This is a genomic window from Pseudomonas sp. FP1740, from assembly GCF_030687165.1.
In the GTDB taxonomy this organism is placed as follows: domain Bacteria; phylum Pseudomonadota; class Gammaproteobacteria; order Pseudomonadales; family Pseudomonadaceae; genus Aquipseudomonas.
The window spans coordinates 5,973,760-6,204,445 of the sequence record NZ_CP117461.1 but is presented as its reverse complement, the minus strand read 5'-3'; the positions used below and the strand labels follow the sequence as shown (position 1 = coordinate 6,204,445).

200 protein-coding genes, 1 tRNA gene, 2 pseudogenes and 1 riboswitch (2 of these 204 running past the window's edge) are annotated in these 230,686 nt (G+C 60.0%); of the genes and pseudogenes, 104 read left to right on the top strand and 99 right to left on the bottom strand.

The features are described 5' to 3' along the window. Positions 1-380, bottom strand: partial view of a glutathione synthase gene (gshB, locus tag PSH69_RS27945; RefSeq protein WP_305410392.1) — the beginning only. 574 nt of this gene lie to the left of the window's left edge; only the first 380 of its 954 coding nucleotides appear in the window; its start codon is at positions 378-380; the stop codon falls past the left edge of the window. 222 nt (positions 381-602) lie between these two features. Here gshB and pilG point away from each other — a divergent pair, with 222 nt between their 5' ends. Genes pilG through PSH69_RS27915 form a run of 6 tightly spaced genes read left to right on the top strand, consistent with a single transcriptional unit; the run spans position 603 to position 10,481 of the window. Beyond that, complete coding sequence (gene pilG, locus PSH69_RS27940) at positions 603-1,007, top strand: twitching motility response regulator PilG (protein ID WP_007897954.1); 405 nt, start codon at positions 603-605, stop codon at positions 1,005-1,007. Between the two features lie 57 nt (positions 1,008-1,064). Further along, positions 1,065-1,430, top strand: coding sequence for a twitching motility response regulator PilH (gene pilH / locus PSH69_RS27935; protein WP_019580623.1), 366 nt, complete (start codon positions 1,065-1,067; stop codon positions 1,428-1,430). Between the two features lie 10 nt (positions 1,431-1,440). Further along, positions 1,441-1,995 (top strand): chemotaxis protein CheW, encoded by a 555-nt coding sequence (locus PSH69_RS27930; RefSeq protein WP_018928716.1) that lies wholly within the window; start codon positions 1,441-1,443, stop codon positions 1,993-1,995. A gap of 40 nt (positions 1,996-2,035) precedes the next feature. Further along, positions 2,036-4,093, top strand: coding sequence for a methyl-accepting chemotaxis protein (locus tag PSH69_RS27925; RefSeq protein ID WP_018928717.1), 2,058 nt, complete (start codon positions 2,036-2,038; stop codon positions 4,091-4,093). A 36-nt stretch (positions 4,094-4,129) separates the two neighbouring features. After that, the gene (locus PSH69_RS27920; protein WP_305410391.1) at positions 4,130-10,033 is read left to right on the top strand and encodes an Hpt domain-containing protein; all 5,904 of its coding nucleotides are present in this window, start codon (positions 4,130-4,132) and stop codon (positions 10,031-10,033) included. After that, a complete protein-coding gene (locus tag PSH69_RS27915) occupies positions 10,026-10,481 on the top strand; it encodes a chemotaxis protein CheW (RefSeq protein ID WP_019650236.1) in 456 nt (151 codons plus the stop codon). The genes PSH69_RS27920 and PSH69_RS27915 overlap by 8 nt, the downstream gene beginning before the upstream one ends. A gap of 138 nt (positions 10,482-10,619) precedes the next feature. Here PSH69_RS27915 and PSH69_RS27910 read toward each other — a convergent pair whose 3' ends face one another. Next, on the bottom strand, positions 10,620-10,997 hold the full coding sequence (locus PSH69_RS27910; protein ID WP_305410390.1) for a DUF6124 family protein: 378 nt from the start codon (positions 10,995-10,997) through the stop codon (positions 10,620-10,622). Between the two features lie 589 nt (positions 10,998-11,586). On the opposite strand from PSH69_RS27910, the gene PSH69_RS27905 reads away from it, so the two are divergent. From PSH69_RS27905 to madM, 11 genes are all read left to right on the top strand, one after another. After that, positions 11,587-12,216: a nucleotidyltransferase domain-containing protein gene (locus PSH69_RS27905; RefSeq protein ID WP_305410389.1), complete on the top strand. Its 630-nt coding sequence runs from the start codon at positions 11,587-11,589 to the stop codon at positions 12,214-12,216. Then, entirely contained in the window at positions 12,179-12,562 is a 384-nt protein-coding gene (locus PSH69_RS27900) for a hypothetical protein (RefSeq protein ID WP_305412885.1), read from the top strand. Before PSH69_RS27905 ends, PSH69_RS27900 begins: the two co-directional genes overlap by 38 nt. A 30-nt stretch (positions 12,563-12,592) precedes the next feature. Continuing rightward, entirely contained in the window at positions 12,593-14,263 is a 1,671-nt protein-coding gene (mdcA, locus tag PSH69_RS27895; RefSeq protein WP_305410388.1) for a malonate decarboxylase subunit alpha, read from the top strand. After that, positions 14,263-15,138, top strand: coding sequence for a triphosphoribosyl-dephospho-CoA synthase (locus tag PSH69_RS27890; RefSeq protein WP_305410387.1), 876 nt, complete (start codon positions 14,263-14,265; stop codon positions 15,136-15,138). The genes mdcA and PSH69_RS27890 overlap by 1 nt, the downstream gene beginning before the upstream one ends. After that, a complete protein-coding gene (locus PSH69_RS27885) occupies positions 15,138-15,437 on the top strand; it encodes a malonate decarboxylase subunit delta (protein ID WP_007941972.1) in 300 nt (99 codons plus the stop codon). The genes PSH69_RS27890 and PSH69_RS27885 overlap by 1 nt, the downstream gene beginning before the upstream one ends. Further along, positions 15,430-16,281, top strand: a complete 852-nt coding sequence (locus tag PSH69_RS27880) for a biotin-independent malonate decarboxylase subunit beta (RefSeq protein WP_305410386.1) — start codon at positions 15,430-15,432, stop codon at positions 16,279-16,281. The genes PSH69_RS27885 and PSH69_RS27880 overlap by 8 nt, the downstream gene beginning before the upstream one ends. Next, on the top strand, positions 16,278-17,081 hold the full coding sequence (gene mdcE / locus PSH69_RS27875; RefSeq protein ID WP_305410385.1) for a biotin-independent malonate decarboxylase subunit gamma: 804 nt from the start codon (positions 16,278-16,280) through the stop codon (positions 17,079-17,081). Before PSH69_RS27880 ends, mdcE begins: the two co-directional genes overlap by 4 nt. Continuing rightward, a complete protein-coding gene (locus PSH69_RS27870) occupies positions 17,075-17,695 on the top strand; it encodes a malonate decarboxylase holo-ACP synthase (RefSeq protein ID WP_305410384.1) in 621 nt (206 codons plus the stop codon). The genes mdcE and PSH69_RS27870 overlap by 7 nt, the downstream gene beginning before the upstream one ends. Next, positions 17,692-18,603: a malonate decarboxylase subunit epsilon gene (gene mdcH, locus PSH69_RS27865; RefSeq protein WP_305410383.1), complete on the top strand. Its 912-nt coding sequence runs from the start codon at positions 17,692-17,694 to the stop codon at positions 18,601-18,603. The genes PSH69_RS27870 and mdcH overlap by 4 nt, the downstream gene beginning before the upstream one ends. A 66-nt stretch (positions 18,604-18,669) precedes the next feature. Next, positions 18,670-19,086 carry a malonate transporter subunit MadL gene (gene madL / locus PSH69_RS27860; protein ID WP_305410382.1) on the top strand — a complete coding sequence of 139 codons (417 nt, stop codon included), beginning with the start codon at positions 18,670-18,672 and terminating at the stop codon, positions 19,084-19,086. A gap of 1 nt (position 19,087) precedes the next feature. Next, positions 19,088-19,852, top strand: coding sequence for a malonate transporter subunit MadM (madM, locus tag PSH69_RS27855; protein WP_305410381.1), 765 nt, complete (start codon positions 19,088-19,090; stop codon positions 19,850-19,852). Between the two features lie 106 nt (positions 19,853-19,958). Here madM and PSH69_RS27850 read toward each other — a convergent pair whose 3' ends face one another. After that, positions 19,959-20,879 carry a LysR substrate-binding domain-containing protein gene (locus PSH69_RS27850; RefSeq protein ID WP_305410380.1) on the bottom strand — a complete coding sequence of 307 codons (921 nt, stop codon included), beginning with the start codon at positions 20,877-20,879 and terminating at the stop codon, positions 19,959-19,961. Positions 20,880-21,036: 157 nt separating this feature from the next. Here PSH69_RS27850 and PSH69_RS27845 point away from each other — a divergent pair, with 157 nt between their 5' ends. After that, positions 21,037-21,654, top strand: a complete 618-nt coding sequence (locus PSH69_RS27845) for a hemolysin III family protein (protein WP_305410379.1) — start codon at positions 21,037-21,039, stop codon at positions 21,652-21,654. Positions 21,655-21,695: 41 nt separating this feature from the next. On the opposite strand, the gene PSH69_RS27840 is transcribed toward PSH69_RS27845, so the two are convergent. Continuing rightward, positions 21,696-22,415, bottom strand: a complete 720-nt coding sequence (locus PSH69_RS27840; RefSeq protein WP_018928731.1) for a 16S rRNA (uracil(1498)-N(3))-methyltransferase — start codon at positions 22,413-22,415, stop codon at positions 21,696-21,698. Between the two features lie 139 nt (positions 22,416-22,554). Next, entirely contained in the window at positions 22,555-23,961 is a 1,407-nt protein-coding gene (locus PSH69_RS27835; RefSeq protein WP_018928732.1) for an adenosylmethionine--8-amino-7-oxononanoate transaminase, read from the bottom strand. A 222-nt stretch (positions 23,962-24,183) separates the two neighbouring features. Here PSH69_RS27835 and PSH69_RS27830 point away from each other — a divergent pair, with 222 nt between their 5' ends. Beyond that, positions 24,184-26,052 (top strand): flavin monoamine oxidase family protein, encoded by a 1,869-nt coding sequence (locus PSH69_RS27830; RefSeq protein WP_305410378.1) that lies wholly within the window; start codon positions 24,184-24,186, stop codon positions 26,050-26,052. An 87-nt stretch (positions 26,053-26,139) separates the two neighbouring features. Here the strand turns inward: PSH69_RS27830 and PSH69_RS27825 are convergent, their stop codons facing one another. Further along, a complete protein-coding gene (locus PSH69_RS27825; protein ID WP_305410377.1) occupies positions 26,140-26,988 on the bottom strand; it encodes a YncE family protein in 849 nt (282 codons plus the stop codon). A gap of 363 nt (positions 26,989-27,351) precedes the next feature. On the opposite strand from PSH69_RS27825, the gene PSH69_RS27820 reads away from it, so the two are divergent. After that, positions 27,352-27,903 carry a cytochrome b gene (locus PSH69_RS27820; protein WP_305410376.1) on the top strand — a complete coding sequence of 184 codons (552 nt, stop codon included), beginning with the start codon at positions 27,352-27,354 and terminating at the stop codon, positions 27,901-27,903. Positions 27,904-27,935: 32 nt separating this feature from the next. After that, complete coding sequence (locus PSH69_RS27815) at positions 27,936-28,529, top strand: YceI family protein (RefSeq protein ID WP_305410375.1); 594 nt, start codon at positions 27,936-27,938, stop codon at positions 28,527-28,529. Positions 28,530-28,671: 142 nt separating this feature from the next. On the opposite strand, the gene PSH69_RS27810 is transcribed toward PSH69_RS27815, so the two are convergent. The 4 genes from PSH69_RS27810 to ahcY form a co-directional block, all read right to left on the bottom strand. Beyond that, positions 28,672-30,525: a DEAD/DEAH box helicase gene (locus PSH69_RS27810; protein WP_305410374.1), complete on the bottom strand. Its 1,854-nt coding sequence runs from the start codon at positions 30,523-30,525 to the stop codon at positions 28,672-28,674. Between the two features lie 222 nt (positions 30,526-30,747). Then, a complete protein-coding gene (locus PSH69_RS27805) occupies positions 30,748-31,563 on the bottom strand; it encodes an ABC transporter substrate-binding protein (protein ID WP_305410373.1) in 816 nt (271 codons plus the stop codon). Between the two features lie 169 nt (positions 31,564-31,732). After that, on the bottom strand, positions 31,733-32,578 hold the full coding sequence (gene metF / locus PSH69_RS27800; protein ID WP_305410372.1) for a methylenetetrahydrofolate reductase [NAD(P)H]: 846 nt from the start codon (positions 32,576-32,578) through the stop codon (positions 31,733-31,735). A 126-nt stretch (positions 32,579-32,704) separates the two neighbouring features. Then, positions 32,705-34,114, bottom strand: coding sequence for an adenosylhomocysteinase (ahcY, locus tag PSH69_RS27795; RefSeq protein WP_305410371.1), 1,410 nt, complete (start codon positions 34,112-34,114; stop codon positions 32,705-32,707). Positions 34,115-34,137: 23 nt separating this feature from the next. Further along, positions 34,138-34,236, bottom strand: a riboswitch (S-adenosyl-L-homocysteine riboswitch). A 198-nt stretch (positions 34,237-34,434) separates the two neighbouring features. Here ahcY and PSH69_RS27790 point away from each other — a divergent pair. Next, complete coding sequence (locus PSH69_RS27790; protein WP_105340847.1) at positions 34,435-34,839, top strand: acyl-CoA thioesterase; 405 nt, start codon at positions 34,435-34,437, stop codon at positions 34,837-34,839. Positions 34,840-34,958: 119 nt separating this feature from the next. Continuing rightward, complete coding sequence (locus PSH69_RS27785) at positions 34,959-35,846, top strand: formate/nitrite transporter family protein (RefSeq protein ID WP_305410370.1); 888 nt, start codon at positions 34,959-34,961, stop codon at positions 35,844-35,846. A 6-nt stretch (positions 35,847-35,852) separates the two neighbouring features. Here PSH69_RS27785 and PSH69_RS27780 read toward each other — a convergent pair whose 3' ends face one another. Beyond that, on the bottom strand, positions 35,853-37,022 hold the full coding sequence (locus tag PSH69_RS27780; protein ID WP_305410369.1) for an MFS transporter: 1,170 nt from the start codon (positions 37,020-37,022) through the stop codon (positions 35,853-35,855). A 210-nt stretch (positions 37,023-37,232) separates the two neighbouring features. On the opposite strand from PSH69_RS27780, the gene PSH69_RS27775 reads away from it, so the two are divergent. Both PSH69_RS27775 and PSH69_RS27770 read left to right on the top strand, forming a co-directional pair. Then, positions 37,233-38,066 (top strand): EamA family transporter, encoded by an 834-nt coding sequence (locus PSH69_RS27775; protein WP_018928744.1) that lies wholly within the window; start codon positions 37,233-37,235, stop codon positions 38,064-38,066. A gap of 50 nt (positions 38,067-38,116) precedes the next feature. Beyond that, positions 38,117-38,503, top strand: a complete 387-nt coding sequence (locus PSH69_RS27770; protein WP_018928745.1) for an MAPEG family protein — start codon at positions 38,117-38,119, stop codon at positions 38,501-38,503. Positions 38,504-38,618: 115 nt separating this feature from the next. On the opposite strand, the gene PSH69_RS27765 is transcribed toward PSH69_RS27770, so the two are convergent. Beyond that, the gene (locus tag PSH69_RS27765) at positions 38,619-39,791 is read right to left on the bottom strand and encodes a murein transglycosylase A (RefSeq protein WP_305410368.1); all 1,173 of its coding nucleotides are present in this window, start codon (positions 39,789-39,791) and stop codon (positions 38,619-38,621) included. A gap of 128 nt (positions 39,792-39,919) precedes the next feature. On the opposite strand from PSH69_RS27765, the gene PSH69_RS27760 reads away from it, so the two are divergent. Continuing rightward, complete coding sequence (locus tag PSH69_RS27760; protein WP_086944420.1) at positions 39,920-40,369, top strand: cytochrome c; 450 nt, start codon at positions 39,920-39,922, stop codon at positions 40,367-40,369. 20 nt (positions 40,370-40,389) lie between these two features. Here the strand turns inward: PSH69_RS27760 and PSH69_RS27755 are convergent, their stop codons facing one another. The 4 genes from PSH69_RS27755 to PSH69_RS27740 form a co-directional block, all read right to left on the bottom strand. Beyond that, a complete protein-coding gene (locus tag PSH69_RS27755) occupies positions 40,390-40,785 on the bottom strand; it encodes a DUF1090 domain-containing protein (RefSeq protein ID WP_258671434.1) in 396 nt (131 codons plus the stop codon). A gap of 91 nt (positions 40,786-40,876) precedes the next feature. Continuing rightward, complete coding sequence (gene ligB / locus PSH69_RS27750) at positions 40,877-42,556, bottom strand: NAD-dependent DNA ligase LigB (protein WP_305410367.1); 1,680 nt, start codon at positions 42,554-42,556, stop codon at positions 40,877-40,879. A 157-nt stretch (positions 42,557-42,713) separates the two neighbouring features. After that, the gene (gene metK / locus PSH69_RS27745) at positions 42,714-43,904 is read right to left on the bottom strand and encodes a methionine adenosyltransferase (protein ID WP_007937912.1); all 1,191 of its coding nucleotides are present in this window, start codon (positions 43,902-43,904) and stop codon (positions 42,714-42,716) included. An 18-nt stretch (positions 43,905-43,922) separates the two neighbouring features. Next, positions 43,923-44,918, bottom strand: coding sequence for a metalloregulator ArsR/SmtB family transcription factor (locus PSH69_RS27740; RefSeq protein ID WP_019650255.1), 996 nt, complete (start codon positions 44,916-44,918; stop codon positions 43,923-43,925). Between the two features lie 273 nt (positions 44,919-45,191). Between PSH69_RS27740 and tkt the strand changes: the two genes are divergently transcribed. The 6 genes from tkt to fba all read left to right on the top strand — a co-directional run bounded on the left by tkt (position 45,192) and on the right by fba (position 51,627). Further along, positions 45,192-47,189, top strand: a complete 1,998-nt coding sequence (gene tkt, locus PSH69_RS27735; protein WP_018928751.1) for a transketolase — start codon at positions 45,192-45,194, stop codon at positions 47,187-47,189. A 173-nt stretch (positions 47,190-47,362) separates the two neighbouring features. Beyond that, entirely contained in the window at positions 47,363-48,430 is a 1,068-nt protein-coding gene (gene epd / locus PSH69_RS27730; RefSeq protein ID WP_064620897.1) for an erythrose-4-phosphate dehydrogenase, read from the top strand. 17 nt (positions 48,431-48,447) lie between these two features. After that, entirely contained in the window at positions 48,448-49,611 is a 1,164-nt protein-coding gene (locus PSH69_RS27725; RefSeq protein WP_007937921.1) for a phosphoglycerate kinase, read from the top strand. Positions 49,612-49,645: 34 nt separating this feature from the next. Beyond that, entirely contained in the window at positions 49,646-49,867 is a 222-nt protein-coding gene (locus tag PSH69_RS27720; RefSeq protein WP_064620894.1) for a hypothetical protein, read from the top strand. Positions 49,868-49,923: 56 nt separating this feature from the next. After that, positions 49,924-50,256 carry an MliC family protein gene (locus tag PSH69_RS27715; RefSeq protein ID WP_105340861.1) on the top strand — a complete coding sequence of 111 codons (333 nt, stop codon included), beginning with the start codon at positions 49,924-49,926 and terminating at the stop codon, positions 50,254-50,256. 306 nt (positions 50,257-50,562) lie between these two features. Next, positions 50,563-51,627, top strand: a complete 1,065-nt coding sequence (fba, locus tag PSH69_RS27710) for a class II fructose-bisphosphate aldolase (RefSeq protein WP_018928755.1) — start codon at positions 50,563-50,565, stop codon at positions 51,625-51,627. An 80-nt stretch (positions 51,628-51,707) separates the two neighbouring features. On the opposite strand, the gene PSH69_RS27705 is transcribed toward fba, so the two are convergent. The 4 genes from PSH69_RS27705 to PSH69_RS27690 form a co-directional block, all read right to left on the bottom strand. Beyond that, positions 51,708-52,907: a type II toxin-antitoxin system HipA family toxin gene (locus tag PSH69_RS27705; protein ID WP_305410366.1), complete on the bottom strand. Its 1,200-nt coding sequence runs from the start codon at positions 52,905-52,907 to the stop codon at positions 51,708-51,710. Continuing rightward, a complete protein-coding gene (locus PSH69_RS27700; RefSeq protein ID WP_064620880.1) occupies positions 52,904-53,155 on the bottom strand; it encodes a helix-turn-helix domain-containing protein in 252 nt (83 codons plus the stop codon). Before PSH69_RS27700 ends, PSH69_RS27705 begins: the two co-directional genes overlap by 4 nt. 203 nt (positions 53,156-53,358) lie before the next feature. After that, positions 53,359-53,721, bottom strand: coding sequence for a hypothetical protein (locus PSH69_RS27695; protein WP_305410365.1), 363 nt, complete (start codon positions 53,719-53,721; stop codon positions 53,359-53,361). Positions 53,722-54,242: 521 nt separating this feature from the next. Beyond that, a complete protein-coding gene (locus tag PSH69_RS27690; RefSeq protein WP_305410364.1) occupies positions 54,243-54,911 on the bottom strand; it encodes a polysaccharide lyase family 7 protein in 669 nt (222 codons plus the stop codon). A 320-nt stretch (positions 54,912-55,231) separates the two neighbouring features. Here PSH69_RS27690 and PSH69_RS27685 point away from each other — a divergent pair, with 320 nt between their 5' ends. Genes PSH69_RS27685 through PSH69_RS27675 form a run of 3 tightly spaced genes read left to right on the top strand, consistent with a single transcriptional unit; the run spans position 55,232 to position 58,220 of the window. Continuing rightward, positions 55,232-57,355, top strand: coding sequence for a bifunctional diguanylate cyclase/phosphodiesterase (locus PSH69_RS27685; RefSeq protein WP_305410363.1), 2,124 nt, complete (start codon positions 55,232-55,234; stop codon positions 57,353-57,355). A gap of 45 nt (positions 57,356-57,400) precedes the next feature. Then, a complete protein-coding gene (locus PSH69_RS27680; RefSeq protein ID WP_007937938.1) occupies positions 57,401-57,892 on the top strand; it encodes a M48 family metallopeptidase in 492 nt (163 codons plus the stop codon). Positions 57,893-57,923: 31 nt separating this feature from the next. Next, a complete protein-coding gene (locus tag PSH69_RS27675) occupies positions 57,924-58,220 on the top strand; it encodes a helix-turn-helix domain-containing protein (protein WP_007937940.1) in 297 nt (98 codons plus the stop codon). Positions 58,221-58,272: 52 nt separating this feature from the next. Here PSH69_RS27675 and PSH69_RS27670 read toward each other — a convergent pair whose 3' ends face one another. Next, complete coding sequence (locus PSH69_RS27670; protein ID WP_305410362.1) at positions 58,273-58,725, bottom strand: GNAT family N-acetyltransferase; 453 nt, start codon at positions 58,723-58,725, stop codon at positions 58,273-58,275. A gap of 257 nt (positions 58,726-58,982) precedes the next feature. Between PSH69_RS27670 and PSH69_RS27665 the strand changes: the two genes are divergently transcribed. Further along, positions 58,983-59,720, top strand: coding sequence for an ABC transporter substrate-binding protein (locus PSH69_RS27665; RefSeq protein ID WP_018928760.1), 738 nt, complete (start codon positions 58,983-58,985; stop codon positions 59,718-59,720). 61 nt (positions 59,721-59,781) lie between these two features. Here the strand turns inward: PSH69_RS27665 and yccS are convergent, their stop codons facing one another. The 9 genes from yccS to betI all read right to left on the bottom strand — a co-directional run bounded on the left by yccS (position 59,782) and on the right by betI (position 73,694). Continuing rightward, entirely contained in the window at positions 59,782-61,965 is a 2,184-nt protein-coding gene (gene yccS / locus PSH69_RS27660) for a YccS family putative transporter (protein ID WP_305410361.1), read from the bottom strand. A 138-nt stretch (positions 61,966-62,103) separates the two neighbouring features. Then, complete coding sequence (locus PSH69_RS27655) at positions 62,104-63,282, bottom strand: NAD(P)/FAD-dependent oxidoreductase (protein WP_305412883.1); 1,179 nt, start codon at positions 63,280-63,282, stop codon at positions 62,104-62,106. Between the two features lie 147 nt (positions 63,283-63,429). Further along, positions 63,430-64,767, bottom strand: coding sequence for an ATP-dependent RNA helicase DbpA (gene dbpA / locus PSH69_RS27650; protein ID WP_230175555.1), 1,338 nt, complete (start codon positions 64,765-64,767; stop codon positions 63,430-63,432). A gap of 230 nt (positions 64,768-64,997) precedes the next feature. Next, entirely contained in the window at positions 64,998-66,425 is a 1,428-nt protein-coding gene (gene mdtD, locus PSH69_RS27645; RefSeq protein ID WP_019580660.1) for a multidrug transporter subunit MdtD, read from the bottom strand. A 151-nt stretch (positions 66,426-66,576) separates the two neighbouring features. Further along, entirely contained in the window at positions 66,577-67,914 is a 1,338-nt protein-coding gene (locus PSH69_RS27640) for a TldD/PmbA family protein (RefSeq protein ID WP_305410360.1), read from the bottom strand. Continuing rightward, a complete protein-coding gene (locus PSH69_RS27635) occupies positions 67,914-69,356 on the bottom strand; it encodes a TldD/PmbA family protein (RefSeq protein WP_018928766.1) in 1,443 nt (480 codons plus the stop codon). The genes PSH69_RS27640 and PSH69_RS27635 overlap by 1 nt, the downstream gene beginning before the upstream one ends. A gap of 258 nt (positions 69,357-69,614) precedes the next feature. Beyond that, positions 69,615-71,312: a choline dehydrogenase gene (gene betA / locus PSH69_RS27630; protein WP_018928767.1), complete on the bottom strand. Its 1,698-nt coding sequence runs from the start codon at positions 71,310-71,312 to the stop codon at positions 69,615-69,617. A gap of 206 nt (positions 71,313-71,518) precedes the next feature. Next, positions 71,519-72,991 (bottom strand): betaine-aldehyde dehydrogenase, encoded by a 1,473-nt coding sequence (gene betB / locus PSH69_RS27625; protein WP_105340877.1) that lies wholly within the window; start codon positions 72,989-72,991, stop codon positions 71,519-71,521. Positions 72,992-73,100: 109 nt separating this feature from the next. Then, a complete protein-coding gene (gene betI, locus PSH69_RS27620; protein WP_018928769.1) occupies positions 73,101-73,694 on the bottom strand; it encodes a transcriptional regulator BetI in 594 nt (197 codons plus the stop codon). A 380-nt stretch (positions 73,695-74,074) separates the two neighbouring features. Between betI and PSH69_RS27615 the strand changes: the two are divergent. Further along, a pseudogene (locus tag PSH69_RS27615) lies at positions 74,075-76,025 on the top strand (BCCT family transporter). 290 nt (positions 76,026-76,315) lie between these two features. Here the strand turns inward: PSH69_RS27615 and choV are convergent. From choV to PSH69_RS27600, 3 genes are all read right to left on the bottom strand, one after another. Beyond that, complete coding sequence (gene choV / locus PSH69_RS27610) at positions 76,316-77,494, bottom strand: choline ABC transporter ATP-binding protein (protein WP_018928771.1); 1,179 nt, start codon at positions 77,492-77,494, stop codon at positions 76,316-76,318. After that, on the bottom strand, positions 77,491-78,336 hold the full coding sequence (gene choW / locus PSH69_RS27605; protein ID WP_018928772.1) for a choline ABC transporter permease subunit: 846 nt from the start codon (positions 78,334-78,336) through the stop codon (positions 77,491-77,493). Before choW ends, choV begins: the two co-directional genes overlap by 4 nt. Before the next feature lie 66 nt (positions 78,337-78,402). After that, a complete protein-coding gene (locus PSH69_RS27600; RefSeq protein WP_305410359.1) occupies positions 78,403-79,350 on the bottom strand; it encodes a choline ABC transporter substrate-binding protein in 948 nt (315 codons plus the stop codon). A gap of 436 nt (positions 79,351-79,786) precedes the next feature. On the opposite strand from PSH69_RS27600, the gene PSH69_RS27595 reads away from it, so the two are divergent. Both PSH69_RS27595 and PSH69_RS27590 read left to right on the top strand, forming a co-directional pair. Next, positions 79,787-81,163, top strand: a complete 1,377-nt coding sequence (locus tag PSH69_RS27595) for an L-serine ammonia-lyase (protein WP_305410358.1) — start codon at positions 79,787-79,789, stop codon at positions 81,161-81,163. A 490-nt stretch (positions 81,164-81,653) separates the two neighbouring features. Then, entirely contained in the window at positions 81,654-82,757 is a 1,104-nt protein-coding gene (locus tag PSH69_RS27590; protein ID WP_007975492.1) for a GlxA family transcriptional regulator, read from the top strand. A gap of 64 nt (positions 82,758-82,821) precedes the next feature. Here PSH69_RS27590 and PSH69_RS27585 read toward each other — a convergent pair whose 3' ends face one another. The 6 genes from PSH69_RS27585 to PSH69_RS27560 all read right to left on the bottom strand — a co-directional run bounded on the left by PSH69_RS27585 (position 82,822) and on the right by PSH69_RS27560 (position 88,294). Beyond that, the gene (locus tag PSH69_RS27585) at positions 82,822-83,085 is read right to left on the bottom strand and encodes a hypothetical protein (protein WP_018928775.1); all 264 of its coding nucleotides are present in this window, start codon (positions 83,083-83,085) and stop codon (positions 82,822-82,824) included. 385 nt (positions 83,086-83,470) lie between these two features. Further along, on the bottom strand, positions 83,471-84,634 hold the full coding sequence (locus PSH69_RS27580) for a gamma-butyrobetaine dioxygenase (protein WP_305410357.1): 1,164 nt from the start codon (positions 84,632-84,634) through the stop codon (positions 83,471-83,473). Positions 84,635-84,647: 13 nt separating this feature from the next. Then, positions 84,648-85,118 (bottom strand): thioesterase family protein, encoded by a 471-nt coding sequence (locus PSH69_RS27575; RefSeq protein WP_064620857.1) that lies wholly within the window; start codon positions 85,116-85,118, stop codon positions 84,648-84,650. A gap of 135 nt (positions 85,119-85,253) precedes the next feature. Then, the gene (locus tag PSH69_RS27570) at positions 85,254-86,219 is read right to left on the bottom strand and encodes an L-carnitine dehydrogenase (protein ID WP_305410356.1); all 966 of its coding nucleotides are present in this window, start codon (positions 86,217-86,219) and stop codon (positions 85,254-85,256) included. A 142-nt stretch (positions 86,220-86,361) separates the two neighbouring features. Beyond that, positions 86,362-87,249, bottom strand: coding sequence for a 3-keto-5-aminohexanoate cleavage protein (locus PSH69_RS27565; protein ID WP_019580671.1), 888 nt, complete (start codon positions 87,247-87,249; stop codon positions 86,362-86,364). A 100-nt stretch (positions 87,250-87,349) separates the two neighbouring features. After that, positions 87,350-88,294 carry a choline ABC transporter substrate-binding protein gene (locus PSH69_RS27560; RefSeq protein WP_007937989.1) on the bottom strand — a complete coding sequence of 315 codons (945 nt, stop codon included), beginning with the start codon at positions 88,292-88,294 and terminating at the stop codon, positions 87,350-87,352. Between the two features lie 210 nt (positions 88,295-88,504). Here PSH69_RS27560 and PSH69_RS27555 point away from each other — a divergent pair, with 210 nt between their 5' ends. After that, positions 88,505-89,452 carry a GlxA family transcriptional regulator gene (locus PSH69_RS27555; protein WP_019650277.1) on the top strand — a complete coding sequence of 316 codons (948 nt, stop codon included), beginning with the start codon at positions 88,505-88,507 and terminating at the stop codon, positions 89,450-89,452. Positions 89,453-89,478: 26 nt separating this feature from the next. On the opposite strand, the gene PSH69_RS27550 is transcribed toward PSH69_RS27555, so the two are convergent. From PSH69_RS27550 to PSH69_RS27540, 3 genes and pseudogenes are all read right to left on the bottom strand, one after another. Then, positions 89,479-89,895 (bottom strand): DUF3010 family protein, encoded by a 417-nt coding sequence (locus PSH69_RS27550; RefSeq protein ID WP_019580672.1) that lies wholly within the window; start codon positions 89,893-89,895, stop codon positions 89,479-89,481. A 32-nt stretch (positions 89,896-89,927) separates the two neighbouring features. Continuing rightward, positions 89,928-90,251, bottom strand: a complete 324-nt coding sequence (locus PSH69_RS27545) for a helix-turn-helix domain-containing protein (protein WP_305410355.1) — start codon at positions 90,249-90,251, stop codon at positions 89,928-89,930. Then, positions 90,235-90,489 (bottom strand): annotated as a pseudogene (locus tag PSH69_RS27540) (type II toxin-antitoxin system RelE/ParE family toxin). Before PSH69_RS27540 ends, PSH69_RS27545 begins: the two are co-directional and overlap by 17 nt. On the opposite strand from PSH69_RS27540, the gene PSH69_RS27535 reads away from it, so the two are divergent. After that, positions 90,488-90,655, top strand: a complete 168-nt coding sequence (locus PSH69_RS27535) for a hypothetical protein (protein WP_157755454.1) — start codon at positions 90,488-90,490, stop codon at positions 90,653-90,655. The pseudogene PSH69_RS27540 and the gene PSH69_RS27535 sit on opposite strands and share 2 nt — an antisense overlap. A 46-nt stretch (positions 90,656-90,701) precedes the next feature. On the opposite strand, the gene PSH69_RS27530 is transcribed toward PSH69_RS27535, so the two are convergent. Continuing rightward, entirely contained in the window at positions 90,702-91,103 is a 402-nt protein-coding gene (locus PSH69_RS27530; RefSeq protein ID WP_018928783.1) for a lysozyme inhibitor LprI family protein, read from the bottom strand. A 235-nt stretch (positions 91,104-91,338) separates the two neighbouring features. Between PSH69_RS27530 and PSH69_RS27525 the strand changes: the two genes are divergently transcribed. The 10 genes from PSH69_RS27525 (at position 91,339) to PSH69_RS27480 (ending at position 107,508) form a co-directional block, all read left to right on the top strand. Then, positions 91,339-92,316, top strand: a complete 978-nt coding sequence (locus PSH69_RS27525; RefSeq protein ID WP_007907542.1) for a dipeptidase — start codon at positions 91,339-91,341, stop codon at positions 92,314-92,316. Between the two features lie 79 nt (positions 92,317-92,395). Continuing rightward, complete coding sequence (locus PSH69_RS27520; RefSeq protein WP_007926354.1) at positions 92,396-92,926, top strand: DUF5943 domain-containing protein; 531 nt, start codon at positions 92,396-92,398, stop codon at positions 92,924-92,926. Positions 92,927-92,941: 15 nt separating this feature from the next. Continuing rightward, positions 92,942-95,002 (top strand): dimethylglycine demethylation protein DgcA, encoded by a 2,061-nt coding sequence (dgcA, locus tag PSH69_RS27515; protein ID WP_019580673.1) that lies wholly within the window; start codon positions 92,942-92,944, stop codon positions 95,000-95,002. Positions 95,003-95,152: 150 nt separating this feature from the next. After that, complete coding sequence (gene dgcB, locus PSH69_RS27510) at positions 95,153-97,102, top strand: dimethylglycine demethylation protein DgcB (RefSeq protein ID WP_305410354.1); 1,950 nt, start codon at positions 95,153-95,155, stop codon at positions 97,100-97,102. Next, positions 97,102-98,322: an electron transfer flavoprotein subunit alpha/FixB family protein gene (locus PSH69_RS27505; RefSeq protein WP_305410353.1), complete on the top strand. Its 1,221-nt coding sequence runs from the start codon at positions 97,102-97,104 to the stop codon at positions 98,320-98,322. The genes dgcB and PSH69_RS27505 overlap by 1 nt, the downstream gene beginning before the upstream one ends. A 15-nt stretch (positions 98,323-98,337) precedes the next feature. Further along, on the top strand, positions 98,338-99,114 hold the full coding sequence (locus PSH69_RS27500; RefSeq protein ID WP_018928786.1) for an electron transfer flavoprotein subunit beta: 777 nt from the start codon (positions 98,338-98,340) through the stop codon (positions 99,112-99,114). A gap of 99 nt (positions 99,115-99,213) precedes the next feature. Further along, positions 99,214-99,780: a GNAT family N-acetyltransferase gene (locus PSH69_RS27495; RefSeq protein WP_305410352.1), complete on the top strand. Its 567-nt coding sequence runs from the start codon at positions 99,214-99,216 to the stop codon at positions 99,778-99,780. A gap of 1,012 nt (positions 99,781-100,792) precedes the next feature. Beyond that, entirely contained in the window at positions 100,793-104,245 is a 3,453-nt protein-coding gene (locus PSH69_RS27490) for a GMC oxidoreductase (protein WP_305410351.1), read from the top strand. A 123-nt stretch (positions 104,246-104,368) separates the two neighbouring features. Then, positions 104,369-106,237 carry a hypothetical protein gene (locus PSH69_RS27485; protein WP_305410350.1) on the top strand — a complete coding sequence of 623 codons (1,869 nt, stop codon included), beginning with the start codon at positions 104,369-104,371 and terminating at the stop codon, positions 106,235-106,237. Positions 106,238-106,263: 26 nt separating this feature from the next. Continuing rightward, positions 106,264-107,508 carry a metallophosphoesterase gene (locus PSH69_RS27480; RefSeq protein WP_305410349.1) on the top strand — a complete coding sequence of 415 codons (1,245 nt, stop codon included), beginning with the start codon at positions 106,264-106,266 and terminating at the stop codon, positions 107,506-107,508. A 48-nt stretch (positions 107,509-107,556) separates the two neighbouring features. On the opposite strand, the gene gbcA is transcribed toward PSH69_RS27480, so the two are convergent. After that, positions 107,557-108,852: a glycine-betaine demethylase subunit GbcA gene (gene gbcA, locus PSH69_RS27475; RefSeq protein ID WP_019580681.1), complete on the bottom strand. Its 1,296-nt coding sequence runs from the start codon at positions 108,850-108,852 to the stop codon at positions 107,557-107,559. 283 nt (positions 108,853-109,135) lie between these two features. Between gbcA and gbcB the strand changes: the two genes are divergently transcribed. Beyond that, on the top strand, positions 109,136-110,236 hold the full coding sequence (gbcB, locus tag PSH69_RS27470; protein ID WP_019580682.1) for a glycine-betaine demethylase subunit GbcB: 1,101 nt from the start codon (positions 109,136-109,138) through the stop codon (positions 110,234-110,236). Between the two features lie 72 nt (positions 110,237-110,308). Here gbcB and PSH69_RS27465 read toward each other — a convergent pair whose 3' ends face one another. From PSH69_RS27465 to PSH69_RS27455, 3 genes are all read right to left on the bottom strand, one after another. Next, positions 110,309-111,133, bottom strand: coding sequence for an NAD(P)-dependent oxidoreductase (locus PSH69_RS27465; protein ID WP_305410348.1), 825 nt, complete (start codon positions 111,131-111,133; stop codon positions 110,309-110,311). Positions 111,134-111,356: 223 nt separating this feature from the next. After that, positions 111,357-111,890 carry a transposase gene (locus PSH69_RS27460; protein ID WP_305410347.1) on the bottom strand — a complete coding sequence of 178 codons (534 nt, stop codon included), beginning with the start codon at positions 111,888-111,890 and terminating at the stop codon, positions 111,357-111,359. Positions 111,891-112,039: 149 nt separating this feature from the next. After that, on the bottom strand, positions 112,040-113,080 hold the full coding sequence (locus PSH69_RS27455) for a low specificity L-threonine aldolase (protein WP_018928794.1): 1,041 nt from the start codon (positions 113,078-113,080) through the stop codon (positions 112,040-112,042). A gap of 128 nt (positions 113,081-113,208) precedes the next feature. Here PSH69_RS27455 and PSH69_RS27450 point away from each other — a divergent pair, with 128 nt between their 5' ends. The 9 genes from PSH69_RS27450 to PSH69_RS27410 all read left to right on the top strand — a co-directional run bounded on the left by PSH69_RS27450 (position 113,209) and on the right by PSH69_RS27410 (position 124,114). Next, positions 113,209-113,925, top strand: coding sequence for a TraX family protein (locus tag PSH69_RS27450; RefSeq protein ID WP_305412881.1), 717 nt, complete (start codon positions 113,209-113,211; stop codon positions 113,923-113,925). Between the two features lie 316 nt (positions 113,926-114,241). Then, positions 114,242-115,495 carry a serine hydroxymethyltransferase gene (glyA, locus tag PSH69_RS27445; RefSeq protein WP_018928796.1) on the top strand — a complete coding sequence of 418 codons (1,254 nt, stop codon included), beginning with the start codon at positions 114,242-114,244 and terminating at the stop codon, positions 115,493-115,495. A 23-nt stretch (positions 115,496-115,518) separates the two neighbouring features. Continuing rightward, entirely contained in the window at positions 115,519-116,769 is a 1,251-nt protein-coding gene (locus tag PSH69_RS27440; protein WP_007936415.1) for a sarcosine oxidase subunit beta, read from the top strand. A 14-nt stretch (positions 116,770-116,783) separates the two neighbouring features. Continuing rightward, the gene (locus PSH69_RS27435) at positions 116,784-117,113 is read left to right on the top strand and encodes a sarcosine oxidase subunit delta (protein WP_007907563.1); all 330 of its coding nucleotides are present in this window, start codon (positions 116,784-116,786) and stop codon (positions 117,111-117,113) included. Beyond that, positions 117,110-120,127, top strand: a complete 3,018-nt coding sequence (locus tag PSH69_RS27430; protein WP_305410346.1) for a sarcosine oxidase subunit alpha — start codon at positions 117,110-117,112, stop codon at positions 120,125-120,127. The genes PSH69_RS27435 and PSH69_RS27430 overlap by 4 nt, the downstream gene beginning before the upstream one ends. A gap of 57 nt (positions 120,128-120,184) precedes the next feature. Further along, a complete protein-coding gene (locus PSH69_RS27425) occupies positions 120,185-120,817 on the top strand; it encodes a sarcosine oxidase subunit gamma (RefSeq protein ID WP_305410345.1) in 633 nt (210 codons plus the stop codon). A gap of 135 nt (positions 120,818-120,952) precedes the next feature. Further along, a complete protein-coding gene (gene purU / locus PSH69_RS27420; protein WP_018928799.1) occupies positions 120,953-121,810 on the top strand; it encodes a formyltetrahydrofolate deformylase in 858 nt (285 codons plus the stop codon). A gap of 138 nt (positions 121,811-121,948) precedes the next feature. Beyond that, on the top strand, positions 121,949-123,148 hold the full coding sequence (gene fdhA / locus PSH69_RS27415; protein WP_019580688.1) for a formaldehyde dehydrogenase, glutathione-independent: 1,200 nt from the start codon (positions 121,949-121,951) through the stop codon (positions 123,146-123,148). Positions 123,149-123,499: 351 nt separating this feature from the next. Further along, the gene (locus PSH69_RS27410) at positions 123,500-124,114 is read left to right on the top strand and encodes a DUF2780 domain-containing protein (RefSeq protein ID WP_305410344.1); all 615 of its coding nucleotides are present in this window, start codon (positions 123,500-123,502) and stop codon (positions 124,112-124,114) included. A 1-nt stretch (position 124,115) separates the two neighbouring features. Here PSH69_RS27410 and PSH69_RS27405 read toward each other — a convergent pair whose 3' ends face one another. Then, complete coding sequence (locus tag PSH69_RS27405) at positions 124,116-125,000, bottom strand: acyltransferase (RefSeq protein WP_305410343.1); 885 nt, start codon at positions 124,998-125,000, stop codon at positions 124,116-124,118. A 242-nt stretch (positions 125,001-125,242) separates the two neighbouring features. Here PSH69_RS27405 and PSH69_RS27400 point away from each other — a divergent pair, with 242 nt between their 5' ends. The 4 genes from PSH69_RS27400 (at position 125,243) to creD (ending at position 129,415) form a co-directional block, all read left to right on the top strand. Beyond that, positions 125,243-125,749: an ATP-dependent zinc protease gene (locus PSH69_RS27400; protein WP_305410342.1), complete on the top strand. Its 507-nt coding sequence runs from the start codon at positions 125,243-125,245 to the stop codon at positions 125,747-125,749. Positions 125,750-125,808: 59 nt separating this feature from the next. Then, complete coding sequence (gene creB, locus PSH69_RS27395; protein WP_305410341.1) at positions 125,809-126,498, top strand: two-component system response regulator CreB; 690 nt, start codon at positions 125,809-125,811, stop codon at positions 126,496-126,498. Further along, positions 126,498-127,925, top strand: a complete 1,428-nt coding sequence (gene creC / locus PSH69_RS27390; protein ID WP_305410340.1) for a two-component system sensor histidine kinase CreC — start codon at positions 126,498-126,500, stop codon at positions 127,923-127,925. The genes creB and creC overlap by 1 nt, the downstream gene beginning before the upstream one ends. Positions 127,926-128,044: 119 nt before the next feature. Then, the gene (gene creD / locus PSH69_RS27385; RefSeq protein WP_305410339.1) at positions 128,045-129,415 is read left to right on the top strand and encodes a cell envelope integrity protein CreD; all 1,371 of its coding nucleotides are present in this window, start codon (positions 128,045-128,047) and stop codon (positions 129,413-129,415) included. A gap of 210 nt (positions 129,416-129,625) precedes the next feature. Here the strand turns inward: creD and PSH69_RS27380 are convergent, their stop codons facing one another. From PSH69_RS27380 to PSH69_RS27370, 3 genes are all read right to left on the bottom strand, one after another. After that, the gene (locus PSH69_RS27380; protein ID WP_305410338.1) at positions 129,626-130,255 is read right to left on the bottom strand and encodes a glutathione S-transferase; all 630 of its coding nucleotides are present in this window, start codon (positions 130,253-130,255) and stop codon (positions 129,626-129,628) included. Positions 130,256-130,417: 162 nt separating this feature from the next. Then, the gene (locus PSH69_RS27375) at positions 130,418-131,125 is read right to left on the bottom strand and encodes a PolC-type DNA polymerase III (RefSeq protein ID WP_305410337.1); all 708 of its coding nucleotides are present in this window, start codon (positions 131,123-131,125) and stop codon (positions 130,418-130,420) included. Then, a complete protein-coding gene (locus tag PSH69_RS27370; RefSeq protein WP_305410336.1) occupies positions 131,122-133,062 on the bottom strand; it encodes a putative nucleotidyltransferase substrate binding domain-containing protein in 1,941 nt (646 codons plus the stop codon). Before PSH69_RS27370 ends, PSH69_RS27375 begins: the two co-directional genes overlap by 4 nt. A 265-nt stretch (positions 133,063-133,327) precedes the next feature. Between PSH69_RS27370 and PSH69_RS27365 the strand changes: the two genes are divergently transcribed. Further along, positions 133,328-133,774, top strand: coding sequence for a response regulator (locus tag PSH69_RS27365; RefSeq protein ID WP_305410335.1), 447 nt, complete (start codon positions 133,328-133,330; stop codon positions 133,772-133,774). 260 nt (positions 133,775-134,034) lie between these two features. Here PSH69_RS27365 and PSH69_RS27360 read toward each other — a convergent pair whose 3' ends face one another. Then, a complete protein-coding gene (locus tag PSH69_RS27360) occupies positions 134,035-136,212 on the bottom strand; it encodes a malate synthase G (RefSeq protein WP_305410334.1) in 2,178 nt (725 codons plus the stop codon). A gap of 504 nt (positions 136,213-136,716) precedes the next feature. On the opposite strand from PSH69_RS27360, the gene PSH69_RS27355 reads away from it, so the two are divergent. Then, on the top strand, positions 136,717-137,235 hold the full coding sequence (locus PSH69_RS27355; protein WP_007936467.1) for a glycine cleavage system protein R: 519 nt from the start codon (positions 136,717-136,719) through the stop codon (positions 137,233-137,235). A gap of 215 nt (positions 137,236-137,450) precedes the next feature. On the opposite strand, the gene rarD is transcribed toward PSH69_RS27355, so the two are convergent. The 5 genes from rarD to PSH69_RS27330 all read right to left on the bottom strand — a co-directional run bounded on the left by rarD (position 137,451) and on the right by PSH69_RS27330 (position 143,179). Further along, the gene (gene rarD, locus PSH69_RS27350; protein WP_018928812.1) at positions 137,451-138,338 is read right to left on the bottom strand and encodes an EamA family transporter RarD; all 888 of its coding nucleotides are present in this window, start codon (positions 138,336-138,338) and stop codon (positions 137,451-137,453) included. A 160-nt stretch (positions 138,339-138,498) separates the two neighbouring features. After that, positions 138,499-139,473, bottom strand: a complete 975-nt coding sequence (locus tag PSH69_RS27345) for a serine/threonine protein kinase (protein ID WP_305410333.1) — start codon at positions 139,471-139,473, stop codon at positions 138,499-138,501. 163 nt (positions 139,474-139,636) lie between these two features. Further along, positions 139,637-141,538, bottom strand: coding sequence for a PhoX family phosphatase (locus tag PSH69_RS27340; RefSeq protein WP_305410332.1), 1,902 nt, complete (start codon positions 141,536-141,538; stop codon positions 139,637-139,639). A 72-nt stretch (positions 141,539-141,610) separates the two neighbouring features. Continuing rightward, the gene (locus PSH69_RS27335) at positions 141,611-142,375 is read right to left on the bottom strand and encodes a TOBE domain-containing protein (protein ID WP_305410331.1); all 765 of its coding nucleotides are present in this window, start codon (positions 142,373-142,375) and stop codon (positions 141,611-141,613) included. A 63-nt stretch (positions 142,376-142,438) separates the two neighbouring features. Beyond that, positions 142,439-143,179: a ComF family protein gene (locus tag PSH69_RS27330; protein WP_028940260.1), complete on the bottom strand. Its 741-nt coding sequence runs from the start codon at positions 143,177-143,179 to the stop codon at positions 142,439-142,441. A gap of 90 nt (positions 143,180-143,269) precedes the next feature. Here PSH69_RS27330 and bioB point away from each other — a divergent pair, with 90 nt between their 5' ends. From bioB to PSH69_RS27280, 10 genes are all read left to right on the top strand, one after another. Then, positions 143,270-144,325 carry a biotin synthase BioB gene (gene bioB, locus PSH69_RS27325; protein WP_008008198.1) on the top strand — a complete coding sequence of 352 codons (1,056 nt, stop codon included), beginning with the start codon at positions 143,270-143,272 and terminating at the stop codon, positions 144,323-144,325. 121 nt (positions 144,326-144,446) lie between these two features. After that, positions 144,447-145,625 carry an 8-amino-7-oxononanoate synthase gene (gene bioF, locus PSH69_RS27320; RefSeq protein ID WP_305410330.1) on the top strand — a complete coding sequence of 393 codons (1,179 nt, stop codon included), beginning with the start codon at positions 144,447-144,449 and terminating at the stop codon, positions 145,623-145,625. Further along, positions 145,618-146,349, top strand: coding sequence for an alpha/beta fold hydrolase (locus tag PSH69_RS27315; protein WP_111452927.1), 732 nt, complete (start codon positions 145,618-145,620; stop codon positions 146,347-146,349). Before bioF ends, PSH69_RS27315 begins: the two co-directional genes overlap by 8 nt. Then, positions 146,342-147,154 carry a malonyl-ACP O-methyltransferase BioC gene (gene bioC / locus PSH69_RS27310; RefSeq protein WP_305410329.1) on the top strand — a complete coding sequence of 271 codons (813 nt, stop codon included), beginning with the start codon at positions 146,342-146,344 and terminating at the stop codon, positions 147,152-147,154. Before PSH69_RS27315 ends, bioC begins: the two co-directional genes overlap by 8 nt. Continuing rightward, positions 147,151-147,831 carry a dethiobiotin synthase gene (gene bioD / locus PSH69_RS27305; RefSeq protein ID WP_018928820.1) on the top strand — a complete coding sequence of 227 codons (681 nt, stop codon included), beginning with the start codon at positions 147,151-147,153 and terminating at the stop codon, positions 147,829-147,831. Before bioC ends, bioD begins: the two co-directional genes overlap by 4 nt. Positions 147,832-147,951: 120 nt before the next feature. Further along, on the top strand, positions 147,952-148,248 hold the full coding sequence (locus PSH69_RS27300; RefSeq protein WP_007936482.1) for a hypothetical protein: 297 nt from the start codon (positions 147,952-147,954) through the stop codon (positions 148,246-148,248). Between the two features lie 277 nt (positions 148,249-148,525). Further along, entirely contained in the window at positions 148,526-150,331 is a 1,806-nt protein-coding gene (locus tag PSH69_RS27295; RefSeq protein WP_007936490.1) for a phenylacyl-CoA dehydrogenase, read from the top strand. A gap of 226 nt (positions 150,332-150,557) precedes the next feature. After that, a complete protein-coding gene (locus PSH69_RS27290; RefSeq protein WP_064620796.1) occupies positions 150,558-151,847 on the top strand; it encodes a GGDEF domain-containing protein in 1,290 nt (429 codons plus the stop codon). A 90-nt stretch (positions 151,848-151,937) separates the two neighbouring features. Further along, positions 151,938-153,734, top strand: a complete 1,797-nt coding sequence (locus PSH69_RS27285; RefSeq protein ID WP_305410328.1) for an acyl-CoA dehydrogenase C-terminal domain-containing protein — start codon at positions 151,938-151,940, stop codon at positions 153,732-153,734. 187 nt (positions 153,735-153,921) lie between these two features. Then, the gene (locus PSH69_RS27280; protein ID WP_018928824.1) at positions 153,922-155,700 is read left to right on the top strand and encodes an acyl-CoA dehydrogenase C-terminal domain-containing protein; all 1,779 of its coding nucleotides are present in this window, start codon (positions 153,922-153,924) and stop codon (positions 155,698-155,700) included. A gap of 225 nt (positions 155,701-155,925) precedes the next feature. Here PSH69_RS27280 and PSH69_RS27275 read toward each other — a convergent pair whose 3' ends face one another. Then, on the bottom strand, positions 155,926-156,846 hold the full coding sequence (locus PSH69_RS27275) for a LysR family transcriptional regulator (protein WP_018928825.1): 921 nt from the start codon (positions 156,844-156,846) through the stop codon (positions 155,926-155,928). Positions 156,847-157,016: 170 nt separating this feature from the next. Between PSH69_RS27275 and PSH69_RS27270 the strand changes: the two genes are divergently transcribed. Next, positions 157,017-158,300, top strand: a complete 1,284-nt coding sequence (locus tag PSH69_RS27270) for an aspartate aminotransferase family protein (protein WP_305410327.1) — start codon at positions 157,017-157,019, stop codon at positions 158,298-158,300. Between the two features lie 169 nt (positions 158,301-158,469). Here the strand turns inward: PSH69_RS27270 and PSH69_RS27265 are convergent, their stop codons facing one another. From PSH69_RS27265 to PSH69_RS27220, 10 genes are all read right to left on the bottom strand, one after another. After that, entirely contained in the window at positions 158,470-160,302 is a 1,833-nt protein-coding gene (locus PSH69_RS27265; RefSeq protein ID WP_305410326.1) for a S9 family peptidase, read from the bottom strand. Beyond that, entirely contained in the window at positions 160,268-161,410 is a 1,143-nt protein-coding gene (gene pqqE / locus PSH69_RS27260) for a pyrroloquinoline quinone biosynthesis protein PqqE (protein ID WP_305412879.1), read from the bottom strand. Before pqqE ends, PSH69_RS27265 begins: the two co-directional genes overlap by 35 nt. Before the next feature lie 4 nt (positions 161,411-161,414). Next, positions 161,415-161,690 carry a pyrroloquinoline quinone biosynthesis peptide chaperone PqqD gene (gene pqqD / locus PSH69_RS27255; protein WP_019580716.1) on the bottom strand — a complete coding sequence of 92 codons (276 nt, stop codon included), beginning with the start codon at positions 161,688-161,690 and terminating at the stop codon, positions 161,415-161,417. Further along, complete coding sequence (pqqC, locus tag PSH69_RS27250; protein ID WP_305410325.1) at positions 161,687-162,439, bottom strand: pyrroloquinoline-quinone synthase PqqC; 753 nt, start codon at positions 162,437-162,439, stop codon at positions 161,687-161,689. The genes pqqD and pqqC overlap by 4 nt, the downstream gene beginning before the upstream one ends. Before the next feature lie 127 nt (positions 162,440-162,566). After that, complete coding sequence (pqqB, locus tag PSH69_RS27245; protein WP_305410324.1) at positions 162,567-163,478, bottom strand: pyrroloquinoline quinone biosynthesis protein PqqB; 912 nt, start codon at positions 163,476-163,478, stop codon at positions 162,567-162,569. Between the two features lie 84 nt (positions 163,479-163,562). Then, a complete protein-coding gene (gene pqqA / locus PSH69_RS27240) occupies positions 163,563-163,637 on the bottom strand; it encodes a pyrroloquinoline quinone precursor peptide PqqA (RefSeq protein ID WP_009045898.1) in 75 nt (24 codons plus the stop codon). A 156-nt stretch (positions 163,638-163,793) separates the two neighbouring features. Further along, on the bottom strand, positions 163,794-166,232 hold the full coding sequence (gene pqqF / locus PSH69_RS27235) for a pyrroloquinoline quinone biosynthesis protein PqqF (RefSeq protein WP_305410323.1): 2,439 nt from the start codon (positions 166,230-166,232) through the stop codon (positions 163,794-163,796). Positions 166,233-166,339: 107 nt separating this feature from the next. Further along, positions 166,340-167,134: a carbon-nitrogen hydrolase family protein gene (locus PSH69_RS27230; protein ID WP_305410322.1), complete on the bottom strand. Its 795-nt coding sequence runs from the start codon at positions 167,132-167,134 to the stop codon at positions 166,340-166,342. A 12-nt stretch (positions 167,135-167,146) separates the two neighbouring features. After that, complete coding sequence (locus PSH69_RS27225) at positions 167,147-168,829, bottom strand: NAD(P)/FAD-dependent oxidoreductase (protein ID WP_305410321.1); 1,683 nt, start codon at positions 168,827-168,829, stop codon at positions 167,147-167,149. Positions 168,830-169,059: 230 nt separating this feature from the next. Then, the gene (locus tag PSH69_RS27220) at positions 169,060-169,521 is read right to left on the bottom strand and encodes an Lrp/AsnC family transcriptional regulator (protein ID WP_007980298.1); all 462 of its coding nucleotides are present in this window, start codon (positions 169,519-169,521) and stop codon (positions 169,060-169,062) included. Positions 169,522-169,659: 138 nt separating this feature from the next. Here PSH69_RS27220 and PSH69_RS27215 point away from each other — a divergent pair, with 138 nt between their 5' ends. Then, entirely contained in the window at positions 169,660-170,304 is a 645-nt protein-coding gene (locus PSH69_RS27215) for a peptidase M41 (protein WP_305410320.1), read from the top strand. A gap of 98 nt (positions 170,305-170,402) precedes the next feature. On the opposite strand, the gene PSH69_RS27210 is transcribed toward PSH69_RS27215, so the two are convergent. The 3 genes from PSH69_RS27210 to PSH69_RS27200 all read right to left on the bottom strand — a co-directional run bounded on the left by PSH69_RS27210 (position 170,403) and on the right by PSH69_RS27200 (position 172,542). Beyond that, the gene (locus PSH69_RS27210; RefSeq protein WP_305410319.1) at positions 170,403-171,212 is read right to left on the bottom strand and encodes a DUF3037 domain-containing protein; all 810 of its coding nucleotides are present in this window, start codon (positions 171,210-171,212) and stop codon (positions 170,403-170,405) included. Then, positions 171,209-171,952: a HipA family kinase gene (locus PSH69_RS27205; protein WP_258698777.1), complete on the bottom strand. Its 744-nt coding sequence runs from the start codon at positions 171,950-171,952 to the stop codon at positions 171,209-171,211. Before PSH69_RS27205 ends, PSH69_RS27210 begins: the two co-directional genes overlap by 4 nt. A gap of 281 nt (positions 171,953-172,233) precedes the next feature. Further along, complete coding sequence (locus PSH69_RS27200; RefSeq protein ID WP_305410318.1) at positions 172,234-172,542, bottom strand: DUF3077 domain-containing protein; 309 nt, start codon at positions 172,540-172,542, stop codon at positions 172,234-172,236. Between the two features lie 452 nt (positions 172,543-172,994). Here PSH69_RS27200 and PSH69_RS27195 point away from each other — a divergent pair, with 452 nt between their 5' ends. Continuing rightward, complete coding sequence (locus tag PSH69_RS27195; RefSeq protein WP_007936539.1) at positions 172,995-173,180, top strand: hypothetical protein; 186 nt, start codon at positions 172,995-172,997, stop codon at positions 173,178-173,180. 62 nt (positions 173,181-173,242) lie between these two features. Here PSH69_RS27195 and PSH69_RS27190 read toward each other — a convergent pair. From PSH69_RS27190 to rpsU, 5 genes are all read right to left on the bottom strand, one after another. Next, positions 173,243-173,319, bottom strand: a tRNA-Ile gene (locus PSH69_RS27190). A gap of 15 nt (positions 173,320-173,334) precedes the next feature. Further along, positions 173,335-177,081, bottom strand: coding sequence for a bifunctional diguanylate cyclase/phosphodiesterase (locus PSH69_RS27185; RefSeq protein ID WP_305410317.1), 3,747 nt, complete (start codon positions 177,079-177,081; stop codon positions 173,335-173,337). Between the two features lie 123 nt (positions 177,082-177,204). Next, complete coding sequence (gene rpoD, locus PSH69_RS27180) at positions 177,205-179,052, bottom strand: RNA polymerase sigma factor RpoD (protein ID WP_007936542.1); 1,848 nt, start codon at positions 179,050-179,052, stop codon at positions 177,205-177,207. A 67-nt stretch (positions 179,053-179,119) separates the two neighbouring features. Next, on the bottom strand, positions 179,120-181,087 hold the full coding sequence (gene dnaG, locus PSH69_RS27175; RefSeq protein WP_305410316.1) for a DNA primase: 1,968 nt from the start codon (positions 181,085-181,087) through the stop codon (positions 179,120-179,122). 482 nt (positions 181,088-181,569) lie between these two features. After that, on the bottom strand, positions 181,570-181,785 hold the full coding sequence (gene rpsU, locus PSH69_RS27170) for a 30S ribosomal protein S21 (RefSeq protein WP_002551877.1): 216 nt from the start codon (positions 181,783-181,785) through the stop codon (positions 181,570-181,572). A gap of 199 nt (positions 181,786-181,984) precedes the next feature. On the opposite strand from rpsU, the gene tsaD reads away from it, so the two are divergent. Further along, positions 181,985-183,010 (top strand): tRNA (adenosine(37)-N6)-threonylcarbamoyltransferase complex transferase subunit TsaD, encoded by a 1,026-nt coding sequence (gene tsaD / locus PSH69_RS27165; RefSeq protein WP_018928841.1) that lies wholly within the window; start codon positions 181,985-181,987, stop codon positions 183,008-183,010. Between the two features lie 22 nt (positions 183,011-183,032). Here tsaD and plsY read toward each other — a convergent pair whose 3' ends face one another. Next, positions 183,033-183,602, bottom strand: a complete 570-nt coding sequence (gene plsY, locus PSH69_RS27160; protein ID WP_018928842.1) for a glycerol-3-phosphate 1-O-acyltransferase PlsY — start codon at positions 183,600-183,602, stop codon at positions 183,033-183,035. Between the two features lie 74 nt (positions 183,603-183,676). Between plsY and folB the strand changes: the two genes are divergently transcribed. Together folB and folK are read left to right on the top strand one after the other, a co-directional pair. Next, entirely contained in the window at positions 183,677-184,030 is a 354-nt protein-coding gene (gene folB, locus PSH69_RS27155; RefSeq protein ID WP_305410315.1) for a dihydroneopterin aldolase, read from the top strand. Beyond that, a complete protein-coding gene (folK, locus tag PSH69_RS27150) occupies positions 184,021-184,539 on the top strand; it encodes a 2-amino-4-hydroxy-6-hydroxymethyldihydropteridine diphosphokinase (protein WP_305410314.1) in 519 nt (172 codons plus the stop codon). Before folB ends, folK begins: the two co-directional genes overlap by 10 nt. 80 nt (positions 184,540-184,619) lie before the next feature. Here folK and PSH69_RS27145 read toward each other — a convergent pair whose 3' ends face one another. The 11 genes from PSH69_RS27145 to PSH69_RS27095 all read right to left on the bottom strand — a co-directional run bounded on the left by PSH69_RS27145 (position 184,620) and on the right by PSH69_RS27095 (position 198,816). Further along, positions 184,620-185,849: a multifunctional CCA addition/repair protein gene (locus PSH69_RS27145; protein WP_305410313.1), complete on the bottom strand. Its 1,230-nt coding sequence runs from the start codon at positions 185,847-185,849 to the stop codon at positions 184,620-184,622. A gap of 63 nt (positions 185,850-185,912) precedes the next feature. Further along, positions 185,913-187,475 (bottom strand): SpoVR family protein, encoded by a 1,563-nt coding sequence (locus PSH69_RS27140; RefSeq protein ID WP_018928846.1) that lies wholly within the window; start codon positions 187,473-187,475, stop codon positions 185,913-185,915. Continuing rightward, the gene (locus tag PSH69_RS27135) at positions 187,472-188,743 is read right to left on the bottom strand and encodes a YeaH/YhbH family protein (RefSeq protein WP_018928847.1); all 1,272 of its coding nucleotides are present in this window, start codon (positions 188,741-188,743) and stop codon (positions 187,472-187,474) included. Before PSH69_RS27135 ends, PSH69_RS27140 begins: the two co-directional genes overlap by 4 nt. Positions 188,744-188,946: 203 nt before the next feature. Beyond that, positions 188,947-190,869, bottom strand: coding sequence for a PrkA family serine protein kinase (locus PSH69_RS27130; RefSeq protein ID WP_007904259.1), 1,923 nt, complete (start codon positions 190,867-190,869; stop codon positions 188,947-188,949). A 296-nt stretch (positions 190,870-191,165) separates the two neighbouring features. Next, positions 191,166-191,495, bottom strand: a complete 330-nt coding sequence (gene glpE, locus PSH69_RS27125) for a thiosulfate sulfurtransferase GlpE (protein ID WP_018928848.1) — start codon at positions 191,493-191,495, stop codon at positions 191,166-191,168. A 33-nt stretch (positions 191,496-191,528) separates the two neighbouring features. Beyond that, entirely contained in the window at positions 191,529-192,410 is an 882-nt protein-coding gene (locus tag PSH69_RS27120; RefSeq protein ID WP_305410312.1) for a symmetrical bis(5'-nucleosyl)-tetraphosphatase, read from the bottom strand. Continuing rightward, entirely contained in the window at positions 192,410-192,790 is a 381-nt protein-coding gene (gene apaG, locus PSH69_RS27115) for a Co2+/Mg2+ efflux protein ApaG (protein WP_305410311.1), read from the bottom strand. The genes PSH69_RS27120 and apaG overlap by 1 nt, the downstream gene beginning before the upstream one ends. A 114-nt stretch (positions 192,791-192,904) precedes the next feature. Beyond that, positions 192,905-193,723, bottom strand: coding sequence for a 16S rRNA (adenine(1518)-N(6)/adenine(1519)-N(6))-dimethyltransferase RsmA (rsmA, locus tag PSH69_RS27110; protein WP_018928851.1), 819 nt, complete (start codon positions 193,721-193,723; stop codon positions 192,905-192,907). Next, positions 193,720-194,709 (bottom strand): 4-hydroxythreonine-4-phosphate dehydrogenase PdxA, encoded by a 990-nt coding sequence (pdxA, locus tag PSH69_RS27105; protein ID WP_305410310.1) that lies wholly within the window; start codon positions 194,707-194,709, stop codon positions 193,720-193,722. Before pdxA ends, rsmA begins: the two co-directional genes overlap by 4 nt. Next, positions 194,706-196,022, bottom strand: a complete 1,317-nt coding sequence (gene surA, locus PSH69_RS27100; protein WP_018928853.1) for a peptidylprolyl isomerase SurA — start codon at positions 196,020-196,022, stop codon at positions 194,706-194,708. Before surA ends, pdxA begins: the two co-directional genes overlap by 4 nt. Further along, positions 196,003-198,816 carry an LPS-assembly protein LptD gene (locus PSH69_RS27095; protein WP_305410309.1) on the bottom strand — a complete coding sequence of 938 codons (2,814 nt, stop codon included), beginning with the start codon at positions 198,814-198,816 and terminating at the stop codon, positions 196,003-196,005. The genes surA and PSH69_RS27095 overlap by 20 nt, the downstream gene beginning before the upstream one ends. Before the next feature lie 130 nt (positions 198,817-198,946). Between PSH69_RS27095 and PSH69_RS27090 the strand changes: the two genes are divergently transcribed. From PSH69_RS27090 to PSH69_RS27080, 3 genes are read left to right on the top strand one after another with little or no spacing between them, the layout of a single operon-like run. Next, positions 198,947-199,966, top strand: coding sequence for an aminoglycoside phosphotransferase family protein (locus PSH69_RS27090; RefSeq protein ID WP_305410308.1), 1,020 nt, complete (start codon positions 198,947-198,949; stop codon positions 199,964-199,966). Further along, positions 199,963-200,634 (top strand): N-acetylmuramate alpha-1-phosphate uridylyltransferase MurU, encoded by a 672-nt coding sequence (gene murU / locus PSH69_RS27085; protein WP_305410307.1) that lies wholly within the window; start codon positions 199,963-199,965, stop codon positions 200,632-200,634. Before PSH69_RS27090 ends, murU begins: the two co-directional genes overlap by 4 nt. 1 nt (position 200,635) lies before the next feature. Next, a complete protein-coding gene (locus tag PSH69_RS27080; RefSeq protein ID WP_026286624.1) occupies positions 200,636-201,400 on the top strand; it encodes a TerB family tellurite resistance protein in 765 nt (254 codons plus the stop codon). 43 nt (positions 201,401-201,443) lie between these two features. Here PSH69_RS27080 and PSH69_RS27075 read toward each other — a convergent pair whose 3' ends face one another. After that, positions 201,444-202,436, bottom strand: coding sequence for an alpha/beta hydrolase family protein (locus PSH69_RS27075; RefSeq protein ID WP_305410306.1), 993 nt, complete (start codon positions 202,434-202,436; stop codon positions 201,444-201,446). Between the two features lie 73 nt (positions 202,437-202,509). On the opposite strand from PSH69_RS27075, the gene PSH69_RS27070 reads away from it, so the two are divergent. The 10 genes from PSH69_RS27070 (at position 202,510) to trpE (ending at position 214,834) form a co-directional block, all read left to right on the top strand. After that, complete coding sequence (locus PSH69_RS27070; RefSeq protein ID WP_305410305.1) at positions 202,510-204,906, top strand: transporter substrate-binding domain-containing protein; 2,397 nt, start codon at positions 202,510-202,512, stop codon at positions 204,904-204,906. Positions 204,907-204,978: 72 nt separating this feature from the next. After that, a complete protein-coding gene (locus tag PSH69_RS27065) occupies positions 204,979-205,620 on the top strand; it encodes a response regulator transcription factor (RefSeq protein ID WP_177343106.1) in 642 nt (213 codons plus the stop codon). Between the two features lie 277 nt (positions 205,621-205,897). Further along, the gene (locus PSH69_RS27060) at positions 205,898-207,022 is read left to right on the top strand and encodes an ABC transporter ATP-binding protein (protein WP_018928861.1); all 1,125 of its coding nucleotides are present in this window, start codon (positions 205,898-205,900) and stop codon (positions 207,020-207,022) included. Between the two features lie 49 nt (positions 207,023-207,071). Beyond that, positions 207,072-208,115, top strand: coding sequence for an ABC transporter substrate-binding protein (locus PSH69_RS27055; protein ID WP_305410304.1), 1,044 nt, complete (start codon positions 207,072-207,074; stop codon positions 208,113-208,115). Positions 208,116-208,328: 213 nt separating this feature from the next. After that, positions 208,329-209,576, top strand: a complete 1,248-nt coding sequence (locus PSH69_RS27050; RefSeq protein WP_018928863.1) for an ABC transporter permease — start codon at positions 208,329-208,331, stop codon at positions 209,574-209,576. A 12-nt stretch (positions 209,577-209,588) separates the two neighbouring features. Next, on the top strand, positions 209,589-210,413 hold the full coding sequence (locus PSH69_RS27045; protein ID WP_018928864.1) for an ABC transporter permease: 825 nt from the start codon (positions 209,589-209,591) through the stop codon (positions 210,411-210,413). Between the two features lie 139 nt (positions 210,414-210,552). Next, positions 210,553-211,701 carry an iron-containing alcohol dehydrogenase gene (locus PSH69_RS27040; RefSeq protein ID WP_019580746.1) on the top strand — a complete coding sequence of 383 codons (1,149 nt, stop codon included), beginning with the start codon at positions 210,553-210,555 and terminating at the stop codon, positions 211,699-211,701. Positions 211,702-211,792: 91 nt separating this feature from the next. Further along, entirely contained in the window at positions 211,793-212,467 is a 675-nt protein-coding gene (gene rpe / locus PSH69_RS27035; protein ID WP_007941649.1) for a ribulose-phosphate 3-epimerase, read from the top strand. Continuing rightward, positions 212,464-213,282 carry a phosphoglycolate phosphatase gene (locus PSH69_RS27030; protein ID WP_305410303.1) on the top strand — a complete coding sequence of 273 codons (819 nt, stop codon included), beginning with the start codon at positions 212,464-212,466 and terminating at the stop codon, positions 213,280-213,282. Before rpe ends, PSH69_RS27030 begins: the two co-directional genes overlap by 4 nt. Positions 213,283-213,352: 70 nt before the next feature. Next, positions 213,353-214,834, top strand: a complete 1,482-nt coding sequence (gene trpE, locus PSH69_RS27025) for an anthranilate synthase component I (protein ID WP_305410302.1) — start codon at positions 213,353-213,355, stop codon at positions 214,832-214,834. Between the two features lie 79 nt (positions 214,835-214,913). On the opposite strand, the gene estP is transcribed toward trpE, so the two are convergent. Continuing rightward, entirely contained in the window at positions 214,914-216,824 is a 1,911-nt protein-coding gene (gene estP, locus PSH69_RS27020) for an esterase EstP (protein WP_305410301.1), read from the bottom strand. 411 nt (positions 216,825-217,235) lie between these two features. Here estP and PSH69_RS27015 point away from each other — a divergent pair, with 411 nt between their 5' ends. The 4 genes from PSH69_RS27015 (at position 217,236) to PSH69_RS27000 (ending at position 220,521) form a co-directional block, all read left to right on the top strand. Further along, complete coding sequence (locus PSH69_RS27015) at positions 217,236-217,829, top strand: aminodeoxychorismate/anthranilate synthase component II (protein ID WP_305410300.1); 594 nt, start codon at positions 217,236-217,238, stop codon at positions 217,827-217,829. 9 nt (positions 217,830-217,838) lie between these two features. Continuing rightward, entirely contained in the window at positions 217,839-218,888 is a 1,050-nt protein-coding gene (trpD, locus tag PSH69_RS27010) for an anthranilate phosphoribosyltransferase (protein ID WP_305410299.1), read from the top strand. Next, on the top strand, positions 218,885-219,721 hold the full coding sequence (trpC, locus tag PSH69_RS27005; protein ID WP_019650350.1) for an indole-3-glycerol phosphate synthase TrpC: 837 nt from the start codon (positions 218,885-218,887) through the stop codon (positions 219,719-219,721). The genes trpD and trpC overlap by 4 nt, the downstream gene beginning before the upstream one ends. 98 nt (positions 219,722-219,819) lie before the next feature. After that, positions 219,820-220,521, top strand: coding sequence for a lipoate--protein ligase family protein (locus PSH69_RS27000; RefSeq protein WP_305410298.1), 702 nt, complete (start codon positions 219,820-219,822; stop codon positions 220,519-220,521). A gap of 26 nt (positions 220,522-220,547) precedes the next feature. On the opposite strand, the gene crp is transcribed toward PSH69_RS27000, so the two are convergent. Continuing rightward, entirely contained in the window at positions 220,548-221,192 is a 645-nt protein-coding gene (gene crp / locus PSH69_RS26995; RefSeq protein ID WP_018928873.1) for a cAMP-activated global transcriptional regulator CRP, read from the bottom strand. A gap of 247 nt (positions 221,193-221,439) precedes the next feature. On the opposite strand from crp, the gene PSH69_RS26990 reads away from it, so the two are divergent. After that, positions 221,440-221,862 (top strand): OsmC family protein, encoded by a 423-nt coding sequence (locus tag PSH69_RS26990; RefSeq protein ID WP_007941657.1) that lies wholly within the window; start codon positions 221,440-221,442, stop codon positions 221,860-221,862. A 238-nt stretch (positions 221,863-222,100) separates the two neighbouring features. After that, a complete protein-coding gene (speD, locus tag PSH69_RS26985) occupies positions 222,101-222,895 on the top strand; it encodes an adenosylmethionine decarboxylase (RefSeq protein WP_018928874.1) in 795 nt (264 codons plus the stop codon). Positions 222,896-222,988: 93 nt separating this feature from the next. On the opposite strand, the gene coq7 is transcribed toward speD, so the two are convergent. The 6 genes from coq7 to hemJ form a co-directional block, all read right to left on the bottom strand. After that, on the bottom strand, positions 222,989-223,636 hold the full coding sequence (gene coq7 / locus PSH69_RS26980) for a 2-polyprenyl-3-methyl-6-methoxy-1,4-benzoquinone monooxygenase (protein WP_019580750.1): 648 nt from the start codon (positions 223,634-223,636) through the stop codon (positions 222,989-222,991). A gap of 224 nt (positions 223,637-223,860) precedes the next feature. Further along, the gene (locus PSH69_RS26975) at positions 223,861-224,199 is read right to left on the bottom strand and encodes a histidine triad nucleotide-binding protein (protein ID WP_007906873.1); all 339 of its coding nucleotides are present in this window, start codon (positions 224,197-224,199) and stop codon (positions 223,861-223,863) included. A gap of 80 nt (positions 224,200-224,279) precedes the next feature. Next, entirely contained in the window at positions 224,280-225,068 is a 789-nt protein-coding gene (locus PSH69_RS26970; RefSeq protein ID WP_018928876.1) for an SDR family oxidoreductase, read from the bottom strand. Positions 225,069-225,130: 62 nt separating this feature from the next. After that, positions 225,131-226,090, bottom strand: a complete 960-nt coding sequence (locus PSH69_RS26965; RefSeq protein ID WP_018928877.1) for a DUF805 domain-containing protein — start codon at positions 226,088-226,090, stop codon at positions 225,131-225,133. A 91-nt stretch (positions 226,091-226,181) separates the two neighbouring features. Then, the gene (locus tag PSH69_RS26960) at positions 226,182-227,150 is read right to left on the bottom strand and encodes a nitronate monooxygenase family protein (protein WP_305410297.1); all 969 of its coding nucleotides are present in this window, start codon (positions 227,148-227,150) and stop codon (positions 226,182-226,184) included. Between the two features lie 33 nt (positions 227,151-227,183). Next, positions 227,184-227,615: a protoporphyrinogen oxidase HemJ gene (gene hemJ / locus PSH69_RS26955; protein ID WP_019650354.1), complete on the bottom strand. Its 432-nt coding sequence runs from the start codon at positions 227,613-227,615 to the stop codon at positions 227,184-227,186. A 295-nt stretch (positions 227,616-227,910) separates the two neighbouring features. On the opposite strand from hemJ, the gene argC reads away from it, so the two are divergent. Continuing rightward, positions 227,911-228,945 carry an N-acetyl-gamma-glutamyl-phosphate reductase gene (argC, locus tag PSH69_RS26950; protein WP_018928880.1) on the top strand — a complete coding sequence of 345 codons (1,035 nt, stop codon included), beginning with the start codon at positions 227,911-227,913 and terminating at the stop codon, positions 228,943-228,945. 168 nt (positions 228,946-229,113) lie between these two features. Further along, the gene (gene erpA, locus PSH69_RS26945) at positions 229,114-229,464 is read left to right on the top strand and encodes an iron-sulfur cluster insertion protein ErpA (protein ID WP_007906865.1); all 351 of its coding nucleotides are present in this window, start codon (positions 229,114-229,116) and stop codon (positions 229,462-229,464) included. Positions 229,465-229,537: 73 nt separating this feature from the next. Here the strand turns inward: erpA and PSH69_RS26940 are convergent, their stop codons facing one another. Continuing rightward, positions 229,538-230,629, bottom strand: coding sequence for an anhydro-N-acetylmuramic acid kinase (locus PSH69_RS26940; RefSeq protein WP_305410296.1), 1,092 nt, complete (start codon positions 230,627-230,629; stop codon positions 229,538-229,540). A gap of 3 nt (positions 230,630-230,632) precedes the next feature. Beyond that, positions 230,633-230,686, bottom strand: the final stretch of a protein-coding gene (locus PSH69_RS26935) for a peptidoglycan DD-metalloendopeptidase family protein (RefSeq protein ID WP_305410295.1). 1,365 nt of this gene lie beyond the right edge of the window; only the last 54 of its 1,419 coding nucleotides appear in the window; the start codon falls outside the window, past its right edge — the gene reads right to left on this strand; the stop codon is at positions 230,633-230,635.

The window sequence follows — 230,686 nt, the reverse complement described above, 5'->3', positions numbered from 1 at the left end:
AGCTTCTCGTTGCAGTCACGCAGGCTTTGCGGCTTGTTGACCACCAGCACGCCGGCGTTCTCGGCTTGCTCCAGCAGGTAAGTGGAGTAGACGAACTCCATGTCGAACGGCGGATCCTTGCGCATCAGAATCACGTCCAGGTCGCTCAGCAGTGCGTCGGATTCGGCGCCCAGCTCGAACCACTTGTGCGGGTCGGCGAAGACTTTCAGCGGACGCATCCGCGCGCGCGCCTCGCCCTCGGCCTGATACAAATCGCGCTGTTCCATATAGAACAGTTCCCAGCCACGCTTTTGCGCGGCCAGCAGCATGGCCAGCGAGCTATCCTTTTTATAGGAGATGCTGGCGATAGGATCCATGACAATCCCGACGCGAATGCTCATGGGGTTTTCCTCGAAATTGGGGTGGAAAGTGCGATGAAAAAGTGGCGTCAGAGTGGCGCTGAGTGGGTTCCCGGTCAAGGAAAAACCACCGCACAGGTCACCCGATAGATTGGACGGGGAGACTGTGCTAAAAAGGCTGCCATGCCGTCTTGGCCCTTGAGTATCAAGGGTTTCGGGCCGCAAACGGACAAATTGATTCACAAAGGCGACGGTAGAGCCCCTATGGAACAGCATTCCAGCGCCTTGAAGGTCATGGTGATCGATGATTCGAAAACGATTCGTCGCACCGCCGAAACGCTGTTGAAAAACGTGGGCTGTGAAGTCATCACCGCAATCGATGGTTTCGATGCCCTGGCCAAGATTGCCGACAATCACCCAGGCATCATCTTTGTCGACATCATGATGCCGCGTCTGGATGGCTATCAGACCTGCGCGTTGATCAAGAACAACAGTGCGTTCAAGTCCACGCCAGTGATTATGCTGTCGTCCAGGGACGGGTTGTTCGACAAGGCCAAGGGGCGGATCGTCGGCTCCGACCAGTTTTTGACCAAGCCTTTCAGCAAGGAAGAACTGCTGAACGCGATTCAGGCCCACGTACCGGGCTTTGCTGTCGTTTCGCCGCAGTAGGACACGCACAGTGACGCTCGGCCAGTGGGCCTTGCGTCGACAAGAATGGGGAAGACCATGGCACGTATTCTGATCGTCGATGATTCGCCGACCGAAATGTACAAACTGACCGGCATGCTCGAAAAGCACGGTCATGAAGTGTTGAAAGCCGAAAACGGCGCCGACGGCGTGGCCCTGGCCCGTCAGGAAAAACCCGACGCGGTGCTGATGGACATCGTCATGCCCGGCCTCAATGGTTTCCAGGCGACCCGTCAGCTGACCAAAGACTCGGAAACTGCACACATCCCGGTGATCATCATCACCACCAAGGATCAGGAAACCGACAAGGTCTGGGGCACGCGCCAGGGCGCCAAGGACTACCTGACCAAACCGGTCGATGAAGACACCCTGATCAAGACGCTGAACAACGTGCTGGCCGGTTGATCGTCCGGCCATGACCGAGTCGCTGACGGCCTTCGAACTGCTGCTGCAGATTGATCAACGTTGTCGTCTGCTGGCGGCGGACCTGCCGTCCCAGCCGACTCGACAGGACAGCTGGAGCGGCATCGGTTTTCGCTTGGGCGAGCACGGGTACGTCGCGCCCATGGGCGAAGTCAGCGAAGTCCTGCACGAACCGCGCGTTACCCAAATGCCGGGGGTCAAGCCCTGGGTCAAGGGCGTAGCGAACCTGCGTGGGCGGCTGCTGCCGATCATGGATGTGTACGGCTTCTTTTATGGTTATGAGGCCGGCCATGAACTGTCGGCCCTGCGCAAGCAGCGGCGGATACTGGTGGTGGAGCACAACGACGTGTTCGCCGGCTTGCTGGTCGATGAGGTCTTCGGCTTGCAGCACTTTGCCCAGGACAGCCTGGAGCCGGTGCCCATGGACGAGCTGCAGGGGCCGATCGCGCCGTTCGTCAAAGGCCGCTTTCAGCGTGAGCAGAATTGGCAGGTGTTCAGCCCGTTTGCGTTGGCGCAGTCGCAAGGTTTCATGAATGTAGCGCTGTAGCCGGGGCGTAGGTTGAATTGGGCAGGACAGGCGAGGACCGATGATTAAAGCAAACGCAGGTACGCCGGAAGGGTCGCGCAGCCGGTCGCAGATTATCGTGCTGTTCATCGCGCTGATCATCTTCATCATGCTGCTGTTCGCCAACTTCGCGTACCTCAACACCCAGGCGAATTACGACAAACAGTACATCGGCCACGCCGGTGAGCTGCGCGTGCTGTCGCAACGCATTGCCAAAAATGCCACCGAAGCCGCCGCCGGCAAGGCTGCGGCGTTCAAGTTGCTCAGCGATGCGCGCAACGACTTCGCCCTGCGTTGGGGCTATCTGAAAAAAGGCGATCCCTCCACCGGCCTGCCGCCGGCACCGTCCACCGTGCGCCCGGAAATGCGCGCGGTGCAGCTGGATTGGGAGCGGCTGCTGAAAAATACCGACGCCATTCTCTCCAGCGAACAGACTGTGTTGTCGTTGCATCAAGTCGCCGCGACCCTGGCCGAAACCGTGCCGCAGTTGCAGGTCGAGTATGAAAAGGTCGTCGAAACCCTCCTGCAACGTGGCGCCCCGGCCGCTCAGGTGGCGATGGCCCAGCGTCAGTCGCTGCTGGCCGAGCGCATTCTCGGTGCAGTGAACACCGTGCTGTCCGGCGACGAAAACTCGCAGCAGGCCGCCGACGCCTTCGGTCGCGACGCGGCGCGTTTCGGCCAGGTACTCAACGGCATGCTTCAGGGCAATGCGGCCCTGAAAATCAGCCAGGTCGAAGACCGCGATGCCCGTGCCCGGTTGACCGAGATTTCCGAGCTGTTTGAATTCGTGTCGGGCTCGGTGGACGAAATCCTCGAAACCTCGCCGGAGCTGTTCAAGGTCCGCGAATCGGCCAGCAACATTTTTACCCTGTCGCAAACCCTGCTCGATGAAGCTTCGCACTTGGCCAGCCGTTTCGAAAACCTCGCCGGCGGGCGCAACACCGATACCATCGGTGGCTACGTGCTGGGTTTGCTCGCGTTGATGTCGATCATCCTCATTGGCCTGGTGATGGTGCGCGAAACCAACCGTCAGTTGCGTGAAACCGCTGAGAAGAACGAGCGCAATCAGAGCGCGATCATGCGCCTGCTGGACGAAATTGAAGACCTGGCCGACGGTGACCTGACCGTGACCGCCTCGGTGACCGAAGACTTCACCGGGACCATTGCCGACTCGATCAACTATTCCGTAGACCAATTGCGCGATCTGGTGGCGACCATCAACCTCACCGCCGGCCAGGTCGCCGCCGCCGTGCAGGAAACCCAGGCCACCGCGATGCACCTGGCTCAGGCCTCGGAGCATCAGGCGCAGCAGATTTCCGAGGCCTCCATGGCGATCAACGACATGGCCGAGTCCATCGATCAGGTCTCGGCCAATGCCGCCGAATCCTCAGCGGTGGCCGAGCGCTCGGTGGAAATTGCCAACAAGGGCAACGAGGTGGTGCACAACACCATCCACGGCATGGACAATATTCGCGAACAGATCCAGGACACCGCCAAGCGCATCAAGCGCCTCGGTGAGTCTTCTCAGGAAATCGGCGACATTGTCAGCCTGATCGATGACATTGCCGATCAGACCAACATCCTCGCCCTCAACGCGGCCATTCAGGCGTCCATGGCCGGTGACGCCGGGCGCGGTTTTGCGGTGGTGGCCGACGAAGTACAGCGGCTGGCCGAGCGCTCGTCCGCGGCGACCCGGCAGATCGAAACGCTGGTGCGGGCAATTCAGACCGACACCAACGAAGCGGTGATTTCCATGGAGCAGACCACCACCGAAGTGGTGCGCGGCGCGCGTCTGGCGCAGGATGCCGGAGTGGCCCTGGAAGAAATCGAAGGCGTATCGAAGACCCTCGCGGCATTGATCCAGAGTATTTCCAACGCCGCGCAGCAACAGACGTCTTCGGCCGGCCAGATTTCCCTGACGATGAACGTGATCCAGCAGATCACCACGCAGACCTCGTCCGGCTCCACCGCCACTGCCGAGAGCATTGGCAACCTGGCGAAAATGGCCAGCCAGCTGCGGCGTTCGGTGTCCGGTTTCACCTTGCCGGCCAAGCCTGCGCAAGCTGCGGACAACGCTTGAACCGCCTCAGGGCGTATGCATTTGATTGGAGTAGTTATGGGTGATCGGCACGACTATGTGGCCCTCGAATGGGTCAAAGGCGAGATTGCCGAAACGCTGAAGCAGGCTCATCAGGCGATCGAAACCCTGATCGACGACCCGCAGGCGACGCACGCGCTGAGTGAGTGCCTGGCCTGTGTCCATCAGGTGCACGGCAGTTTGCAGATGGTCGAGTTCTACGGCGCTGCGCTGCTTGCCGAAGAGATCGAGCAGCTGACCAGCGCCTTGCAGCAGAACCGCATCAGCCATCGCGACGAGGCCATTCGTTTGCTGCTGCATGCCCTGGGGCAATTGCCGACTTACCTCGACCGGGTGCAAGGCGCCCGGCGTGACTTGCCGCTGGTGGTGTTGCCGCTGATCAACGACCTGCGCAGTGCCCGTGGCGAAAGCCTGTTGTCGGAAACCAGCCTGTTCAGCCCGCAACTCCCGGAACTGCCGCCCCTGAGCGAAGAAGCCCTGGCGCTGCTGGAGCCGTCCGACTTGCCGAATGTGCTGCGCAAGTTGCGGCAAATGCTGCAGATGGCGCTGGTGGGCTTGCTGCGCGAGCAGGATGACGAAACCCACTTGGCTTGCCTGGCCAGGGTTTTTGCACGCCTTGAAGGGCTGTGCGGCAATGCGCCGCTGAGCCCGTTATGGCACGTCGCTTCGGCGCTGGTCGAAGGCATGCGCAATGGCTCGATCGCCAACAGCCCCGCGTTGCGCAGCCTGTTCAAGGAGGCCGACAAAGAGCTCAAGCGTCTGCTCGAACAAGGCATGTCCGCGATCAATCAACCGGCACCGCCAGAGCTGCTCAAGAGTTTGTTGTTCTATATTGCCAAGGCCGAACACCCCACCGGGCAGATGCTGACCATGAAAGATCGCTACTCACTGGACGACGCGCTACCCGACAGTGCGATGGTCGATGAAGAACGGGCGAGGCTGGCCGGCCCTGATCGCGATGCCATGCGTTCGGTATTGGCGGCTTTGTGCGAAGAGCTGGTGCGGGTCAAGGAGCGCCTGGACCTGTTCGTGCGCAGCGACCGCCAGCACACCTCGGACCTCGAAAGCCTGCTGGCGCCCCTGCGGCAAATCGCCGACACCCTGGCGGTGCTCGGTTTCGGCCAGCCGCGCAAGGTCATCATCGATCAACTGGCGGTGGTGCTGAGCCTCGCCCAGGGCCAGCGCGAACCTAACGACGCGACCCTCATGGACGTCGCCGGGGCCTTGCTCTACGTCGAAGCAACCCTGGCCGGCATGGTCGGCACCGTGGAGCCGGAAAGCCAGGAAGACAGCCGTCTGCCGACCACCGACCTGACGCAGATCCACCAGATCGTGATCAAGGAAGCGCGTATCTGCCTGCAGCAGGCCAAGGACATGATCGTCGACTACATCGACGCCGACTGGGACCGTCAGCATTTGCAGCCGTTGCCGGCATTGCTGACCCAAGTGCGCGGTGCGCTGGCGATGATTCCGTTGGCCCGCGCGGCGAGCCTGGTCGAGGCCTGTAACGGTTTCATCCGCGAGCATCTATTGGTGGACCCGGGGCAGCCCGGCTGGCAGCAACTGGACAGCCTGGCCGACGTCATCACCAGCATCGAGTATTACCTGGAGCGCCTCAGCGACGACCCTGAAGCGCCGGGGGAACAACTGCTCGATGTCGCGGAAAAAGGTCTGGCCGCACTCGGCTGCTTCCCCAGCGAACAGCATGTGCCGATGCTTGAGGATGTGCTCAGCCCCAATGAAGCCCTGGTGATGCAGGACATGCAGGAACTGGACGACCCCGAAACCGTCCAGTCGTTGGCCGATGTACTGGCCAGCCCGGTGTCGTCCGTCAACCCGCCGGCACTGACGATGCCCGGTAGTCTGTTGCCGCCGCCCGCCGATGAACAACCGGTGGACGATGAACTGCGGGAAGTCTTCCTCGAAGAAACCGACGAGGTTCTGGAAATCCTCCAGGAATACCTGCCGCGCTGGTCGGCCAATCCCGACAGCACATCGGCTTTGAGTGAATTACGTCGCGCCTTCCACACCCTCAAGGGCAGTGGCCGGATGGTCCGCGCGTTGGTGCTGGGCGAGCTGGCCTGGGCGGTGGAAAACCTGCTCAACCGCGTGCTTGAACACAGCGTTGCACCTTTGCCTGCAGTGCAGCAACTGGTAGGCGATGCGCTGAAGTTGCTGCCGGAACTGGTGGCCGAGTTCGCTGCCAACGCCCAGCGCCAGCGCAACGATGTCGATCAATTGGCTGCCCGCGCCCATGCCCTCGCCAAGAGTGATGAGCCGCTGTCCGATGAGGACGCGCAGGATGTCGCGGCGCTCGATCCGCTGTTGCTGGAGATCTTCCGCAACGAAGCCGAAACCCATTTGAACAGCCTCAATCGCTTCCTCGATCAGGCCGCCGAGCACGTACCGCTGCAGGCCAGCGACGAGTTGCAGCGAGCCTTGCACACCCTCAAGGGCAGCGCCTCGATGGCCGGCGTGCTGCCGATTGCCGAGCTGGCGGCGTCGCTGGATCAACTGGCCCGGGAGTACAAGGCGCACCGGATTGCCCTCGACCTGGACGAAGTCGAGTTGCTGCTGGAAGCCGAAGGCTTATTCCGCCTGGGGCTGCGACAGCTCAAGAGCGACCCGCTGGCCGAAATCCCCGGCGCCCGTTCGTTGATTGAACGCACCCGGACATTGCTGGCCGAACATCTGCAAAGCCTGTCGAGCGCGCCCAACACGGGGCTGCGGATCAAGCGCGACCCGCAACTGATCAACAACTTCCTCGCCCAGGGCATGGACATCCTGCTGGACGCCGAAAGCCTGTTGCAGCGCTGGCAGCAGCATCCCGGCGAGCGGCAGGAACTCAGCGCGCTGCTGGATGAACTGACTACCCTCGGCGAAGGCGCGCACCTGGCCGATCTGCATCCAGTGGATGAGCTCTGCGAAGCGTTGCTCGATCTTTATGGCGCGGTGGAAGAAAGCAGTTTGGCGGTCAGCGACAGATTTTTCCACGAAGCACAAAGTGCCCACGAAGCGCTGATCAACATGCTCGATGAACTGGCCGCCGGCCAGGAAGTCACCGCGCAACCGCAGCGGGTGCGGGCCTTGCGCGACTTGCTGGATGAGAGTCTCGACCCATCCTCCATGGGCTTGATTCGCAGTGATGGCAGCCGCACCCTGAGCATTCGAGAACTGGGCAGCGCCACGGCCGAGCTGGAGCAGGCCGCGACTGAGGTAGATCTGGACGACGAAATCGTTTCGATCTTTCTTGAGGAAGCGGTGGATATCCTTGAAAGCGCCGGCCAGGCCTTGCAACGCTGGTTGAACGACCCGGAAAACGCCGCGCCGCTACTGTCTTTGCAGCGCGATTTGCACACCCTCAAGGGTGGTGCGCGGATGGCCGAGGTCGAGCCGGTCGGCGATCTGGCCCATGAGCTGGAAAGTCTTTACGAAGGCCTGGTGGACCGCCGTTACAGCCACAGCGAAGCGCTGGCGCAGTTGCTGCAACAGAGCCATGACCGACTGGCCGTGTTCCTCGAACAGTTGCAGCACAACCGTCCGTTGGGCGATCCGGGCGAATTGATCGAGGCCATTCGTGAGTTTCGTCTGGGTAATGCCGGCAGTGCCGAGGTGATCGAACCGGCGGCCAGCAACGACTCGCCGGGGCATGATCCCGAGCTTCTGGAAATCTTCCTCGAAGAAGGTTTCGACATCATCGAAAACTCCGGCGCGGCGCTGTTGCGCTGGCAGGCCGAACCATCGAATCGTCAAGAAGTGGAAACCCTGCTGCGCGACCTGCATACCCTCAAGGGTGGCGCACGAATGGTGGAAATCGCGCCGATCGGCGACCTGGCCCATGAGCTGGAATTCCTCTACGAAGGCTTGTCCGCCGGTGTGCTGCAACCGACCGCGGCGCTGTTCACGTTGCTGCAGAGCAGCCATGACCGACTGGCGCAGATGCTCGACGCCACCCGCGCCGGTGAGCCACTGCCACCGGCCGATCGGCTGATCGAGGCGATCAAGAATTTCAGCCATCCGGCGGTGCCCGAAACACCGACACCGGTGGCGATGCCCGCGGCGCCCAAAGCCGAGCCAGCCACGCTGCAACCCGAAGCCGTCGATACGGTCAAGGTCTCGGCGGAGTTGCTCGACGACCTGGTCAACCTGGCCGGGGAGACTTCGATCTTCCGTGGCCGTATCGAACAACAGGTTAACGATGCACGGGTGGCCCTGAGCGAGATGGAAACGACCATCGAGCGCATGCGCGACCAGTTGCGCCGCCTCGATACCGAAACCCAGGGGCGGATTCTCAGCCGTCAGCAAGTCGAGGCCGAGCGCCTGGGTTATGAAGAGTTCGACCCGTTGGAGATGGACCGTCACTCGCAGCTGCAACAGCTGTCGCGGGCATTGTTCGAGTCCGCCTCCGACCTGCTTGACCTCAAGGAAACCCTCGACCGGCGCAATCAGGATGCGGAAAACCTGCTGCAACAGCAGGGCCGCATCAACACCGAATTGCAGGAAGGCCTGATGCGCACGCGCATGGTGCCGTTCGAGCGGATGCTGCCACGGTTGAAGCGTATCGTGCGTCAGGTTGCCAGCGAGCTGGGCAAGGACGTGGACTTCGTCGTTGGCAACGCCGAAGGCGAGATGGACCGCAACGTCCTCGAACGTATGGCCGCGCCGCTGGAACACATGCTGCGCAACGCCGTCGACCATGGGCTGGAATCGGCCGAGGTGCGGATCGCGGCCGGTAAACCGGCCCAGGGCAAGATCACCCTCGACCTGTCGCGAGAGGGTGGCGACATCATTTTCGACATCTGCGACGACGGCGCCGGCGTGCCGCTGGACGCCGTGCGGCGCAAGGCGATCAAGCGCGGGCTGCTCGCCCCGGACAGCGACATCAGCGATCGCGACGTGCTGCAATTCATCCTGCAACCGGGGTTTTCCACCGCCGAGAAAATCACCCAGATCTCCGGGCGTGGTGTCGGCATGGACGTGGTTCACGAAGAAGTCCGGCAGCTCGGCGGGACCATGAGCATCGACTCGACTTCGGGGCAGGGCGTGCATTTCCGGATTCGCCTGCCGTTCACCGTGTCGGTCAACCGCGCGCTGATGGTGCAATGCGGGGAGGATCAATACGCGATCCCGCTGAACACCATCGACGGCATCGTTCGCGTGCTGCCCAACGAACTCGAAGGGCACTACCGGCTCGATCCACCGAGCTACGAATACGCCGGACAACGCTATGAGCTGTGCTACCTCGGCGATCTGCTGAAAACCAGCACGCGCCCGAAACTGCTGGGCCAGAGCCTGCCGTTGCCGGTGTTGCTGGTGCAGTGCAACGAACGTCACGTCGCGGTGCAGGTGGACGCCATGGCCGGCACCCGGGAAATCGTGGTCAAAAGCCTCGGCCCGCAGTTCGCCGCGGTGCAGGGTTTGTCCGGCGCGACGATCCTGGGTGATGGCCGGGTGGTGCTGATTCTCGACTTGCTGGCGCCGATCCGCGCGATGCAAGCGCAGGTGCCGCAACGGCCGGTGACACAGGACGTCGAGCCCGAGGCGCAACGGCCGTTGCTGGTGCTGGTGGTCGATGATTCGGTCACCGTGCGCAAGGTCACCAGCCGTCTGCTGGAGCGCCACGGCATGAACGTACTGACCGCCAAGGACGGTGTCGACGCCATGCTACTGCTGGAAGAACACATGCCCGATCTGATGCTGCTGGACATCGAAATGCCGCGCATGGATGGCTTTGAAGTGGCCACCCAGATTCGCGCCGACGAGCGCTTGCGGCATCTGCCGATCATCATGATCACCTCCCGCACCGGCCAGAAACACCGCGACCGCGCCATGGCCATCGGCGTCAACGACTACCTTGGCAAGCCATACCAGGAATCGGTGCTGCTCGACAGCATCGCCTGGTGGAGCAAAACCCATGCATGAACACCGATCCAGCAACCTCACGGGGTTGCTGCTGCCCCTGGCCGACCGCAACCTGATCCTGCCCAACGTTGCCGTCGCTGAACTCATCGATTACCAACCCGGCGCCTTCGACCTCGACACCCCACCGTGGTATCTGGGGCGGGTGACCTGGCGCGAACGGCAGATTCCACTGCTCAGTTTCGAGTCGGCGTGTGGCAACAAAGTGGTGATCGGGGAACGGGCGCGGATCGTCATCCTCAATGCCCTTGGCGGGCGGCCTGAGCTGAAGTTCATTGCGCTGCTGGTACAGGGAATTCCGCGCTCTTACAAACTCGACAGCCAGTTGAGCTATGTGGATGTGCCGTTGTGTTCCCTGGAAAAGGCGGCGGTGCAGGTGGGGGAGCAAGTGGCCAAGGTGCCTGACTTGCTCGCGCTGGAGGAACTGCTTGTAAGTGCGGGTCTGGTCTGACGGGATGATCGTTCCCACGCTCCGCGTGGGAATGCCTCTACGGACGCTCCGCGTTCGGCTTTTTGGGACGCAGAGCGTCCCGGGCTGCATTCCCACGCAGAGCGTGGGAACGATCATGACTTACTAAAGACCTGCCTGCTAAACCCCGGCCCGAGCCTTCATCTGCAACGACTCATGATGATCCAGCACCCGCTCCACCAACAACTGCACGCCATCGGCCAAACGGCTGAGCGCCAAGGCTACAGAGCGGCGTGAGCCTTCCACATCGTCCGCGAGGTCAGCAGCAATGGCGCTGATGGACAGCAGGTCTTCGGATGCATTGGCCAGAAGGGCTTCGGTGTCGATATCGGGGGAGACGTTGAAGAGCCGGGGCTTACGGCGTTTGGCCGGTATGTCGTGGGGTGACGGGAAGTAATGGGAGAAGGCGCGGTCGGCGGCTTCCTTCATTTTTTCTGCATCGAGTGATGCTTGGGAATCGACGCCGGTTTCCGGGGGATTGGGAGTAGCTTTGAACATAGTGAATCACCGTATAGGGTTGGAGCTGGCCCATTCGGTTTCCAAGACGAAGGGGTGACAGCTGTACGCAGGCTGGAAACCCGGGGTACGGCAACCCGGTCGACCCGAAGGTCTCCCGCGCACAGCCGCCATAACGGAGTGCACACTTTGAAAGGTGCGCAAGCATACGTTATGAAGGGCGCTTTGGCGCCAGTAACTCATCGGGGTTTCCAGTCCCGGTCGCTGAATTGGCAGCGACACACAAACGATAAAGATCAACGCAAAACCTCACCAGTCAGCGGCTTCCGGCATTGCTGTAGGCAGCGACGCACGACTGTGTAGCCTCACACCGTTCCTGCCGACAAACTTTTAAATACAAAACCTCAGGCTGTCGGACCTTCCTGTGGCGAGGGAGCTTGCTCCCGCTGGGTTGCGAAGCAGCCCCAAAACCTGCAACCGAGGTGTATCAGGTACACCGAGAACAATGGTTTTACGACTGCTTCGCAGCCGAACGGGGGCAAGCCCCCTCGCCACAAAGGTTTCTGCATTAGGTTGAAGATTCCCAAAAAGGGACCTATCGTTCCTTTTTTGGGACTTATCGGTCATTGCCGTGAAAAACCTGTCATTGAGCGAAGCCTTGTTCACCACCACCCAGCAAAAAGTGCTCGGCCTGCTGTTTGGTAAACCCGACCGAAGTTTTTACGCCAACGAGATCGCCCGCTGGGCTCAAGTGGGTAAAGGCAGCCTCATGCGCGAGCTGGATCGGTTGCAGCGGGCAGGCGTGCTGATCATGACCCGTCAGGGCAACCAGACCCACTATCAAGCCAATCCCGACTGCCCGATCTATGCCGAACTGCTGGGCATTGCCCGCAAAACCTTTGGTATTGCCGAGCCTCTGCGTCAGGCGCTGCAACCCTTTGCCGAACAGATCACCTGGGCATTTGTGTACGGCTCTATCGCCAAGGATCAGGCAAACGCATCCAGTGACATTGATCTCATGCTGATCGGCGAGGGCCTGCACTACAGTGAAGTGATGGAGCGGCTTATACCAATGGAGGAGCAGTTGGGCCGCGTCCTCAACCCGACGCTCTCCACCCCCGACGACTGGGCCGCAAAACTGGCGGCTGAAAATAGTTTTGTCGTGCGGGTAGCGCAGCAGGACAAGATCAATCTGATGGGGGGAAACCCTTTGGAGTCCAAGGATAGGCAGCAACGAGAACCTGGAAAACCTGTTACGTAGTGGTGGACTGAAGGCTGAGCCGCCGGATCGCAAGGAATGCGAAGGGCTGATGCGTTCGGCTGTGGATCGATTGAAGGACGCCCAAACGTCTTCACTTTCCTTCGCGAGTCGTTTCGACCTGGCATACAACGCTGCCCATGCCCTTGCACTGACGGCTCTTCGTTTGTGCAAACGCTATCTGGTGTTTCAGTGCCTGGTTCATACCGCTGATATTGGCAAAGTACAGGTTCGGCTATTCGCCCTGTGTCATGAGCGACGAAACCTGGCGGTGTTCGATCATTACGGTCAGCGTAACGATCCGTCTCTCTGCTTGATTGATGCCCCGCCCCCAACACTCCTAAGGTGACTCCCACGACAGCGAACCCGTGGAGTGGTCATGACAACAACAATATCCCCCGACTCGCGCTGGACGCGGCGGCGCAGCGAAAAGCAGCGGCGTCTCGAATTGGTGAAGGGGCTTGCCGATGGTGTGGTGTTGCCCACCGACAAGATCGTGGCGGCGCTGGAGGCGTTGATCTTGCCCGGCGACCGTGTGGTGCTGGAGGGCAATAACCAGAAGCAGGCGGATTTCCTTTCCCGCTCCCTGGCCAAGGCCGATCCGGGCAAGCTGCATGACTTGCACATGATCATGCCCAGTGTCGGGCGTTCCGAGCACCTGGACCTGTTCGAGCGCGGCATTGCCCGCAAGCTCGACTTCTCGTTCGCCGGTACCCAGAGCCTGCGCATCAGCCAGTTGCTGGAAGATGGCCTGTTGGAAATCGGTGCGATCCACACCTACATCGAGCTCTATGCGCGGCTGGTGGTGGACCTGATTCCCAACGTCGTGCTCTCGGCCGGTTTCATGGCCGACCGCGCCGGTAACATCTACACCGGCCCGAGCACCGAAGACACGCCCGCATTGATCGAACCGGCGGCCTTCAGCGACGGCATCGTCATCGTCCAGGTCAATCAACTGGTGGACGATGTCAGCGACTTGCCTCGCGTGGATATCCCCGCGTCCTGGGTCGACTTCGTGGTGGTGGCGGACAAGCCGTTCTACATCGAGCCGCTGTTCACCCGAGACCCACGGCACATCAAGCCTGTGCACGTGTTGATGGCGATGATGGCGATCCGCGGGATCTACGAAAAACACAACGTTCAGTCGCTCAACCACGGCATCGGCTTCAACACCGCCGCCATCGAATTGATCCTGCCGACCTACGGCGAATCCTTAGGTTTGAAGGGCAAGATCTGCCGCAACTGGACGCTCAATCCGCACCCAACCCTGATCCCGGCCATCGAAAGTGGCTGGGTCGAAAGCGTGCATTGCTTCGGCACCGAACTGGGCATGGAAAACTACATCGCCGCCCGGCCTGACGTGTTCTTCACCGGCCGCGATGGCTCCCTGCGCTCCAACCGGATGTTCAGTCAGCTCGCCGGGCAATACGCGGTGGACCTGTTCATCGGCGCGACCCTGCAAGTCGACGGCGACGGCCATTCCTCCACCGTGACTCGCGGCCGCCTGGCCGGTTTCGGTGGTGCGCCGAACATGGGCCACGACCCGCGTGGTCGCCGTCACGGCACGCCCGCCTGGCTCGACATGCGCCACACCGACGTGGCCGAACCGATGCTCGAACGCGGCAAGAAACTCGTGGTGCAGATGGTCGAGACCTTCCAGGAGGGCGGTAAACCGACCTTCGTCGAAACCCTCGATGCGATAGACGTGGCAAAGAAAAGCGGCATGCCGCTGGCGCCGATCATGATCTATGGCGACGACGTCACCCACCTGCTCACCGAAGAAGGCATCGCCTACTTGTACAAGGCCCGTTCCCTCGAAGAACGCCAGGCGATGATCGCTGCTGTCGCCGGGGTGACCGCCATCGGCTTGCGCCACAACCCCAAAGACACCGCGCGCATGCGCCGCGAAGGCCTGATCGCCTTGCCCGAAGACCTCGGCATCCGCCGCACCGACGCCACCCGCGAGTTGCTCGCAGCGAAAAGCGTGGCCGATCTGGTGGAGTGGTCCGGTGGCCTCTACAACCCGCCCGCCAAGTTCAGGAGCTGGTAATGCACGCATTCAACCTGCAACCGAAAACCCTCACCCTGGCTGAACGGCTGGCGGACCTGGCGGTGGACGCGCTGATCGACGAAGCGGACCTGTCGCCGAAACCGGCGCTGGTGGACCGTCGCGGCAATGGCGCGCACACCGATTTGCACCTCGGGCTGATGCACGCTTCGGCGTTGTCCCTGTGGCCGGCGTTCAAGGCAATGGCGGACGCGGCCATCGAGTTCGGTGAAGTCGGCCTGCCCCTGCGTGAAGCTGTCGGGTGCATTGGTCGTGAAGGCGAGCAAGTGATGCTCGCTACTACGGGCGGTGTGAACACCCATCGTGGGGCGATCTGGGCCTTGGGGCTTCTGGTCACGGCCGTCGCGCTGGAGCCTGAGTCCAGTGCCGCAAACTCTATCGCTTTGCGCGCTGCACGCCTGGCCTTGCTCGACGACCGTTACTCGCCACGTCCTTTAAGTCATGGTGCCCAGGTCGCCCAACGCTACGGCGTTCGCGGTGCCCGTGAAGAGGCGCAGCTTGGTTTTCCGGCGGTGCTGCACCGTGGTTTGCCGCAACTAAAACGCAGCCGTGCTGCAGGCTATGGCGAACAGAACGCCCGGCTCGATGCTCTGCTGGCGATCATGACGACACTGGCCGACACCTGCGTCCTTTACCGCGCAGGCGAACAAGGCCTGCACACCATGCAACTTGGCGCTCAAGCCGTGCTCGACGCCGGCGGCAGCGCCAGCCTCGCCGGTCGCCGTCGTTTGCATGAGCTGGACCAACAATTAATCGCGTTGAATGCCTCGCCCGGCGGCGCTGCGGACTTGCTCGCAGCCTGTCTGTTCATCGACCGCATCTCCACGCACGACGGCATCTTCCAGGGAGCGTTTTGATGGAAACCTTATCCTTTGAATTCCCTGCCGGGCAGCCGCCACGGGGCAGGGCGCTGGTGGGCTGTGTGGGCTCGGGCGATCTGGAAGTGCTGATCGAGCCGGGGCTGGCGGGCAAATTGACGATCCAGGTGCAGACCTCGGTCAATGGCAGTGAACAACGCTGGCAGCATCTGTTTGCACGGATGTTCGATGGCCAGACGCCGCCGGCGATGGCGATCGATATCCACGATTTCGGCGCCACCCCCGGCGTAGTGCGCTTGCGTCTGGAACAGGGCTTTGAGGAGATCGGTCATGACTGACAGCGCAGCGCTTCTCAACAAACATAGCTTCGTCGAACTCGGTGCGCGGCAACGCGCCAAGGCCTTGCTCGACGTTGGCACCTTCCGCGAATTGCTCGACCCGTTTCAGCGAATCATGTCGCCATGGCTGTCACGCCAGGGCGTAGTGCCGCAAGCCGATGACGGCGTGGTGATCGCCAAGGGCAGTCTCGGTGGTTTACCGGTGGTGATTGCGGCCATCGAAGGCGCGTTCCAGGGCGGCAGCCTGGGTGAAGTCGGCGGGGCGAAGATTGCCGGTGCGCTGGAGCTGGCCGCCGAGGACAACCGCAAAGGCATTCCCACCCGTGCCGTGTTGCTGCTGGAAACCGGTGGCGTGCGTTTGCAAGAGGCCAATCTCGGGCTGGCGGCGATTGCCGATATTCACGCGGCGATTGTCGATCTGCGCCAGTACCAACCGGTAATCGGCGTGGTCGCCGGCAGCGTTGGCTGTTTTGGTGGGATGTCGATTGCCGCCGGGTTGTGCAGCTATTTACTGGTAACCCAGGAAGCACGCCTTGGCCTCAACGGCCCGCAGGTGATCGAGCAGGAAGCCGGGCTTGAGGAATACGACTCCCGTGATCGCCCGTTTATCTGGAGCCTGACCGGCGGCGAGCAACGGTTCGCCAGTGGCTTGGTGGATCGCTATGTCGAGGACGACGTGGTGCAGATTCAGCAGCAGGTCGGCGAATTGCTCAAGCAAGGTTTGCCGGACCAACAACGTAGCTGTCAGGCCGAATGGTTCCTGCAACGACTGGCCCGTCTGGACGCCGAACCGCAAATCGAGCCGACGACGGTTCGCGATCTGTATCAAGGAGAGTGCTCATGAGTTCGTATTCCCTGAGGGGCCTGAACTGGTTCAACGCCTTGAGCGCCGGCGCGAAATCGGTCGAGGGTTTGCCGGCTTCGTTGAAAGTCGCCGACGCTGTATTGGGCGATCAGCCTGTGCGTTTTATCGCGGTGGTGGCCGACCCCGACAACCGCTTCGCCCGCGCCCGCAATGGCGAGGTTGGTCTGCTGGAAGGTTGGGGCCTGGCCAAAGCGGTGGATGAGGTGATCGAAGCCGATCGGGATAAACCGCACAAACGGGCGTTGATCGCCATCGTCGATGTGCCGAGCCAGGCTTACGGTCGGCGCGAAGAAGCCCTTGGCATTCATCAAGCCCTGGCCGGTGCGGCGGACAGTTATGCCCGCGCTCGACTGGCCGGCCATGCGGTGATCGGATTGCTGGTGGGCAAGGCGATGTCCGGGGCGTTTCTGGCTCACGGGTATCAGGCCAACCGGCTGATCGCGTTGCGCGATCCGGGGGTGATGGTGCATGCGATGGGCAAGGCGTCGGCGGCGCGGGTGACGTTGCGCAGCGTCGAAGAGCTGGAGGCGTTGGCCGCCAGCGTGCCGCCGATGGCCTATGACATCGACAGCTATGCCAGCCTGGGCTTGCTCTGGGAAACCTTGTCGGTGGAGCAGATCGAGCAGCCGACGACGGCGGATCTGGCGCGCGTGACGGAGTGCCTGAGCCAGGCGATTGGCGATGTCGCTGCCAACGGTCGCGATCTGAGCCGCCGCCTGGGGGCGAGTAACCGCGCCGCGTCGAGCAAGGTTCGCCAGTTGTTGAGAGCGCAGTGGTGAACAGGTTTCTGCCCCACGACCTGCTTTGGGGGATGACCCCGGAGCAGTTGCCTGCGGATGCGCCCGGGTGGGTGGTCGAATCGGTCGGCGCGGGTCAGCCGGTGGTGGTTCGGCGCGCGACGACTGCGCCGGGTCAAATCGCGGTCGGGGTGCGTGGGCGCTTGCGTGAGCAGCGTTATGCAACGTCGATGGTCGCTGCTGCGATTTCTCATCGGGTACAGCCGGAAGAGCTCTGCCATGTCGAGTCGACTCGTGACCTGCCGGCCCTGCGAACGCTGGCGCACCTGCGGCCGCTGCTCGACACCTGCGGTTGGGTGTGGGGTGTCAGCGGCAGCGCCGGGTTTGAATTGGCCAGTGGTTTTGCGGCACTCCATGAACGTAGCGATCTCGACTTGATCCTGCGTACTGCGCAGCCGCTGAGCCGATCTCAAGCGCAGGTGTTGATGATGCTGATCGGCACCGCCGAGTGCCTGGTGGACATGCAATTGCAGACGCCCAATGGCGCTGTCGCCCTGCGCGAATGGGCGGGTCCGTCGCAACGGGTTCTACTCAAGAGCGCCCATCAAGCGTGTCTGGTCTGCGATCCCTGGAACCCGCAGGAGCAAGCAGCGTGAGCAGCTTGCTGGTGTTCCCCGGCCAGGGCGCGCAACAACCGGGCATGCTCCATCGCTTGCCTCGGGAAACGCTGATCGAGGCGAGCGAGGTGCTGGGCGAAGACGTCTTGCTGCTCGATTCTGCCGAGGCGTTGCAGTCGACGAGGGCGGTTCAGTTATGCCTGCTGATCGCTGGAGTGGCTGCTTCGCGTCAATTATCAATGGCGCCGGATTATGTGGCCGGATTGTCCATCGGCGCCTACCCGGCGGCGGTGGTGGCCGGCGCCCTGAGTTTCAGCGATGCACTGCATCTGGTCAGCCTGCGCGGTGAACTGATGCAGCAGGCTTATCCTCAGGGCTACGGCATGACCGCGATCATCGGTCTGGAATTGGCGACGGTGGAAGGGTTGCTGGCGCAGGTTCACAGTGTTGATACACCGGTTTACCTGGCCAACATCAACGCCGATAACCAGGTGGTGATTGCTGGCAGTGATTCGGCGATGAAAGCAGTTGCCGACCTGGCGCGCAGCCGTGGCGCCGGTCTGGCCAAGCGTCTGGCGGTCAGCGTGCCGTCCCATTGCCCGCTGCTGGAAACACCGGCGAACACCCTGGCCGAAGCCTTCGCCAAGGTGCAATTGAAAACGCCGGCCCTGGGTTACCTGAGCGGCAGTCGAGCCCGGCCCGTCATCAACACGGATGCCTTGCGCGACGACCTGGCGTTCAACATGTGCCGCGTCGTCGATTGGCGCGGTACGGTGCAAAGCGCTTACGAGCGCGGCGTGCGTTTACAGATCGAACTGCCGCCCGGTGCGGTGTTGACCGGGCTGGCGCGCCGGGTGTTCGAGCAGGGCACCGTCATTGCCTTCGACGGTGCACGGCTCGATACCTTGCAGGCGCTGTTGCGTGAGGAGGGAGGCCGCCAACCCTAGACCACCGACTCAGGTTGCGAACTACAAAAACAACAATTTCGACGATGCACTTTGAGGACTACAACAATGATTATTTACGGTGTGGCGCTGTTGGCGATCTGTACGCTGGCAGGGGTGATCATGGGTGACATGCTCGGCGCGTTGCTGGGGGTGAAATCCAACGTCGGCGGGGTCGGGATCGCGATGATCCTGCTGATTTGCGCACGGTTGTGGATGCAAAAACGCGGCGGCATGACCAAGGATTGCGAGATGGGCGTCGGCTTCTGGGGCGCCATGTACATTCCGGTGGTGGTGGCGATGGCTGCGCAACAGAACGTTGTGACGGCGCTGCACGGCGGCCCGGTGGCGGTGCTGGCGGCGATCGGTTCGGTGGTGATCTGCGGTTGCACCATTGCCCTGATCAGCCGGAGCCACAAAGGCGAACCCTTGCCCGATGAGCCGGTGGAAGTCACCCCGGTCGGCACACCAGTAGGAGGTCGCTGATATGTGGGAACTCATTGAGAAAGGTCTGGTAAATAACAGTCTGGTCACCGCGTTCGCGTTCGTTGGCGTGATCATGTGGGTGTCGGTGGTGTTGTCCAAACGCCTGACCTTCGGCCGGATTCACGGCTCGGCGATTGCCATCGTCATCGGCCTGGTGCTGGCCTGGGTCGGCGGCACCATGACCGGCGGGCAAAAAGGCCTGGCGGATTTGTCACTGTTTTCCGGCATCGGTTTGATGGGCGGCGCCATGCTGCGTGACTTCGCCATCGTTGCCACGGCGTTCGAGGTGCAGGCCACCGAAGCGAAAAAGGCCGGGATGATTGGCGCTGTCGCGCTGCTGCTGGGGACGATTCTGCCGTTCATTGTCGGGGCGAGCATTGCCTGGATGTTCGGCTATCGCGATGCGATCAGCATGACCACCATTGGCGCGGGCGCAGTGACGTACATCGTCGGGCCAGTGACAGGGGCGGCAATTGGGGCCTCATCCGATGTGATGGCGCTGTCGATTGCCACCGGGTTGATCAAGGCGATTCTGGTGATGGTCGGCACGCCGATGGCGGCGCGCTGGATGGGCCTGGATAACCCGCGCTCGGCGATGGTGTTTGGCGGCTTGGCCGGGACTGTCAGCGGTGTGACCGCCGGGTTGGCCGCGACGGATCGGCGGCTGGTGCCCTATGGCGCGCTGACGGCGACGTTCCATACCGGGCTTGGGTGCTTGCTTGGGCCTTCGTTGCTGTACTTCATTGTTCGCGGGATTGTTGGCTGACTGATCGTTCCCACGCGCAGCAAAGGAATGCCTCAATGGACGCTCTGCGTCCGCTTTGGGACGCGGAGCGTCCCGGGCTGCATTCCTTTGCTGCGCGTGGGAACGATCATTGGATGGCCTGGCGATTGGCATACATCCGGCACTCCGCCAACAGCGCCAGCAGATTCGGGTCGCGCTCCTTGGCCTTGAGAAACACCACGCCGATGTGCTGCTGCAACCGGTACTTTTCCTGCAATGGGATCAGCTTCACCCGGTTCTCATACACCGCCGCAATCCGCCCCGGCAGCAACGCATACCCCACCCCTGAGCTGACCATGCTCAGCAGGGTGAAGATGTCGTTGACCTGCATCGCCACCTTCGGCTCGAACCCCGCCTGCTTGAACACCCGAATACCGTCCTGGTGCGTGGCGAAGCCTTGGGTCAGGGTGATGAACGTTTCGTCGCGAACCTCGGCCAGATCGACTTCGGTCCGCTGGGCAAAGGGCGAGTCCGCCGGGGTGGCGAGGAAGATGTCATCGGAAAACAGCGGGATCTGCTCGCAGTCCGGGTCGTTGACGCTGTCGTCCAGCGACACCAGGATCGCGTCGACTTCCATGTTCTTGAGCTTGTACAACAGGTCGATGTTCGAACCCAGGATCAGGTCGATATTGAGTTCGCTGCGGCGGATTTTCAGGCCCATGATCAGCTGCGGCACAGTCTTCACCGTCAGCGAATACAGCGAGCCGAGTTTGAAGCGTTCGGCGGAGAACCCGGCGGCTTCGCGGGTCAGACGCACGGTTTCGAGCACGTCCTGAATCAGCTTCTGCGCCCGCTCTTCCAGCACATAGGCACTTTCCAGCGGGGTCAGGTTGCGGCCTTCGTGCTTGAATAGCGGGCAACGCAGGGCGCTTTCCAGGGAGTGGATGGCGCGGTGCACGCTGACGTTGCTGGTCTGCAACTCGACGGCGGCGCGGGCCAGGTTGCCGGTGCGCATGAAGGCCAGGAACACTTCGAGTTTTTTCAGGGTCAACTCTTCATCGATCAACATGGGCCAGACTCTTATTCGTATGTCTCGATTGTGCCCAATTGGCTGACGTTTGGCTCGATGGCTTTCGTAGGGGGCATTGTGTTCTGAAACATTGCGCTTTTAACCTTGAGGCCTGAGCCTTGCGCGCGGCGGTAATGAACGTAGAGGTGAGCAACACATGTATCACGGGGAAAGATTGAACGCCTGGACGCATTTGGTTGGGGCGGTGGCGGCATTGGTCGGGGGCGTGTGGCTGCTGGTGATCGCCAGTATGGATGGCAGTCCGTGGAAGATCGTCAGTGTGGCGATTTACGCGTTTACCTTGCTGGTGCTCTACAGTGCCTCGACCGTGTACCACAGCGTGCGTGGGCGCAAGAAAGCGATCATGCAGAAGGTCGATCATTTTTCGATCTACTTGCTGATCGCCGGCAGTTACACGCCGTTCTGCCTGGTGACCCTGCGTGGGCCGTGGGGCTGGACGCTGTTCGGGATTGTCTGGGGGCTGGCGCTGATTGGCATCCTGCAAGAGATCAAACCGCGCTCGGAAGCACGGATTCTGTCGGTCGTGATTTACGCGGTGATGGGCTGGATCGTGCTGGTGGCGGTCAAGCCGTTACTGGCGGCACTGGGCCCTGTCGGCTTTACCTGGCTGGCGTCGGGCGGGGTGTTGTACACCGTGGGGATTATCTTTTTTGCCCTCGACCATCGTCTGCGTCACGCCCATGGGATCTGGCATCTGTTCGTGATCGCCGGGAGTTTGCTGCACTTTGTGGCGATTTGGTTCTACGTCTTGTGACTGCTTTTGTGGCGAGGGGCAAGCCCCCTCGCCACAAGTCCCTAGAAGTCACCCCAGAGTTGTTGGGCCACCGCCAACGCCACCACCGGCGCGGTTTCGGTGCGCAGCACGCGCGGGCCGAGGCGGGCGGCGTGGAAGCCGCCGGCCTTGGCCTGTTCGACTTCAACGTCGGACAAGCCGCCCTCCGGGCCGATCAGGAACGCCAGGCTTGCAGGTTTGGCGTGGCTCACCAGCGGCTCGGCCACCGGATGCAGCACCAGTTTCAATTCGGCCGCGGTCTGCTTCAACCAGTCAGCCAACAGCAATGGCGGATGAATCACCGGCACCCGTGAGCGCCCACACTGCTCGCAGGCGCTGATCGCCACCTGACGCCAGTGCATCAGGCGTTTGTCGGCGCGTTCGTCCTTGAGGCGGACCTCGCAGCGGTCGGTGAAAATCGGGGTGATTTCGGTGACGCCCAGTTCGGTGGCTTTTTGAATCGCCCAGTCCATCCGCTCGCCACGGGACAAACCCTGGCCGAGATGGACCGCCAGCGACGACTCGACCTGACCGGTAAAGCTTTCATCGATTTGCACCACCACGCGCTTCTTGCCGACTTCCACCAGCGTGCCGCGAAACTCGTGGCCCGAGCCGTCGAACAATTGCACCGCATCACCCTCGGCCATGCGCAGCACACGGCTGATGTAATGCGCCTGGGCTTCGGGCAACTCGTGTTCGCCGGTGCTCAAAGGGGCGTCGATAAAGAAGCGGGACAGTCTCATCTTGGGTCTCTGTAATTCGTCTGAACTGATCGTTCCCACGCTCTGCGTGGGAATGCCTCACCGGACGCTCCGCGTCCGCTTTTGGGACGCAGAGCGTCCCCGGCTGCGTTCCTTTGCTGCGCGTGGGAACGAGAAAAACTTAGCCCGGATCGCGATAGCCCGGATGAAAGTCCTTCGGTACCGCCACGCTGACGCTGTCACGGGTGGCGATGTCGATGCCTTCGCTGGCCACTTCGGCCAGAAAGTCGATCTGCTCCGGGGTAATCACGTAAGGCGGCAGGAAATACACCACGCTGCCCAACGGCCTCAGTAAAGCACCTCGTTGCAGTGCATGCTGGAACACGGTCAAACCGCGACGTTCCTGCCACGGGTAAGCGGTCTTGCTGGCCTTGTCCTTGACCATCTCGATCGCCAGCACCATGCCGGTCTGGCGCACTTCAGAGACGTTCGGGTGATCGGCCAGGTGCGCGGTGGAGGAGGCCATGCGCTGGGCCAGGGCCTTGTTGTTCTCGATGACGTTGTCTTCTTCGAAGATATCCAGCGTCGCCAAGGCCGCCGCGCAAGCCAGCGGATTGCCGGTATAGCTGTGGGAATGCAGGAAGGCGCGCAGGGTCGGGTAGTCGTCGTAGAACGCGCTGTACACCTCATCGGTGGTCAGGCAGGCCGCCAACGGCAGGTAACCACCGGTCAGGGCCTTGGACAGGCAGAGGAAGTCCGGGCGGATGCCGGCCTGTTCGCAGGCGAACATCGTGCCGGTACGACCGAAGCCGACGGCGATCTCATCGTGGATCAGATGTACGCCATAACGATCACAGGCGTCGCGTAGCAGCTTGAGGTACACCGGGTGATACATGCGCATGCCGCCGGCGCCCTGAATCAGCGGCTCCAGAATCACGGCGGCCACGGTATCGTGGTTATCGGCCAGGGTCTGCTCCATGGCGGCGAACATGTTGCGCGAGTGTTCTTCCCAGCTCATGCCCTCGGGGCGCAGGTAGCAATCGGGGCTCGGCACCTTGATGGTGTCCATCAGCAGGGCTTTGTAGGTTTCGGTAAACAGCGGCACGTCGCCCACCGCCATCGCCGCCATGGTCTCGCCGTGGTAGCCGTTGGTGAGGGTGACGAAGCGTTTCTTGTTCGGTTGGCCGCGGTTGAGCCAGTAGTGAAAGCTCATTTTCAGCGCGACTTCGATGCACGACGAACCGTTATCGGCATAGAAGCATCGGGTCAGGCCCTCGGGCGTCATCTTCACCAGTCGCTCGGACAGCTCGATCACCGGCTGATGGCTGAAACCGGCGAGGATCACATGTTCCAGCTGATCGACCTGGTCCTTGATGCGCTGGTTGATCCGCGGGTTGGCGTGACCGAACACGTTGACCCACCAGGAGCTGACGGCGTCGAGGTAGCGTTTGCCTTCGAAGTCCTCAAGCCACACGCCTTCACCGCGCTTGATCGGGATCAGCGGCAGCTGTTCGTGGTCTTTCATCTGGGTGCAGGGATGCCACAACACGGCGAGATCGCGTTCCATCCACTGTTTATTCAGGCCCATTTTCTGTCTCCTCGAGGCTACCCGTGACGTAGGCGGGTAAACAATCGCGCAAGCCTATGCAATGCGCGTCACCGGGACAACCCATTGTGTCGATTGAGCTACTTTGTATAGGACGATAGACGTCGCTGGCGGCGTTTTGATGGCTGACGTATTCTTCGCGGCTCTTTGAGTCGTCTGACTCGTAAAACCGCTATTTCCTCGTGTATTTCCGGAGTTCTCTGAATGTCTGCTGGTTGGCTGCGCGCCTGTGCGCTGGTGATGTTAGGGCTGTTCAGCGTTTCGGCGCTGGCCAAGGATAAAACGGCGATCGTGGTCGGCGGCGGGCTTTCGGGCCTCACCGCGGCGTACGAACTGCAGAGCAAAGGCTGGCAGGTGACCCTGCTGGAGGCCAAACCGACCCTGGGCGGTCGTTCCGGCATGGCCACCAGCGAGTGGATCGGCAACGACAAGACCCAACCGGTTTTGAACAAGTACATCTCGACGTTCAAGCTGAGCACCACGCCAGCCCCCGAGTTCGTGCGGGCCCCGGGTTACCTGATCGACGGTGAATACTTCAGCGCCGCCGATCTGGCGACTAAACAGCCGGCCACCAGCGACGCACTGAAACGCTACGAAAAAACCCTGGATGACCTGGCGCGCTCGATCGAAGACCCGCAAAACCCGGCCGCCAACAGCACGCTGTTCGCCCTGGACCAGATCAACGTGGCCAACTGGCTCGATCGCCTGAATCTGCCAGCCACTGCGCGTCAGCTGGTGAATCAGGAGATTCGTACCCGTTACGACGAGCCTTCGCGCCTGTCGCTGCTGTATTTTGCACAACAAAGCCGCGTCTACCGTGGCGTTGCTGACCGTGACCTGCGCGCCTCGCGCCTGCCCGGCGGCAGCCCGGTGTTGGCCCAGGCCTTCGTCAAGCAACTGAAAACCATCAAGACCAATTCCCCGGTTTCGTCCATTACCCAGGACAAGGACGGCGTGAGCGTCAAGGTCGGCAGCGTTGGCTATCAGGCGGACTACGTCGTGCTGGCCGTGCCGTTGCGCGCACTGAGCAAGATCCAGATGACTCCCGCGCTGGACGCCCAGCACATGGGCGCTATCAAGGGCACCAACTACGGCTGGCGTGACCAGATCATGCTGAAGTTCAAGACGCCAGTGTGGGAAAGCAAGGCGCGCATGTCTGGCGAGATCTACAGCAATGCCGGCCTGGGCATGTTGTGGATCGAGCCGGCCTTGAAGGGCGGCGCCAACGTGGTGATCAACATTTCCGGCGACAACGCGCGGGTGATGCAGGCCTTTGGCGACAAGCAAATGGCCGATCAGGTGCTGATTCGTCTGCACGCCTTTTATCCACAGGCACGCGGTTCGTTCACCGGTTATGAAATCCGCCGCTACAGCACCGACCCATCAATGGGCGGCGCTTACCTGGCCTTCGGTCCGGGGCAGATCAGCAAATACTGGCGCCTGTGGGAGCGTCCGCTGCAACGTGTAGCCTTTGCCGGCGAACACACTGACACCTTGTACCCAGGCACCCTGGAAGGCGCCTTGCGCACCGGTCAGCGTGCAGCCAGTCAGCTGGAAGACCTGGCAGCGGGCAAATCGTTTGAACCGGCGAAAGTTGTGCCGGCAGCGACCGCTGCGGCGGCAGGCGCGGTAGTGGCGAAGAAAGGCAACTTCTTCAGCAACATGTTCGGTGGTTCGTCCGATAAAGCGGCCGACAAGGCAGAACCGGCCAAGGTTGAAGCGAAAGCTGAAGAGACCAAGCCTGGCTTCTTCTCGCGTATGTTCGGTGGCGGTTCCGACAAAGCTCCGGCCAAGGCGCCAGAACCTGCGGCGCCTGTTGCTCCGGCACCCGTTCCAGTGGCTGCGCCGGCCCCGGCACCTGCACCGGTTGAGGCACCGAAGCCAGTGGTACCGGCGCAAGCCGAGCCGGTGAAGAAAGCACCGGCCAAAGCCCCAGTGAAAAAGCCTGCTGCCAAAACCGAGGCCAAAAAGGCTCCGGCCAAGGCAACGGCGAAAAAGGCTGAACCAGTGAAGAAACCAGTGGTGAGTACCGCTGCGAAGGCCCCGGTGGCGACTGAAACCAAGACACAGTAAGTCTTGGGATCAAAAAAAAGCGCGGCAGTAATGCCGCGCTTTTTTTATGTCTTTGTCCTCCCGTGGAGGCCGCTGATTTTTTTGGTACTAAGGTAGGTCGACGATATGGACTTCGTCGCTTTGGTAGTCGCTGATATAGGCGCGGTTGTGTTGATCAAGAACCATGTAACGCGGATCGAAAGCGCCAGGGATGGGAACCCTGCGAACGATCTCATGGGTGGCGGCATCAACTTCCACGATCTCTTTTTCAGTTTGATCAACGGCATAAGCGTTTTTTACGCCGAACACTATTTTCCCTTCGCAAGCCACAAAATCGAAATGCCGGGTGGCCAATGACCGGGTGTCCAACACGGTCAGTTTTCGAGCGTCCAGACCCACGACATACACTTCCCTACCGTCGGGACTGACAGTAACGGCAGACGGATATTTTTCAGTTTTGATGATACTGATGACTTCGAACGTCTTGCTGCTGATGACCGTGAGCGCGTCTTCATAAGGGCCGGCTGGGGCGTTGGTACTGGAAATGTAAAGGCGCGAATCGTCGGGGCTGATAGCCACACTTATGGATGGTGAGGGTAAGCCTTGTACTCTACTCACCGCATACAGGCGGGTATCAATAATTGCTAACCACTCTTTATTCTGTCGAACGGTGACGTAAACATATTTCCCGTCTCGACTCACGACGACTCCGCTAGGGTGTCTACCCACCGTGATGTTACCCACCGCGTATGTTTCGGTATCAATAACCGAAACCGAACTTGAGCCGTAGTTGGTGACGTAAGCTCTTTTTCCCTGATGGCCAAGGGCAATGCTTCGGGGATACTGCTCCACGGCGATGGTACGGATTACCTTTTTGTTCCGGGTGTCGATGACGGACACATTGTCCGACATGTAATTGCAAACAAATACGCGTGATCCATCGTTGCTGATGGCCATCCCTCGCGGTCCTTCCCCTACGGGTATCGAATTGGATTGATTGCGTGTTATCACGGGGGATGAACTCGAATTGTGACTCATGGTAGAACTCCTGTTCAGACGCTTGGACTCACGTCCAAGTTCAAGTTCATCAATGACCTGCAATGAAAGCCACTGTTAAATGTGACAGTTCTGACGAGTGGTATCGGCTCTTAAGTGAATATAAGGAGGGTGCGTGAAGGTTTTTTCCTTCGGTTAACACTCTCTTAACCTCTCGGTCCCAAGGTCTTGATCGTATTTCTCGATATTTCAGAGCGAAATTTTCCGCTTTAAATCGATAGATAACTCGATAGTCTTGGGCGCAGTTCTTACAGGATTTGGGCAATGCAGCTACGTAACTCTTCTTCCCGCTATGGTTGGGTCAGCATCTTCATGCACTGGGGTGTGGCGTTGGCCGTCTTCGGCCTGTTTGCGTTGGGATTGTGGATGGTCGGGCTCGATTACTACAGCACCTGGCGTAAAGACGCGCCGGATCTGCACAAGAGCATTGGTCTGTTGTTATTTGCCGTGATGTTGCTGCGGGTAGTGTGGCGCTTCATCAGCCCACCGCCGCCGCTCCTGCCAAGCTACAGCCGCATGACCCGCCTTGGCGCCAAGTTCGGCCATTCCTTCCTTTATCTCAGTCTGTTCGCTGTGATGATTGCCGGTTACCTGATTTCCACCGCAGACGGTGTCGGGATTCCGGTGTTTGGCCTGTTTGAAATTCCTGCACTGGTTTCCGGGCTACCGGACCAGGCAGACACCGCGGGTGTGATTCATTTGTACCTGGCCTGGTTGCTGGTGATTTTTTCCGGTTTCCATGCGTTGGCAGCATTGAAACACCACTTTATCGATCGTGATGCGACCCTGACGCGAATGCTGGGGCGCAAAGCCTGATGTTCTACCTCGACTCCAAAGGAATAGAAAGCATGTTGAAAAAGACGTTCGCCGCACTGGCAATCGGTTCTGCTCTGTTGTCCGCTAACGTGATGGCGGCCGACTATGTGGTCGACAAAGAAGGCCAGCACGCCTTTGTTGACTTCAAGATCAGCCACTTGGGCTACAGCTACATCATCGGTACCTTCAAGGATATCGACGGCAAGTTCAGCTTCGACGCTGCCAAGCCTGAAGACAGCAAGATCGAGTTCAATGTGCGCACCGCCAGCGTGTTCACCAACCACGCCGAACGCGACAAGCACATCGCCAGCGGTGACTTCCTGAACGTGGGCAAATTCGCCGACGCCAAGTTCGTCTCCACCAGCGTCAAACCTACCGGTAAAAACGCCGCAGGCAAAGACACTGCCGACGTGACCGGCAACCTGACCCTGCTGGGCGTGACCAAGCCAATCGTAGTCAAAGCCACGTTCCTGGGTGAAGGCAAGGATCCATGGGGTGGCTACCGTGCCGGCTTCGAAGGCACCACCAGCATCAAGCGTTCCGATTTCGGCAAGCAGAAAGACCTGGGCCCAGCGTCCGACGCGGTCGATCTGTACGTGACGTTTGAAGGTGTCAAAGCGAAATAATCTTCGCACCTGACACAAAAACGCCCCCGATCTCACGATCGCGGGCGTTTTTTATGGTCGGAGAAAATCTGCAGGGATGTTCTCAGCTGAAATGAAAATGCCCCGATCGCAAGATCAGGGCATTTTTTATAACGGTGCTAACTCAGCGGTTGCGGGTCAGCAATGCTGGTTTTTCGCCGCGCGGACGGCCTGGCAGTTGATCCAGTTGCTCAGGGGTCGGGAAGCGATCGCTTTTCGACTCCTTGTGAATGATCTTCGGTGCCGGGCTGCGCGGGTTCTGCACGGCCGGTTCCGAACGAGACTGGTCGTCACGGGCCGGACGGCGGTTGCGGGACTCTTCGCGACGGGCCTGGCCGTCACGTGGAGCGCCGTTGCGTGGGCCACTGCGCTTGGCCGGTGGGGTGCCGGTGGTTGCGCCGCTGCTGTTGCGCGGACCGTTCTGGCGACCTTGTGGCTGACCGGCGCGCGGAGCACCAGCGCCTTGTGCCGGTGCGCCCGGACGGCGGCCACGGCCCGGAGCCGGTTTGGCTTGAGGCACGTAGTCGACGCGGTTACCGAAGTTATCGATATCGTCGTCCAGGAACTCGTCCGGAGCACGGTCGGCGGCGCGAGGAGCCGGGCGCTGTTGTTCGCGGGCCGGAGTGCCTTCGCGTGGCTTGTGTTCACGGGCCGGGCGCTCGCCACGGCCTGCGGCAGGTTTTTCCTTGCCGCCCTTGTCCTTGCCTTTGTCTTTACGACCGCCGCCACCACCGCTGCCGTTCGGGCCGTCGCCGCGCGGGCCACGTGGGGCGCGCGGGTTACGCACATCCGGACGCTCGCGGACTTCCGGTTTCTCGGCTTCCACGGCGCTGGAATCGAAGCCCATCAGGTCGCCGTCGGCGATTTTCTGCTTGGTCATGCGCTCGATGCTTTTCAGCAGTTTTTCTTCGTCCGGAGCGACCAGCGAGATCGCCTCGCCCGAACGACCGGCACGGCCGGTACGACCGATACGGTGCACGTAATCTTCGTCGACGTTTGGCAGTTCGAAGTTGACCACATGAGGTAACTGGTCGATGTCGAGGCCACGAGCAGCAATGTCGGTGGCGACCAGGATGCGCACTTCACCGGCCTTGAAGTCGGCCAGGGCCTTGGTGCGGGCGTTCTGGCTCTTGTTGCCGTGGATCGCGACGGCGGTGAGGCCGTGTTTGTCCAGGTACTCGGCCAGGCGGTTGGCGCCGTGCTTGGTGCGGGTGAATACCAGCACCTGTTCCCAGGCGCCGGCAGTAATCAGGTGCGCCAGCAACGAACGCTTGTGGCTGGCGGCCAGGCGGAATACGCGTTGTTCGATCCGCTCGACCGTGGTGTTCGGTGGCGTGACTTCGATGCGTTCCGGGTTGTGCAGCAGCTTGCCGGCGAGGTCGGTGATGTCTTTGGAGAACGTCGCCGAGAACAACAGGTTCTGCCGTTTGGCCGGGAGGCGGGCGAGGACCTTTTTCACGTCATGGACAAAGCCCATGTCGAGCATGCGGTCGGCTTCGTCCAGCACGAGGATTTCCACGTGGGACAAATCGACACTGCCTTGGCCGGCGAGGTCGAGCAGGCGACCTGGGCAGGCCACCAGCACGTCGACACCACGGGACATGGCTTGAACCTGCGGGTTCATGCCGACGCCACCGAAGATGCAGGCGCTGACGAACTTCAGGTCACGGGCATAGACCTTGAAGCTCTCGTGCACCTGAGCTGCGAGTTCGCGGGTTGGGGTCAGGACCAGTACGCGGGGTTGGCGCGGGCCGTGACGCTGGGATTTGTCCGGGTGACCGTTGGGAAACAACCGCTCCAGAATCGGAAGGGCGAAGCCACCGGTTTTACCAGTACCTGTCTGAGCCGCAACCATCAGGTCGCGACCTTGCAACACGGCGGGAATGGCCCGCTGTTGCACCGGAGTAGGCTCGGTATAGCCCGCTGCCTCGATGGCGCGGACTAAAGCCTCGGAGAGACCGAGGGAAGCAAAGGACATGAGTAATCCTGTTTTAGTTAGGGCTTGGCCCAATGGGAGTCTTGCCTGGCGCGAATGGCGTTTAAGAGGACGCAATCCCGTCCGGTCCTGCTGGGCCTCGAAGGCTCGTCTGGAGCGCTCGCGCGGGCTGAAAAGCTGCGCTGTAGCGGGATCGAGATGCCTTGAACAAGTCCGAGCGTCCGGGCGTGAACCTGGCGGGAAGGCCGGAGTATAACAGAGCAATCACTGTGCGCCGCTTTCCTGCTGCTCAACGGTTTTTCCGCCGGTTGCGGTGGCGTTGGTGGCCCGGGCTTCGGTAGCCGGACCGGCACCATAGCGGGCGCTCAGTTCAGCATAGGCCGGTTCGCGCTTGAAGCGCTTGAGCTCGGCGCCGAAACGCTGCACCAACAAATCCATCCCGGCATTGCGGCGCACCGCCAGATACTGGCTCTGCTGGCTGATGACAGTCGGGTTCTCGGTGATCTTGTCGCGGATGTCCAGTTGATCGAGCAAGTGCTGGCCGACCCGGCGATCGGTGATCAGCAGGTCGATCCGCCCGCGCACCAGTTTGCCGAAGTTGGCTTCATGGGTGGGCGCCGGTTCCCGGGTAAACAGTGTCGATTCGCTGAAGTCCTTGCTGTACAGGTAGCCCGGCGAGGTGCCGATGGTCAGGCCTTTCAGGTCGTCCAGGGTGCGAAACGGGAACGGCCGTTCATTGGCGTAGAACATCACGAATTCGACTTGCGAGAGCGGTTCGCTGGGGTAGAGCAGGGTCGCTTCGCGTTCATCGCTGTGGAAAATATCCAGCACACCGTCCGCCTGGCCTTGCTCAAGCATCGACAGGCAGCGCTTCCACGGCAGGAATTGCCATTCCACGTCAATCCCGAGACGTTTGAAGACGATGGCCGTGGTTTCGTAGTCGAGCCCGAGGTTCTTGCCGCCTTCTTCATAGACGTAAGGCGCCCAGGGTTCGGTGACAATACGCAGCTTCTCGCCCCGAGCGGTGAAGCTCAGGCAAGTGAATAGAAGCACGGTCAGTAACTGGGCGATCAGGGGCATGGCTTGAGATTACGACGAGAAATCATAAAGAGCCAGAAACCGGATCCAGAAGCTCTGGATCGGGCATTAAAAGCAAAAGATCGCAGCCTTCGGCGGCGCCTGCAGAGGTGCATATTCCCCTGGAGGCGCTGCCGAAGACTGCGATCTCTTGATCTTGCGTTAACGGCTATTAGCGCGGCAACTTCAGGTTATTCCACACCGCCAGGCTCGGTTCAGCCTGGTTCAGTGTGTAGAAGTGCAGCCCCGGTGCGCCACCTTGCAACAGGCGTTCGCACATCTCGGTGATGACTTGCTCACCAAAGCTTTGAATGCTCTGGGTGTCGTCGCCGTAGGCTTCCAGTTGCTTGCGGATCCAGCGCGGGATTTCCGCACCGCAAGCGTCGGAGAAGCGCGCCAGCTTGCTGTAGTTGGTGATCGGCATGATCCCCGGCACGATCGGGATGTTCACACCCTTGGCCCGTACACGCTCGACGAAGTAGAAATAACTGTCGGCGTTGAAGAAGTACTGGGTGATCGCACTGTTGGCGCCGGCGTTGGCCTTGCGCACGAAGTTGTTGAGATCGTCTTCGAAATTGCGCGCTTGCGGATGCATTTCCGGGTAAGCGGCGACTTCGATGTGGAAATGATCGCCAGTCTCTTCACGAATGAATTCAACCAGGTCATTGGCGTGACGCAACTCGCCGCTGGCCATGCCCATGCCCGAGGGCAGGTCACCGCGAAGCGCAACGATTCGCTGGATGCCGGCTGCCTTGTACTGGGTCAGCAGGCCGCGCAGGTCGTTCTTGCTGTCACCCACGCAAGACAGATGCGGTGCGGCAGGAACTTTGACTTCACTTTCCAGCTGCAACACGGTGTTGAGGGTGCGATCACGAGTCGAACCGCCAGCGCCGTAGGTGCAGGAGAAGAAGTCGGGATTGTAGGTCGCCAGCTGACGGGCAGTGGCGATCAGTTTTTCATGCCCAGCATCGGTCTTCGTCGGGAAGAATTCGAAGCTGTAGCGACGTTCTTGGGACATGGTCATATCCTTGGAAACACGTAAGCCGGACGCTGGCCCCCGTAGGAGCTGCCTTAGGCTGCGATCTTTTAAGATCAAAAGATCGCAGGCTTCGCCAGCTCCTGCGCAGAGCAGTCAATCAGCGTATCAGTAGCGGTAAGCGTGCGGCTTGAACGGGCCTTCGACGGTGACGCCGATGTAGTCAGCCTGTTGCTTGGTCAGTTGAGTGACCACGCCGCCGAAACCGCGGACCATTTCCAGGGCCACTTCTTCGTCGAGTTTCTTCGGCAGTACTTCAACGGTCAGGCGCTCGGCTTTCTGGGCTGGCGGCAGGTCGGCGTACTTCTGGCCGAACAGGAAGATCTGCGCCAGAACCTGGTTGGCGAACGAACCGTCCATGATGCGGCTCGGGTGACCAGTGGCGTTACCCAGGTTAACCAGACGACCTTCAGCCAGCAGGATCAGGTAGTCGTCGTTCTGGGCGTCGAAAGCGCCTGGACCGGTACGGTGAACCTTGTGAACCTGTGGCTTCACTTCTTCCCATGCCCAGTTCTTGCGCATGAAAGCGGTGTCGATTTCGTTGTCGAAGTGACCGATGTTGCAGACCACAGCGCGTTTCTTCAGGGCTTTGAGCATGTTTGCGTCGCAAACATTGACGTTGCCGGTGGTGGTCACGATCAGGTCGATCTTGCCCAGCAGCGCTTTGTCGATGCTCGCTTCGGTACCGTTGTTGATACCGTCGATGAACGGCGAAACCAGTTCGAAACCGTCCATGCAGGCTTGCATGGCGCAGATCGGGTCGACTTCGGAAACTTTAACGATCATGCCTTCCTGACGCAGGGACTGGGCCGAGCCCTTGCCCACGTCACCATAACCGATGACCAGCGCTTGCTTGCCGGACAGCAGGTGGTCGGTGCCGCGCTTGATCGCGTCGTTCAGGCTGTGACGGCAGCCGTACTTGTTGTCGTTCTTGCTCTTGGTCACCGAGTCGTTGACGTTGATGGCCGGGATTTTCAGCTCGCCCTTGGCCAGCATGTCCAGCAGACGGTGTACGCCGGTGGTGGTTTCTTCGGTGACGCCGTGAACGCGATCCAGTACTTGTGGGTACTTCTTGTGCAGCAGCTCAGTCAGGTCGCCGCCATCGTCGAGGATCATGTTGGCATCCCAAGGCTTGCCATCCTTGAGGATGGTTTGCTCCAGGCACCACTCGTACTCTTCTTCAGTCTCGCCTTTCCAGGCGAAAACCGGGATGCCGGCAGCGGCGATGGAAGCGGCGGCCTGATCCTGAGTCGAGAAAATGTTGCAGGACGACCAGCGTACTTCGGCACCCAGGGCAACCAGGGTTTCGATCAGCACGGCAGTCTGAATAGTCATGTGGATGCAGCCGAGAATCTTCGCGCCCTTGAGCGGTTGCTCGACGGAGTACTTGCGACGCAGACCCATCAGGGCTGGCATTTCGGATTCGGCGATGATGGTTTCGCGACGGCCCCAGGCAGCCAGGGACATGTCGGCGACTTTGTAATCGTTAAAATCTGCAGGCGTGATAACAGCGCTCATGAAGAGCCTCCATTCGTAATGTATGCGAATGGGCGCCGTTGTGCGTTTAGTGTCTGGCCGTGGCCAGTCAACGCCCCATCCGAGCCTGACAGGTTGAACCTGCTGCAGCGCCCCTCGGACAGGTGGCGGGAAAACGGTATCAATGGAACGTTACCGTTTTGAAACGGGGGCGATTATAGCGGGCTATGCTGATCTTCCAAAGCGTTTCTGTTGGTCAATGTCCGAACGGTAATCGAGACCATAGTCGATGCTTGATAGAGCTCTAGTCCGGGCTCTGCCATGATGGCCGGCATCAATCGGCAAGACGGTCAGGAGTGAGTATGAATTTCCACACCCGCAAATGGGTAAAACCCGAAGACCTCAACCCCAACGGCACGCTGTTCGGCGGCAGCCTGCTGCGCTGGATCGACGAAGAAGCGGCGATCTACGCCATCGTCCAGCTGGGTAATCAGCGCGTGGTCACCAAGTACATTTCCGAAATCAACTTCGTCAGCGCCTCGCGTCAGGGCGACATCATCGAGCTGGGCATCACCGCCACCGAGTTCGGTCGCACCTCGATCACTCTGACCTGCGAAGTGCGCAACAAAATCACTCGCAAGAGCATTTTGACGGTAGAGAAGATGGTGTTCGTGAACCTTGGCGAAGACGGCTTGCCCATGCCGCACGGCCGGACCGAGATCAGGTACGTCAAAGACCAGTTCAAGGATGATGACATCGGCGGGTGAAATCGGCGGTGCGGTGATCTCGCGAAAGCGGTCTATCAGTCAGCGATGATTTAACGGACCACTGAACAGCTCTGAACCCTGCGTGTCGTACCTAGACACGCAGCCGGTTCAGGAAATCTATGGACACGCCCAAAGACGGCAAGACCCCGGACCTCTCGGCACAGGAACAGCGCGAGGTCGATAAAAACCAGCCCCCGCGCGCGGCGGTGCTGCACGAAATCATTCGCACCCAAGGCGATCAGGAGCTCGAGCGTAGCGTTGCGGCGCTGTGGTGGTCGGCCTTGGCTGCCGGCCTGACCATGGGCCTGTCACTGATGGGCATGGGATTACTCAACTCGCGCCTGCCGGACGGCGAAGGCTACAAGGTGATCGCCAGCTTCGGTTATTGCGCCGGTTTTCTCGCCGTGATTCTCGCCCGTCAGCAACTCTTCACCGAAAACACCCTGACCGCCGTGCTGCCGATCATGAGCAAGCCAACGTTGGGTAATGTCGGTCGGTTGCTGCGGCTGTGGACGGTGGTGCTGGTGGGCAACCTTTGCGGCACCTTGTTGGTGGCGTATGTGATGCTGCACCTGCCGATTTTCGACAGCAAGACCGATCTGGCCTTCCTTGAGATCGGGCGCAAGGTCATGGAGAACGATGCCAGCAAGATGCTCGCCAAAGGCATCATCTCCGGCTGGATGATCGCCACCATGGTCTGGATGATCCCGTCCATGGAAAGCGCCAAGATGTGGATCATCATCCTCATCACCTATTTCATGGCGCTGGGCGATTTCACCCACATCGTGGTCGGATCGGTCGAGGTTTCCTACCTGGTGTTTGCCGGCGAGTTGCCGTGGAAGGATTTCTGGTGGGTGTTCGCAGGTCCCACGCTGGTGGGGAACATTATTGGCGGCAGTTTTATCTTCGCGCTGATCAGTCACGCGCAGATTCGCAGTGAAAGCGGGCCGCCGAAGGCCTCTGCGGAGCGGGCTCAGGAATCCGAACCGCAGAAGATCAAAAAATGATCAATATCAGCCAGAGACGTTCACCGCGGCAGCACTGCGACGTTGCAGGTAGATGAAGAACAGCGCCGTTAGCAGCGTGAACACGCTGACCAGTGCGCCGGTCCACGACAAGTCCGCCAGGTCCGCGCCACTGGCCACCACCAGCCCGCCAATCCACGCCCCGGCGGCGTTGCCGAGATTGAATGCGCTTTGATTCAACGTCGACCCGAGGTTTGGCGCCTCATGGGCCTGATCGATAATCAGCAATTGCAGGATCGGGCACAGCGCGAAGGCGAAGATGCCCCACAACACCAGCGTGATCGCCGCCGGTATCACTGAATGGCTGGTTTGGCTGAAGGCGGTCAGCACGATGGCCACGGCCAATGTCATCCCCGCCAGCGAAGGCAGCAAACGACTGTCTGCCAATCGGCCGCCGAGCATGCTGCCCCCGGTCAAGCCGACCCCGAACAACAGCAACATGATGGTTACGCCATGAGGACTGACGCCGGTGATGTCCTGCAGGATCGGCGCAATGTAGGTGAACACGCTGAACAGGCTGGTGGACGCCAGCACGCTCATGCCCAGCGCCAGCAGCACATTGACCTTGCCCAGCACTTTGAATTCGCTGGCCAGGTTGGCTTTGTCCATGGGGATTTCCTTGGGCAGCCAGACCCACTGCGCAACCGCCGCAATCACGCCAATCACCGACACCGCCCAGAAGGTCGAGCGCCAGCCGGCATATTGCCCAAGTGCTGTGCCTAAGGGCACGCCCAGCACATTGGCCAAGGTCAGGCCGGTGAACATCATGGCAATTGCCTGGGCTCGTTTGTTCGGTGCCACCAGACTGGCAGCGACCACTGAGCCGATGCCGAAAAACGCGCCATGGCACAGCGCGGTGATCACCCGTGCGGCCATCAAGGTGGCGTAGTTCGGCGCCAGGGCGCAGAGGATGTTGCCGAGAATGAACATCAGCGTCATGCCCAGCAGCGTGGCTTTACGCGGCATGTTGGCGGTGCCGACCGCGAGGATCGGCGCACCGAACACCACGCCCAGGGCATAACCGGTGATGAGCAGGCCAGCATGAGGAATGCTCACGGCGAGGTCGAGGGCGACATCGGGCAGCAAGCCCATGATGACGAACTCAGTGGTGCCGATGCCGAAAGCGGCAACGGCCAGTGCAAGCAAGGCGAGTGGCATGCGCAAGGTCTCTGTCGGTAGTCTTGACGCTTTGATCAGGCATACGCAGGCCGACGACCATTCTCGATGAGAGCGGGCAGAGGCAGGAATTATTGGAATTAGTCTGTGCGCAACTGAGTGCGGCGTGGTCGCTTGCAGTATAAACAGCTGCGGACATATGGCGAATCAAATCTCTGTCCCGAGATGTAGGGGCAATACAAGGAGTGTGCCGTGCTTGCGACGATTCTGGTGTTGGTGGCGGCGCTGTTGCACGCGGCGTGGAATACCCTGATCAAGTTCAGCGCGGAGCGGCTGTTGGTGGTGGCCTGCATGGACAGCGTGGCGTTGCTGTTTGTCGCGCTGATGTTGCCCTTCGTGGCGCTGCCGCCACTGGATATGTGGCCGTGGATTCTTGCGTCGGCGGCATTCGAGTTGCTCTATCGCTACCTGTTGATCCAGGCCTATCGGGTCGGCGATCTCGGTCTGGTCTATCCCTTGATGCGTGGCCTGTCGCCACTGGTGGTACTGGCATTGACGTTGATCTTCGCCGGTGAAGTGCTGACGGCTCAGCAGATCTTCGGGATTTTGCTCATCCCGTTCGGCATGGTGTGCCTGCTCTGGCAGGGCGGTGGCGGGGTGCGCCTGCCGTGGTCGATGCTGCCGGTGGTGGCGTTGATCGGGTTGTGCATCGGTTGCTACACCTTCATCGATGGCCAGGCCTTGCGACGCTGGTCCCATCCGCTGGATTACCTGGTATGGGTCACCGTGCTCAGTGCCTGGCCGTTCCCATTGCTGGCGCTGGTGCGCAAACGCCCGGCGTTCATGCTGTTCTGGCGTGAGCAGTGGCGGTTGGGGTTGGCGGTCGGGTTCTGCGTATTGTTCAGCTACGCTCTGGTGCTTTGGGCCATGCAGCTCGGTTCAATTGCCGAGGCCGCGGCGCTGCGCGAGATCAGCGTGATTCTGGTGGTGCTGTTCGGCATGCGTTACCTCAAAGAACCTTTTGGCAGGCCACGGCTCTTAGCCTGTGGGCTGGTATTGATCGGCATGTTGGTGATGAAGTTTTAGTCGCCGCTGATGGAATTCGATTCTCTACAACTTGAAGAAGGGACTGCGTTATGACGGTTGCTCTGTGGTGCATTTTGATTGCGATCTGCTTGCCTTATCTGTGCACGGGCGTCGCCAAGTTCAGCAATGGCAAGTTCGGGCTGAAACAGAATCACGACCCAAGGGCGTTTCTGGATTCGCTCGAAGGCGTGGCCAGGCGTGCGCATTCGGCGCAGTTGAACAGCTTCGAAGTGACCCCGGCGTTTGCCGCGGCGGTGATCGTGGCGCATCTGGCCGGCAATGCCGAACTGGTGACGATCAATGTGCTGTCGGTGCTGTTCATCACCAGTCGGCTGCTGTACATCATTTGCTATCTGGCGGACTGGGCGATTCTGCGGTCGCTGGTGTGGGCCATTGGCATGGGGCTGATTGTCAGTTTCTTTGTGGTGTCTGTTTAACGGCAAGATCAAAGGATCGCAGGCTGCGCCATTTCCTGCTGGGATCGATGTTCATTCGCGATATTGCGACGAACGCTTTCGATGTTGAAGCTGCGCAGCCTGCGATCTTTTGCTTCTAAGGTTTGTCAGCCACCTGCGGCACCTGAGGCAACGCCGCCCCTTTAGGCCAGAGCATCCAGATCTGCCCCTGCTGTTTCATGTCGCCGGCCAATTGCCCGGCGGCCTCGCCCGTGCCCCAGAACAGGTCTGCGCGGACCTCGCCGGCAATCGCGCCGCCGGTATCTTGAGCGGCCACCGGACGCACCAGTGCGCTGCCGTCCGGTCGCGTCGTCGATAGCCACAACAAGCTGCCGAGCGGAATCACCTTGCGATCCACTGCCGCGCTATAACCGGCGGTCAATGGTACATTCAGCGAACCGCGGGGCCCTTCGTTGCTGTCCGGGTTGCGATTGAAGAACACGTAGCTGGGGTTGCTGCCGAGCAGTTCGGGAATGCGCGTCGGATTGGCCTTGGCCCAGTTATCGATGGCGCTCATGGTCACCTCTTCTTTCTTCAGCTCGCCCTGATCCACCAGCCAGCGGCCGATAGGTCGATAGGGGTGGCCGTTCTGGTCGGCATAACCAATGCGCAATTGACGGCCGTCATCGAGCTGGATGCGCCCCGAACCCTGGATTTGCAGAAACTGCAGGTTCATCGGGTCGGTCAGCCAGGCGATCACCGGCGCCTTCACGCCTTTGGTTTCAATGGTTGCCGCATCGTCGTAAGGCTTGAGCACGCGACCTTCGAGCCGTCCGCGCAGGCGTTTACCCTTGAGTTCCGGGTAAATGCTGTCCAGCGAGACGATGATCATGTCCTCGGGCACGCCGTACACCGGGACGTTCGCTTGCTTGGTCTGGGTCAGGCTGCCGGGATACACCGGTTCGTAGTAACCGGTGATCAGGCCGTTGGGGTTGTCATTGGCGGCACGCAGGCCGTAGACGTCGAGGTTCTGTTTGAGAAAACCACGGATGTCGCTGGCGGTTGGCTGCACGTTAGCGGAAGCGGCACAGGTGCCACCCCAGACCGGGTCGGCCTTGAGTCGGGTGCAGGCGCTGCGCCACGAGCCAAAACCGGCGACGAGGTCGTTGTCGGACACCGCTGGAAGGGCTTCCCAGGTAGCGCTGGAGTAGGTCGCCAGTGCGTGGGTTTTCGGTGTGCTGCTGTCGCCACCGGTGCAGCCCGCAAGCACGGCCACCATCGGAAGGGTCCAGGCCAGGTTGTGACGCCACGCCTTGAAACGGCTGTTCATGGAGTAATTCCTTTGCCGGTTGCCTGAGTGCTCCATGCGCTCAAACAACCCGTATTGATAATAGGGCTATTGGTCTTTGCCGGTGACGCGAGGATACTGGCCGCCGTTTCCAGTGATCTGAAGCCACCATGACTCTTAAAAGACTCTCTGTTGTATTGCTGGCCTGCCTGACATTGTCTGCCTGCGGCGGTGTCGACCCGAACTCGCCTCTGGGCCAGCGCAAGGCGATCTTCAAGCAAATGCTCAAGACCGGCGAAGACCTGGGTGGCATGTTGCGTGGGCGTATTCCGTTCGATGGCCCGAAATTCGCCGACGGTGCCGTGAAGCTCGACGCGTTGTCCCATGAGCCGTGGAAACATTTCCCGCAGGTGCGCGAAGCAGATCACACCAGCGCGAAGGATGATGTCTGGCAGAAGCAGGCACGCTTCCAGGAAATGGCCCGCACCCTCGAAGGCGCCACCGGTGAACTGGTGATCGCCAGCCAGGTTCAACCTTACAAGGCCAGCAACCTGGGGCCGGCGGTGCAGAAAGTCGAAGACGCCTGTAGTGCCTGCCATAAAGAGTTTCGGGATCATTGAGGCGGCGTATTCAAACCGGATTACTTATCCAGCTCGTCGAGCGCGTCCTGTAAATCCTTGCGCGATTGAGCCAGTTTGTCTTTACGCTTGTTGATCTTCTCGGCGTCGCCTTTTTTCATCGCCTTATCGAGGTCGGCCTGACGCCGACTGACTTCATGCTTGGCGTCGAGCACCTTGTTTTCCCGTTCCTTCTTCAAGGAAGCGTCGGTGCAATGGGCGGTAACTTCGCTCAGGGCGGTTTCCAGGCCAGCCTGTTGATCGGCGTTGCCGTGAGACTTGGCCAGTTCGATCTGGTTGATGATGCCTTGTTTTTTGGCTGCGCAGCCGGTCAGCCCCGGGGCGTCTTCGTCGGCCATTAATGGAGCGGCCATCACGCTGCACAGGGTTAACACGGCGAGCGGTGAAAGAAGTTTCATAAAGGCTCCAGGTGAAAAAATCGATGTAGCGATGGGCTGTTTGAGCGCATCGGTACCTATGGGTTCCCAGGCTGACGGGCGTCGCCGGCCGCTAAAAACCGTCAATCCCGGCAACACGTAATGTCTCGCTCAAGGCCAGCACCTGCGGGTCGCGGAAAAATGCGCTCAATTGCGCCGCGCGTCCCGGGCCGATGCCGGTTTCGGCCTGCCATTGTTCGGTGTTTCGTTGCGCCAGCACCTGCCATGAATCGGCGAGCTGTGCCTGGCCGGTCGGCGGCAAGCCCAGGGCTTTGAGCCAGCGAGCGAACGGTCGTTGCCGGGCGCTGTTGAAACTGTTCAAAAGACGGGCACTGCTGCGTTCGCCGAAGCCGTCAATGTTAGCAAGCTCTTGCTCATCAAGGGTCAACCAATCGAGCAGGTTGTCGAGACGTTCGGCCTTGAGCAGTTTCTCCCAGGTGCCCGGTCCGACATGCGGCAAGGCCAGCCCCTGTTTGCCGCTGAGCCAGGCCAGGCGTGCGAGAAACTGGCTTTCGCATCCGGGTGTCGGCTGCCAGCAACTCAACGGATGAAAATCTGCTGCCAGCGGTGCGTTCAATTCAGGACGTTCGGTGCTGCGCAATACCACACCGTCGAGCCTGGGGATGGTCAGCCCGGCCAGGCTGATGGCGACCTGATCGCCGGGACGAATGTCCAGCGCTTCCCAGCGCTGCAGGGAGCTGACGTTGACACGCTTGATCTGCCGGTCATCAAGCATCACCGGTGCCAGATCCAGCACCGGTGTGATCCGGCCGGTTCGTCCAATCTTGAAGTGGACCTTGCGCACTTCAGCCAACGCCTGGGCGAAGGGGTACTTCCAGGCGACACTCCAGAAAGGCGTTTTCGCCTGCCAGCGCTCGGCGGGTGGGCGCTGGTTCTGCCGCAAAACGACGCCGTCGCTGGCAAAGGGCAGGGGCGAGCGATACCAGTGATCGCGCCAGCGTTCGGCATCGGCAAATGCCTCGATCGGCTGGCTGTAGGGCGCGGTGCTCGGGAATCCCAGCTCATTCAGAGCTGCCACGCGGGCGGGCAGGCTTTTCGGGCCTTGTGGCCAGTCCCAGACGAACAGGCCGATACCGGCGGCTTGCTCAGGGTTCAGCGTCTTGCGTGCCATTAACCCGGCCACCGTGGCGCGGGCATTAAGGCTGCCGGCCTCGGTTTGCACGTGTTCGGTCAGGCGCCAATAGAGTTCGCCTTGCAACAGCAGGTCGAGTGGTTGTGGAAGTTTTTGAGGGATGGCGGCGATCTGGCGCGCTGAGGCAGTCCAGTCGTGGCCGGTTATCCCGTCACCACGGCTGATCGCCTGGTGCAGCCAGCCGTTGCGATAGATCAACGTCACAGCCACACCGTCGACCTTGGGCTGAATCCAGACCTCATCCCGATTTTTCAGCCAGGCTTCGACCGCGCGCCCATCGCGCAGTTTTTCCAGGCCGGTATGGGCAATGGGGTGAGCAATCGTGCCACCGGCAGTGCGCAACGGTTCGGCTGAAGGGCCTGAGTCAAAACACTCGCGCCATTCGCTTAGTCGTATGCGGGATTGATCATAGAGTTCATCGGCGACCAAAGAGCGTCCTTCGCGATGATAGCTGTCGTCCCAGAGGTCGATTCGCTTTTGCAGTGCGTTGATTTCGTCCAGAGCGCGGGCCGGCGGCCAATCAGGGCAGTCGGCGGCATTGGCGGTCAGGCAGGTGAGGGTCAGCAGGAAACCGAAAAACAGGCGCAGGTTGGGCAGCATCGAGAGCGTCCTTGCTCGTTGGGATGCTTTCAAGGCTAGTCAGGTTTCGGGTGTGGAGTGCAGAGGTGTAATTCTGCGTGTTTCGAGGTGAGATCTTCTTCATGAAAAAGCCCCGCACGGCGAACCGTGCGGGGCTTTTTGTGCAACCGGAGAAGTCTTACAGGCCGGCAGCAGAACGCAGAGCGTCGGCGCGGTCGGTTTTTTCCCAGGTGAACGTGGTGAACGTATCGTCGCCCACGGTTTTGGTTTCCGGGGTGCGACCGAAGTGGCCGTACGCAGCGGTGTCCTGGTACATCGGGTGCAGCAGGTCGAGCATGGTGGTGATCGCGTATGGACGCAGGTCGAACACTTCGCGGACCAGTTTGACGATCTTGTCGTCGCTGATCTTGCCGGTGCCGAAGGTGTTCAACGAAATCGAAGTCGGTTGAGCGACGCCGATTGCGTAGGAAACCTGAATCTCGCAACGCTCGGCCAGGCCGGCAGCCACGATGTTCTTGGCCACATAACGACCGGCGTAGGCCGCCGAACGGTCAACCTTCGATGGATCTTTACCGGAGAACGCGCCGCCGCCGTGACGGGCCATGCCGCCGTAGCTGTCAACGATGATCTTGCGACCGGTCAGGCCGCAGTCGCCCACCGGGCCACCGATGATGAACTGGCCAGTCGGGTTGATGTGGAACTGGGTGTCCTTGGACAGCAGTTCGGCAGGCAGCACGTGCTTGACGATCAGCTCCATCACGCCTTCGCGCAGGTCCTTGTAGGACACTTCCGGGTTGTGCTGGGTCGACAGTACAACGGCGTCGATACCGACAACCTTGCCGTTTTCGTAGCGGCAGGTCACTTGCGACTTGGCGTCTGGACGCAGCCAAGGCAGCAGGCCGGACTTGCGGGCTTCGGCCTGGCGCTGAACCAGTTGGTGCGAGAAGGTGATCGGTGCTGGCATCAGCACGTCGGTTTCGTTGCTGGCGTAGCCGAACATCAGGCCCTGGTCGCCGGCGCCCTGGTCTTCAGGCTTGGCACGATCAACACCCTGGTTGATGTCGGGGGACTGCTTGCCGATGATGTTCATCACACCGCAGGTCGCGCCGTCGAAGCCGACATTGGAGCTGTTGTAGCCGATGTCGAGAATCACGTTACGGACGATGTCTTCCAGATCGACCCAGGCCGACGTGGTGACTTCACCTGCGATGATTGCCACGCCGGTTTTCACCAGAGTCTCGCACGCCACGCGGGCGAACTTGTCTTCTGCAATGATGGCGTCCAGCACCGCATCGGAAATCTGGTCGGCGATTTTGTCCGGATGCCCTTCAGACACGGACTCGGAGGTGAAGAGGGAGTATTCGCTCATCTCGATTTTTTCCTGAATTTACCGATGGTGAGTGTCGCCAGCCGGTCGCTGAAAATGGCGGACCTGTATCTGGAAACCATTACGTAAGCCTACATAGAGGCTTTCCCCGGGAACGAGTCCCGCAGCGGTGGCCCAACGGGCCAGATCGTCCTGTTCAAACCCCAGCCAGAGATCACCGCAGGCCTCCTTGGCCCAACTCTGGTTGTGGCTACATAACTCTGTCACTAACAGGCTACCGCCTGGTTGCAGCAAACCGGCCATGTGCTTGAGCGCTTCGGCCGGTGCGGCAAAATGGTGCAGCACCATGTTCAGTACAACGCAATCGGCCTGAAGGCTTACGCCGTTCAATGCATCGGCCAATTGCAGGCTGACGTTAGCCAGCGTTTCACGTTCGCAGACCTGGCGGGCCAGTTCGAGCATCGCGGGGCTGTTGTCCAGCGCCGTGACCTGAGTGAAGCGACGCGCCAGTTCCGGCAGAAATGCGCCATCGCCGGGGCCTACTTCGATGGCCGTGGCGCCGGGGCCGAAACTCAGCTTGTCGAGCAGGGCCACCACGCTTTCGCGGTATTGCGGCAGGCCGGCGATCAAGTCTTGCTGGGCGCGAAACTTCTCCGCGACCCGTGAGAAAAAGTCCTGGCTGGCCGCCTCACGTTGCCCGTGGACCTGACCGATCCGCGCCTGGACGTCAGTCGGCAGGGTCAGGTTGTCCACTTCTTCGAGCAGCGCGGCATGCAGCTTGCCGCCCAGCAGGTCGGTGTGGGGCAGGGCACGACGGTAGAAAATCGCATTGCCTTCACGGCGGGTCGCCACCAGGTCGGCCTGGGCCAATACCTTGAGGTGATGACTCATGCCGGACTGACCGATGCCGAAGATCTGCGCCAGTTCCAGTACGCCGAACGAATCGTTGGCCAGCGCGCGCAATACATTCAGCCGCAGAGGATCGCCGCCGGCCTTGCACAGGGCCGCCAGCTCATCGCAATCGTCATGTTGAATGGAAGGCACGCGCAGATTCATAAGGCCAGCAGTCTAGTGACGGTCAGAAAACACCGCAAGAGCAATATCAAAAAGTTTTGATATTGGTCGATAGATGGCACTTCTTAACGTTAGTTTCAGTCCACAAACCAACAGCGGAAAGGTTTCATCAGTCGAATACGCCGTTATCCATTGGAAAAACGCCTTCGGATGACTATCTCTCATTGCCCCGAGGCGGGTCGGTGAGGGAAAATGCTCGCCTTTTTTCCGTTTCGTTTTATTCACTCTCGATTCAATATCCGCAGGAGATCAGCGATGCCCAGCCGTCGTGAGCGCGCCAACGCCATTCGTGCCCTCAGCATGGATGCCGTGCAAAAAGCCAACAGCGGCCATCCCGGTGCCCCTATGGGTATGGCGGATATCGCCGAAGTACTTTGGCGTGACTACCTGAAGCACAACCCGAGCAATCCATCGTTCGCCGACCGTGACCGCTTCGTGCTGTCCAACGGTCACGGCTCGATGTTGATCTACTCGCTGCTGCACCTGACCGGCTACGACCTGTCGATCGATGACCTGAAAAACTTCCGCCAGCTGCACAGCCGTACCCCGGGTCACCCGGAATATGGCTACACCCCGGGCGTTGAAACCACCACCGGTCCACTGGGCCAAGGCCTGGCCAACGCAGTCGGTTTCGCCCTGGCGGAAAAAGTCCTGGCGGCGCAGTTCAACCGTCCTGGCCATAACGTCGTCGATCACCACACCTACGTATTCCTGGGTGATGGCTGCATGATGGAAGGCATTTCCCACGAAGTCAGTTCCCTGGCCGGTACGCTGGGCCTGGGCAAACTGATCGCCTTCTACGATGACAACGGCATCTCCATCGACGGCGAAGTCGAAGGCTGGTTCACCGACGACACGCCGAAGCGTTTCGAATCCTATAACTGGCAAGTGATCCGCAATGTCGACGGTCACGACCCGGAAGAAATCAAGATCGCGATCGAAACCGCGCGCAAAAGCGCACAACCGACGCTGATCTGCTGCAAGACCACCATCGGCTTCGGTTCGCCGAACAAGCAAGGCAAGGAAGATTGCCACGGCGCCCCGTTGGGTGACGCGGAAATCGCCCTGACCCGTGAAGCGCTGAAGTGGAACTACGGCCCGTTCGAAATCCCGGCTGATATCTATGCCGAGTGGGACGCCAAGGAAGCCGGTCGCGCTGCCGAAGCCGAGTGGGATCAGCGTTTCGCTGCGTACTCCGCCGCCTTCCCTGAGCTGGCCAATGAACTGGTTCGTCGCCTGAGCGGTGATCTGCCGACCGATTTCGCCGAGAAGGCCCAGGCCTACATCGCTGAAGTCGCGGCCAAAGGCGAATCCATCGCCAGCCGTAAAGCCAGCCAGAACGCCCTGAACGCCTTCGGCCCGCTGCTGCCGGAACTGCTTGGCGGTTCGGCTGACCTGGCCGGTTCCAACCTGACCCTGTGGAAAGGTTGCAAAGGCGTCACCGCCGAAGACGCCAGCGGCAACTACATGTACTACGGCGTTCGCGAGTTCGGCATGAGCGCGATCATGAACGGCGTGGCCCTGCACGGCGGCCTGGTGCCTTATGGCGCGACCTTCCTGATGTTCATGGAATACGCCCGCAACGCAGTGCGCATGTCGGCGCTGATGAAGAAACGCATCGTCTACGTGTTCACCCACGACTCCATCGGTCTGGGCGAAGACGGTCCGACGCACCAGCCGATCGAGCAACTGGCCAGCCTGCGCTGCACACCGAACCTCGACACCTGGCGTCCGGCCGATGCCGTTGAATCGGCGGTGGCCTGGAAGTTCGCCCTGGAGCGCGACGACGGTCCTTCGGCGCTGATCTTCTCCCGTCAGAACCTGCAGCACCAAACCCGCAATGCGATCCAGATCGAAGAGATCGCCCGTGGCGGTTACGTGTTGAAGGACTGCGCAGGCGAGCCTGAGCTGATCCTGATCGCCACCGGTTCGGAAGTCGGCCTGGCCGTTCAAGCCTTCGACAAACTGACCGAGCAAGGCCGCAAGGTTCGTGTGGTGTCGATGCCATGCACCAGCGTCTTCGAAGCCCAGGACGCCGGCTACAAGCAATCGGTTCTGCCATTGCAGGTCAGCGCGCGTATCGCCATCGAAGCCGCCCACGCGGACTACTGGTACAAGTACGTGGGCCTGGAAGGTCGCGTGATCGGCATGACCACCTACGGCGAGTCGGCGCCTGCGCCGGCCTTGTTCGAAGAGTTCGGCTTCACCCTGGAAAACATCCTGGGTCAGGCTGAAGAGCTGCTGGAAGACTAAGGCACGCCGCGGTGGTTTTATGGCCACCGCGTTCCCTGTGTAGGAGCTGCCGCAGGCTGCGATCTTTTGATCTTAAAAGATCGCAGCCTCGTTTCACTCGACAGCTCCTACCAGCTCCTACAGGGATTTGTGTTGTTAGCAAGAATTCGTCTGCCGCGACTATCGAGAACCCCATGCCTCAACCGCGTCCTTACAAAGTTGCACTCAACGGCTACGGCCGGATTGGTCGTTGCGTCTTGCGTGCGTTGTTTGAGCGAGGCTCGACGGCTGGGTTTGAAATTGTCGCGATCAACGATCTGGCCGATATGGCCAGCATCGAATACCTGACACGCTTCGACTCCACTCACGGGCGGTTTCCCGGCGAAGTGAGGGTTGAGGGCGATTGTCTGCATATTAAGGGCGACTGCGTGAAGGTCCTGCGCAGTGCCACCCCCGAAGGCATCGATTGGGCGTCGTTGGGCGTCGATCTGGTGCTGGAGTGCTCCGGCGCTTATCACACCCGTCAGGATGGCCAGCGTTTTCTCGACGCTGGTGCGCCACGGGTGCTGTTTTCCCAGCCGATGGCCAGCGAGGCGGATGTCGATGCCACCATCGTCTACGGCGTGAACCAGGATTGCCTGACCGGCGATGAGCTGCTGGTGTCCAACGCGTCCTGCACCACCAACTGCGGCGTGCCGCTGTTGCGCCTGCTGGATCAGGCCATTGGTCTGGAATACGTGTCGATCACCACCATCCACTCGGCGATGAACGATCAGCCGGTGATCGACGCCTATCACCACGAAGACCTGCGCCGCACCCGTTCGGCGTTCCAGTCGGTGATTCCGGTGTCCACTGGTCTGGCGCGAGGCATTGAACGCCTGCTGCCGGAACTTGCCGGGCGAATTCAGGCCAAAGCCGTGCGGGTGCCGACGGTTAACGTGTCCTGCCTCGATATTACGATGCAGACCGTAAGCGATACCGACGCCACCGAGGTCAACCGGATTCTGCGCGAGGCCGCCACCCATGGCCCGCTCAAAGGCCTTCTGGCCTACACCGAGTTGCCTCACGCCAGTTGTGATTTCAATCATGACCCCCATTCGGCCATTGTCGATGCCAGCCAGACCCGCGTTTCCGGCCCACGGCTGGTGAACATCCTGGCCTGGTTCGACAACGAATGGGGTTTTGCCAATCGAATGCTGGACGTTGCAGAGCACTATTTGCAAGCCGCTACTACTCCACAATCTGTCTTTCAAAAACAGTAACCCAGGAATTGCGACCCATGACCGTGTTGAAGATGACCGACCTCGATCTGCAAGGTAAGCGCGTACTGATCCGCGAAGACCTCAACGTCCCAGTCAAGGACGGTGTTGTCACCAGCGATGCGCGTATCCTGGCTTCGCTGCCGACCATCAAGCTGGCCCTGGAAAAAGGCGCGGCAGTGATGGTCTGCTCGCACCTTGGCCGTCCGACCGAAGGCGAATTCTCGGCCGAGAACAGCCTCAAGCCAGTGGCTGACTACCTGAGCAAGGCCCTGGGCCGTGAAGTGCCGCTGGTGTCCGATTACCTGGGCGGCGTCGACGTGAAAGCCGGCGACATCGTGTTGTTCGAAAACGTGCGCTTCAACAAGGGCGAGAAAAAGAACGCCGACGAACTGGCCAAACAATACGCCGCTCTGTGCGACGTGTTCGTGATGGACGCTTTCGGCACTGCTCACCGTGCCGAGGGCTCGACCCATGGCGTGGCCAAATTCGCCAAAGTCGCCGCTGCTGGCCCGTTGCTCGCCGCCGAACTGGACGCACTGGGCAAGGCCCTGGGCTCCCCGGCCCAGCCAATGGCCGCCATTGTTGCGGGCTCCAAAGTGTCGACCAAACTCGACGTACTCAACAGCCTGAGCCAGATCTGCAACCAGCTGATCGTTGGTGGCGGCATCGCCAACACCTTCCTGGCCGCTGCCGGTCACCCGGTTGGCAAATCGCTGTACGAGCCGGACCTGCTGGACACTGCCCGTGAAATCGCGGCGAAAGTCAGCGTGCCATTGCCGGTGGACGTGGTGGTCGCCAAGGAGTTCGCTGAAAGCGCGACCGCGACTGTCAAGCTGATCGCCGACGTGGCTGCAGACGACATGATCCTGGACATCGGCCCGCAGACCGCGGCGAATTTCGCCGAGCTGCTGAAGTCGTCCAAGACCATCCTGTGGAACGGCCCGGTGGGCGTGTTCGAATTCGACCAGTTCGGTAACGGCACCAAAGTGCTGGCCCAGGCCATCGCGGAAAGCTCGGCGTTCTCCATCGCTGGCGGCGGTGACACCCTGGCGGCCATCGATAAATATGGCGTTGCCGAGCAAATCTCCTACATTTCTACCGGCGGCGGCGCGTTCCTCGAATTCGTCGAAGGCAAAGTGCTGCCGGCCGTTGAAGTCCTGGAAAGCCGGGCCAAGGCCTGAGGTCGCCCATTTGACCAGGCAAAGGAGTGTTCAGATGGTCAGGACATTAATGCTGTTGATCGCCGCGGGTATGCTGGCGGCTTGCGGGAGTAACCCGAAGGCTACGCCGGAACCCGCGCCATCCGCGTCGGATAAAGGCTGCTACCAGGCTGACTGGCAAGCGGAAACCAACCCGGTGATCAACAAGCGGTCCGGGCCCGATGGCCTGGACAAATACGAGACGCAGACCCCGACCAAGGAACATGGCTGCCCTTGACGGGTCTGACTCTTTACTCAGGGCTGGCGGCATGCGCCGTCGGTCGAGGAACACGGATGAAACGCTTTATTGCCGTTGCGGCACTGGCATTGCTGGCAGGTTGCGCCAATTTGAACCTGTTCAACACTGCCAAGCCAGCGGACAGCTGGACCACCTGGACCTGCGACAGCCAGGCCAAAGTGCTCTGGCGCTACACTGATGTGAGCCGCAAGGAAGTCGATGTTCGCCTGGGCGGCGCCGATCAGGTCTACCGCCTGAAGCTTGAGCCGGGCGCTGAAGGTTCGCTGTATAGCAACGACATGCTGGCGTTTCACATAAAGGGTGAGGAAGGCCTGGTGTACTGGGTCGCCACCAATGATTTGATTGGCCGCGGTTGTAAAGCGCAGTAATTGACACGCCACGGACCTAATGTGGGTGCGGGCTTTTGTGGCGAGGGGGCTTGCCCCCGTTGGAGTGCGAAGCACTCCCGAAGCCAGCGGATGCAGTGCTTCAGTTAGACCACGTCGTCCGATTTGCGACTGCTGCGCAGCCGAACGGGGGCAAGCCCCCTCGCCACAAGGCTTCAGCGATACAAGAGTTTTGTTGTACCGAATCCGCAGCCCGGGCCAACCCCCGATCTGCAATAACTTGAATAGCCGCCGCCGCTACGGCAGGCTGGCACGATTAACGACCCTCAACCGGGAGAGACACACACAATGGCACTTATCAGCATGCGCCAGATGCTGGACCACGCAGCCGAGTTCGGCTACGGCGTTCCAGCCTTCAACGTCAACAACCTTGAGCAGATGCGCGCCATCATGGAAGCCGCTGACAAGACTGACTCCCCGGTGATCGTCCAGGCTTCGGCCGGTGCCCGCAAATACGCAGGCGCCCCGTTCCTGCGTCACCTGATCCTGGCGGCCATCGAAGAATTCCCGCACATCCCGGTGTGCATGCACCAGGACCACGGCACCAGCCCTGACGTCTGCCAGCGCTCCATTCAACTGGGCTTCAGCTCGGTCATGATGGACGGCTCCCTGGGCGAAGACGGCAAGACCCCGACCGACTACGAGTACAACGTTCGCGTTACCCAACAAACCGTGGCCATGGCTCACGCCTGCGGCGTCTCGGTAGAAGGCGAGCTGGGCTGCCTGGGTTCGCTGGAAACCGGCATGGCCGGTGAAGAAGACGGCATCGGCGCCGAAGGCGTTCTGGATCACAGCCAAATGCTGACCGACCCGGAAGAAGCCGCGGACTTCGTCAAGAAGACCCAGGTCGACGCCCTGGCCATCGCCATCGGCACCAGCCACGGCGCCTACAAGTTCACCAAGCCGCCTACCGGCGACGTGCTGGCCATCGACCGCATCAAGGAAATCCACAAACGCATCCCGAACACCCACCTGGTGATGCACGGTTCGTCTTCGGTTCCGCAAGAGTGGCTGGCGATCATCAACCAGTACGGCGGCGACATCAAAGAAACCTACGGCGTACCGGTTGAAGAAATCGTCGAAGGCATCAAGCACGGCGTGCGCAAGGTCAACATCGATACTGACCTGCGTTTGGCGTCCACCGGTGCGATGCGTCGCCTGATGGCCACCAACCCGAGCGAGTTCGACCCGCGTAAATTCTTCGGCGCGACTGTTACTGCGATGCGTGACGTGTGTATTGCGCGTTATGAGCAGTTTGGTACTGCCGGTAATGCTTCGAAGATCAAGCCGATTTCGTTGGAAGCGATGTTCCAGCGTTACCTGAAAGGCGAGTTGAACGCTAAGGTTAACTAAGCCTTAGAGTTTGACCCGTGTTGTGAAGAACCCGCCGAGAGGCGGGTTTTTTCTGGGCAGGGATTTTTTGCGCGCAATAACTACCCAAAAGTCAGAGAAAATGGCGCTGCCGCTTGCTCAATGGCACTGACCACATGAGGCGCCTGTTCCCGATACTCAGGATAGCGTTCAAGTACTGCTTCAACCGAGGCAAGCAATTGCTGCATGCGCTCCTGAGGTCGCTCGATCTCACAGGTGTGCGCAAACTCAAGCAGTCCTTGCCGCGAGGCAAACATTGACTTGTTGCCCGCCAGATCCAAAGCCAAAACATCTTCCGGAATATAGGCCGTGGTGTTAACGATGTCGTAGGCCGGCGCCAGGTGTGCATCGCGTTGCGTAGGATCGGAATAGAGCAATCCGAAGTTTTTCAAATGAGCGTCGCCATTCCCGACAATACAGCTCAGGGCAACGCTATCGAAGAGTTGATCAAGGGAGGTGCGTAAATGTTTAGTCGGGCAGAACACGCGAATAGCCTTGGCGATTGCCGCATAGCTTTTGCTGTACTTCTGGTTAGCCGATAGCCCCATCAACACCGCCATGTCTTCAAATCCAATTGGGTTGAGCTGGTCGTCGCGATCAAAGCGACGCATGACAAACAGCTTGGCATTGTCGGAAAGGTAAAACGGCGGAACGGGAATACCGGCCTCCTTCGCAATGGACATGCAAAGGAACTCGTTGATTGCCAGACCGGGAAATTCGTCTCGGCCACTTTTGATAATCAGGTCCGAGGTTTTCGATGTCACCCGTGGCAATCCGGTTTCCAGGCGTTCCGGTACCAACACTTTGGGTTGAACGCCGGAAATGCCGGCACGCAGGATGTAGCGATCAAGAATGTCAGCGAAGATATCTTCCGTGCCGTCCCAAGTCAGAATCTCTTCGAGTTTCTCCCCCGGAAATTGTTGCTCCTCCAGCAAGGCGTCAACCGTTTCAGACCGCACTTGCACCCTGCCAATGGGCGAAGTGCTGCCGGAAAGCGCCAGCAAAAGCATCGGATCGACATTCACGGTCTTGGCCAATCGATTGCGCAGTTGCTCCAATACATAGCCTTCCGGCAGATTCATCTGAAAAACAGGATGGAGTTCGCGCCGACGAAACTCGTTATGCCTTACTGGCATCGACAAGCTGATAGCCATTTCTGGCGATGCATCGTCGTGATAACGGAATGTGAAGTCTTCGGCATCGCTGAAAAGCCTGCCGCTACGCCCCTCGGGCGTGCTGACTTTGAGAGAGGACATTTTCATTCGAATAAATCCCCAAGCTCTTCAAGGGTCGGCATAGCAGCTGGAACGACAGCAAGCTCACAATCCAGAGCGCCAAGGACGCGCGCATAGGCGATCATGCCGACAGACAGAGTACCTTTCTCTACTGCGATGACTTTGTATCGTGTCAGCCCCGCGAGGTCGGCAAGCTGTGCTTGCGTCAGCCCGCGATTTATACGTTTTTCGCGTATTTGGTTGCCAAGACGGCTGATCAACAGAAAATAATCCATGTTCCGCTTCCGTAACATTTATAGCTAAATGTAGCGTATACGCAACATTTTATCTACGTCGTATTTAAGTCCACGGCCATCGGCGACACGGGGATCGAGGTTAACTAAGCCCGAGCGTTAAGCTGCGTTGATAAGAAACCCGCCGAGAGGCGGGTTTTTTCATTGGAAGAAAGTTTGCTCGCCTTGCACCAACCGAGCCGCGATTACTCCTTCAATTCGACATGATCCAACGCTTGATTCACCGCCAATTCACCGAGCATGACCACTTGCGCAATGCCCAATAGGGTCTTGCGATGTGAGGTCTCCAGCAATGCTGCGAAATTGTTGAGCATGAGGGTGGCCGAGCCGAGTGTTTCGCTGGCGTTGGCCAGCAGGGCTTCGGTGTTGTACTTCGGATTGGCGAGGTACATGGGCTCGGGTTCGTGGGTGGTGGCCATGATTTTGGCGGCCGGGTTGAGGTAGTGGTCGAGGGCGCGCTCGGCGGCTTCGTGGAATTTCTTTGAATCGGGGGATTCGTAGGGGGATGCCGGGTCTGTGACCGGCGGATTCGGAGTAGCTTTGAACATTTGGTGTATTCCCAATTGGGCCGCAACCAATCCGCTACTACACGAAAGGGTGGCGGCTGTACGCAAGTTAGTAGACCGGGCGAATCCACCAAAATCCCGGCGCACCCGAGGGCGCCATGCGCACAGCCACCATCAAGTACAGGTAAATGCCTGACTAAATGACGCTTGTACGTTGGTGGACACGCCGGGCTACTAAACCCGATCACTGCGAATCAGTGACACGAATCAAGTTACCGATGGCCTCCCAGACGCACAAGCCGGCGGATTCTGGCGTACCCGTAGGCAGTGACGCAAGCCGATGTAGGCCTCATGAAGTAACGCTGCGTGTCTTTAAACGTTGGCGTTTAAGTGGGGGCTGATGCCGGTCAGTGAAGAGATGGAGTTGGACATAAAGAACCTGTGGCGAGGGAGCTTGCTCCCGTTGGGCTGCGCAGCAGACCCTCTTTTTGGGGGCCGCTTCGCGGCCCAGCGGGAGCAAGCTCCCTCGCCACAAAGGGTGGATTCCTGCGGTCTTTCAGGGATTACGTATTGTGATCGATATCCAGATGGCTGAACGTCACTTCCCCGCCTTCAGTGGTGTACCCGGTGTTGTCCTGCACATAAACCCCGGCCTTGAAATACAGCGGCTTATCACGCCACATCGTGCTGATGTCGGTGTCCCATTGGTACCCCGCTGCACTGATGCCTAATGCACCGCCTGGGCTGAGGTGGATGAGGTAGGAGAATTCCTGATTGAGTTTCACGCCGGTGGCGATGGTGATGACCCGGGCGGTGTCGTCGTCGGGGTGCATGCGGACTTTGGCGACGATGTTGCCGGTCGCGCTGTAGTCCTTGTATTGATACTCGACCTTCACCATGGGCTTCTGGCTGTTGAAGGCGTGGATCTGGCCAATGACAATCTTGCCCGAGCTGGGCACCTGGCTGACCGAGAGGGTGGCACGCAGGAAGTTGTCTGCGTCGGGGTAGTACCAGTTCTTCAGCGTGCCATTGCTGTAGGTTTCGCGCAGTTCGGTGCGCGGATAGATCGCATTTTCGGTTTTGGAACCGGTGACCGGGGACCAGAAAAACAAGGTACCGGTGTCGGAGTGGAAGTATTGATCCTTGAAGCCGTCTACCAGCTTGGCTGTTTCGACGGTGTACGGCGGGCTGCCGACAGGAACGCTGAGGTTCCAGGTTGCGAGATCGATCATAATTCAAGCTTCCACTTTTTTTACTGCACGTGCGTGCCAGAAGCTCTAGCTCGCGCCTTCGGGTGGGTCTTTATAAGCGTAGAAGGCCTCTTTGTTAATGCCCTTCTGGCAGATGATTGGCGTCAACAACCTGTCGAAATGCCATCCTTCCCGGTTTATAAGGCCTGCAGGGCTGACCGTTAGTCGGCTATATGAAACTTTACCGAAGTGATGGGATACGAGCGGCTTCTGCTTTAAGGGATCCGGGTCTAGAGTGAAGTCGCAATAGGTGACCGGTTTTAACAAAAGGCCGGCCTGAGGCCCCGAACAAGAGATGCAGCATGGAATGCGCACAATCTAAGCCAGCTGAAGGCAACTCAATCCTGTTAATTGTTGATGATTACCCTGAAAACCTGATCAGCATGCGCGCGTTATTACAGCGCCAGGATTGGCAGGTCATGACCGCGGCTTCCGGTTTTGAAGCCCTTGGCCTGTTACTCGAACACGATGTCGACCTGGTGCTGCTGGATGTGCAGATGCCGGGCATGGACGGTTTTGAAGTGGCGCGCTTGATGCGCGGCAGCCAGCGAACCCGTCTTACGCCAATCATTTTTCTTACCGCCAACGAACAGTCCCAGGACGCGGTGATTAAGGGCTACGCCAGTGGCGCGGTGGATTACCTGTTCAAACCGTTCGACCCGCAAATTCTCAAACCCAAAGTCCAGGCGTTGTTGGAACACCAGCGTAATCGCCGTGCCTTGCAGCGGTTGAGCCATGATCTGGAAGTCGCCCGGGCCTTCAATGCCTCGGTGCTGGATAACGCCGCCGAAGGCATTCTGGTGGTGAGTGAGGACGGGCTGATTCGCTTCGCCAACCCGGCGATGTCTCGCTTGCTCAATGCCACGGTGAACGACCTGCAAGGCAAGGAGTTTCTGGATTTCCTGCAAAAACCGCACATTCCGATCTGGGCCGATTCCGAGTTGTTTGCCGGTTACAAACGCGGTGAAACCCTGCGCTTGCACGATGCGCTGCTGCGTACCGCGCCCGGCCAGCAAGTGCCGGTGGCGTTGTCTTGCGCGCCTTTGCCCGCCGAACAACATGCGATGGTGGTGACGGTGCTGGACATGTCGGTGGTGCGCCATCTGCATCAGCAGTTGGAGTTCCAGGCGGTGACCGACCCGCTGACCGGGCTGCTCAATCGCCGGGGTTTCTACCAGACCGTTGAAAACCTGCTGCTGCGCGGCGAACGTTCCGACAGCACTTGGGTGCTGTTGTACCTGGACCTCGACGGCTTCAAGCGGGTCAATGATTCCCTCGGCCACGATGCCGGCGACCGGGTGCTGCGTTGGGTGTCCGAGCAGTTGAAGGCGTGCCTGCGGCCCTTCGATATTCTGGCGCGGATGGGGGGCGATGAGTTCACTGCGTTGCTGGATCTTGAGCTCCCCGAGCAGGCGGCAAAGATTGCCGAGAAGCTCATCGAGCGGGTGTCGATTTGTCAGCAGATCGAAGGCATGGACATCGCCTTGGGTGCCAGCATCGGCATCGCCACTTATCCCGATTGCGGGTCTAATCTGGACGGGCTGATGCGCGCCTCCGACATTGCCATGTACGAAGCCAAGCGCGCCGGGCGTCAGCAATATCGCTTCTACGATCACGAAATGAACGGCCGGGCACGCTCGCGGCTGATGCTTGAAGATAGCGTGCGCACGGCTATCGAGAACCGCGATTTCAACCTGGTGTATCAGCCCCAGGTGGCGATTGCCGATGGGCAGATCCGCGGGTTCGAAGCGTTGTTGCGCTGGCAGCATCCGAGTGTCGGCGATGTACCGCCGGGGCTGTTTTTGCCGTTGCTGGAAGAGGCGCGGTTGATCAGTCGCCTGGGTAGCTGGATTTATCATCGCGGGGCCAAACAGCGCAAAGCCTGGGAAACCTTGTTTGCCGAAGATCTGGTGCTGGGCGTCAGCTTGAGCAGCACCCAATTCGGGTTGCCCAACCTGGTCACCGAGCTGCGTCAGGTGCTGGAGCGCCATGGCCTGAAGCCGCAGCAGCTGGAAGTCGAGGTCACGGAAGAGGCCTTGATGTCTAACCCCGACGAGACCCGCAAGCAACTGCGTTTGCTGCGCAATCTGGGGGTACGGGTGGCGCTGGATGACTTCGGCTCCGGGGCTTGTTCGCTGGCGCATTTGCGCGACCTGGAACTGGACACGCTCAAGCTCGACCGGCATTTGATCGCCCGGTTGCCAGGGTCCGAACGGGATGCGGCGCTGGCACGCAGTGTCATCGATTTGTGCAACCGGTTAGGGCTGTTGGTGATCGCCGAAGGGGTTGAAACGGTGGCGCAATATGAGTGGCTGCAAGCCAACGGTTGCCAGTATGTGCAGGGTTTCCTGGTGGCGCGGCCGTTGATGGCCGAGGATACCGGTCACTTTGTCGAGCCGTTCGACTGGGGCGCGCTGACGAGTTGAATTCGCTACACTGGCAACCTTTTCGTGATGCGTGTTGCCGCTCCAATGACTGTGTTGAAATACCTCCAGGCTTATCCTGCCGCGTTGCAGGACCAGGTGCGCCAACTGATCGCCGAAGGTCGGCTGGGCGATTACCTGAGCCAGCGCTATCCGGAAAAACACGGGGTGCAGAGCGACAAGGCGCTGTACGCCTATGCCCTGGACCTCAAGCAGGAATACCTGCGTAACGCCCCGGCCATCGACAAGGTGTTGTTCGACAACCGTCTGGACCTGACCCACCGCGCGCTCGGTCTGCACACCGCGATCTCACGGGTGCAGGGTGGCAAGCTCAAGGCCAAGAAAGAAATTCGCATCGCCTCGCTGTTCAAGGACGCGGCGCCGCAGTTTCTGAAGATGATCGTGGTGCATGAGCTGGCGCACTTCAAAGAGTCGGATCACAACAAGGCGTTCTACAAGCTGTGCGAGCACATGTTGCCGGGGTATCACCAGGTGGAGTTCGATTTGCGGGTATACCTGACGTGGCGGGATATGCACTGAACAAATCTGCTAATTAATCGGGAGTGCATGGATGGACGTGAGCAAGACCAAGAGCAGCTTCTACCGCCGATTGTACGTGGCGTACCTGATCGACAGCGGGCTGGCCAGTAACGTCCCTGCATTGACCGAGGTGACCGGCATGCCCCGACGCACGGCTCAGGACACCATCGCGGCGTTGGCGGATCTGGATATCGTTTGTGAATTCGAGCAGGAAGAGGGCGCACGTAACCACGCGGGGCGCTATCGGATTCGCGAGTGGGGGGCGATTGATCGGGGGTGGATCGAGCGTAATCTGCGGCAGATCAAAGCGGTGCTTGAATATCCCTGAATTCCCGACCCCGATCATTCCCACGCAGAGCGTGGGAACGCTCATAGGGGCCTCAGGAACGGTGCATCCCGATATGCGGAATCTGATCCTCGAGGTATTCCTCACCCACCACCACAAACCCGTACCGCCCGTAGTACCCCTGCAAATGCGCCTGGGCCGAGAGGTAGATCGGCACCTCGGGCCAGTGCTTCTCGGCCTGTTTCAACGCCTGGCTCATCAACTCATGCCCAAGCCCGGCACCGCGTGCCTGGGGTGCAATGATCACCCGGCCAATCACCACGTCGCCGCCCTGCAATTGCGGGTCGAGCAATCGCAGGTAGGCCACCAGCCGATCCCCGTCCCAGCCCATCAAATGGCAAGTGTCACCTTCCAGGTCCTGGCCATCGATGTCTTGATAAGCGCATTTCTGCTCGACGACAAACACTTCGGCGCGCAGTTGCAAAATGGCATACAGCTGCTCTTTACCCAGATCGCTGTGGTGTTTGCAGACCCAATCGATTGTCATCTTCACATTCCTTGAACAACGTTGTTCCGATACTAAGCGCCCTGAGGCGGGATGTCTTTATGGCAGGGGAATCTGTGATGAAAGCCAAAATGCCATCATTCATTTCTCGCGAAATTGTCTTCTTTGTGTAATCTGCGAGGAAGCGCTGTGCAATGGCCTCAATGAGCTAATGTTAGGACCTGGGTTCGCCGGTAGAGGAATCCTGGAGTTTTGGCTGAAAAACACGTCGGGCAGCCCGCCCGCTAAGGATTTCTGGCATGCCGCGGTTTCATCGAGCGTTTGCTTTGATCGGATTGCTGTTGCTGACACAGGCCGAGGCTGCGGAAAAGCTGCGTCTGGTCGCCGATGCCTGGCCACCCTTTACCGACGCCACGCTGGTCAATGGCGGTGTGGCCACGGACATCGTCAGCACCGCACTGGCCCGAGCCGGTTACGCCAGCGATTTCGAACAAGTGCCGTGGGCACGGGCCTTGTTTGGGGTGGGCGAGGGACGTTACGACGTACTGGTCAACACCTGGTACACCGACGAGCGCACGAAGCTGGGGCAATTTTCCGGTGAGTACCTGCTCAACCGCGTGCGCTTTCTCAAGCGCAAAGACACGCCAATCGAATACAACAACCTGCAACAACTGCACACCTACCCGATAGCGGTGGTACGCGGTTATGCCTATTCGCAGGAATTTGATGAGGATGTGTCGTTGCAGAAAGTCCCGGTGCATAACTTCGCCATGGCCGTGCGCATGGTCGCGGCCGATCGGGTCAAGCTGACTTTGGAAGACGAGTTCGTCGCCCGGTATTACCTGGCGCGGGAATCACCCAAAGTGCGCAATGCCGTGGAGTTCCTGCCCAAGCCGTTGAGCGAGAACAGTCTGCATATTCTGGTGAGCCTGAAGAACCCGGAGCATGAACAGATCGTCGCCGGTTTCGATCGCGAGATTGCGGCGATGAAGGCTGATGGGAGTTATGAGAAGTTGCTCAGGCAGCATGGGATGTGATCTGAAAGGCCTGCGGTGTCTGAGCTGAAGCCTTCGCGGGCAAGCCCAGTCACTGCACATCTCAGGCTTCGCTGGTGTCCTTGATCAAATGTGCCGCCAACGTCCGCAACGGCCCCAGTTGCCGACAGATCAGCGCCAGTTGCGTCTGTACCAGCCGCTGCCCTTCATCGATTTCATCCGGCATCTGCTCAAGCGCATTGGCCAGCGCTTCTTCCTCATCACTCTGAATTGCCACCGGCTGTTTGCTCGCCAGGCCCTGGGCGATATCGTCGAGGCTGGCGGCCAGACTCACGCCCGCACCGTCGATCAAGTGCTCGCGCACATCCGACGGCAGTTGGGTTTCACGGTGTGCCCCAAGCCCCGACAAATAGCTGAGCAGGGTGTGCGACAGCACCAGGAATCGGAACCCGACATCGGCTTCCTTACGGAAGTGCCCCGGCTCCATCAGCATGTTGGCCAGTGTCGTCGACAACGCCGCGTCGGCGTTGTGCGCGTTACGTCGGGCCAGGCGATAAGCCAGGTCGTCGCTTTTACCGGCGGCGTATTGCTGCATGATCTGGCGCAGGTAAATGCTGTTGCAGGTGAGGGTATTGGCCAGCACTTTGTTCAGGCGTCGGCCCTGCCAGTCCGGCAGGAACAGGAATACCGCCAGGCCGGCGATCAGGCTGCCGAGCAAGGTATCGAACAGTCGCGGCAGAAGCAGCCCGTAACCGTCGCCCACCTGGTTGAAGCAGAACAGCACCATGACCGTAATGGCGGCTGTCGCCAGGGTGTAGCGGGTGGTGCGGTTGGTAAAGAACACCACCCCGGCAACGATGGCGAAGCTCGACTGGATCAGCGGGTTGGGGAACAGATCGAACAGCGCCCAGGCCACGGTCAGGCCGATGGCGGTGCCGATGATCCGCTGGCCCAGTTTGCGGCGGGTGGCGCCGTAGTTCGGCTGACAGACAAACAACGTGGTGAGGATGATCCAGTAACCTTGCGAGGGGTGGATCAAATGCACCATCGCGTAGCCGATGCTCAATGCCAGGGGCAGGCGCAGGGCGTGGCGGAACAGCAAGGACGTTGGCGTCAGCTGTGTGCGCAAGCGAATCCACACATCCTTGAGGCTGCGTGGCGAACGGTCGAGCAGGCTGCTGTCGGTGGCGTCTGCAAGCGCATCGGGGTTGCTGGCGTCGCTGAGCAAACGGTCGAGGGTGCCGAGGTTGGCGGCCAATGCCCGCAACGAGCGCAACAGACCGCGCCAGGCCGGGTTGCTCTGGATGCGCAGGTGTTCGAGGGAGGCATGCAGGTCGCTCAGGGCTTCGGCGAAGCTGGCGTCATAGATGAACGGCTGGCGCATCTGGATCGATTCGGCCAGCGCGCGGCACACCTTGCCTTGTTGGCGCAGCAGGCGCTGACAGCGGAACAGCACGTCGCTGTGGAAGAACGCCTCGGCCAGCGCGTTGTAAGGGTAGTGCGAGGAGCTGGCGCGCTCGTGGATGTCCTGGGCGAGGAAGTACAGCTTCAGGTAACGGCTGAGTTTCGCACCCGGTCTGCCATCGCCGACCCGGTGCAGAATGATTTCCTTGGCGGCGTTCAGGGCCGCCACCACCCGACCGTTCTGCTGGGCCAGTTCCAGGCGGCGCGCTTCCACGTCCAGTTGCCGGATCGGTTCGAAGAGTGACGATTTCAGCTTCAGGTAATAACCCAGCTCACGGAACAACCGCGCCAGGCTTTGTTGCACCGGCTGGTTGGAAAACAGCGCCTGCCACAGCACCGAGAGCAAGCCATACCAGGCCGCACCAGCCACCAGCAGCACCGGCTCGTGCCAGAAATCAGTGACCGCGCCGCCGCGCTGGTCCACGCCGATCATGGTGTAGACCGACAGAATCAGCGTCGCCGAAGCAATCGCGCCATAACGCTCGCCCAGCGCGCCGAGCATGGTCAGACAAAAACTGGCCAGGGCAAAGGCGATGATAAAGAGGATGGGGTAGGGGAAGAGCAGTTCGACGGACAGGGCGGCGACCATAAAACACACCAGCGTCACGGCCAGTGCGTTGAGGCGGCCCTGCCAGCTGTCGTCGGTTTCGGCCAGGGCGCTGGCGATGATCCCCAGGAACAACGGGATCAGCAGGCCCATTTCATCTTGATACCAACACAGCGCCATGGTGCCGGTCAGGGCAATGAACACCCGCACGCTGTAACTGAATTTATCCAGCGCCCAGAGGCGACGCAGAGACTGCCGAAATGTGGTCGATGACATGAAGTGCGAAGGCCTTCCGAGGCAATGACGCTAAATTGAGCCACTAATGACGCCGACGCAATGGCGCCGATCACATCAGACAGCAAAATCTGTTCCTTCCCAGGCGAAACACGCTCCCCTACAGGGGGAGCGGTGTAGTCAGACGTACTGCGCCGCCGCGTAACCGGATGCCCAGGCCCATTGGAAGTTGAAACCACCCAGATGCCCGGTGACGTCGAGCACTTCACCGACGAAGTACAGGCCAGGGCTTTTCAGCGATTCCATGGTCTTGGACGACACCTCGCGCGTGTCGACGCCACCCAAGGTCACTTCGGCCGTGCGGTAGCCTTCAGTGCCGGCCGGGACGACTTTCCAGCTCGCCAGTTTTTCGGCGATGTCGGCAATTTCCGCGTGGGTGTACTGCTTCATCGGTTTGGAGACGAACCAGTTGTCTGCCAGCAGGTTGGCCATCTTCTTGGTGAAGATTTCACCGAGCAGGGTTTTCAGCTCACTGTTGGGGCGTTCGACTTGCTGCTGTTGCAGCCAGCTCGGTACGTCGTGATCCGGCATCAGGTTGATCTCTACCGTGTCGCCGGATTCCCAGAATGAAGAAATCTGCAAAATCGCCGGGCCGCTGAGACCGCGGTGGGTGAACAGGATGTTCTCGCGGAAACTCTGGTCGTTGCAGCTCACCAGGCAATCCACCGACGTACCGGACAGCTCGATGCACAGCTCCTTGAGCTGATCGGTGATGGTGAATGGCACAAGACCGGCTCGGGTCGGCAGCAGGTCGTGGCCGAACTGCTTGGCCACCTGATAGCCGAAGCCGGTGGCGCCGAGGGTCGGAATCGACAGGCCGCCGGTGGCGATCACCAGGGATTGGCAAGTGATCTGGCCCAGCGTGGTATCCAGCAGATAACCGCTTTCGAGCTTCTCGATGGCCTGGATCGAGGTGTCCAGGTGCAGGCTGACGCCAACCTGATTGCACTCGTCGAGCAGCATGTCGAGGATGTCGCTGGATTTGTTATCGCAGAACAACTGGCCGAGTTTCTTCTCGTGGTACGGCACGCCGTGTTTGGCCACCAGACCGATAAAGTCCCACTGGGTGTAACGCGCCAACGCAGATTTGCAGAAATGTGCGTTCTGCGAGAGGAAATTGCTCGGCTCGGTGTACATGTTGGTGAAATTGCAGCGGCCACCGCCAGACATCAGGATTTTCTTGCCGGCCTTGTTGGCATGGTCAAGCAACATCACCTTGCGCCCGCGCCCGGCGGCGGTCAGCGCACACATCAACCCTGCGGCGCCAGCGCCAATGATCACGACTTCGGTAGAGCGCAAAACGGTGTCCTCACACATTGATCGTTCCCACGCTCTGCGTGGGAATGCCGCCATGGACGCTCTGCGTCCGCCGTTATGTGACGCGGAGCGTCACGGGATGCATTACCACGCTGAGCGTGGGAACGATCACAGGGAAATACGGTGTTCTTACAGGATGCGCACGCGCAGCGAGCGGCCTTTGATTTTACCGTCGTTCAGGCGCTGCAAGGCTTGCTTGGCGATTCCGCGCTCCACGGCCACATAGGCCTGGAAGTCGAAAATCGCGATCTTGCCGACCTGGGCACCAGGAATGCCCGCCTCGCCGGTCAGTGCACCGAGAATGTCACCCGGACGGACTTTGTCTTTACGGCCCGCACCAATGCACAGTGTGCTCATCAGCGGCAGCAGCGGACCGCCGCCCTGGGACGTGAGGTTATCCACCTGATCCCAATTCAACGGCGACTTCTGCAGTTGCTCGATGGCTTGGGCGCGATGGGCTTCGGACGGTGCGACCAGGCTGATCGCAATGCCTTTCTCGCCGGCACGACCGGTACGGCCGACACGGTGAATGTGGATTTCCGAGTCACGGGCCAGTTCGACGTTGATCACCATGTCCAGCGCATCGATGTCCAGGCCGCGTGCGGCGACGTCGGTGGCAACCAGTACCGACGTACTGCGGTTGGCGAACATGGCCAACACCTGGTCGCGGTCACGCTGTTCCAGATCGCCGTGCAGGCCGACGGCGGAGATGCCTTTGGACGTCAGGTGATCGACGGTTTCCTGAACCTGCTGCTTGGTGAAGCAGAACGCCACGCAGGACGCCGGACGGAAGTGGCCGAGCACCTTGGTCACCGCGCTCATGCGCTCTTCCGGGGAAATCTCGTAGAAACGCTGCTCGATCTGCGTGTCGTCGTGGAACGCTTCGGCCTTCACTTGCTGCGGATTACGCATGAACTTCGACGCCAACTGCTTGATGCCCACCGGATAGGTGGCGGAGAACAGCAGGGTCTGGCGACGTTCCGGGCACTGGGCGATGATTTCTTCGATGGAATCGTAGAAGCCCATGTCGAGCATGCGGTCGGCTTCGTCGAGGATCAGCGTGTTCAGGCCGTGAAGCACCAGCGAACCCTTGCGCAGGTGTTGCTGGATGCGCCCTGGAGTGCCGACGATGATGTGCGCGCCGTGCTCCAGCGAGCCGATCTGCGGGCCGAAAGACACGCCGCCGCACAGGGTCAGCACCTTGATGTTGTCTTCGGAGCGGGCCAGGCGACGGATTTCCTTGGCGACCTGGTCGGCCAGCTCACGGGTCGGGCAGATGACCAGTGCCTGGCAACCGAAGAAGCGCGGATTGATCGGGTTCAACAGGCCGATACCGAAGGCGGCGGTCTTGCCGCTGCCGGTCTTGGCCTGGGCAATCAGGTCCATCCCCTTGAGGATCACCGGCAAGCTTTGCGCCTGGATCGGCGTCATCTGGGCATAACCGAGGGAGTCGAGGTTAGCCAGCATGGCGGCGGACAGCGGCAAAGTATTAAAAGCGGTGGCGATGGTGGTCACGGGACTGGCCTGCAAAACAAAATGTCGCGCAGTGTATCAGTCCCGAGCTCTGCACCTGCAAATTCTGGACGAATAGCCGTAGCAGCTGTCGAGGTACGAGGCTGCGTTGCGTGTCCGCAGGACCGCCCCGGGGGGGCGCTTCGCAGCCCAACGCAGCCTCGTGCCTCGGCAGCTGCTACGGGTCAGTGCTCTATATCGTGCTCGCGGCTGACCATCCGTCGGCCATCCTTCGGTGAAAGTTGCGAGAAGATCGTTGCAGCCAGCATCGCCATGATTCCTACCGTCACAAACGTCAGCTGGAACGCGCCCAGCACCGTGTCCACGTCGTCATTGCCCATCTCCGCTGTGAATCCGCCGAGCAGCGCACCGGCGCACGCCACGCCCAGGCTCAGGGACAATTGCGCTACCACCGACAGCAAGCTGTTGCCGCTGCTGGCGCTGGCGTCGTCGAGGTCGATCAGTGTCACGGTATTCATCGCGGTGAACTGCAAGGAGTTGATCGCCCCCAGAATCGCCAGCTGGCCCAGCAACAGCCAATACGGCGTCTGCTCGCTGACCAGGCCCATGCTCGCCAGCATGATCCCCAGCGCCAGTGTGTTGCCGGTCAGCACGATGCGGTAGCCGAAACGTTCGATCAGCGGCCGCGCCACGGATTTGGCGACCATCGCCGCCGCAGCCAGGGGCAGCATGCTCATCCCTGCCTGTGACGGCGAATAGCCCAGCGCCACTTGCAGCAGCAACGGCACCAGGAACGGCAATGCGCCGCTGCCCAACCGGGCGAACAGATTGCCGAGGATGCCCACGGCAAAGGTCCGGGTCTTGAACAGCGATGGCGCAAACAGTGGATTGTCGATGTGCCCGGCCCGCAGCCAATAGGCCGCCAGACAGGCCATGCCGGCAAACAACAGCAACATCACCCGCAAGTGCGGCAGACGCAGTTCGCCGAGGCCTTCCATGGCGATGGTGATCAGCACCATCGCCGCGCCGAACAGCAAGAAGCCCAGGCTATCGAAGCGGGTGCGTTCACTGCCGCGCAGGTCGGGAATGAATTTCCACACCGCATAGCAGCCGATGACACCCACCGGCAGGTTGATCAGGAAGATCCAGTGCCAGGTCAGGTATTGCACCATCCAGCCGCCCATGGTCGGGCCGATCAGCGGGCCGAGCAGGCCGGGAATGGTGATGAACCCCATGATCCGCACCAGATCCGAGCGCGGATACGCGCGCAGCACTACCAATCGTCCGACCGGCAACATCAAGGCGCCGCCCAGGCCCTGGATCACCCGGGCGCCGATCAGCATGCTCAGGGTGCTCGACAAGGCGCAGAGCAATGAGCCGATGCTGAACAACAGGATGGCGCCGAAGAAGATTTTCTTGGTGCCGAAACGGTCGGCGATCCAGCCGGAGGCGGGAATCAGCAAGGCGACGGTGAGCATGTAGGCGATGATCACACCCTGCATGCGCAGCGGGTCTTCGGCCAGGTCCCGGGCCATGGCGGGGAGGGCGGTGTTGAGGATTGTCCCGTCGAGGGACTGCATGAAGAAGGCAATGGCGACGACCCACGGCAACCAGCGGGCGGTGACAGCGTCGAGAGGTGGGCGGTTGGGCATGGGGCCTCTTGGTGTCGGAAATGATCGTTCCCACGCTCCGCGTGGGAATGCATCCTGTGACGCTCTGCGTCACGCCTGCAATGGGACGCGGAGCGTCCCGGGCGGCATTCCCACGCGGAGCGTGGGAACGATCTGTGTCAGGTTTTTGTGTTTACAGGGTCAAGGTCAATCGGCTGACGAGCGCTCCCGGCAGCAATGCCGAAGACGTGTTCCGCTGACTGTAGGTGCTGGCCGACAACATCAGCTCGCGTTCCTCGGTCAACGCTTCCAGCTGCGAACCGAGCAGGCTGTAGGCGCTGTCATCGAAACGCATGGTGCTGACCGGTGCCTGAATCTCGCCGTTCTCGACCCAGAAGGTCGCGAACCGTGTCATGCCGGTCAGGCGCGCCGCCGGTTGGTCCGAGTAGTTCAGGTACCACAGGTTGCTGATATACAAACCGGTGCCCAGTTGCTTGAGGATCTCGGCGTCAGGCAACGAGCCGGCCGCCATGTTCAATGCACTCGGCGCTTCACCGCCGCCAGCACCGTTGGCGGTCAGGCCGTACTCGGCGGCGCTGCGTGAACCGACCAGTTGCTCACCCGCCTTGCCCTCAACAATCAGCCGCAGATCACTGCGCGGATAACCTTCACCGGAGAACGCCGGGCTAAGGGAACCGCTGACTTTTTCATCCAGGGACACCATCGAACTGAACGAACTGTCGCCACCGTAGAGCTTCTGCAGCGGACTGCTCTTGCTGGCAATCGACTGCGCCGAGAACCCGCCCCAGCTGAGCATGCCCATGATTTCTTCCAGGGCCGCCGGTGCAAGGTAAGCGCGGTACTGACCCGGCGCCAGCGCGCGCGTTGGCCGACCCAGAAACGCCAACTGCTCGCGGGCCTGCTGGAAACGCCGGGCAAACCCGGCGCTGTTCCAGTCGTGCCCGGCATAGCTGGCTTTCACCGCCTGACCGTTTTCATGGAACAGGCTGAAATCGAAGTTGAAGCTATTGGCCTGATGCCAGCCGAACGCGCCCGAAGAACTGGCGAAGCCGCGACTGATCGGCCCGGCGGCATAGAATCCGACCAGATCGAGCCCCTCGGCGGCCTGAGTGATTTCAGTGACCACCTGCTCGGTATCCGGCAGCGGATGTTCCTGCACGTTATTGCTCTGCCAGTCGTCATGGTTGAGCAGCAGGTAGGGGTCCTGGGGCAGCAACGGCAGGGTTTCGCGCAACTGCTGCAACCCCTCGGCCAGACGCTGAAGATCGACTTCCGGATCGCCCGACAACGTGATATCGAGGTCGGCGTGGCGGCCGTCGTTGATCAGTTTGAAGCCGATGCTTGCCTGCTGCACCTGCCCGGCCTGACGCACCTTGGCGTGGTTGAAGCGCACAAAGGACGACGATTCGGCGGCGTAGCTGAGGGTGAATTGCTCGGGCTCGCGAATCGCTTCGCGCAACCAGTTGACCAATGTTTCAAACGATTCGGCCTGACCTTTTAATGTACTCATCAGGCATCTCCCCCAAACACATCAACATTGCTGAACACACAGGCCGGCGACGCATGGCCGACACGGATCACCTGGTTCGGTTCGCCCTTGCCGCAGTTCGGCGTCCCCAGCACCTTGAAGGTGCTGACGTCACCGACGGCGCGCAGGCTCTTCCAGAATTGCGCGGAAATCGCCCGGTAGTTCGGGTTCTTCACCACGCCTTTGAGTTCGCCGTTTTCGATCAACTGGCCCCATTCGCAACCGAACTGGAATTTGTTGCGCGCATCGTCGATGGACCACGAACGGTTGGTGCTCATCAAAATGCCGTGCTCGATGTTGCCGATCAGTTGCTCAAGCGGCTGATCGCCGGGCTCGATGTTGAGGTTGGCCATGCGGTCGATCGGCGGACGGTTCCAGCCGCAGGCGCGGCTGTTGGCCACGCCGTCGAGGCTGGCCCGGAACTGCGAGAGCGCGCCGCCCAATGGTCGCAGCAGCAAACCTTGCTTGATCAGGAATTGCTTGCTGGCGGCGGTGCCTTCGTCGTCATGGCCGTAGCTGGCGAGCTGTTCGGGGATGTCCGGGTCGAATGTCACGTTGAGCAGTTCGGAGCCGTATTGCAGGCGGCCGAAGTCTTGCGCCTTGACGAAACTGGTGCCGGCGTAATTGCGCTCGTCGCCCAGGATGCGGTCCAGTTCCAGCGGGTGACCGATGGACTCGTGGATCTGCAGCATCATCTGGTCGGGCATCAGCAACAGGTCGCGCGGGCCTTGCGGGGTGTTCGGTGCCAGCAGCAATTGCAACGCCTGGTCGGCGACTTTCGGGCCGGCGCCGATCAGGCCGCAGCGGCTGATCACATCAAAGCCGCCCTGCTGACCGAAATTCTCGCGGCCGAGGGTGCGGGTCTGGCTGTCGCTACCGTCGTAGGCGGTGACGTCCATGCTCGGGTAGACGAAGCGCTGGGCCTGGCGCAGTTCGGCGCCGGCGCTGTTGAGGTAGATCTGCTCGACGTTGGTGATACCGATGCTCGCCTGCCAGTTCACCAGGCGTTCGTCCTTGGGCACGGCGGCAGATTCGGCGCCGAGCAGTTGGTAGCAATCGCTGAGAGACGGGAAGGGCTGGTCGAGGCTCGGCGAGAAATAGTCGGCGCGCTCGCTGGAAACCGCTTGCTCACGCAAGTCGAGGAGGGCGTGGGGCTTGAGTCGACGGGCTTGTTGCTCGGCCTTCTCCAGCGCGGCTTGCAGGCCGGATTGGGACAGGTCGTTGGTCGCGGCATAGGCTTCGACGCCGTTGACCCGGACAGTCAGCATCGCACCTTCGTCGCGGCTCAGGCTCGGCGGTTCGGCGACGTTCTTGCGCACCGACAGGTACTGGCCGGACTCGCGCACATAACGCAGCGAAAAGAATTCAGCGCCCGTGCGCAAGGCAGCGAAGCGCTGCTTGAGCTGGGGGTGGAAATCGAACATTCGGGAACCTCCTTGGTATGGAGTGGCGGCGAATCGGTGTTGCGAGGGGGGTGAAACGTTTGCGTGGCGCTAGATTAGGCCTGCGTGGGGGTAGGATCAAGTGAAGAGCGGTGTAGGAAGAGTTGAGGTTGGGTGAGTCAGGAATTTATCTATTGCTTGGGCGGACGCTTTCGCGGGCAAGCCTCGCTCCTACAGGGAGTCGCATTCGCCCTGTAGGAGCGAGGCTTGCCCGCGAAGGCCGCGCCTCGGTGTTACGGCTTACTGAGCGCTCACATCCCGCAACGGCTTGCCCTTCACCGGTGCATCACCGGCCACGTAGTACTTGGCCTTGCTGCGCGGCAATGGTTTGCGACCGCGAATCTTGTCGGCGATTTTCTCGGCCATCATGATCGTTGGTGCGTTCAGGTTGCCGGTGGTGATGATCGGCATGATCGAGGCATCGACCACGCGCAGGCCTTGCATGCCATGCACACGACCTTCGCCATCGACCACGGCCATTTCGTCGGTGCCCATCTTGCACGAGCAGGACGGGTGGAACGCGGTTTCGGCGTGCTCACGGATGAACTTGTCCAGCTGCTCGTCGGTTTGCACGTCGATGCCGGGGCTGATTTCGCGACCACGGAAGGCATCCAGCGCCGGCTGTTGCATGATTTCACGGGTCAGGCGGATGCCATCGCGGAATTCCTGCCAGTCCTGCTCGGTAGCCATGTAGTTGAACAGGATGCTCGGGTATTCGCGCGGATCCTTGGACTTGGCCTGGATGCGACCGCGGCTTGGCGAACGCATGGAACCCATGTGTGCCTGGAAGCCATGCTCTTTCACGCCGTTGCTGCCGTTGTAGTTAATCGCTACCGGCAGGAAGTGATACTGGATGTTCGGCCATTCGAATTCCGGGCGGGTACGAATGAAACCGCCGGCTTCGAACTGGTTGCTGGCGCCGATGCCGGTGCCGTTGAACAGCCATTCGGCACCGATGGCCGGCTGGTTGTGCAGGAGCAGCGACGGGTACAGCGAGACCGGTTGGGTGCAGGCGTATTGCAGGTACAACTCGAGGTGATCCTGCAGGTTTTCACCGACGCCCGGCAGGTCGTGGACCACCGGAATATCAAGCTTTTTCAGCAGTTCGGCCGGGCCGACACCGGAGCGTTGCAGGATCTGCGGCGACGCGATGGCGCCGGAGCACAGCAACACTTCTTTGCGGGCACGGACTTCAACGCGTTCTTCGGCGGCACCGATCAGGTAACGCACGCCGACCGCACGCTTGCCTTCGAACAGAATCTTGTCGGTCAGGGCGTGGGTGACGATGGTCAGGGTCGAACGCTTCTTGGCGATGTCCAGGTAACCGCGAGCGGTACTGGAGCGACGGCCTTTCGGCGTCACGGTGCGGTCCATCGGGCCGAAACCTTCCTGCTGGTAACCGTTCAAGTCTTCGGTGCGCGGGTAACCGGCCTGCACGCCTGCTTCAACCATCGCGCTGAACAGCGGGTTGTTGCCGGCTTTGGGCGTGGTCACGCTGACCGGACCGTCGCCACCGTGGTAGTCGTTCGGGCCGATGTCACGGGTTTCCGCCTTGCGGAAATACGGCAGGCAGTCGAGGTAGGTCCAGTCTTCCAGGCCTGGCAGTTTCGCCCAGTTGTCGTAGTCCATGGCGTTGCCGCGGATGTAGCACATGCCGTTGATCAGCGAAGAACCACCCAGGCCCTTGCCGCGACCGCATTCCATCCGGCGACCGTCCATGTGTGGCTCTGGATCGGTTTCGTACGCCCAGTTGTAGCGACGGCCTTGCAGCGGGAACGCCAAAGCCGCTGGCATTTGTGTGCGGAAATCCAGACGGTAATCCGGGCCGCCCGCTTCGAGCAGCAGGACGGTGACGCCTTCGTCTTCAGTCAGACGGGTCGCCAGGGTGTTACCGGCGGAGCCGGCACCGATGATGATGTAATCGAATACTTGGGACATTGAATGCACCCTCTTTGAAGTTGGTCAGGTCGCGGGTCGCCGATGCGCTGCGTAACCTGTGGCGAGGGGGCTTGCCCCCGTTCGGCTGCGCAGCAGTCGTAAAATCAGCGACCACGCTCTATCTGAAGACGTGCGATGTCTGGATGGGGGCCGCTTCGCGCGACCCAGCGGGGGCAAGCCCCCTCGCCACAGAGACCTCGCAGGCCTTAGAAAACCGAGGCGTAATCGCCCAGTTCGACCTGTACCGATTTGATGCGTGTGAAGTTGTTCAGCGAGCTGATGCCGTTCTCACGGCCCACGCCCGACTGCTTGTAGCCGCCGACCGGCATCTTGGCGTCGGACTCGCCCCAGGCGTTGATCCAGCAGATACCGGCTTCCAGTTGATGAATCACGCGGTGGGCGCGGTTCAGGTCTTTGGTAACAACGCCGGCAGCCAGACCGAAGTCGGTGTCGTTGGCGCGACGGATCACTTCTTCTTCGGTTTCGTAGGTCAGGATGCTCATCACCGGGCCGAAGATTTCTTCGCGCACGATGGTCATCTCGTCGGTGCAGTCGGTGAACACGGTCGGCGCCACGAACGCGCCTTTGGCGAATTCGCCGTCGGTCAGACGAGCGCCGCCGCACAGCAGGCGAGCACCTTCTTCCTTACCTTTGGCGATGTAACCCAGCACGCTTTCCATGTGGGCGAAGCTGACCAGCGGGCCGAAGTTGGTGTTTTCGTCTTCCGGGTTGCCAACGCGGATGCGCGCAACGCGCTCAACGATCTTGGCTTCGAACGCGGCTTTCAGGTGGCTCGGGACGAACACGCGAGTGCCGTTGGTGCAAACCTGACCGGAGCTGTAGAAGTTGGCCATCATCGCGGTGTCGGCGGCGCGATCGAGGTCGGCGTCGTCGAAAATGATCAGCGGGGATTTGCCGCCCAGTTCCATGGTCACGTCTTTCAGCGTGGAGGCGGAAGCGCTGGCCATGACTTTCTTGCCGGTGTCGGTGCCGCCGGTGAAGGAGACTTTTTCGATGCGTGGGTGTTCGGTCAGCCAGGTGCCGACTTCACGGCCGCTGCCGGTCAACACGTTGAACACACCAGCCGGCAGGCCGGCTTCGGTGTAGATCTCGGCCAGTTTCAGGGTGGTCAGCGAGGTGACTTCGCTTGGCTTGAAGATCATCGCGTTGCCGGCCGCCAGGGCTGGAGCGGATTTCCACAGAGCGATCTGGATCGGGTAGTTCCACGCGCCAATACCGGCCACGATGCCCAGCGGCTCGCGACGGGTGTAGACAAAAGAGGTGGTGCGCAGCGGAATCTGCTCGCCTTCGATGGCTGGTACCAGACCTGCGTAGTATTCCAGCACGTCAGCGCCGGTGACGATGTCGACGTAACGGGTTTCGGAGTACGCCTTGCCGGTGTCCAGGGTTTCCAGGGCGGCCAGTTCGTCGTTGCGCTCGCGCAGGATGTCGACGGCACGACGCAGGATGCGCGAACGCTCCATGGCGGTCATCGCGGCCCAGATTTTCTGGCCCTTTTCGGCACTGACCACTGCACGCTCAACGTCTTCCTTGGTCGCACGCTGTACGGTTGCGAGGACTTCACCGTTAGCCGGGTTGATGGCTTCGAAGGTGGCGTCGCTGCTGGCGTCGGTGTAACCGCCGTCGATGTAGAGTTTTTGCAGTTCGAAACGGGCCATAGTGTCCTCGCAAGTGCATTAAGTGGTTGGCGTTGACCACCGGGCGTGCCGTGTAGCGGGGCGACGCTGATCAGTGGCGGTTCAGGGGTTGAGCGGTTTTATGTGTGCTCTAACTCACCTGCTTGGCCAATTGGATATCCATGTATTCGTAAGCGATTCTTTGCGCCTGCTCGGTGTCGAAAGCATCTCCCGACAGCGCGCCGCGCAACCACAAACCGTCAATGAGGGCTGCCAGGCCCCGGGCGGCGCTGCGCGCTTGATCAAGCGGCAACGCACGGCGGAACTGGCAGCACAGGTTGGAATACAGACGGTGATCGTTGATCCGCTGCAACCTGTGCAAAGACGGCTGGTGCATGCTGGTGGCCCAGAAGGCCAACCAGGTTTTCATTGCCGGGCCATTGACCTGGCTGGCGTCGAAGTTGCCTTCGATAATCACCTGCAGATGCGCCCGTGGGCTGTCATCTGCCATCGCCTGACGGCGCGCGGTGACATTCTCGCTGAGGACGCTCATCAGATACCGCATCGTGGCGGCGATCAGGCCATTCTTGTCCTGAAAATAGTGACTGATGATGCCATTCGAGACACCGGCCAAACGGGCGATCAGCGCAATGCTGGCGTCCCCCATGCCGACCTGATCGACGGCCTGCAACGTGGCTTCGATCAATTGCTGGCGGCGGATGGGTTGCATACCGACCTTGGGCATCTTGCACATCTCCTTAGGCCTTCCGGTGGACGAAATACGGCTACCGGATTGAGGGCCAGTCTATTTTGTTTTGATTGAACGTTCAATCAACAAAGAATAAGATCTGCGACAATTCGTCGCTGCTTACAGATTTTTCCTACGTGTAAATGACGATAAACCGACATCCAAAAATGCTCGAAACCCATACGCAGACGCGTTCCAGGGGGTTCGGGCTTTTTTCGGGGTGTCTTTATATCACCCGCCGGTCGGCTGCCAACTAATCGATTGGTCGGGTACCGCGTTGCCTTGTGTTCTTCTCTCGCACTGCCCGGAGCATCTGTGCCATGAGTTCTGCCTCTCTAATAAAGACCCCACCCGAGAAGGTGATGGTCAACGGTTGGGTGTTCTACACCTCTACCGCGCTGATCCTGCTGTTGACCGCCATTCTGATCGTCGCCCCGCAAGAGGCCGGCAGAATGCTCGGTATTGCCCAGGCCTGGTTGTCCCGCAGCTTCGGCTGGTACTACATGGTGGTGATCGCCGCCTATCTGGTTTTTGTCGTCGGCCTGGCGTTTTCGTCTTACGGCAAGCTCAAGTTGGGCAGCAAGGACGATACCCCGGATTTCAGCTACGGCGCCTGGGCGGGGATGCTGTTCTCGTCGGGTATCGGCATCTCGCTGTTGTACTTCGGTGCGTCCGAGCCGCTGGACCATTACTTCAACCCGCCGGAAGGCGTGGCCGGCAGCAACCTTGCCGCACGTCAGGCAGTGCAGCTGACGTTCCTGCATTGGGGCCTGCATGGCTGGGCGATCTATGCCTTGGTCGGCCTGGCCGTGGCGTACTTTGCTTACCGTCATAACCAACCGCTGGCGTTGCGTTCGGCGCTGTATCCGCTGGTCGGCGAGCGTTGGGTCAAAGGCGCGGCAGGTCATGCGGTGGACGGCTTCGGCATGTTCGTGACCCTGCTGGGGCTGGTGACGAACCTGGGGATCGGTTCGCTGCAAGTGTCGTCGGGGCTGGAAAACCTGTTCGGCATGGCACACAGCAACACCAACCTGCTGATCGTGATCATCGTGATGAGCACCGTGGCGACCATCGCCGCTGTGTCTGGTGTGGAAAACGGCATTCGTCGTCTGTCCAACCTGAAACATCGTGCTGTTCAGCGGTCTGCTGATTTTCGTGCTGTTGTTCGGCCCGACCCTGCACCTGCTCAACGGCTTTGTGCAGAACATCGGTGACTACCTGAATGGCGTGGTGCTGAAGACCTTCGACCTCTACGTGTACGAAGGCGACAGTGAGAAGTCTGACCGCTGGTTGGGCCTGTGGACCCTGTTCTACTGGGCCTGGTGGATTTCCTGGGCGCCATTTGTCGGCATGTTCATCGCGCGTATTTCCCGTGGTCGCACGGTGCGTGAGCTGGTCGCCGGCGTGCTGCTGATTCCGCTGGGTTTCACCCTGGCATGGCTGTCGATCTTCGGTAACTCGGCCCTGGACCTGGTGATGAACCATGGGGCGGTAGAGCTCGGGAAGACGGCGCTGGAACAGCCATCGATGGCGATCTACCAGTTGCTTGAGCATTACCCGGCGTCGAAAGTGGTAATCGGCGTGTCGATCTTTGTCGGTTTTGTGCTGTTCCTGACCCCGGCGGACTCCGGCGCGGTGATGATGGCCAACCTTTCGTGCAAGGGCGGCAACGTCGACGAAGACGCGCCGCACTGGCTGCGGATTTTCTGGTCGGTGGTGATCACCCTGGTGACCATCGGTCTGCTGTTCGCCGGTAACTTCGAAGCCATGCAAACCATGGTGGTGCTGGCAGGGCTGCCGTTCTCGGTGGTGCTGGTGTTCTTCATGTTCGGCTTGCACAAGGCCATGCGCCAGGACGTGCAGATCGAACAGGAGCAAGCGGAACTGGCGGCGCGTGGTCGTCGTGGTTTCAGCGAGCGTCTGACCCAGCTGGATTTGCAGCCGAATCAGTCGATTGTTCAGCGTTTCATGGACAAGCAAGTCAGCCCGGCGCTGGAAGAGGCCGTGGTTCAACTGCGTGGAAAGGGCCTGGACGTGCAAACGTTGCTGGGCAAAGCCAAGCGTTGCATGGGCCTGCGGATCGAGATGGAAGAGGGCAACCCTTTTGTCTACGAAGTGAGCCTGGACGGTTATCTGGCGGCGGCGAGCGAAACGGTGTCGGCCGAAAGTGCCGATGAACCGCGCGCACGTTACTACCGCGCCGAGGTGTACCTGCACAACGGCAGCCAGGACTATGACTTGATGGGCTTCACTCAGGATCAGATCACCCGTGACGTGCTCGATCAGTTTGAAAGCCATCGGCAGCTGCTAGGCCGGGTTTATAGCTGAGTAGCGATAGATCGTTCCCGCGCTCTGCGTGGGAACGCCAAGGGGCTCAATTGAGCCCCTTTTTTGTGCCCGTTGATCGTTCCCACGCTGTGCATGAGAGTGCCGCCCGGGACACTTGATCGTTCCCACGCTCTGCGTGGGAACGCCGCCCCGGACGCTCCGCGTCCGCTTTTGAATCGTGACGCGGAGCGTCACCGGATGCATCCCCACGCGGAGCGTGGGAACGATCAACTGTGCACAAGCAAAAACGCCGCGATCATCTCGCGGCGTTTTTGTGTCTGCTGTCTTGCTTACCCCAGGTTCTTGCCGAGCAGCGCGTGGTACAGCTCGCTGTCGCCCAGGATCCCGACCACTTTGTTGTTGTCGTGCAGCACCAGCTTGTTGCCGGTCTGGTAACGAATCTGCAGCGCATCGCGCATGCCGATGTTGGAGTCCACCAGCGTTGGTCGACGGCCCAGGGCTTCAACCGCTTGCCCGGGTATCCATTTCTGCAGATCCAGGCTCGAGCCGTTCTGGCGCGCGCCTTTGATGGTGTTGCCTTCGGCCAGGTCCAGCCACGAATCGCCGCCCGGATCCAGGCACACCGAACCGTTGATGCGTTTGCAGTTGTCCAGGGTGCGCATCAGGCTGCGACCACACAATACGTTCAGCGGATTGGTGTGGGCGACGAAGGTGCGCACGTAATCGTCCGCAGGGTTCAGGACGATTTCTTCCGGCACGCTGTACTGGATGATCCGGCCGTCTTTCATGATCGCGATACGGCTGCCCAGCTTCAGGGCTTCATCGAGGTCGTGGCTCACGAAGACGATGGTCTTGCTCAGCTTGTTTTGCAGTTCCAGCAGTTCGTCTTGCAGGCCTTGGCGAATCAGCGGGTCGAGGGCCGAGAACGGTTCGTCCATCAGCAGGATGTCGGCGTCCATCGCCAGCGCACGGGCCAGGCCGACACGCTGCTGCATGCCGCCGGAGAGCTCATTGGGTTTCTTGTTGCGCCACTGGGTCAGGCCCACCAGCTCAAGCTTCTCGTCCACCAGTTTGCGGCGTTCTTTCTCGGGGCGACCCTGCATTTCCAGACCGAAACTGATGTTCTCGCGCACCGTCAGCCAAGGCATCAGGGCGAACTTCTGGAACACCATCGCGATGCGCTTGGTGCGCATCATCTTCAGTTCCGCCGGGGTGCAGGACGCGATGTCGATCTGCCGACCTTCGTGTTCGACGAACAACTTGCCACGGCTAACGGTGTTGAGGCCGTTGATGCAGCGCAACAGGCTGGATTTGCCGGAGCCGGACAAACCCATCAGCACGCAGATTTCACCTTTCTCGATGTCCAGGCTGGCCTTTTCGACACCGACGATTTGCCCGGTCTTTTTCAGAATCTCGTTGCGGGTCATGCCCTGGTCGAGCAGTTTGAGAGCGGCGCGTGGATCTTTGGAGAAGATCACGTCCACGTCTTCGAAGCGAATAATGCTCATGCGTCACCCCCTACTTTGGCTTCGGGTTGTTTGCAGATACGGTCGAGCATGATCGCCAGCAGTACGATCGCCAGGCCTGCTTCGAAGCCCAGTGCGATATCAGCAGTGTTCAGTGCGTTGACCACAGGTTTGCCCAGGCCGTCGGCGCCCACCAGTGCCGCAATCACCACCATCGACAACGACAGCATGATGCACTGGGTGATACCGGCCGCGATGCTTGGCATGGCGTGGGGCAGTTCGATGCGCGAGAGCAACTGACGGCGCGAGCAGCCAAAGGCTTTACCGGCGTCCATCAGTTCGTCCGGAACATCGCGGATACCCAGGTAGGTCAGGCGGATGGGCGCGGCAATCGCGAACACCACCGTCGAGATCAGACCCGGGACCACACCCAGACCGAAGAGGGTCAGGGTAGGAATGAGGTACACGAAAGTCGGTACGGTCTGCATCAGATCGAGCACCGGCCGCATCAGTGTGTAGAACATCGGTTTGTGCGCGGCGACGATACCCAACGGCACGCCGATCACTACGCAGACCAGGGTCGCGAACAACACCTGGGCGAGGGTTTCCATGGTTTCCTGCCAGTACCCCAGATTGAGGATCAGCAGAAAGGAAGCGATGACGAAAACGGTCAGGCCCCATTTGCGTTGGATGAAATGTGCCAGTAGTGCGATGAGGCCGATCAATGCCAGCGGGTTGAACCAGGTCAGCGCAAAAGTCACGCCGTGGATCATCGTTTCCAGTGACACGGCGATGGCGTCGAAGGTGCTGGCGCCGTGTTGCGTCAACCATTCAACGAAGCTCGCGATGTACTGGCCTAAGGGTATTTTCTGATCAATCAGCATGGTAGTGAACGTCCGCATGCAAGGAAATAAACAGCCCGGGCAGGCGAGCCTGCCCGGCGTAAGCGATTACTGCGCGAGCTTGGCTTTCACGGCATCCAGGCCTGGTTTACCGTCAATGGTGGTCACGCCAGCGAGCCAGGTATCGAGCACCTGTGGGTTCTTTTTCAGCCAGGCCTTGGCGGCGGCTTCAGGCTTCATCTTGTCGTCCAGGATGTTGCCCATCAGCGTACTCTCCATGTCGACGGTGAACTCCAGGTTTTTCAGCAGTTGGCCGACGTTGCTGCACTCTTGGGTATACCCCTTGCGAGTGTTGGTCGCAACGGTGGCAGCACCGAAATCCGGGCCGAAGAAGTCATCGCCACCGGTCAAGTACTGAATCTTGAAACGTTTGTTCATCGGGTGCGGTGCCCAGCCGAGGAACACCACGGCGGTGTCGCGTTTTTGCGCACGGTCGACTTGCGACAGCATGCCCGCTTCGCTGGACTCGACGACTTTGAAACCGGCGGTTTTGAGACCGAAGGCGTCTTTGTCGATCATGCTCTGGATCAGACGGTTGCCGTCGTTGCCTGGCTCGATACCGTAGATCTTGCCGTCGAGTTCTTTCTTGAATTTGGCGATGTCGGCAAAGTCATGCAGCCCTTTGTCGTACAGCGCTTGTGGTACGGCGAGGGTGTATTTGGCACCTTTGAGGTTGGTGCGCACGGTTTCCACGGTGCCGGCATCCCGATAGGCCTTGATGTCGTTTTCCATGGTCGGCATCCAGTTACCCAGGAACACGTCCATGTTCTTGCCGTCGGCCAGGGACTTGTAGGTCACCGGCACGGAAATCATCGTGGTCTTGGTCTTGTAGCCGAGGGCGTTGAGCACAACGCTGGTGGTCGCGGTGGTCGCGGTAATGTCCGTCCAGCCGACATCGGAGAAGTTTACGGTGCTGCATTGGGCCGGCTCTGCGGCTTGAGCCAGGAACGGCAGACTCAGCATGGCGGCCAACAACAACGACGGGGAACCTTTCATAGGGGCGACTCCTAAGTGTTTTTTTTGGCAGTGTTCCGACTGGACCACCGCACTTATCTGTTGCGGTTGGATGGCGTTTTGGAGACAGCTCTACCACAGCGCCTTGCAATCGAGTCGATACGATCATGTACCAGTGAAAATCTGACGCCTACAGGGTGCGTCGTAACCAGTACAGGGATGGTCGCATCCAGTGTCGGTGACGTCGTTTACAGCTTTTTTCAGCCCGATTTGCCCCGCTGATCCGCAAAAAAACGGCGAAAACATTGCGTAAGAGACCCGCGGCGCTAGTGGGCATGAGTGCGTCGGTGTGAGACGTTGAACGACATGGTAAAAGCCTGATGATGCGGCCATCTCGACGGATTGCAGCTTGAGCGTAGCAGCTCCGTCACTGGGCGCTTTTGCGCCTGGAGCAGGCACATCCAGGAGTTCAGCAGTAATGGCTATCAGCGTTTTCGACTTGTTCAAAATCGGCATCGGCCCTTCCAGTTCGCACACCGTGGGGCCTATGCGCGCCGCGGCGCTGTTCGTGCAAGATTTGCGCGAGCGGGGGCTCCTGGAGCAGGTGTGTCGCATCGAAGTTCAGCTATACGGATCGCTCTCGGCCACCGGCATCGGCCACGGCAGCGACAACGCGGTGATCATGGGGTTGATGGGCGAGTGGCCCGACGCGATCGATCCGTCGCAAATCGGCATCCGTATAGAAGCCTTGCGTGAAACCCACACGCTATTGCTCGACGGCCGCTTGTCGGTCCCGTTCATCTGGGCTCGGGACATGCGCCTGATCGACGAGAACCTGCCGTTCCATCCGAACGCCATGACCCTGGTCGCCGAAGGCGATCACGGCGAGCTGCATCGCGATACCTACTATTCCATCGGCGGCGGTTTTGTCGTCGACGAGGCGCAAGCTTCCAGCGGTGTGGTGGATCTGGATAACACCGTGCTGCCTTACGACTTCTCCAGTGCCGTCGAATTGCTCAGCCTGTGCAAGAAGCACAACCTGCGCGTGGCCGAATTGATGATGGCCAACGAGAAAGTCTGGCGCAGCGAAGAAGAAATCCGCAGCGGCCTGATGAAGCTCTGGCGCGCCATGCAGGATTGTGTGGAGCAAGGCCTCAAGCACGAAGGCATCCTGCCCGGCGGTCTTAATGTGCGCCGTCGCGCGGCCAAGTTGCACCGCAGCTTGCAAGAGCTGAACAAGCCCAACGTGATCGGCTCGACCTTGAGCGCGATGGAGTGGGTCAACCTGTTCGCGTTGGCGGTCAACGAAGAAAACGCTGCCGGCGGGCGCATGGTCACGGCACCGACCAACGGTGCGGCGGGGATCATTCCGGCGGTGTTGCACTACTTTATGAAATTCAGCGAGGCAGTGACCGACGCCAATGTGGTCGATTACTTCCTCAGTGCCGCGGCGGTAGGGATTCTGTGCAAAAAGAACGCCTCGATCTCCGGTGCCGAAGTCGGTTGCCAGGGTGAAGTCGGTTCGGCTTGCGCCATGGCGGCGGCCGGGTTGGCGGAGGTTCTTGGTGCCACGCCGGAGCAGTTGTGTAACGCGGCGGAAATCGGTCTGGAGCATAACCTCGGCTTGACCTGCGACCCGGTGGGCGGGCTGGTGCAGGTACCGTGCATCGAGCGCAATGCGATTGCTGCGGTGAAAGCGATCAACGCCGCGCAGATGGCGCTGCGCGGTGACGGCCAGCACTTTATCTCGCTGGACCGGGTGATCCGCACCATGCGTGATACCGGTGCCGACATGCACGACAAATATAAAGAGACATCGCGCGGTGGCTTGGCGGTTAGCGCGGTTGAGTGCTGAGACCGAGTTGACCTGTGGAGAGAGGGCAAGCCTGCTCTCCACAAAGACCTCATGTGCTACACCAGACCAGTCAAAACTGCGCACCAAGTGAACACGCGCACTAAAACGCGCCACCTTTTGGCGCGTCGCAAACAGGCAAGCCCGGCTCCCCGGTCGGGGATCAAATTCAAACTCTGACCGTTCGTCACCTGTGCCAGCGGTGACACTCTTGACCGCCGCGTCGCAGACCTGTTCCCACAAGTGCTACCGATTTGCTCACACGCAACGGGGGCACGGGTTTGGGGCCTTTGATAGCACTTTTAACCTCTTATCTCTGCGCGCCATATCTAGACGCATCGCGACGTCGTTTTCAGGAGTTATTGAACGCGCATTCAATTTAGGCATGGCAATTGCTCTGTCATTACAAAGCCCGTCTCCCACGCGAGAACGATGGCAATAAAAAGAGCCTCCGCCTGAGGCCATCACCCGCTTTGTGTGAGGAGATACCGCGATGACGACGTTCAACTCCGGGGCCCAACCCCAGAACCGTGCGCCTCAATCCATCGGCTTTCTGCTGCTGGACAATTTCACGCTGATTTCTCTGGCCTCTGCAGTAGAACCTCTACGCATGGCCAACCAATTGTCCGGCCGCGAGCTGTATCGCTGGACCACGCTCACCGTCGATGGCGGTCAGGTCTGGGCCAGTGACGGTCTGCAGATCACCCCCGACGCCTCCATGCACAAAGCACCACCCATGGACACCGTCATTGTCTGCGGCGGCATCGGCATTCAGCGCACCGTAACACGTGAGCATGTGTCGTGGCTGCAAAGCCAGGCGCGTCAGTCCCGTCGTCTCGGCGCGGTCTGCACCGGCAGCTGGGCCCTGGCGTGCGCCGGCCTGCTGGACGGTTTCGATTGCAGCGTGCACTGGGAATGTCTGGCCGCTATGCAGGAAGCTTTCCCGCGAGTGGCCATGAGCACCCGGCTGTTCACCCTCGACCGTAACCGGTTCACCAGCTCCGGCGGCACCGCGCCGCTGGACATGATGCTGCACCTGATCAGCCGCGATCATGGCCGTGAACTGTCGGCCGCGATTTCGGAGATGTTCGTCTACGAGCGTATCCGCAACGAGCAGGATCACCAGCGCGTGCCGCTCAAGCACATGCTCGGCACCAACCAGCCGAAACTGCAGGAAATCGTGGCGCTGATGGAGGCTAACCTCGAGGAGCCGATCGACCTTGATGAACTGGCGGTTTATGTCGCCGTTTCGCGTCGTCAGCTGGAGCGGCTGTTCCAGAAATACCTGCACTGCTCGCCGTCGCGTTACTACCTGAAACTGCGCCTGATCCGTGCTCGACAACTGCTCAAGCAAACGCCGATGTCGATCATCGAAGTGGCGTCGGTGTGTGGGTTCGTGTCCACGCCGCATTTCTCCAAGTGCTACCGCGAATACTTCGGCATTCCACCGCGTGACGAGCGCGTAGGCTCCAATACCACGCAACAAGTGGCGATGATGCCGCTACCGCAAGCCTTGGTGCTGTCGCCGTTGTCCGGGCCGCTGTCGGCGTTGAGCCAGGCGCGTAATGAATCGACGTTTGCCAGCGTAAGGCTCTAAACCAGGCAAACTATTGTGGCGAGGGAGCAAGCTCCCTCGCCACAAAGTGTTCACACCCCGGAAATCAGGCGCTATGGCTCTGTTGGTACTGCGCCAATGCCGGTAACAGTTGCTTGTCAATGGCCTGACGTACGGCCGGCTGGATTGACGCGCTGCTGGTGTACATCTGCTTGACCATGGTCCGCAGTTCGATTGCCCGCTCGTTGTTCAAGCCCCGTACTGCGCATTCGCAGGCTTGCTCGGCGGTTGCGCCGGGGGGCACTGAAAACCCCAACGCTTTCAGCTGGCTCAACAGGTCTTCCTGGTCTATCAAATCGGCGTACATCATGACGCAATCCTTCTTCAGGGAACGGTGTCGTGGTTCGATTCTGGTAGGGGCTGTAGGCGTCGGCAAGGACGATTTGTCGCAATGGCCGCAATACCTATGAACAGGTCGTTTTCGGCTAACTTGCTAAGGATGGGAGTAGGCACACTGGACTCAGCTGGCATCACGAAGGTTTGGTCACCCTCGCGCAACAGCTCCTCAACAGTACCCTCCTCAGCTCCGATCTTGTCACGGCTTGATCGGGGTTTTTTTTGCCTGCGAATCCAGAATTTGTGTTGTTTGTGCGGACGCCATCGCGGCGGTGCGGCGATCCGACAAGCCACGCTCCCACAGGGGTCGTGAGTAACCTGTGGGAGCGTGGCTTGCCCGCGATGAACGATGACGCGGTCTAGCGTTGTAAAACGAGAATGCGCGACAGCAATTCATCCCGCTCGACATAGCAACCCTGGAAATGCCGGGCGCCGGTGGCGGGGTCGAAGGCGTTGCGGGCGTGGAGGGTGCGGCGGTTGTCGAAGCACCACAACTCGCCGGGGTTAAGCCGTGTCATCACCCGGAAACGCGCCTCGCGGGTCATCGCAATGAAGCGCCGGTAAGCGCGATACAGCCTGGGCATCTGCTCCACTGAAGCATCGAATGGCCCGCGCAGAAAGTTCGCCATGCGGATTTCCGACACTTGCCCGAATGCATCCAACGCGATGATCGGCGCCAGGCAGCGGTAGTCGCTGTGGCGGTCCTTGTTGCGGAACTCGACGGGGATTTCACACAAGGCTTGAAACGCCTCGGGGTCTTCCTGACGCAAAGCTTGGGCGATGGCAAAACCGTCGACGAAAATACTTTCGCCACCGTCGGCGTCATTCACCAGGCAATGCAGAAATTGCAGCCCCGGTTGCAACTCCCGGGTCGGCAAATCGCTGTGCAGTGGCAGGTTGAAGGCGGTGTAGGCATTGCTGTCGGCATCGGCCTTGGATTGCACGTTGAACAGCACGCCGAAATTGCTCTCGCGGATGAACGAAATCCGCTGGGCGATCAGCTTCAGCGAGCCTGGCTCGGTGGGTACTCCGCGCACTTGAGTCAGGCCGATATCGCGCACGGCCAGCAGCCATTGCAACAAGGCGTCGTTGTTCTCCATCAGGGCCTGGTATTCGAATACTGGCAGCTGCAAATCGCTGTGCCAAAGCCTGGCTTTCGGTTTTCCGGCCTGGCGTTCGGCGCGGGATTCATCGTCATAGGCATGGGCCCGCAGCCAGCCCGGATCGAAGCGGCTGAGGTGGCCATCCTGCCAATCGACGCACAGGCAGCCTTCATCATCGACCGTGGCGTTTTCAGGCATCAGGTGCTCTTCGACATCGACGATTTCCAGCACTTGCTCGCGCGTCACCGTGTAGACGCACTGTGGGCACGGGCAGTTGTCCCGCAGCCATTGATGATGAAAAGGGCTGACCCGACCGTCCGCCCACTTCACTTGAATTCGGTCCGCCAGGGTGTGCACGGCGGTCAACGCGCTGATCAATGGATAGGTGCGGAAATCGGCAAAAGCGGCGGCGGTGTTCATGGCGGGCTCCTTATTATTTTGGTAAAGCAATCACTCGGCCGATCCAGGCGGGTGCGGGCAAGTCGGTTTGATCGGCGACGATGGCCTGCAGCTTGCTCAAGGTTGCTTCGCTGAACGGTGCGGATCGCGGTCCGGCGAGGTCGACGTGCAGCAGCATTTGTTCATTGCCCGCCAGCTCCTTGTCACCGCCCACCAGATGCAGGCTGTGGTAGAGGTGCAGGCGCTTGCGGTCGTGGCCGATGATCTGCGTATGCACTTCGACGTCTGCATCGAGTTTCACTTCGTGCAGGTAATTGAGGTGCAGTTCGAGGGTAAACAGCGAGTGGCCGCTGGCCTCGCGGTTGTTGCTGTCCATACCCAGCCGGTCCATCAACGCGTCAGTGGCGTAGCTGAAAATCAGCAGGTAGAAGGCATCGCGCAGATGGCCGTTGTAGTCGACCCAGTCGGGGATGATTCTGGTTTGGTAGGTGGTGAGGGTGGGCATCTTTATCTCCGAACGTGATCGTTCCCACGCTCTGCGTGGGAACGCTTCCTGTGACGCTCTGCGTCACGCCTTTGGGACGCGGAGCGTCCCGGGCTGCATTCCCACGCAGAGCGTGGGAACGATCTGTGCGAAGGGTTATTCGCTGAAGGCCATCCCATGTTTCTCTTTGGTGGTTTTCACCGCCTCCAGCACCGCCAGCAAGCAATCGTCACGATAGCGTTCCAGTGCCGAGATACTGTGTTTGCCCAACTGATCGCTGGTGCCATCCACCACATCGTCAATCAACTTGTCGGTCAGCTCCGGTGCCGGCAGGTACGTCCAGGGCAACTGCAACGCTGGCCCGAACTGCGCCATGAAGTGCCGCATCCCGGCATCGCCACCGGCCAGGGTGTAAGTCAGGAAGGTGCCCATGAACGACCAGCGCAGACCTGCGCCAAAACGAATCGCATCGTCGATTTCACCGGTGGTCGCCACGCCGTCGTTGACCAGGTGCAGCGCCTCACGCCACAACGCTTCGAGCAAACGGTCGGCGATAAATCCCGGTACTTCCTTGCGCACATGCAGCGGACGCATCCCCAGGGATTCATAGACTTTCATCGCCGCTTGCACCGCTTCTGGCGCGGTGTTCCTGCCGCCGACCACTTCCACCAATGGCAGCAGATAAACCGGGTTGAACGGGTGCCCGACCACGCAGCGTTCCGGGTGCGTCGAACTCTCGTAAAACTCGCTCGGCAACAGTCCCGAGGTGCTGGAACCGATCAATGCATTGGGCTTGGCCGCCGCGCTGATTTTGCTGTGCAGTTCCAGTTTCAGTTCCAGGCGCTCAGGGGCGCTTTCCTGAATGAAATCCGCGTCGCGAACACATTCTTCGATGGTGGCGACAAAGCGCAGCCGATCCTGCGATGCGCCGGGTGCCAGGCCTTGTTTCTCCAGCGCGCCCCAGGCATTGGCGACACGTTTGCGCAGCGCCGCTTCGGCACCGGGTGCCGGATCCCAGGCCACCACATCGAGGCCGTGGGCGAGGGCGCGGGACACCCAGCCGCTGCCGATGACACCGCTGCCCAGTGCTGCGAAGGTTTTGATATCAGTGATAAAGCTCATGGCGACTTCCTGAATTGGGCTCAAAAAAAATGTGGGAGCGAACCTGCTCGCGATGACGCCGGTACAACCGATGCGTTATCTGCGGCAGGACAACCGTCATCGCGAGCAAACTCGCTCCCACAGGGGGAAAGGGTGATTTGTTTCAACCGCGCTTGGTCAGGCCCATTTTTGCCCGGCCTTCGGCCGGGGTCAGAACGCGGGCGCCGAGGCGGCTGAGGATTTCCGAGGCGCGTTCGACCAGTTGGCCGTTGGTCGCCAGTACGCCCTTGTCCAGCCACAGGTTGTCTTCCAGGCCGACCCGCACGTTGCCACCGAGCAGCACCGCTTGCGCCGCCATCGGCATCTGCATGCGCCCGATGCCGAACGCCGCCCAGACCGCGTTGGCCGGCAGGTTGTCGACCATGGCTTTCATGGTGGTGGTATCCGCTGGCGCACCCCACGGGATGCCCAGGCACAGCTGGAACAACGGGTTATCCAGCAGACCTTCCTTGATCATCTGCTTGGCGAACCACAGGTGACCGGTGTCGAAAATTTCCAGCTCAGGCTTGACGCCCAGCTCTTGAATTCGCTTCGCGCCGGCCCGGAGTTGCGCCGGGGTGGAGACGTAAATGGTGTCGCCGTCGCCGAAGTTCAGGGTGCCGCAATCCAGGGTGCAGATTTCCGGCAGCAATTCTTCGACGTGGGCCAGACGGGTCAGTGGGCCGACCAGATCGGTGTTCGGGCCGAATTCCATCGGGTTCTCGCCTGCGCCGATTTCCAGGTCGCCGCCCATGCCGGCAGTGAGGTTGACGATAATGTCGACGTCCGCCTCGCGGATGCGCTCCATCACTTCGCGGTACAGCGCCACGTCACGGCTGAACTTGCCGGTTTGTGGGTCGCGAACGTGGCAGTGGACCACGGTAGCGCCCGCCTTGGCGGCTTCCACGGCGGCTGCAGCGATTTGTTTCGGGGTGACCGGCACGTGTGGGCTCTTGGCGGTCGTGTCGCCAGCACCGGTGAGTGCGCAGGTGATGATGACGTCGTGGTTCATGAGGCGGTTTCCTTCAGGCTTGAGTTTTTTGGCGGAGCTTGGGCGTGGAGATTCCGCTCGCAGCCCGCATCGGGCTGCGAATCGGTGGTTCCTTTCGGTTCTATTTACTGGTCAGCTTCAGGTTTTCAGCGGCCGGCTTGCCATCGAATGTGGTCACGCCTTCAAGCCAGCGTTGCTTGTCTTGCGGGTGATCCTTGAGCCACTGTTTGGCCGATTCGAAAGCGTCCTTGTGATCCAGCAGCGGCTGCATCATCCGGCTCTCGTCTTCGGCGGTGAACGTCAGGTTGCTCAGCAGGCGACCGACGTTCGGGCATTGCTGCGCGTAGTTCGGCGAGGTGACGGTCCAGACCGTGGCCATGCCTTCGTTCGGGCCGAGGGCGTCGTCGCTGCCGGTGAGGTAGGTCATCTTCACGTTGACGTTCATCGGGTGCGGCGCCCAGCCGAAGAACACCACGGCTTCCTTGCGGCGTACCGCGCGATCTACTGCCGCCAGCATGCCGGCTTCGCTGGACTCGACCAGCTGGAACTTGCCGAGGCCGAACTGGTTCTTGGCGATCATCGCCTTGATCTGGGTGTTGGCGCCCGAGCCAGGTTCGATGCCGTAAATCTTGCCGCCCAGTTCTTTTTCAAACTTGGCGATGTCGGCGAAGGTTTTCAGGCCCTTGTCGGCAAGGTAAGTCGGTACTGCGAGGGTGGCGCGGGCGTCCTTGAGGCTTGGCGCTTCAAGCACTTTGACCTGCTTGGCATCGACAAACGGCGTGATGGTCTGGGTCATCAGCGGGTTCCAGTAGCCCAGGAACAAATCCAGGCGCTGGTCGCGAATGCCGGCAAAGACGATTTGCTGGGAGGCGCTGGTTTGTTTGGTGCTGTAGCCGAGGCCGTCGAGCAGGACCTGGGTCATGGCGCTGGTGGCGATTACGTCGGTCCAGTTCACTACGCCCATGCGCACGTTCTGGCACGACGCGGGTTCGGCTGCCATGACACTGGCGCTCAAGAAAGCGGTACCGCTGAGTGCAAGAACACAGCTGCTGATCAGTCGTTTCATGTCGGGGTTCCTCGGCAGGTCGTTTATTGTGGGTTCCGGTGTCTGATGCGCCGGTGATGCCAAGTTACGCAGCAAAGCCCCCGTGAAAGCGCACTGCGGCGACCAGCTCTTGCACTGCGGCGACCTGCGCACTTGAATGCTGCTGGCAAGTGGCGTATCAACGTCCACACGCTTCCCGCCCTCTCGTTGCCTGCCAGTCGAGTGCGCTCCATGTCCCAGGATTTCTACTTCTTGTTGATGCCGGGTTTTTCGGCGATCGGTTTTATCTCGGCGATCGAGCCGCTGCGGGTCGCCAATCGCTTTCGCGGCGAGTTGTACCGCTGGCATGTGTTGAGCGCCGATGGCGGGGCGGTTCTGGCCAGTAACGGCATGTCGGTCAACGCCGATGCAGCGCTGGAGCCGCTGAAGAAAGGCGCAACCCTGTTGGTGGTCGCCGGTTTCGAACCGCTGAAGTTCGCTACCCCGGCCCTGGAGCATTGGTTACGTCGGCTGGACAACGAAGGCGTAACCCTCGGCGCCATCGACACCGGCAGTTTCATCCTCGCCGAAGCCGGCCTGCTCGACGGCCATCGCCTGACCCTGCACTGGGAAGCGATCGACGCCTTCAAGGAATCTTATCCACAGCTGAGCGTCACCCAGGAACTGTTCGAGATCGACCGACGGCGTATCACCTCCGCCGGCGGCACCGCCTCGATCGACCTGATGCTTGACCTCATCGGTCAGGCTCATGGTCCGGAACTGGCGATTCAGGTCAGCGAACAATTCGTACTCGGGCGCATTCGCCCGCGCAAAGACCACCAACGCATGGAAGTCGCCACGCGATATGGCATCAGCAACAAGAAACTGGTGCATGTCATTGGGGAGATGGAACAGCACAGCGAACCGCCGCTCAGCACTTTGGAGCTGGCGGAATCGATCAAAGTGACCCGACGTCAACTAGAGCGCTTGTTTCGCCTGCACCTGAACGACACACCGAGCAATTTCTACTTGCGCCTGCGGCTGGAGAAGGCGCGGCAGCTGCTGCGCCAGACGGACATGAGTGTGCTGGAGGTGAGCATCGCCTGCGGGTTTGAATCGCCATCGTATTTCACCCGCAGTTATCGGGCGAGGTTTGAGCGGTGCCCGCGGGAGGATCGCCGACAAAGCCAGAAGGCCTGAAACCGACCTCCTACAGGATTACGTCGTTACTTCTTCATCAGTGCCGAGCACGCCGCTTTGTAAGCCTCGTGCTGATACTTGTTCAGCGTGGCCGGCAGTTCAAAGTCGAACTTTTTGTTCTGCGCATTGATGGTTTGCGGCGACAGCAGCGTCACCTCGCAATTTTCCAGCAACTGGAAAACCCCTTCGATCTTGAACGTGGTCGGCCCACCGGCGAACTCACCTTTCTTGCTGCGCTTCTTGATTGCGATCCGGTCGATTGAATTCTCACGAATAAACGACGCCACCTGAGCGGCAAAGACTTTGACGTTGGCGGCTTCGTCGTCATCGTCGAGGGCGATTTTTTTCGTGGCCAGCGCGACGTGGGTCAGCCCCTGATCGTCGAGGGAGGCCACGGCAAGGATTGCTTCGCTGCCTTTGATTTCGATACCGCAGATTTTCATTTGAATCCCTTTTCCTGATGCTGGCGTGCAGCTTACAGCTCTAGTTGATTGGCGGTGATGCCAAAAGCCGCGGCGATTTTCTCACGCGTGGCCTTGCGGGGCTTGGCAACCGTTTCCTGCTGGGCAAAGGCTGGTTGGGAGATGCCCATGCGTTTGGCCACTTCATCCTGCGTAAGGTTCAGGTGTTCACGCCAGGCACGAACTGGCGTCGCGCCGTCGACGATGCGACTGACCACTTCATGGGGGATCAGATCGGGCTCAATTTTTTGTGCCACATACTGCGCGTATGGAATGACTACGAATGCCGGTTTTCCCTCCGCGTCGTTGATGATTTGAATGTCAGTAGGTGCGTTCATCGCGTTTTTTGACCTCTTGGATACTGACCACTTTGATCGCGCCATCTCAGTCGAACATAACCCGATAACTACCGACTCGCAGTCGATAGGCGTAGTCATGACCAACCAGTACTTTGACATTGCCTGCGTCAGGCATACCAGCTAGCGCCGTGATGGCATCCCTAACCTGGATCTGATGAACGGAATGCAATTTCAAGAGCTGCTTAACGGCCTTTCGAGTCCAGTGAATGCTGTTCATGGAAGAATATAAGTCTTTTATAAGATTTGCGAATCTTTACTTATATTTTTCAGGTGGCCAACAAATGAAATTTGTCAGCATGTTGCTCGAAAAAACTGCGTTAAGCCTTGCTCGGCGGGGAATTGTAGGCTTGCTCAGTGAGGCTTGTGGGAAAGGTCTTTATTGAGGGTAAAAGCTGGTAGGGCTACCAGCTTTCAACGGACGATTCAGGATCACTCCTGCCCAATCGACTCCAAAAACTCCGACCGCTCGTCACTCATCCGTGCCACGCAATCATTTTGCGCAATGTTGAACGCCTTGCTGCCGCTCGTCGCCGGGAACGCTTCCACCGCGCAATCGGCATCCCGGGTCTTCAGCCATTGTTGTTGCGCAGTTTTGATTTTTGCGGTGATGTCGGCCAGTTGCGCCTTGTTACTGCCGTAGCGCGTTTGCATGCGCTCGTTCAGGCCTTGATAGTTGTCGCTCAGCAGCTGTTCGGCGGTGTTTCTGCTGTAAGCCGAGCATTCCAGGGTCTGGACTTCGTTTTCGACGGCGTCACAGGGGTTGTCGTCGGCCCCTTCGGCCGCCTGTACGCCGGTCGCTATCAGTGCCAAAGCCAAGAAGATGGATTTCATTGCGTAGCCGCCCTTAATTCAGTGAAACATTCGGTGATGCGACGAATTCTGGCCCATGCGAACGGGCTTGAACAGGTAGGCAATCACGTCGGTTGGCGACCCTTTGTCGCGGATTGACGCTTTCGGCAATTCCCCTGTCGTTTTTGCACCCGGCTGCACCGTCCCTCAGGCATATGCTGGCCCCAAAGCGCCGGCACACGATTCGGCGCATGAATCGTTAATAGGGGACTGCCTGATGAGCCCAGCCGAATTACACGCCGACAGCATCGTTATCGACGGCCTGATTATTGCCAAGTGGAACCGTGAGCTGTTCGAAGACATGCGCAAGGGCGGTCTGACCGCGGCCAACTGCACCGTGTCGGTGTGGGAGGGCTTCCAGGCCACCGTCAACAACATCGCTGCCAGTCAGAAGCTGATTCGCGAGAACAGCGACCTGGTGATCCCGGTGCGCACTACCGCCGACATCCGCAAAGCCAAGGAGCAGGGTAAGACCGGCATCCTGTTCGGCTTCCAGAACGCTCACGCCTTCGAAGACCAGATCGGCTATGTCGAGGTCTTCAAGCAGCTGGGCGTCGGTATTGTGCAGATGTGCTACAACACCCAGAACCTGGTCGGTACCGGTTGCTATGAACGCGATGGCGGCCTGTCGGGTTTCGGTCGTGAAATCGTTGCCGAGATGAACCGCGTCGGTGTCATGTGCGACCTGTCCCACGTCGGCTCGAAGACCTCCGAAGAAGTCATCCTCGAATCCAAGAAGCCGGTTTGCTACTCCCATTGCCTGCCGTCGGGCCTGAAAGTGCACCCGCGCAACAAGTCCGATGAAGAACTGAAGTTCATCGCCGATCACGGCGGTTTCGTCGGCGTGACCATGTTCGCGCCGTTCCTGGCCAAGGGTATCGATTCGACCATCGACGACTACGCCGAAGCCATTGAATACACCATGAACATCGTCGGCGAAGACGCCATCGGCATCGGCACCGACTTCACCCAGGGCCATGGCCAGGACTTCTTCGAATACCTGACCCATGACAAGGGCTACGCCCGCCGTCTGACCAGCTTCGGCAAGATCATCAACCCGCTGGGCATCCGCACCGTGGGCGAGTTCCCGAACCTGACCGAAACCCTGCTCAAGCGCGGCCATTCCGAGCGCGTGGTGCGCAAGATCATGGGCGAAAACTGGGTCAACGTTTTGAAAGACGTTTGGGGCGAATAAGCCGCCGCATCTGAAGAATCCTTTCCCCCGGCCGTCCGTGCCGGGGGCAACACAACGAATTTTCTGGAGTTAAGTTTCCATGGCCAAGATCGCCCCGCAATTGCCAATTGAAGTCGACAGCGAAACCGGTGTCTGGACCTCTGATGCCCTGCCGATGCTGTACGTGCCGCGTCACTTCTTCGTCAACAACCACATGGGCATCGAGGAAGTGCTGGGCGCCGACGCCTACGCCGAAATCCTCTACAAGGCCGGCTACAAGTCCGCCTGGCACTGGTGTGAAAAAGAAGCTGAATGCCATGGCCTGGAAGGCGTCGCGGTGTTCGAGCACTACATGAAGCGCCTGTCGCAACGCGGCTGGGGCCTGTTCAAGATCCAGGACATCGACCTCGACAAAGGCACCGCCAGCGTCAAGCTCGAACACTCCGCATTCGTCTACGTGTACGGCAAGGTCGGGCGCAAGGTCGACTACATGTTCACTGGCTGGTTCGCCGGCGCCATGGACCAGATCCTGGCTGCTCGCGGCAGCAAGATCCGCACCGTCGCCGAACAAGTTTACGGTGGCTCCGAAGAAGGCCACGACGACGGTTTGTTCACCGTCAAGCCGTTGTAAGTCGAGGAACCCGCCATGGCTTTCGAAGCAATGTTCCAGCCGATCCAGATCGGCAAACTGACCATCCGCAACCGCGTGCTCAGCACCGCGCACGCCGAGGTCTACGCCACCGACGGCGGCATGACCACCGATCGGTACGTCAAGTATTACGAAGAGAAAGCCAAGGGCGGGATCGGCCTGGCGATTTGCGGCGGTTCCTCCAGCGTGGCCATCGACAGCCCGCAAGGCTGGTGGAAGTCGGTCAACCTGGCCGACGACCGGATTATTCCGCACTTCCAGAACCTGGCCGATGCCATGCACAAGCATGGCGCCAAGATCATGATCCAGATTACCCACATGGGTCGCCGCTCCCGCTGGGACGGTGAGCATTGGCCAACCCTGCTGTCGCCGTCGGGCATCCGCGAGCCGGTGCACCGCGCGACCTGCAAAACCATCGAGCCGGAAGAAATCTGGCGGGTGATCGGCAACTACGCCAGCGCTGCGGCGCGTGCCAAGGCCGGTGGCCTGGATGGCGTCGAGCTGTCTGCCGTGCACCAGCACATGATCGACCAGTTCTGGAGCCCGCGAGTCAACAAGCGTACCGACGAATGGGGCGGCAGCTTCGAGAACCGCATGCGTTTCGGCCTGGAAGTGATCAAGGCTGTGCGCAAGGAAGTCGGTCCGGACTTCTGCGTTGGTATCCGTATCTGTGGTGACGAATTCCACCCTGATGGCCTGAGCCATGAGGACATGAAGCAGATCGCCAAGTACTACGACGACACCGGCATGATCGACTTCATCGGTGTCGTGGGCTCGGGTTGCGACACTCACAACACCCTGGCCAACGTTATTCCGAACATGAGTTATCCACCGGAGCCGTTCCTGCACCTGGCCGCCGGTATCAAGGAAGTGGTGAAGGCTCCTGTGCTGCACGCGCAGAACATCAAGGACCCGAACCAGGCAACCCGTATTCTGGAAGGCGGTTACGTCGACATGGTCGGCATGACCCGCGCTCACATCGCCGACCCGCACCTGATCGCCAAGATCAAGATGGGCCAGGTCGACCAGATCAAACAGTGCGTGGGCGCCAACTACTGCATCGACCGTCAGTACCAGGGCCTGGACGTCTTGTGCATCCAGAACGCCGCGACCTCCCGTGAATACATGGGCGTGCCGCACATCATCGAGAAATCCACCGGGCCGAAACGCAAAGTCGTGGTGGTCGGTGCCGGCCCTGCGGGGATGGAAGCCGCTCGTGTAGCCGCCGAACGTGGCCACGACGTGACCCTGTTCGAGAAGAAAGAATTCATCGGCGGGCAGATCACCACCGCCTCGAAAGCCCCGCAACGGGACCAGATCGCCGGTATCACCCGTTGGTTCCAGCTGGAACTGGCGCGTTTGAAAGTCGACCTGCGCCTGGGTGTGGCGGCGGATGCGGCGACCATTCTCGACCTGCGTCCGGACGTGGTGGTACTCGCTGTCGGCGGTCATCCGTTCCTGGAGCAGAACGAGCATTGGGGCGCGGCTGAAGGCCTGGTGGTCAGCAGTTGGGACGTGCTCGACGGCAAGGTTGCACCGGGCAAGAACGTGCTGGTCTACGACACCATCTGCGAGTTCACCGGGATGTCGGTTGCCGACTTCCTCGCCGACAAGGGCAGCCAGGTCGAGATCGTCACTGACGACATCAAGCCGGGCGTGGCCATCGGCGGTACGTCGTTCCCGACTTACTACCGCAGCATGTACCCGAAAGAAGTGATCATGACCGGCGACATGATGCTGGAAAAGGTCTACCGCGAAGGCGACAAGCTGGTGGCGGTGCTGGAAAACGAATACACCGGCGCCAAAGAGGAGCGGGTGGTTGACCAGGTCGTGGTCGAGAACGGCGTGCGGCCGGACGAAGAAATCTACTACGCACTGAAGGAAGGCTCGCGCAACAAAGGCCAGATGGACATCGAAGCCCTGTTCGCGATCAAGCCACAACCTTCGCTGAGCCAGGCGGGCGACGGCTACTTGCTGTTCCGCATCGGTGACTGCGTGGCCCAGCGCAACACCCACGCGGCGATCTACGACGCGCTGCGGTTGTGCAAGGATTTCTAAGCCACTGAACTGATCGTTCCCACGCTCTGCGTGGGAATGCCTCAATGGACGCTCTGCGTCCGCTCTTGGTGTGACGCGGAGCGTCACGGGCTGCATTCCCACGCAGAGCGTGGGAACGATCATAGACCCCGAGGTCTTTGGGAGCTCCACATGTTGAACACCCTTCTTCCAATCCTGTTGTTCGCTGCCCTGGGCCTGGCTGTCCTGGGTGCGTTGCGGCGGGTGGCTATGTGGCGTCAGGGCCGGGCTTCGAAAGTCGACCTGATCGGCGGTCTGTTCGCCATGCCCAAGCGTTACATGGTCGATTTGCACCACGTCGTCGCGCGGGACAAATACATCGCCAATACTCACGTCGCCACGGCCGGTGGTGCGGTGGCGTCCATTGTGCTGGCGATTCTGGTTCACGGTTTCGGCCTGCATAACCGCATCCTCGGTTATGCACTGCTGTTGATGACGGCAGTGATGTTCGTCGGTGCGATCTTTGTCTTCCTGCGTCGCCGCAACCCGCCGGCCCGCTTGTCCAAAGGTCCGTGGATGCGCCTGCCGAAAAGCCTGCTGGCGTTCTCGGCGTCGTTCTTCCTGTTGACCCTGCCGGTGGCGGGCATCCTTCCGGAAAACTTCGGTGGCTGGGTGCTGGCGGCGATTCTCGGCGTCGGTGTGCTGTGGGGCGTGTCGGAACTGTTCTTCGGCATGACCTGGGGCGGGCCGATGAAGCACGCCTTTGCCGGTGCCCTGCACCTGGCGTGGCACCGTCGCTCTGAGCGGTTTGGCGGTGGTCGTTCCACTGGCTTGAAGCCGCTGGATCTGAACGACCCGACCGCGCCACTGGGCGTGGAAAAACCCAAGGATTTCACCTGGAACCAACTGCTCGGCTTCGACGCCTGCGTGCAGTGCGGTAAATGTGAAGCTGCGTGCCCGGCGTTCGCCGCCGGCCAGCCGCTGAACCCGAAAAAACTGATTCAGGACATGGTCGTCGGCCTGGCCGGTGGCACCGATGCCAAGTTCGCCGGCAGCCCTTACCCAGGCAAGCCGATCGGTGAGCACGGCGGCAATCCGCACCAACCGATCGTCAACGGTCTGGTGGACGCTGAAACCCTGTGGTCCTGCACCACCTGCCGTGCCTGCGTCGAGGAATGCCCGATGATGATCGAGCACGTCGATGCCATCGTCGACATGCGCCGCCATCTGACCCTGGAAAAAGGCGCGACCCCGAACAAGGGCGCCGAGGTCCTGGAAAACCTGATCGCCACCGACAACCCTGGCGGCTTCGCGCCGGGCGGGCGGATGAACTGGGCGGCGGATCTGAACCTGAACCTGCTCAGCGAGAAGAAAACCACCGACGTGCTGTTCTGGGTCGGCGACGGTGCCTTCGACATGCGCAACCAGCGCACCCTGCGTGCCTTCGTCAAAGTGCTGAAAGCGGCCAAGGTCGACTTCGCAGTGCTGGGCCTTGAAGAGCGCGACAGCGGTGACGTGGCCCGGCGTCTGGGCGACGAGGCGACGTTCCAGCTGTTGGCCAAACGCAACATCCAGACCTTGGCCAAATATCGCTTCAACCGCATCGTCACCTGCGACCCGCACAGCTTTCATGTGCTGAAAAACGAATACGGCGCCTTCGATGGCAACTACCTCGTGCAGCACCACAGCACTTACATGGCGGAGATCATTGGCGAAGGAGCACTGAACCTCGGTCAGCACAAAGGCAACAGCGTGACTTATCACGACCCGTGCTACCTCGGCCGCTACAACGGCGAATACGAGGCGCCACGCGAAGTGCTGCGCGCCCTGGGCATCGAGATCAAGGAAATGCAACGTTCCGGTTTCCGTTCGCGCTGCTGCGGCGGCGGTGGCGGTGCGCCGATCACCGACATTCCGGGCAAGCAACGGATCCCTGACATGCGCATGGAAGACATCCGTGAAACCGGCGCCGAACTGGTGGCCGTGGGTTGTCCACAGTGCACTGCGATGCTTGAGGGCGTGGTCGAGCCACGGCCGTTGATCAAGGACATCGCCGAACTGGTGGCTGATGCGCTGCTCGAAGACGCCGCGCCGGGAAAGCCTTCGGCACCGGCCAAACGTGAACCTGCGGAGGTGCATTGATGAGCGACATTATCCGCCGCGACCCTCGCGCTGAATGGATCGCCCGCAACCGTCTGCACCCGCTGCACGCGGCCATGCAACCGGTGCAACACAGCTGGATGGGGCCTAACGGCGTCATCCGCAAGAATCCCCACGGGATCGGTTTTATCGGTCCCAACGGGATCAAACGGATCGACCGCAGTGGCGCTCAGCAAGGCGGGGCGACTAAACGCTCGGCCACGGTTGAAGTGCAATTGCCGCTGCATCAAGTGGCTGCACCCGCGTTCTACATCAGCGTGGTGCCGGACATGGTCGGCGGCCGCTTGAGCAGCCACGACCGCGATTTGCTCGGCTTGGCCCATCAGTTGGCCGGCAAGGACGGCGCGGTACTGGCGGTGGTCTTCGGTGAGCATAAGGAAAACGCCTTCGCCACGGCGGGCGTTGACCGCTTGCTGGTACTGGAAGGTGACGAATTCAGCGGTTATGCACCGGAACAACGCGTGCAGGGCCTGCGGGCTGTGGATAACCAGTTCAGCCCGCGTCACTGGCTGCTGCCGGACAGCCGCAGCGGTGGCGGCGAACTGGGTCGACGCTTTGCTGCCGCACTGGGCGAACGTCCGGCCACACGGGTCTGGCAGGTCAAGGATCAGGAATGCATCGGTCGTGCCGGTGCTGGTTTGCAGGACCTTGCGCGGCCGGTGGCCCGCTTGATTCTGGCGGCTGCCGAATGCGCCGAACCGGTCAGCGAAACCCGTCACGAAGCGTTGCCGGTGGAGTTATCCACAGCGGTCGCTCGCAGCCTGTCGCGGATCGAAGATCTGGGCGCGGTGGCGGTGGACCCGGCGGCGATTCCGATGGCCGAAGCCGAGTTCATCTTCTCGGGCGGCAACGGGGTCAAGGACTGGGGACTTTTCCACAGGACGGCCGAAGCGTTGGGCGCGACCGAAGGTGCGTCGCGGGTGGCGGTGGACGATGGTTTCATGGCGCGCGACCGTCAGGTTGGCGCGTCCGGCACCTGGGTAACCGCGCGGGTTTACGTGGCGGTGGGGATTTCCGGGGCGATCCAGCACCTGCAAGGCATCGGTGCCTGCGACAAGGTGGTGGCGATCAACCTTGATCCGGGTTGCGACATGATCAAACGGGCCGACCTGTCGGTGATCGGCGAGAGCGCCGAGATTCTTCAAGCCTTGATCGATGCGGTAGAGGCTTACCGCAACGACGCCAAGCGCGATGCGGCTTAAGGGAAGGAAAGGGTTATGAGCACGAAAATCATCAGCCTGGTGTCCATCGGCGCCCACCCGACCTCCGGCCGGCCACGCCGCGCCGAGCAGGACGCGCGGGCCGTTGAACTGGGTTTGCAATTGGCTGGGGATAACCTGCAAGTGCTGCACGCCGGCGACGTTGCGGAACCGGCGCTGCGTGCCTATCTGGGCATGGGCCTGGAACAGTTGCATGTGCTGGAACAACCGGTCGGCGCAGATGCGCTGCCAGCGTTGACCGACTATTTGCGTGACGCCGGGGCGCAGGTGGTGTTGACCGGCAGCCAGGCGGAAACCGGTGAAGGCTCGGGCATGTTGCCGTTCCTGCTGGCCGAAAGCCTCGGCTGGCCGCTGGTGGTGGGTTTGGCGCAAGTCGAATCCATCGACGGTGGTTCGGCGCTGGTTCTGCAGGCCTTGCCGCGTGGTCAACGCCGTCGTTTGAAAGTGCGCCTGCCGTTTCTGGCGACTGTGGATAACGCAGCGCCCAAGCCTCGGCAAAGTGCCTACGGTCCGGCGCGACGCGGGGTATTGCAGGCAGATGAAGTTGAAGTGGTCGACGATGAACTGCTGGCAGTGGCCACGCTGCAACCGGCCAAGCCACGACCCAAGCGCCTGAAAGTGATCAAGGCCAAGAGCGGTGCCGACCGCATGAAGGCCGCGACGGCCAAGGCCAGTGGCGGCGGTGGGCAAGTGCTCAAGGGCGTGACCGCGCAGGCGGGCGCTGAAGCCATCCTCAAGTTGCTGATTGAAGAAGGCGTAGTCCGTCAGGGTTGATCGACAGCGACAACCGGCCATAAAACCGTTGGCCTGGCCGGTTGTTACGTATCAACCTGCACGCTAAGCAGGTCGCTCGTATTCTGGGGAGTTGCATCAATGGAAGTTGAATTTCGTCCGGCTCTGCGCACGGATGCGCGCGAGATTGCCCGTTTGTTCCAGATTTCGTCAGAGGGGGCTTCGGATTACATCTGGAGCCAGCTGGCGGAGCCCGGGCAGGATCTGCTTGAAGTGGGGGCCATTCGTTACGCCCGTGAAGATGTCGATTTCTCCTATCAGAACTGCGTTATCGCGCAGGCACAGGGGCGGATCATCGGCATGATGCACAGTTACGTGACGCGTCACGATCCGTTGGCGGCTCCGGTGACTGATCCGGTCCTGGCGCCTTACGCCGACATGGAAGTCCCCGATACCCTTTATATTTCGAGCCTGGCCCTGCATGAAGGGTGGCGCAACAAGGGGCTGGGTGTGCGCTTTCTCGAGCATGCTCAACAGCGTGCCGATCAACTGGAACTCAACGGCCTGAGCCTGATCGACTATGCAGCGAATACCGGGGCTCGGCGTTTTTATGAGCGCCACGGCTTCAGCATCATCAAAACCTGCCAGGTTGTCCCCCATCCGATGATTCGGGTGACAGGCGACGCCTATCTCATGCATCGGCCTTAAAGTGTCAACGGGCGGACATCAGGTTACCCACAATCCCTGTTAGCGCTTCTGTGGATAACATGTTCGCCCCTCGCTACACCCCATGCCAATCAAGCCCTGCAGCCCTCCGTACAAAAAACAACCAGCCTAACCCACGGTTTTTTCGGGCTTTTTCCACAGAGTAACGTCGCTTACTGGCTGGCACTTGCCCCCAATCTCTGTTGGCGCTTCTGTGGATAAGATGTTCGCTGTCCGCTACAGGCCATACAGATCGCGGCTTTCAGTCGGTTGATCAAATATTGTTCAATTCGGCGTTTTCCTCCGCTAATCGTCCCATAAACCCCGAATACTCGCGGGTTTCAGCGGTTTTCCACAGAGACCGCAAAGTTGCCCCCAAAGTCTGTTGGTGCTTCTGTGGATAAGGTGTTCACCATCCCCTGTAGGCTATGTAAAACGTGGCCTGCAAGCTTCTGATTGAAAAATAACCAGTGTCTGGCTAAAACCCTGCTTCTGGATAAGTCACGGTTTTTCTTCGGTTTTTGTGAATGGATTTAGCCTGTCACCCACAGTTGTCCCCATTTGCTGTGGGTGGAGATGTGGATAACTTGTTCGCTGAACCCTGTAAACCACGGTCCGTATAGGCTGGAACGCGATAGATCAGATTTCATACAGTTCTAAGGCACTTCCTTGACTTCGATCTGTCGCCTGTCTTCACTCTCATCGCATAAGGACAACAGTCACTTATCCACATCTGGTTCAGGGAGAACGCGTGATGGATAACCAGCCACATCGCTCGCAGCCACATTCGCACCCCAGTCCCTGCGTGACCTGTGTCCCGACATCCGCCACCTCGTTGCACAAGCGAATTCATCGTCGCGCCGCCAATCAGCGCGCTCGTCTATAGCACCTGGCCCCCTTATGCCATTACGCCGCTGCCATTGAGGCCCGACCGTGCCCGGTGACCAGGCGTTTGTTCGTCTATCGATTGCAGGCAACCGCAGAGTTGCTCCATCTGCCTGAGAGGAAATGACCCATGACACGGATCGCCACGCCCATCAGCGATATCAAGGAACATTACGACGTGATCGTCATTGGCTCCGGCTACGGCGGCGGGATCGCGGCGTCGCGCCTGTCCCGGGCCGGCAAGCGGGTATGCCTGTTGGAGCGAGGCCGGGAAATCCAGCCCGGCGAATACCCCAATACGATGCTGGCGGCCACTGAAGAGCTGCAAGTGCATGATCCGGACGGGCACATCGGCTCGCGCACCGGGCTGTTCGACCTGCACGTCAACGCCCAGCAGAACGTAGTGGTCGGTTGCGGTCTGGGCGGCACGTCGCTGATCAACGCCAACGTCGCGCTGGAACCTGAACCCGGTGTGTTCGATGATCCGCGTTGGCCGCTGGCGGTGCGTGAACATCGCGACACGCTGCTCAAGGACGGATACGCCCGGGCTCGGGAGATGCTCAAGCCCAATCCCTATCCGAAAACCGCTCCGACCTTGCCCAAACTCGAGGCTAACCAGAAGTCCGCCGATTACCTCAAGCAAGGCGCGCACTTCTACAAGCCGCCGATCAACGTGACCTTCGACAAACTGCCGAACAACCTCAACCACGTCGGCGTCGAGCAATTGCCGTGCAACCACTGCGGCGACTGCGTTTCGGGCTGTAACAACAAGGCCAAGAACACCACGTTGATGAATTACCTGCCTGATGCCTGCAACCACGGCGCAGAGATTTTCTGCCAGGCCGAGGTCCGGCATCTGGAGCGCGACGGCGATGGCTGGATCGTGCACTTCCAATACCTGGACAGCGGCCGCGAGAAATTCTCCGCGCCGACGCTGTTCGTCAAGGCGGACATCGTCGTGGTGTCTGCCGGCACCCTGGGCTCCACCGAAATCCTCCTGCGCTCTCGGGACAAAGGCCTGTCGACGTCCAATCAGCTTGGCGAAAACATGAGCGGCAACGGCGACATCCTCGGTTTCGGCCACAACTGCGATGAAACGATCAACGGCATCGGTTTCGGTGCCCATCCGGCCAAGGAGATGAAACCGGTCGGCCCGTGCATCACCTCGATCATCGACATGCGCACCGAAGGCGACTGGCGCAGCCGCATGGTCATCGAAGAAGGCTCGATCCCCGGCGCACTCGGCCGGCCCATGGTGCCGAGCATGGCCACATTCGCCGGGTTGATCGGCAAACCCACCGATGACAGCTTCACCGGCAAGCTCAAATACGCCGAGCGCGAAGCCGAAAGCTTCCTGCGAGGTCCGTACCACGGCGCCCTGCACAACATGCAGACCTACCTGATCATGAGCCACGACGACGGCAAGGGGCGCATGGTGCTCGACAGCAAGGATCAGTTGCGCATCGACTGGCCGGGCGTTGGCGAGCAGGCAAACGTCAAGATCGGCAACGAGCGCCTGCACCAGAGCACCAAGGCCTTGGGCGGGATCTGGGTCGAGAACCCGATCTGGACCGAGCTGCTCAAACACAGCATCGTTTCCGTGCACCCATTGGGCGGTTGTGTGATGGGCGAGGATGCGGCGCAAGGCGTGGTCAACCACAAGGGCCAGGTGTTCAGCGGCATCAGCGGTACCGATGTCTATGCCGGGCTATACGTGGCCGACGGCGCGGTGATCCCGACCTCACTGGCGGTCAATCCGTTGCTGACCATCTCTGCCGTGAGCGAGCGCAACATGGGGCTGCTGGCCGCCGATCGTGGTTGGCACATCGACTACACGTTGCCCTCGGCACCGCGCAAACCGGTGGCAGCACCGACTCTCGGCGTGCAGTTCACCGAAACCATGAAGGGCTATTTCTCCAAAGATTTCACTCAGCCCCAGGGCACCGATCTAAAACTCTACGAAGCGGCGGCCAAACGCGGCAAGTCGGATAACTCACCGATCGAATTCACCTTGACCATCACCGCCAACGACCTCAATCGCATGATCAAGGAGCCGGAACACGCCGCGACACTGGTCGGCACCCTGGATGCGCCGGGCTTGTCGCCGGAACCGCTGACTGCCAGCAATGGCGTGTTCAATCTGTTCGAGGATTATCAGGAACAGGTCGGCGTGCGACACATGAATTACGACATGAAGCTGACCGCCGAGGATGGTAGCGATTATTACTTCAGCGCATTCAAGACCGTGCCCGAAGACAACGGCGTGCTTAACGTCTGGCACGACACCAGTACGCTCTACGTGACGCTGTATCGCGGGCCGGACAAGACGGGCGAAGTGATCGGCTCGGGGGTGATGCATATCGAGCCGGCCGATTTTGCCAAGCAGATGACCACCATGAAGGTGCTCAACGCGCGCAACGAACGCGAACGTATTGAAGGGCTGGCGCGGTTCGGCAAGTTCTTCGCCGGCATCTTGTGGGAGAGCTACGGCGGGGTGTTCGCCGGCGACATCTACTTCAACCCCGATGCGCCGCCCCGGCAGAAACGGCCGCTGGATGCGCCGACGCCAAGCGTGCAGTTCTTCCAGACCGAAGACAGCGTCCAGCTACGCCTGACCCGTTATCAGGGCGGCAGCAAGGGGCCGGTGATGCTGGTGCATGGTTTGGGGGTGGGCTCGAATATTTTCTCCACCGACACTATCCAGACCAATCTGCTGGAATACCTGTGCAAGCACGAGTACGACGTCTGGCTTCTGGATTTCCGGGTCAGCATCCTGCTGCCGGCCAGCAAACATGAATGGAACGGCGACCAGATTGCCCAGTACGACTTCAAGGCCGCCATCGAGCATATCCAGCAGGCAACCCTCGCCGCTGACGTGCAGTGCGTGGTGCATTGCTACGGCGCGACGACCTTCTTCATGTCGCTGCTGGCCGGCTTGCAGGGCGTGCGCTCGGTGGTCTGTTCGCAGATCGCTGCGGACACGGTGGTCGCCACGGCAACGGGGCTGAAGGCCGGTCTGCATTTGCCGGGGATGCTCGACGCCATCGGCATCAAATCCCTCACCGCGTATGCCGACAACAAGGAGAGCTGGTTCAACAAACTCTATGACAAGGCCCTCAACATCTACGCCCGCATCGAGGCTCAAGGTTACTGCACCAACCCGGTGTGCCACCGCATCACCTTCATGTACGCGTCGCTGTACCGCCACGACACACTCAACGAAACCCTGCACGACAACCTGCACGAGTTGTTCGGCGAGTCGAACATACAGACCTTCGAGCACCTGGCGCTGATCCTGCGCAAAGGCCATCTGGTGGACTTCAAGGGCCAGGACGTCTACATGCCGCACTTCGACCGGCTGACTATGCCGATCTGCTTCATCAGTGGCGAAGACAACCAATGCTACTTGCCCGAAAGCACGCTCAGGACCTATGAGCGCGTGTGCAAAATCCATGGACCGGAACGCTACAGCCGGCATGTGGTGCCGGGTTACGGGCATATCGACTGCATGTTCGGCAAGAACGCGGTGGTCGATGTGTACCCGATCATCCTGCAGCACCTGGAGAAAACCGCCCTCGGCTAGCACTGATCGTTCCCACGCTCTGCGTGGGAATGCATCCCGTGACGCTCTGCGTCACAAACGCGGACGCAGAGCGTCCATGGCGGCATTCCCACGCGGAGCGTGGGAACGATCAGGGGAAAAAATATGGACAGTTACATCCGCTGGTTTCAACGCTTCATCTGGATAGGCATCGCAATGAACATGGTCTTCGCGGTTCCGGCGCTGTTCGCGCCGGCGTTGCTGACCTCGATGCTCGGGATGCCTCCGCAGCTCTCCGATCCTTGGCTGGAGAACGCCGGCATGTTGCTGGTGGGGATCAGCCTTTTTTACATGCCGTCAGGCTTCAATGCCCCCAAATACGTGGTGCATTCGTGGCTGTGCGTATTGTCGCGGTTGGTCGCCGTGGCGTTCTGGATCTACCTGATCAACACCAGCAACCAGGCCCAGGTGTTCGTGCCGATGCTGCTGGGCGATCTGGGCATGTTCCTGATCCTCGGGATTCTGCTGTACTTGGGCAGCGCGCCGGCCAATCGGCCGTTCGCCCTGCTTCGCGATGGCTGGCGTGAGTGGTGCGCAGCGTGGGCGCGACGCTGGCGGCGGCACAGCTTCAAGGTCGCCACGCTGGTCGTGGTGCTGGCGCTGGGGTTTATCGGCTACGAAACCTGGTACCAGATGCTGCGAGTGGTGCCGGCCGAGCAATACGCTTCTGACGAAGACCACTACAAATACGCCGCCATCGGCCTGGGCATCGAAGCACGGATTCCCTATTACCTGTTCGCCGTGTTGCCGCAGATGTGCCCGGAGAAACTGCCGAAGCCCGGCGGTTACGAAGTGTTCGGTTTCCTCTACGAGAACGGCAAGGACCTGCCGATCGGCATGGCCAAGCGGCAGATCGGCTACCCGACCGTGGAGCCCAATTGCGCCTTGTGCCACACCGGCTCCTACCGCGCCAATGCCAGCGACGTTGCTACCCCGGTGGCCTCCGCGCCGGCCAATACCCTGCAACTGCAGGCCTTCCAGTGGTTCGCCTACGATTGCGCGAGCGATCCGAAATTCACGCCTGATGCGGTGATGACTGCGATCAACAGCAAGTTTCAGCTTGGGTTCTTCGAGCGTCTGTACAACCGTTATCTGATCATCCCGATGGCCACCAGCGCGCTGATCAAGCAGAAACAGGCCTACGCCTGGCAGCAACTGCGCGCACCGCAAGGGCCGGGGCGTACCGACACCTTCAACCCGACGAAAATGGTGGTGTTCGGCTTTCCGGATGACTCGACCATCGGCACCGTCGACTTGCCGCAAGTCTGGAACCAGAAACCCCGGGAGTCGCTGTACCTGCACTGGGACGGCAACAACAACGATATCCATGAGCGCAACTACGCGGCGGCCATGGCCGTGGGCGCGACGCCGGAGTCGGTGCTGCCGGACAGTTTCAACCGGGTGACCAATTGGCTGCTGGGCCACAAGGCACCGGCCTGGCCGTTCGCGCTGGATCAGGCCAAGGTCGCCCGGGGTAAGCCAGTCTGGGAAAAAAATTGCGCCAGTTGCCATGACTTCGGTCGCACCGACACCGGTCAGGTCACCACCACTATTGATGAACTGGGCACCGATCCCCATCGGCTGAACTCGTTCACCACGGGGCTGGTGACGGCTTTCCACGGCTTCAAGAAACCGCCGTTCGACTTTGGTGCCTACCGCAAGACCCAGAGCTATAGCAACACGCCCACCGACGGCATCTGGTTGCGCGCGCCGTACTTGCACAACGGCTCGGTGCCGACCCTGTGGGATTTGCTGCAACCGCCGGAACTGCGGCCGCAGGTGTTCTTCACCGGTTCCGACATTTACGACAAGGACAAGGTCGGCTTCGTCACCAGTGGCGAGCAGGTGAAAGCCTCGGCGGACTTCAAATACGACACGCGCCTGGAGGGCAACCACAACGGTGGCCACCTGTACGGCACGCAGTTGTCGGAACTCGATAAGCGGGCGCTCATCGAGTTCATGAAAACCCTGTGATTCCACTACGGATGGAGGAAGGCGACATGTCATTGGTCAGTCATTGGGAACACGAGTACGACAAGGTCAAGCTGCGTTTGCACGGCTTGTTCACCCGCCTGGAAATGGCCTGGAAGAAGCTCGTCAGCGAGCTTGAACCGGAGGAGTACCAGGCCATCGTCGCGCTGCTGCAGCGGGGGCACGATCAGGCGCAATACGTGCTCAAGCACGGCGACTTGCCGGACGATCAACCGAGTGTGCCGTGGGAGTTGTCCCATGGTTTGTCGATCCTGCACATCGGCAACGCCAGCCCCTTGCCGCAATCGGTAGATGAGCTGCAGACCCAAGTGCTCAAGGATGGCAGCCTGCTCGGTTGTCGCAAATGGGAGCTGCTGGATCTGTTGTGGAGCGAAGCGCTGCTCAAGTGGATCGAGAACCTGCGGCATCACGCACCGTTCGCCACCAACCCGGCGTTGATGCGCATGGACAGCGACGTGACCCTGGCCATTGCCGGCGACTGGGGCACCGGGCCGTTTGACAGTCATGCCCCGGCGGTGGCGGTGGCCAATCAGATGCAACTGGCCCAGGCCGACTTCACCATTCATCTGGGGGATGTGTATTACGCCGGCACCCGCTCCCAGGAAGACGTCGACATGGTCGGCTGGCCGATGGGCAAGCAGGGCTCATTCACCCTCAACTCCAACCATGAGATGTACAGCGGCGCCCATGGCTACTTCAAGGAACTGGCCGAGCGTTTTCCAGCGCAACAGGGCACCAGTTATTTTGCGTTGTACAACGATGACTGGCTGGTGATCGGGCTCGACACGGCTTATGCCTCTGATCCGATTAACCTGTACATGGACGGTGCGCTGAACAAGCAGCAGATCGACTGGATGAAAGACTTGCCCCAACGCAAGAAGATCATGGTGCTCAGTCATCACCAGGGCTTTGACATTACCGGGCATGACAAGACGGCGTTGTATCAGCCGGTGTGTGATGCCTTGGGGCGCGAGCCGGATTACTGGTACTGGGGGCATTTGCACAACGGCATCTGCTACGCCACCCAGGGTGGGCTGCATGCACGTTGCGCCGGGCACGGGGCGATTCCCTACGGCAATGCCAGCGAGTTGAACGGGCATTCGCGGGTGCTGTGGTCGGAAACGCAAAATGCGCGGGATGAGGCGTACCCGGATCGGGTGTTGAACGGTTATGTGAAGGTGCGGCTGGTGGGGGAGAACATCGAAGAGACGTTTATTGGTGAGGATGGTTCGGTGCGGTGGTCTTCAATTTAGCGAGGAAGGATCGTTCCCACGCCTAGCGTGGGAACGATCAGATTTCGATTAACCCTGAACCGGAACACCTTTGAGGTAAGGCGCAGGCTCGGCCCCCAGGTTGTTCAGCATCCGCTCGCTGTACCAGTCCACGAAGTTCACCACGCCGAACTCATAGGTCTTGGAGTAAGGCCCTGGCTGGTACGCGGTGGAGTTGATCCCGCGCTGGTTCTCTTCGGCCAGGCGACGGTCCTGGTCGTTGGTCGCATCCCAGACCTGGCGCATGCGCTCCACGTCATAGTCCACGCCTTCGACCGCGTCCTTGTGGACGATCCACTTGGTGGTAACCATGGTTTCCTGGGCGCTGATCGGCCACACGGTGAACACGATGATGTGGTCGCCCATGCAGTGGTTCCAAGAGTGCGGCAGGTGCAGGATGCGCATCGAGCCCAGGTCCGGGTTCTTGATGCGGCCCATCAGTTTGGCGCAGCCCTGTTTGCCGTCCATGGTCATCGATACGGTGCCCTTGAGCAGCGGCATGCGCACGATGCGGTTACGCAGGCCGAAACTGGCGTGGGCGTAAGGGATCTTCTCGGCTTCCCAGGCCGCGGCGGAAGCGGCTACGTGGTCCTTGAAGGCCTGGTCGGCACGCGGGTCGGTGACGTCGTCCCATTCCAACAGGGTTTTCAGCAGTTCCGGGTGCGACGCGTTGCAGTGGTAGCACTCGCGGTTGTTTTCCAGCACCAGTTTCCAGTTGGCCTTTTCCATCAAGGTGGTTTGCACCGCCACCTTGGTGTTCTCCATGTCGTACGGTTCCATGTAATGGCTGAGCGTCGACAGGAAGTCATCGATGGCTGGCGGGTTTTCCGCCAGGCTGATGAAGATGTAACCGCCAGCGGTCTTCACGTTTACCGGCTTGAGGCCGTACTGCTTCATGTCGAAGTCGGCGCCCATTTCGGTGCCGGCGAACAGCAGGCGACCGTCCAGCTCATACGTCCACTGGTGGTAGTGGCAGACCAGTTTGGCGACTTTGCCTTTTTCACTGGTGCACAGGCGTGAACCACGATGGCGGCAGACGTTGTGGAATGCATGCACCACGCCATCGGCGCCGCGAATCACGATGATCGGGTTCTTGCCGACCTGCAGGGTCAGGTAGTTGCCCTTGGTCGGGATCTCGCAGGTCATGCCAGCGATCAACCACTCTTTCTGGAAGATTTCCTGCATGTCGATATCAAACAGCCGCTCGTCAGAGTAAAACGGCTGCGGCAGCGAGAAAGTGCGCTCGCGCTCTTGCAGCATCTGCGCGGTGGCCTTGCGTGCGGGTTCCAGTGGATCGCCCAGGCTCAGGGTAGTGGTGACGTCCATCGTTTAATCCTCAAGGCCATTCTGTGTGGCCGGCGAAAGTGGCTAATCAGGTTTGCTACGCAAGGTGTAAAGATTATGTCTTGGTATGGGGCGAGTGTGGGGCCGGCGCGCACCACAACCTTATCCATGGGCGACATGGCCCAATCTGTTCCCGACGCGCAACCCCCGGTAATTGGGGGCTGGTCGCGATAAGTATGTCAATGTCGCAGATAGGTAAATGGCGGGGCTGCGCTATACGCAGAATCGCCAACATAAAGGCCGGTAGTCGGCCGTGGAGATCAGCATGTCCAACAACTTCCTGAACCCGGTAACCACCCAGACCTGGGCCAATGGTCGACATATTGTCCGTTGCGTCAAAGTCATCCAGGAAACCTGGGATGTGCGCACCTTCTGCTTTATGGCTGACCAGCCGATCCTGTTCTTCTTCAAGCCCGGGCAGTTCGTCACCCTGGAGCTGGAAATCGACGGCGTGCCGATCATGCGCTCCTACACCATTTCCAGTTCGCCCTCGGTGCCGTACAGCTTTTCGGTGACCATCAAGCGCGTGCCGGGCGGTAAGGTTTCCAACTGGCTGCACGACACCCTGCACGAAGGCCAGGAGCTGGCGGTGCACGGGCCGGTCGGGTTGTTCAACGCCATGGACTTCCCGGCGCCGAAAGTGCTCTACCTCAGCGGCGGCGTCGGCATCACGCCGTGCATGTCCATGGCCCGCTGGTTCTATGACACCAACGGCAATGTCGACATGGTGTTTATCCACAGCGCCCGCTCGCCCAAAGACATCATTTACCACCGCGAGCTGGAGCACATGGCGTCGCGGATCGATAACTTCAGCCTGCACCTGATCTGCGAGAAGCACGGTCTGGGCGAGCCGTGGGCCGGTTATCGCGGTTACCTGAATCACAAGATGCTCGAATTGATGGCGCCGGACTTCCTCGACCGTGAAGTCTTCTGCTGCGGCCCGACCCCGTACATGAATGCGGTCAAGCGCATGCTCGAGGCGGCGGGCTTTGACATGAAGCGTTATCACGAAGAATCCTTCGGCGCCACGCCGCCAGAAGCCCGTGCCGACGCGGTGGAACAAGCCGAGCAAGCAGCGGACGCGCCGGAAGTCGACGCGGCGGATCTGCACCAGGTGGAATTCACCGCCTCCGGCAAGAGTATCCGCGTGGCCCCGGGCGAAACCGTCCACGCCGCTGCCGCGAAACTGGGCCTGATGATCCCCAAGGCCTGCGGCATGGGTATCTGCGGTACCTGCAAGGTAATGAAGCTTGCCGGCGAAGTGGAAATGGAACACAACGGCGGGATTACCGAGGAAGACGAAGCCGAAGGGTTCATCCTGTCTTGCTGCAGCGTGCCGAAGGGTGACGTGCGGATCGAGTATTGATCGCTCGAGATGATCACTGAATAACCTCTACAGGAGCAGCCTTCGGCAGCGCCTGTAGAGGGTGCGCTTCAGTCAGTCGACAAACAGGTCTGGCATCAGTTTGTCGGTGGAATCAGGCGCATACCGATACCCTTCAAAATCCGTCACCCCTTGCTCGCGCAAAATCTCCTCATCGATCAGCAACCGACCGGTAATGCTGCGACCGCTGCTGTCGAGAATGACGTGGGCGGCATCCGCCATGATCGCGGGTGTGCGGGCATGTTTGAAAGATTCGCGCGATCCGAGCTGAAACTCGATTGCAGCCGTGGCGATCATGGTCTGCGGCCATAGAGAGTTGACGCTGATATCGTAGGCGGCGAATTCCTCGCTCATGCCCAGGGTGAGCATGCTCATGCCGTACTTGGTGACGGTGTAGGGGCTGTATTGGGCGAACCATTTGGTGGCCAGGTTCAGCGGCGGTGACAGGTTGAGGATGTGGCCGCTGGATTTTTTCAGATAGGGCAGGGCGGCCTGGCTGCACAGCAGCACGGCGCGGGTGTTGATCTGGTGCATCAGGTCGAAGCGCTTGAGTTCGATGTGCTGCACGCCGGTCAGCTTGATCGCTCCTGCATTGTTGATCAGTGCGTCGATGCCGCCGAAATGCTCATTGGCGTCAGCCAGGGCCTGACGCACGATGGTTTCATCGCGCACATCCACCTCCAGGGCCAGCGCCTTGCCACCTGCGGCTTCGACTTCCGCTGCCACGCTGAAGATGGTGCCAGGCAGTTTAGGGTGAGGGGCGGCGCTTTTCGCGGCAATCACGATGTTGGCCCCGTCCCGTGCGGCCCGCAGTGCAATCTCACGCCCGATCCCGCGACTGGCGCCGGTAATGAACAGGGTTTTGCCTTGTAGTGACATGCGTACGCTCCCAATGGGTGTGATCCGAGCGGATCGAAAGGGCTCGCCAGTCAATGTAGACCAAGTCTTGCGGATTGAAGTCGAACGCTAAATGATCGTTCCCACGCTCTGCGTGGGAATGCCTCTTGGGACGCTCTGCGTTCCTGCCTCACCGCTGATGCGACGCAGAGCATCATGGGCTGCATTCCCACGCAGAGCGTGGGAACGATCAGATGGGGAGGGCTCAGTACCAGCACTGAATTTCGATCAAGCCCTCCATCCCTGCATAGTTTCTCGCGCTGGAGTAGCGCCAGTGCTCCGGTAATTCCACGCACCCTCGCTTCACCGGGTTGTAATGGATGTAATCGAGCTTTTGGCGCATTACCGTTTCGCTGTACACCATTTCCGCGTGCGAGCCTTCCTGCCATAGCTGATAAACCCGGTCCTGCTTATGAGCCCGTTTGCTGCAGCGCAGTCGTTGTAAGGCGCGTTCGGCACCTTTGCTTTGCAGGTCATCGATGATTTGACGCGCGGTGAAGGACTTGAACTGGCTGAGGCATTTGCTCAGGTCTGGAGCTTCGGCAACGAAGTGCAAATGGTTTTCCAGGATCACATAGCCATACAGCTGCAGGTTCTGATGAGTTTGTTGGTGACGCCAGCAGTTGAGCAGGTGGTCGACAATGTAGGGGCGGATAAACAGTGGGAGCCATTCCATGATTGTGCAGGTCAGGAAATGGGGTTTGTCGGGTTCGGTGATGGTATAGCGGCTTCGGCCCATGGATGCATTCCCTTGCGAGGGAATGACTAGGGTGAGCGGGGTTGCGTGAGGGGGCTAGAGGACAGCGCCGCAGAGCGAGTAAGAAATTGCGATGCGCCACCGTGATCGTTCCCACGCTCTGCGTGGGAACGATCAGTTTGATGAGGGCGTCAGGCTGTCATCACGTGCCGAATATCCGCTGCCAGTTCCCGCACGCGTTCTTCTTCGGTGTCCCACGAGCACATGAACCGTGCGCCACCGTTGCCGATGAAGGTGTAGAAGCGCCAGCCCTTGGCGGTCAGTGCGGCGATGGCCGGCTCCGAGAGTTGCAGGAACACACCGTTGGCCTGCACCGGGAACATCAGCTCGACGCCAGGAATGTCGCTCACCAGTTCGGCCAGCAACTGCGCGCAGTGGTTGGCGTGGCGGGCGTATTTGAGCCAGGCGTCGTTTTCAAGAATCCCGACCCAGGGGGCCGAGAGGAAGCGCATCTTCGACGCCAGTTGCCCGGCCTGCTTGCAGCGGTAGTCGAAGTCTTCGGCCAGTTTGTGGTTGAAGAACAGAATCGCTTCGCCCACCGCCATGCCGTTTTTCGTACCGCCAAAGCACAGTACGTCGACGCCGGCCTTCCAGGTCAGGTCGGCTGGCGAGCAACCCAGATAAGCGCAGGCGTTGGAGAAACGGGCACCGTCCATGTGCAGGTTCAAGCCCAGTTCTTTACAGGTGACGCTGATGGCGCGGATTTCTTCCGGGGTGTACACGCTGCCGACTTCAGTGGCCTGGGTCAGGGTCACGACGCGTGGTTTCGGGTAGTGGATGTCCTGGCGCTTGAGGGCAATTTCGCGGATCGATTCCGGCGTCAGCTTGCCGTTTTCGGTGCGGGCGATGAGCAGCTTGGAACCGTTGGAGAAAAACTCCGGCGCGCCGCATTCGTCGGTTTCGACGTGGGCGGTTTCCGAGCAGATCACGCTGTGGTAACTCTGGCACAGCGACGACAGGGCCAACGAGTTGGCCGCGGTGCCGTTGAAGGCGAAGAACACTTCGCAGTCGGTTTCGAACAGTTTGCGGAATTGATCCGCGGCGCGTGCGGTCCACTCATCGTCGCCATAAGCGCGCTGGTGTCCGTGGTTGGCCTGTTCCATGGCAGCCCAGGCTTCAGGGCAGATACCGGAATAGTTGTCGCTGGCGAATTGTTGGCTCTTGTCGGTCATGGCCGGCTTCCGTGATCGAGGCGCTTGTGGCGCTTCGTTGGTCAATGATGATGTGCACTTTACCGAAGATCGTCCGGGGAGCACACGGGATGAGTCTGTCAGAAAAATACAAAACGTCTCGGGCAATTATGCACATGACGCAGAGGGACGGTGCACTGGATCTGCTCAAGTGGCTGGCGCTGTTGAGCATGGTGCTCGATCACCTGCGATATGTCGGTTATTCCCTCGATCTGTTGTATGTGCCGGGCAGATTGGCGTTCCCGTGGTTCTGTCTGGCGATGGCGGCGAACCTGGCGCGTGTCCGTACAGTGGCGACCGATGGCCAGTGGCGCTACCTCGGTTGGTTGTTGCTGTTTAGTGCCCTGAGCGAAATTCCCTATCGGATGTACATTCCTGATCACGACACCTTGAATGTATTGCCTACGCTGGGCATGGGGTTGCTGGTGGCCCGTGGCTGGCAGCACGGGCCAGTTCAGTCGCGTCTGTTGGCGGTCGTTGCCTTGGTGCTGGCGGCACTGTTCCCGCAGCGATTGATGTTCGGCTTTTTCGGCGTGCTGTTGCCACTGTCGATGTTGCTGGTGATCCAGCGGCCCTGGTATTTCGGCCTGTTGCCGGGGCTGGTGTGCCTGGCGGCCAATCAATGGCAAGTGCTGTACTCCGCTGCCTGGTTCGGCAGCGGTGCGGCGATTTTGGGTATTGTCGTTTGTCTGATTGCGCCGTTGTCGGGCCTGCTGCTATTGCGACATGCCCAAGGCATCCAGCCACCGCCGATGCGCCGCTGGGCCTACGCCCTCTATCCCGGGCATTTCCTCGTACTTCTGGCCTTGCGCCAACTCATCGCCTGACGCCCGTCCCCTGTGGCGAGGGGGCTTGCCCCCGTTGGGCTGCGAAGCGGCCCTAAACCCTCAGAGCGTGGTTTATCAGGCAAACCCCGTTTGTCGATTTTGCGACTGCTGCGCAGTCGAACGGGGGCAAGCCCCCTCGCCACAAGAGCCTTCCTGGCTCAGCCTTCTCGGCCCATGTCGTAAACGCACCTTTGCGTGGCGTCCATAGGCATTTGACCTGTCTGCGCCGGTCATACCATCGCTATCAAAGGGCACTGCCGAAATGCCAGTGCCTCACCGAGACGAAAGGCGCACCGCCGCCGCTGGGAGAGACGCGATGTTCAGCAAGCAAGACCAGATTCAGGGTTACGACGATGCACTGCTGGCGGCGATGAATGCCGAGGAGCAACGCCAGGAAGATCACATCGAGCTGATCGCGTCAGAGAACTACACCAGCAAGCGCGTGATGGAAGCGCAAGGCAGTGGCCTGACCAACAAATACGCCGAAGGCTATCCGGGCAAGCGCTACTACGGTGGCTGCGAGCACGTCGACAAGGTTGAAGCCCTGGCCATCGAACGCGCCAAGCAATTGTTCGGTGCCGATTACGCCAACGTGCAGCCGCACTCCGGTTCTTCGGCCAACAGCGCCGTTTACCTGGCCCTGCTGCAAGCCGGCGACACCATTCTGGGCATGAGCCTGGCCCACGGCGGTCACCTGACCCACGGCGCCAAAGTGTCGTCCTCGGGCAAGCTGTACAACGCTGTGCAGTACGGCATCGACACCAAAACCGGCTTGATTGACTACGATGAAGTCGAACGCCTGGCTGTTGAATGCAAGCCGAAGATGATCGTCGCCGGTTTCTCGGCCTACTCCAAGACCCTCGATTTCCCGCGTTTCCGCCAGATCGCTGACAAGGTCGGTGCCCTGCTGTTCGTCGACATGGCTCACGTCGCCGGTCTGGTCGCTGCTGGCCTGTACCCGAACCCGCTGCCTTACGCCGACGTAGTGACCACCACCACCCACAAGACCCTGCGCGGTCCACGTGGTGGCCTGATCCTGGCCAAGGCCAACGAAGAAATCGAGAAGAAGCTCAACGCGGCGGTATTCCCTGGTGCCCAGGGCGGCCCGTTGATGCACGTCATCGCCGGTAAAGCAGTGTGCTTCAAGGAAGCACTGGAGCCTGGCTTCAAGGCCTACCAGCAACAAGTGATCGACAACGCCAAGGCAATGGCCGGCGTATTTATCAAACGCGGCTACGATGTAGTGTCCGGCGGTACCGATAACCACCTGTTCCTGGTCAGCCTGATCCGTCAGGGCCTCACCGGTAAAGAGGCGGACGCAGCACTCGGTCGGGCCCACATCACCGTGAACAAGAACGCTGTCCCGAACGATCCACAGTCGCCGTTCGTGACCTCCGGCCTGCGTATCGGCACCCCGGCGGTGACCACTCGCGGCTTCAAGGTTACCCAGTGCGTTGAACTGGCTGGCTGGATCTGCGACATCCTCGACAACCTCGGCGACGCCGATGTCGAGGCCAATGTCGCGCAGCATGTGGCAGCCCTGTGCGCGGACTTCCCGGTTTATCGCTGAGCGCGGTTTTGGAGTAAATGACTATGCAACGCTATTCGGGCTTCGGCCTCTTCAAACACTCCCTCAGCCACCATGAAAACTGGCAGCGCATGTGGCGTACGCCGACCCCGAAAAAGGTCTATGACGTGGTCATCGTCGGCGGTGGCGGGCATGGTCTGGCGACCGCCTACTACCTGGCCAAGGAACACGGCATCACCAACGTGGCCGTGGTCGAGAAGGGCTGGCTGGGCGGCGGTAACACCGCGCGCAACACCACCATCGTGCGCTCCAACTACCTGTGGGACGAGTCGGCACACCTGTACGAACACGCGATGAAATTGTGGGAAGGCCTGTCCCAGGACCTGAACTACAACGTGATGTTCTCCCAGCGTGGCGTCTACAACCTGTGCCACACCCTGCAGGACATTCGTGATTCCGAGCGTCGGGTCAGCGCCAACCGCCTCAACGGCGTGGACGGCGAACTGCTTGATGCCAAGCAAGTGGCAGACGAGATCCCGTACCTCGACTGCTCCAAGAACACCCGCTACCCGGTGATGGGCGCAACCGTTCAGCGTCGCGGCGGCGTGGCCCGTCACGATGCCGTGGCGTGGGGCTTTGCCCGTGCCGCCGACGCCTTGGGCGTGGACCTGATCCAGCAGACCGAAGTGATCGGTTTCCGTAAGGAAAACGGTGTGTGCATCGGTGTTGAAACCAACAAGGGCTTCATCGGCGCCAAGCGCGTCGGCGTGGTGACTGCCGGTAACTCCGGGCACATGGCCAAACTCGCCGGTTTCCGCCTGCCGATCGAATCGCACCCGCTGCAAGCGCTGGTGTCCGAGCCGATCAAGCCGATTATCGACAGCGTGATCATGTCCAACGCCGTACACGGTTACATCAGCCAGTCCGACAAGGGCGACCTGGTGATCGGCGCCGGTATCGACGGCTACAACGGCTACGGCCAGCGTGGTTCGTACCCGGTGATCGAGCACACTATCCAGGCCATCGTCGAGATGTTCCCGGTGCTGTCGCGCGTACGCATGAACCGTCAGTGGGGCGGCATCGTCGACACCACGCCGGATGCGTGCCCGATCATCTCGAAGACTCCGGTACCGAACATGTTCTTCAACTGCGGTTGGGGCACCGGTGGCTTCAAGGCTACACCTGGCTCGGGCAACGTGTTTGCCGCCAGCCTGGCCAAGGGTGAAATGCACCCATTGGCTGCACCTTTCTCCATCGACCGCTTCCACAGCGGTGCGTTGATCGACGAACACGGCGCTGCAGCAGTCGCCCACTAACAGGAGAAATCCCTATGTTGCATATCTTCTGTCCTCACTGTGGCGAACTGCGCTCTGAAGAGGAATTCCATGCATCCGGCCAGGCGCACATCCCGCGTCCACTGGATCCGAACAGCTGCACCGACGAGGAGTGGGGCGACTACATGTTCTTCCGCGATAACCCTCGCGGTCTGCACCACGAACTGTGGGATCACGTCGCCGGTTGCCGTCAGTATTTCAACGTGACCCGTGACACCGTGACCTACGAAATTCTCGAAACCTACAAGATCGGCACCAAGCCGCAGTTCACCGACAAGACCGACAGCCCGAAAGCGGCCGCCACGGCTCTGGGAGAGAAGGTATGAGCCAGATCAATCGCCTGTCCAACGGCGGACGCATCGACCGCAACAAAGTGCTGAGCTTCACCTTCAACGGCCAGGTCTACAAAGGCTTTGAAGGCGACTCGCTGGCCGCAGCCTTGCTGGCCAACGGTGTCGATATCGTCGGCCGCAGCTTCAAGTATTCGCGCCCACGCGGCATCTTCGCCGCCGGTGCCGAAGAGCCGAACGCCGTGCTGCAGATCGGTGCGACCGAAGCCACGCAGATCCCGAACGTACGCGCCACGCAACAAGCGCTGTATCAAGGCCTGGTCGCCACCAGCACCAACGGCTGGCCAAGCGTGAACAACGACATGATGGGGATTCTCGGCAAGGTCGGCGGCAAGCTGATGCCACCGGGCTTCTACTACAAAACCTTCATGTACCCGCAATCGTTCTGGATGACTTACGAGAAGTACATTCGTAAGGCAGCCGGTCTTGGCCGTTCGCCGACCGAGAACGATCCGGACACCTACGACTACATGAACCAGCACTGCGACGTGCTGATCGTCGGCGCTGGCCCTGCGGGTCTGGCGGCTGCACTGGCGGCTGCCCGCAGCGGCGCCCGTGTGATCCTGGCCGATGAGCAGGAAGAGTTCGGCGGTAGCCTGCTCGACTCCCGCGAAAGCCTCGATGGCAAACCAGCTACCGAGTGGGTTGCCAGCGTCGTCGCCGAGCTGAAAAACACCCCTGACGTGCTGCTGTTGCCGCGCGCCACGGTCAACGGTTACCACGACCATAACTTTCTGACCATTCACGAGCGCCTCACCGATCACCTCGGCGACCGCGCCCCGATCGGCCAGGTGCGTCAGCGCATCCACCGGGTTCGCGCCAAGCGCGTGGTGTTGGCGACCGGCGCTCACGAGCGTCCACTGGTTTACGGCAACAACGACGTGCCGGGCAACATGCTCGCCGGCGCTGTGTCGACTTATGTACGTCGCTATGGCGTGGCACCGGGCAAGAAACTGGTGCTGTCGACCAACAACGACCACGCCTACCGCGTTGCCCTGGACTGGCTCGACGCCAGCCTGCAAGTGGTGGCCATCGCCGACGCCCGCAGCAACCCTCGCGGTGCGCTGGTGGAAGAAGCGCGCGCCAAAGGCATTCGCATCCTGACCGGCAGCGCCGTGATCGAGGCCCGTGGCAGCAAGCACGTGACCGCCGCTCGCGTTGCAGCGATTGATGTAAAAGCACACACTGTGACCAGCCCGGGCGAATGGCTCGATTGCGACCTGGTCGCCAGTTCCGGCGGCTACAGCCCGGTGGTTCACCTGGCTTCGCACCTGGGCGGCAAGCCGATCTGGCGTGAAGACATCCTCGGTTTCGTACCGGGCGAGGCACCGCAGAAACGCGTGTGCGTCGGTGGCATCAACGGGGTCTACAGCCTCGGCGATTCGTTGGCCGATGGTTTTGAAGGCGGTGCTCGCGCTGCCAGCGAAGCCGGTTTCGGCAAGGTCGAGGGCGTACTGCCCAAAGCCCTGAGCCGACTGGAAGAGCCGACCCTGGCGCTGTTCCAGGTGCCTCACGAAAAAGCCACTGCCCGTGCGCCGAAGCAATTCGTCGACCTGCAGAACGACGTCACCGCAGCCGCCATCGAACTGGCGACCCGCGAAGGCTTCGAGTCGGTCGAGCACGTCAAGCGCTACACCGCACTGGGCTTCGGCACCGATCAGGGCAAGCTCGGCAACGTCAACGGCCTGGCCATCGCCGCCCGTTCGCTGAACGTGACCATCCCGCAGATGGGCACCACTATGTTCCGCCCGAACTACACGCCGGTGACTTTCGGCGCCGTGGCCGGTCGTCACTGTGGGCACATCTTCGAGCCGGTTCGCTTCACCGCGCTGCATCACTGGCACGTGAAGAATGGCGCCGAGTTCGAAGACGTCGGTCAGTGGAAACGTCCTTGGTACTTCCCGAAAAACGGCGAAGACCTGCATGCCGCCGTAAAACGCGAATGCAAAGCCGTGCGCGACAGCGTCGGCCTGCTGGACGCTTCGACCCTGGGCAAGATCGACATCCAGGGCCCGGACTCCCGCGAGTTCCTCAACCGTATCTACACCAACGCCTGGACCAAGCTCGACGTGGGCAAGGCGCGCTACGGCCTGATGTGTAAAGAAGACGGCATGGTGTTCGACGACGGCGTGACTGCATGCCTGGCCGACAACCATTTCGTGATGACCACCACCACCGGCGGCGCTGCGCGCGTGCTGCAATGGCTGGAAATCTACCACCAGACCGAATGGCCAGACCTGAAGGTGTACTTCACTTCCGTGACGGATCACTGGGCAACCATGACCCTGTCCGGGCCGAACAGCCGAAAGCTGCTCAGCGAAGTCACCGACGCCGACCTGAGCAACGATGCCTTCCCGTTCATGACCTGGAAAGAAGCCCTGGTCGGTGGCGTGCCGGCGCGGATTTTCCGGATTTCGTTTACCGGTGAGCTGTCGTACGAAGTCAACGTGCAGGCCGACTATGCGATGGGCGTGCTGGAAAAAATTGTCGATGCTGGCAAGAAGTACAACCTGACGCCATATGGCACTGAAACCATGCACGTACTGCGGGCCGAGAAGGGCTTCATCATCGTCGGTCAGGACACTGACAGCTCGATGACCCCGGACGACCTGAACATGGGCTGGTGTGTCGGTCGCACCAAACCGTTCTCGTGGATCGGCTGGCGTGGCATGAACCGCGAAGACTGTGTGCGTGATCAGCGCAAACAGCTGGTTGGCCTGAAGCCGATCGATCCGACCAAATGGCTGCCGGAAGGTGCGCAACTGGTGTTCAACACCAAGCAAGCGATTCCGATGACCATGGTGGGTCACGTGACTTCCAGTTACTTGCACAACTCCCTGGGCTATTCGTTTGCCATGGGCGTGGTCAAGGGCGGCTTGAAGCGCATGGGTGAGCGGGTGTTCGCACCGCTGGCCGACGGCAGCGTGATCGAGGCGGAAATCGTTTCTTCGGTGTTCTTCGATCCGAAAGGCGATCGCCAGAACGTGTAATCGATCACCCCCCGCGCCAGGCGCGGGGGGCGACAAAGAATTCAGGACAGGTGCTTTATGACCGCAGCCAATGTTTACCAACAACGCCCAACCACTGGGGCCAAGGCCGAGTCGTCGCTGCATCACGCCGACCTCGCCAGCCTGGTGGGCAAGGGTCGCAAGAACGCCGGCGTGATCGTGCGTGAGAAAAAACTCCTCGGTCACCTGACTATCCGTGGCGATGGCCACGACGCCGCGTTCGCCGCTGGTGTGCACAAGGCCCTTGGCATCGAGTTGCCAGGTGCGCTGACCGTGATCATCAAAGGCGAAACCAGCCTGCAATGGATGGGGCCGGATGAATGGCTGCTGATCGTGCCGACCGGTGAAGAATTCGCCGCTGAGAAAAAACTCCGTGAAGCGCTGGGCGACCTGCACATCCAGATCGTCAACGTCAGCGGTGGCCAGCAGATCCTCGAACTCAGCGGCCCGAACGTGCGTCAGGTGCTGATGAAGTCCACCAGCTACGACGTGCACCCCAACAACTTCCCGGTGGGCAAGGCTGTTGGCACGGTGTTCGCCAAGTCGCAACTGGTGATCCGCCATACCGCCGAAGACACCTGGGAACTGCTGATTCGCCGCAGCTTCTCGGATTACTGGTGGTTGTGGTTGCAGGATGCGTCAGCTGAGTACGGGCTTAGCGTTCAGGCCTGACATGATCGTTCCCACGCTCTGCGTGGGAATGCATCCCGGGACGCTCCGCGTCCCAAAGCGGACGCAGAGCGTCCATGGCGGCGTTCCCACGCAGAGCGTGGGAACGATCAGTTTCGCTACAGGAGTCACCGCACTATGAGCCGCGCCCCAGACACATGGATTCTGACCGCCGACTGCCCAAGCGTCCTCGGCACCGTGGATGCGGTGACCCGCTTTCTGTTCGAGCAGGGCTGCTACGTCACCGAGCACCACTCCTTTGATGACCGGCTCTCAGGCCGTTTCTTCATCCGAGTGGAGTTTCGGCAACCCGACGCTTTCGACGAACAAGCCTTCCGCGCAGGCCTGGCGGAGCGTGGTGCCGCCTTCGGGATGGTCTTCGAGCTGACCCCGCCGAACTACCGGCCGAAAGTGGTGATCATGGTCTCCAAGGCCGATCACTGCCTCAACGACTTGCTCTACCGCCAGCGCATCGGCCAGTTGTCGATGGACGTGGTCGCGGTGGTCTCCAACCACCCGGACCTCAAGCCGTTGGCCGACTGGCACCAGATTCCGTACTACCATTTTCCGCTGGACCCCAACGACAAACCATCGCAAGAGCGCCAGGTCTGGCAGGTGATCGAAGAGGCCGGCGCCGAGCTGGTGATTCTTGCCCGCTACATGCAGGTTCTGTCGCCAGAGCTGTGCCGCAAACTCGACGGCAAGGCGATCAACATTCACCACTCCCTGCTGCCGGGCTTCAAGGGCGCCAAGCCGTATCACCAGGCCTACAACAAAGGCGTGAAACTGGTCGGCGCCACGGCGCATTACATCAACAACGATCTGGATGAAGGTCCGATCATCGCCCAGGGCGTGGAAGCCGTGGATCACAGCCACTATCCCGAAGACTTGATCGCCAAGGGGCGCGATATCGAAGGGCTGACGTTGGCGCGGGCCGTGGGTTATCACATTGAAAGACGCGTGTTCCTTAACGCTAACAGGACAGTTGTTCTCTAGCGTTTTTACTGCCTGAAAAGATCGCCTGTCTCTGTAGACGCTGCCGAAGGCGGCGATCTTTTGATTTATCGAGCAATCAACGCGCCGCCGCTTCCTGGCGACGCGACCGCTACATAAAAACAACAGCGAGGTGAAAGCATGTCTGGTAATCGTGGTGTGGTATATCTCGGCGCAGGCAAGGTCGAAGTACAGAAAATCGACTATCCCAAAATGCAGGACCCGCGCGGCAGGAAGATCGAGCACGGTGTCATCCTGCGCGTAGTTTCCACCAACATCTGTGGTTCCGATCAGCACATGGTGCGCGGGCGTACCACCGCTCAGACCGGTCTGGTGCTGGGCCACGAGATCACGGGTGAAGTGATCGAGAAGGGCAGCGGTGTCGAGAACCTGCAGATCGGCGACTTGGTGTCGGTACCTTTCAACGTTGCCTGTGGCCGTTGCCGTTCGTGCAAAGAGCAACATACTGGCGTCTGCCTGAGCGTTAACCCGGCGCGTCCGGGCGGTGCCTATGGCTATGTCGACATGGGTGACTGGACCGGTGGCCAGGCCGAATACGCGTTTGTGCCGTATGCCGACTTCAACCTGCTGAAACTTCCAGATCGCGACCGGGCCATGGAAAAAATCCGCGACCTGACCTGTCTCTCCGACATCCTGCCTACCGGTTACCACGGCGCAGTGACTGCCGGCGTTGGCCCTGGCAGCACCGTGTACGTCGCCGGCGCCGGCCCGGTTGGCCTGGCAGCTGCCGCTTCCGCTCGCCTGCTGGGTGCTGCGGTGGTGATCATCGGTGACGTCAACCCGATCCGCCTGGCCCATGCCAAGGCTCAGGGTTTCGAAATCGCCGACCTGTCGACAGACACCCCGCTGCACGAACAAATCGCTGCACTGTTGGGCGAGCCAGAAGTGGACTGTGCCGTCGATGCCGTAGGCTTCGAAGCTCGCGGTCACGGCCATGCCGGCGTGAAACACGAGGCTCCAGCCACCGTACTCAACTCACTGATGGGTGTGGTTCGCGTCGCTGGCAAAATCGGTATTCCTGGCCTGTACGTTACCGAAGATCCGGGTGCAGTGGATGCTGCCGCGAAAATGGGCAGCCTGAGCATCCGCTTCGGCTTGGGCTGGGCCAAATCCCACAGCTTCCACACCGGCCAGACGCCAGTGATGAAGTACAACCGCCAGCTGATGCAGGCGATCATGTGGGACCGCATCAAGATTGCCGACATCGTCGGCGTGGAAGTCATCAGCCTGGATGATGCGCCACGGGGTTACGGCGAGTTCGATGCCGGCGTGCCGAAGAAGTTTGTGATCGATCCGCACAAGTTGTTTAGTGCGGCGTAAGGCCTGGAGCAAGACGGAAAAAAGGGCGACAGTGATGTCGCCCTTTTTTATGGCGAGTGGCACGTAATTGCTCAGAGAAAATGAGCAATCATCAATGGACCTCGAACAGTGATCTGATTTGTTCCATGCCGTAGACGTCGCTTTCCAGTTGACCTCATTGTCCAGAACTCAGACGCAGCCGGTTCGATCATACCGTTCATCGGTTGCGTCCCGGGAGGCACGTTTTATAGACGCTACCTGGGGATAAATGCCCACGCAAACGAGGAACATGCTGGCGTACATCCGGTCCAATCAGCAGTTTTGCCGCCCCCCCGTTACCGGGCGGTTTTCATGGCACAAGAGGATGTCTGGATGAACGTTTCACGCGGTTTTGCATTGGCATCGCTCATGGCTGTCGCTTCGTTGACGACGCTGGCCGCCAGCCCGGCCTTTGCACAGTTAAGCCTCAGCGATGCGGTCAAGGCGGTGTCATCGATGCAGGACGACGAGGATGTCGAGGGGGTCGAGGCCGATGATGTCGATGGCATCGTGGCGGCGGCGCCCAAGGCGGCCGGTTTACTCAATACCCTGGGCTCGCAGCTCGATATCACCCCGGAACAGGCCATCGGTGGCGCCGGTGCGATGCTGGGGCTGGCGCGGAATCAGCTCAGCAGCCAGGACTTCTCCGAACTGAGCAAAACCGTGCCGGGCCTCGCTCAGATCGCCGGCAACAGCGCGATCAGTGGGCTGACTGGCTTGGGTGGGCTACTTGGTGCGGGTTCAGACAAGAATGCGTTGCTCGATGGCTTGCTGGGTAACGTCAAGGACACCAAGGACCTGAACAACGCCTTCAGCGCTTTGGGCATGGACACCGGGATGGTCGGCGTGTTTGCCCCGGTGATCCTGCAATACCTCGGTCAGCAAGGCGTTGCCGGTTCGCTGTTGCAAAACCTCGGCGGGATCTGGGGTACCGGCGCCGGTAGCTGAGTCAGCCCTTGGCGCGTAGCGCCTGGATGCGCCGGTCCTTCTCGATCCAGAGCTGGTTGACCCAGTTCTGGATTGTTTCGCGAAACACCGGATCGTTTTCGTAATCGCCTTGCCACAGCGCCGGGTCCAGTTCGCGGGTGTGAATGTCGATGATCACCTTGGGCACGTTGCCACTGAGCAAATCCCAGAAGCCCGGAATCTTCTGCTGCGGATACACCACCGTCACATCGAGAATGGCGTCCAGCTGTTCGCCCATCGCCGCCAGCACAAACGCCACTCCGCCCGCCTTGGGCTTGAGCAGGTGGGTGAACGGTGACTGTTGTTGGGCGCTTTTTGCCGCGGTGTAGCGGGTGCCTTCCAGGTAGTTGACCACCGTCACTGGCTGGCGCTTGTACAACTCACAGGCTTGTTTGGTGATCTCCAGGTCCTTGCCGGCCAGCTCCGGGTGCTTCTTCAGGAACGCCTTGCTGTAGCGCTTCATGAACGGATAGTCCAACGCCCACCAGGCTAGGCCCAGGAACGGCACCCAGATCAGTTCTTTCTTGAGGAAGAATTTGAAGAACGGCGTGCGCCGATTCAGTGCCTGGATCAGCGCCGGGATATCGACCCAGGACTGATGGTTACTGATTACCAGATACGAGGTGTCGCCGCGCAGCTCATCGCCGCCGCGAATGTCCCATTGAGTAGGAATGCACAGGCGGAAGATCAGCTTATCGATTTCAGCCCAGGTTTCGGCAATCCACATCACCGCCCACGAGGCGTAATCGCGAAAGCGCCCCGGCAGGAGCAGTTTGAGCAGCGCGAACACCATCAAGGGCCCGAACAGGACCAGGGTGTTGAGCAATAGCAGCAGGGTAACGAAACAGCCGGTGAGCAGGCGGCGCATAGGTAACTCTTGAAAGCGTGTGGGCGCGCCATGATAAGCAGCTTCGGTTGGCAGGCCAAATCGGTGGTGACGAATGTTTCACCTATTCGGCGGTATGCTTTAGCGAATTCGAACCCGCCAGGCTGTTGTGGTGATTGATCTGGCCTATTCGCGGGCAAGCCCGCGAAGCAATCTCAAGAACGAACGAATTCACAGGCAACGGTCTAAAATTCCGCTGCCCACTCTCCAAGGAAGCCCCTTACGTGAAATCTCTCCTTGCACTGCTTGCCCTCGTGGCCCTGCCGGTCCTGGCCGCCGAGCCGACCCTGTACGGTCGTTACGAATACATCGCGCTACCGGAAATCGGCGGCGAAGTCCTCAAGGCCAAAATGGACACCGGCGCCCTGACCGCGTCGCTGTCGGCCAAAGACATCGAAACCTTCACCCGCGACGGCGACGAGTGGGTGCGCTTTCGCCTCGCCACCAAAGGCGCGAGCAACAAGGTCTATGAACACAAGATCGCGCGGATCAGCAAGATCAAGACCCGTTCCGAAGAAGACGACGATGACAAGGAAGTGACCGCGCCCACCAAACGCCCAGTGGTCGATCTGGAACTGTGCCTGGGCAACGTCAAGCGCACCGTCGAGGTCAACCTCACCGACCGCAGCGGCTTTAACTACCCGTTGCTGATCGGCGCCAAAGCCCTGCGTGAGTTCGGCGCGGCAGTGAACCCGGCGCGTCGCTTTACAGCCGACAAACCCGACTGCTGATTGACGGCGAATCAGCCTTGGGGCACCGTTCGTCCACTTAACCAGCGGGCTCGGACGCCATGCCTCATATCCTGATTGTTGAAGACGAAGCGGCGATTGCCGACACCCTGATTTTCGCCTTGCAGGGCGAGGGCTTCACCACCACCTGGTTGAGCCTTGGCGCGGCGGCGCTCGAACATCAGCGCGCCATCCCGGCCGACCTGATCATTCTCGATATCGGCCTGCCGGATATCAGCGGCTTCGAGACCTGCAAGCAGTTGCGGCGTTTCAGCGAAGTACCGGTGATGTTCCTCAGTGCCCGTGACGCCGAGATCGACCGCGTGGTGGGCCTGGAAATCGGCGCCGACGACTACGTGGTCAAGCCGTTCAGCCCCCGGGAAGTGGCGGCGCGGGTCCGGGCGATTCTCAAGCGCATGGCGCCACGACCGGTGGTGGAGGTGGCGGAGGTGGCTTCAGCGCTGTTTCGCATCGACGGCGATCGGGTGCAGATCAGCTATCGCAACCAGCCGCTGAGCCTGACTCGCCATGAGTTTCGTTTGCTGCAATGCCTGCTGGAACAACCGGAGCGAGTCTTCAGCCGCGAGCAATTGCTCGATGCGCTGGGGGTGGCCGCCGATGCCGGTTACGAGCGCAGCATCGACAGTCACATCAAGAGCGTGCGCGCCAAATTGCGCCTGGTGAAGGCCGACGCCGAGCCGATCCAGACTCATCGCGGCCTCGGCTACAGCTACAGCCCGGGGCACAGCTGATGTCACTGGGGATCCGGATTTTTCTGGTCTACGTGCTGTTCATCGGCCTGACCGGTTACTTCGTGCTCAACACCGTGATGGAAGAAATCCGCCCCGGTGTGCGCCAGTCCACCGAAGAAACCCTGGTGGACACCGCCAACCTGATGGCCGAGATCCTGCGCGACGACTTCAAGGCCGGCACCCTCAGCCAGAACCGCTGGCCCGAGTTGCTCAAGGCTTATGGCGAGCGGCAACCGAAGGCGAAAATCTGGGGCCTGTCGAAGAATCAGGTCAACCACCGCATTTACGTCACCGATGCCAAGGGCATTGTGGTGCTGGATTCCAGCGGAATCGCGGTGGGCCAGGACTACTCACGCTGGAACGACGTCTACCTGACCCTGCGTGGCGAGTACGGCGCGCGCTCGACGCGCAGCAATCCGGATGATTCGAACTCATCGGTAATGCATGTCGGGGCGCCGATTCGTGACAACGGCCAGATTATCGGCGTGGTGACGGTGGCCAAGCCCAACAGCTCGTTGCAGCCTTACGTCGATCGCACCGAGCGGCGATTGCTGGCTTATGGCGCCGGATTGATTGGCCTTGGTTTGCTCTTCGGTGCGCTGTTGTCGTGGTGGCTGAGCGCGGCGCTGCGGCGGTTGACGGCCTATGCCCAGGCCGTCAGTGAAGGCCGCCGGGTCGAGGTGCCGCATTACCGCGGCGGCGAACTGGAACAACTGGCCACGGCGCTGGAGCACATGCGTACCCAACTCGAGGGCAAAGCCTACGTCGAGCGTTATGTGCACACCCTGACCCATGAATTGAAAAGCCCGCTGGCGGCGATTCGTGGCGCGGCGGAGCTGCTGCAAGGCGAAATGCCGCCAGCCCAGCAGCAGCGCTTCGTCAGTAACATCGACAGCGAAAGTGCGCGCATGCAGCAGTTGATCGAGCGACTGTTGAACCTGGCGCAGGTTGAGCAACGCCAAGGGTTGGAGGAGCGGGTGGTGGTGCCGTTGGCGGGCTTGGTGGAAGAACTGTTGAACGCGCAGGCTGCACGAATCGAAGGCAAGCAATTGCGTGTGGAACGGCAAATTGCGGCGGATCTGAATCTGCTTGGCGAGCCGTTCCTATTGCGCCAGGCGCTGGGCAATCTGCTGGAGAATGCCTTGGACTTCACCCCAGCGAACGGCGTGCTGCGATTGTGTGCCGAACGAGTCGGTGAGCAGATCGAGTTCAGGCTGTTCAACCAGGCCGAAGCGATTCCCGACTATGCGTTGCCACGCTTGAGCGAGCGCTTCTACTCACTGCCGCGTCCGGACAGTGGACGCAAGAGCACCGGTTTGGGGCTCAACTTCGTTGAGGAAGTGGTCAAGTTGCATGGTGGTGTGATGAGTATCGGCAACGTCGACGGCGGTGTTCAAGTGCGTTTGCGGTTGCCTTCAAGCCGCTGAAGATCGCAGCCTTCGGCAGCTCCTGCGCCGAGCGCAAATTCCACACACTCTCCACATTCCTCCCACAAAACCCCCACATACCCAATCCAGACTTTCCCCATCCAAACAGGGAGAGTCCCATGAACCGAAGCCTGACCCTAAAACTCGGGGCAATTGCCCTGCTGATTCTGTTGCTGCTGATCCCGCTGCTGATGATCAACGGCGTGATCCAGGACCGCCAGCAACTGCGCGACGGTGTGCTCGAAGACATCGCCCGCAGCTCCAGCTACAGTCAGCAGCTGAGCGGCCCGCTGATGGTGGTGCCCTATCGCAAAACGGTGCGCACCTGGAAAACCAACGAAAAAACCAACCAGCGTTATCAGGAGGTCGGCGAGGAGCGCGGGCGCTTGTATTTCCTGCCGGAGCGTTTTGAACTCGACGGCCAGGTCCAGACCGAACTGCGCGCCCGGGGCATCTACGAGGCGCGGCTGTTCCATGCCGACAACCGCATCAGTGGGCATTTTTCGGTCCCGGCGCAACTGGGCATCAAGGAAGACTTCGCCGATTACCGCTTCGATCAGCCGTTCCTGGCCGTTGGCATCAGCGACATTCGCGGCATCGAGAATGCGCTGAAACTCGAACTCAATGGCCAGAAGCTGGATTTTGTACCGGGTAGCCAGGTCGGCTGGCTGGGCGAGGGTGTGCATGTGACGTTGCCGGCACTGGACACCCAACAGGCCACGGAACTGGCCTTTGGTTTCGACTTGCGTCTGCAAGGCACCGGCCAGTTACAAGTTCTGCCGGTGGGCAAGACCAGCAAGGTTTCACTGGCCGCCAATTGGCCTCACCCCAGCTTCATCGGCAATTACCTGCCGGCCCAGCGGGAAATCACCGATCAGGGCTTTACCGCCAACTGGCAGACCTCGTTTTTCTCCACCAACCTGCAAGAAGCGTTGAACAGTTGCGTGTCGGGCGGTCATTGCGAGGCGTTCAGCGGTCGCAGTTTCGGCGTGAGTTTCATCGACCCGGTGGACCAGTACCTGAAAAGCGACCGGGCAATCAAATATGCATTGCTGTTCATCGTCCTGACCTTCGCCGGTTTCTTCCTGTTCGAAGTGCTGAAAAGCCTGGCGGTGCACCCGGTGCAGTACGCCTTGGTGGGTGTAGCGCTGGCGTTCTTCTACCTGTTGCTGTTGTCGCTGTCCGAACACATCGGCTTTGCCCTGGCGTATCTGGTGTCGGCGAGTAGCTGTGTGGCGTTGATCGGTTTTTATGTCTGCCATGTGCTGCGCAGCGTGCGTCACGGTTTGAGCTTTTCGGCGGGGTTAGCGGCGTTATACGGGCTGCTTTACGGCTTGTTGAGCGCCGAGGATTACGCGCTGTTGATGGGCTCGCTGCTGTTGTTCGGTCTGCTGGGTGTGTTCATGGTGCTGACCCGCAAGCTGGACTGGTACGGAATCGGGCAGAAAACCGCGAAGCCCTTGGACTTTGATATAGGTGCCGTGGAATGAGCCGGTGGTTGGGGTTGCGCGAGGATCAGCGAGTGGGTGAGGTGTTGGCGACGCGGATTTGCCAGTTATTTCCGTCAGATCCGGTGTGGTGCCATCGCGAGCAGGCTCGCTCCCACATTGGAACTCAGTTGCGCACCTATGGTGTGAACAACACAAATCCCCTGTGGGAGCGAGCCGGCTTGCGATGAGGCCGGTACAGCCAGCGAAGATTTAAGCCTTGGGCATCGTCGCGATCATCGAAGGCCGTTGACTCACTTCGAAATACCACGCTGCCAACTTTGGATTCTCTTTGCGCCATTCCAGATCCGGATGGCGCAAATCCAGATAACCCAAGGCACAGGCCACACTGATTGCCGCCACATCGAAATGGCTGGTCAGCTCGGCAATCGCATCGGCCTCCAACAGCGCCAGGGCGCGACGAATCTTGTCGCGCTGACTGTCGAGCCATGCGTCCCAATGTTTCTCCGGTGAGCGCAGGGCCACTTCATAGCGAATCATCACGGCGGCATCCATGATCCCGTCTGCCAGAGAAGCCAGGGTCAAGCGCCGCCAGCGCGCCGAGCCTTCACGAGGAATCAGCGGATTGCCGACGTGCTGGTGATCGAGGTAATCGAGGATCACCCGGCTGTCGTACAACACATTGCCGTCGGCCAGGCGCAGCGCCGGAATCTTGCCCAGCGGGTTGTCTTTGTTGAGAGCCGGATCCGGGCTGACCGGCGTGAGCTGGCAGGCCTGCAGCGCCACGCGGTTCGTTTGACCGGTCTCGTGCAACAGCACCATGACTTTGCGAACAAAGGGCGAGGCGGGGTTGTGGAACAAGGTCATGCTGGGGGCGGACATGGCGGCATCTCGATCATGGGCAGTGTCGGGAGCATAGCGCTTTGGTGTTTGAGCTCAAGCTCGTTCCCACAGGTTTTGTACCGTTCGCCGATGTCGCAAGCGACACAAAGCCTGTAGGAGCGAGGCTTACCCGCGAAGGCATCAGCCACAGCCACCGCAGATTCAGAACGAAGGCGCTTGCCGCCGCCGCTTCCACTGACTCAGCCGCTGCTGCAGGTTCAACGGGCTATGAATCTGCTGCTGCCGCGCCCGGCTGAACAAAATCAGCATCAGCTCCGCCGTCGCCAAGGCATCGGCGCTGGCGTTATGCCGTTCGAAGACTTCCAGCTTGAACCAGTCGATCCACTCATCCAGCCCGGCCTCGCGAAAATGCGCCTGGGGGCAAAGCAGCGGGGCGATGTCTGCCACATCCAGAAAGGGATGCTGCAACTTGTAACCCAGATGTTCTTTCAGCGCGCGCCCGAGCATGTGCTGGTCGAACGGCGCATGAAACGCCAGCACCGGACTGTCGCCGACAAACTCCATGAACTCGAGCAAGGCCTGCGCCGGGTCGCTGCCCGCGGCAATGGCGCTCGGGCCTAGCCCATGAATCAACACGCTGGGGCCGAGTTTGAGTTCAGTGCATTGCAGCGTGCGCTCGAACTGCTGGCTGAAGTCGATCGCGCCGTCCTCGATCACCACGGCTCCGATGGACAGCAGCCGATCCTTGTTCAGGTTCAGCCCGGTGGTTTCCAGGTCGAGCACCACCCAGCGTTGCTCGCGCAGGCTGCAGTCGCTCAGCTGGGCCATGGCCGGCAAGCGCTCCAGGCGGTGTTGCAGTTCGCCGGGCAAAACGGGACTGGCCGGGCGCAGCCATGAAAACAGGCTCATAACTGATACCGCAGGGTCAGGCTGCTTTGCAGGCGTTGGGCCTGGCGCAGGGATTCACGCAGGATGCGTCGGTCCAGATGATTGAGGCTGTCGGGATCGACCCGGTTGGAGTAGGGCAAGTTCTCTCGGGTCTGTAGCTGATGTTGCTGCATGCGGGTTTGCTGGATGAAGTGGTACGCCTCTTCATAGGCCGCGCCGTCCAGCTGATCGATGACCTCTTTTTCCACCAATTGGCGAAAGCGCTCCAGGGTGTTGTTGGCATCGATGCCGTGGGCCAGGGCCAGCACTCGCGCGCCGTCGACGAAGGGGGTCAGGCCCTGGAGTTTCAAGTCGAGGGTGGCTTTCTCGCCATTCTTGCGCGCCAGGACGAATTCGCGGAAACGTCCTACGGGTGGACGGTTGCGCAGGGCGTTCTCGGCCATCATGCGCTGGAACAACCGGTTGTCGCCGACCTGATCGAGAATGCCCCGGCGCAGTTGCTCACAGCCTCGCTCATCGCCCCAGACCACGCGCAGATCGAAATAGATACTCGACCCCAACAGGTTTTCCGGTGTCGCCTCGCGGATAAACGCCGCAAAGCGTCGCGCCCATTCGACCCGGGACAAACACAGCTCGGGGTTGCCGGCCATGATGTTGCCTTTGCACAAGGTAAAGCCGCACAGCGCCAGGCTCTGATTGACCTGCTGGGCGATGGGCAGCAACTTGCCGCGAATCTCGGCGGCGTGGGCCGCATCGCGAGCTTCGAACAGAATGCCGTTGTCCTGATCAGTGTGCAGCGTCTGTTCGCGGCGGCCTTCACTGCCGAAACACAGCCAACTGAATGGCACGCCGGGGTCACCTTTCTCCGCGATGGCCAGTTCGATCACCCGGCAGACGGTGTGGTCGTTGAGCAGGGTGATGATATGGGTGATCTGCGTCGAGGACGCGCCGTGGGCCAGCATCCGCTCGACCAATTGGCCGATTTCGCCGCGGATCGCCACCAGGTTTTCCACCCGCTGGGCGCTGCGGATGGTCCGCGCCAGGTGCACCAGATCGACCCTTTGCAGGGAAAACAGGTCACGCTCCGAGACCACGCCGCACAGGCGCTGATCCTTGACCAGGCAGACGTGGGCGATGTGTCGTTCAGTCATCGCGATCGCCGCGTCGAAGGCACTGTGGTCCGGCGTCAGGTAAAACGGTGCCGGGGTCATGTGCCGCTCGATGGATTCATTGAAATCGCTGGTGCCGTTGGCCACCACATGCCGCAAGTCGCGCAGGGTGAAAATGCCCAGCGGCGCCTTTTGTTCATCGACCACCACAATGCTGCCGACTTGCTGATCGTGCATCAGCGTCACCGCTTCACGCAGGGGTGTGATCGGGCTGCAGGTAACCGGGTGACGCATGGCCAATTCGCCCAGCCGGGTATTGAGCGAATACTGGGTGCCGAGGGTTTCCACGGCTTTTTGCTGGACTTGCTGATTGACCTGGTCCAGCAAGCTGCTGACACCACGTAGGGCAAAGTCGCGGAACGGATTGGACAGTGCGAACAGTTTGATGAACGCGAGCTTGTTCAGCTGTAGGCAAAAGGTATCTTCGGCCGCCAGATGTTCGGTGCGGGTTGCACGTTCGCCCAGCAGCGCGGCAAGGGGGAAACACTCGCCGGTGGTGATTTCGAAGGTTGTTTCGGTGCCGCCCTTGGCCGTATGCGGTCGCTCGCCGACGACCCGGCCCTGTTTGACGATGTAGAAATGTTCAATGGGGCCATCGGCGGGTTTGATGATGCTCTCGCCGGGGGCATAAAAACGCAGCTGGCATTGCTCCACCAGATAGGCCAGGTGGGCGTTTTCCATCTGATTGAAGGGTGGGAAGCGCTGCAGGAATTGCAAAGTGCCCTGGATGTTCTGCAATACCGCGGTTTTCCCTGCCTGGGTGAAGGCGTCCGCTTTACTCATAACCATTACCGCAGTCTTTTTCTGATTGTTGTGTCGGATCGTTGTTTCAGATCGTTCCAGGCATGGTCGACCCCTGCGGGCAGGGTGCCCATTGGACGTAAGTCTAGGTAGGCAGTGCAGCGGCCGGAATATGGGAAATGTCTGACACAACGGTGGGAAAAACCTCCTACATTGTCTATTGGAAAAGTTTCCGACGAAGTGCACATTGAAGTCTGCTGAGCGATGTCTGACACCCTGTGTCAGGAATCGCATCGAAAACGTTGAGAACGCCATGTCCGACCACGATATTTTGAGTGATGCCGAGCGCGAAGCGCTCAGCGCCGTCATGCTGGAACCAGACTTGCCGCCGCAGCGGGTGCTGATCGTCGATGACGATAAGGATGCCCGCGAATTGCTGTCGGAAATTCTGGGGCTCGATGGCATTCACTGCATGACGGCGGCCAGTGGCGAAACGGCGCTCAAAATGCTGGAAGAGAAGCCATCGATCGGTTTGGTGATTACCGACCTGCGGATGGGCCACGTCGATGGCCTGGAACTGATCCGCCTGGTGCGGGAGTCGCCACGCGCGGCGTTGCCGATCATCATCGTTTCCGGCGATGCCGACGTGAAGGATGCGATCGAAGCCATGCATTTGCACGTCGTGGACTTTTTGCTCAAGCCCATCGATAGCGAAAAATTGCTTGAATTGGTCAAGCATGAGCTAGGGATGGATCTGTAGCGCGGACTTCCAGGTTGGCAGCTTTTGTGGCGAGGGGGCTTGCCCCCGTTCGGCTGCGCAACAGTCGTAGATTCTGCCGATGCGGTGTACGAAAGAATGTATGGGGCTGCTTCGCAACCCAACGGGGCAAGCCCCCTCACCACAGGAATTGCATGTCTAGTCCTGAAACAGGTGTGAACTTATTTCAGGACTAGACAGCGTAAATGAAAAAGCCCTGATCTCTCGATCAGGGCTTTTTCACGTCCGGCGTCAGCGTTTGCTCAAAGGCCGTTGGCAGCCTTGAACTCACGACGACGACGGTGCAGGACCGGCTCGGTGTAGCCGTTCGGCTGTTTGGTGCCTTCGACCACCAGCTCGACCGCCGCCTGGAAGGCGATGTTGCTGTCGAAGTTCGGGGCCAGCGGGCGGTACAGCGGGTCGTTGGCGTTCTGACGGTCAACCACCGGCGCCATGCGCTTGAGGCTTTCCATCACTTGCGCTTCGGTAACGATGCCGTGGCGCAGCCAGTTGGCGATGTGCTGGCTGGAAATACGCAGCGTCGCACGGTCTTCCATCAGGCCGACGTCGTTGATGTCCGGCACTTTCGAGCAACCTACGCCCTGGTCGATCCAGCGCACCACGTAACCGAGAATGCCCTGGGCGTTGTTGTCCAGTTCGTTCTTGATCTGTTCCGCAGTCCAGCTCGGATTCACAGCCAGCGGGATAGTCAGGATGTCGTCCACCGAAGCACGCGCACGTTTGGCCAGCTCGGCCTGACGGGCGAACACATCGACCTTGTGGTAGTGCAACGCGTGCAGCGCAGCAGCGGTCGGCGATGGAACCCAGGCGGTGTTGGCACCGGCCAATGGGTGAGCGATTTTCTGTTCCAGCATGGCGGCCATCAGGTCGGGCATGGCCCACATGCCTTTACCGATCTGGGCACGACCTTGCAGGCCGGTGCTCAAGCCGATGTCGACGTTCCAGTTCTCGTAGGCACTGATCCACTTCTCGGCCTTCATGTCGGCCTTGCGCACCATCGGGCCGGCTTCCATGGAGGTGTGGATTTCATCGCCCGTGCGGTCGAGGAAACCGGTGTTGATGAACACCACGCGCTCGCTGGCAGCCTTGATGCAGGCCTTGAGGTTGACCGTGGTACGGCGCTCCTCGTCCATGATCCCGACTTTCAGCGTATTGCGCGGCAGGCCGAGGACGTCTTCGATGCGACCGAACAGCTCGTTGGTGAACGCGGCTTCTTCCGGGCCATGCATCTTCGGCTTCACGATGTAAACCGAGCCGGTGCGGCTGTTCTTGCGCGAGCTGTTGCCGTTGAGGCTGTGGATCGCCGCGAGGCAAGTCACCAGACCGTCGAGAATGCCTTCCGGCACTTCGTTGCCGTCTTTGTCGAGGATCGCGTCGATGGTCATCAGGTGACCGACGTTACGCACGAACAACAGCGAGCGACCGTGCAGGCTCAGTTCGCTGCCATCGACGGCGGTATAAGTGCGGTCGGCGTTCATGGTGCGGGTAAAGGTCTGACCGCCCTTGGAGACTTCTTCCGACAGATCTCCCTTCATCAGGCCGAGCCAATTGCGGTAGATCACCACTTTGTCATCGGCATCGACCGCGGCAACCGAGTCTTCGCAGTCCATGATGGTGGTCAGCGCGGCTTCCATCAGGATGTCTTTGACACCGGCCGCGTCGGTCTGGCCGACCGGGGTGCTGGCGTCGATCTGGATTTCGAAGTGCAGGCCGTTGTTCTTCAGCAGGATCGCGGTCGGAGCCGCTGCATCGCCGTGGAAACCGATCAGTTGAGCATCGTTGCGCAGGCCTGTATTGCTGCCGCCTTTGAGCGCGATAACCAGTTTGCCGTCAACGATTTTGTAGCCGGTGGAGTCGACGTGGGAGCCGGCAGCCAATGGCGCGGCTTCGTCGAGAAAGGCGCGGGCGAAGGCAATGACCTTATCGCCACGCACCTTGTTGTAGCCTTTGCCTTTTTCCGCGCCATCCGCTTCGCTGATGGCGTCGGTGCCGTAGAGCGCGTCATACAGCGAACCCCAGCGGGCGTTCGAGGCGTTGAGCGCGAAACGCGCGTTCATTACCGGCACCACCAACTGTGGGCCGGCCATGCGGGCGATTTCGTCATCGACGTTTTGCGTCGTTGCCTGGAAATCGGCCGCTTCTGGCAGCAGATAACCGATGTCTTGCAGGAAGGCTTTGTAGGCCACCGCATCGTGCGCAACACCTGCACGAGCCTGGTGCCAGGCATCAATGCGAGCCTGGAAATCATCGCGTTTGGCGAGTAGGGCTTTGTTCTTCGGTGCCAGGTCATGGATGACCTTGTCGGCACCGGCCCAGAACGTGTCGGCGGTGAGGCCGGAACCGGGAATGGCTTCGTTGTTCACGAAGTCGAACAGGACTTTGGCGACCTGCAGGCCACCGACTTGAACGTGTTCAGTCATTGCTTGCCTCACTCTGCTCAGCTATTTCGCTTTTCAGCTCTTCAATTTAACAATCAAGCCTCTGGCCATTTAAACCACAAACCCTTCTACCAGTACATGCCATTGCTGGCGGCTGGGTTCGGTCCGATCAACGGCGTTGCGGCCTTGCTGACGGGGCTTTCAGGGTTGCGAGTGTGCCTGCGGCAGACATCGATCCAACGTTATGTAGTGCGCGCTGCGGCATACTACATGATGAATTGCGGTTGTGAAAATTAGACTAATTACGTCGTTCTGCGACCCCATGACGCATTGCAGTCATGTCGGGGAACGGGATGTTCTCAAAAAACTATTGGATTGTTCCAGCTAAATATAAAAACTTGTACACGATTTATTGTTGGCCGTCGGATCGGCGGTGTCTTCTTCGCCAGGCGATACGACATCGAATTCGGACCTGCCACGGCGTCCGTCTCACCCTTGCCTATACTTGCCTTTCCATAACAAAAGTCATGACAAGAGGGCTGCGCCATGGACCATCTCGTACTCACGGTATTCGCCCCGGACAAGCCCGGGCAGGTCGAGCGCATTGCCCAATGCATTGCCGAGCACGGCGGCAACTGGCTGGAAAGCCGCATGTCGCGCATGGCCGGGCAGTTCGCCGGGATTCTTCGGGTGGGCGTACCGGCCGAAGCCTACGATGAACTGGTAGACGCCCTACAGGGACTGTCGACCCAGGGCATCCGCGTGATGATCGCCGAAAGCAGCATCGAACAATCCTGCACCTGGAAGCCGATTGCCATGGAACTGGTGGGCAATGATCGTCCGGGCATTGTGCGGGACATTACGCGTCTGCTGAGTGAGCAAGGGGTGAGCCTGGAGCGGCTGGTGACCGAAGTGCGTCCGGCGCCAATGAGCAGTGAGCCGTTGTTCCATGCCGAAGCAATTCTCGCGGTGCCCCTGACCTTGTCGCTGGAGGTGCTGCAATCGCGCCTGGAAACCCTGGCCGACGATCTGATGGTCGAATTGGTGCTGCGCAGCGAACCCTGAACAGGTTATCCAAGTTATACGTGCACCTGCCTGTGGATAACCTGTAGAGACACCCCGCCAGCCCACGCCGGCCGGGCCTCTTCAGGATCTGATCAAAAAACCAGCAGTTTCAGTGACTTGCGCACAAACGCCGGGGATCACGCTGTGGATAACCTTGGGAAGGATGGATGCAGGCCACGGGAGACGTGGCCTGTAGAGATTTGTACGTTTTCTGATCAGCTGCGGCGGCGCAGACTTATCCACGCGTCGACGCTGTAAACCGCCAGACCTGCCCAGATGAAGATAAACGCCACCAGCGTGCTGGATGACAAGTGTTCGCCAAACAGCAGGACGGCTTGCAACAGCACCAGCGTCGGCGCCAGGTACTGGAGAAATCCGAGGGTGGTGTAGGGCAAGTGCCGTGCGGCGGCGTTGAAACACACCAGCGGCACCAACGTCACCGGACCGGCGGCTACCAGCCACCAGGCTTCGGAGCTGGTCCAGAATGCGGCTTGCGCGCTGGTCGCCGTCGGGTTGAACAGCAGCCAGGCGACAGCAATCGGCACCAGCATCCAGGTTTCCACCACCAGCCCCGGCAGCGCCTTGACCGGCGCCTGTTTGCGGATCAGGCCGTAGAAGCCGAAGGTCAATGCCAGCACCAGCGACACCCACGGCAGACTGCCGACTTGCCACACTTGCTGCGCGACACCGACCGCCGCCAGCCCCACCGCAATCCACTGCATGCGCCTTAGCCGTTCGCCGAGGATCAGCATCCCCAGCAGCACGTTTACCAAGGGGTTGATGTAGTAACCGAGGCTGGCCTCAAGCATGCGTCCGTTGTTCACCGACCAGACGTAAGTCAGCCAGTTGGCCGCGATCAGGGTGCCGCTCAGGGCCAGGATCGCCAGCCGCCGTGGATTCTCACGCAGCTCACGCCACCAGCCGGGATGTTTCCAGACGAGCAGCAGCAAGGCGCCGAACAACGCGGACCAAAGCACTCGGTGGATGATGATCTCCACGGCGGGCACGCTGGCGATGGCTTTGAAGTAGAGCGGGAAAAGTCCCCAGATGATGTAGGCACTCAGGCCCAGGATGTACCCGCGACGCAGGTTGGCGGCTTGCATGAGAATCCTTGCTTAGGCAGCTAACAAAGTGGGGATTGTATAGATGTGTCATGACTTTTGTAGGCGCGAGGCTTACTCGCGAAGAACTTTAACGCCGTTTGCCGGGTAGCCCGCATCGATCTTTTCGCGGGCAAGCCTCATTCCTGCAAGGGGCGCGGCGTCAAAAGAGTTTCAACGGCTCTTCATTCAGCGCCGCCAATTGCTCACGCAACGCCAACACTTGATCGCCCCAATAGCGCTCGGTGCCGAACCACGGAAAGCTGCGAGGGAAGGCCGGGTCGTCCCAGCGACGGGCGAGCCAGGCGCTGTAGTGCATCAACCGCAAGGCGCGCAGCGGTTCGATCAGTGCCAGTTCCCGCGGGTCGAAGTCATGGAATTCGCTGTAGCCGTCCATCAGTTCCGACAATTGCCCCAGACATTCCTGACGGTCACCCGCCAGCATCATCCAGATATCCTGCACCGCCGGGCCCATGCGGCAGTCGTCGAGGTCGACGATGTGGAACATTTCGTCGCGGCACATCATGTTGCCGGGGTGGCAATCGCCATGCATGCGGATGTTCTGGTGCGGCGTGGCCTGATAGACCTCTTCCACGCGCTTGAGCAGGTCGCGGGCCACGGACTCGTAGGCCGGCAGCAGGCTGCGCGGGATGAAATTGCCTTCGAGCAAGGTGGTCAGCGAGTCATGGCCAAAATTCTTCACCCCTAGCGCTTCACGATGCTCGAACGGCTTTGTAGCACCGACCGCATGCAGACGCCCCAGCAATTGGCCCAGCCGATACAGCTGATCAAGGTTGCCCGGCTCCGGTGCGCGACCACCCCGGCGAGGGAACAGGGTGAAACGGAATCCGGCGTGTTCGTGCAGGCTTTCATCGTTGTGGATCAGCGGCGCGACCACCGGTATATCGCACTCGGCGAGTTCGAAGGTGAATTGGTGTTCTTCGAGAATCGCTTCGTCGGTCCAGCGCTGCGGACGGTAAAACTTGGCGATCAGCGGCTCGGAGTCTTCGATGCCGACCTGATAGACACGGTTCTCGTAGCTGTTGAGCGCCAGAATGCGCGCGTCGCTGAGAAAGCCGATGCTTTCGACGGCATCGAGCACGAGGTCTGGGGTGAGGGTTTCAAACGGGTGGGCCATGCTGACTCCTGCGCGCGGCAGGCTGCCGCGTCCGGCCAAGCATGGTAGCGCAGACGGGGCCTCTTTAGGGGGTGGGCTTGAGGTAAGTGTGGTTTGGGCTGACGCTTTCGCGGGCAAGCCTTGCTCCTGCAGTAGGCGCGAGACTTGCCGCGAAGAGGCCCTGTCAGGCGCCGACGATCCCGCCATCCTCGCGGGTAATCGCCATCACCGAAGACCGCGGCTTGCCATTGGGCAGGTGTTCAGGGAATGTCGACCCGCCGTTTTCCCCCGGATGCTGAATCCCGACAAACAAGGTCTTCTGATCCGGCGAGAAGCTGATCCCCGTCACCTCACAGCCCACCGGCCCGACCATGAAACGGCGGATCTCACCGGTTGCCGGGTCGGCGCACAGCATCTGGTTATTGCCCATGCCCGCGAAGTCGCCCGCGTTGCTCGTGTCGCCGTCGGTCAGAATCCACAAGCGTCCGGCCTTGTCGAAGCCCAGGCCGTCCGGGCTGTTGAACATGTTCTGCGGGGTGATGTTTGACGAACCGCCCTTCGGCGTTCCGGCATGGACGCCCGGGTTGCCGGCGACCACAAACAGGTCCCAGGCAAAGCTATTCGAACCGTGATCGTCGCGGTCGGTGCGCCAGCGCAGGATCTGCCCGTAGACGTTCTTCTCGCGTGGGTTCGGGCCGCCCACCGGTTGGCCTTCTTCGCCGCGTTTGGCGTTGTTGGTCAGGGTGCAATAAACCTGGCCGTCCTTGGGGCTGACGACGATCCATTCCGGGCGGTCCATGCGCGTGGCGGTTACCACGCTGGCTGCGAGACGCGCATGAATCAGCACTTCGGCCTGATCGGCAAAGCCGCTGCTGGCGTCGATGCCGTTTTTGCCGTGGGTCAGTTCGATCCACTGACCCTGGCCTTTCGGATGATCGGCGTTGCCGTCGCCCGCATCGAAACGCGCCACGTACAAGGTGCCGTGGTCCAGCAGATCGCGGTTGGCTTTGGGGTTTTTGTGGTTGATCTTGTCGCGGCTGACGAATTTATAGATGAACTCGCCACGTTCGTCGTCGCCCATGTACACCACGGCGCGACCGTCACTGGTTTCGGCCAGGGCAGCGTTTTCATGTTTGAAGCGGCCCAGCGCGGTGCGTTTGACCGGCGTCGATTGCGGATCGAACGGGTCGATTTCCACCACCCAGCCGTGGCGGTTGAGTTCGTTGGGATTTTTCGCCAAGTCGAAGCGTGGATCGTGTTGATGCCAGTTGATGTCTTTGCTGGTTGCCACTGCGCCGTAGCGTTTCTGCGCGGCGTCGAATTTTTGCTCGGCATTGCTGCTGCCGAAGCAGTCGGTGAAGTTCTCTTCGCAAGTCAGATAAGTGCCCCACGGCGTTTTGCCGTTGGCGCAGTTCTGGAAGGTGCCGAGGACGTTCTTGCCGTGTTTGTCGGCACTGGTTTTCAGCAGGTCGTGACCCGCTGCGGGGCCGCTCAGTTTGATGGGCGCATTACCGTGAATGCGCCGGTTGTAGCGCGAGCCCTGGACGAATTGCCACTGGCCGTTCTTGCGCTGCACTTCGATCACTGACACGCCTTCGCAGGCCAGGGCCTTGCGCACATCTTCCGCCGATTGCGGCATGCCGCCGTGGGGGTAGAGGTAGCGGTAATTGGTGTATTCGTTGTTGATCGCCATCAGCGCCCGGTCTTTGTCACCGGGGAATTCGAACAGGCTCATGCCGTCGTTGTTGTCGCCGAACTGGACTTCCTGCGCCTGGGCCGTGCCGTTACCGCTAGGGTCGAATGCCGGACCATTCTTTTGCAGAGGCTGGCCCCAGCTAATCAAAACCGAGGACTTGTAGCCCGGCGGCAGGCTGATGGTGTCGGTGGTGGCGGCGGCGATGCTGTCGAAACCCAACAATTTGCTGGAGCCAGCGCTGACGCTGGCGGCCAGCACACTGCGACTCAGCAGGTTGCCACCGAGAAACATCGCCGCACCGCAGAGGGCGCCGGCGCTGATGAAGCCACGACGGCTGAGGCCGACCATTTTTTCGAGGTCGGTGGGTTGGTTGTCTTCTAATAGGCTCACATCAGGCTCCCTGCGGGTTTTTGCAGTCACCTTAAGGGCGGTTGATGAAGCTTTTGTTGCAGTGTCTACAGGCTAGAGCGGTGTACCCAGCAGGATGTTCGATGGCGCGAACTGCACCTGCACCGGTTTACCGGCGGCAAGCCCGAGTTTTTTCAGGTGCAGCGGCTCGGCCAGGGCGCAAAGTGTCTGGCCATTGGGCAGGCCGATGCGCACTTCGCTGGGGCTGTCTTTGGCGTCGAGGATTTCTTCGATTGTGCCTTTCAGGCAATTGTTGCCGGGCGTTGCGGTTTGATCGATGCCCCGCAATTCCAGCCAACCGGCCTTGATCAGTGCGACCACTTCGGTACCCGTTTCCAGCTCCAGGCGCAGGGTGCTGTCGTGAGTGATCTGCGCGTCAATGAGCAAGCCTTCGGCCAGTTCAAGGCGGATCCGGTCGTTGCGCCCCTGTGCATCGATCGCCACGACCTTGCCGTGCAATTGATTGCGTGCGCTGGTTCTGAGCATCAGCCGACCGAGCAAGTCCAGGTCGCTGGCCTCTTCAGCGGCTTCCAGAACCTGAGCCTGCAACGCTTGCAGCTTTTGATACAGGCGCAACACGCGCTCGCCTTCGCTGGACAATTTGGCGCCACCGCCGCCCTTGCCACCAACGCTGCGCTCCACCAGTGGTTTCTGCGCGAGGTTGTTCAGCTCGTCGATGGCGTCCCACGCGGCCTTGTAACTCAGGCCGGCGCTTTTTGCGGCGCGGGTGATCGAGCCCTGTTCGGCGATGTGTTGCAGCAACGCAATGCGTTGCGGACGACGGACAATGTGCTGGGACAACAACGTAGGCAAGGACATGGCAAGGCGCTTTGGGCTGTGGCGATGGATGGGACGTTGGCGACTTGGCGTGCGGGAGTCAAGTCAGGCCCCATCGCCAGGTTTGGGGGTACGGGCCAGGCAGTAGACGTCGACCCGCGTCGCCCCCGCCGCCATCAACAGCCGGGCCAGGGCCTGTGCGGTGGCGCCGGTGGTCAGCACATCGTCCACCAGTGCGAAGTGGCGACCTTTGACCGAGGCCTCGGGTGCCAAGGCGAAGGCGTGGCGCAGGTTCTTTTTACGTGCGTCGGCATTAAGGTCTTGTTGCGCACTGGTGTCCTGAGTCCTCACCAATAGCGTTTCATCGCAAGGAATGTCGAGGCCGGCGCTGAGCCAGCGGGCGAGCATCGCCGCTTGGTTGAAACCCCGCTGGCGCAGCCGCTTGGGGGCCAGCGGTACCGGTATCAGCGCGTCGGGCCGATCCAGATCTTCATCGAAGCGATGTTGCAGGAACTGAGCAAGAAGTTCGGCGAGCAGGCGGCCAAACGGCCATTTTGCGCTGTGCTTGAAGCGGGTGATCAAACTGTCGACGGGAAAGCTGTAAGTCCAGGGAGCGGCGACTCGCTCGAAGGCTGGCGGTTGTTTCAGGCATTGGCCGCACGTCAGACCGGTGGCGGGCAAGGGCAGGGCGCAGGTATGGCATTGGTCGCCCAGCCAGGGCAGCTCGGTTTCGCAGGCCATGCAGATCGGTATGGTGTCGTCCGCGACCTCTGAGCAGAGCAAACAGGATTGTTTGTTTTTTAACCAGATGTAAACCGGCCCTTCGTATCGTGGTTGACAGTGCATGAGTCTTCCTTAAATATGCCGAACATCCGTGTCGCGTCTGTGGGTATTCCATTCCCCAGTCGCTTGCCAAGCATAACCAAGGAATCGCCCATGAGCGCCAGCACCACTGCCACCCTGCGTCACGACTGGTCTTTGGCTGAAGTCAAAGCACTCTTCGTTCAGCCATTCAATGACCTGTTGTTCCAGGCGCAGACGGTGCACCGCGCGCATTTCGACGCCAATCGCGTCCAGGTTTCCACCCTGCTGTCGATCAAGACCGGCGCGTGCCCTGAAGATTGCAAATATTGTCCGCAGTCGGGTCACTACAACACTGGCCTTGAAAAAGAAAAACTGATGGAAGTGCAGAAGGTCCTCGAAGAGGCCGCTCGCGCCAAGGCCATCGGTTCGACCCGTTTCTGCATGGGCGCGGCGTGGAAACACCCGTCGGCCAAAGACATGCCTTACGTGCTGGAGATGGTCAAAGGCGTGAAAGCCATGGGCCTGGAAACCTGCATGACCCTTGGTCGTCTCGATCAGGACCAGACCGTCGCCCTGGCCGAAGCCGGCCTGGACTACTACAACCACAACCTCGACACCTCGCCGGAGTTCTACGGCAGCATCATCACCACCCGCACTTACAGCGAGCGCCTGCAAACCCTGGCCTACGTGCGTGATTCGGGGATGAAGATCTGCTCCGGCGGCATTCTCGGCATGGGCGAGTCCCTCGATGACCGCGCCAACCTGCTGATCCAGCTGGCCAACCTGCCGGAGCATCCGGAGTCGGTGCCGATCAACATGCTGGTGAAAGTCGCCGGCACGCCGCTGGAAAATGCCGACGACGTCGATCCGTTCGACTTCATCCGCATGCTCGCCGTTGCACGCATCCTGATGCCGAAATCCCACGTACGCCTGTCCGCCGGTCGCGAAGCGATGAACGAGCAGATGCAGGCCCTGGCGTTCTTTGCCGGCGCCAACTCGATTTTCTACGGCGAAAAACTGCTGACCACCGCCAACCCGCAGGCCGACAAGGACATGCAACTGTTCTCGCGTCTGGGCATCCTGCCGGAAGCCCGCGAAGAGCACGCCGACGAAGTGCATCAGGCCGCCATCGAACAGGCACTGGTGGAGCAGAAGAGCAGCGAGCAGTTCTATAACGCTGCTGTTTAACCCACGCAAAACCCTGTAGGAGCCTGCTTGCTGGCGATAGCATCACCACGGTCTGTCTGAATGACCGTGGTGATGCTATCGCCAGCAAGCAGGCTCCTACACTCTGATCTTCGAGGCCTGCATGTCTTTCGATCTCGCCGCACGCCTTGCTGCCCGTCGTGCCGAAAACCTTTATCGCCAGCGCCCGCTGCTTGAAAGCCCACAAGGCCCGGAAGTGGTGGTCGATGGTCAGCCATTGCTGGCGTTCTGTAACAACGATTACCTGGGCCTGGCCAATCACCCGCAAGTGATCGAAGCCTGGCGCGCCGGCGCGTCGCGTTGGGGGGTGGGCGGTGGTGCTTCGCATCTGGTGATTGGCCACAGCGGCCCGCATCACGCGCTGGAAGAAGCCCTTGCCGAATTCACCGGCCGCCCGCGCGCACTGCTGTTCACCACCGGCTACATGGCCAACCTCGGCGCGGTTACTGCATTGGTCGGGCAGGGCGACACGGTGCTGGAAGACCGGCTCAATCACGCGTCGCTGCTGGATGCCGGTTTGCTGTCCGGTGCGCGTTTCAATCGCTATCTGCATAACGACGCGGCCAGTCTGGCAAAACGTCTTGAGAAGGCCACCGGCAATACGCTGGTGGTCACCGACGGCGTGTTCAGCATGGACGGCGACATCGCCGAGCTGCCGGCGCTGGCGCGGGAAGCCAAGGCCAAAGGTGCCTGGTTGATGGTCGATGACGCTCACGGCTTTGGTCCGCTGGGCGCCAATGGCGGTGGGGTCGTCGAGCATTTCGGCCTGAGTCAGGAGGACGTGCCGGTGTTGGTTGGCACCCTCGGCAAGGCGTTCGGTACGGCCGGTGCTTTTGTGGCTGGCAGTGAAGAGTTGATCGAGAGCCTGATCCAGTTCGCTCGCCCCTATATCTACACCACCAGTCAGCCGCCGGCACTGGCCTGCGCGACGCTGAAAAGCCTGGAATTGTTGCGCAGCGAACACTGGCGACGTGAGCATTTGCAGGCGCTGATTCGCCAGTTCCGCCAAGGCGCCGAGCAGATTGGCCTGGAATTGATGGACAGCTCCACGCCGATCCAGCCGATCATGATTGGCGACGCCGGGCGCGCGGTCCGGCTGTCGCAGATGCTGCGTGAGCGTGGCTTGATGGTGACCGCGATCCGTCCTCCGACCGTGCCCGCCGGCAGCGCCCGCTTGCGTGTGACCTTGACCGCCGCCCACAGCGAGGCGCAGGTGCAGCTATTGTTAAATGGACTGGCCGATTGCTTTCAACAACTGGGACCGGAGCCAAGCCATGCGTGATCGTCTGATTCTGCTGCCGGGCTGGGGTCTCGGGATTTCTCCGCTGGAACCCTTGGCGGCTGCCTTGCAAGGCCTGGATGAGCATCTGCGCGTCGAAATCGAACCACTGCCGGAACTGGAGTCGAGCGACCTTGAAGAATGGCTCGATGAACTGGATTCGACGCTGCCCCAGGATGCCTGGCTCGGTGGCTGGTCATTGGGTGGCATGCTGGCGTCCGAATTGGCGGCGAAGCGTGGTGACCGTTGCTGCGGTTTGGTGACTCTGGCGAGTAACCCTTCTTTTGTCGCCCATGAGCAGTGGTCGAGCGCGATGCCCGGCGAGACCTTCGACGCGTTTCTGGCCGGTTGCAAAGCCGACCCGGGCATAACGTTGAAACGTTTCTCGCTGCTGTGCACCCAAGGTGCCGCAGACCCGCGCGGGCTATCGCGGCTCTTGCTCGCTGGCGCACCGCTTTCGTCTCCATCGGTGCTGATGAGCGGCCTGGAGTTGCTTGCACAGCTGGATACCCGGCAAGCGTTGCAGGCGTTTCGCGGTCCGCAATTGCACTTGTTTGGTGGTCTCGACGGATTGGTCCCGGCCGAAGCGGCGGGGGATTTGCTGGCGCTGCTGCCGGATGTCGAAATCGGTCTGATTGAACAGGCCAGCCACGCGTTTCTTCTGGAAGACCCCCACGGTGTGGCGGGGGCGATTCAGGCCTTTTTGCATGAGTCCGGTGATGACTGATTTGTCCGTTCCCAACCTGCCCGGCGGCTTGCCCGATAAACGCCAGGTAGCGGCGTCCTTTTCCCGAGCGGCGGCGAGCTACGACAGCGTGGCCGAATTGCAGCGCGACGTTGGCAATCAGTTGTTGAGTCGGTTGCCGGAGGATTTCGTCCCTGCTCGTTGGCTGGACATGGGTTGCGGCACCGGATATTTCAGCCGCGCCCTCGGGGCGCGTTTTCCTGCCGGCAACGGGCTGGCCCTTGATATCGCAGAGGGGATGCTCAATCACGCCCGTCCCTTGGGCGGCGCCAACCATTTCATCGCCGGTGATGCCGAACGCTTGCCGTTGCAGGATTCGACCTGCGACCTGGTCTTCTCCAGCCTGGCGGTGCAGTGGTGCGCGGATTTCGCCTCGGTGCTCAACGAAGCGTATCGGGTGCTGAAGCCGGGCGGTATTTTCGCGTTTGCTAGTCTGTGTGTAGGCACGCTGTACGAATTGCGCGACAGCTGGCGTCAGGTGGATGGCATGGTGCACGTCAACCGCTTCCGCGAGTTCGGTGTTTACCAGCAGCTTTGCGCGGACAGTGGCTTGAAGGTCATCAGTCTTGAAACACATCCACATGTGTTGCATTACCCCGATGTCCGCAGCCTGACCCATGAGCTCAAGGCACTCGGGGCGCATAACCTGAACCCCGGTCGGCCGGGCGGTTTGACCGGCAGGGCGCGAATCCTCGGCTTGATCGAGGCTTACGAGCAGTTTCGTCAGGCACAGGGACTGCCGGCGACTTATCAAGTGGTTTACGCCGTGCTGGAGAAACCCTTATGAGCGCAGCCTATTTCATCACCGGTACTGACACCGATGTCGGCAAGACCACCGTCGCCGCAGGTTTGCTGCATGCCGCGCGATTGTCAGGCTTGAGCACAGCGGCGGGTAAGCCGGTAGCTTCCGGGTGTGAGCTGACGCCCAAGGGATTACGCAACGCCGACGCACTGGCACTGCTGGCCGAATGCTCGATACCGTTGACCTACGATCAGGTCAATCCGGTCGCGTTCGAGCCGGCGATCGCACCGCATCTGGCGGCGCGGGAGGCTGGCGTGGCGCTGACAGTGCAATCGTTGCTGGCACCAATGCGGCAGGTTCTCGATCTGCAGGCGGACTTCACCTTGATCGAAGGCGCTGGCGGCTGGCGAGTGCCGTTGGCGGATCAGGATAATCTGTCAGACCTGGCCATGGCGCTGGATCTACCGGTAATCCTGGTGGTCGGCGTGCGCCTGGGCTGCATCAACCATGCGCTGCTGACGGCTGAGGCAATTGCTCGGGATGGTTTGCAGTTGGCGGGGTGGGTGGCGAACATCATCGATCCGAAGACCTCGCGTCTTGAAGAGAACCTGGCGACACTGGCCGAGCGGATTCCCGCGCCGTGCCTGGGGCGGGTGCCGAAACTCAAGTCGGTGACGGCCGAAGCGGTGGCCGAACATCTACAGCTGGATCTGCTGGACTGACGTTTCTGGCGTGGGTTTTACCTATGACAAGGCACTGTGCCATTAGTGTTTTTGTCGGGCCTTTTAGCGGCGTGTCTGGTTCAATGGCCGCTGTTGATCCTTTGTAGGACGAGTTCTCCCATGGAAATCTCAGGAAACACCGCTTTTTATGCCGGTCTGAGTACTATTCAGACAGGGCAGAACCGTGTCGATCAGGCTTCGGGGCAGATCGCCAACAACACCATCGAGCGTTCGGTCACCAGTCAGTCCTCCGAGGTTCAGGTCGATCGTCTGCGCTCGGTAGACCGCAGCCAGCAATCGGATCTGGCCAGCAATGTGGTCGAGATGTCTCAAGGCAAGTTCCAGGTGGAACTTGGCGTCAAAGTCGCCAAGGCCTCCGATGAAATGCTCGGTACGTTGATCGATACCTTCGCCTGATTCCTCACTGAATTCACTATCCCAGCGCCGCGCCTGTTCGCGGCGTTTTTCTGCGTAAGTCCTTCTCCCTCAACTAATCTCTCCTACATGACGTGTTGCTCAATCAACGACGTTGCGACACTGCGCGCCCAAGATTTTCATAGATCGAAGACGAACGGCAAAAGATCGGCGCTTGACAAGATTTGGGCGTAAACGTATGTTTCAAACAACTGTTTGACCGTCACAACAAATCACCACGGTCGTTCATTCCCGGTTACATCAGCAGAGGTTTATCGCTATGCCTGACTACAAGGCCCCCTTGCGTGATATTCGCTTCGTTCGTGACGAACTGCTCGGCTACGAAGCGCACTATCAGAGCCTTCCGGCTTGCCAGGACGCAACTCCGGACATGGTTGATGCCATTCTCGAAGAAGGCGCCAAGTTTTGTGAGCAGGTGCTGGCTCCGCTGAACCGCGTGGGTGACACCGAAGGCTGCACCTGGAGCGAGTCCGGCGTTAAAACCCCGACCGGTTTCAAAGAAGCCTACAAACAATTCGTCGAAGGCGGCTGGCCAAGCCTGGCCCACGACGTAGAGCACGGCGGCCAGGGCCTGCCGGAGTCTCTGGGCCTGGCTGTCAGCGAAATGGTGGGTGAAGCCAACTGGTCGTGGGGCATGTACCCAGGCCTGTCCCATGGCGCGATGAACACCATTTCCGAGCACGGCACGCCTGAGCAGCAAGAGGCTTACCTGACCAAACTGGTTTCCGGCGAATGGACCGGGACCATGTGCCTGACCGAACCGCACTGCGGCACTGACCTGGGTATGCTACGCACCAAGGCCGAGCCTCAGGCCGACGGCTCCTACAAGGTTTCCGGCACCAAGATCTTCATCTCGGCCGGCGAACACGACATGGCCGACAACATCGTCCACATCGTTCTGGCACGTCTGCCGGACGCACCTGCCGGCACCAAAGGCATCTCGCTGTTCATCGTGCCGAAATTCCTGCCGAACGCAGACGGCTCGATCGGTGCGCGCAACGCTGTGAGCTGCGGTTCGCTGGAACACAAGATGGGCATCCACGGCAACGCCACTTGCGTGATGAACTTCGATGCGGCCACCGGTTACCTGATCGGCCCGGCGAACAAAGGCCTGAACTGCATGTTCACCTTCATGAACACCGCACGTCTGGGTACCGCGCTGCAAGGTCTGGCACACGCCGAGATCGGCTTCCAGGGCGGCCTGAAATACGCTCGCGATCGTCTGCAAATGCGCTCCCTGACTGGCCCGAAAGCGCCGGACAAAGCCGCTGACCCGATCATCGTTCACCCTGATGTACGTCGCATGCTGTTGACCATGAAGGCGTTCGCCGAAGGCAACCGTGCGATGGTTTACTTCACCGCCAAGCAAGTCGACATCGTCAAATACGGCGTCGATGAAGAAGAGAAGAAGAAAGCCGACGCATTGCTGGCGTTCATGACGCCGATCGCCAAAGCCTTCATGACTGAAGTGGGTTTCGAATCCGCTAACCACGGTGTGCAGATCTACGGTGGCCACGGTTTCATCGCCGAGTGGGGCATGGAGCAGAACGTTCGCGACAGCCGTATTTCGATGCTGTACGAAGGCACCACCGGCATCCAGGCACTCGACCTGCTGGGCCGTAAAGTGCTGATGACTCAAGGCGAAGCGCTCAAGGGCTTCACCAAGATCGTCCACAAGTTCTGCCAGAGCAACGAAGGCAATGACGCGGTCAAAGAGTTCGTCGAGCCATTGGCTGCGCTGAACAAAGAATGGGGCGAGCTGACCATGAAGGTCGGTATGGCGGCCATGAAAGATCGCGAAGAAGTCGGCGCAGCATCCGTGGACTACCTGATGTACTCCGGTTACGCCTGCCTGGCCTACTTCTGGGCTGACATGGCGCGTCTGGCGGCCGAGAAACTGGCTGCCGGTACCACCGAAGAGGCGTTCTACACCGCCAAGCTGCAGACTGCGCGCTTCTACTTCCAGCGCATCCTGCCGCGTACCCGCACTCACGTTGCAACCATGCTGTCGGGCGCCAACAACCTGATGGACATGAAAGAAGAAGACTTCGCACTGGGTTACTAAGCCCTACGCAGTCTCTTCACAAAGCCGCTGCTTCTTCGGAAGCAGCGGCTTTTTTATGCCTGACGCAAACGATCACGTCTTTAAATATTCCTGACTAAAACGCTAAGAAGAACGACTTTGCTGCCGTTAAAGAGGCTGCGATGTGACGCCTGTCACGTTGCACGTGCTTAGCTGCGCCAAATGCAGGCACAATGCCATCTTTGTTTGCCGGGTCGGAGCTTTACCCTTGCCGCGTTCTTCCGCTGTACGTTTCAGCCATTTTTTGCCATCGCTGCTGTTGTTGCTCGCGGGGCTTGCGGCTGCCTACGTCAAGGATCTCAACGTCTTCTTCACTTCGCTGTTCAACGTGCTGCCCACTCTGGTGCTGTTGCTCGGCGGTGCGTATTGCGCGGTTTATCGACGTCAGCGTGAACTGTTTCTGATGGTCACGGTGTACATCGCCTACTTCCTGCTCGACACCCAGACCGACTATTACCGCGACAACGGCAAGGTTCGTGAAGACGCCGCGGTGGTGTTCCATCTGTGCTGTCTGTTGTTGCCATTGCTGTTTGGCTTGTTCGCTGCCTGGCAAGAGCGTACTCACCTGTTCCAGGACATGGTGGCGCGCTTCGCTGTGTTACTGGCGTTCGGCAGTGTGGCGCTGGGGCTGGAGCAAAGTTACCCACAGGCGCTGCTGATGTGGCTGTCAGAGATCCGCTGGCCGGCGTTGCATGGTGCGTGGATGAGCCTGATCCAATTGTCTTATCCCGTGTTCCTCGCCTCGTTCCTGTTATTGGCCTGGCAATACTGGCGCAACCCAAGACCCTTGCACGCTGCGCAATTGGTGGGGCTGTTGGGATTGTTCTGGATGTTGCCGAAAACCTTCATCCTGCCCTTCACCCTGAACATCATGTGCAGCCAGGTGATGTTGATGATTGCCGCCGCGGTTGCCCATGAGGCCTATCAGATGGCTTTCCGCGACGAACTCACCGGCCTGCCGGGGCGCCGCGCCCTGAACGAGCGCATGCAACGGCTGGGGCGCAATTACGTGCTGGCGATGAGCGACGTCGATCACTTCAAGAAATTCAACGACACCCATGGCCACGATGTCGGCGACCAAGTGTTGCGACTGGTCGCCAGCAAACTGTCGAAAATCAGTGGTGGTGGTAGGGCATATCGCTACGGCGGTGAGGAATTTGCCTTGGTGTTCGCAGGCAAGACCCTCGAAGAGTGCATGCCGCATCTGGAGGTCATCCGCGAATCCATTGCCACTTACAACATCCAGCTGCGCAATCAGGACAGCCGTCCCCAGGATGACCAGCAGGGACGCCAGCGTCGCGCGGGCTCGGGTGCCTCGAGTGTTTCGGTCACGGTCAGCATCGGCGTCGCCGAACGGCTGGAACAACGCACCCCTGAAGAAGTGCTCAAATCCGCCGACCAGGCGCTCTACAGCGCCAAGGGCGCGGGGCGAAACTGTGTGATGGCCTTCGGTCAGAACCGCCGTGGCGCAGTGCGCATGGACGCTGCTGCGGGTTGAGTGATGATGGCGCATTCAGCGTCTGGACTGTGATTGTGAGGTGTGATGCACGGCAGTAGGTTTGAGCCATCTGCTGCCGGAGAAATGACCATGCCCGAGTACAAAGCTCCTCTGCGCGACATGCGCTTTCTGATCGATCACGTCTTCGATTTTCACCGCAATTACGCCGCGCTGGGGGCCACCGATGCCAGCCCGGACATGGTCAATGCGATCCTCGAAGAAGGCGCGAAATTCTGTGAGAACGTTCTCGCACCGCTGAACCGCAGCGGCGACGAAGAAGGCTGCCATTTCGACAACGGTGTAGTCACAACGCCTACAGGTTTCAAGCAAGCATTCGCACAATACGTGGAAGGCGGCTGGCATGGTCTGGCGGCGGACCCGGCTTACGGTGGCCAGGGCCTGCCAAGTTCCTTGGGGCTGGTCATCAGCGAAATGGTCGGCTCCAGTAACACGTCCTGGGGCATGTACCCCGGCCTGACCCACGGTGCGATGTCGGCCATCCATGCCCATGGCACTGAAAAACAGAAACAGTCCTACCTGAGCAAACTCACCACAGGCCAATGGACCGGCACCATGTGCCTGACCGAAGCCCATTGCGGCACCGACCTGGGCATCATCAAGACCCGCGCGGTACCACAGGCCGACGGCAGTTACGCGATCTCCGGCAGCAAGATATTCATCTCCGCCGGCGAACACGACATGAGTGACAACATCATTCACCTGGTGCTGGCCAAACTGCCGGACGCGCCAGCGGGGACCAAAGGTATTTCGCTGTTTATCGTGCCCAAATTCCTACCCAATGCCGAGGGCGAGGCAGGCGAGCGCAACGGCGTTTCCTGCGGCTCGATCGAACACAAAATGGGCATCAAGGCCTCGGCCACCTGCGTGCTGAATTTCGACGATGCCAAGGGCTTCTTGATCGGTGAGCCGAACAAGGGCCTGAACTGCATGTTCACCATGATGAACCACGCGCGGCTCGGCACCGGCATGCAAGGTTTGTGTCTGGGGGAGGCGAGCTTCCAGGGTGCGGTCAAATACGCCAACGACCGTCTGCAAATGCGCTCGCTGACCGGCCCGAAAGCTCCGGAAAAACCTGCCGACCCGATCATCGTGCATCCCGATGTGCGCAGGATGTTGCTGACCATGAAGGCCTTCAACGAAGGCAACCGGGCGCTGACTTACTTCACCGCACAGTTGCTGGACGCTGCGCATATGAGCCCGGATGAAACGGCGCGTCAGGACGCCGAGGATTTGCTGGCGTTCCTCACACCGATCTGCAAAGCCTTCATGACCGACACCGGGCTGGAGGTGACCAACCTTGGCATGCAGGTGTTTGGCGGCCACGGTTTCATTCGTGAGTGGGGCATGGAGCAGTTGGTTCGCGACTGCCGGATCGCGCCGATCTACGAAGGCACCAACGGCATTCAGGCGCTGGATCTGCTTGGGCGCAAAGTCCTTGGCAGTCAGGGAAAACTGCTGCGTGGTTTCACCAAAATCGTCCATAAGTTTTGTGCGGCAAACGCTGAGCATCCGCAACTCGGCAGCTATATGGCGCAACTCAACGATTTGAATCAGCAGTGGGGCGAATTGACCACCAGGATCGGCATGGCGGCGATGAAAAATCCGGATGAAGTGGGTGCCGCCTCGGTGGATTACCTGATGTACAGCGGCTACATCATCCTCGGCTACCTGTGGCTACGCATGGCGCTGATGGCTCAGGCGCAGTTGGATGCAGGCACTGGGGATGCCGATTACTGCCAGGGCAAACTGGCGACCAGCGAGTTTTACTTCAAGCGTTTACTGCCGCGTACGGCTGCTCATCGGGCGGCCATCGAGGCGGGTAGCGACTGTTTGATGAAGTTGCCGGCGGAGTTGTTTGCACTTTAATCATTCAAATCAGCCACAAAGAAGCCCGCCTCGCTGCGGGCTTCTTTGTGAGGAATAAACTGATGACTAAAAATAACAAAATGGTCACGGGTTGACCCTATGTGTCGTAAAAGTTGTTGAGGTACACTCGGACACAACGAAATCACTATTCCTACGAACCACCTGTTTAGATCTTGCGAGGTTTGCCATGGCTGACTACAAAGCGCCCCTGCGCGATATGCGCTTCGTCCTCAATGAAGTTTTCGAGGTCGCCAAACTCTGGGCCGAACTGCCAGCGCTCGCCGAGACCGTCGATGCTGAAACCGTCGAAGCCATTCTGGAAGAAGCCGGCAAGGTCACCAGCAAAAGCATCGCGCCCCTGAGCCGTGCAGCTGACGAGGAAGGTTGCCATTGGGCCGACGGCGCCGTCACCACCCCGGCTGGTTTCCCACAGGCTTATCAGACTTACGCTGAAGGCGGTTGGGTCGGTGTCGGTGGCGATCCGACCTACGGCGGCATGGGCATGCCCAAGGCGGTTTCGGCGCAGGTCGAAGAAATGGTCAACTCCGCCAGCCTGTCGTTCGGTCTGTACCCGATGCTGACCGCCGGCGCCTGCCTGTCGATCAACGCCCACGCCAGCGAAGAGCTGAAAGCCGCGTACCTGCCGAACATGTACGCCGGTGTATGGGCCGGTTCCATGTGCCTGACCGAGCCGCACGCCGGTACTGATCTGGGGATTATCCGCACCAAGGCCGAACCTCAGGCTGACGGTTCCTACAAGGTCAGCGGCACCAAGATCTTCATCACCGGCGGCGAACACGATCTGACCGAGAACATCATCCACCTGGTATTGGCCAAACTGCCGGACGCGCCAGCAGGGCCGAAAGGTATTTCGCTGTTCCTGGTGCCGAAGTTCATGGTCAATGCCGATGGCAGCCTTGGAGCGCGTAACCCGGCAACCTGTGGTTCGATCGAACACAAAATGGGCATCCAGGCGTCCGCAACCTGCGTGATGAACTTCGACGAAGCCGTGGGTTACCTGGTCGGCGAGCCGAACAAAGGCCTGGCGGCGATGTTCACCATGATGAACTACGAGCGTCTGGGTGTCGGCATCCAGGGCCTGGCCTCGGGTGAGCGTTCTTACCAGAACGCTATCGAATACGCTCGCGACCGCCTGCAAAGCCGCTCGCCAACCGGCGCGCAGAACAAAGACAAAGTGGCTGATCCGATCATCGTCCACCCGGATGTGCGTCGCATGCTGCTGACCATGAAAGCCTCGAACGAAGGCGGCCGTGCATTTTCCACTTACGTGGCGATGCAACTGGACACCGCCAAGTTCAGCGAAGACGCCACCACCCGCAAGCGCGCAGAAGACCTGGTCGCACTGTTGACGCCTGTTGCCAAGGCATTCCTGACCGATTTGGGGCTTGAAACCACAGTTCATGGCCAGCAGATTTTTGGCGGCCACGGCTACATCCGTGAGTGGGGCCAGGAGCAACTGGTTCGTGACGTGCGTATCACGCAGATCTACGAAGGCACCAATGGTATTCAGGCGCTCGACCTTGTCGGGCGCAAAATCGTCGGCAGCGGCGGGGCGTTCTACAAACTGTTCGCTGACGAGATTCGTCATTTCACCGCGACGGCCAGTGCTGATTTGGCGGAGTTCACCAAACCGCTGAACGATGCAGTGGGCACCCTCGACGATCTGACCGCATGGCTGCTGGACCGGGCGAAAAACAACCCGAACGAAATCGGCGCTGCCTCGGTCGAGTATCTGCAAGCCTTCGGTTACACGGCCTATGCCTACATGTGGGCTCTGATGGCCAAGGCGGCCTTCGGCAAAGAAGCGCAGGACGATTTCTATGCGAGCAAACTCGGAACGGCGCGGTTCTATTTCGCCCGTCTGCTGCCGCGTATTCACTCGCTGAGCGCGTCGGTAAAGGCGGGGAGTGAGTCGCTGTTCCTGTTGGACGCAGGACAATTCTGACCCTGTAACGTCACGTAAGCATTCTCTTACATGACGTGCTGCTGTTTTCCCATATGCGCAAATTGGATCCAGAGCTAATCTACTTCTCAAGGACGTCGCGCAGGAAGCGCAAAGCAACAACACGGACACGTAGGATTCTGCCAGGACGGCGGAGTGAAATGGATGTCAGGGAAACAGTCTGCAAAGCCCCGCTTCGGCGGGGTTTTCTTTTGCCTGAAGAAAAGTTCAGCTCAACCCATCCAGGGCCGTCGGGCTACGCATGTGTTCATCCATCACCTCTTCCAGCAATGTCCGCAACAACGCCAGCGAAGCCTGTTGCCGCTGCACATCCCGACACACCAACCCCACTTTCAGCGGCACCCGCGGCTCACTCAGTGGTTTCCACAGCAACTCTTGGTCGCCATGGGTCTTTTGCGAGCGTCCGGGCAGCACAGTCGCCAGCCGCGTGTGCGGCAGGCTGTCGAGAATCCCCGCCATGTTGTTCAGCTCGGCCTGCACCTGCGGCCGGCGCCCGAGACTGGCCAGTTGTGCCTGCCAGATCTGCCGCACCTGGAACTCTTCACCCAACAGCAACATGGGCAACTCGGCGGCCTGGCTCATGGAGACCTTCTTGAATTCGCGCAACGGATGGTCCGCCGGGATGACAAGGGTCAGCTCATCTTCGTACAACGGCACGCCGTGCAAACCCGGCTGACGGGGCGGCAGGTAACTGATCCCGATGTCCAGCGAACCATTGAGTAGCCGCCGCTCGATTTCCAGGCCGGTCAGTTCATAGATCTGCACCACCAGATGCGGCTGTGCCTTGCGCACGCGTTCGAGCATTTGCGGCACCAGGCTGGAGTGGACGGTCTGCAGCACGCCAATGGCCAAGGTTCGCAGCGCCTTGCCCTTGAAATTGCCCAAGGCTTCGCGCGCGCGTTGCAAGCCATCGAGCAAGGGCAGGGCGTGGTTGTACAACGTGTGCGCCGCCAGGGTGGGCAACAGACGCTTGCTGCTGCGTTCGAACAGGCTCACATCAAGGTTCTGTTCGAGTTGGCGGATCTGTTGGGACAACGCTGGCTGGGAGATAGAAAGCCGCTCGGCGGCCCGACCGACGTGGCCCTCTTCGTAGACCGCGACGAAATAACGCAGTTGTTTGAAATCCATAAGTAATACTTATCGAAAATGCTGAGAAATCGAAATGGCTCAGTGCCTTGCCTACGCCTAGTCTAACCGCATTCACAAGGCTTACAGGGGCCATAAAGCACGATGAATACCGTTTACAGCGATGGTGTTTACATAGGCAAGGCAAAAAACCTCGGACGAGGTTTTATCCGATGAATCTGTTCAACCTGCGACGCAAGCCACCGAGCCTTGATGACCTGGCGATGGACACTTCCCTGCCGGCCAGAAGCGACAACTTTTCCAGCGAGTGCCTGATGCCCAGTGTCGAACGACCGAAACAGATTTTCGTGCGTGGCCAAGGCTCCTGGTTGTGGGACAGCGATGACCGGGCTTATCTGGATTTCTCCCAGGGTGGCGGCGCCAATAGCCTCGGACATAGCCCCTCGGCACTGGTCAAAGCGATTTCGGAACAGGCTCAGTCGCTGATCAATCCGGGTTTCGGACTGCACAACCGCGGCATGCTCAACCTCGCCGACCGGCTCTGCGCCAGTACCGGCAGTGACCAGGCGTACCTGCTCAACAGTGGCAGCGAAGCCTGTGAAGCGGCGATCAAACTGGCGCGCAAATGGGGCCAGCAACATCGTGGCGGCGCTTCGCGGATCATTGTGGCCAGCAAAGGTTGTCATGGCCGTAGCCTCGGGACGATTTCTGCGTCGGACAGTTCGAATCTGATTAACCGATTCGAGCCACAGTTGCCTGGCTTCAGCCATGTCCCGTTCAATGATCTGCCCGCCTTGCATGCGGCCGTGGATGCCCAGACGGTCGCGATCATGCTCGAACCGATCCAGAGCGAGGCTGGGGTGATTCCCGCTACCGAGCACTATCTCAAGGGCGTCGAGCGCTTGTGTCGTGAGCTTGGCATTCTGCTGATATTTGACGAAGTGCAAACCGGCGTCGGTCGCTGCGGCACATTGCTTGCCGAACAGTCCTACGGCGTGCGGGCAGATATCGTGGTGCTCGGCAAAGGGCTCGGTGGTGGCGTGCCATTGGCGGCATTGTTGGCGCGAGGCAAGGCCTGTTGTTTCGAAATCGGCGAAATGAGCGGCACTCATCATGGCAATGCGTTGATGAGTGCCGCCGGGCTTGTCGTGCTCGACAGCGTGCAGGACAAGGGCTTTCTCGATCATATGCGGGAAACCGCTCAGCATCTGGGCGAAGGGCTGAGTCGTCTGGCCCATCGCTATGGTCACGGCGAATTGCGCGGGCAAGGGCTGCTCTGGGGGCTCGAACTGTCCGACGATTCGGCTGACGCCGTAGTCAAGGCTGCGTTGTACGAAGGTCTGCTGCTCAACGCCCCGCAACCCGATTGCCTGCGCTTTACCCCGGCCCTTACGGTCAGCAAGGCCAATATCGACGAAATGCTCCTGCGCCTGGCCCGCGCCTTCTCCCGCGTACGCACCGCGCAACTGCAGTGTCGCAAAGGTATTGCGGTCTGATCAGACCCGCCCTACACGAATTTCCGAACCGTCTCGCGGTATAACGCAGCGCCCCACGTTTGACTCTTTTCGCGTGGGGCGTTTTTTTGTCTCTGCGTTTTGCCGAAGGCATTTCAATGCTTGAGCGATAGCAGGATCAATGGTTGCCCGCGAATGGGGCGCTACGCTTTCAATCCGCCAACTCCATCACTCGCCGATAAAACAACCACTCCTGTTCCAGCGCATGGGCCTGGTTGCCGGCCTTGCGGAAACCATGACGTTCGTCGGCGTAGTAATGGGCTTCGACCAGAATGCCGTTGTCCTGTAGCGCCTTGACCATGTCGCGGGTCTGTTGCGGCACCACCACGGCGTCCAGTTCCCCCTGAAAGAAGATCATCGGAACACTGATGTTGTGCGCGTGCAGCAGTGGCGTGCGCGCGGCGTAGCGTTCGGCGTCCTGCACCGGGTCGCCGATCAACCAGTCCAGATAATCGCCTTCGAACTTGTGAGTGACGCGACCCAGAGCGACAGGATCACTGACGCCATACAGGCTGGCGCCCGCGCGAAAGACCTTGTGAAAGGCCAATGCGCATAATGCGGTGTACCCGCCGGCGCTGCCGCCACGGATAAACGCTTTATCGCCGTCGATCAGCCCGCGTTCGGCCAGATAACCGACCACCGCGCAGGCATCTTCCACATCTACCTCGCCCCAACTCAAATGCAGCGCCTGGCGATAAGCGCGGCCGTAACCACTGCTGCCTCGGTAATTGAGGTCGGCCACGGCGAAGCCCCGTTGTGCCCAATACTGGATTCGCGGGTCGAACATCGGGTAGCAGGCCGACGTCGGCCCGCCGTGAATGAACACCACCAAGGGTGGTTTCGAGTCGCCGGTCATCGCCGGGTAGAAGAAACCGTGGGCCTCGCCCGAGCCGCTCGGATAACGCAGGGTTTGCGGGCGGCTGATCTGTTCGGCGGGCAGGGGGACCACGCCACCGGCGAGGGTCTTTACCTGCCGGGTTGTGCGGTCAATAGCAATCACCGCCGCCGAACTGACCGGAGAAGCGGCAATACAGTAGATGAACTGCTCATCCTGTGCGAGATGGCGGAAGCGACTGTAGTCGCCCGTGAAATCCTCACGGGAGCCATCGCCATGACACAGCCCCAGTCGCCCAAACCCCTCTTCGGTCCAACTCGCCAGATAAGTGTCTTCGCTCAGTGGTAACCAGGTGCAACCACCCAATTGCCAAGGCGCCGGTCCATGGTCGGCAGCAGCGCTCGGGAGTGGGCTCAGACCTTCTGTCCACTCTACCCACGGCTGCCAGAAACCGCCGCGATCGGTCAGACAATACAGACGGCCGCTGTCATCGAATCTCGGTTGTTGCAGTGACTCCTGAGCACCGTCACCGGCCACACAACGCGGCTGCGCAAAGGTGTGATCGCGCTGTCGCTCGGCAACCATCAGGCGAGTCGCGGTCCAGGGCTGATCCGGGCGATTCCACTCGATCCAGGCCAGTCGCCGGCCGTCGGGGCTCAGGGCCGGTGCCGCGTAGAAATCGGCACCCTCGGCCAGAAGATGACGTTGGCCGTCAGCTAGATCGATCGCCACCAGGCGATGCCGATCGCGGTTCTCTTCAACCGCCAGCACCTGCCCGTTGGCAAATTGCAGATCGCCGTAACGGCATTCACTTGAAGTCAGTACCTCAGGCGTCCCATCGGTCAGTGATTGCCGATACAGCTGCTGATCGGCCTCGTTGACGAAAACCAGCCCGTCATCGGTCAGACAAAACGACCCGCCGCCATATTCGTACACCCGGCTGCGCACACTGAAGGTGGGCGGTGTCAGGCAATGAGCCTGACCGTCGCGCCACTGCCAGATCCGGCAGGCGGCATCCTCCGGGCGGTACTCGTTCCAGAACAGGCCATGTGGCCCGACCTGCAACTCGGCGAAGTCGATGCCAGCCGCGACGGCCCTGGCGGCGCTCAAGGGTTCAGCTTTTGGCGATGAGGCGTGAGTTTCGTTCATTGCGAAAGGCCAGTTGTTCGATGGTCTGGGTCGCGTGCTCGGCTTCTTCGCGGGCCTTGAGGATCACGCCGTGATGTTGCGACTTGCTGCACACCGGGTCGGCATTGCTCGCGTCACCCGTGAGCATGAATGCCTGGCAACGGCAGCCGCCGAAGTCCTTTTCTTTCTCGTCGCAGGAACGGCACGGTTCGGGCATCCAGTCGTAACCGCGAAAGCGGTTGAAGCCGAACGAGTCGTACCAGATGTGCTGCATGCTGTGGTCGCGCACGTTGGGAAACTGTACCGGCAGCTGTCGGGCGCCATGACAGGGCAGGGCGGTTCCGTCTGGTGTGACCGTCAGAAAAATACTGCCCCAGCCGTTCATGCAGGCTTTCGGACGTTCTTCGTAATAGTCCGGCGTTACGAAAATCAGCTTGCACGGATGCCCTTCGGCTTCCAGTTTGGCGCGGTATTCGTTGGTGATGCGTTCGGCGCGAACCAGTTGTTCCTTGGTCGGCAACAGGCCGACCCGATTGAGCTGGGCCCAACCGTAGAACTGGCACGTCGCGAGTTCGACGAAGTCTGCCTCAAGGGCAATGCACAGCTCGATGATCCGGTCGATTTTGTCGATGTTGTGCCGATGGGTGACGAAGTTCAGCACCATCGGATAGCCGTGCGCTTTCACCGCACGGGCCATTTCGAGTTTTTGCGCGAAGGCCTTTTTCGAGCCGGCCAGCAGATTGTTCACCTGCTCGTCGCTGGCCTGGAAGCTGATCTGGATGTGGTCCAGGCCGGCCTTTTTGAAGTCGCTGATTTTCTGCTCGGTGAGGCCGATGCCGGAGGTGATCAGGTTGGTGTAGAACCCCAGTTTGCGCGCCTCAGCGATCAACTCGGCGAGGTCCTGGCGCACCAGTGGCTCACCGCCGGAAAAGCCCAACTGCGCCGCGCCCATTTCCCGGGCTTCGCGAAAGACTTTGATCCACTGCTCGGTGGTCAACTCCCGGCCTTGCTCGGCGAAATCCAGCGGATTGGAGCAGTACGGGCATTGCAACGGGCAGCGATAGGTCAGCTCGGCCAGCAGCCAAAGGGGCAGGCCGATTTCGGGCTTGGGCGGTAACTTGCCTGACACGGAATCAGGCAAGTTCGATCCAGTGCTGAGCACGGGCGACCTCCATGAATTGCTCGATGTCGTCACCGAGCTCGGGCACGCCGGGGAACTGTTTGTCGAGCTCGGCGATGATGGCCGCGACATCTCGCTGGCCATCGATCAAGCCGCCGATCAGCGCGGCGCTATCGTTGAGTTTGATCATGCCTTCGGGGTAGAGCAATACATGGCCTTTTTGCGCCGGTTCGTACTGGAAACGGTAGCCGGGACGCCAGGTCGGGGTTTTGCTGCGATCAAAACTCATAAGGTGATTCCTTTATGCCAGACCCGCTGTTCGGTCACGCTGTGGTACGGCGGGCGGTTCAGTTCGTAGGCCATGCTCATGGCGTCGAGCATGCTCCAAAGAATGTCCAGTTTGAACTGGAGAATTTCCAGCATGCGCTCCTGGCCTTCCCGCGTAGTGTAATGCTGCAGCGTGATCGCCAGACCGTGTTCCACATCCCGGCGAGCCTGGCCCAGGCGTGTGCGGAAATATTCGTAGCCGGCCGGGTCGATCCACGGGTAATGCTGCGGCCAACTGTCGAGGCGCGATTGGTGGATCTGTGGCGCGAACAGCTCGGTCAGCGAACTGCTGGCGGCTTCCTGCCAACAGGCCCGGCGGGCGAAGTTGACGTAGGCATCCACGGCGAACCGCACGCCGGGCAGCACCAGCTCCTGGGAGCGCAACTGATCCGGGTCGAGGCCGACCGCTTGCCCAAGACGCAACCAGGCTTCGATACCGCCGTCTTCGCCGGGGGCGCCGTCATGGTCCAGCAGGCGCTGAATCCACTCGCGACGAATCTCGCGGTCCGGGCAGTTGGCCAGGATCGCGGCGTCCTTGAGCGGGATGTTCACCTGATAGTAAAAGCGGTTGGCGACCCAGCCCTGGATCTGCTCGCGGGTCGCCCGGCCTTCATACATCGCCACGTGATACGGGTGATAGATGTGGTAGTAGGCGCCCTTGGCGCGCAGGGCCGCTTCGAATTCGGCGGGGGACATTGGGGTATCAGTCATTGCGGTTCTCCGGGAACAACCGGTGGATTCTTTGGTGTCTGGTCTGACGCCTTCGCGGGCAGGCCTGCTCCTACAGAGATAGCGCTATCCCTGTGGGAGCGTGGCTGGCCCGCGAAGAGGCCATCCGCTACAGCACAATACTCATGCCGTCATAGGCCACTTCAACTTCACGACGGGCCAGCTCCGCACGCTCTGGCGAATCCTCATCGAGAATCGGGTTGGTGTTGTTGATGTGGATAAGCACTTTGCGCTGTTTGGGCAGTTGTTCCAGCACTTCGAGCATGCCGCCGGGGCCGTTCTGCGCCAGGTGGCCCATTTCCCGACCCGTGCGCGTGCCAACACCACGGCGCTGCATCTCGTCGTCGTCCCACATCGTACCGTCTACCAGCAGACAATCGCTGCTGGCCATGATCTTCAGCAGCGGAGCATCGACCTTGCCCAGGCCCGGTGCGTAGAACAGTTTACCGCCGGTGCCCAGGTCTTCGACGATCAGGCCGATATTGTCGCCCGGATGCGGGTCAAAGCGGTGCGGCGAGTACGGAGGGGCGGCGCTACGCAGGGGCAGCGGGGTGAAGCGCAGGTTCGGGCAGGCCGGCACGGTGAAGCTCTGATCGAGTTCGATACGGTTCCAGTTCAACCCGCCATTCCAGTGGGTCAGCATTGTGAACAACGGGAACCCGGTGCTCAGGTCTTCATGGACCATGTCGGTGCACCAGACCTGATGCGGGCAGCCTTCGCGCAAGCTGAGCAGGCCGGTGGTGTGGTCGATCTGGCTGTCCATCAGGATGATTGCGCTGATGCCGGTATCACGCAGCGCGCGTCCCGGCTGCATCGGCGTGAAACTCTGGAGCTGGGCGCGGATGTCCGGCGAAGCATTGCACAGCACCCAGTTCACGCCATCATCGGAAATCGCGATGGACGACTGGGTACGCGCTTCGGCCCGCAGGCTGCCGTCGCGAAAACCTGCGCAGTTCGCGCAGTTGCAGTTCCACTGGGGGAAACCGCCGCCGGCGGCGGAACCTAGAATCTGGACAAACATGGCCGCTCCATCATTGAGAACTGAAAATAAAAACGCCCCGGCAAGCCGAGGCGTAGCACTGCATTCTCTACCAAACGGCAGAGCTTAGCGGCTTGCGAAGTACATGGTGACTTCGAAGCCGATACGCAGGTCGGTGTAAGCAGGTTTGGACCAGGACATAGAAGCGCTCCTTCAGGTGGATGGGACAGTTGAGACCTACACATATAGTCCACCTCCAGCCGGAGATGTTCAGATAGTTAGGTGGCTATGTTACTCAAAATTACAGAGTGATTGGCTGCGAATCTTTGAGAAAGCTAATTGCAGCGCCGGTAATGATCATTTTGCCACTTGCCAACGCGTAGTCGGGCAAGGCCCGCTGGCCAGGCAGCGCCAGCCACCTTCGGCCATATTCAGTCGCTGTGCCGCGGCTAGCAAGGCTTTGCGTTCGATCATTAGAATCGCTTGCGGTAGAAGGCTCAGATAATCCGACGAGTGGCCGGCCAGTTTGCCTTGCCAGAGCAGTTCGGCGGCCTGGGCGTTGGGCAGGGCGGTGCTGTCGAATTGATCGGCCAGGGCTTGGCGTTGGGCGATGAAGGTCAGCTCATCGATGCTTTCGATCATCCTTTCGAGCTCGCCGAGGAATTGTTCGATGTGTTGCAACAAGTCCAGAGGCGCGACGCTCGGCGATTGCACGCCGAACAGCATCCCGGTCTGACCGTTGATCTGGCGCAGGCCGCTGAACACCGCGTAACCGAGTTGCAGCTCCACCCGCAAGCGTTGATAGAACGGTGTCTGGCACAGGTGTGCTAGCAAGCGCCAGGCAGCTTCGTCGGCGATGTCACGGGTTGCCGTCGGACAAAAGAGTAATAGCGCGTGTTCGCTGGAACCGGTATCGACGGCGTGCCAAAGATGCTGTGAGGCGATCGATAAAGGCGGCGCCGATTGATGGTCCGGCGTTCCCGGCACACGACTCAAGACCAGCCCCATCGCCGCTTGCGTCTGGGCCGACAGTCCGGTCGCCAGGCCATCCCAACGCGCGCTCGACCAGAGTTGCTGCAAGTCATCCGAGGCTGCGGTGTGCTCAGTGCATAGATCGGGCAGCACCTTGAGCAACTGTCGAATCGGCATCAAAGGGATGGCCGTCGGAGCTTCCTGTGAGAAACGGGCATCAGGTTGTGTCAGCGCTTTCAGCACATGCTCGAGGACTGTTGGCATCGGCTCCTGCAGGCCCGTCAGTTTCAGCAGCCATTCATTGCCCGATGCACTGAAGGAAACGTCGACACCCGCCTGACGTGCATCTTCGCGCAACGGCCCCAGGCTGTTTTCCAGATTCGTCTGAAGACGGCTGTGAGGTGCGGATTCCAGGCGCCAGCGCAGATACACCGCACCTTCATCCGTGTTATCCGGCAATGCCTGACTGAACTGCATCGGCGATCGCTCGCGGCGACTGCGTGAGCGATCCTGGGCAAAGGTCCGCAGGCCACGATGAGCGCTGGTCTGGCCGCGAATCAACCCGGCATTCGCGGCTGGAGCCTCGGTACGCAAAAACGGATTGGGCGTTGGCAGTTGCCACTGGCCGGTGAAGTTATCCACAGCGCCGATTTGTTTCAGGATTGCCTTGAGTGCGACAACGCCCTGTTCGGATAACCCCGGTTCAAGTTGCTCGCTGTCCCGTTGGGCCAGTTGCAAGGCGCTGCTGACTTGCTGTTGGCGCTGCTGCAGGGTTGCGTACTCTTCGCGCAATTGAGCCCAATCCTGACGAGAGGTAAAAAAGCCCAGCCAATCCAGAAGCTGTTCGCGGATTGCGCTGCCCGGTTGCGTGGCGTTCGCCCGCAGCGTGAATTCGATGTGCAGCAAGGCTTGCCCGGCGTAGCGGTAGAGCGGCGCGGCTTTCAGGTTGTCCGCCAGCCCAGAGTTTTGCAGCTGCGCCAACAGGCCGTCGGGTTTTGCGGCATTCAACCAATGACACAGGAACGCCAGTGCTTCGGGCGATGAGTCGGGCAGCGCTTCGAGGGTGATCAGCAGATCCAGTCGACGTTCTCCAGCCTGTTGATAACTATTGGCCGAAGAATCCATCAACAGGGTGGGCTTTGTCTGAGGGACTTTCTCCCCAGTGGTAATGGCCGTGGCAAACTTCTGCGCCATCCCTTTCAATTCGTCGAGACTCTGCGGGCCGGCCAGGCTCAGCGTCATCTGGCCGGTATGATAAAAACGCTGATAGAAGCCCTGTAAGGCTTGCTGAAACTCGGGCTGCGGAATCGGCAGGCTGTAACGGTTGCCAGCATGAAACGCCCGCAACGGGTGAGCCGCCGAGAGCCCGTCGAACAGCGCGAATTGCTGTTGGGCTGTGGCATCCCGCGACCAGGCGACAAATTCAGCGTGCAGCACTTCCCGTTCCCGCCGCTGATCGTCCGGATTCATACGCGGATGGGCGAGCATGTCTGACAGACGCTCCAGCCCAGCGCTGAACGCCTGGGGTGGCAGTTCAAAAAAGAAGTCCGTCGTCCGTTCGCTGGTTCGCGCGTTTACCTGCCCGCCATGACCTTGTACGTAGGCCATCAGCCCTTGCTCTGCAGGAAAGCGCTCCGTACCCAGGAACAGCAAATGCTCAAGAAAGTGCGCCAGCCCCGGCCAGGCCGGTGGCACGTCGTGACTGCCGGCGGCGACCCGCAACGCCGCGGCGCAGCGCTTCAAACCGGGAGCATGACGCAGCGTCACCCGCAGACCGTTGGCCAGGGTTTCAGTGTGAAGGTGGGGGTGATTCAGCGCAGGCATGAGCACTTCCAGAACAGAGAAGCGCTAATGCTAGCGGATTAGGGGGCGTTCTCAATGAGTTTCCACACTGCGCCGGGGAAACTGATTGAGAACGCCCCCTAAGTGGATCAGCGCTTGTTCAGCGCGCCGTAAAGCTCGGGACGGCGATCGAGGAAGTAGCGATTGGCGGCGCGGGAGTCGATCATCAGCTGGCGATCCAGCTCACCGACAATCAGCGCTTCATCAAGACCGGCCTGGGCGATACGGCTGCCATCCGGCGCGGCGATGCTGCTCTGGCCGCAATACTGGATCTCGCCCTCGCTCCCACAGTAGTTGGCGTAAGCCACATAACACTGGTTTTCGAAGGCCCGGGCGCGGACGGTGACGTCGGCGATGAAATCGTAGGGAATCATGTTCGCCGTCGGCACCAGGATCAGCTCGGCACCGGCCAACGCCAGACGCCGGGCGTTTTCCGGGAACTCCAGGTCGTAGCAGATCAAGAAGCCGAGCTTCCAGCCATTGAGTTCAACCAGCGGGAACTCATCCGGCCCGGGGCTGAACATCGAGTGATCGAGATCGCCGAACAAGTGAGTCTTGCGGTAGTTGCACAGCCGCTCGCCATGGGCGTCGATCAACTGCACGGCGTTGTAGATCTGCCCGTCCTCGGTACGCTCCGGGTAGCCATACAAAATGGCGATCCCCGCTGTCTTGGCGATGCGCGCGATTTGCTGCGCCGACTCACCGTTGTGCACCTCCGCCAGCACGCTGACCGCATCAATGCCGATGTTGTAGCCGGTCAGGAACATCTCCGGCAGCACCAGCAAATCCGCGCCTTTGGCCTCCAGCGCCAGTTGATGCAGGCGTTGCAGGTTGCCCGCGACATCCAGGGGCAGCGGTGGGCATTGGTAAAGGGCTACGCGCATTTCGGATTCCTCTTACTCGGGCAGGGCGATCGGACCGATCTCGTTGAACACATCTCCTGGACCCGGGTTTTCGGCGTGAGTTTCACCGCCGAAGTGTTTCATGATGCCCCACACCGCGTTGAGCGAGGTCTGCACCGCGCCTTCAACCCACGCCGGTGTCCATGAAACGTCATCGCCGGCGATGAAAATCCCGCGCTGCTCGGGCGGCATGTCGTCCTGCATGAAGTGCGCGTACATGCGCTGGTTGTAGCGATAGTGGCCGGGCAGGGCGCCTTTGAAAGCCCCGAGGAAATGCGGGTCGGCTTCCCACGACACGGTGATCGGATCACCGATGATGCGCGCGGCGATGTCGACTTTCGGGTAGATCTTCTTCAGCGCATCCAGGGCCAATTTCACGCGTTTTTCCACGGGGTGCGGAAGCATTTTCAGCGCGTCGCTCATCCACGAGTACGACAGGCAAATCACTCCGGGCTTGTCGTCGCCGTTGTCGAACAAATAGGTGCCGCGGGTCAGGCGATCGGTGAGGGTCATGCTCATCAGGTCGCGGCCGGTTTCCGGGTCTTTGTCCTTCCAGAACGGGCGGTCGACCATCACGAAAGTTTTCGACGACTGCATGTAGCGGGTACGGTCCAGGGCCATCCACATTTTTTGCGAGAACAGGCTCTCGTCGCATTCGATCTGGGTGGTCAGCAGCCAGCTCTGGCAAGTGGTCAGCACCGCTGCGTACTCGCGGGTGTCGCCCCAGTTATCGGTGACCGCAAAACGGCCGTCTGCCGCGTGGGCGATTTTCTTCACGCCGGTACGTGGCGCGCCATTGTGCAGCGAGCTGAGGCTGGTGCCTTCCGGCCAGTGCACGCAACGCTCCGGCACATGGCGCCAGATGCCTTGAGGCACTTGTTCCACGCCGCCGACCACCAGGTGCTGGTGATCGTCGCAGTTGGTCATCACCACGCGGAAGATTTCCAGCATCGAGTTGGGGAAATCCGAGTCCCAGCCGCCGGTGCCGAAACCGACCTGACCGAACACTTCGCGGTGATGGAACGAGAGTTTGGCGAAGGCTTTGGAGGTGGCGACGAAATCGTAGAACGTGCGGTCGTCCCACAGCGGCACCAAGGTGTTCCACAATTCCTTGAGGCGCGGCACGTCGCGGTCGCGGATGGCTTGCTGGATCTCGCCGAAGCGCGAACCGTCTTCCAGGGCGTCAGCCCAGGCGTCAGCCACTTCCTGGAACAGTGCAGGAAGATCCGCCAGTTTCTGTGCGTAATGGGTTTTGCCTTCCAGATCGATCACCGTGCTGCCGGACGCGGGTGTCAGCGGGTTCGGGAAGGGCTTGGTTTCGAGGCCGAGTTTGTCGACGTAGTGATAAAACGCGGTGGACGATACCGGGAAACGCATACCGCCGAGCTCGGCGATGATGCCTTCGGCGCCGTTGAACGCCTGGGAGCGCAGACGACCGCCCATTTTCGAGGCTTCGTAGACGACGGGTTTCAGGCCCAGTTTCATCAATTCATAGGCGGCCACCAGACCGGCGATGCCAGCCCCGACAATCGCCACCTCGGCGCCGTGATTGTGCGCTGGAATGCTCCCCAGACCGGCCGGGTGCTCGATCCAGTCGTCGAAGGCGAAAGGAAAGTCCGGGCCGAAAATGGTGACTGGTTTTTTACCGTCTGCAGGATGGCGATTGTTCTTGTTCATGGCTGACCTTGCTGGCGACCCGACGCAGGATGCGCGTCTGAGTATAGGAAAAGATGGTCGCCATTCTAGAGAGCGTAGAACACGTTAATAAGACGCAATGTGTCGTCGTTTTGCTAATTGTTTTATCAATATGACGAAGTATTACTGCATATTGTAGGTGTGAGCAGTGCGGCGATCCGACTTGCCCGCGCAGAGGCCCGACCAGACACCGAACGCTTACTGGTAGAAACTCAAACCGGCTGCCCCCGATCAATCTTGCTGCTCAGGATGATCGAAGTCGTCGTTTTCTCCACCCCATCCACACTGCCGATCTGATCCAGCAACTGATCCAGCTGCTCCGGCGAATCGGTGCGCAACCACGCCACGTAATCAAACTCGCCACTCACCGCACACAGCTGCTGCACCTGAGCCATGGCGCTAAGTCGTCGCAGCACTTCCTTGCCAGACCTCGGTTGCACCGTAATCCCGACGTAAGCCTGCAATCCGCCATCCACCACACGCTGACCCAGTCGTACACCGTAACCGGTGATCACCTTGGCCTTTTCCAACCGGGCCAGGCGCGAAGTAACGGTGGTCCGGGCGATGCCCAGTTGCCGGGCAAGCATGGCCACACTTTCACGGGCATTGATCTGCAGGGCGGCGATCAATTGGCGGTCGATTTCGTCGAGAACGGGCGGGCGAGTGTCAGGCAAAGGGGTATCTCCAGCGGTACAGAGCAATGGGCAGGCATATTACAGGCAGTCCATGCCCTCAACGGGTTAATTGGATGGACACAAATTGTCACTCGTAGTCGAATGCACAACCAGGGGCTGTGAAGCGAGGGGATCGAAATGAAGAGCATGCCTGCGGCTCTGCGCGACTATGCACTGCAGATTGCCAATCACGAAATGGGGCACTACGTCGTGGCCCGAGCCCTGGGTTTTGAAACGGGTGATGTGACCCTGAAAGTGACCATGGGCCTGACGCACCATGGCGGGGCCTCCATTACCTTGACGCGGTCGATTACGTCGATCGAAGCCATGAAGGAACATTTGGAAGCCCGGATGATGGTCCTCTACGCCGGCGCCATTGCGCAGACTTTGCCTGCAAAGCACTCGCCCGAGAAACGCGTCGATAAGTCGAAAGCGGCAGCCATCCTGAAAGGAGAGTTTGGAGCGGAACAGGATCACGCAAAAATAAGAGAGTTGCGGTACTTGCTTCGAAACATCGCCTACCCCGATACGGATCCAGCGTCGTCCGACAGCATCATTGCTGAACTGACAGACATTAATGATCGCTTGTGGTTGCGCACTCAAGAAATCGTAGAGGAATTGGCCGAGACGATTACTGGATTGGCAGGGCTTCTGGTAGAGCGCATGGTCATTGTGGAGCAGTGGGGGCGGCCGGCGGATACGTATGAGGTTGTGTTGACGGGGGAAGTGCTTGAGCGGCTGGGGCCAGTGCAGGCCATTCCAGTGTTGAGTGTTTGGGCGTAAACATCCAGGACGCCGTCGGATGCGGTTCGAGCAGGTCGCGGTGCAAGCACCTTCACCACATCATCAATCGCCGCTTTGCTTATCGCCGCCAGATGAGACTACTGAGCGTAGTTCTGCGCGAAAGCGGCAATTGCCTGCGTAGCCTGGAAGTCGACCAACTGCAGACCGCGCTCCTGGATGCTGGTCTTGGCAAGCTGCACCGCTTTACGGTGGCGGGGCGATTCATTCTCGGCGGGAGTGCTGACAGGGATTAGTACGTTTTTTAGTTGAATAATCCCTTCTTGTTCGGCGCGTACGAACTTCATCAGCCACTGATCGCAGTGGTCGAGTATCGCGCTTGGTTCGGCCTGATCAAAAGCCAATGGTTTGATAGCGGCCACTACCTCGTTTCGGTGAACCAAGGGCAGGTGCAGTTTGGTCAAGTCGCCGATCAAGGTGTCATCACGGAAATTGCGGATCGATGCTTCCGAGAACATGGTTCGAATTTCTCGAACCATGAGCTCTTCGCGACGATCACGCCCTATGCCTTGGCGTTCGATATAGCGGCTATATAGCGTTCCGAGGGCTGCGTCGAAGTTTTCCACCAATATTGAGCGCATGGGGCTGAAGCGAATCAGTGACTCCTTCGGCTCGGTCAGGAAACGAAAGTGGTTAACGATCTGCGACTCTTGGGCTTCTGTTGTCATGAGGCGAACGTTATCCAATTCGTTCTGGGCAATTTCCATGGCCTTGGCGAATAGGTTGCTGCACTCGAAGAAGTGATTGACCCGTTTCAGGTTTTTACGGGCGAGCCTGTACTCCATGCGCCCTATGGCTGGAGCCGAGAGAACGATGCCGACATTGGCAAATTCTTCGGTTTCGGCAAAAGGCGCGAAGCGCACGATGCTGTAAAGGCAGGTGTATTTCATTGCAGGACGCTCCAGAATTCGTCCGATTGGCAGAGCATCAGGTTACTTTTAATTTCTTCGAGCAGAATGTCGAGCCCCGGTTTGCCGATGGATTCACACCATTCATCGGGAATGTCCAAGCATAGGTCACGAAACCGCATAGCAGTGTCGTGCATCCGCTGGCCGTATTCAACTTTGTCGACCAGATCCAGCTGCCATGTCCGATTGCTAGGGCCAAACACATGGCTTTGTGCGAATTTTTGAGCATCCAGCGGCCATTTGAACGCTTGATTGTGATCGATCAGCTGCAGCTGATTGTCGAGGCCGCACATCAGTAGGTTGGGTCGGCCGCCGAATGGCCCTAACTGACGATCACCGTTACCTACCCAGTAATCAAAGATGAAGACGGCTTTTTGCAGGTCGCTTGGAACCTGCTGTACTTGCGAATACAACATATCTGCAGCGTCCGCAACATAGGCTAGGGCATAGCTATCTCCAGGCCCAAGATCGTTTCGTGCTTCCAGGTTGTAGCGCAGTAGGGCTGGGTCAATATAGATATAGCCATGCTCGGGGATCGGTAAGCCGAATTGAGCTGCCAGTCGGGCGCAGAGCAGCTCGGCAATCCGCTCGGTGGGCGGTAATTCCAATCCCTTGGCCACATAGTGCTTGTCATTGCTGGCTCGGCACAGAAAGGGACGCGTGATGCCTCCCTCCAGTCGCCGGATGATCTCAACCGCTTCGATGTAGTTACCCACGGCCATTACCGTTCCCTTATAAATCAGCTTGCCAGACGATACTGGTCTACATTGTGCTGCACCACGCCCCGCAATGTTTTTTTAGGAGAATTGCGTAGGTAAGATCCATACGTGAGATCGGTAACGCATTCGGAATACTCTGCTGCATTTACAAGAAGCCCTGATGCGAAAACATCGGGGCTTTTTGTTGTCTCTCAAACGGATTTGCCCGCGTTAACATTTTTAGGATCTAGCGCACCCCGGGCTTTGTACCGCATGCACCGGTGTATTTCACAGCTTATCAACCGCTATTCCTCGGACTCTGTCGCCGTCCGGGCAGGTCGCGGTGTCAGCACTTTCACCACATCATCAATCACCGCTTTGCTCATCGCCGTCAGATAGTGCGCGGCCCAGGCGTGGCGGTCGGTGTCTTTTGCGTAGGCTGCGTCTTCGGCAAATGATTTGGCGAGGGATAGCAGGTCGGAGGTTTGAGTCAATGCATCGAGGATGGGGACGCCAGCGCTGACGTGGAACAGTGGCTGATCCGAGCAATAGGTGAAGGGCGTGAGGCCGATGGTTTTCAGTTCGGAAGCTGCGGGTGAATCTGTTTTGTTCATGATGTAACTCCTAATTTGAGGAGCTGTCACGTTCGTTTCCAAGCGAATGGGTGGCAGCTGTGCGCAGGTTGGAAAACCGGGAAATTAGGAAACCGGCACGCCCGAAGACGTCCCGCGCACAGCCGCCATAACTCAAGAGTGCAAGCTAAAAACGTTTGCAATCGTGAAGGGGGCGCTGTTGCAACTAATTTCGACGGGTTTCCAAGCCCGATCGCTGCATTGGCAGCGACGTCTGGAGAGTATCCCGTCGAAGAAAAGCCCAACAAGGCGGCAAAGTGCCTAAATGCGCCCATTACGTAATTCTCGGAGTTTGCCTACAACCTTGGAGGACGTCATCCGATAACCCACCGTCCGCGCAAAATATAACCTAGACGGCAGACAGGAATAATGACGCATGACCCGCCTCGGAGCAGCGCACAGCGCGGCCCGTGATCCACACAGGAAGAAGCAGTATGTCCACACCCCCCACGACTCAAGCCAGCATTGAGCAGTTGCACCGAGACGTGGCCGCCTTGGCTGAAGACATGCGTAGCCCGGCCCCCACCGCGACCCGAGCGATACTACTGCCGTTCGGGCTCGGCGCCGCTCTGGCCCTGGTGACCTTTGCTGTCGTCGCCTTGGTGGCTCGGCTGGTCTGAACCCTAAGACTAAGCGTCAATCTCAGAAAGCCAAAAGCCGCGCATTAGCGCGGCTTTGAGTATGGTGGGCCCACACGGACTTGAACCGTGGACCAAAGGATTATGAGTCCTCTGCTCTAACCAACTGAGCTATAGGCCCTCAGTAGGCCGCGGATTATAGCGACGGTTTCTCGGCAGTGCTATCCGAAAAATCCGATACGGCCATACGAAGAAACGTCGCGGCGAATTCGTCGGGGGAAAGTGGCAGACTGACGATGTAGCCTTGGATCTGTTCGCAGCCTTCGGTGGCGAGGAATTGTTGCTGGGCCTGGGTTTCGACGCCTTCGGCGATGACGGTGAATTGCATGCTGCGACCCAGGGCGATGATTGCGCGGACAATCGCCGCGTCGTGGGGGTCGTCCGGCAGGCCGCGGACGAAGGACTGGTCGATCTTGAGGATGTCCAGCGGCAGGCGTTTGAGGTAGCTCAGGGATGAATAGCCGGTGCCAAAGTCGTCGATCGCCAGTTGCACGCCCAGACGCTTGAGCTGGTGCAGGACCGCCAGCGCTTCTTCGGCCTGGCTCATGATGAAGTTTTCGGTAATCTCCAGTTGCAGAAAATCGGGTTTGAGGCGGTTGTCCTTGAGCAATTGCTCGATTCGGCCGAGCAGGTTCGGCTGGCGTAATTGAGCGCCCGCCAGGTTGACCGAGAGTGGGCCGAGACACTCATAGACCTGATTCCACTCGTACATCTGCTGGCAGGCGGTCTCCAATACCCAATCACCGATTTGCAGGATCATGCCGTTTTCTTCGGCCAGGGGAATGAAGTGCTCGGGAGGCACATCGCCGAAGGTCGGGTGATGCCATCGAATCAGCGCTTCGGCGCCGACCAGCCGATGATCCTCGAGGCTGATTTTGGGCTGGTAGTACAAAAACAGCTCATTGCGCTCGATGGCGCGTCGTAGTTCATGCTCCAGCGCCACGCGTTCGCTGGCCTGGGCGGTGAGGTCTCGGGTGTAGCTTTCAACCCGGTTACGGCCCTTGGCCTTGGAACGATACATCGCGGCATCGGCGTTCTTGACCAGTGTGGCGACGTCGCAACCGTCCCTGGGATACAGGCTGGTGCCGATGCTGGCACTGATGAAAAACTCGTGCTCGCCGGCCTGGAAAGGGGCCGCGAAGCAATTGAGCAGCTTGGTGGCGATGTTGTCGGCATCGCTGGCCTGTTGCAGGCCGGGGAGCAGGATGATGAATTCGTCGCCACCCAGCCGCGCCACGGTATCGATATCGCGCAGCTGCTCCTTGAGGCGCACGGCGATGCCTTTGAGCAGCAGGTCGCCAACCGGGTGGCCGAGGCTGTCGTTGATGTGTTTGAAACGGTCCAGGTCCAGGAACAGCACGGCGCCCTGGCCACCGTTTTCCTGCTGGTTGTTCAGCGCGGTCAGCAGACGGCTTTCGAACAATGTGCGGTTTGGCAGGCCGGTCAACGGATCGTGGTGCGCCTGGTAGTCGAGTTTGGCTTGCGCGTGCTTGAGGCTGGAAATGTCCGCGAATACCGCGACAAAGTGGGTGATGAGTTTGTCCCGGTTGCGCACGGCGCTGATGGTCAGCCAGCTTGGGTAGAGCTCACCATTCTTGCGCCGGTTGGAAATCTCGCCCTGCCAATGACCTTCGGCGGTCAGTTGATGCCACATCGCCGCATAGAAGGCGCTGTCGTGCAGGCCCGAGGCGAGCAGGCGAGGGGTGTGGCCCAGTGCTTCGGTCTCGCTGTAACCGGTGATTTCGGTAAAGGCCCGATTGACCGCGCTGATGTGCTGTTGGGTATCGGTGATCAAGACACCCTCGGCCGTACTCTCGAACACGGTGGCGGCCTGTTGCAGTTTCTCCTGCATCAGGTGCCGCTCGGTGATATCCCGGGCGATGGTCAACATGCAGTCTTCATCGCCGATGGGCAGCGGTCGGCTTGAAACTTCGCAGAGCCGGATCTGCCCGTCCTTGCGGCGGATGTGGCAACTGAAGTCGCGGACAAAACCATCCCGGTGCAGCAATTCGAGCATCTGTTTGCGTTCGTTGAGATTGACCCAGATCCCCAGGTCCAGGGCCGATCGATCCACAGACATTGCGCTGTTGAAACCGGTAATACGGCTGAAACCTTCGTTGACCTCCAGGAGCAGGCCATCGCTCTGCCGGGACAGCAGCAAGCCGTCGGGGGAGGCATGAAAGGCCTTGGCGAATTTCTCTTCGGAGGTTTGCAGCTGTTGCTGGGTTTCCTTGAGCTGACTGATGTCTCGTACGACCACCACCAGGGCTGGGGTCGTGTCGAGGTCGAAAGGCTCGGCGGAGATCAGGCCGGTAAACACCTGGCCATTGTTGCGGCGAAAGGGCATCTCCAGGTTGCGGATACTGCCGGCCTGCAATCGTTGCAGCAAACCCGGTCCCACGCCAGGAACACCCCAGATATTCAGGTCGGTGGCCGTCTGGCCTATGACGTCTTCGGCCTTGAGGCCGATCTGTTCCTCGAATGCCTCGTTGACTTCCAGCAGGCAGCCATCGGAAAGCCGTGCGATCACCAGAATATCCGGGCATTGCTGGAACACCGAGGCGAACTTCTGTTCCGACAGGCGCAGCGCCTCTTCGGTGCGCTTGGCTTCGCTGATGTCGATCATCAGTCCGCGCAGGACCGGTTCACGGCCGTGTTCGATCAGGCTGACGATATCGCGGACCCACAGGCAGCGGCCATCAGCGGTGATGACCCGGTAATCGACGCTGTGATCGCGCCCGGCCGCCACTTCACGGTCGCAGAAGGCTTGGGCGCGGGTGAGGTCCGCGGGGTGGATGATGTTGCGCCAGAAGCCCGGAATCAGCCAATGGGACAGGGGATAACCGAGGAGGTCCTGGGCGTGGGGCGACACGTAACTGTAGGTGTAATCGCTGATCTGCGCTTCCCAGGCGATGGCTGAAAGACTCTCCACCAGCCCGCGGTAATGGTATTCGCTGCTGCGCAGCTCCTGTTCCAGATTGACCCTGCGGGCTATTTCCGAGCTCAGTCGGCGGTTGATCCGGATAACCACTGCCAGAACGACGATCAGAAGCAGTAGTCCTGGGAGGCCGTACATCAGCACATCGGACCAGAAGGTTCGATGATCGAGGACATTACCGACCCAATGTTCCTGGATGGCGCTGATTTCACTCGGGCTCATGTCTGCCAGGACTTTGTCCAGGATACTGACCAGCAGCTTGTCGTTCGGCGGGACGGCCATCGCCAATTGATAGCGGTAGGGCGTCTCACCGCTGACGTAGAGCCCTTCGAGCTTGAGCTGGCGCAGGCTCCAGACACTGGAGGCGAGATCGCCTACGACCGCGTCCACTTCGTCAGTAGCCAGCGCTTGCAATGCCGAACTGACATTGGGCATCGCCACCAGATTCAGGTCGGGATGTTGGGTGCGCAACAGTTCATGGGGGGCGTAGTTTTCCACCACGGCGATCTTCAGCCCGTACAGATCTTTGAGTTTGCGCGGTTGGGGGCCTCCGACGTGGGCCAGAATGACAATCGGAAAATCGAGGTAGGGGCGGGTAAACGACAGATAGGTCTGGCGTTCTGGGGTCGACATGATGCCCGGCAAGATGTCTAGCTTGCCCTGTTTGGCCTGCTGCAGGACTTCAGTCCAGCTGACCGGTTCGATGGGCGTGAGTTTGATGGCCAGCCGTTGCCGGATGACGTTGATATAGTCTGCTGCCAGGCCCTGATAACGCCCATGATCGTCGCGAAACTCAAACGGCGGCCAAGACGCATCGACGCCCAGGCGCAATTCCGGGTGAGCCGCCAGCCAGCTACGTTCTTCGTCGGTCAGAGTCAGCGCGCCAGCCGTTGCGGTCCAGGTCATCAGCGACAGCAAAAAAAGCACGGTCGACCATCTGGGCATAACGGTCTCGTTATGGCTTTGGGGGAATGCTTCGAGTGTAGACGGGCTATTCGGCGGGGGGGACGTGCGGGGCATTAAATCTGTATAAAGCAAAACCCCCGGCCTGGGCCGGGGGTTCTGTGATCACTCGTCGAGGAAGGAGCGCAGATGCTCGCTTCTCGTCGGGTGGCGCAGCTTACGCAGCGCCTTGGCTTCGATCTGTCGAATCCGTTCACGGGTCACGTCGAACTGCTTACCAACCTCCTCGAGGGTGTGGTCGGTATTCATGTCGATACCGAAGCGCATGCGCAGAACCTTGGCTTCACGGGCAGTGAGGCCGGACAGGACTTCGCGAGTCGCTTCTTTAAGGCTCTCAACAGTGGCGACATCGATTGGCGACTGCATGGTCGAGTCTTCGATGAAGTCACCCAGATGGGAGTCTTCGTCATCACCGATCGGGGTTTCCATGGAGATCGGCTCTTTAGCGATCTTCAATACCTTGCGGATCTTGTCCTCAGGCATTTCCATGCGTTCGCCCAGCTCTTCCGGGGTCGGTTCGCGACCCATTTCCTGCAACATCTGCCGGGAAATACGGTTGAGCTTGTTGATCGTCTCGATCATGTGCACCGGAATACGGATGGTGCGGGCCTGGTCGGCGATCGAGCGAGTGATCGCCTGACGGATCCACCAGGTGGCATAAGTCGAGAATTTGTAGCCGCGGCGGTATTCGAACTTGTCTACCGCTTTCATCAAGCCAATGTTGCCTTCCTGGATCAGGTCGAGGAACTGCAGGCCACGGTTGGTGTACTTCTTGGCGATGGAGATCACCAGACGCAAGTTCGCTTCGACCATCTCTTTCTTCGCGCGGCGGGCCTTGGCCTCACCGATCGACATGCGACGGTTGATGTCCTTGATCTCGGCGATCGTCAAACCGGTTTCGGTTTCCAGCGCGGTCAGCTTCTGCTGGCAACGAATGATGTCCGGTTGCAGGCGACCAATGGCTTCAGCGTATTTGCTTTTGCCTTTGGCCAGTGCATCGCTCCAGCTTTCGTCGACTTCATTGCCCGGGAACTGGCGCAGGAAGTCGGCACGCGGCATGCGGGCATCACGAACGCACAATTGCATGATCGCGCGCTCTTGCTGACGCAGACGATCCAGGGCGCTGCGAACACGCTCGACCAGGCCTTCGAATTGCTTCGGCACCAGTTTGATCGGCATGAATAGCTCAGCCAGGGCCAACAGCTCGGCAATCGCAGCCTTGTTGTAGCGACCGTGCTTTTTCAGCGCCTTGCGGGTGATTTCCATCTGATCGGCGACAGCGCCAAAACGCTGTGCGGCGATGACCGGATCCGGACCGCTTTCGGCTTCTTCTTCGTCATCGCTTGCTTCGGCGTCATCGTCGTCGGTGTCGTCGTCCGCTTTCACGGCTTTCGGGTCGACAGGCGGTGGCACTTCGGCTGCAGGCGGCGCAATGCCGTCGTCCGGGTCGATATAACCGCTCAGGACGTCGGACAGGCGGCCACCTTCGGTGGTGACGCGAGTGTACTCGGAGAGAATATGGTCAACCGTGCCAGGGAAGTGCGCGATTGCGCCCATCACTTCGCGGATGCCCTCTTCAATACGCTTGGCGATTTCGATTTCGCCTTCACGCGTGAGGAGCTCTACCGTACCCATTTCACGCATGTACATGCGCACTGGGTCGGTGGTGCGACCAATGTCGGTCTCGACCGCTGCCAACGCTGCAGCTGCCTCTTCGGCCGCGGCTTCGTCGGTATCGGCGTCGGCCAGCATAAGGGAATCCTTATCTGGCGCAACCTCGAATACGTTGATCCCCATGTCATTGATCATGCGGATGATGTCTTCCACCTGTTCCGGATCTGAAATATCCTCCGGCAGGTGGTCGTTGACCTCCGCGTAAGTCAGGTAGCCCTGCTCACGACCAAGTGTGATCAACTCTTTGATACGAGACTGCTGTTGCGCTTTTCCGGACATAACACCCTATCCACTGAAGGTCTTGGCGGGCAAAAAACAAGCCGAGGATTATACCTGAGCTATGACCTCACGCGCCAGTTGAGGTCGGGTTTGATGCGCAAACATTGCGGCTTAAAAGGTCGCGCAATTGATTTTTCTCTTCGGCACTCAACTCACTTTGACGCGCTTTTCGAAGAAGTTGTTCCAGATTTCGCTCGCGTTGGCGGGCTGACAAGCTAGTAATGGTGTCGAAAAACTGTTGTTCAAGGTTATCTCCATCAATCAGCCATTCCTTTTCTGCCAGCGCTTTCAGCAGTCGGCCCTGTTCAGTGCCGTGCCAACGCGCAATCAGTTGAAATGAGTTTAGCTTGGGATTCTTCTGTACGGCTTCGAGCAGGGCGACCAGCAGTTGCGTGTTAGTGTGGTCTTCGGCCGCAAAGTGCCCGGCATCCTCGACTTTTTCGGCCAGTTGCGGGTGATGCAGCAACGTGCGCAAGGCGGCCAGGGTGGGTGGCTCTACAGCAGCCGGTACCCGTGGCGCGCGCGGTTGATCGCGATCGCCGCCACGTTTGCCGTTCTTGTCCCACGGTTTCTTGTCCCATTTCTTGCCGCCCGCACCGGGTTTTTTCGGCGTCCACTCCTGCTGCGGCACATACATCTCTTGTGCCTGCGGCTGATGGTAGTCGCTGTAATCGGGCATGGCGTCGTAATCAATGCCCGGGTCGTAAGCCGGTGGTGCTTCCTGAGGTGCGCTTTGCACCAGTTGACTCACGGCTTCACCGCTGAGTCCGGTAATTTCGGTCAGGCGCTGGCGCATCAGAATGCGTAGGTTGGCGCCCGGAACCTTGTCGATCAGTGGCGCGGCGAGGGTGGCCATGTGGGCCTTGCCTTCAAGCGAGCGCGGGTCCGATTCCTCGGTCAGCTGTTGGAAAAAATAATCGGCCAATGGCTGTGCATGCTGATTGATCCGCGCGCGGAAGGCGTCAGTGCCTTCGGAGCGGACCAGTGTGTCCGGGTCTTCGCCTTCGGGCAGGAATAGAAAGCGTGCACGCCGTCCGTCCTGCAGGCTCGGCAGCGTCGCCTCCAGTGCGCGCCACGCAGCGTTGCGACCGGCCTGGTCGCCGTCAAAGCAGAACAACACGTTGGGCACGACGCGAAACAGTCGCTTCAAGTGCTCTTCGCTGGTGGCGGTGCCCAGGGTCGCTACAGCATTGCGCAAGCCTTGCTGGGCGAGGGCAATGACGTCCATGTAGCCTTCGACGACGATGATTTCGTCGAGGTTGCGGTTGTTCTTGCGCGCTTCGTACAGACCATAGAGTTCCTGTCCCTTATGGAAAACAGGAGTTTCCGGTGAGTTCAGGTATTTCGGCTTGTCATCGCCCAGTACCCGACCGCCGAAGGCGATGATGCGCCCGCGGCTGTCGCGGATCGGGAACATCACGCGATCGCGGAAGCGGTCATAGCGCTTGCCGGTTTCGGCGTTCTCCACCAGCAGGCCGGCATCGATCATGGCCTTTTGCTGCAGGGTGTCGCTGCTGAGATGCTTGAACAGATTGTCCCAGCCGGGCGGAGCGAAACCGAGGCCGAAATCCCGAGCAATTTCGCCGGTCAATCCGCGACCTTTCAAGTAATCCACAGCCGCTTTGCGCGCCGGATGGCTTTTCAGGGCCTGGCGGTAAAAATCGGCGGCAGCGCTGAGCAGCGGATACAGCGGCGAATCGGTGGGCTGTCGCGGTTTGTGCGGTCGGCCGCTTTCTTCGCGGGGGATTTCCATGCCGGCGGCTTTGGCCAGTTCTTCGACTGCCTGGGGGAAGTCCAGGTTGTCGTGGTCCATGATGAAGCCGAGGGCGTTACCGCCAGCGCCGCAACCGAAGCAGTAATAGAACTGTTTGTCGGGGCTGACGCTGAAGGAGGGGGTTTTCTCTTTGTGAAACGGGCAGCAGGCGGTGTAGTTCTTGCCGGCCTTTTTCATTTGCAGGCGCGAGCTGACCACATCGACGATGTCGGTGCGGTTCAGAAGGTCGTCAATAAAGCTCTGGGGAATTAGCCCGGCCATGGCGTTCTCGTCATCTGCGCTGAAATGGACCCGAAACGAAGGGCGGCCGAACGCTGGTCATTGTTTGAGGCGCGCAGGGTGTGCGGCTCGACCGGTGTCGTCTGCGTAATCGCTGTCGGGAAGTGTATCTGCCGAAAATCCACTGACGTTAGTACCAATCAGCATTCGACTATTTGAAAGTGTTTCGCTGAGTCCGGCGACGGCCAGTCAATGGCCTCGGATAGCTCATAAGCGGGCACGCAAGAAGGTGCCTTGGGCTGATCGTCGTGAGAGGAGTCAGTGGGTGTGCTCGTCAGTAGCCTTGAAAGGCTCGTCAGAAAAGACGTGCACCGCTGGCAAAAGAGCCAGGTCTGACGCTGTGAAGCAGGTTTGTCTCGGTCGCGTCTGCGGCTTTGACGGTGAAGCATCAAGCGTTGTCCGCAAATGCCATTAGCCCGGCTGAGGGCCGGGCTTGGCAGAAGCTTGCTACGATCGTCTGTGTATTAGTACAGACGAACGGCGCGGCGCTGTTCGCGCTGTACTTTCTTGGCGTGACGCTTAACAGCGGCTGCTGCTTTGCGCTTACGCTCAGAAGTAGGCTTCTCGTAAAATTCGCGGCTACGAACTTCAGCCAGTACACCGGCTTTTTCGCAGGAGCGCTTGAAACGACGCAGAGCTACGTCGAAGGGTTCGTTCTCTTTAACTTTGACGGCTGGCATCCAGAGCTACCTTCATTCATTACCGGGGTCAACATCCTCGCGGCAAAAGAGCACTTGAAGACGTCGGTTTTTAAGGGTTGCGGATGTTAACCCCTCATCGCTCGGAATGCAAAGCCTCTGATCGAAAACCGCTGGTCGGGGCATCACGCGACGACTATTATGCGCGCCTTCGAATTCAGCCTCTACAAGGCGCAAACCCATGCTAGTACTGGGATTAGAAACCTCTTGCGACGAAACCGGCGTCGCACTTTACGACAGCGAACGCGGGTTGTTGGCCGATGCGCTGTTCAGTCAGATCGACCTGCATCGCGCTTATGGCGGCGTTGTGCCGGAGCTGGCTTCGCGCGATCACGTCAAACGCATGCTGCCCTTGATCCGTCAGGTGCTGGCGGAGGCCGACTGCGTGCCGACCGAGATCGACGCCATCGCTTATACCGCCGGCCCCGGCTTGGTCGGAGCCCTGCTGGTAGGGGCTTCCTGCGCGCAGGCGCTGGCTTTTGCCTGGGGTATCCCGGCGCTGGGCGTGCACCACATGGAAGGTCACTTGCTGGCGCCGATGCTGGAGCCGCAGCCACCGGAGTTCCCGTTCGTCGCTTTGTTGGTCTCGGGCGGTCATACGCAGCTGGTTCAGGTCGACGGGATCGGTCAGTACACGCTCTTGGGCGAGACCCTCGACGATGCCGCCGGCGAAGCGTTCGACAAAACTGCAAAAATGATGGGCCTCAATTATCCGGGCGGTCCGGAGATCGCTCGTCTGGCGGCGCAAGGCGTTGACGGACGTTTCGTCTTCCCGCGTCCGATGTGTGATCGTCCGGGCCTGGCATTCAGCTTCAGCGGTTTGAAAACCTTCGCCTTGAACACCTGGCAGCAATGCGTCAGCGCCGGGGACGACGGCGAGCAAGCCCGTTGCGACATCTCGCTGGCGTTCCAGCAGGCCGTGGTGGAGACTTTGACCATCAAGTGCAAGCGTGCCCTGAAACAGGCCGGCATGAAGCGTCTGGTGATCGCTGGCGGCGTCAGCGCCAACAAGGCGTTGCGTACGTCACTGGAAAAAATGCTCGGCGACATGAGGGGCGATGTGTTTTATGCCCGTCCGGAGTTCTGCACCGACAACGGTGCGATGATTGCGTTTGCCGGCTGCCAGCGCTTGCGGGCCGGTCAGCACGAAAGCCTGGCAATCAGCGTACAGGCGCGCTGGCCGATGGAGCAGTTGTCGGCACTGTGATGAGTGGCGCTCACGTGCGGATTTAAAAATGCCGTTCGCGCCCGGCAAACAGGTCGCGTAGATTGCCGCGATGACGCCAGACGATCAGCCCCGTGAGCGCGCTCATGGGCAGCAGTGCCGCCGGTTCTTGCCAGGCGAGCAGCGGCAGGGTCAGGGGTGTGGCAATCAGCGCGGCGAGTGAGCTGGTGCGGGTCAGGTAGAACGTCAACAGCCAGGCACAGACCGCCAGCAGCGCAGCGGGTGGATAGAGCCCCAGCAGCATGCCGGCCGCGGTGGCGACACCCTTGCCGCCGCGAAAGCGGAAGTACAGTGGAAACAGGTGACCGATGACGGCGAAGACGCCGATCCAGGCCTGTTCCTGCAGTGAAAGGCCCATTGCACCTGCGACCAGCACTGGCAGCAGGCCTTTGCAGAGGTCGCCGAGCAAGGTCAGGATGGCGAGTTTTTTGCCGGCCAGACGAAACATATTGGTGGCACCGGCATTGCCCGAGCCACTCATTCGCGGATCGGGGTTACCGGTCAGGCGGCTGAGCAAAATGGCGAAGGACAGAGAGCCGAGCAGGTAGGCGAAAATCGCCAGTGACCAAAACATGCTAACTATTCCGGGCGAGGACGCCCTGATTCTAACGGCGCATTGCGCCCTTGTCGTGCAGCGGAGAGAAGTGCTTGGACAGAGTGTTTATCGAGGGCCTGGAAGTCGACACCGTGATTGGTGCCTACGACTGGGAACGAGGCATCCGACAGTGTCTGCGACTTGATCTGAGCTTCGCCTGGGACAATCGTCCGGCCGCTGCTGGTGATGACCTGACCCTGGCGCTTGACTACGCGAGCGTTTCGTCGCGCATCCAGGTATTTGCCGAGCAGGCGCAGTTCCAGCTGGTCGAGACGTTTGCCGAGCGTCTGACGCAAGTGCTGATGAGTGAGTTCAAGATCACCTGGATGCACCTCAAGCTGACCAAGCCAGGTGCCGTTCCGGCGGCCAGGGGCGTGGGTGTGGAGATTGAGCGCGGATGTCGCTGACTCAGGTGTACCTCGGGCTCGGTAGCAACATCGAGCGCGAATCCCATTTGCAGGCTGGCCTGGACGCCCTGGCGGGTTTCCTGGTGGATATGCGCTGCTCGGCGGTGTTCGAAAGCCAGCCGGTGGGGATCAAGAGCGGGCCGTTTTTCAACTTTGTGGTCTCGGCCTATACCGATCTACCGTTGATGGAGCTGGATCGACGGCTGAAATTCATCGAGGCGGATAACGGCCGTTACGCGCCGGACCGCAAGGGCTTGCCGCTGGATATCGACGTGCTGCTGTTCGGCGATCTGGTGGGCAATTTCGATGGTTTGGTCTTGCCGCGGGCAGAGATTCTGAAAAACGCCTTCGTGCTGTGGCCGTTGTCGCTGATTGCGCCGGACAGAGTGCATCCGGGTGTAGGCAAAAGCTTTGCGACCTTGTGGAGCGGGGCGCGGATCGATCAGGTGTTGGCGCCGGTGGCTTTTGAGTGGCGTGGCCAGCAGTTGACCCCTTCGAATTTGCTGTGAGGCGGATGACGCCATCGCGGGCAAGCCCGCTCCCACAGGCTCTATGCAAAACTCTGTGGGAGCGGGCTTGCCCCCGGCTTTCAAACTGACGCCGCGTCTTTGTAAGTCTTCAACGCCTTGAGCCGCTCGCGCTTGATCGCCTCGCCCAATTCCGGCCCCTTGAATCCCTTCTCCAGCAACGGCTGAACCGCCACGCTTCGCGCTGCAGTAGCCGCCCCGCGCAAATAATCCGCCTGTGGATAACTTCGCTGTTCCAGGCCTTTGCGCCCTCGAGCGTCCATCTCGCACGCCGCAATAAACTCCTCAAAGCGCTGAGGTCGACGATAGACGTCGAAGCTCTGCAGCAACTCCAGCAAGGTCGACGGTTTCAGCTCCAGAGCCCGATGGCCATGGGTGTGATACTCGCCCACCAGCAGTGCCAATTCCTGACAATCCTTCGGTGCCTTGAAGCGCTCGTTGACCGCTTTGATCAGCTTCAGGCCTTTGTGCTCGTGGGCGATGTGGCGGGGCCATTCCTCCTCGGGCGTCAGTCCTTTGCCCAAGTCATGCAGCAGGCAGGCCCAGCGTACGGTCAGCGGTTGTTTGTGCTGTGCCGCTTGCTCCAGCACGCTCAGGGTATGCACGCCTGTGTCGATTTCCGGGTGATGGGCCTCGGGTTGCGGTACACCGAACAGCGCATCGACTTCCGGCATCAGCACTTTGAGCGCACCGCACTCGCGCAGCACCTGGATGAACACCTGGGGTTGGTCTTCCATCAGCGCGCGGGCGATTTCTTTCCAGCTGCGTTCCGCGGTCAGTGCCTCCAGTTCACCCGATTCGCTGAGTTGCCGCATCAGCGCCAGTGTCTCGGGGGCGACGGTGAAACCCAGCCCTGCATAACGCGCGGCGAAGCGGGCAACGCGCAGAACACGGAGCGGATCTTCGGCGAACGCGGGGGAAACGTGACGAAGCAGGCGAGCCTCGAGATCCCGCTGGCCATGGTAGGGGTCGGTCAGGTTCTGCTGATCGTCTTCGGCCATGGCGTTGATCGTCAGGTCACGACGAATCAGGTCTTCTTCGAGCGTGACTTCGGGGCTGGCGTGAAAGGTGAAGCCGCCGTAACCGCGTCCGCTTTTGCGCTCGGTGCGGGCGAGGGCGTATTCCTCACCGCTTTTGGGGTGAAGAAATACTGGAAAATCCGCACCCACCGGGCGAAAGCCCTTGGCGAGCATTTCTTCGGTGGTGGCGCCTACCACGACCCAGTCGATATCGGTGACAGGCTTGCCCAGCAGGCGATCGCGTACCGCGCCACCGACTTTATAAATCTGCATAAAAAACCTCCGTTAGCCCGACAGAATAACCTTTGCGTCGAACTTCCGGAGGCCGAAACAGGATCAAAGATGAATGACAGCCAAGTCTAACCGGCCGTAGTCTCCCTCGCCGTGTTCGCTTCTGGGGGGAACATGGTGGGTTTTCACCACCTGATCCCCTTGCAGGGTTTCCAGGTGAATGTCGAAGCCCCAGAGCCGGTGCAGGTGCTTGAGCACTTCCTCGGTGGAATCGCCGAGCGGCTTGCGGTCGTGCTGCTGGTGACGCAGGGTCAGCGAGCGGTCCCCGCGCCGGTCGATGCTGTAGATCTGGATGTTGGGTTCGCGATTGCCCAGGTTGTATTGCGCCGCCAGGGTTTCGCGAATGGTTCGATAGCCCTCTTCGTCGTGGATCGCCGGAACCAGTAGATCATCCTTCTGGTCGTCATCGAGGATGCTGAACAGCTTCAGGTCGCGGATCACCTTGGGTGACAGGTACTGCAGGATGAAGCTCTCATCCTTGAAGCTGCTCATGGCGAATTTGATGCTGGACAGCCAGTCTGTGCCGGCGATTTCCGGGAACCAGCGGTAGTCCTCTTCGGTAGGCTGTTCGCATATCCGCCGGATATCGCGATACATGGCAAAACCGAGGGTGTAGGGGTTGATTCCGCTGTAGTAGGGGCTGTCGAAGCCCGGCTGGAACACCACGCTGGTATGGGATGTCAGGAACTCCATCATGAAGCCATCGGTGACCAGGCCTTCGTCATACAAGTCGTTCATCAAGGTGTAGTGCCAGAAGGTGGCCCAGCCTTCGTTCATCACCTGTGTCTGGCGCTGTGGATAAAAATACTGGGCGATCTTGCGCACGATCCGCACGATTTCACGTTGCCATGGCTCCAGCAGCGGGGCGTGTTTTTCGATGAAATACAGGATGTTTTCCTGAGGCTCGGCGGGGAAGCGTGCGTTGTCCTTGTCGCTGAATTTGTCCGCGCCTTTTGGAATGGTTCGCCACAAATCGTTGATCTGCTTTTGCAGATGTTCTTCCCGATCCTTCTGCCGACGGCGTTCTTCTTCGGCGGAAATCGGATAAGGGCGTTTGTAGCGGTCGACCCCGTAATTCATCAGCGCATGGCAGGAATCGAGCAAGTCCTCTACCGCGTCGATACCGTGGCGTTCTTCGCACTGCATGATGTACTGCTTGGCGAACACCAGGTAATCGATGATCGAGCTGGCGTCGGTCCAGGTGCGGAACAGGTAATTACCCTTGAAGAAGCTGTTATGGCCATAGCAGGCGTGGGCCACCACCAGGGCCTGCATGCAGATGGTGTTTTCTTCCATCAGATAGGCGATGCAAGGGTCCGAGTTGATCACAATCTCGTAGGCCAGCCCCATCTGGCCGCGGCTGTAGGATTTTTCGGTACTTAGGAAGTGTTTGCCATAGGACCAATGGTGATAACCCAGGGGCATGCCCACAGAGGCGTAGGCGTCCATCATCTGTTCGGCAGTGATGACTTCGATCTGGTTGGGGTAGGTATCGAGCGCATAGCGGGCCGCGAGACGACTGATTTCGCGGTCGTAGGCCTGGATCAGCTCGAACGTCCATTCGGAGCCGGTGGAAATGGGTTGGCGCTTTTGCTCTTTGGCGGTCATGTCACTAACCTGCGCTGGAAGAGTTCACGGAAGACCGGATAGATATCCCCGGCCGAGACCAGTTGCTGCTGGGCAAAAGTGTCAGAGAAGGCTTCAGCGATGCGTTCGTACTCGAACCACAGGGCCTGGTGTTCGCGCGGGGTAATCTCTACATAAGTGTAGTACTGCACGAACGGCATGATCTGATTGATCAGAATGTCGCGGCAGATCGGCGAGTCGTCGTTCCAGTTATCGCCGTCGGACGCCTGGGCGGCATAGATATTCCACTCATTGCTCGGATAACGCTCGGCCATGATCTCCTGCATCAGTTTAAGAGCGCTGGAGACGATGGTGCCGCCGGTTTCCCGGGAGTAGAAAAACTCCTCCTCATCCACTTCGCGGGCACTGGTGTGATGGCGGATGAACACGACGTCGATTTTGTCGTAGTTCCGCTTGAGGAACAGGTACAGCAGGATGAAGAAGCGCTTGGCGATGTCCTTGGTCGCCTGGGTCATGGAGCCGGACACGTCCATCAGGCAGAACATCACTGCTTTGGAGCTCGGGTTCGGCTGTTTGATCAACAGGTTGTACTTGAGGTCAAAGGTGTCGAGAAATGGCACTCGGTGAATGCGCGCGCTGAGTTTCTCTATTTCCGCTTCGAGTTCCTGGATGTCGCCAAAGTTATCCGGCTCCTCCCGTCTAAGCCGGGCGAGCTCCTCTTTGACTTCGCGCAGTTTTGCCCGGCTGCTGCCGGACAGGGCGATTCGCCGGGCATGGGCCGAACGCAACGTACGGATAATGTTGATCCGTGACGGGTTGCCCTCGTTGCTGATGCCCGCGCGTACGGTCTTGAAGGTGTCGGTGCCGGTCAGGTGACGTTTGACCAGGTTAGGCAGTTCAAGGTCCTCGAACATGAATTCGAGGAATTCTTCCTGGGTGATCTGGAAGACGAACTCGTCCATCCCTTCACCCGAGTTACCGGCCTTGCCGGGGCCTCTGCCGCCGCCACCTCCGGGCGGACGGGCAATGTGCTCGCCGCTGGTGAACTCCTTATTGCCCGGGTGCACGATGGTCTGCTTGCCGCCCCGGCCATGGTGAAGCACCGGCTCGTCGATGTCGCGGCCGGGAATGCTGATTTGCTCGCCGTGTTCCATATCGGTAATGGAACGCCGGCCTACCGCCTCTTCGACGGCCTTTTTGATGTGATCACGGTAGCGCCGCAGAAACCGCTGACGGTTTACCGTGCTCTTGTTCTTGCCATTGAGACGTCGGTCGATCACATAGCTCATGACTGCTCCTTAGAAGCTGTCCTGAAAGGGGCGAGCGGTTATGCAGCATCGAACTGTGCCGAGGGATGTTCACGCTCCCCCAAGCGCTTCTGGATGCTGCCTGAACCTCGTTACCGACTTTCGAACACCTCCCAGAGGTCTGTGTAACAGAAAAAGCGTACACAGGCCTCTGGCTAACGACAACCGGTCTGACCGGCAGCGGGTTACTGTGATTTTCTGACCCGCAAGTACCACTCGGACAGCAGTCGTACCTGTTTGTCGGTGTAGCCTCGCTCGACCATCCGTGTGACGAAGTCGTTGTGCTTCTGCTGGTCCTCTTTGCTGGCCTTGGCGTTGAAGCTGATGACCGGCAGAAGGTCCTCGGTGTTGGAGAACATTTTCTTCTCGATGACCACCCGCAGTTTTTCGTAGCTGAGCCAGGTTGGGTTCTTGCCGTTGTTGTTGGCACGGGCGCGCAGTACGAAGTTGACGATTTCGTTGCGGAAATCCTTCGGATTGCTGATGCCGGCCGGTTTCTCGATTTTCTCCAGTTCCTCGTTCAGGGCTACGCGGTTGAGGATCTCGCCGGTTTCCGGATCGCGGTATTCCTGATCCTGAATCCAGAAGTCGGCGTACAGCACGTAGCGATCGAAGATGTTCTGGCCGTACTCGCTGTAAGACTCGAGGTAGGCAGTCTGGATCTCCTTGCCGATGAATTCGATGTAACGCGGCGCCAGGTACTCTTTCAGGAAGCGCAGATAGCGTTCGCGGGTCTCGGCCTGGAATTGTTCCTGTTCGATCTGCTGTTCCAGCACGTAGAGCAGATGCACCGGGTTGGCGGCGATTTCGTGTGGATCGAAGTTGAAGACCTTCGACAGGATCTTGAAGGCGAAGCGGGTCGACAGACCGTTCATGCCTTCGTCGACACCTGCAGCATCGCGGTATTCCTGGATCGACTTGGCCTTCGGATCGGTGTCCTTGAGGTTTTCGCCGTCATACACGCGCATCTTGGAGTAGATGTTGGAGTTTTCCGGCTCTTTAAGGCGCGAGAGCACGGTGAACTGAGCGAGCATTTTCAGCGTGTCGGGGGCGCAATGGGCCTTGGCCAGCGAACTGTTGAACAGCAGCTTGTCGTAGATCTTCACCTCGTCGCTGACGCGCAGGCAGTACGGCACTTTGACGATATAGATCCGGTCGATGAAGGCTTCGTTGTTCTTGTTGTTGCGGAAGGTGTGCCATTCCGATTCGTTGGAGTGGGCCAGCAGAATCCCGGTAAACGGAATTGCCCCCAAGCCTTCGGTGCTGTTGTAGTTGCCTTCCTGAGTGGCCGTCAGCAATGGGTGCAGCACCTTGATCGGTGCCTTGAACATTTCGACGAATTCCATCAGGCCCTGGTTGGCCCGGCACAGCGCGCCCGAATAGCTGTAGGCATCGGCGTCGTTCTGCGGGAACTCTTCCAGTTTGCGAATATCGACCTTGCCCACCAGTGCCGAGATGTCCTGGTTGTTTTCATCGCCCGGCTCGGTTTTCGCAACTGCAATCTGGTTGAGGATCGATGGATAGAGTTTCACCACGCGGAACTGGCTGATGTCGCCGCCGAATTCGGCCAGGCGCTTGGTGGCCCATGGCGACATGATGGTGTTGAGGTAGCGCCGGGGAATGCCGAAGTCTTCCTCGAGGATCGCGCCATCTTCAGTGGCGTTGAACAGACCCAGGGGCGACTCGAAAACCGGCGAGCCCTTGATTGCGTAAAAGGGCACTTTCTCGATCAGCTGCTTGAGCTTTTCGGCCAAAGATGACTTACCGCCACCGACTGGGCCCAGCAGGTAGAGGATCTGTTTCTTTTCTTCCAGACCCTGAGCGGCATGGCGGAAATACGACACGATCTGGTCGATGCATTCTTCCATCCCGTGGAAGTCTTCAAAGGCCGGATAGCGGCGGATCACCTTGTTGGAAAAGATGCGCGACAGCCTCGAGTTGGTTGAGGTGTCGAGCAGTTCCGGTTCGCCGATGGCCAGCAATAGACGCTCGGCCGCGGAAACGTAGGCGCTGCGGTCCTTTTTGCACAGTTCAAGATACTCTTGCAGCGAGAGTTCTTCCTGGCGCGTGGACTCGAAGCGTTGTTGGAAGTGGCTAAAGATACTCATGACGTCACCTCGCTCGATACGTGGAGCCGACGCCGGATCACTCAGTCGATGCTGGCAGCAACCGAACAGGCAGTTGCTGTTTACCCCCCAGAACTCTTCCGGAGCTGACTACTCCGAAAGCTACTCCCGATGACCCGTGCGCCGGTGTACCGGCTCTCCCCTGTTTTGGATGGCCTGCGCTTAAGGATAGTTGGGAATTTGGGAGGTAAAGGCAAGATACGTAATTAGTTGTGGCAGACCGTTCGTCTGTAATCGCGCGAGCCCACGGGGGCCGGGGCTTGCGCATTACAAAATAATTATTCGGAAGTGCCTTGCGCCGTTTCCGAAGGATAGGTCGTACGCCACAGCTCAAAACCGCCGTCCATGCTGTAGACGTCGGAAAAGCCCTGGCTGATCAGATAAGCAGCTGCGCCCTGGCTGGAATTTCCGTGATAGCAGACCACTACCGTCGGCGCATCCAGATCGGCGCCCTGGATAAAAGCATGCAGAGAATGGTTATCCAGATGCTTCGAACCGGTGATGTGCAGCGCGGCAAATGTTGCCGGGTCGCGGACATCGACCACCACCGCGCCTTGTTCGCGCAGGGCCTGGGCCTGTTCTGGGGGGATACGTTTGAATTCGCTCATGGCGGGCTCCTGTGGCTCGGCTGAAAGCGCAGTCTAGCGCGGGGCGCTGGCTGACGTTTGTTCGGGAATAGAGGTGGCGACTGCCGGTCGAAGGTGGCCATGGGCATCGCATTTGCATTGCAGGCGCTCGAAGGTGTCGACATTCATCAGGGTCATGGCGCCACCCCAGACGCAACCGCTGTCGAGGGCAAACAGCCCCGGTTCGTCGCACTGGCCTTCGAGCGCCGCCCAATGGCCGAAGATGATCTTCAGGCCTTTGGTTTTACGCTCCTTGTGCGCGAACCACGGCGCATAGCCCGGCGGTGCGGTGTCAATGCCTTCCTTACCCTTGAGGTCGAGTTTGCCGTCGCTGGTGCAAAAACGCATCCGGGTGAAATAGTTGGTGATGACTCGCAGGCGGGCGGCGCCTTTGAGATCGCTATTCCATTTCACCGGCTCGTTGCCGTACATGCCGTCAAGGTATGGCGCGAAGCGGTTGTCGTCGCGCAGGGCTTCTTCGACTTCGGCGGCGCACTTCAAGGCTTTGCGCAGCGACCATTGCGGCGGGATACCGGCATGGACCAGGGCGATATCGCGCTGTTCATCGTAGTGCATGAGCTTTTGCTGGCGAACCCACTCCAGCAGATCCGCGCTATCGGGTGCTTCGAGGATCTCACGCAGGGTATCGGCTTTTTTCAAGCGCTCGATGTTTTGCCCTACGGCCAGTAAGTGCAGGTCGTGGTTGCCAAGTACGCATATCAGCGACTCGCGGATGCTATAGAGGAAGCGCAGGGTTTCCAGCGACTGTGGGCCACGGTTGACGAGATCACCCACCAGCCACAGGCGATCTCGGGCAGGGTCGAAGGCCACTTGCTTGAGCAGGCATTTGAGCGGCTCAAGGCAACCTTGCACATCGCCGACAGCATACGTCGCCATCAGTGCAGGGCTCCGGGTACCGCCAGACGGAACGGCGCGATGATGGCCTCGAAGTGTTTGCCGTCGTCGGCGACCATCTGATAGGTACCCTGCATGGTGCCGACCTTGGACGTCATGACAGTGCCGCTGCTGTAAGTGTGGCTCTTGCCTACCTCGATCAACGGCTGCTGGCCGACGACGCCCGCACCGCGAACCTCCTCGACATGGCCGTCACCGTCGGTGATCACCCAATGCCGCGACATCAGTTTGGCGGGTAGCAGGCCATTGTTGTGCACGGTGACGGTGTAGGCGAAGGCAAAGCGGTTGTGCTCGGGTTGCGATTGTTCTGCCAGATAGCGGGTGACGACGCTGACGTCGACCTGATAACGAGGATCGGACATGCAAGAGGCCTTAAATCAAAGCGGGACGCGGGGCGTAGCTGATACAAATCAGTCTAGGCCAAGTATCGGGTAGTAAACCAGAGTGGCGTCCTACCCGATAGCGCTCATCGCCTGTCAGTCAGTGGCAGGCTTTTGTAGGGCTTGTTCGCTGAGCTTGTCGGCCAGGCGCACGAAGGCGGCCAGGTCGAGCTGCTCGGGGCGCAGACTGCCATCGACGCCGGCGGCTTCGATTTCGGCATTGCTCAGCAATAGTTTCAGCGTGTTGCGCAGGGTCTTACGGCGCTGGTTGAAAGCTTCGCGTACGACGCGTTCCAGCAGGCGATGATCCTTGGCCGGGTGCGGCAGTACCGCGTGTGGCACCAGGCGCACGATCGCGGAGTCGACTTTCGGTGGAGGGTTGAACGCGCCCGGGCCGACGTTGAACAGATGCTCGACCCGGCAATGGTACTGAACCATGATCGACAGGCGACCCCAGTCACCGCCACCCGGACCCGCCGCCAGACGTTCGACCACTTCCTTTTGCAGCATGAAGTGCATGTCGCGAATCAGGTTGGCGTTGTTCAGCAGATGAAAGATCAGCGGCGTCGAGATGTTGTACGGCAGGTTACCGACCACTCGCAGGCTGTTTGGCGCGGCGTTCAGGCTGTTGAAGTCGAACTTCAGTGCGTCACCCTGATGCAGGTTGAAGTTGCTCTTGCCGGCGAACTGCTGATTGAGGATCGGGATCAGGTCCTTGTCCAGCTCTACGACGTCCAGTTGAGCGCCGCTGTTGAGCAGGCCGGCGGTCAATGCACCCTGGCCCGGACCGATTTCCAGCAGGCGGTCTTCAGGTTTGGCGTGAATGGAGCGCAGGATGCGGTCGATAACGCCGGCATCGTGCAGGAAGTTCTGGCCGAAGCGCTTGCGCGCCCGGTGTTGGTAATGCTCGGTCATAAACGGGTCTCGGCCATCTGGTAGGCGGTTTCCAGGGCGACTTGCAGGCTGCCGGTGTCGATGTTGCCGCTGCCGGCCAGGTCCAGGGCGGTGCCGTGGTCGACCGAGGTGCGGATGATCGGCAAGCCGAGGGTCACGTTGACTGCCGCGCCGAAGCCTTTGTATTTCAGCACAGGCAAGCCCTGGTCGTGGTACATCGCCAGCACCGCGTCGCAGTGCTCCAGATATTTGGGGGTAAACAGAGTGTCGGCGGGCAGGGGGCCGCGAAGGTCCATGCCCTCGCCGCGCAGGCGCTCTAATGTAGGTTCGATGATGTCGATTTCTTCATGGCCCAGGTGACCGCCTTCGCCGGCGTGCGGGTTAAGCCCGCAAACCAGGATACGTGGCTGGGCAATGCCGAACTTTTCTTGCAGGTCGGTGTGCAGGATCCGTGTGACCCGCTCCAGCCGCTCCGGCGTGATCGCGTCGGCAATCTCGCGAAGGGGCAGGTGAGTGGTGACCAGGGCCACGCGCAAGCCGCGGGTGGCGAGCATCATCACCACTTGCGCGGTGTGGGTCAGGTCAGCGAGAAACTCCGTGTGCCCGGAAAAGGCGATCCCGGACTCATTGATCACACCCTTGTGCACCGGGGCGGTGATCATGCCGGCAAAATGCCCGTCCAGGCAGCCCTGGCCAGCGCGGGTCAGGGTTTCCAGAACGAAAGCCGCGTTGGCCTTGTCCAGTTGCCCGGCGATGACCTTGGCGTTGAGAGGCGTATCCCACACATACAGGCTGTTGGCCGGTGCAGGAACATCTGGCCAACTGTCCGGCGTGACCGCCAGCAGATCGACAACCACGCCCAGCTGCGCGGCCCGCTCAAGGAGCAGGTCGCGGCTGGTAATGGCAATCAGGGGGTGTGGCTGGGCTTGCGAGGCGAGCAGCAGGCACAGGTCGGGACCTATGCCGGCCGGTTCGCCGGGGGTCAGCGCGAAACGCTTGGGTTTCACTGCGCTGCCTGGTCTGCACCAGGGAGTTTGATTTCTACGTACGCTTCGTCACGGATCTGACGCAGCCAGGTTTGCAGCTCTTCGTCGTATTTGCGGTTACGCAGTACGGTCATCGCTTGCTGCTCACGGGCCTGGGTGGTGCTGTCGGTGGCGCGGCGGCCAAGGACTTCCAGGACGTGCCAGCCATATTGGGTCTTGAACGGCTTGGACAGCTGACCTTGCGGGGTCTTGGCCATCACTTCGCGGAATTCAGGCACCAGTGCGTTCGGATCGATCCAGTTCAGGTCGCCGCCGTTGAGGGCGGAACCCGGGTCTTCCGAGAAGCTTTTCGCCAGCTCGCCAAAATCTTCGCCCGCTTCGATACGGGAGTAGAGCGATTGAGCCAGGGCCTTGGTTTTTTCTTCGTCGCGAATCGGGCTTGGTTTGACCAGGATGTGGCGTACATGAACTTCGTCACGCACCTGCGCTTCGCCACCACGCTTGTCGAGGATCTTCAGGATAATGAAGCCGCCCGGGGTGCGCATTGGCTGGGTTACGTCGCCAACGGCCATGGTGCTCAGCAGGCGGTCGAATGGAGGTGGCAATTGAGCGGCTTTACGCCATCCCATGTCGCCGCCTTCCAGTGCAGTTTCGCTGGCGGATTTGGCGATTGCCAACTGACCGAAGTCAGCGCCTTGCTTGAGTTGCTGGTAAACCGCGTCGGCTTGCTTGGCGGCATTCTGAATCGCCTCGGAGTTGGCGCTTTCCGGCGTAGGAATCAGGATGTTGGCCAAGCGGAACTCTTCGGACAGCTGCATTTTGCCCAGATCGGATGCCAGGAAATTCTTCACTTCCTGCTCGGACACCTGGATGCGCTCCGCCACACGGCGCTGACGCACACGGCTGATGATCATTTCGCGGCGGATCTGGTCACGGGCATCGTCATAAGACAGGCCGTCGCGAGCCAAAGCGGCGCGGAATTGTTCGATCGACATGTTGTTGCGCTGGGCAATGGTGCCGACAGCCTGGTTCAGTTCTTCATCGGTAATGCGGATGCCGGAGCGCTCGCCGATCTGCAATTGCAGGTTTTCGACGATCAGGCGCTCAAGCACTTGCTGATCCAGTACGCCGGTAGGCGGTACGGCAGCACCGCGTTTGGCGATGGTTTGCTGAACTTCGTGAACGCGCCGGTCCAGTTGGCTCTGCATGACCACGTCATTGTCGACGATGGCCACCACTTTATCGATGGACTGTACCGCGGCGTTGGCCGCGGTACCCAGGAACAGCGCGCCCAGCATCAGCGGGCGCAGACAATCAGAAAGCTTGGTCTTCACGTTCACGATAACCTTGGATGCCTTTGTCGAGGAAACTCTCTACTTTGGCGCCGGTGAGGCCGCCGAGTCCCTTCAGAACAATTTGGAGGAAGACGCCGTGGTCGCCTTTTTCGTTTTGTGGAGCTTCCTGACTGAATTCGTCATAGGAAACCCAGTAACGGTTGATCAGGCGTAGTTTCCAGCAGCAGTTGTCGTACTCGAAACCACCAAAGGCTTCCAGGGTACGGTTGCGGTTGTAGTCATACTGCCAGCGGCTGATGGCGTTCCATTGCGGCACGATCGGCCAGATCACCGAGAAGTCGTGCTGTTTGATCTTGTAGTAGTCCTTCACGTAGCCGGGTTGGCCCGGAGTACCGTAGTCACCGCCGCCCACCGACCATTTACCGGTGTTCTGGTCATAACGAACCTGGTCATTGCGATAGCGATAACCGGCGTTAATGACCTTGTTCGGGTTGTCTTCAGGCTGGTAGTGGAACATCGCGCTGCCCGAGCGAGGGCTGCGGCTGTCCGGGTCCCAGTTGTAGTCGGCCGTGGTACGCCAGTCGCGGTTCCAGCGGTATTCGTATTCCAGTGCATATGGCGAAACGTTGGCTTGAGCATCGGCGCGGGTTTTTGCATCGATACCAGGCAACTGGACTTCGCGGTCCTTGAAGTACAAGGCTTGGCCGACGCTGATGCGTTGACGTTCGAAACCATTGTCTTCGATCCAGCGGCTGGTCACGCCCAGGGACAGTTTGTTCTCGTCGCCGACGCGGTCGGAGCCGGAGAAGCGGTTGTCACGGAACAGCGAGGCGTAGTTGAAGGTGTATTCGCTGGTGTCAAATACAGGAATATCCTTCTGGTCTTCCTCGGGTACATAGAGGTAGAACAGGCGCGGCTCGAGGGTCTGGCGATAATTCTTGCCAAACCATTGGGTGTTGCGATCGAAATACAGGCCGCTGTCGATACTCGCAATCGGCACGCCACGGTTCTGGTTACTGCCGAAATGACCATTGAAGTTTTCAGTCCCGGCTGCAGCTGCGGCTTGATCCTGGGCCACGATTTGGCTTTTGCCAGTACCATCCAGATCCAGTTGGTACTGGGTGTATTGGTACTTGAGCGATGGCTTGAGGAAGCCATAGGTCCAGTTCAGCGGCAGGCTGACAGCCGGCTTGAGATTCAAGCGGTCGCCGTTGGCGCGTGCCAGGCCTTGAACGTTGTTGTCAAGACGCGGTTCGACGGTGCCGTCTTCGTTTACGAAGTCACCGTTCTTCAAATCACGCTCAAACCGTACAACCTCAGTCTCGTAATCGAAGTTCAGCCCTTCCGGATGGTACGGCAGCTGACCATTGAAGGTGATCTGCGGCAAACGGTCATACGGCGTGATGTTCGAAACGGTCGCCAGCTGATAGGCCTGGGCGTTCAAGCGAGCGGTGTAGCTGTCGCCACGATAGGTGACAGAGCCCTGCTGGTTCACGTAGTCAGAGCTTTTCACGCCAATCTGGTCAGTCTGCAGATCCTGGAAGTAATAGGGATCGCTGATCTTGGTGTAGTCAACCTGCGTCAAGACGCGCGAGTCGAGGCCACCCTTGTGCTGCCAGTTGTACATGTAGCGGGTTTTTTCGTAGTCGGTCTGCTTGCTGCGTTCGGTATCTTCGTCGTTGAGGTAGGCGGCGCCGAACTGACCTTCACTGGACTTGGTCAGGTAACGGAATTCGCCTTCCATCAACAGGCCGCGCTTGCTCATATAGCGCGGGTACAACGTGGCGTCGTAGTTTGGCGCCAGGTTGAAGTAGTACGGGGTGACCAGCATGAAGCCGGTATCGGTGCCGGTGCCGATGGTCGGCGGCAGGAAGCCGGACTGGCGACGGTCATCGATCGGGAAATAGATGTACGGCGTGTACAGAACCGGAATGTCCTTGACCCGTAGCGTCACGTTGGTCGCGGTACCGAAACCGGTGGCCGGGTTCAAGGTGATGTTGTTGCCCTTGAGCTGCCAGGCATTGCTGTTCGGTTCGCACGTGGTGTACGTACCGTCCTTGAGACGGATGATCGCGTTCTCGGCACGTTTGGCGTACAGCGCGTTACCGCGGATACGCGACTTGTGCATCACGTATTCGGCGTTGTCGACCTTGGCTTCACCGGTGTCGAGCTGCACGTCGGCATGGTCGCCCACGATCAGGGCGCCATTGTCGCGAATGCGCACGTTGCCGGCCAGTTCGCCACGGCTCTCGGCCTGGTACAGGTTCGCTTCATCGGCTTCGACCTGCATGCTGCCCTGACGCATGACCACGTCACCGGCCAGGGTTGCGACCTGCTCTTCCTGCTTATAGCGGGAGGCCTTGGCACCGATAAAGGTTGGCGCGTCACTTTTATTCGTCTTGTCATTCATGCTAGGACGAATCGGTTCGATATAGGAACCAGAGCAGTAAGGACCGGTTTCGGCCAATTGCGCTGCGGTGAGCTTCTCGCGCGGAACCCAGTCGAGGTGGCTGTAGTCTTCACTACGCGACTTCAGGCCGCGGCCCTTGGACTCGGTAACCAGCACAGGCTTGGCGCCGGTGTCTTCACTGGAGGCGGTGCCTGCCGGGGTTTCTCCAGTGGCGGAAACTGCGCTGCCTTCATGCACGGGGCGCGGCGGCAATGCAGCAGCCGGTGCCTTTGGCGCACAGTCCCAGGCACCCGAAGCAGAGACTGAGCAGTCATACTGTTCCGCGGCGACCACGAACGACGTGGCCAGGGGTTGCAGGGCCAGCAGACTGCCGGTAACCAACAACGGAAATTTTTTACGAAACGCGGGGGATTTCAATGCCATCTTATTAGTCCGGGCTTCCTGCGTGCCATCTGCCCGCGGTGTGGGCCGCACGCCTCTCGATGGTCTGAAAAAGATGCTGGATAATAAAGCATGACCCGCTTGACGGCTAGCGCCGTCGGAGACCCTTGCAATGCCTGACCAAGATGTACGCTTGCAACACCTGAAAGTTTGGCTCGATGAACAGTTGGCTATCCTCTTTGCAGAACAAGATTGGGGCGCCGTGCCCCCGGCCACGTTGACCGCGGCCAGTAGCGACGCGAGTTTTCGGCGCTATTTCCGCTGGGAAGGAGCAGGCAGAAGTTTCGTCGTGATGGACGCGCCACCGCCCCAGGAAAACTGCAAACCCTTTGTGGATATCGCTTTTCTGCTGGCGAAATCCGGCATAAACGTGCCGAAAATTTATGCCGAGGACCTCGAGCGCGGTTTCCTTTTGCTCAATGACTTGGGCAACAAGACTTATCTGGACGTGATCAACAGCGAAAATGCCGACGATTTGTTCAAGGATGCCCTGCAAGCGTTGTTGGCTTTCCAGCAATTGCCGATGGTGGCGCCGCTGCCGAGTTATGACGTCGCGCTGCTGCGTCGCGAGCTCGAACTGTTCCCCGAGTGGTACGTGAAGCGCGAACTGGGTATCGAGTTCGATGCGGCGCAGCAAGTGCTCTGGCAGCAGGTCAGCGACCTGCTGATTGACAGCGCTCTGGCTCAGCCTAAAGTCCTGGTGCATCGCGACTACATGCCGCGCAACCTGATGATCAGCGAGCCGAATCCCGGTGTGCTGGATTTCCAGGACGCGGTCTACGGGCCGGTGACCTATGACGTGACTTGCCTGTTCAAGGACGCCTTCCTCAGCTGGCCTGAAGAACGCGTGCGCGGCTGGCTGGAAGATTACTGGCAGCAAGCCGGTGCGCTCGACATCCCGGTTCAGCCGGACTTTGAAGATTTCCTGCGCGCCAGCGACCTGATGGGCGTGCAGCGTCACTTGAAAGTCATCGGTATCTTCGCCCGCATCTGCCATCGCGACGGCAAGCCACGCTATCTCGGCGATGTGCCGCGCTTCTTTGCTTATATAGACGCGGTCATTGCCCGTCGCCCTGAATTGGCGGAGCTGGATGTGTTGCTGGCCAGTCTGCGTGCTGGAGTGAAGGCATGAAGGCAATGATTCTGGCGGCGGGTAAAGGCGAGCGCATGCGTCCGCTGACCCTGACCACGCCAAAACCGCTGGTTCGCGCCGGCGGAGCGCCCTTGATCGAGTATCACCTGCACGCGCTGGCGGCAGCAGGGTTTACCGAGATCGTGATCAACCATGCCTGGCTCGGTCAGCAGATCGAAGATTATCTGGGGGATGGCTCGAAATATGGCGTGAGCATTCAGTATTCGCCGGAAGGTGAACCGCTGGAAACCGGTGGTGGTATTTTCCGCGCGTTGCCGTTGTTGGGTGATGAGGCTTTTGTGGTGGTCAACGGCGACATCTGGACCGACTACGACTTCAGCGTGTTGCACCAGCCCATCGTCGGGCTCGCCCATTTGATCCTGGCGGACAACCCGGCGCATCACCCGAGCGGGGACTTCACTCTGGTCGATGGCCATGTGCAGGACGGTCAGCCGGATACCCCAACCCTGACCTACAGCGGCATCGCCGTGCTGCACCCGCAGCTGTTTGACGGTTGCTCGGCCGGGGCCTTCAAGCTTGCGCCATTGTTGCGCAAAGCCATGGCCGATGGACAAGTGACGGGCGAGCGCCTGAATGGACATTGGGTGGATGTCGGCACTCACGAGCGCCTGGCTGAAGTAGAAACCTTGATAGAAGCGAGACACTGACATGTTGTGGCCAGGGACTCTGATTGGAGCCGGAGCGGGCTTTGCCATAGCCAGCATTCCGGGGGCCATGCTCGGTGCTTTATTGGGACAGGCGCTGGATCGGCGCTTGCACCTGCAGAGCTGGGCGCATTTATGGGAAAAGTTCGGTGGCCGCTCGGTGCTGCGCAACGATGAACTGCTGTTCGTGTTGCTGGGCCGATTGGCCAAGAGTGATGGGCGGGTAGTGGATGGCCACATTCAGCAGGCGCGACAGGAAATGCGTGCGCTGGAGATGACCGAGTCGGCGCAACGTCGGGCGATAGCGGCGTTCAACCGCGGCAAGTCGGGGCATGATCGGTTGCGTGGCTATCTGCGACGCTTGAGTGCTCAGCCCCATGCGGCGGAAGGCGTGTTGCGTGCCTGTTGGCGGATGGTCTGGGCCGATGGCCGCGCCGGTAGCAGCGAGCGCGAACTGATTGCCCAGTGGGGCAAATGGTTGGGCTGGACGCCGCAACAGGTACAGGCACTGGCGAGTGACTACGAGCCGAAGCGACCATTGGTCAGCAGCGCGATCACGTATCAGGACGCCTTGCGGCTATTGGGAGTGTCGGCGACCAGCGAGCCGGCACAGATCAAACGCGCCTATCGACGCCTGCTCAGTCGCCATCATCCGGACAAGATTGCCGGCAGCGGTGCGACGGCGTTGCAGGTTCGTGAGGCGACGGACAAGACTCGTGAATTGCACAACGCCTACACGTTGATTCGTGAGCGGCGGGATTTTCGCTAGCAGGGCCGAGTTGTGTCGCCCGCGAGTGGGGCGACGCGATCCATCAGTCCGCCGCAGGCTGCGGATTCAACCATCCCCGCACCCGGCGAACCAACTGCTCTTGCTCAGCCTTGGCATTGCCCGGCAGTGCCTTGAGCGAGACCTGGCTGAACGCCGATGTCTTCAAACGTTTATTGGCCTGCAAGCGTTCCAGTGCCGCATTGCGATCCAGTGGTTTGTCCATATAGAAAATGTCGGCGGTCGGCAGCTTGATCGTCGGCGTCAACTCGGCAAGCTCAGGCTTCGCCGTAACAGGCGTCTGGGCGGCGACCATCACGAACTTCTCGACTTGCGATGGCTGCTTCTCGCTCAGATAGCGCGCGGCCCAGTAAGCGCCGGTGCCATGCCCCAGCACGACGACCCTGCGCGCACTTTGCTGTTCGGCATAAGCGATGGCCGCGTCGATGCGGGCGAAAATCCGCTCGGCGTCGGCTTTGGCGTGTTCTTCGGTGGTTTCGGCGATAGCCTTGTCGGCCACCTCCGCTTCGCCGCCAGCGGCCTGTTCGATGGGCGCCGCGGTGGTCGAGTCTTTGCTGCCGGCATCAGGCGCTTTGGGCACTGGCGCTACTTCGACGATACGTGGCGCAATGGCTGTGCTTTGCAGATCCGGCAAGGTGATACTCAGGCTGCTCCACTCGGCGTCCGGCAATTGGCGGCGCAATGGGCTGATTGCTTGCGGCCAGTCAACGGTTTCACCGGCACCCGGGATGATAATCACCGCGCCTTTGGGCTCGGCGGTATTGGCCGGTTTCCACAAGGCGAGAAAGCTGTCGGTACCGGCTTGCAGTTGCTGCTGTTCCTGCGCGGGAATTTGTCGCTCAAGTGCCGTCGATTCTTCCTGGCTACGCTCAAGCAGCGGCTGGCGTTCGACCGGTTTTTCTTCGGCGGGTTTTTCCGCAGTGGCAGGTGCCGGGTCGGCCGCCTCGACGGAAAAGGCGCACGGCAGGATCAACGACAGGCACAATGCTGGCAGTGCCAGGCGGTAGACAGGGGGCATCGGATATTCCAGGCCAGAAGTTATTCCGGCAGCCTAATGGGTTGGTCAGTATTTGTCAGTGTGTGAGACTTCGATGATGCATTTTCGCTGCCTGTGGGTTATCGGCTGTTTGTGGTTTCCCTTGATGGGCTGGGCGGCTCCCGCGCCACCGGCGCATGTCGTGTCATTGTCTTCGGCGCAACAGCAGTGGCTGGCGCAGCATGAAGAGTTGCGGGTCGGGGTGGTGTTGCAAGTGCCCTATGCCCAATACGATCGCCGCTTGCAACGCCTGTCCGGGGTCAACATCGAGTTGATGAAGTGGCTGGCCAAGTCGCTCAAGGTCGAGCTGAGCTGGCGTAATTATCCTGATCTTGCGCAACTGGAAGCCGCCGCGCGCGAAGGCGATATCGATATCGCGCCGGGGCTGACCCAAACCCCCGCCGGTTTACGACTCTGGCAATTTTCCGATCCGTACATGCGGGTGCCGCAACTGGTGGTCAGCGACCAGAAGAGCACCGGTGTGGTGGAGCTGGAAAAACTCGACAGTCAGACCCGCGTCGCCGTGCGCATGCCCAGCGTCACCGCCGATTTCTTGCGTAGTACCTATCCGCATTTGAACCTGCAGGGCGTGCCTCTGGAGCGCCAGGCGCTGCAACTGTTGTTGAGTCAGCAGGCCGGTTACGCGGTGGTCGATGAAGCGCAATTCGGGCGTCTGTCTGTCGAACCTGAATTCTCCGGGTTGGCTGTGGTGGGCGATATTGGTTTCCCGCAACTGTTGCGAGTGGCCACGCGTCGGGACTGGCCGGAGTTGGCCGGCATCGTCGAAAACGCGCTGCGCGCGATTCCGGCCAAAGACCTCGAGCGACTGCACGATCAATGGCTGCAACCCAAGTACCCGCGGCTGTCCGATTCACCGGTTTTCTGGAAAAACCTCTGTCTGCTGTTGCTGGTGTTATTGCTGAGCAGCATGGCCATTGTGTACTGGCAGCGTCGTCAGCAACACAGTCTGGAGCAACGTTTGCTGGCGGCGCGCGAAGACATTGCCCTGCGCGAGGCCAGCGAAGAGGCCTTGCGCCTCACGCAGTTTTCCATTGATCAAAGCACCGTCGGCATCCTTTGGGTCAACTGGGACAGCCACGTGCGCTACGCCAACCGCGCGGCCGAAACCATGCTCGGCTACCCGGCGGGCGGGATCATTGATCGGCCATTGATCGATTTTGAACCTGACTTGCATATGGACCGCTGGCTGAACTTGTGGAAGCGCGCCCGGGCCAGCGAGGAAGGGCCTTTAAGTTTCGAAACCAACTGTGTTCGGGCCGATGGCAGTATTCTGCCGGCGGATGTTTCGTTGAGCTTCCTGCGTTTTCGCGAGGGCGAATACCTGGTGGTTTACCTCAATGATGTCACCGAGCGTCGTCGCGCCCTGGCTGCCTTGCAGGAAAGTGAAGCGCGGTTGCAGGGCATTGCCGCCAACGTGCCAGGATTGGTCTTTCGTCTGGAGCGCGCGCCGGTGACTGGGCAGATCGACTTTGCCTACATCAGTGAAGGCAGCGAGAGCCTGGTGGGGTACTCGCCGGCCACCCTGGCCCAACGGGACAAAGGCTTGCGCAGCCTGGTGCATCCGGATGACAAGGCCAGTTATCACCAGACTCAGGACCATGCACTGGACACCGACAGCGACTGGTCGTGGCAGGGACGGATTCTGACCCGTCAGGGCGAACAGCGCTGGGCCGAGATCAAGGCCATTACCCGCCGATTGGAAGACGGCGCCTATGTCTGGGACGGGATCGTCTGGGACATCACCGAGAGCAAGCGCATCGAGCTGGAGCTGGCCAGCTCCCGTGAGCAGTTGCGCGAGTTGTCTGCGCACCTGGAGAGCGTGCGGGAAGAGGAGAAAGCGCGGATTGCCCGGGAAGTTCACGACGAGCTGGGGCAGATGTTGACTGTGTTGAAGCTGGAAACATCCATGTGCGAACTGGCTTATGCGCAGCTCGACCCTGGCCTGCACGAGCGCTTGAACAGCATGAAGCGTTTGATCGCGCAGCTGTTTCAACTGGTGCGTGATGTGGCCACGGCGCTGCGGCCACCGATTCTCGATGCCGGGATCGCCTCGGCCATCGAGTGGCAGGCCCGACGGTTCGAGGCGCGCACGCATATTCCGTGTCTGGTACAAGTGCCGGATAACTTGCCGGTGCTCAGCGATGCCAAGGCCATCGGCCTGTTCCGGATCCTTCAGGAAGCGCTGACCAATGTCATGCGCCACGCCCAGGCGCATACTGTTGAACTGACGCTGGCCCTTGAGGGCGATGAGCTTTGTCTGACTGTCAGCGATGATGGCGTAGGATTTGTCGCCGGGCCTGGCAGGCCGACATCCTTTGGCGTGGTCGGCATGCGTGAGCGGGTGTTGATCATGGGCGGGCAATTGTCGCTTGAGAGTGAGCCAGGGGAGGGCACGACCCTGACGGTGCGAGTGCCGCTGGATGAAGCCTGATGGTTTTGTGTTGTTTGAGCTGGCTCCTTTGCAGGCAAGCCCGCGATAGATCTTGGTTCTGACATAAAAAGAATGGAGAAGAACGTGATCCGTGTACTGGTAGCCGAAGACCACACCATCGTTCGCGAAGGCATCAAGCAATTGATCGGCCTGGCCAAGGACCTGCTGGTGGTAGGGGAGGCGAGCAATGGCGAGCAGTTGCTCGATACCTTGCGTCATGTTCCCTGCGAAGTGGTGTTGCTGGACATCTCCATGCCCGGGGTCAACGGCCTGGAAGCGATCCCGCGGATTCGCGCCATGAACAATCCGCCAGCGATCCTGGTGCTGTCGATGCACGACGAAGCGCAGATGGCCGCTCGGGCGTTGAAGGTCGGCGCGGCGGGTTACGCGACCAAGGACAGCGATCCGGCATTGTTGCTGACGGCGATTCGCAAGGTCGCGGCGGGCGGGCGCTATATCGATCCGGACCTGGCCGACCGGATGGTTTTCGAGGTTGGCCTGACCGATTCGCGGCCGTTGCACTCGTTGCTGTCGGAGCGTGAATTCTCGGTATTCGAACGTCTGGCCCAGGGCGCCAACGTCAATGACATCGCCCAGCAACTGGCCTTGAGCAGCAAAACCATCAGCACCCACAAGGCGCGGCTGATGCAGAAACTCAACATCACCTCCCTGGCCGAACTGGTGAAGTACGCGATGGAACACAAACTCCTGTGATCCACATGACCCGCTGACTCACTGCAAATACCTGTGGGAGCGTGCATGTCCAATTACGACGTGCCCGCAAAGCCGCTTTTACCGATTCCTGTGGCTTGCAGCTCACCGTTTGTCGCCATCAAGAATCGACATATCCATCCCCGCCATCCTTGTAGGGCAATCCCTACCCCCAACCTTCCATCCGGCTGAGGCGATTCTCTCCTGCGCCCCGATTTGCGCGGCTCCCAGCGTCCACTAGGCTTAGTCCACAGCAGTCATCAATAACAAAGGTGTGGGTATGAGCCAGGTTGATTCAAGCGCAGGGGCCAGCGATATTCTGGTCAGCTTTCGTGGAGTGCAAAAGAGCTACGACGGCGAGAACCTGATTGTCAAAGACCTCAACCTGGAAATTCGCAAAGGCGAATTCCTGACCTTGCTCGGGCCGTCCGGTTCCGGCAAGACCACCAGTCTGATGATGCTCGCCGGCTTCGAAACGCCGACCGCCGGGGAGATTCAACTGGCCGGGCGTTCCATCAACAACGTGCCGCCGCACAAGCGCGACATCGGCATGGTGTTCCAGAACTACGCGTTGTTTCCGCACATGACCGTGTCCGAGAACCTGGCGTTCCCGCTGACCGTGCGCGGCTTGAACAAGAGCGATGTCAGTGACCGGGTCAAGCGTGTGCTGAGCATGGTTCAGCTCGACACCTTCGCCCAGCGCTATCCGGCGCAACTGTCCGGCGGTCAGCAGCAGCGTGTGGCCCTGGCTCGCGCCCTGGTGTTCGAACCGCAGCTGGTGCTGATGGACGAACCGCTCGGCGCTCTGGACAAACAACTGCGCGAACACATGCAGATGGAAATCAAACACCTGCACCAGCGCCTCGGCGTGACCGTGGTCTACGTGACCCACGACCAGGGCGAAGCATTGACCATGTCCGACCGTGTCGCCGTGTTCCATCAGGGCGAGATCCAGCAAATCGCGCCACCGCGCACGCTCTACGAAGAGCCGAAAAATACCTTCGTCGCCAACTTCATTGGCGAGAACAACCGCCTCAACGGTCGTCTGCACAGTCATACCGGTGACCGCTGCGTGGTCGAGCTCGGTCGTGGTGAAAAGGTTGAAGCCCTGGCGGTCAACGTCGGCAAGACCGGCGAACCCGTCACGCTGTCGATTCGTCCGGAGCGCGTGAGCCTCAATGGCTCGAGCGAGTCCTGTGTCAACCGCTTCTCGGGAAGGGTGGCGGAATTCATCTATCTGGGCGACCACGTCCGGGTTCGCCTGGAAGTCTGCGGCAAGACCGACTTCTTCGTGAAACAACCCATTGCTGAGCTCGATCCTGCGCTGGCTGTCGGCGACGTGGTACCGCTTGGCTGGCAGGTCGAACACGTTCGCGCGCTCGACCCACTTCTAGAGGCGCATTGATCGCCCCCTGCTTCACCAACACCAACCCTGCACGTGGAGAGAACAATAAATGTTGAGATCCCTGAAATTCACCGCCCTGGTCGTCGGCATGATGGGCGCGGCGCACGCGATGGCGGCTGGCCCGGACCTGACCGTGGTGTCCTTTGGCGGGGCGAACAAGGCGGCGCAGGTCAAAGCCTTCTACGCACCATGGGAAGCGGCGGGCCACGGCAAAATCGTCGCTGGCGAATACAACGGCGAAATGGCCAAGGTCAAAGCCATGGTCGACACCAAGAGCGTGTCCTGGGACCTGGTGGAAGTTGAATCGCCGGAACTGTCCCGTGGTTGCGACGAAGACATGTTCGAGCAGCTTGATCCGAAGCTGTTCGGCAAGTCTGAAGACTACGTCAAAGGCGCTATCCAGCCGTGCGGCGTGGGCTTCTTCGTGTGGTCGACCGTGCTGGCCTACAACGCCGACAAGCTGAAAACCGCTCCGACCAGTTGGGCTGATTTCTGGGACACCAAGAAATTCCCGGGCAAGCGCGGCCTGCGCAAAGGCGCCAAGTACACCCTGGAATTCGCACTGATGGCTGACGGCGTTGCGCCGAAAGACGTCTACAAAGTGCTGGCCGGCAAAGATGGCCAGGACCGCGCGTTCAAGAAACTCGATGAACTCAAGCCAAGCATCCAGTGGTGGGAAGCCGGCGCACAGCCGCCGCAATACCTCGCCTCCGGTGACGTGGTCATGAGCTCGGCCTACAACGGCCGGATCGCCGCGGTACAAAAAGAAAGCAACCTGAAAGTGGTGTGGAACGGCGGCATCTACGACTTCGACGCATGGGCCATTCCAAAAGGTCTGGACAAGACCCGTGCCGAAGCTGCGAAGAAGTTCATCGCCTTCTCGGTACAGCCGCAACAGCAGAAGACCTACTCGGAAAACATCGCCTACGGCCCGGCCAACACCCAGGCAGTGCCATTGCTGTCCAAGGATGTCTTGAAAGACATGCCAACCACCCCGGAAAACATCGCCAACCAGGTGCAGATCGACGTCAGCTTCTGGGCTGACAACGGCGAGCAACTGGAGCAGCGCTTCAATTCCTGGGCAGCGAAGTAACCAGAGGGCTAGCCCTCTTGTGAGGGCGAGCCGTTGTGGTGAGGGGGCTTGCCCCCGTTGGGTCGCGAAGCGACCCTAAAACCTGCAACCGCGATGTATCAGGTACACCGGATGCAATGGTTTCACGGCTGCTTCGCAGCCGAACGGGGGCAAGCCCCCTCGCCACAATTTCGCTCCCCCTTATCGATTGATCAAAGATTTCCGGAGTACGCCATGGCTATCGCCGTTCCCGTGAACGCGGGCACCGACCCCACCCTGAAGCAGCGGCTAAAGCACGCCGAGCGAATCAACCGCTGGAAAGCACAAGCCTTGATCGCGCCGTTGGTGCTGTTTCTGTTGCTGGTGTTCCTGGTGCCGATCGTGGCGCTGCTCTACAAAAGCGTCGGTAACCCGGAAGTGGTCGGCGTCATGCCACGCACCGTGGCAGCCATCGCCAGTTGGGATGGCCGAGGCCTGCCGGCAGAGCCTGTGTATAAGGCCGCCAGCGAAGACCTCGCCGAAGCCCGCAAGAATCAGACCTTGGGTGATTTGTCCAAGCGCTTGAACATGGAGTTGGCCGGCTACCGCAGCCTGCTGACCAAAACCGCGCGCGCCTTGCCGTTCGCCACGGAGCCTGCTTCTTATAAAGAAGCGCTGGAAGGACTCGACGAGCGCTGGGGCGATCCGGCCTATTGGCAGGTCGTGCGCCGCAACACCAGTGGCGTGACGCCTTACTACCTGCTGGCCGCCGTCGATCACCGTATCGACGACCTCGGCGAACTGGCCCGGGCCACTCCCGATCAGGCGATCTACCTCGACATCTTTGCCCGGACCTTCTGGATGGGCTTGATCATTACCATGATCTGCCTGGTGCTGGCCTATCCGCTGGCCTACCTGCTGGCGAACCTGCCCTCGCGGCAAAGCAACCTGCTGATGATTCTGGTGCTGTTGCCGTTCTGGACCTCGATTCTGGTGCGGGTCGCCGCATGGATCGTGTTGCTGCAATCGGGCGGCTTGATCAACAGCGGCCTGATGGCCATGGGCGTCATCGATAAGCCGCTGGAGCTGGTGTTCAACCGCACCGGGGTCTACATCTCGATGGTGCACATCCTGCTGCCGTTCATGATTCTGCCGATCTACAGCGTGATGAAAGGTATCTCGCCGACTTACATGCGTGCGGCGATTTCCCTGGGCTGCCACCCGTTCGCCAGTTTCTGGCGGGTGTACTTCCCGCAGACCTATGCCGGTGTTGGCGCCGGTTGCCTGTTGGTGTTCATCCTCGCCATCGGCTACTACATCACCCCGGCGTTGCTGGGCAGCCCGAACGATCAGATGGTCAGTTACTTCGTCGCCTTCTACACCAACACCAGCATCAACTGGGGCATGGCGACCGCGCTCGGTGGACTGTTGCTGCTGGCGACCGTGGTGCTTTATCTGATTTACAGCTGGCTGGTGGGCGCCAGTCGCCTGCGCCTGAGCTAAGGGGAGAGTGAAATGCTGAGTCCTTATATGTCGCCCATCGAACGGGTGTGGTTCTACAGCTTGCGGATTCTCTGCGGCTTGATTTTGTTGTTCCTGATCTTGCCGGTGCTGGTGATCATTCCGCTGTCGTTCAACTCAGGGAGTTTTCTGGTCTACCCGCTGCAAGGCTTCTCGCTGCACTGGTATCAGGACTTTTTTGCCTCGGCGGAATGGATGCGTTCGTTGAAGAACAGCATGATCGTGGCTCCGGCAGCGACCGTGCTGGCGATGATCTTCGGTACGCTGGCGGCGATCGGCCTGACCCGTGGCGACTTCCCGGGCAAGGCGCTGGTGATGGCGCTGGTGATTTCGCCGATGGTGGTGCCGGTGGTGATCATTGGTGTGGCCAGTTACCTGACCTTCGCGCCACTGGGGTTCGGCAACAGCTATACCTCGTTGATCGTGGTGCACGCCGTGCTGGGCGTGCCGTTCGTGATCATCACGGTATCGGCGACCTTGCAGGGGTTCAACCAGAACCTGGTGCGGGCCGCGGCCAGCCTGGGGGCTTCGCCGCTGACGACGTTCCGCCGGGTGACCTTGCCGTTGATTGCGCCAGGGGTGATTTCCGGTGCGCTGTTTGCCTTCGCTACCTCGTTCGATGAAGTGGTGGTGACGCTGTTCCTCGCCGGCCCCGAACAAGCGACCTTGCCTCGGCAGATGTTCAGCGGCATCCGCGAAAACCTCAGCCCGACGATTGCCGCTGCCGCGACGCTGCTGATCGCATTCTCGGTGATCCTGTTGCTGACCCTGGAATGGCTGCGTGGGCGCAGCGAAAAACTGCGCACCGCCCAAGCCTGACGCCAACTGTGATCGTTCCCGCGCGAGTGTGGGAACGATCGACAGAAGCACCTCGATCATTCACCAACTTAATAGCAGACAAACCCCAATCCCCAGCTACTATTGTGCCCAGCTCCCCTATCTATAAGAGGCTGCGCACATGAGTCTTTCCTCTTTCAAAATCGCTCACAAACTGATCACCGGCGCGGGTGCCATCGAGCAACTGGCGGCCGAGCTCACACGTCTGGACATCGATAACCCGCTGATCGTCACCGATGCCGCGCTGGTCAAGTCCGGCACGGTGGAGCTGGCGCTGGCGCAGCTGGGCGAGCGCAGTTATGAGATTTTCGACCGGGTGTTGCCGGACCCGGAAATCGCCATCGTCGAAGATTGCATGCGGGTTTACCGTGAGGGTGGGCATGACGGGCTGATCGGCCTCGGCGGCGGCAGTGCCATCGACATCGCCAAGAGTGTTGCCGCCTATGCCGGTTATCACGGCGCGCTGGAGGATTTGTTCGGCATCGATCAGGTGCCGCGCAAAGGCCCGCCGCTGATCGCCATCCCGACCACCGCCGGCACCGGTTCGGAAGTGACCAACGTGGCCATCCTCTCCGACAAGGTCGCGCAGCTGAAGATGGGCATTATCAGCGATTACCTGTTGCCGGACGTGGCGCTGGTCAGCCCGCAAATGACCCTGACCTGCCCGCGCAGTGTCACCGCCGCCAGTGGCGTCGATGCGCTGGTGCACGCCATCGAGTCCTACCTGTCGCTCAACGCCTCGCCCATCACCGATGCCTTGGCCATTGGCGCGATCAAGCTGATTACCAAGGCGCTGCCCAAGGCTTACGCCAATCCCGCCCACCTGCAAGCCCGAGAAGACATGGCCACCGCCAGCCTGATGGCCGGCATGGCGTTCGGCAATGCCGGGGTCGGTGCGGTGCATGCGTTGGCGTATCCGCTGGGTGGGCGTTTCAATATTGCCCATGGTGTCAGCAATGCCTTGCTGCTGCCGTATGTCATGACCTGGAACAAGATGGCCTGCGTGGAACGCATGCAGGATATTGCCGAGGCCATGGGGGTGAAGACCGCTCATCTGAGCGCCAGTGAGGCGGCGGACAAAGCCGTGGAGGCGATGACCGAGCTGTGCGCCGCCGTGGAGATCCCGCGAGGTCTGCGCAGTTTCGGGGTCCCCGAGGAGGCGATCCCGGCCATGGCCGTGGAAGCCGCCGGCACCGAACGCCTGATGCGCAACAATCCGCGCAAGTTGAGCGCCACCGATATCGAGAAGATCTACCGAGCGGCCTACTAGGACTTGCCCCAATCATCGCAGCACGGTGCGCGCGTCAAAGCATGAGGTATACAATGCGCGCCATCGTGATTCTGCTCAAAAAAGGTGCGTCATGCAGCCCTTCGTTATTGCTCCGTCGATTCTCTCCGCCGACTTCGCCCGCCTGGGCGAGGAAGTGGACAACGTCCTGGCCGCCGGCGCCGACTTCGTGCACTTCGATGTCATGGACAACCACTACGTGCCGAACCTGACCATCGGCCCGATGGTCTGCTCCGCGCTGCGCAAGTACGGCGTGACCGCGCCGATCGACGCGCACCTGATGGTCAGCCCGGTGGACCGCATCGTCGGTGACTTCATCGAGGCCGGTGCGACCTACATCACCTTCCACCCGGAAGCCACGCTGCACGTCGACCGTTCCCTGCAACTGATCCGCGAAGGCGGCTGCAAGGCGGGTCTGGTGTTCAATCCGGCGACCCCGCTGGACGTGCTCAAGTACGTGATGGACAAGGTCGACATGATCCTGCTGATGAGCGTCAACCCGGGCTTCGGCGGGCAGAAGTTCATCCCGGCCACCCTCGACAAGCTGCGTGAGGCGCGGGCGCTGATCGATGCTTCCGGGCGTGACATTCGCCTGGAAATCGACGGCGGGGTGAACGTGAACAACATTCGCGAAATCGCCGCTGCCGGCGCCGACACTTTCGTGGCCGGCTCGGCGATCTTCAATGCGCCGAACTACCAGGAAGTGATTGAAAAAATGCGCTCCGAACTGGCGCTGGCTCGCCCATGAGCGGTTTTGAGCAGCTGTTCCCGGGGCGTCTGCCGCGGCTGGTGATGTTCGATCTGGATGGCACGCTGGTCGATTCGGTCCCTGACCTCGCGGCGGCTGTGGATAACATGCTGCTCAAACTCGGGCGTAACCCGGTCGGCATCGGACCGGTGCGTGAGTGGGTCGGCAACGGCGCGCCGGTGCTGGTGCGCCGTGCACTGGCTGGCGGCATCGATCATTCGTCGGTCGATGATGGCGAAGCCGAAGGTGCACTGCAGATTTTCATGGAGGCCTACGGTGAGGGGCATGAGCAGACCGTGGTCTATCCCGGTGTGCGCGACACCCTGAAATGGCTGAACAAGCAGGGCGTGGCGATGGCGCTGATCACCAACAAGCCGGAGCGCTTCGTCGCGCCGCTGCTGGATCAGATGAAAATCGGCCGTTACTTCAAATGGATTATCGGCGGCGACACTCTGCCACAACAGAAACCCGACCCGGCCGCGCTGTTTTTCGTGATGAAAATGGCCAACATTCCGGCGTCGCAATCGTTGTTCGTCGGCGACTCGCGCAGCGATGTGCTGGCGGCGAAAGCGGCGGGGGTCAAATGCGTGGCCCTCAGTTACGGTTATAACCACGGTCGGCCGATTGCCGAAGAGTCGCCGGCGCTGGTGATCGATGATCTGCGCAAACTAATTCCCGGTTGCCTGGATCCGGCCGCTGAGATAACGTTGCCCGACGCTGTTCAACCCCCTGCTGGAAACGCCATCGTGGTGGTCACTCGCAAACTCTGGATGAAAGTCATCAAGGCCCTGGCCCGCTGGCGTTGGCGCGCCTGACTTGTTCCTGGCCGGCGTACCGGCGCGTTTGCATACCTGACCGTTAGACCCTCAAGCCACGAGGCACCTCATGATCCGCGAAGAATTCCTGCGTTTGGCCGCTGCCGGCTACAACCGCATCCCGCTTGCCTGCGAAACCCTGGCCGACTTCGACACGCCGCTGTCGATCTACCTGAAACTGGCCGACGAGCCGAACTCCTATCTGCTGGAGTCGGTGCAGGGCGGCGAGAAGTGGGGCCGTTATTCGATCATCGGCCTGCCGTGCCGCACCGTATTGCGGGTTCACGATCACCACGTCAGTGTGACCCACGACGGTGTCGAGATCGAAAGCCACGACGTTGAAGACCCGCTGGCCTTCGTCGAAGCCTTCAAGGCGCGCTATAACGTGCCGACCATTGCCGGTCTGCCGCGTTTCAACGGCGGTCTGGTGGGTTACTTCGGTTACGACTGCGTCCGTTATGTGGAGAAGCGTCTGGGCAAATGTCCGAACCCGGATCCGCTGGGCGTGCCGGACATTCTGCTGATGGTGTCCGATGCGGTGGTGGTGTTCGACAACCTCGCCGGCAAGATGCACGCGATTGTCCTGGCCGATCCTTCGCAGGAAGATGCCTTCGAGCAAGGTCAGGCGCGTCTGCAAGCGCTGCTGGAACAACTCCGTCAGCCGATCACTCCGCGCCGTGGCCTGGACTTCAGCAAGCAGCAATCGGCCGATCCGGTGTTCCGTTCGAGTTTCACCCAGGGCGATTACGAAAAAGCCGTCGACACCATCAAGGAATACATCCTGGCCGGTGACTGCATGCAGGTCGTGCCGTCCCAGCGCATGTCGATCGACTTCAAGGCTGCGCCTATCGACCTGTACCGGGCGCTGCGCTGCTTCAACCCGACGCCTTACATGTATTTCTTCAACTTCGGCGACTTCCACGTCGTCGGCAGTTCGCCGGAAGTGCTGGTGCGGGTCGAAGACAACCTGATCACCGTGCGCCCGATTGCCGGCACTCGCCCACGCGGGGCCAACGAAGAGGCGGACCTGGCCCTGGAAAAAGACCTGCTGTCCGATGACAAGGAAATCGCCGAGCACTTGATGCTGATCGATCTGGGGCGCAACGATACCGGGCGGGTTTCGGAAATCGGTTCGGTGAAACTCACCGAGAAGATGGTCATCGAGCGTTATTCCAACGTGATGCACATCGTGTCCAACGTCACCGGCCAATTGAAGGCCGGGCTGACAGCGATGGACGCACTGCGGGCGATCCTGCCGGCCGGCACCTTGTCTGGCGCACCGAAGATTCGCGCGATGGAAATCATCGACGAGCTGGAACCGGTCAAGCGGGGCGTCTACGGCGGCGCAGTCGGTTACTTCGCCTGGAACGGCAACATGGACACCGCAATTGCGATCCGCACCGCGGTGATCAAGAACGGCGAACTGCACGTACAGGCCGGTGGCGGCATCGTCGCCGACTCGGTGCCAGCGCTGGAATGGGAAGAAACCCTGAACAAGCGTCGTGCGATGTTCCGCGCCGTGGCCCTGGCCGAACAGACTCCGGACGCCTGAGCTTCCACAGGTATCTCATCAGAATAAAAAACGCGGCGCCTGTGAGGCGCCGCGTTTTTTTTGCCTGACTTTTGCTGGATCAGAAGTCCAAGGCAACCCCAACATTAATGCCTTGCTGGGTGAAGTCATCATCCTTGCGAATGTCATAACTGGCCCGCAATGCCAGGTCCTTGGTGAGGTTGTGGCTCACGCCCAGGTTCAAGCGGTTCAGGTTGGTCTGCGGGGTGTAGCCGGCCAGGGTGTAGTGGTTGTTCGGCAGGCTGTTGAGGTTCATGGTCACATTCTGGGTGTCGTCATTGTACTCGCGCTCGTGGGCCAGTTCGCCAAACACTTGGGTTTGCGAGGTGATCTGGTACTTGCCCTGGATCCCGAGGCCAAGACGCCGGGAAATGCGTGACTGGTCGTCAAATGTCAGCGCGGTGGAGTCGGCGCTGTTTTCCGAGTAACCGTCTACTTCTACCTTGGCGAAATCAGCGCTCACGAATGGCGACAAGTGCCACGGGCTGCTCGCCTCTGGCGCGATGTCATAACCCAGGCGGCCGCTGATGGCGACCAGGTAACCGTCGGTGTCGCCTTTCTCCCCGCGTTCATTGACCCCCAACTGGAATTTGCGTTTGAGACTGTCGTAGTCCAGATGCCCGGCCGTCAGTGCCGCGTCACCCCAAAAGCGATTCTGCTGGTATTGGGCGAAAGCGGTGCCCATGTAGGTGTTGAGTTTGTAATCCGAATCGTTATCGCCGGCTTCGAGTTTCTGGTTATAGAAGCCCGCCGCCAAGCCAACGCGCCATGCGTCATTGAGCCGATAGCTGCCACCGATGTTCAGGTTGGCGCCATTGCCGTCAGCACTGGCGCCGCTGCGCTGGCTGTCGAAGTCCTGATGCTGGCCACCACCGGCGACAATCGCCCGCCATTGGCCCACGCCTTGCCAGTTTTCCCAATCGGCCAGCCACTGGTTGCGCAGCTCATCCTGATGAGAACGCAAAGTGCCCTGGGCCATTTGTGGCAGCAGGGTTGCTTCCCATGGTGCGGACAGCAGCGAGTATGCGTAATCGGCAATCAGGCGCTGCCCGGCTTCGGTCGGGTGCACCGAGTCGTTATAGATCAGCTTGGTCGGGTCGGGGGTGGCGCTGTTGATGCCGTATCGAGTGTTCTCGGTGCAACTGTTGCCGCTGAAACAGGTGGCGCTCAGGTTCTGGTCGGTGGCGAGGCCGAACTGGCCAGGGTTGGCGAACGTCTCTTTGAGCAATACCGGAATGTTCAGCGGGATGATGTTGGCGTTAATGCTCTGCAGTTGGCTGACCAGTTCGCTGTTGAACTGAGAGCTGAGCTGGGACGTGAAGGCCTGCAATGGTGTGCCGTTGAAAGCCGGGGTAAAGCCGATGTCCGGCAGCAGCCACACCATGATGTAGCGGGCACCGGCCTGTTGCAGGGTCTGCGCGCTACTGGCCAGGCGATCGGCGGCGGCGCTGGCCTCGGGAAGGCTGGTCACACGCCCCTGAAGGAAGTCATTGCCACCACCCGAGAGGTAATACAGTGCATTCGGGTCGGCGCGGAAGTTATTCGACGGCAGGTAGCCTGCGCGGGTGCGTTCGCCCGTGGCGGAGGTGCTGGTGATCGAATCGAGGATCTGGTCGGTACGATAACCGCCGACAGCCCAGTTGTTGCCATCGGGCAGGCCTTCGCTGGCGCGTACCGCCGAGGACGATGACGCGGTCTGATCCGGCGAGAACCCCAGTTTCCCCCCAAGGACCTGCGTGGCGTTGAGCGAACGGACTTCGCCGCTGCCATCCAGATAAACCGGGCCCGTGCGGTTGGTAAAGCGCTGCGTCGCCCCGGCGGGTCCGCCGGTATCGGCAAATGTGCCGGCGTCATTGAGGCTGTCGCCGAAGACGATGAAATTGGTGTAGGGATTAGGCGCGGCGTTCGCCTGGGCGCAGGCCATGGCGAGCAAGCATCCGGCGAGCGGTACAAACAACGTCTGTTTGATCATGAGCAAGTCCGTTTATTTATTGTTGTAGTGAGAACGAGACGACAGTACCAAAAACTTTCGGCCTTTTGCCATCTGTCGCTAACCCTTCAATTGTTTCGCGAGCTCTCGCTCCGGCCATATTGCACGCTCTGTCCAGCTAAGTTACTGTGCCCAGACGTATGAATGAGACCTTCCCCGTGTTGATCGTCAGCAAACTTCTGGATCAAGTCATCAAGGCACACGCCCGTTGGCGTTGGCGCGCCTGAATCTTTTCTGCCGGCCTGGCCGGACCTGTACCGCTTTGCCTTCTTTACCTGTATGAAATGCCGCTTTGCTGGCGCCACTCCAGCACCTGTCAAAGCGCAGCGCACTGCGGGTAAATCATTCGAAGGCCGTATTAAAAGTCAGTGAATTCAAGAGGTTCTTAACGCCATGTTGCTGATGATCGATAACTACGACTCTTTTACTTACAACGTTGTGCAATACCTCGGCGAGCTGGGCTCCGAGGTCAAAGTCGTGCGCAACGATGAACTCACCATCGCCGAAATCGAAGCCCTCAAGCCTGAGCGCATCGTCGTGTCTCCCGGTCCTTGCACCCCGACCGAAGCTGGTATTTCCATCGAAGCGATCAAATACTTCGCCGGCAAGCTGCCGATTCTTGGCGTTTGCCTGGGTCACCAATCCATCGGCCAGGCGTTTGGTGGCGATGTGGTCCGTGCCCGCCAAGTCATGCATGGTAAGACTAGCCCGGTATTTCACGAGGACAAGGGCGTATTCAAAGGGTTGAATCGTCCGTTGACGGTCACCCGCTACCATTCGCTGATCGTCAAGCGCGAAACCCTGCCCGATTGCCTGGAGCTGACTGCCTGGACCCAGCTCGAAGATGGCTCGGTGGATGAGATCATGGGCCTGCGTCACAAGACGCTGAACATCGAGGGTGTGCAATTCCACCCCGAGTCTATCCTCACCGAACAGGGACACGAGCTGTTCGCCAACTTCCTCAAACAAACTGGCGGCACGCGCTAAGGACTTTCCATGGATATCAAGACAGCCCTGAGCCGTATCGTCGGCCACCTCGACCTCAGTACCGATGAAATGCGTGATGTCATGCGTGAAATCATGACCGGGCAATGCACGGATGCGCAGATCGGCGCGTTCATGATGGCCATGCGCATGAAGAGCGAAAGCATCGACGAGATCGTCGGCGCCGTGACGGCGATGCGCGAGTTGGCGGACAAAGTCGAACTCAACACCCTCGACGGCGTGGTCGATGTGGTCGGCACCGGCGGTGACGGCGCGAACATTTTCAACGTTTCGACCGCTTCTTCGTTTGTGGTCGCGGCGGCCGGTTGCACCGTGGCCAAGCACGGTAACCGTGCGGTATCGGGTAAAAGCGGCAGCGCCGATTTGCTGGAAGCAGCCGGTATCTACCTCAACCTGAACCCGGTTCAGGTGGCACGCTGCATCGACAACGTCGGCATCGGTTTCATGTTTGCCCAGACCCATCACAGCGCCATGAAGCACGCCGCCGGCCCGCGCCGCGAGCTGGGCTTGCGCACCTTGTTCAACATGCTCGGCCCGCTTACGAATCCGGCCGGTGTGAAACATCAGGTGGTGGGTGTGTTCAGTCAGGCGTTGTGCCGGCCATTGGCCGAAGTCTTGCAGCGCCTGGGCAGCAAACACGTGTTGGTGGTGCACTCGAAGGATGGCCTGGACGAATTCAGCCTGGCGGCCCCGACCTTTGTCGCGGAGTTGAAGAATGACCAGATCACCGAGTATTGGGTCGAGCCCGAAGACCTCGGCATGAAGAGTCAGAGCCTGCACGGCCTGTCGGTGGAAAGCCCGGCGGCTTCCCTGGAACTGATTCGCGATGCCTTGGGCAAGCGCAAGACCGAGAACGGTCAGAAAGCCGCCGAGATGATCGTGCTCAATGCCGGTGCCGCGCTGTACGCAGCCGACCATGCCAGCAGTTTGAAAGAAGGCGTTGCCCTGGCGCACGATGCGCTGCACACAGGCCTCGCTCGGGAAAAACTTGAGGAGTTGGGTGCATTTACCGCGGTATTCAAAGTGGAGAATGAGGGATGAGTGTACCGACGGTTCTGGAAAAAATTCTGGCCCGCAAAGTCCAGGAAGTCGCCGAGCGTAGCGCTCGTGTGAGCCTGGCAGAGCTGGAAAACCTGGCCAAGGCGGCCGATGCACCCCGTGGTTTCGCCAAGGCATTGATCGATCAGGCCAAGAAGAAACAGCCGGCGGTGATTGCTGAAATCAAGAAAGCTTCGCCAAGCAAGGGCGTGATTCGCGAGAACTTCGTGCCTGCGGACATTGCCAGGAGTTACGAGAAGGGCGGGGCTACTTGCCTGTCGGTGCTCACCGACATCGACTATTTCCAGGGTGCGGATGCGTATCTGCAACAAGCCCGGGGGGCGTGCAAGCTGCCGGTGATCCGTAAAGACTTCATGATCGATCCGTACCAGATCATCGAGTCCCGCGCCCTGGGCGCTGATTGCGTGCTGTTGATCGTCTCCGCACTGGATGACGTGAAAATGGCCGAGCTGGCGGCCGTGGCCAAAAGTGTCGGCCTCGATGTGCTGGTGGAAGTCCACGATGGCGACGAGCTGGAGCGGGCCTTGAAAACCCTCGACACGCCGCTGGTGGGCGTGAACAACCGCAACCTGCACACCTTCGAGGTCAGCCTGGAAACCACCCTCGACCTGTTGCCGCGTATTCCGCGCAATCGTCTGGTGGTCACCGAGAGTGGCATTCTTAACCGCGCCGATGTCGAACTGATGGAAATCAGCGACGTGTATGCGTTCCTGGTCGGCGAAGCGTTCATGCGCGCCGAAAGCCCGGGTACTGAACTGCAACGCCTGTTCTTTCCCGAGCGTGGTGTTCCAGTGAGCGGCTCTACGCTCGACTGAACACATTTTCGCAGGCAACCCGATCCCTTGTGGGAGCGGGCTTGCCCGCGAAGAGGCCATCAAGCACCCCAAAGACTTCAGGTCTTACGGAGTCATCCATGTCCCAGCCAACCTCTCTGACCATCGAAGCCGGCCTGCTCGCCGAACAGGACCTGTTGGCCCATGTGTGCACCGGTGATTCGGAGTTCGGCCTGCTGTTCTGGCAACCCACGGACCGGGCATTGGTCATGCCGCGGCGCTTGAATCGCTTACCGGGTTTCGAGGCGGCGTGCGAGATATCAGCCGCTGCCGGTTGGCCGGTACTGCTGCGCGAAACTGGTGGCGAGCCGGTGCCGCAATCGGCATCGACCCTCAACATCGCGCTGGTCTACGCGCCACCGCGTAGCGAGGGTGACCAGAATCGGATCGAAACCGGCTATCGCCGGCTCTGCGACCCGATTTGCCAGCTGCTTGACGAGTTGGGCGGTGTGTCGTCCCTGGGCGAAATTGAGGGCGCGTTCTGCGACGGCCGTTTCAACGTCAACCTCGATGGGCGCAAGATGGTCGGTACCGCTCAGCGCTGGCGGCAGAGCAAGGGCGGTCAGCGTCCGGTCGGGCTGGTGCACGGGGCGATGCTGATCGATAACGAGCGAGAGTCTATGGTCGCGGCGGTCAATCGTTTCAACGAAGCCTGCGGTCTGGAACAGCGGGTTCGCGCAGAAAGCCACATTGCCCTGCATGAAAAATTTGCCGCTCCTGATGCACTGGAACGGCTCGATGCGTTGTATCGCAAAATGCTGGCAGAAGTGCTCGGGGCTTAAGTGTTCCAGGCTTCGGTTTTCAGAGCCTAGCGCGTACCGAAGACCACCATGGTCTTGCCTTTGACGTCGACCAGGTTGCGTTCTTCCAGATCCTTGAGCACGCGGCCGACCATCTCACGGGAACAACCGACAATCCGGCCGATCTCCTGGCGGGTCACCTTGATCTGCATGCCATCCGGGTGGGTCATGGCGTCTGGCTGCTTGCACAGCTCCAGCAGGCAGCGCGCCACGCGGCCGGTCACGTCGAAGAACGCCAGGTCGCCGACCTTGCGCGTGGTATTGCGCAGGCGTTGTGCGATTTGTCCACTGAGCACGTAAAGAATGTCTGGATCCTGTTGAGACAACTCGCGGAATTTCGCGTAGCTGATTTCCGCGACTTCGCATTCGACTTTGGCGCGAACCCAGGCGCTGCGCTCCTGTTCCAGCCCGGCTTGCTCGAACAGACCCAGTTCGCCGAAGAAGTCGCCGGAGTTGAGATAGGCAATGATCATTTCACGGCCGTCGTCATCCTCGATCAGGATGGTCACCGAACCCTTGATGATGAAGAACAACGTGTCCGAGCGGTCGCCGGCACAAATGATGTTGCTCTTGGCGGCATAGCGACGGCGCTGGCAGTGCATCAACAGTTTGTCGAGGTTCTTGATTTTGGATATGGGGGTAATAGCAACCATGGTTGTATCCCGAAAAGACTGCACGGTATGTTTGTTTTTTGTAGGGGGCTGGTGAAGCCTGGGTTTTTTGTTCGCTACAAAGCTGGCTAAGCGCCAGTGAATTGGCGTCAGCTTAACAGACACATTCCTTCAAGATTCGAGAATTTACCTACGACGCATACGGTTATGTCCTAGGAAGGCGAAGCGCTGCCAATCAAGGGCCCTGTGCTAAGCTGGCGACCCTTTTTTATACAGTGGAGTCTTGGCGATGAAGGCACGCATCCAATGGGCAGGCGAAGCCATGTTCCTCGGTGAATCCGGCAGCGGTCATGTCGTGGTCATGGACGGTCCGCCCGATGCCGGCGGTCGTAACCTGGGTGTCCGGCCGATGGAAATGCTCCTGCTGGGTGTTGGCGGTTGCAGCAATTTCGATGTGGTCAGCATCCTCAAGAAGTCGCGTCAGGCCGTCGAAAGCTGCGAAGCCTTCCTCGAAGCCGAGCGTGCGACCGAAGATCCGAAGGTGTTCACCAAGATCCACATGCACTTCGTGGTCAAGGGCCGCGGGCTGAAAGAAGCCCAGGTCAAGCGCGCCATCGAGCTGTCGGCCGAGAAGTACTGCTCGGCCTCGATCATGCTCGGCGCGGCTGGCGTGGCGATTACCCATGACTACGAGATTATCGAGCTCGGTTGAATCGACATTCAACTATCATAAAAGCGGTGCAGACTCTGGTGATCCATAGCTGACGTCTGCATAATGCGCCACTTTTTTCAGGGCAGTGATCGGTCACCCGACAGGTCGCTTGCCTGAACAGACAACCAAAATCGCCATCGCGAAGAGGTGTTAACCGTCCTACGCAGGTGCGTCGTTCGCATCTGACGGGCATGCTTGATCACGCGGCCAGCCCGCAATACATAGAGAGTTTTTAACGGTGAAAAGCAAACTCAAGCTCCACGGGTTCAATAACCTGACAAAGACCTTGAGCTTCAACATCTATGACATCTGCTACGCGGAAACCCCGCAAGACCAGCAGGCTTACGTCGAGTACATCAATAAAGAGTACAACGCCAAGCGCCTGACGCAGATCCTCACAGAAGTTGTCGATATCATTGGTGCCAATATCCTGAACATTGCCAGTCAGGACTATGAACCCCAGGGCGCCAGCGTCACGATTCTGATCTCTGAAGAGCCGGTAACCCCCACCGACAGTCAGATTGAAGAGTCTCCGGGCCCGTTGCCCGAAATCATCCTGGCCCACCTCGACAAGAGCCACATCACGGTGCACACCTACCCGGAAATCCATCCGGTGGACGGTATCGCGACGTTCCGTGTGGACATCGACGTGTCGACCTGTGGCGTCATTTCACCGCTCAAAGCGCTCAACTTTCTGATTCACCAGTTCGATTCGGATATCGTGACTGTGGATTACCGCGTGCGCGGCTTCACCCGTGACGTTGAAGGCAAGAAACACTTCATCGACCACGAGATCAACTCGATCCAGAACTACCTCTCCGAAGACACCCGCGACGCGTACCAGATGACCGACGTGAACGTGTACCAGGAAAACCTGTTCCACACCAAAATGCTGCTGAAGAACTTCGAACTGGATAACTACCTGTTCGGCGACGCCACCAGCAACCTGTCCTCTGAGCAGCGTGCCCAGGTGACTGAGCGTGTGAAACACGAAATGCTCGAAATCTTCTACGCGCGCAACATGCCGAGCTGAGAGTTCCGAGTACAAAAAAAGGCGACTACCTTGCGGTAGTCGCCTTTTTTATTGCTGTTGTCCGCGAAGAGGCCCGACCAAACAACTCAATTATCAGATCCGATAGGTACTCTTGGTCATCACCTTGGCCAGCAGACTCATCCCGAACTTCACCGGTGCAGGAAAGCGGAACCCTCCAGCATCCAGCGCACTTTCGGCGTGATGTTCTTCATCAATGCGCATCTGCTCAAGGATCGCCCGGGATTTTTCGTCCTCGGCGGGCAGTTGTTCAAGGTGTTCGTTCAGGTGTTTGCAAACCTGATGCTCGGTGGCGGCAACGAAACCCAGACTGACTTTGTCGCTGATCAACCCGGCCACCGCGCCAATCCCGAACGACATTCCGTAGAACAGCGGATTGAGAATGCTGGTGTGGCTGCCCAACTGGTGGATGCGCTGTTCGCACCAGACCAGATGATCGATTTCTTCTTCGGCGGCATGTTCCATGGCAGCGCGCACTTGCGGCAACTTGGCGGTCAGGGCTTGACCTTGATACAGCGCCTGGGCACAGACTTCGCCGGTATGGTTGATGCGCATCAAACCGGCGACGTGCCGGGTGTCCTCGTCGCTCATTTGCGCATCCGGCTGCACGATGGCAGGCGACGGACGGTAGGGCTGACCACTGAAGGGCAGCAAAGTACGCATCGCGGCATCGGCTTGCAGCAGAAGACGGTCAATTGGCGAGTAGTGACGTTGGGTAGTCATGCTGACCTCCGGGAAGAATCTCGGCGGCCAGTTTAACCCAATCGGCCGGGGAGGGTTTGCGCTGGGTCATCTGTGGCGAGGGAGCTTGTTCCCGCTCGACCGCGAAGCGGTCGTAAATTCAGCCCATCGGTTCTGTCTGGAAAAACTCGATGCGTGGATTTGGGGCTGCTCTGCAACCCAGCGGGAGCAAGCGCCCTCGCCACATAAACCGGTACTGCTTGCAATCAGCCCGGAGGCCAGTGCATCTGGCGCTGACCCAGCACGTGCATATGAATGTGATAAACGGTCTGCCCGCCCAATTCATTGCAGTTCATGACCACCCGGAAACCTTCTTCACAGCCCAGTTCCAGAGCCAGACGCTGCGCGGTGAACAGAATATGCCCGGCCAGAGCCTTATCGTCCTCGGTGAGATCGTTAAGGGTGCGCACCGGTTTCTTCGGGACCACCAGGAAATGCACGGGGGCCTGTGGGGCGATGTCGTGGAAGGCCAGTACCTGGTCGTCCTCGTAAATGATCTTCGCCGGGATTTCCCGGTTGATGATCTTGGTGAACAGAGTATCCACAGCTGTTTTCTCCGTTGTTTGGCTGGCTTGAGTGTACGCATGGGCCCTGCCTGAGCCCAGTTTTTTACCTTGAAGGCTGGTCAGCGCGGGCAGTACGCCTTATTGACCATGCCCGCGATTGTCCGGGTCAGCCAGCGCGAGCCGAGCCGTGGCAAGAAGGCGAACCAGCGATTCAGGCGACCGGGGATGATAATGGCGCGATTTTTCTCCAGGGCGCGCACGGTGTAGAGCGCGACTTCCTCTGGGCTCATCAGCAATTTGCTCTCGCCCAGCTTGTCGGTGTTCAGTTGCGCGGTGCGGAAAAACGCCGTGCGGGTCGGGCCGGGGCAGAGCACTGACACCTTGACCGCGCATTTTTTCAGTTCGACGCGCAAGCCTTCGGAAAAATTCAGCACATAAGCCTTGCTGGCGTAATAAGTGCTCATCCAGGGGCCGGGATGGAACGCCGCAACCGAGGCTACGTTCAGAATCTGCCCGCCGCCCTGCAAGGCCATGCTGTTACCAATGGCATGACACAAGCGAGTGAGGGCCAGGATGTTCACTTCGATCAGGTCCTGCTCGGTCATCCAGTCCTGGGCCAGGAATGGGCCACAGGTACCGATGCCGGCGCAGTTGACCAGCAGATCGATTTGCCGCTCACCCTCCTCCAGCTCCAGCAGAAATCCGGACAGGCGCAACGGTTCACCCAGGTCACAGGCACGAAACAAAACTTCCACGCCAAAACGTTGAGTCAGTTCAATCGCAATACTTTCCAGCTGATCACGCTGTCGGGCCACCAATAGCAGGCTGCGGCCGCGCCGGGCCAGCGCTTCGGCCATTGCCAGGCCGATGCCGCTGGAAGCGCCAGTGATCAGAGCGTAACGGGTCATGCAGTTCTCCATCGCAACAGCTCCGCGCCAGCGACGCAGGTGTCACGGGCGGGGAGCGCTGTTCATTCTTTTGCAGAGTCTACAGGGGGCTGGGCCGCTTCGGCTGCATCGTCGGTTGAATCTGCTGCCGAGTCGACTTCGACGGGCGCAGCTTCGACTTCATCGGTGGTCACGGAGCTGCTTTGATAGGCGCTATCAGTGGCGCTTTCGTACTCATCCTGAATTGCCGTGAGACCTCCGGTCAGCCCGCCAACGAACATGATCGCAATAAACACCAGCCACAATGAAGCCAGTACCCTGACTGCGTTGCTGTTGGGCGGCGGCGGTGCGCCATATCGATTGGCAGTGTTGTTACCCGGCACGATCATTATCACGAACGGGAAAGCGCCCCCCACGAACGGCACAAGGTTCAACAGCCAGAGCCAGCCAGACCAGCCGATATCGTGCAGGCGCTGCACACTGAACTGAATGCTGATGAACGCGAGTATCACGATCAGAATAACGGCCAGCAGACCCGCGACAATCAGGCCGGCAGTCGAGTTGGTGCTGATGAGGCCGAAGCCGAAAATGGCCAGCACCGAGCCAATGCCCAACGTCACCAGCGTCAGAGCCATTGTCCAGGCCAGAAAGCGCAGTCGGCCGATGCGGCCACTGAAACTGAATGCCTTGAGTGTGGCGAACTCCGGCAGCGCTTCGCCGACCGTGGCGCGTGGCGGAGCGTAGGGGGAATCGGGCTCTGCCGATGGCGGTGGGCTGACGTGAACGTCGGACAGGTTCAGCTCGATCGAGGGTTCGGCTTCGATTCGGGCATCGATGCCGGTTTTCGTCAGCGCCTGAAGATAAGTTTGCGCGTCGGCGTGTGACAGTTCGCGTTTGAGCGCAACCGTCCGGCCACTGAACAGGCGTTCGATGGCTGCGACATCGCTTTTGAACAGCTCGGCGAGATTGAGCTTGGCGGTGGTGGCATCAACACCGGGCAGCAAAGCACCATCGAAGACGATCTTGAAACGGTTTTCGCTCATGGCCGAGGCATCCTTGTCGCGAGAGTTGTAATGGAAAGTGTAACAAGGGGGAGTTTAAGGCCGGCCGGGTTGGGCTGGCCAAACTTTCCTGTCAGCGTGGCCAGCGCTTGGGCAGTGCTGCCGCCAGTTCCAGCGCCTTGCGGTATTCGGTGCCGAGACGTTCGACCAGTTGGTCGACACTCGGCAGATCCTCGATTTCCCCGACACCCTGGCCCGCAGACCACACGGTTTTCCAGGCTTTGGCTTCATCGTTCAACGGCTTGAGCTTGGAGCCGAAGTCCACCTCGCCCTTGCTTTGCAGCGCCGCCATGTCGAAACCGGCGGCCTCCAGGCTCTGACGCATGAAGCTTGCCGGAACCCCAGACACCGCTGGAGTATGGACGATGTCCGCGGCTCTGGCAGTCAGGAGCATCTCCTTGTAGGCGTCAGGCGCATGACTTTCGGTGGTGCCGATAAATCGCGTACCGAAGTAGGCCAGATCCGCACCGAGCAATTGCGCGGCAAGAATCTCGTGGCCATGGTTCAGGCAGCCAGCCAGCAGCAGGGTCTTGTCGAAAAACTGGCGAATCTCGGCGATCAGCGAAAACGGGCTCCAGGTCCCGGCGTGACCACCGGCCCCCGCGGCAACGGCAATCAAACCGTCGACACCGGCTTCGACGGCTTTTTCTGCGTGGCGACGGGTCGTCACGTCGTGAAACACCAGGCCACCGTAGCTGTGCACGGCATCGACCACTTCCTTCACGGCGCCGAGGCTGGTGATCACGATCGGTACTTTGTGTTCGATGCAGATCGCCAGGTCCGCCTGCAATCGCGGATTGCTGTGGTGGACGATCAGGTTCACCGCGTAAGGGGCGGGGTTTTCCAGTGTCGCCAACCCTGCTTCGATTTCTTCCAGCCAGGCCTTGAAACCGCTGCTTTCACGCTGATTCAGCGCAGGGAAACTGCCCACCACGCCATTACGGCAGCAGGCGAGCACCAGCTCAGGGTTGGAGATCAGGAACATCGGCGCCGCCACCACCGGCAGTCGCAAGCGTTGTTCGAGCAGAGCGGGCAGCGACATTGGAAGTACCCCGGGTGAGCGTGTCTGTTGGATTTAAAACGGCCGGACGACGACCAGAATTACGATAGCCAGCAATATCAGAACCGGCACTTCATTGAACCAGCGATAAAAGACATGGCTGCGGGTGTTTTCGCCACGGGCAAAACGTTTTACCTGTGCGCCGCACATGTGGTGGTAGCCGATCAGGATCACCACCAGGGTCAGCTTGGCGTGCATCCACGCGCCCTGGCCGAAATAGGCGCTCGGGTTGAGGCTGATCAGCCAGATACCGAACACCAGGGTGGCGATCATCGCTGGCCCCATGATGCCCCGGTACAGCTTGCGCTCCATGATGCTGAAGCGTTCCTTGCTGACGGCGTCTTCGCTTTGCGCGTGATAGACGAACAGGCGCGGCAGGTAAAACAGGCCGGCAAACCAGCAGACCATGCTGATGATGTGAAGCGCTTTGAGCCACAGATAAAGCATTTTTGGTTATTCCCAGGTTCACGGTAGCCCGAATAGTAGAGAAAGTGTCCCGTCTCGGACATAACTGTTCAATTTTGACGGTGGATTTTGTCGCCATACTGCGTTGCCGCTCCTCGCCATAGCGGGCTATGACTCGTCGCGGCGCCTTGTCTGGCAACAAAATCCACTCGCCAAAACTTGAACGTATGCCCGAGACGGGACACATGAGCCGCCGCACGTCACCTTGACGGTTGTCGCAGGGCCGCGCGGCCCCTATTATCGACGGCTTTCCAGTGGGTTCGTTGAGGGCAGGTTTATGGTCAAGGTCGGTATCGTCGGCGGCACGGGTTACACCGGTGTCGAACTGCTGCGTCTGTTGGCACAGCATCCGCAGGCAGAAGTGGTGGTGATCACTTCCCGATCCGAGGCCGGCCTGGCCGTGGCCGACATGTACCCGAACCTGCGAGGCCATTACGACGGCCTGGCGTTCAGCGTTCCGGACATCAAGACCCTCGGGGCTTGCGATGTGGTGTTCTTCGCCACGCCGCACGGTGTCGCCCATGCCCTGGCGGGTGAGTTGCTGGCTGCCGGAACCAAGGTTATCGACCTGTCGGCAGACTTCCGTCTGCAGGACGCCGATGAGTGGGCCAAGTGGTACGGCCAGCCGCACGGTGCGCCGGAACTGTTGGAGGAAGCGGTCTACGGCTTGCCGGAAGTCAATCGCGAGCAGATCAAGCAGGCACGCCTGATTGCTGTACCGGGTTGCTACCCGACCGCCACGCAATTGGGTTTCCTGCCATTGCTTGAAGCCGGTCTGGCCGATACCACGCGTTTGATCGCTGACTGCAAATCCGGTGTCAGTGGTGCCGGTCGTGGCGCTTCGGTAGGTTCGCTGTACTCCGAGACGTCGGAAAGCATGAAGGCCTACGCTGTAAAAGGTCACCGTCACTTGCCGGAAATCCGCCAGGGTCTGCGTCGTGCAGCGGGCAAGGAGGTCGGCCTGACCTTCGTTCCGCACCTGACGCCGATGATTCGCGGTATTCACTCGACGCTCTACGCGACCGTCGTGGACCGCTCGGTGGATCTGCAGGCTCTGTTCGAAAAGCGTTATGCCAACGAACCGTTCGTCGACGTAATGCCAGCCGGCAGCCATCCGGAAACCCGCAGCGTGCGTGGTGCCAACGTTTGCCGTATCGCCGTGCATCGTCCGCAGGATGGTGATCTGGTGGTGGTGTTGTCGGTCATCGACAATCTGGTCAAAGGCGCGTCGGGTCAGGCTGTGCAGAACCTGAATATCCTCTTCGGTCTGGATGAGCGCCTGGGTCTTTCCCATGCGGGCATGCTGCCGTAAGGCTTTATCCCGCAATGCAAAAAGGCCCGTTGAACGGGCCTTTTTGCATTCTGGTCTGACAATTGGATTGATTGATATACCGTAACAATAGTTGACCGATTTTCTGGGAGAAGCGGATAATGCGCGTCATCACGCATTATGGCGGCGTAACGCCGGGAGATAGTCAGCATGAGCGTCGAATCCTTCACCCCCACGGCTTTGCAATTCACCCACGGTGCTGCGCACAAGGTGAAGAGCCTGGTCGATGAAGAGGGGAATGATCGCTTGAAGCTGCGCGTATTCGTTACGGGCGGCGGTTGTTCAGGGTTTCAGTACGGCTTCACCTTCGATGAAGAAGTGGCCGATGACGACACCATTGTCGAGCGCGAAGGCGTCAGCCTGGTGGTCGATCCGATGAGCTTCCAGTACCTGGCAGGTGCCGAGGTGGATTACCAGGAAGGTCTGGAAGGTTCGCGTTTCGTGATCAAAAACCCGAACGCCACCACCACGTGTGGCTGCGGCTCTTCGTTCTCGATCTGATCGCAACTCACCGCATCAACAAGCGCCGCAGGGTCTCAGGACTCTGCGGCGTTTCGCTGTCTGGGGTTAAGGTTCAGGCGGGGTAGATGGCGCCGAGGATGCGCAGGCCACGGGCGCCGGTGACGCTTGGGCGGTTGGTCGCGATACCTTCCAGGCAGCAATGAGCCAGCCAGGCAAAGGCCATGGCTTCAACCCAGTCCGGGTCGACACCATAAGCGGCAGTGCTGCTGACTTTCGCGTTCGGCAACAGGCTGGCCAACCGTTTCATCAACGTGGCGTTGTGTGCGCCACCGCCGCAGACCAGCAGCTCCCGGGTATCCGATTGAGCGCTTTGCAATGATTCGACGATGGTCTGGGCGGTCAGCTCAAGCAGGGTGGCCTGCACGTTTTCGGCAGCGAAGGTAGGCAGCTTTGACAGATGCTGCATCAGCCATGGCAGATTGAACACTTCGCGGCCGGTGCTCTTCGGGCCTTGAGTTACAAAGAACGGATCACTGAGCAGCTCATTCAACAGAGCCGGTTCAACCTTGCCGCTGGCGGCCCATTGGCCATCGCGATCGAAGTTGTCGCCGCGTTGCCGGTGAATCCAGGCATCCAGCAGGACGTTCCCCGGGCCGCAGTCAAAACCCGCGACAGGCTTGCCGGGCTCGATCAGGCTGAGGTTGCTGAACCCGCCGACGTTCAGCACCGCGCGGTTACCGGGCTGCTGTTCAAACAAGGCTTCGTGAAAGGCTGGAACCAATGGGGCGCCTTGTCCGCCAGCGGCTACGTCGCGGCTGCGGAAATCGCTGACCACGGTGATGCCGGTCAGCTCGGTGAGCAGCGCAGGGTTGCCGATCTGCACCGTGAACCCGCGTGCCGGTTCGTGGCGAATGGTCTGGCCGTGGCTGCCAATCGCGCGAATGTCGTCGGGCTTGAGGTTTTGTTGGTCGAGGAGGGTGTGAATGCCCTGTGCGGCCAGTTTCACCCAGTTTTGCTGGGCAATGGCGGAGCGGGCAATCTCGTCCGGACCGCTGGCGCACAAGCCAAGCAGCTCGGCGCGCAGGGATTCGGGCATGGGGATGTAATGCGTGGCGATCAGCTTGATCGCCGGGGCTTGCTCGATCAGCGCAATGTCCAGGCCATCAAGGCTGGTCCCGGACATCACACCTATATAGAGCGCCATGGCTCAGCGTTTGCTCGAAGCCAACAGGGTGGCTTTCTCTTGGTCCATGCGCGCCAT

What these genes read in the sequence shown, in the direction of transcription:
- PSH69_RS27505 (WP_305410353.1), top strand. Translation starts at nt 97,102, where the DNA reads ATGAGCGACATTATCCGCCGCGACCCTCGCGCTGAATGGATCGCCCGC.
- PSH69_RS27070 (WP_305410305.1), top strand. Translation starts at nt 202,510, where the DNA reads ATGATGCATTTTCGCTGCCTGTGGGTTATCGGCTGTTTGTGGTTTCCC.
- PSH69_RS27695 (WP_305410365.1), bottom strand. Translation starts at nt 53,721, where the DNA reads ATGTTCAAAGCTACTCCGAATCCGCCGGTCACAGACCCGGCATCCCCC.
- PSH69_RS27670 (WP_305410362.1), bottom strand. Translation starts at nt 58,725, where the DNA reads ATGACAATCGATTGGGTCTGCAAACACCACAGCGATCTGGGTAAAGAG.
- choV (WP_018928771.1), bottom strand. Translation starts at nt 77,494, where the DNA reads ATGAGCATTATTCGCTTCGAAGACGTGGACGTGATCTTCTCCAAAGAT.
- dgcA (WP_019580673.1), top strand. Translation starts at nt 92,942, where the DNA reads ATGGCTTTCGAAGCAATGTTCCAGCCGATCCAGATCGGCAAACTGACC.
- PSH69_RS27765 (WP_305410368.1), bottom strand. Translation starts at nt 39,791, where the DNA reads ATGAACAGCCGTTTCAAGGCGTGGCGTCACAACCTGGCCTGGACCCTT.
- betI (WP_018928769.1), bottom strand. Translation starts at nt 73,694, where the DNA reads ATGCCCAAGGTCGGTATGCAACCCATCCGCCGCCAGCAATTGATCGAA.
- bioF (WP_305410330.1), top strand. Translation starts at nt 144,447, where the DNA reads ATGTCTTTCGATCTCGCCGCACGCCTTGCTGCCCGTCGTGCCGAAAAC.
- creC (WP_305410340.1), top strand. Translation starts at nt 126,498, where the DNA reads ATGTCACTGGGGATCCGGATTTTTCTGGTCTACGTGCTGTTCATCGGC.
- PSH69_RS27525 (WP_007907542.1), top strand. Translation starts at nt 91,339, where the DNA reads ATGAGCCCAGCCGAATTACACGCCGACAGCATCGTTATCGACGGCCTG.
- crp (WP_018928873.1), bottom strand. Translation starts at nt 221,192, where the DNA reads ATGGTTGCTATTACCCCCATATCCAAAATCAAGAACCTCGACAAACTG.
- PSH69_RS27370 (WP_305410336.1), bottom strand. Translation starts at nt 133,062, where the DNA reads ATGGTTATGAGTAAAGCGGACGCCTTCACCCAGGCAGGGAAAACCGCG.
- metF (WP_305410372.1), bottom strand. Translation starts at nt 32,578, where the DNA reads ATGTCCCAAGAACGTCGCTACAGCTTCGAATTCTTCCCGACGAAGACC.
- PSH69_RS27130 (WP_007904259.1), bottom strand. Translation starts at nt 190,869, where the DNA reads ATGAGTATCTTTAGCCACTTCCAACAACGCTTCGAGTCCACGCGCCAG.
- PSH69_RS27770 (WP_018928745.1), top strand. Translation starts at nt 38,117, where the DNA reads ATGACGGTTGCTCTGTGGTGCATTTTGATTGCGATCTGCTTGCCTTAT.
- PSH69_RS27880 (WP_305410386.1), top strand. Translation starts at nt 15,430, where the DNA reads ATGACTGACAGCGCAGCGCTTCTCAACAAACATAGCTTCGTCGAACTC.
- PSH69_RS26965 (WP_018928877.1), bottom strand. Translation starts at nt 226,090, where the DNA reads ATGAGCGAAAACCGTTTCAAGATCGTCTTCGATGGTGCTTTGCTGCCC.
- PSH69_RS27060 (WP_018928861.1), top strand. Translation starts at nt 205,898, where the DNA reads ATGAGCCAGGTTGATTCAAGCGCAGGGGCCAGCGATATTCTGGTCAGC.
- PSH69_RS27465 (WP_305410348.1), bottom strand. Translation starts at nt 111,133, where the DNA reads ATGTCACTACAAGGCAAAACCCTGTTCATTACCGGCGCCAGTCGCGGG.
- PSH69_RS27725 (WP_007937921.1), top strand. Translation starts at nt 48,448, where the DNA reads ATGACCGTGTTGAAGATGACCGACCTCGATCTGCAAGGTAAGCGCGTA.
- ligB (WP_305410367.1), bottom strand. Translation starts at nt 42,556, where the DNA reads ATGCTGCCCAACCTGCGCCTGTTTTTCGGTTTCCTGCTGACCCTCACC.
- bioD (WP_018928820.1), top strand. Translation starts at nt 147,151, where the DNA reads ATGAGCGCAGCCTATTTCATCACCGGTACTGACACCGATGTCGGCAAG.
- ahcY (WP_305410371.1), bottom strand. Translation starts at nt 34,114, where the DNA reads ATGAGCGCTGTTATCACGCCTGCAGATTTTAACGATTACAAAGTCGCC.
- PSH69_RS27355 (WP_007936467.1), top strand. Translation starts at nt 136,717, where the DNA reads ATGGACCATCTCGTACTCACGGTATTCGCCCCGGACAAGCCCGGGCAG.
- glyA (WP_018928796.1), top strand. Translation starts at nt 114,242, where the DNA reads ATGTTCAGCAAGCAAGACCAGATTCAGGGTTACGACGATGCACTGCTG.
- PSH69_RS27430 (WP_305410346.1), top strand. Translation starts at nt 117,110, where the DNA reads ATGAGCCAGATCAATCGCCTGTCCAACGGCGGACGCATCGACCGCAAC.
- gbcB (WP_019580682.1), top strand. Translation starts at nt 109,136, where the DNA reads ATGTCCAACAACTTCCTGAACCCGGTAACCACCCAGACCTGGGCCAAT.
- tkt (WP_018928751.1), top strand. Translation starts at nt 45,192, where the DNA reads ATGCCCAGCCGTCGTGAGCGCGCCAACGCCATTCGTGCCCTCAGCATG.
- PSH69_RS27065 (WP_177343106.1), top strand. Translation starts at nt 204,979, where the DNA reads ATGGAGAAGAACGTGATCCGTGTACTGGTAGCCGAAGACCACACCATC.
- PSH69_RS27300 (WP_007936482.1), top strand. Translation starts at nt 147,952, where the DNA reads ATGGAAATCTCAGGAAACACCGCTTTTTATGCCGGTCTGAGTACTATT.
- rpe (WP_007941649.1), top strand. Translation starts at nt 211,793, where the DNA reads ATGCAGCCCTTCGTTATTGCTCCGTCGATTCTCTCCGCCGACTTCGCC.
- PSH69_RS27665 (WP_018928760.1), top strand. Translation starts at nt 58,983, where the DNA reads ATGCCGCGGTTTCATCGAGCGTTTGCTTTGATCGGATTGCTGTTGCTG.
- PSH69_RS27455 (WP_018928794.1), bottom strand. Translation starts at nt 113,080, where the DNA reads ATGACCGACAAGAGCCAACAATTCGCCAGCGACAACTATTCCGGTATC.
- PSH69_RS27210 (WP_305410319.1), bottom strand. Translation starts at nt 171,212, where the DNA reads ATGAAATACACCTGCCTTTACAGCATCGTGCGCTTCGCGCCTTTTGCC.
- PSH69_RS27805 (WP_305410373.1), bottom strand. Translation starts at nt 31,563, where the DNA reads ATGCCCCTGATCGCCCAGTTACTGACCGTGCTTCTATTCACTTGCCTG.
- PSH69_RS27595 (WP_305410358.1), top strand. Translation starts at nt 79,787, where the DNA reads ATGGCTATCAGCGTTTTCGACTTGTTCAAAATCGGCATCGGCCCTTCC.
- PSH69_RS27575 (WP_064620857.1), bottom strand. Translation starts at nt 85,118, where the DNA reads ATGCCCACCCTCACCACCTACCAAACCAGAATCATCCCCGACTGGGTC.
- PSH69_RS27215 (WP_305410320.1), top strand. Translation starts at nt 169,660, where the DNA reads ATGAAGAGCATGCCTGCGGCTCTGCGCGACTATGCACTGCAGATTGCC.
- PSH69_RS27500 (WP_018928786.1), top strand. Translation starts at nt 98,338, where the DNA reads ATGAGCACGAAAATCATCAGCCTGGTGTCCATCGGCGCCCACCCGACC.
- PSH69_RS27720 (WP_064620894.1), top strand. Translation starts at nt 49,646, where the DNA reads ATGGTCAGGACATTAATGCTGTTGATCGCCGCGGGTATGCTGGCGGCT.
- PSH69_RS27555 (WP_019650277.1), top strand. Translation starts at nt 88,505, where the DNA reads ATGTCCCAGGATTTCTACTTCTTGTTGATGCCGGGTTTTTCGGCGATC.
- PSH69_RS27845 (WP_305410379.1), top strand. Translation starts at nt 21,037, where the DNA reads ATGTATCACGGGGAAAGATTGAACGCCTGGACGCATTTGGTTGGGGCG.
- folK (WP_305410314.1), top strand. Translation starts at nt 184,021, where the DNA reads ATGTCGCTGACTCAGGTGTACCTCGGGCTCGGTAGCAACATCGAGCGC.
- PSH69_RS27075 (WP_305410306.1), bottom strand. Translation starts at nt 202,436, where the DNA reads ATGCCCCCTGTCTACCGCCTGGCACTGCCAGCATTGTGCCTGTCGTTG.
- purU (WP_018928799.1), top strand. Translation starts at nt 120,953, where the DNA reads ATGAGCCGCGCCCCAGACACATGGATTCTGACCGCCGACTGCCCAAGC.
- dnaG (WP_305410316.1), bottom strand. Translation starts at nt 181,087, where the DNA reads ATGGCCGGGCTAATTCCCCAGAGCTTTATTGACGACCTTCTGAACCGC.
- PSH69_RS27490 (WP_305410351.1), top strand. Translation starts at nt 100,793, where the DNA reads ATGACACGGATCGCCACGCCCATCAGCGATATCAAGGAACATTACGAC.
- PSH69_RS27120 (WP_305410312.1), bottom strand. Translation starts at nt 192,410, where the DNA reads ATGGCGACGTATGCTGTCGGCGATGTGCAAGGTTGCCTTGAGCCGCTC.
- PSH69_RS27295 (WP_007936490.1), top strand. Translation starts at nt 148,526, where the DNA reads ATGCCTGACTACAAGGCCCCCTTGCGTGATATTCGCTTCGTTCGTGAC.
- fdhA (WP_019580688.1), top strand. Translation starts at nt 121,949, where the DNA reads ATGTCTGGTAATCGTGGTGTGGTATATCTCGGCGCAGGCAAGGTCGAA.
- yccS (WP_305410361.1), bottom strand. Translation starts at nt 61,965, where the DNA reads ATGTCATCGACCACATTTCGGCAGTCTCTGCGTCGCCTCTGGGCGCTG.
- PSH69_RS27810 (WP_305410374.1), bottom strand. Translation starts at nt 30,525, where the DNA reads ATGTCCTTTGCTTCCCTCGGTCTCTCCGAGGCTTTAGTCCGCGCCATC.
- PSH69_RS27275 (WP_018928825.1), bottom strand. Translation starts at nt 156,846, where the DNA reads ATGGATTTCAAACAACTGCGTTATTTCGTCGCGGTCTACGAAGAGGGC.
- PSH69_RS27580 (WP_305410357.1), bottom strand. Translation starts at nt 84,634, where the DNA reads ATGAACACCGCCGCCGCTTTTGCCGATTTCCGCACCTATCCATTGATC.
- PSH69_RS27375 (WP_305410337.1), bottom strand. Translation starts at nt 131,125, where the DNA reads ATGAGCCTGTTTTCATGGCTGCGCCCGGCCAGTCCCGTTTTGCCCGGC.
- PSH69_RS27530 (WP_018928783.1), bottom strand. Translation starts at nt 91,103, where the DNA reads ATGAAATCCATCTTCTTGGCTTTGGCACTGATAGCGACCGGCGTACAG.
- pilH (WP_019580623.1), top strand. Translation starts at nt 1,065, where the DNA reads ATGGCACGTATTCTGATCGTCGATGATTCGCCGACCGAAATGTACAAA.
- PSH69_RS26940 (WP_305410296.1), bottom strand. Translation starts at nt 230,629, where the DNA reads ATGGCGCTCTATATAGGTGTGATGTCCGGGACCAGCCTTGATGGCCTG.
- PSH69_RS27280 (WP_018928824.1), top strand. Translation starts at nt 153,922, where the DNA reads ATGGCTGACTACAAAGCGCCCCTGCGCGATATGCGCTTCGTCCTCAAT.
- PSH69_RS27560 (WP_007937989.1), bottom strand. Translation starts at nt 88,294, where the DNA reads ATGAAACGACTGATCAGCAGCTGTGTTCTTGCACTCAGCGGTACCGCT.
- apaG (WP_305410311.1), bottom strand. Translation starts at nt 192,790, where the DNA reads ATGTCCGATCCTCGTTATCAGGTCGACGTCAGCGTCGTCACCCGCTAT.
- PSH69_RS27050 (WP_018928863.1), top strand. Translation starts at nt 208,329, where the DNA reads ATGGCTATCGCCGTTCCCGTGAACGCGGGCACCGACCCCACCCTGAAG.
- PSH69_RS27585 (WP_018928775.1), bottom strand. Translation starts at nt 83,085, where the DNA reads ATGATGTACGCCGATTTGATAGACCAGGAAGACCTGTTGAGCCAGCTG.
- erpA (WP_007906865.1), top strand. Translation starts at nt 229,114, where the DNA reads ATGAGCGTCGAATCCTTCACCCCCACGGCTTTGCAATTCACCCACGGT.
- PSH69_RS27590 (WP_007975492.1), top strand. Translation starts at nt 81,654, where the DNA reads ATGACGACGTTCAACTCCGGGGCCCAACCCCAGAACCGTGCGCCTCAA.
- trpC (WP_019650350.1), top strand. Translation starts at nt 218,885, where the DNA reads ATGAGTGTACCGACGGTTCTGGAAAAAATTCTGGCCCGCAAAGTCCAG.
- coq7 (WP_019580750.1), bottom strand. Translation starts at nt 223,636, where the DNA reads ATGACTACCCAACGTCACTACTCGCCAATTGACCGTCTTCTGCTGCAA.
- PSH69_RS27450 (WP_305412881.1), top strand. Translation starts at nt 113,209, where the DNA reads ATGCACATGACGCAGAGGGACGGTGCACTGGATCTGCTCAAGTGGCTG.
- PSH69_RS27365 (WP_305410335.1), top strand. Translation starts at nt 133,328, where the DNA reads ATGTCCGACCACGATATTTTGAGTGATGCCGAGCGCGAAGCGCTCAGC.
- PSH69_RS27815 (WP_305410375.1), top strand. Translation starts at nt 27,936, where the DNA reads ATGTTGAAAAAGACGTTCGCCGCACTGGCAATCGGTTCTGCTCTGTTG.
- PSH69_RS27715 (WP_105340861.1), top strand. Translation starts at nt 49,924, where the DNA reads ATGAAACGCTTTATTGCCGTTGCGGCACTGGCATTGCTGGCAGGTTGC.
- creD (WP_305410339.1), top strand. Translation starts at nt 128,045, where the DNA reads ATGAACCGAAGCCTGACCCTAAAACTCGGGGCAATTGCCCTGCTGATT.
- PSH69_RS27690 (WP_305410364.1), bottom strand. Translation starts at nt 54,911, where the DNA reads ATGATCGATCTCGCAACCTGGAACCTCAGCGTTCCTGTCGGCAGCCCG.
- dbpA (WP_230175555.1), bottom strand. Translation starts at nt 64,767, where the DNA reads ATGCTGGCTAACCTCGACTCCCTCGGTTATGCCCAGATGACGCCGATC.
- PSH69_RS27055 (WP_305410304.1), top strand. Translation starts at nt 207,072, where the DNA reads ATGTTGAGATCCCTGAAATTCACCGCCCTGGTCGTCGGCATGATGGGC.
- PSH69_RS27890 (WP_305410387.1), top strand. Translation starts at nt 14,263, where the DNA reads ATGCACGCATTCAACCTGCAACCGAAAACCCTCACCCTGGCTGAACGG.
- murU (WP_305410307.1), top strand. Translation starts at nt 199,963, where the DNA reads ATGAAGGCAATGATTCTGGCGGCGGGTAAAGGCGAGCGCATGCGTCCG.
- pqqF (WP_305410323.1), bottom strand. Translation starts at nt 166,232, where the DNA reads ATGCCTGCGCTGAATCACCCCCACCTTCACACTGAAACCCTGGCCAAC.
- metK (WP_007937912.1), bottom strand. Translation starts at nt 43,904, where the DNA reads ATGAGCGAATACTCCCTCTTCACCTCCGAGTCCGTGTCTGAAGGGCAT.
- choW (WP_018928772.1), bottom strand. Translation starts at nt 78,336, where the DNA reads ATGCTGATTGATCAGAAAATACCCTTAGGCCAGTACATCGCGAGCTTC.
- pqqC (WP_305410325.1), bottom strand. Translation starts at nt 162,439, where the DNA reads ATGACTGATACCCCAATGTCCCCCGCCGAATTCGAAGCGGCCCTGCGC.
- PSH69_RS27460 (WP_305410347.1), bottom strand. Translation starts at nt 111,890, where the DNA reads ATGGGCCGAAGCCGCTATACCATCACCGAACCCGACAAACCCCATTTC.
- PSH69_RS27600 (WP_305410359.1), bottom strand. Translation starts at nt 79,350, where the DNA reads ATGAAAGGTTCCCCGTCGTTGTTGTTGGCCGCCATGCTGAGTCTGCCG.
- trpD (WP_305410299.1), top strand. Translation starts at nt 217,839, where the DNA reads ATGGATATCAAGACAGCCCTGAGCCGTATCGTCGGCCACCTCGACCTC.
- PSH69_RS27485 (WP_305410350.1), top strand. Translation starts at nt 104,369, where the DNA reads ATGGACAGTTACATCCGCTGGTTTCAACGCTTCATCTGGATAGGCATC.
- PSH69_RS27760 (WP_086944420.1), top strand. Translation starts at nt 39,920, where the DNA reads ATGACTCTTAAAAGACTCTCTGTTGTATTGCTGGCCTGCCTGACATTG.
- PSH69_RS27685 (WP_305410363.1), top strand. Translation starts at nt 55,232, where the DNA reads ATGGAATGCGCACAATCTAAGCCAGCTGAAGGCAACTCAATCCTGTTA.
- PSH69_RS27550 (WP_019580672.1), bottom strand. Translation starts at nt 89,895, where the DNA reads ATGAAAATCTGCGGTATCGAAATCAAAGGCAGCGAAGCAATCCTTGCC.
- PSH69_RS27830 (WP_305410378.1), top strand. Translation starts at nt 24,184, where the DNA reads ATGTCTGCTGGTTGGCTGCGCGCCTGTGCGCTGGTGATGTTAGGGCTG.
- PSH69_RS27850 (WP_305410380.1), bottom strand. Translation starts at nt 20,879, where the DNA reads ATGTTGATCGATGAAGAGTTGACCCTGAAAAAACTCGAAGTGTTCCTG.
- PSH69_RS27265 (WP_305410326.1), bottom strand. Translation starts at nt 160,302, where the DNA reads ATGAACGAAACTCACGCCTCATCGCCAAAAGCTGAACCCTTGAGCGCC.
- PSH69_RS27790 (WP_105340847.1), top strand. Translation starts at nt 34,435, where the DNA reads ATGAATTTCCACACCCGCAAATGGGTAAAACCCGAAGACCTCAACCCC.
- PSH69_RS27285 (WP_305410328.1), top strand. Translation starts at nt 151,938, where the DNA reads ATGCCCGAGTACAAAGCTCCTCTGCGCGACATGCGCTTTCTGATCGAT.
- PSH69_RS27495 (WP_305410352.1), top strand. Translation starts at nt 99,214, where the DNA reads ATGGAAGTTGAATTTCGTCCGGCTCTGCGCACGGATGCGCGCGAGATT.
- bioB (WP_008008198.1), top strand. Translation starts at nt 143,270, where the DNA reads ATGAGCGCCAGCACCACTGCCACCCTGCGTCACGACTGGTCTTTGGCT.
- PSH69_RS27195 (WP_007936539.1), top strand. Translation starts at nt 172,995, where the DNA reads ATGTCCACACCCCCCACGACTCAAGCCAGCATTGAGCAGTTGCACCGA.
- PSH69_RS27440 (WP_007936415.1), top strand. Translation starts at nt 115,519, where the DNA reads ATGCAACGCTATTCGGGCTTCGGCCTCTTCAAACACTCCCTCAGCCAC.
- PSH69_RS27920 (WP_305410391.1), top strand. Translation starts at nt 4,130, where the DNA reads ATGGGTGATCGGCACGACTATGTGGCCCTCGAATGGGTCAAAGGCGAG.
- estP (WP_305410301.1), bottom strand. Translation starts at nt 216,824, where the DNA reads ATGATCAAACAGACGTTGTTTGTACCGCTCGCCGGATGCTTGCTCGCC.
- rarD (WP_018928812.1), bottom strand. Translation starts at nt 138,338, where the DNA reads ATGCAAGCCGCCAACCTGCGTCGCGGGTACATCCTGGGCCTGAGTGCC.
- PSH69_RS27225 (WP_305410321.1), bottom strand. Translation starts at nt 168,829, where the DNA reads ATGAACAAGAACAATCGCCATCCTGCAGACGGTAAAAAACCAGTCACC.
- PSH69_RS27335 (WP_305410331.1), bottom strand. Translation starts at nt 142,375, where the DNA reads ATGTCCTTGCCTACGTTGTTGTCCCAGCACATTGTCCGTCGTCCGCAA.
- glpE (WP_018928848.1), bottom strand. Translation starts at nt 191,495, where the DNA reads ATGAGCGAATTCAAACGTATCCCCCCAGAACAGGCCCAGGCCCTGCGC.
- PSH69_RS27825 (WP_305410377.1), bottom strand. Translation starts at nt 26,988, where the DNA reads ATGGCCATCAGCAACGATGGATCACGCGTATTTGTTTGCAATTACATG.
- plsY (WP_018928842.1), bottom strand. Translation starts at nt 183,602, where the DNA reads ATGTTTTGGTCACTGGCGATTTTCGCCTACCTGCTCGGCTCTCTGTCC.
- PSH69_RS27080 (WP_026286624.1), top strand. Translation starts at nt 200,636, where the DNA reads ATGTTGTGGCCAGGGACTCTGATTGGAGCCGGAGCGGGCTTTGCCATA.
- betB (WP_105340877.1), bottom strand. Translation starts at nt 72,991, where the DNA reads ATGGCCCGTTTCGAACTGCAAAAACTCTACATCGACGGCGGTTACACC.
- PSH69_RS27785 (WP_305410370.1), top strand. Translation starts at nt 34,959, where the DNA reads ATGGACACGCCCAAAGACGGCAAGACCCCGGACCTCTCGGCACAGGAA.
- PSH69_RS27380 (WP_305410338.1), bottom strand. Translation starts at nt 130,255, where the DNA reads ATGTCCGCCCCCAGCATGACCTTGTTCCACAACCCCGCCTCGCCCTTT.
- PSH69_RS27545 (WP_305410355.1), bottom strand. Translation starts at nt 90,251, where the DNA reads ATGAACGCACCTACTGACATTCAAATCATCAACGACGCGGAGGGAAAA.
- PSH69_RS27145 (WP_305410313.1), bottom strand. Translation starts at nt 185,849, where the DNA reads ATGCAGATTTATAAAGTCGGTGGCGCGGTACGCGATCGCCTGCTGGGC.
- PSH69_RS27705 (WP_305410366.1), bottom strand. Translation starts at nt 52,907, where the DNA reads ATGAAAATGTCCTCTCTCAAAGTCAGCACGCCCGAGGGGCGTAGCGGC.
- mdcA (WP_305410388.1), top strand. Translation starts at nt 12,593, where the DNA reads ATGACAACAACAATATCCCCCGACTCGCGCTGGACGCGGCGGCGCAGC.
- PSH69_RS27820 (WP_305410376.1), top strand. Translation starts at nt 27,352, where the DNA reads ATGCAGCTACGTAACTCTTCTTCCCGCTATGGTTGGGTCAGCATCTTC.
- PSH69_RS27405 (WP_305410343.1), bottom strand. Translation starts at nt 125,000, where the DNA reads ATGCGCCGCCTGCTCACCGGCTGTTTCGTTACCCTGCTGCTATTGCTC.
- PSH69_RS27675 (WP_007937940.1), top strand. Translation starts at nt 57,924, where the DNA reads ATGGACGTGAGCAAGACCAAGAGCAGCTTCTACCGCCGATTGTACGTG.
- hemJ (WP_019650354.1), bottom strand. Translation starts at nt 227,615, where the DNA reads ATGCTTTATCTGTGGCTCAAAGCGCTTCACATCATCAGCATGGTCTGC.
- PSH69_RS26960 (WP_305410297.1), bottom strand. Translation starts at nt 227,150, where the DNA reads ATGTCGCTGCCCGCTCTGCTCGAACAACGCTTGCGACTGCCGGTGGTG.
- PSH69_RS27000 (WP_305410298.1), top strand. Translation starts at nt 219,820, where the DNA reads ATGTCCCAGCCAACCTCTCTGACCATCGAAGCCGGCCTGCTCGCCGAA.
- PSH69_RS27315 (WP_111452927.1), top strand. Translation starts at nt 145,618, where the DNA reads ATGCGTGATCGTCTGATTCTGCTGCCGGGCTGGGGTCTCGGGATTTCT.
- PSH69_RS27840 (WP_018928731.1), bottom strand. Translation starts at nt 22,415, where the DNA reads ATGAGACTGTCCCGCTTCTTTATCGACGCCCCTTTGAGCACCGGCGAA.
- PSH69_RS27755 (WP_258671434.1), bottom strand. Translation starts at nt 40,785, where the DNA reads ATGAAACTTCTTTCACCGCTCGCCGTGTTAACCCTGTGCAGCGTGATG.
- PSH69_RS27330 (WP_028940260.1), bottom strand. Translation starts at nt 143,179, where the DNA reads ATGCACTGTCAACCACGATACGAAGGGCCGGTTTACATCTGGTTAAAA.
- PSH69_RS27680 (WP_007937938.1), top strand. Translation starts at nt 57,401, where the DNA reads ATGACTGTGTTGAAATACCTCCAGGCTTATCCTGCCGCGTTGCAGGAC.
- betA (WP_018928767.1), bottom strand. Translation starts at nt 71,312, where the DNA reads ATGTCCCAAGTATTCGATTACATCATCATCGGTGCCGGCTCCGCCGGT.
- madL (WP_305410382.1), top strand. Translation starts at nt 18,670, where the DNA reads ATGATTATTTACGGTGTGGCGCTGTTGGCGATCTGTACGCTGGCAGGG.
- PSH69_RS27270 (WP_305410327.1), top strand. Translation starts at nt 157,017, where the DNA reads ATGAATCTGTTCAACCTGCGACGCAAGCCACCGAGCCTTGATGACCTG.
- PSH69_RS27635 (WP_018928766.1), bottom strand. Translation starts at nt 69,356, where the DNA reads ATGTTCGATTTCCACCCCCAGCTCAAGCAGCGCTTCGCTGCCTTGCGC.
- PSH69_RS27520 (WP_007926354.1), top strand. Translation starts at nt 92,396, where the DNA reads ATGGCCAAGATCGCCCCGCAATTGCCAATTGAAGTCGACAGCGAAACC.
- bioC (WP_305410329.1), top strand. Translation starts at nt 146,342, where the DNA reads ATGACTGATTTGTCCGTTCCCAACCTGCCCGGCGGCTTGCCCGATAAA.
- PSH69_RS27780 (WP_305410369.1), bottom strand. Translation starts at nt 37,022, where the DNA reads ATGCCACTCGCCTTGCTTGCACTGGCCGTTGCCGCTTTCGGCATCGGC.
- mdtD (WP_019580660.1), bottom strand. Translation starts at nt 66,425, where the DNA reads ATGCCCAACCGCCCACCTCTCGACGCTGTCACCGCCCGCTGGTTGCCG.
- PSH69_RS27230 (WP_305410322.1), bottom strand. Translation starts at nt 167,134, where the DNA reads ATGCGCGTAGCCCTTTACCAATGCCCACCGCTGCCCCTGGATGTCGCG.
- PSH69_RS27185 (WP_305410317.1), bottom strand. Translation starts at nt 177,081, where the DNA reads ATGCCCAGATGGTCGACCGTGCTTTTTTTGCTGTCGCTGATGACCTGG.
- PSH69_RS27410 (WP_305410344.1), top strand. Translation starts at nt 123,500, where the DNA reads ATGAACGTTTCACGCGGTTTTGCATTGGCATCGCTCATGGCTGTCGCT.
- PSH69_RS27090 (WP_305410308.1), top strand. Translation starts at nt 198,947, where the DNA reads ATGCCTGACCAAGATGTACGCTTGCAACACCTGAAAGTTTGGCTCGAT.
- rpoD (WP_007936542.1), bottom strand. Translation starts at nt 179,052, where the DNA reads ATGTCCGGAAAAGCGCAACAGCAGTCTCGTATCAAAGAGTTGATCACA.
- mdcE (WP_305410385.1), top strand. Translation starts at nt 16,278, where the DNA reads ATGAGTTCGTATTCCCTGAGGGGCCTGAACTGGTTCAACGCCTTGAGC.
- rpsU (WP_002551877.1), bottom strand. Translation starts at nt 181,785, where the DNA reads ATGCCAGCCGTCAAAGTTAAAGAGAACGAACCCTTCGACGTAGCTCTG.
- PSH69_RS27040 (WP_019580746.1), top strand. Translation starts at nt 210,553, where the DNA reads ATGAGTCTTTCCTCTTTCAAAATCGCTCACAAACTGATCACCGGCGCG.
- pqqD (WP_019580716.1), bottom strand. Translation starts at nt 161,690, where the DNA reads ATGAGTTTTGATCGCAGCAAAACCCCGACCTGGCGTCCCGGCTACCGT.
- pilG (WP_007897954.1), top strand. Translation starts at nt 603, where the DNA reads ATGGAACAGCATTCCAGCGCCTTGAAGGTCATGGTGATCGATGATTCG.
- PSH69_RS27045 (WP_018928864.1), top strand. Translation starts at nt 209,589, where the DNA reads ATGCTGAGTCCTTATATGTCGCCCATCGAACGGGTGTGGTTCTACAGC.
- tsaD (WP_018928841.1), top strand. Translation starts at nt 181,985, where the DNA reads ATGCTAGTACTGGGATTAGAAACCTCTTGCGACGAAACCGGCGTCGCA.
- PSH69_RS27435 (WP_007907563.1), top strand. Translation starts at nt 116,784, where the DNA reads ATGTTGCATATCTTCTGTCCTCACTGTGGCGAACTGCGCTCTGAAGAG.
- PSH69_RS27205 (WP_258698777.1), bottom strand. Translation starts at nt 171,952, where the DNA reads ATGGCCGTGGGTAACTACATCGAAGCGGTTGAGATCATCCGGCGACTG.
- PSH69_RS27570 (WP_305410356.1), bottom strand. Translation starts at nt 86,219, where the DNA reads ATGAGCTTTATCACTGATATCAAAACCTTCGCAGCACTGGGCAGCGGT.
- rsmA (WP_018928851.1), bottom strand. Translation starts at nt 193,723, where the DNA reads ATGACCGAGCATTACCAACACCGGGCGCGCAAGCGCTTCGGCCAGAAC.
- PSH69_RS27200 (WP_305410318.1), bottom strand. Translation starts at nt 172,542, where the DNA reads ATGAACAAAACAGATTCACCCGCAGCTTCCGAACTGAAAACCATCGGC.
- PSH69_RS27345 (WP_305410333.1), bottom strand. Translation starts at nt 139,473, where the DNA reads ATGGCCCACCCGTTTGAAACCCTCACCCCAGACCTCGTGCTCGATGCC.
- PSH69_RS27015 (WP_305410300.1), top strand. Translation starts at nt 217,236, where the DNA reads ATGTTGCTGATGATCGATAACTACGACTCTTTTACTTACAACGTTGTG.
- dgcB (WP_305410354.1), top strand. Translation starts at nt 95,153, where the DNA reads ATGTTGAACACCCTTCTTCCAATCCTGTTGTTCGCTGCCCTGGGCCTG.
- PSH69_RS27700 (WP_064620880.1), bottom strand. Translation starts at nt 53,155, where the DNA reads ATGGATTATTTTCTGTTGATCAGCCGTCTTGGCAACCAAATACGCGAA.
- PSH69_RS27480 (WP_305410349.1), top strand. Translation starts at nt 106,264, where the DNA reads ATGTCATTGGTCAGTCATTGGGAACACGAGTACGACAAGGTCAAGCTG.
- PSH69_RS27095 (WP_305410309.1), bottom strand. Translation starts at nt 198,816, where the DNA reads ATGGCATTGAAATCCCCCGCGTTTCGTAAAAAATTTCCGTTGTTGGTT.
- pqqB (WP_305410324.1), bottom strand. Translation starts at nt 163,478, where the DNA reads ATGTTTGTCCAGATTCTAGGTTCCGCCGCCGGCGGCGGTTTCCCCCAG.
- PSH69_RS27915 (WP_019650236.1), top strand. Translation starts at nt 10,026, where the DNA reads ATGCATGAACACCGATCCAGCAACCTCACGGGGTTGCTGCTGCCCCTG.
- epd (WP_064620897.1), top strand. Translation starts at nt 47,363, where the DNA reads ATGCCTCAACCGCGTCCTTACAAAGTTGCACTCAACGGCTACGGCCGG.
- PSH69_RS27930 (WP_018928716.1), top strand. Translation starts at nt 1,441, where the DNA reads ATGACCGAGTCGCTGACGGCCTTCGAACTGCTGCTGCAGATTGATCAA.
- PSH69_RS27030 (WP_305410303.1), top strand. Translation starts at nt 212,464, where the DNA reads ATGAGCGGTTTTGAGCAGCTGTTCCCGGGGCGTCTGCCGCGGCTGGTG.
- PSH69_RS27925 (WP_018928717.1), top strand. Translation starts at nt 2,036, where the DNA reads ATGATTAAAGCAAACGCAGGTACGCCGGAAGGGTCGCGCAGCCGGTCG.
- gbcA (WP_019580681.1), bottom strand. Translation starts at nt 108,852, where the DNA reads ATGGACGTCACCACTACCCTGAGCCTGGGCGATCCACTGGAACCCGCA.
- PSH69_RS27360 (WP_305410334.1), bottom strand. Translation starts at nt 136,212, where the DNA reads ATGACTGAACACGTTCAAGTCGGTGGCCTGCAGGTCGCCAAAGTCCTG.
- PSH69_RS27140 (WP_018928846.1), bottom strand. Translation starts at nt 187,475, where the DNA reads ATGACCGCCAAAGAGCAAAAGCGCCAACCCATTTCCACCGGCTCCGAA.
- PSH69_RS27425 (WP_305410345.1), top strand. Translation starts at nt 120,185, where the DNA reads ATGACCGCAGCCAATGTTTACCAACAACGCCCAACCACTGGGGCCAAG.
- PSH69_RS27885 (WP_007941972.1), top strand. Translation starts at nt 15,138, where the DNA reads ATGGAAACCTTATCCTTTGAATTCCCTGCCGGGCAGCCGCCACGGGGC.
- PSH69_RS26970 (WP_018928876.1), bottom strand. Translation starts at nt 225,068, where the DNA reads ATGACCCGTTACGCTCTGATCACTGGCGCTTCCAGCGGCATCGGCCTG.
- creB (WP_305410341.1), top strand. Translation starts at nt 125,809, where the DNA reads ATGCCTCATATCCTGATTGTTGAAGACGAAGCGGCGATTGCCGACACC.
- PSH69_RS27740 (WP_019650255.1), bottom strand. Translation starts at nt 44,918, where the DNA reads ATGAATCTGCGCGTGCCTTCCATTCAACATGACGATTGCGATGAGCTG.
- PSH69_RS27135 (WP_018928847.1), bottom strand. Translation starts at nt 188,743, where the DNA reads ATGAGCTATGTGATCGACCGACGTCTCAATGGCAAGAACAAGAGCACG.
- trpE (WP_305410302.1), top strand. Translation starts at nt 213,353, where the DNA reads ATGATCCGCGAAGAATTCCTGCGTTTGGCCGCTGCCGGCTACAACCGC.
- PSH69_RS27910 (WP_305410390.1), bottom strand. Translation starts at nt 10,997, where the DNA reads ATGTTCAAAGCTACTCCCAATCCCCCGGAAACCGGCGTCGATTCCCAA.
- fba (WP_018928755.1), top strand. Translation starts at nt 50,563, where the DNA reads ATGGCACTTATCAGCATGCGCCAGATGCTGGACCACGCAGCCGAGTTC.
- PSH69_RS27535 (WP_157755454.1), top strand. Translation starts at nt 90,488, where the DNA reads ATGGAAGAATATAAGTCTTTTATAAGATTTGCGAATCTTTACTTATAT.
- madM (WP_305410381.1), top strand. Translation starts at nt 19,088, where the DNA reads ATGTGGGAACTCATTGAGAAAGGTCTGGTAAATAACAGTCTGGTCACC.
- PSH69_RS27640 (WP_305410360.1), bottom strand. Translation starts at nt 67,914, where the DNA reads ATGAGTACATTAAAAGGTCAGGCCGAATCGTTTGAAACATTGGTCAAC.
- PSH69_RS27835 (WP_018928732.1), bottom strand. Translation starts at nt 23,961, where the DNA reads ATGGGCCTGAATAAACAGTGGATGGAACGCGATCTCGCCGTGTTGTGG.
- PSH69_RS27565 (WP_019580671.1), bottom strand. Translation starts at nt 87,249, where the DNA reads ATGAACCACGACGTCATCATCACCTGCGCACTCACCGGTGCTGGCGAC.
- PSH69_RS26990 (WP_007941657.1), top strand. Translation starts at nt 221,440, where the DNA reads ATGAAGGCACGCATCCAATGGGCAGGCGAAGCCATGTTCCTCGGTGAA.
- argC (WP_018928880.1), top strand. Translation starts at nt 227,911, where the DNA reads ATGGTCAAGGTCGGTATCGTCGGCGGCACGGGTTACACCGGTGTCGAA.